Below are 228574 nucleotides of genomic sequence, written 5' to 3' on the forward strand. Positions count from 1 at the left end.
CTCGGCGAACGGCTTGTCCTGCAGCGGTGCCTGCTGTGCGCGGGCCTCGGGCGCGGCGGTTGCGATCAGAAGCGCCGCTGATATCGCGCGAAGGATGGTCGAAAAGCCCGTCATGCCTGTCCCGCAATGCCCGGATTGCCTTCAACGCCTTTCAGCGTCACGCCCGGCGGCGAGCGGTTGGGCGGTTTGCCCGACCTCAGATGTTTGGCGACCACATCCCAGACCGGCGCGCCGGTCTGCTCGTTGACGGAAGCCCAGCCCGCCACTCTGTAGTGCTTGTCGGCTTCCAGCGCGCGGCCGTTGTCGAGCTTGAGCTCGGAAATCCGTGCGCCCACGGTTTCGGTCGGCGTGCAGGTGTAGGCGAGCCCCCGACGCGGACCATGTCACCGCCCTGCTGGTAGTATGGATCGGTGTTGAAGAGGTTGTCGCAGATGTCTTCCAGCACGTCCTTGATCTGCCCGCCGGTCATGGTCTGGACATAGGTCTCCGGATAGGTGACGGCGGTCTGCGCCATCACGTCCTCCATCGTTAGCGGCTGGCCGGCCAGCGCGGTGGTGCCCCAGCGAAAACCCGGCGACAGCGCGATCTCCGCGTTCAATTCGCCGAGCAGCGCGTCGCAGATCAGTTGATCCATGCTGCCGCTGAAATTGCCGCGGCGATAGAGCAGACGGTCGGCTACACCGACCTTCTCGCTGAGCGCAACTGCCTGCGGCTCGCGGATCTCATCGATCAGCGCCTGCATCGCCGGGTCGGGCTTTAGCAGTTCCGAGAACACCGGCAGCAGCCGATAGCGGACATCCTTTACCTTGCCCTTGCCGATCTCGAGATCGAGCACGCCCAGGAACTTGCCGTTCGAGCCGGCATTGGTGACGAGCGTGGTGCCGCTCGCGTTGGTGACGGCAATCGGTTGCGGCACGGCGTCATGGGTATGACCACCGAGAATGACGTCGATGCCGGTGACGCGGCTGGCGAGCTTGAGATCGACATCCATGCCGTTGTGCGAGAGCAGAATGACGGCGTCGACCTTGTCGTTGTTGCGATGCGTATCGACAAGCTTCTGCAGCTCCTCGTCGCGGATGCCGAACTTCCAGTCCGGCGTGAAGCGCTTCGGATGCGCGATCGGCACATAGGGGAATGCCTGTCCGATCACGGCAACGCGATAGCTGCCGATCTCCTTGATGATGGACGGCTTGAACACGCGCCCCGACGCCGGGTCGAACGCCTTGGCGTCGTTGAAGGCGGCTTCTTCCGTGAGATAGACGTTCTGCGCCAGGAACTCGCCCTTGAAGCGTTCGAGGTTGGCGCGCAGCGCCTTCTCGCCATAGGTGAATTCCCAATGACCGGTCATCGCCTCGATGCCGAGCAGGTTGGCGGCCTCCACCATGTCGACGCCACGCATGGTGTTGGCAAGGCCTGTGCCCTGCCAGAGATCGCCGCCGTCGAGCAGCAGCGAGCGGCCGGAGCCGGCTTCGCTCCGCATGCGATCAATCAACGTCTTTAGATGCGCGAAGCCGCCGAGCTTGCCGAACCGGCCGGCGGCCTTCTCGAACTCGACGCAGGTGAAAGCATAGGCATCGGCACTGTCCGGGCGGATGCCGAAGCGATCGAGAAACGCGCGTCCGACCAGATGCGGCGGGTTGCCCTGCATCGGTCCAACGCCGAGATTGACGCTCGGCTCGCGGAAGAACACCGGCCGAAGCTGCGCGTGCGTATCCGTGATGTGCAGGATACGTGCATTGCCGAAACGCTCGAGATCGTAAACGCCCCCATTATCGGCGCCGCGCGCCAGCCGTGGCAGGCTGCCGGACAGGGTGGCAGCGCCCGCTAGCGTCAGAAAATCGCGGCGGCGGATGGTCATGCGGGTCTCCGCGCGTCGTAACGGCGTCAGCGTATTTCCAGATCCTTCCAGCGCGTCTTCTCGCTGGTGGCCTGGAAGATCGAAGCTTTGGCCAGCGCCTCCGCTTCCCTGGCCGACGCGGTGGCCTTATCGAAATCACCCGCATCCGCCGCCTTCTTCGCCGCCGCCAGCGTGTTCGCCGTGGTGGTCCATTGGTTGCGTAGCTTGCCGGCCTCCTTGTTGGCGGCTTCAGCCGCGGCGTAGGCTGCCTTGAATTCGTCCTCGGAGCCCGCGGCGAGCGCGGGCGCAGCATCCGCGGCAAATAGCGACAGAACTAATGCGGATTTCTGCATCAAGTTCCTCATGGCCGCGCTCCCGGACCTGAAATCGGCAGTCCGTTGCTCACATAGGACAGGTAATATTCGACGTTGCGATATTCGTCGTCCTGCGGGCTGAGCGGCACTGCGCGGATCTGGCTGTTGCAGGTGGTGAAGCGCCGGCTGGTGGTGCCCATGCCGCTCCATTCCGAGCGGTAGATCGGCATTGCGTTGACGATGCCAAGCGCGGGCGCGAGCACCTCGGCGCGGATACGCTCGCCCGGGCTCTGCACGTGGCAGGTGGCGCAGGAGAAGTTGAGCTGGCCGCGCCGGGTGTAGAAATATTCCTTGCCGTTTTCGTAAGCCGCGAGCGCGCGCGGATCGTTCGGAATCTTGATGTCCATCGGCTTGCCGCGCGAGGTGAAGGCCATGTAGGCGGTCAGCGCCGCCATTTCGTCCTTCACATAGGAGAACGGCGGTTCGCCATTGGCCTCGCGGCAGCGGTTCAAGGCCAATTCAAGCGTGATGACCTTGCCTTCCTTCTCGTCGAAGTAAGGGTAGTTCTGGCGGATGCCGATGCCGCCGTTCGGGAAGCAGTCGGCATAGGTCTTGCCGTTCTTGAACGGCTTGGAGAACATTTCCTTGCCCATTTCGAGTGAGAACTCGTAGGGCGGGAACTGTTCCTTATCCTGCCACTGCCGATAAAGGTCCTCGTCCATCGAATAGGGACCGTTGACGAAGTCCTCGAACTTTACCTTGGGAAACTTGTCTCTGAAGAACTTCTGGAACGCCTTGGCGTCGGCGACAGGATCGATCTTGTCGTCGGCTGCCAACAGAGGCGGGCCCGCCAGCGTCAGCGCGGCGAGCGCAATCGCGGCGGATGCCAGAAAGATCGCGGATCGCAGCTTCATTGGATCTTCGCCGTGGTGGTGTCGGTCGCGCCCTTGTTGTCGACCCAGCTGATCTTCAGCTCGTCGCCCTTCTTGGCTCCCTTGAACGCGAACTTCACATAGGGGTCCTTGGAGATACCACCGCCCCAATCGGCGGCGAACACGTTCTTGCCGTCATGCTCGAAGGTGAGCTGCTGGATGAAGTGCGGCGGAATGGTCTCGCCCTTGGCGTTCTTGACGAAGCCGGAATCCATCGGGTGCTGGATCAGCGCCTGCACTTCGGTGATGTCGCCGCTCGAAGTGGCGCGCACGCGAATGGTCGATGCCATGTGAGTTCTCCTGCCTTAACCGCCGCAGCCGCCGACGGTGACTTTGACTTCCTTGGAGGCGCTGTAGAGCTTGCCGCCGGCTTCCACCAGCACGGTCACGTTGCTGGTCTTGGCCATCTTGATGCGGTTGGCGACGCTCGGCAGCGTGCCGGCCGGGATGTTGTACTTTGCGATCAGCACGTTCGGATTCTCGCTGACGAGGAACGCAACCGAGGTTACGTCGGCAAGGGTTGTAGAGACCGAGATCGGCACCACGGCGCCGTTCTCGGCAATTTCGGGCGCGTCCATCTTGACCTTGTCCGATGGCTCAGCGGTCTTGCCGTAGAGCGTCTTGATGACGTCGGCGTCACTCTTCTGCTTGAACGCCTCTTCCGGGTATTTGTCGTTGGCCGCGGCGAGCGCCGGCGTCAGGCCGAAGGGAAGGTTGCCGAGGCCGATGAGCGCGACTGCGCCTGCACCCTGCAGGATCAGTCGCCGCGTGGCCGAAAATCCAACATCAATCTTATTCATCGAAAATCTCCTAAAGCCTGCGTTGGCACGTCACAGGCTTGATCCCTCGTCTTGCGTTAAAGCGTCTGCAGGAAATCCACCACCGCGTCGATTTCCTTCTCGGTCAGGATACGGTTCCGTCCGAACGGCGGCATCACGGTGAGCGGATTGCGCAGGGTCTCGTCGTTGAGGATGGCGACGAGATCCTCGCGCTTCGGATATTTGCTCTTGATGTCGACCAGTTCGGGCCCGATCGTGCCGGGAAGGTTACCGCCCTTGATGACATGACAGGTCAGACAATTGCCCTTGCTGCGGTCGAAGGCCAGCTTGCGGCCTTCATCCACCGCGGACTGCGCGTGCGCGGCGCCCGCGGACGCCAGAGCGACGAGCAGCGCCAACGCCGGAAGCTTTGCGGATTTCGTCGGGAAATGATCGGTCACAGGCGTTTCCGTAATTTCTACTTCTGTTGCATCGTATCGAGCGGCCCGGTCGTGCGCGGCGTCAGATTCCTACCCTCAGCCGTCGACGATATCCTGACATCGGCGGCGTTGACGCAATCGTTCATGCAGGGCTTTGTCATCGTATCGGGGCGCGGATCGGTCCAGATGAAATTGTCGCGATTGCGCATTTTGACTTTCGGCAAACTGTTGCGATCGGCAACGAATTCATGGGGAACGAGATCGTTGAGGTTCAGAATATAGGCGGTCAAAGCATAAACGTCATCCGCTGACAATGTGTGCGGCGCCTGCATCGGCATGGCGCGGTTAATATAGTCCCACAGGGTCGGGGCGAACGGCCAGTGGCTGCCGACCGTCGGCTCCGGGCGCTCGTCCCGGAGCGATCCGACGCCGCCCACCAGCTTCGGAAACCGGCCTTCGCCTTCGCCGAAGGTTCCATGGCACGCCGCGCATTGTTCGGCATAAACCTCCGCGCCCCGGTCGACTGTGCCCTTGCCGGGCGGCAGGCCCGTTCCGTCCTCGCCGCGCACGTCGATGTCCCATCCGGCGATCTGCGCCGGCGTGGCCACGCTGCCGTAACCGAACGAGCCGGGTTCGGCCGCGCCGGCGACGCTTGCGGCGCAGGCAAGCAGAATGGCTACGATCGGCAGGCAAATCTTACGCGAGCTGTACATTGAAGACGCTTCCGTCTGATTTGACCTGCCAGGTCTGGATCGAATTGTTGTGGTAGACCGAGTTTGAGCCGCGCTGTGCGCGCAGTTGTGCAATTGTCGGCTGCACATAACCGGTCTCGTCGATAACGCGGGATGCGACCAGCGCGGGCCGGCCGTCCCAACGCCAGGGCAGGGTGAATTTGGTCAGCGCCTTCGACAGCACCGGCTCGTGCAGCCGCGCACTCTGCCAGTTGACGCCGCCGTCCATGGAGACATCGACACGCCTGACCTTGCCGTTGCCGGTCCAGGCCAGTCCCCGGATTTCATAGAGGCCGGGCCCATCGAGCGGCTTCTCGGGGCAGGGAAAGGTGACGACCGATTTGGCGTCGATCAGCCAGGTGAAGCCGCGCGAGGTGCCGTCCGGCATCAGGTCGGTGTATTTCGAGGTTTCCTCGCGGGTGTGCCACGGCTTTTCGCCGAGCTTGATCCGGCGCAGCCATTTGATGTTGACGTTGCCCTCCCAGCCCGGCACCACCAGCCGCAGCGGGTAGCCCTGTTCGGGCCGCAGCGCCTCGCCGTTCTGCGCATAGACCACGAGGCAATCGTCTAAGCATTTGTCGAGCGGCAGGCTGCGGTTCATATGCGCGCCGTCGGCGCCTTCGACCATCGCCCACTTCGCCTGATTTTTGATGCCGGTTTCCTCCAGCAGCGTTGACAGCTTGACCCCGGTCCATTCCGCGCAACTGACCATGCCGTGGCTGAACTGCAGCGAGTTCATCTGCGCGGCGCGCCAGTTCATGCCGCCATTGGCCGGGCATTCGATGAAATGGATGCGCGACACGGACGGGAAGCGCATGATGTCCTTCATCGTGAGAAGCAGCGGGCGCTCGACCAGCCCGTGGATCATCAGCTTGTGCTGCGCCGGGTCAATATCGGGGCGGCCGGCGTGATGGCGCTCGAAGAACAATCCGTTCGGTGTGATGATGCCGTGCAGGTCCTGCAGCGGCGAAAAGCTCACTGACGATTCCGCGCTTGCGGTCAACCAGGGCACGTTGCGGCGGATGACGGAAGCTTCGGTATCGGCCGGGCGGCCATAGGGCCGATCGACCACGCCAGCGCCGATCGATTGCGACCAGGGCGCGTCTGCGGGAGGAGACTCTTGCGCGGGGTCCGCTATGGCCTGTTTGCCGCCAACGGCGAGGCTGCCGGTCAGGACCGCGCCGAGGCCAAGAAAGCGGCGGCGGCCCATCGGGGTATCCGGGGCGGCAGGATCGGAGAGAACAGCTTTGCTGCGTAACGGGTCTGGCCGCACGTTTTCTTCCCCTCGCGGCCGCACCGCCGCAGCATTTCTTGCTTTTTTGAACCGGTATCCACATTTACTAATTTAGTCAATGCTAAAGAATGGCCGGCGCGCTAGTATGGTAGGTGTGCTTCGCAGGCGCGGAAAAACGATACCGGATTTGCAGTGATGAGAGCAGCCGCCCCGGCAGCCCAGAAAATTGAACAAGAGACTGCGCAAGAGACCGCCTTCGCCACCGGCGCCGACGACGCGGCGGCGCTGAAGAAGCTGGCGAAGCAGGCCGGTGACGCCGCGCAGCTCCTGAAAATGCTCGCCAATGAAAAGCGTCTGCTGATCCTCTGCTTTCTTGCCGTGCGCGGAGAGATGACCGTGGGCGAACTGGTCGCCGTCGTGAATCTCAGCCAGTCCGCACTGTCGCAGCATCTGGCGAAATTGCGCGCCGACGGCCTGGTGGAATTCCGCCGGACCTCGCAGACGCTGCATTATCGCGTTGCCGACCAGCGCACACTGCGTCTGCTAGGGGTGTTGAAGGAGATATTCTGCGGCGATCTGAAGTGATCGCCGCGCCACTGATTTTTTCGGGACCGAACTGCGATGGCTGAGTATGTGGTGGAATTCGGTAAGGATGGCCGGCCGGTCGAGCCCGACGGCCGGCTCGACGCGGCGGCATTCCACCGCAACCACGAACCGATCTGGGCGGCGCTGCAGAAATTTCTCGCCGGCAAATCCGGTGACGCGCTGGAGGCCGGCAGCGGCACCGGCCAGCATGTGGTGCATTTCGCAAGGCACACGCCCGACATCACCTGGTGGCCGAGCGATCTCAATGAACGACATCTCAGGAGCATCGAAGCGTGGCGCACGCATGCCGGTCTGCCGAACATTCGTTCGCCGCTGCGGGCCGATCTCGCCGATCCAGCCTGGTGCCCGGCGATGCATGACGGCAGCGGACCGGGCAAACTGCTGGCGGTGTTCTGCGCCAATGTGATTCACATCGCGCCCTGGCGCGTGGCCGAGGGTCTGTTCGCCGGCGCGGCGCGCTATCTCCGCGATGACGGACGGCTGTTTCTCTATGGCCCGTTCAAGCGCGAAGGCAAGCACACCGCGATCAGCAACGCCGTGTTCGACACCAGCCTGCGCGAGCAGGACGCCGAATGGGGCGTGCGCGATATCGGAGAACTCAGTACATTGGCCGAGACGGTCGGCCTTACGTTGATGGAAACCGTACCAATGCCGGCCAACAACATGATTGTGGCCTTCGCGCCATCCACAAAGGGTGACGTCGTCGCATAGCGCGCGCCCGTTTGCGTCGGTTGATCGCGCCGCCCCGTGTCTTCATAGTGCCGCGGAATCAATCAATAAGGCTCCCGGCCCGGGGCCTGCCGGGCGGGAATGCCGATGCTGGATACGACAGCTACCGAAGATATATCAAACGATGCCCGCGCGCGCGCCAACGTGCTGCGGCTCGCCGCGGCGCAGGCGCTGACCGGCGCCAATTCGGCGGTGATTTTCGCCACCGGCTCGATCGTCGGCGCGACCCTGGCGCCGACCATCTCGCTCGCCACCGTGCCGCTGTCGATGTACGTGCTGGGGCTCGCCGCCGGCACGCTGCCGACGGGCGCGATCTCGCGCGCCTATGGCCGCCGTGCCGCGTTCATCATTGGTACCTTCTGCGGAATCCTCACCGGTGCACTCGCCGCCGCCGCCGTTCTCTATGCGTCGTTCTGGCTGTTCTGCTGCGCGACTTTCCTCGGCGGCCTCTACGGCGCAGTCGCGCAGTCCTATCGTTTTGCCGCCGCTGACGGCGCCAGCACAGCGTTCCGGCCGAAAGCCATGTCCTGGGTGATGGCCGGCGGCGTGTTCGCCGGCGTGCTCGGTCCGCAGCTCGTGCAGTGGACCATGGATATCTGGCCGCCATATCTGTTTGCGTTCAGCTTCGTGGTGCAGGCGTTCGTCGCGCTGGTTGCAACGGCGGTGCTGTGGGGCGTCGACGCGCCGAAGCCGGCCCCGTCGGACATGCATGGCGGGCGGCCGCTGTTCGAGATTGCACGGCAACCGCGCTTCATTGCCGCGGCGCTGTGCGGCGTGATTGCTTATCCCATGATGAATCTCGTCATGACTTCTGCGCCGCTCGCCATGAAGATGTGCGGGCTCACGGTGAGCGATTCCAATTTCGGCATCCAGTGGCACATCGTGGCGATGTACGGCCCGAGCTTCTTCACGGGCTCGCTGATCGCGCGTTTCGGCGCACCGACAATTGTGGCACTTGGCCTGACCCTGGAAGCTGCCGCGGCGGCAATCGGCCTTTCCGGCATCACCGCACTGCATTTCGGGGCGACGCTGATCGTGCTCGGCGTCGGCTGGAATTTCGCGTTTATCGGCGCCTCGGCATTGGTGCTGGAGACGCACCGGCCGCAAGAGCGCAACAAGGTGCAGGCGTTCAACGATTTCCTGATCTTCGGGATGATGGCGTTGGGGTCATTCTCGTCCGGTCAGTTGCTGGCGCATTACGGCTGGTCGATGGTAAACATGGTGGTGTTCCCGCCGGTACTGCTCGGCCTTGCAGTGCTGTCATTTGCGTCGTTTGCCAAGCGTCGCGCGAAGCTGCAGGCGGTCGACGAGATTCCAGGTCCGAGTGTCTAATTACCGGAGGTCCCATGCCGTCGCGCGCCCGTCTTGATGAGTTCATCGCCGCCGTCGTCTCCGGCGATCATGCCGGCGCGATCGAGCGCTTCTACACCGAGGACGCCAGCATGCAGGAGAACGCCGCTCCGCCACGGGTCGGCCGCGACGTGCTGGCGGCGCATGAGCGCGCGGTGTTGGAGCGGGTCAAAAGCGTGACCTCGACCTGCGTGACGTCCGTCGTCGAGGGCGATCATGTCGCGATCCACTGGATTTTCGACTTTGTCTTTCATTCAGGCAAGACCGGGCGGTTCGACGAAGTGGCCTTGCAGGAATGGCGCGGCGACAAGGTTTGGCGCGAGCGGTTCTTCTACGATCCGTCGAAACCGGCTTAGCTGCCACCTGCTGACAGTTCGGCCGGCACCGAAGCAATTTTCGCGGCGACCTGCTACTATCACCGTCATGGCCGGGCTTGTCCCGGCCATCCACGTCTTTAGTTCCCTGAAAGCGTGAAGGACGTGGATGTGCGGGACAGGCCCGCGCGGTGAGCAAGAAGCAAGAAAAAGTGGACGCATCCAACTTCACTCCGATCGACGAAACCTCCATCCGCTACGACGGCTGGCACATCGTCGTCGTCTGTTTCCTGCTGGCAACCTTCGGCTGGGGGCTCGGCTTCTACGGCCAGAGCGTCTATGTCGCCGAGCTGCAGCGGCTGCACGGCTGGCCGGCGTCGCTGATTTCGTCCGGCACCACGTTCTTCTATCTGTTCGGCGCCGCACTGGTCGCCTTCGTCAGCGAAGCCATCAAGGCGGTCGGTCCGCGCAACTGCCTGATCGCAGGCACGTTGGCGATGGCCGCGGCGGCCGTCTCGATCGGTCAGGTGCGCGAGCCTTGGCAGCTTTACCTCGCCAATGCCGTACTCGCGTTCGGCTGGGCCGGCACCAGCCTCGGCATCATCACCAATACGCTGGGGCTGTGGTTCGACAACAAGCGCGGCATGGCGATCAGCCTGGCGCTGAATGGCGCGAGCTTTGGCGGGATCGTCGGCGTGCCGCTGCTGGTGACCGCGATCGGCTATTTCGGCTTCTCTGGCGCGATGATGGCGTCGGCCGTCGTAATGGTTGCGTTGATGGTGCCGGTGATTCTGCTGCTGGTCGGACGGCCGCCGCTTCACCTGAGCACGGGCGGGCTCGATACGGCCGACGCGCCGTCGCCGACGCAAATTCGCGCACGCGCCTTTCGCGACATCGGCTTTCTCTCGGTGTCGTCGGCGTTCGCACTGGTGCTGTTCGCGCAGGTCGGCTTCATCGTCCACCTGATCGCGTTTCTCGATTCGGTGATCGGGCGGCAGCGCGCGGCGATTGCGGTGGCACTGTTGACGGCGATGGCGGTGGTCGGTCGTGTGCTGTTTTCTTTCGTGATCGATCGGATGAACCAGCGGCTGGCGTCCTCGCTTTCCTTCGTCAGCCAGGCGGTGGCGCTGCTCATTGTCATCAATGTGCATAACGATTACGTGCTGATCGCAGCCTGCGCGCTGTTCGGCTTTTCCGTCGGCAACCTCATCACATTGCCGGCGCTGATCGTGCAGCGCGAATTCGATCCGCGTTCATTCGGCGTGCTGGTCAGTTTGATCACGGCGATCAACCAGATCACGTATGCGTTCGGTCCCGGCGTGGTGGGATTGCTGCGGGATCTGTCGGGTAGTTATGCGTTGCCGTTCTACGGGTGCATCGGAGTCGAGCTGACGGCGGCGGTGCTGATCATGATCCGCGGGCGTTCTCGTCATTCCGGGCTGGTGCGTTAGCACCAGATCCGGTATCTCGAGATTCTCAGGCGCGCAACTGCGCACCATAGTTCGATGCTGCGCATCGCCCCGGAATGACGGAGAGAGCTACGCTTCCCGCTGCCGCAGCAAATCCTCCAGATCCAGCCGCTTGGTGAACATCGCGAGCGATCCGTCGGGTGCGCGTGGCCATTCTTCTTTCGGCCGGTCGCGATAGAGTTCGACGCCGTTCTGATCGGGGTCGCGCAAATAGAGCGCCTCGCTGACGCCGTGGTCGCTGGCGCCGTCGAGCTCGATGCCGGCCCGGATCACACGATACAGCGCATCCGCCAGCGCCGGGCGGGTGGGATAGAGAATGGCGGTGTGAAACAGGCCGGTGGTGCCCGGCGGCGGCGGATGGCCGCCTTTGCTTTCCCAGGTGTTTAGGCCGATGTGATGGTGATAACCGCCGGCCGAAATGAACGCGGCGCCAGAACCCATCCGCTGCATCACCTCAAAGCCGAGCACGCCGCAATAGAAGCCGAGCGCGCGGTCGAGATCGGCGACCTTGAGATGGACATGCCCGATCCGCGTGCCGGCGACGATGGGTGGGGATTGGGGCATGTTGTGACTCCGTTCGGAAGTTTGCGTGCCCCGGATGCTGCGCAGCGTATCAGCGGTGCGCTGCTAAGCCGGGGCCCACATTGAGTGCCGGCATGGGTCCCGGCTCTGCGGAGCAGCGCCATAGCGCGTCGAAGACGCGCGTGAACGCGCTTGTGGCGCTCCACCGCATCCGGGACACGTAGGCGCGGATTCTCGTCACACAAGATCCGATACCTCGCCGTTCGGCAGCCCGAACTCAAACGTGTTCAGCGTCATCGACACCATCGTGTAATAGCCGCACAGCCCGATCACCTCGACAATCCCGCGTTCGGTGAGCACATTTACCGCTTCGTCATACAGCGCTTGCGACACGCCGTGGCCCTCATGCAGCGACTTGGCGAGATCATAGATCATCTGGCCCTTGGGGTCATCGAAGGCGGGCGTGCGACGGTCGCGGATGTCCTCGATGATTTTCGGGTCCATGCCGCCATTCAGCGCCAGGCGCTTGTGCGCGTACCATTCGTAATGCGACGTCCAGTGCCGCGCAGTGACGAGAATGGCAATCTCGGAAAGCTTTGCCGGAAAGATCGTGTTGAAACGGAGCTGCTCGCCAAGCCGCGTGGCGTGCCGCGCCATCTCCGGACTGTTGAGCCAGGCCATCATCGGCGCGGGCGGGGCGCCGCGCTTGCCGGCGATGGCCTCGTCGTAGGTTTCTTTCTGGTCGGCGCTCATTTCGCCAGGCGAAAGCAACTTCAGCCGCATGCCGGTTTCCTCTTGTTTTTCAATCGTTATCGCCTAGCGCATACACCCGATCGGGCAGCGTGACCACCGCCAGAGCGGCATGGGCTGATGTCAGACATATATTGAATTCCGCAACGCGAGGGCTAAGGTCGCTTCCAAACATTCCCACATGGAAACGCCTGATATGTCCGATCTGGAAACATTCCGCCGTGAAACCCGCGCCTGGCTCGAGGCCAATTGTCCGCCGGAAATGCGACGGCCGATGACCTCCGAAAGCGATACCTACTGGGGCGGTCGCAACGCCAAATTCTCCTCCGAGCCGCAGCGCGTCTGGTTTGAGCGGATGCGCGACAGGGGCTGGACCGTGCCGGATTGGCCGAAGGAATATGGTGGCGGAGGGCTGGAGCCCGCCGAGCACAAGGTGCTGCGCGAAGAAATGGCGGCGATGGGCGCGCGCTCGCCGCTCTCGAGCTTCGGCATCTGGATGCTTGGGCCGGCGCTGTTGAAGTACGGCACCGAGGCGCAGAAGAAAGAGCACCTGCCAAAGATCGCCGCCGGCCTGATCCGCTGGTGCCAGGGCTACTCCGAGCCGAACGCAGGCTCGGACCTCGCCTCGCTGCAAACCCGCGCCGATAGCGACGGCGACGATTACATCATCAACGGCCAGAAGATCTGGACGTCATATGCGAACTACGCCGACTGGATTTTCTGTCTGGTGCGCACCGATCCCACCGCGAAGAAGCATGACGGCATCAGCTTCATCTTGTTCGACATGGCCTCGAGGGGCGTGTCGACTAAGCCCATTCTTCTGATCTCCGGCTATTCGCCGTTCTGCGAAACCTTCTTCGACAATGTGCGGGTGCCGAAATCGCATGTGGTGGGCCAGGTCAACCGCGGCTGGGATGTTGCAAAATATCTGCTGCAGCATGAGCGGGCGATGATCTCGGGCACTGGAGAGCGCGGCATCGGCCGTCCGCTCGGGCAGGTCGCCGCCGACTCCCTCGGCAGCGATGATTCCGGTCGGCTCGACGATGCGATGCTGCGCAGCCAGGTTGCGGCGTTCGACATCGACGAGGCGGCGTTTGCGGCTGTGGCCGAACGCGCGATCGATCTCGCCAAGGCCGGCCAGTCGCATCCGGCGTTTTCGTCGGCGATGAAATATTACGGCACCGAGCTCAACAAGCGCCGCCACGAGATCCTGATGTCGGCTGGCGGCATCGACGCGCTGGAATGGGAAAGCCAGCGCTCGAAAGGCGGCGCCCGCCCGCGCGCCTGGCTGCGCACCAAGGCCAACTCGATCGAGGGCGGCACCAGCGAGGTGATGCTCGGCATCGTCGCCAAGCGCATCCTCGATCTGCCGGGGGCCTAGGCGTCTAGGCTCACTCTCTCGTCGTCCCTGCGAAAGCAGGGACCCATAACAACCGCTGTTGAGTATTGATCGTGACGCCAGCTCCATTCCTGCTCGATAGGCCGCGGCGTATGGGTCCCTGCTTTCGCAGGGACGACGAAGCAACTTAATTCACACTTCTGAACCGGAATTGCCCGATGCCCCTCGTCCTCACCGAAGAACAATCCATGCTGCGCGACAGCGCGCGCGGCCTTATCAGCGACAAGGCGACGGTGTCGCATCTGCGTCACCTGCGCGACAGCAAGGACGAGACGGGTTTTTCCCGCGAGCTCTGGAAGACGTTTGCGGAGATGGGCTTTTCCGGCCTGCTGGTGCCCGAAAATTTCGGCGGCAGCGGGCTCGGCTGCGTCGAGGCCGGCATCGTGATGGAGGAAATCGGCCGCAACTTGATGCCGCCGCCGTTCCTGTCGACCGCGGTGCTGGCGGCGTCGGCACTGTCGCGCGGTGGAAGTGACGCGCAAAAGGCCGCACATCTGCCGAAGATTGCCGATGGATCGCTGCTGGCGGCGCTCGCGATCGACGAAGGCGCAAAACATCGCCCGCTGCAGATCAATTTGCAGGCGGTGCGCTCCGGCAACGGCTTCAAGCTGAACGGCGCCAAGGCGCTGGTGGTCGACGGCCACACCGCAGATCTCCTGATCGTCGCGGCACGCACCGGCGGCGCGGCCGGCGAGCGCAACGGGCTGACACTGTTCCTGGTCGATCCCAAAGCCAAGGGAATTGCGATCGAACGCACGGTGATGGTCGACGCACATAATGCTGCGCGGATCGAATTCAGCAGCGTTGAAGTCGACGCCGATCAGGTGCTCGGCGAGGTCGACCAGGGCGGCGCGTTATTGGAGGGTGTGCTCAATATCGGCCGTGGCGCGGTAGCTTCCGAAATGGTGGGCTTGAGCGAAGAGGTGTTCGGCCGCACCGTCACCTATCTCAAGGAACGCAAGCAGTTCGGCAAATTGATCGGTGAATTCCAGGCGCTGCAGCACCGCGCCTCCCAGCTCTATATCGACATTGAGATCACCCGCGCGGCCGTTCTGAAGGCGCTGCAGACCCTCGACGGCGATTTCGAGCACGCTGGCGCCGCGGTCGCGGTCGCCAAGGCACGCGCCGGCACCACGGCGACGCTGGCGGTGCAAGAGGGCGTGCAGATGCACGGCGGCATGGGCATGACCGACCAGTTCGACATCGGCTTCTTCATGAAGCGCGCCCGTGTCTGCCAGGAATTGTTCGGCGACAGCAATTACCACGCCGATCAGTTGGCGCGGATGAAGGGGTATTGAGCAGCCCGAAGCGGCGCGTCATACACCGCCGTCATCGCCCGGCCTTGTGCGCAATTGCGCACTGGGACCGGGCGACCCAGATGCTATGAGGGGGTGGCGGCAGGGTCAGCGGCGGCGAGGGTATCGACACCTCGGGCGCCGTGGTCACGCAATGGAGCACCCCATGTCGCAACCGTTTGACGTCAGCAGGTCCCTCACCGCCTTCGAGCAGGATAACACACTCGTTGCAGTTATCGAGATGAGCCAGTCGAAGTGGCTGGTTGCAGCTATGATCCCCGGTGTCACACGCCGGCCGCTGAAGAAGCTTGATGCAGACGCGAACGCTCTGCTGAAGCTGCTGCAGCGCTGGTGCGAGGAAGCGCACAAGGCGGGACGTGCGATCAAGCGAATCGTCTGCGCCTATGAGGCTGGACGGGATGGATTCTGGCTGGCCCGCTGGCTGCAGGCCCGCGCCATCGAAGCTTATGTCATCCATCCTGCGAGCATCGCGGTGTCTCGCGAGCACCGGCGTGTCAAAAGCGATCGGATCGACACGGAACTGCTGATGCGTTCGCTGCTGGGTTGGCTGCGTGGTGAGAAGCGCCATTGCAGCATGGCCACGATCCCGACCATGGCGGAAGAAGACGCTCGACGACCGGGCCGCGAGCGGGAGAGCCTGGTGAGCGAGCAGACGCGGATCGTCAACCGGGTCAAAGCCGTCCTCGCCTTGTTCGGCATCGGCGGGTTCAATCCGAGGCTTCGCAAGGCGGCGCAGCAACTGGAGACACAGCGTACCGCGGAAGGAACGCCGCTGCCGGACAATGCCAGGGCGGAACTGCGCCGCGATCTGGAGCGGCTATGCCTGGTGCGCGACCAGATCCGCGCCATCGAAAGCGCACGGCTGCAGCGCCTCACCGCTGCGCCGGCCACATCTCAAGGACCCCATGCGATGGTTCGTCTGATCGCAAGGGTTCTGGGCATTGCCATCGAGACCGCCGACATGCTGGTGAATGAGATTCTGTCGCGCAATCTGCGCGATCGCAGAGCTGTCGCGCGCTATGCCGGGCTGACCGGCGCGCCGGACGAGAGCGGTCAGCGCCGGCGCGAGAAGGGACTGGCCCGCGCCGGCAACGGCCGGGTTCGCCGGGGGATGATCCAACTGGCCTGGCGCTTTCTGATCTTTCAGAAGGGCAGCCGGCTCGCCAACTGGTTCCGTGAGCGCACCGCCGATGGCCGACGCACCACGCGCAAGACCATGATCGTGGCACTAGCGCGTAAGCTACTCATCGCCCTGTGGCGGCTGGTGACCACCGGTCAGGTGACGGAGGACATCAAGTTGCGTCCCGCCGGCACCTGACCGTGCAGCTTCCCTTAACCCCACACCACTGACGGTTTGGCAGCCCGGCTTGCGGTCTGCCAACGGCATCCGAGGTGGCGATGATCCGCAGGAATACATGGCCTTTGCGCCGCGACCCAGAATGGACCCGCCGCCCCGGAGCTCGCCCCGATGCGCATGCATGCATCATGGTTCTGATCCCGATCGATCAACCGAATACAAGTCTGCGACGCGATATCGCGTCCAAGGCGGGCTCGCCTCGGAAGTCGTCCTCATCTCGCCATCGACATCTCCGCGTGCCGACCTCAAGCCTGCCGCCAAGCTCGCGACCGTCAAGGGCTGCGTCGCTACGCGATGGCCTCCGGCCACCCTTGACGGTCGCTGCGCCAAGGCGGACAGCCCGTCTTGAGGTCGGCCCGCGGAGATGTCGGCCTCCCTCGGAGATCAACGCAATGACCTAGCAACGACGACCATTGACCAGGCCCATACAAGTATTCCAGAGACAGCAATGCTTGAGCCGATGGGCCGCGGCGTACTGGGTCACCCGCTTTCGCGGGTGACGACAGTTTATGGTGGTTGAGAGACCTACCGTATCGGCGGGGCGTACTGAATTCCGCCGTTGCTCCACAGCGAATTCAGGCCGCGCGGGATCTTCAGCTTCGATCCTTCGCCGACATTGCGCTCGTAAACCTCGCCATAATTGCCGACATGGCGGATGATGCGGGCGGCCCAGTCCTTGGGCAGGCCGAGGTCTTCGCCATAGGCGCCTTCGGTGCCGACCAGCCGCATCACGTCGGGCTTCTTCGACTTCAGCGCCTCGTCGATGTTCTTCGAGGTGATGCCAAGTTCCTCGGCGTTGATCATCGCATACAGCGTCCACTTCACGAGCATCATCCAGTCGTCGTCGCGCTGGCGCACCACGGGCGCGAGCGGCTCCTTGGAAATCACGTCGGGCAGGATGACGTGATCGCTCGGCTGAATGAGGTTTAAGCGGAGTGCGTAGAGCTGGGAAACGTCGGCGGTGAAGGTGTCGCACTTGCCGCCCTCATAGGCCTTGAGCACGTCTTCCAGCCTGGCAAACTTCACCTCGGTATATTTCATGTTGTTGGCGCGGAAATAGTCGGCGGCGTTGAGCAACGTCGTCGTCCCCTCCTGCACGCAAACCTTGCTGTTGTTGAGGTCCAGTGCGGAATCGATGTTGCGCGAGCGCGGCAGCATGAAGCCCTGGCCGTCATAATAGGCGACGGCCGGGAAATAGAGGGCGTAGTTGCTCTCGCGCGACATGCTCCAGGTCGTGTTGCGGGAGAGGATGTCGACCTTGCGGCTCTGCAGCTCCTTGAAGCGTTCGTTGGCATCGAGGGCTACGAATTTCGCCTTCTTGGGATCATCGAAGATCGCGGCGGCAACAGCGCGACAGAAATCGACGTCGAAGCCGGTCCAGTCGCCCTTGTCGTCGGGGATCGAGAATCCGGGCAGGCCCTTGTTGACGCCGCACAGCACGTCGCCGCGGCGGATGGTCCGCTTCAGCGTCTTGGTATCGTAACGTTCATAGGTGATTGCAGCGGCCGCGACCACGATTGCGACAGCCAGCCCGACGAGCAGGCCGCCTCGAAATGTCCGTAGCATTTTCTAACTCACGATTTCAGGAGAATGGACCGTCTGAATAGACAGCGGCGGGATTAGAGTTCAGGCTTCTGCCGCACGATCACTTTGGTGCCCACGGGCACCCGCTCATAGAGATCGGCGACGTCGGCATTGACCAGCCGGAAGCAGCCGGAGGAGACGGCGGTGCCGATGGTGTCGGGCCGGTTGGTGCCGTGGATGCGGTAGACGGTGGTGCCGAGATACATCGCGCGCGCGCCCAGTGGATTGCCGGGTCCGCCGGCCATGAAGCGCGGCAGATAGGGCTGGCGCGCGATCATCTCCGGCGGCGGCGTCCAGTCTGGCCATTCCGCCTTGCGGGTGATGTTGAGCAGCCCCTGCCACTGGAATCCCTCGCGGCCGACGCCGATGCCGTAGCGCAGCGCACGGCCATTGCCCTGGACCAGATAGAGATGGCGGTCCTGGGTGGAGATGATGATGGTGCCCGGCGGTTCGTTGGTGCGATAGAGCACCGCCGTCTTCCTGAACTGCGGATCGAGCTCGACGGATTCATCGGGCAGTACGCCAGGTTGGTCGCCGACGTCGGGCTGCCGTAACTGCGCTTGGCTCTGAGAGGCTGAAAGGATCAGACCGCCGGCGGCGATCACCATCCAGATCAGGTGCCGAAATTTTGTCATCGCAGAAATTCTCCTTGTTGGCGCGGCGGCCTAATGGTTGGCGCTTTGGCAAATCAGCGGAACCATCAAATCTCAGGGCCGGCTTGATGGCAAGTTTAGGGCGAATGCGGCTGATACGTGACTGAAATGTCGTCCATTTTCGTCGTCCACCAAATCATGAGATATCCCGCGTGCCTTATTTCGGCGCGATCCAGAGCCGCAGGCAAAACGAAATCAGCGCGACGGTGCCGACGCCGCCGAGCCAGAGCGCGGCAAACCACAACAGGCGCTGCATGAGAGGGCGAGGGGCCGGCTCGTTGGGCTTCAATGGTATCCACTCTCGGGTTTGACCTTGCCGCGGAACACCCAATAGGCCCAGGCGGTATAGCCGAGGATCAGCGGGATCAGCCCGGCGACGCCGACCAGCATGAAGAGCTGGCTGTTTTCCGGCGCCGCCGCCTGCCAGATCGTGATGCTCTGCGGCACGATATAGGGATACATGCTGATGCCGAGGCCGGCATAGGACAGCGCGAACAACGCCAGCGTGAGGAAGAACGGCTGATAGTCGTATTTGTTGGCGAGACTGCGCAGCAACAGGGCGGTGACTACAGCAACCGAAATCGGTACCTGTGCCGTCATGAGGACGTTCGGCCAGGCGAACCAGCGCTCGGTGTACTGTATATGGAGGAACGGCGTCGCGATGCTGACCGCGGCGATGGCCCCGAGCATCGCGAGCAACAGGATCCAGCTCAGGTGATAGGCGCGGTCGCGCAACTCGCCTTCCGTCTTCATGACCAGCCATGTCGCCCCTAACAGCGCATAGCCGATCACCAGCGCCACGCCGGTCAGGATGCTGAACGGTGTCAGCCAGTCCCACCAGCCGCCGGCATAGCTTCGGCCTGCGACATGCACGCCTTGCAGGATCGCGCCCAGGGCAATGCCCTGCGCCAACGTCGCCAAAATCGATCCGCCGAAAAAGGCGATGTCCCAGCGGTTGCGCGCGCGCGTCGTGCGCCAGCGGAATTCGAAGGCGACGCCGCGGAACACCAGGCCGAGCAGCATCGCGATCATGGGCGTGTAGAGCGCCGGCATCAGCACGGCATAGGCCAGCGGAAACGCGGCCATCAGGCCGCCGCCGCCAAGCACCAGCCAGGTTTCGTTGCCGTCCCAGACCGGGGCGACGCTGTTCATGATGACGTCGCGATCGCGCTTCTCCGAGAAGAGTGGAAACAGGATGCCGAGGCCGAGGTCGAAGCCGTCCATCACGACATAGACGAACACGGCAAACGCGATGATGAAGGCCCAAATGATGGGGAGGTCGATCGGGATCATCGCGCGACTCCCTCGGTAACCGCGCCAGCGGCAGGCGTGATGCCTGCCGTGCGGATCGGGGCCTCGTGCGACGGTCCCTCTTCACCAGGATGCGGCGGCGCTGCCATCAGGCGCAGCAGGTAGACTACGCCCGCTGTGAATACGGCGAAATAGACGATGATGAAGGCGATCAGCGAGGAAGCGACTGCGGGCGCCGCCAGCGGCGAGGCGGATTCAGCCGTGCGCAGCAATCCATAGACCGTGAACGGCTGTCGTCCGACCTCGGTGGTGATCCAGCCTGCGAGCACCGCGATGAAACCTGCGGGACCCATCGCGACCGCAAACATGTGCAACAGCCGGGAATCGTAGAGCTTGCCCTGAATACGCATCAGCAGGCTGAACAAGCCGATCGCCAGCATGAGTAATCCCATGCCGACCATGATCCGGAACGACCAGAACGTGATGGCGACCGGCGGCCAGTTTTCGCGCGGCACCGTGTTGAGGCCGGCCATCGGCGCATCAGGCGAGTGCTTGAGAATCAGCGAACCGAGTTTCGGCACTTCGACGGCGTAGTCGACCCTGCCGGCGCTCTGATTGGGCAGGCCGAACAGGATCAGGGGCGCGCCGTGCTTGTGGCTCTCGAAGTGGCCTTCCATCGCCATGATCTTCACCGGCTGGTGCTCCAGCGTGTTGAGCCCGTGCTGATCGCCGGCGAGGATCTGAAGCGGCGCCACCAGCGTCGCCATCCACATCGCCATCGAAAACATCACGCGCGGGCCGGCGAGGTGGCGGTCGCGCAGCAGGTGATATGCGCCGACCGCGCCGACCACCAGCGCGGTTGTGAGATACGCCGCCAGCACCATGTGCACGAGACGGTATGGGAACGACGGATTGAAGATCACTTTCAGCCAGTCGGCGGCGATGAACTGGCCGGCCTCATTGACGGTGTGGCCGGCCGGCGTCTGCATCCAGGAATTGGCCGACAGAATCCAGAACGCCGAAATCAGCGTGCCGATCGCGACCATCAGCGTCGCGAGGAAATGCAGCCGGGGACCGACGCGGTTGAGCCCAAACAGCATGACGCCGAGGAAGCCGGCTTCGAGGAAGAACGCCGTCAATACCTCATAGGCCATCAGCGGGCCGATCACGGGACCGACCTTGTCTGAAAATGCTGACCAGTTGGTGCCGAACTGGTAGGACATCACGATGCCCGACACCACGCCCATCGCGAAGGCGACGGCGAAGATCTTCAGCCAATAATTGAACAGGTTGATGTAGACCTCGCGCCCGGTCGCGAGCCACAGCGCCTCGAGCACGGCGAGATAGCTGGCGAGCCCGATCGAGAAGGCGGGAAATATGATGTGGAACGACATCGTGAATGCGAACTGCGCCCGGGCCAATACGACCGCATCCCAGCCTTCGAACATCGACACCACCTGTAGCAAGTTTTGTCGGGCACGATATCTTCAAAAACGGAACTGCAGTTTTCGAAAATTGCATCCGAACCAGTGTCCATCTTACCACGCCCGATGCGACGATTATACTGCGCGCCGCGCGGGACAGGCGTGCAAGCCTATTTGCAGCGCGACGGGTTCAATCGCAGTCGCCTGATGATCTCGGCTTGCACGGCTCGGGTCTGATCCTTGCCGGCCAGCGCCGGGCTACGGACTTTCTTCCCCGTGCGAAGCCGGATTATGATCGCGTAGAGGCTATCCTTGCGGCCGCCGCTCTCGACGTCGATGGCCTCGACATCGTCACCGCTGATTGTCTCTACCTCTGTCGTGCCTTTCCATGAAAGCCGTTCGATCCTGATCGCGCCGTCGTGGACGATCCAGCATGCACTCACCCGATGGAGATATCTGAGCAGTATGAAGGCCACGATCGCGCCGAGCGACCAGACCGCAATCCCGAGAGCAGACAATTTGCCGCTCCAGAGCGCATAGATGAGCGGAACGCTCAACAAGCCGGCGAGCAGCACGATGAGAACCTTGAGTCCTCGTACTTTCTTGGGGTTGACCGGCTTGCCCAGTCGTATCCCGGCATTGGCGGCGTCGAGCGGGTTCTCGACTGGTTCGGGATCAGGAAGTCGAAGCAGCCGGGCAATTCGGACGGTAGTTTGGTGCACCCGGGTGATATCAGGCAGGGGAGGCGAGGTGAGCAAATCTCCCGATTCGGTCTCGAATATGAGGCTGAACTCCACAGATTTGCCGATGCTCTTTCGGAGACGCATCCCCGAAATTTCGTCATCCCTGATCAATCTTCGGTGCAACTTTCCGAATGGACGCTGTTCGCCGATCAGGATTTCGCCTGGTGTAATGATCCAGACGACGTTGCGCTCAAGCAGGGCTGCGCCCAGCAGGAGGCCTCCGAATACCGACGCAAAGAGAGCGGCGACGCCAAGCCAATGACCGTTCGCCAGGTGACTAAGGCCAGGCAAGGCAACCAAACACAAAAGTAAAGCAAGGCCTGCGAGGACAAGTCGCTCGTTGAGCGACGTGCCCTTGCGTAGCCTGACTTCATTCCCGTTAGTCGCAGCAACCATCGATGGCGGCAAGCATCATGACCGACGTGGTCACGTAAGCAGCTAAGTGTACGGCTGAAATACGGCAAGCCAGATTGATATCAGGCTGCGGCGTTCTGTAGCCGTGTGACGGTGCGGTCGATCTGTCCGCATGGGTCACCTGCCGAAATACCAATCTTGCCGTGTGGTCGACAATACCTCGCGTCGCGTCCACGAAATCGGAGTCCCAAAGCAGAGCGACCCGGCTGGGGGGCATCCCGGCCGGGTCGTTGGAGGTCGCTTGGGGGTCTGGAGCTTGAGAGGTGGGAAGAATTCAGCGGGGGTCTCGCTGTCAGTGGTGATCGGTATAGGGGGTGAGCTTTTCCGGGTGATGTCGTAAAATGTTTCATTTGTTTCGTCGGAAGTAATCTTTGTCCGTCGAAACTGCCCCGTTTTTCTGTCCCCAATCTAATTGTTTGAAATCGCTTGTCTTTAGGCGGCGATGCTGTCCACGCCGGCGCCCTTAAGCAACTCGGCCAATTGTTTGCGGGCATAGAACATGCGGGTCTTCACCGTGCTCTGGGGGATGCCGATGATCGCGCCGGCCTCTTCCACGGACTTCTCGTGGTAGTAGACCAGGTTGATGATCTCGCGATGCGCCGGCGACAGCTTGGCGACGCAGGCGCGCAGGATGGCGCTGGTGTTGCTGCGGTCGAGCGAGGCTTCCGGCGTGTCGGCCTCGTCGGCGATCTCCAGCACGTCTTCCTGCTCGATGTCTTCATGCTTGCGCTGGCGCAGCGCGGTCAGCGCCTTGAAGCGCGCGATCGACAGCAGCCAGGTCGAAACCTGCGAGCGGCCCTCGAACTGGGCTGCGGTCCGCCACACGTCGAGGAACACCTGGCTGACGAGGTCTTCGGCCATCGTGGTGTCGCGCACCATGCGCAGCACGAAGCGGTAAACCCGGACGTTATGGCGGGAGTAAAGCACATGCATCGCCGTGCGGTCGCCCTTGGCAATACTCTGCAGCAGCATTTCGTCCGATGTCGCACGGGCGGCGGCAATCGACTTCTTGGCTGCGGCGTTGATGGCGATGACGTTCGACATGACAGGCTCCCATTGCGCCACGAGGTGCGGCGTTCCGTTGGGAGAATTGTTAATGAGCCTCCGTTTCGGGATGTCTGCTCGAAGAGGGGAAAATGGTTTCGTGCGGGAGAGAATTGTTTCGTCGCAGGGCCCGCGACGAAACATTCGGGGACAAAATGCCAGTAATTTCAATATGCGGAAAATTGGAAGAGATGAGATTTGGGTCCCCGGAACAAATCCCGTCCCGGACAAGCGAGCGTAGCAAGCGCGATCCGGGGCCCATAACCACCGATGGTGATTGGCGAAATACGCTGGAGCCCCAGCCAAGCGAAATTACGGACGCCTGTGGTTGTGGGTCCCTGCGTTCGCAGGGACGACAGAGAAAAAGCTAACCCTTCTCGCCGGTCGGCGAGAACAAATAGCCGCCGCCCCGGATGGTGCGGATCACGGCGGGCTTGGTGGGATCGATTTCGATCTTGCGGCGGATACGCATGATGCGCAGATCGACGGCGCGGTCGAAGGCTTCGGCGTCGCGCGCATTGGCCAATTCCAACAGCCGCTCCCGCGACAACACCCGCTTCGGATTCGCCGCGAACACTTTCAAGAGGCCGAATTCGGAGGCCGTCAGCGGATGCTCGTTGCCTTCGTCGTCGCGCAGCGCCTGGGCCTCGAGGTCGAGCCATTTGGTGCCGAACCGCACCAGTTGTTCCTTCTCCGTCTTGGCCGCCGCGGGCTCGGGCGTCGCCGCCTTGGGCGGCGTGCTGCGGCGAAGCACGGAGCGGATGCGCGCCATCAGTTCGCGCAACTCGCAGGGCTTTGCGATGTAGTCGTCGGCGCCGAGTTCGAGGCCGACGACACGGTCGATCGGGCTCGCGGTCGCTGTCAACATGATGACGGGGACGTTAATGCGGCTCTTGAGGTCGCGAATGATCGAAAGCCCGTCTTCCTCGGGCATGTTGAGGTCGAGCACGACGAGGTCGGGCACGGCGTTCTCGATCGCCTTGCGCAGGCTCTTTCCCCCGTCGCACAAGGTGACGCCGAAGCCGTGCATCTTGAGGTAATCGCCGACCATCTCGCGGGCCGGCGCCTCGTCGTCGACGATGAAGATATGCGGGCTCTGGGTCATGTCGTCTCTGTCGCAGGCAGTGTAACCGTAAATGTCGATCCCTGCCCGGGTCCGGCACTTTCCGCAGTCACATGGCCGCCATGCATGTCGATAATACGTTTGACGATCGACAGGCCGAGGCCGGTCGAGCTTTCGCCGGCGGTCGGCTTGGCCGAGAGCCGTTGGAAGCGGCCGAACAGGCGGCCCAGATCCTCCGGCGAAAGGCCGGCGCCCTGGTCGGCGATGCGGATCACCGTGTCGGTGCCTTCATGGCTCACAGTGACGGTGATCTTGCCGCCGATCGGCGAATATTTGATGGCGTTGCTGACGAGGTTGTCGATCGCCTCGCGGATCCGGTCGGCGTCGCACATGGTAACGATGTTCGGCGGGGCTGATACCGTGACGGCCTGCTGCTTGTTCACGGCCGAGGGCAGGTTGGAATCGGCGACCTCGGTCACGAGCGCGGCGACATCGACCGGTTCGCGGCGGATGGTGATGTCGAAGGCATCCGCCATTGCATCCGAAATCAGGTGATCGACCATCGAGGTCAGGCGTTTGGTGGCATCCCTGATATGCTCGACCTGCGCGGTGACGTTCTCCTTCGGCGAGCCCGCGCCGATCAATTCGGTCAACATCTCGGTGCGGCCGAGGATCACGCCGAGCGGGTTCTTCAAATCGTGCGCCACAGTGCCGAGAATTTCGTTCTTGAAGCCGTTGGCGCGCTGCAATCTCAGCCACTGCGCCGAGAGCCTGCGGTTGGCCTGCATCAGCGCGCGGGTGCGCTGGGCGACGCGGTCTTCGAGCTGGGTGTTGGCCTCATGCAGTTGGCGGTAGAGGATGACGTTGTCGAACGCGATCGACAGCCGGCTGGAAAAATCTCGACCAGCGCGCGGTCGGTGTCGGAAAGCTGGCGTTCGGCCTGCAACAGCACCACCACTTCACGGCCGCTGCCGGTGCGCAAATAAAGCACGCTGCGGTGATCGGCGAATTCGTTCTTGCGGCGCTGGAAGGCGGCCTCCACCATTTGCCGCAAATCCGGATCGAGCGCCTTGGAGCTGGTCGTGCCGATGAACCGGCTGTAACAGCCCGAGCCTGCTAGCACCGAGAATTCGCTCCCCGGGGCGCCGTCGTCGCGCAGCACCAGAATGCCGGCGCAGTCGACATTGAGCAGCGAGGCGAGCTGCGTCAGCACGCCCTCCGCCAGCCGCTGCATCGATTTGAAATCGTACAGCGTCGAGGCGGCGTCGATGATGATTTCAAGCCCGCGCCTTGTCTGCACCATGCGCTCGAGCTGCTGGTAGCTGCGCAGCGCCGCGGTCAGCGAGGTGAACAGCTTGTCGGCCGTCAGCTCGGTCTTGGCCTTGTAGTCGTTGATGTCGTACTGGACGATGACGCGGCGCTCGGGCGCCTGCCCGGGCTGGCCGGTGCGCAGGATGATGCGGACGGTCTCGTTCTTGATCTCGTTGCGGATGTATTCGACCAGATCCAGACCCGCGACGTCGGTCTCCATGATGACGTCGAGCAGCACGGCCGCGACGTCCGGATTGTCGCGCATCAAGATGCGGCCTTCGGCCGCGGAATAGGCCGACAGGATTTCCAGGGTCGCGCCGTTGAGACTGTAGTCGCTGAGCGCAAAGCGCGTGCCCTCATGCACGGCATCGTCGTCGTCGATGACGGCGATCTTCCACTTGCGCGCAGACGAGTCCTCCGGAGCCATTCCGGTATCGTCGATCAGGTGGAGGACATCGTCCTGTTCGGCCATTGCGAAGTTCCGTCGGCTGCTGTCTGGTCTGTACTCGTGGATCCGCCTGTCGATCCGCCCTTGGCGATTTTCGGCATGATAATGCGGAATGTGGTGCCTTGTCCCAGCCTTGACTCCAGCATCATCCGGCCGCCGAGCTGTTGAGTGACAAGATTATAGACGATATGCAAGCCCAGTCCGGTGCCGCCCTCGTTGCGGCGCGTCGTAAAGAACGGGTCGAACGCCTGCCGTTGCACGTCCGGCGTCATTCCGGCCCCGTTATCGGCAAAGATGATCTCGACATCGTCGCTGCCGCGCGCCCGGGCCGAGATCGTGATCGCGCCGGAGCGGCCATCGGCAAAGGCATGATTGGCGGCATTGAGGAAAAGATTGGTTAATATCTGGCCGTAGGAGCCGGGATATCCGTCAATGACGAGCCCTTCCGGCACCTCGACCGACAGCGTGATCGCCGCCTTCTTCAACACCGGCCTTAAGCTCGCGACGATCTGGTCGGTGGCCTCGCTCAGGTTGAATTGCCGGCGCTCGGCGTGCGAGCGGTCGACCGCCACCTGCTTGAACGACTGGATCAGCTCGCCGGCGCGGTGCAGGTTCGCCACCAATTGCTGGGCGGCGTCGCGCGAGCTCTTGACGAATTCGTCGAGCTTGGAGCGACGGAGCGGCTCGGTCCGCAACTCGGATTCGAAGGTTTCAGCCCGGCGCGCAAAGCTCGACGCCACCGTCAGGCTGATGCCGATCGGGTTGTTCACTTCATGGGCGACGCCGGCGACCAGCCCGCCCAACGCCGCCAGCCGCTCGGCGTCGATCAGGTTCTGCTGCGCGGTGTTGAGCTCGAGCAATGCGCTCTCCGCTCTTTCCTTCGAGGCGCGCAGTTCGTCCTCGGTCTTGCGCTTGGCGATGGCGTTCTCGCGGAACACGTCCACCGCACGCGCCATGGCGCCGACCTCGTCTCGCGCGGTGGTGCCCTGTACGCGGCGATCGTAATTGCCCGACGTGATTGCATGCATCGCCGCCAGGATCTGCTGCAGCGGCAGACGGATCGAGAGCGCGATCAGGACGCCGGCGGAAAGGATGATGCCGAGGAACATCACGGCGATCGACAGCACCCGGCGCGAGATGCCTGACAGCGTCTTGTCAAAAGTCTCCTGCGCTTTTTGCTCGCGCTGGCGCATCTTATCCGATAGCTCGTCGATGACCGCAATGGCCTCGGCCTGGCTGGCATCGATGGTGTTGCGCAACAGTTCGGTCCGGACCGCGAGTTGTTCGGTCAGTTTGGCCATGCCCTCGCGCAGTGCCACCGTCCGCGCCTGCAGCCGCGTCAGCGCCATGCGCTGCAGATCGTTGTCGGCCAGATCGGTCATCACGGGGATCGTCTTCTCGATCGTCTCGGTATTCCTGCGGGCGTCCTCGGCGGAGCCTGAGGCGGGCGACAGGTAATAGGCGTTGGCCGCGACCAGCATGGCCGTAAACGCCTCGCGCGATCTGCCGAGCGCGGGCCAGATCTGCGCGTCGCGATGCCCGGTGGCGCCCTCGATGATCGAATACAGCCCGGCCATTTCGCGCGCCGGCCCCAGCACCTGCTGCTCATAGGTCTTGGTGATGGTGGCCTGCACGGCGCGCAATTCGCCGAAACCGTTGAGGAAGCGGTCGGTGACCTGTTCGAGCCGCTCGACTGACCCTGATAGCATCGGGTCGTTCGAGGCGCGCGTTGTGAGCGTGCCCAGTACGGCCTCTCGCAGCAGCAGGATCTCGGCGAACAGGTCAGGGCTTGGCTGGTTGATGTACCGATGAATCAGGTTCTGCAGCCGGCTGGTTTCGCTTTCGAGGTGCGCCAGGATCTTGTCGGACTCCCGCACCTGCCGGACATCGTCCCATGCAGAGCCCAGCACGTTGGCGCCGTTCCAGATCAAGACGGCGAGCACCATGACGACGGCGGAGTTCAATCCCGCGATCGACAGAATGCGCCATCGGATCGGCACCGCGCGGAGCCATTGGACGACGCGAAAGCGCCCGCGCGCGGCGAAGCTCGCCGGCCGTTCCGCTGGTCGCTGCTGTTGCGGCGCGCCGGTCAAATCCACTCCACTCTGCGAAGGCGCCCGACCAATAACGGCGCCACCGTCCCGATCAATGCAACGTTGGTACGGTGGAGATCGATCGCACCGGTCCAGGTCTGTCCGGGACGGTCCTGTTCCGCGCCGAACTGGCGGGAATGGAACATTTCGATCCAATGCCTGTCGTTTCGGGGATCGGCGGCAGGAAATCCGCGCGCAAAAGCGCCCGTTGAAACCGCCGCAAGCAACAGCGCGACAACAAGCACCAAGATCCGCGAAAGGTTGGCGCGGCGATACACAGGCGACAAATCCCCTTAGAGATGGAGTCTGCGGCGGGGAGAAAAAGGTTCAACGCAATTTTAGCAGAATTTGCCGATGCTTGGCTATTGTTAGCATGGCGGGACGGGGGCTAGCCTGGGGTTATCCCGATACGCCGGTTGCAATCTTCAATTGTGCGTTGCAGTGATGTCGGCAGATTGAAACCGCGGTCGCGGGGATTTATGAGGGCGCGGCGAACGGGTACATCGCTCGCGCGGCAGAGCGGGGTGATCACCGGTGAAATCGGCCTTGAGGTTCTTGCAATTCGCCGCGCTCGCCGCCATGGCGCTTGCGTCCCCCGCCCACGCCGCCACGGAGATCATGTGGTGGCACGCGATGTCGGGGGAACTCGGCAAGCAGCTCGAAAAGCTGGCGGCCGATTTCAATGCGTCGCAGTCCGACTACCGGATCGTGCCGACCTACAAGGGCAACTACACCGCGACGGTGACGGCGGCGATCTTCGCGTTCCGATCGCGAAGCCAGCCGGCCATCGTTCAAGTCAACGAGATCGCCACCGCAACCATGATGGCGGCAAAAGGCGCGATCTATCCGGTGTTCGAACTGATGCGCGACCAGTCGGAGCCATTCTCGCCGGAGGCGTATCTGCCGGCCGTGACCGGCTACTATTCCGACGTCGCCGGCAACATGCTCTCGTTCCCGTTCAATGTCTCGACCCCGATCCTCTACTACAACAAGGATCTGTTCCGCGCCGCGGGCCTCGACCCTGAGGTGGCGCCGAAGACCTGGGCCGAGGTCGGCGCCGCGGCGAAGCGCCTGCGTGCGGCCGGCTCGCCATGCGGGCTCACCACATCCTGGCCGTCCTGGGTCCATGTCGAGAATTTTTCCGCCTTCCACAATCTGGCGCTGGCAACCCGGGGCAACGGCTTTGGCGGTCTCGATGCCGAGCTGACCTTCAACAATCCGGACGTGGTTCGGCACCTCGCGCAACTCGCGGAATGGCAGGCGACGAAAGTTTTCGACTATAGCGGCCGCGGGGAATTGGCCGAGCCGCGCTTTCAAAAGGGCGAATGCGCCATCTTCATCGGCTCTTCCGGGACACGCGCCGACATCAAGGCCAATTCCAAGTTCGAGGTCGGCTACGGCATGATCCCGTACCGGCTCGACATCGCCGGCGCCCCGCAAAACTCGATCATCGGCGGCGCCACGTTATGGGTGCTGCGCGACCGGCCGCGCGCCGAATACACCGGCGTTGCGCGGTTCTTCGCCTATCTCTCCAAGCCGGAGGTTCAGGCCGCCTGGCATCAGAACACCGGCTATCTGCCGATCACCCGCGCCGCCTTCGACCTCACCCGCGCGCAGGGCTTCTACGATCGCAATCCGGGTGCTGCGATCGGAATCGAGCAGATGACCTTGAAGCCGCCGACCGACGATTCGAAGGAATCCGGCTTGGCTCCTTTGTGCTGATCCGCGACGCCATCGAGGACGAGCTGGAGCACGTCTTCAGCGGCAAGCGCACTGCGCAGGCAGCACTCGACGCAGCCGTCGAGCGCGGCAACCGCCTGCTGCGCCAGTTCGAACGGGCCAATCCGGATCAGTAATCTCATCGCCGTCATTGCGGGCCAACGGGTCGCGCGAATGCGCGCCCGATGGCTCGCAATGACGACAACCAAGGTTCAGTGCCCGCATGACCGCATCTTTGCCGCCATTTGCCGGCTACGAGCCCTTCCGCGCCTTTCGCGCCGATCCCGCGCAATGGCTGCCGATCGCGCGCGATATCGCCCGCGGCCATGGCCTGGTGTGCGCAGCGCCGCACGTCTTCTCCACCGGCACCAATCTCGTCATCGCCCTCGACGAAAAACTCATCCTCAAAATCTTCCCGCCATTTCTTCGCGCCCAATTCGTCTCGGAGCGTGGCGCGCTAACGCAGCTTCATGGACGGCTTCGCGTCGCGATCCCCGAAATCGTCGCCGAAGGGGAGCGTGACGGATGGCCATATCTCGTCATCACGCGGCTGTCAGGCGTGTTGGGCGCGGATGCCTGGCCATCGCTACCGGAAACGGACAAGGAGCGTGTGCTTGCCGAGGTTGGCGAGACCATCGCCGAGGTGCAGCGCGCTCCCGCTGGACAGCTCGCCGCGGTCGAGCCGGGCTGGGATGTCTTCATGCGCGGACAGATCGAGGGATGCCGTGCCCGGCACGCGCGTCTCGGATTGCCGCAGAAATTTCTCGACGGCCTGGACGATTTGCTGCGCGATGCGAGCTCGCTGGTCGCGCTGGACGGGCCAGCGGTGATCCTGACCGGCGAGTACATTCCGGAAAATTTCCTGCTGCGCCGCAGCGGTCCGGGTTGGCGGCTCGCGGGGTTGATCGATTTCGGCGACGTGATGACGGGGAGGGGCGAGTATGACCTGCTTGGCCCCAGCGCCTTCATGACCGCAGGCATGCCGCGGCGGGTGCGAAGCCTGTTCGAGGGTTTTGGATATTCAGCCGCAGATATCACGCCCGAGCTGAAGCAGCGGCTGCTCGCGCTGATGCTGCTGCACCGGGCCAGCGATCCGGTCAGGAAGATCTGCATCGAGGGGTGGCAGGAGGGGGCCACTAACCTCCGCGAATTGCAGGATTTGCTCTGGCCAATCTGAGTGCCGCCCAGCAACGGAGCGCACAGAATTTCTGCATATTTTATGAGCAAATATGCATCTTTGTATGCAATCCGCCGGCGTGCCATATCCCGGACGCCATTCGCCTCGGATGCATTCGCCAGCAGCATCAATGAGTTGGCGTGAAAGTAAGTTTTCGTTAAAGGTTGGCACGAACCTTGCGATTCCCGTTCCAAAGCCGTTTCCCCTCGGGCGTTGGAGCATCACCCATGAAGCGTCGCGATTTCCTCAAATCCGTGTCGGGGCTCGCGGCTGCCGGCGCGCTTACGCCGGCGCCGGCGATTTGGTCCTCCGCCAAGGCGCAAGCGCGGTCGGAAACGTTGCTGATCGTCTCGGAAAGCGGCCCCAACAATCTCGACATTCACGGCGTCGGCACCAACGTCCCCGGCTATGAGGTGTCGTGGAATTGCTATGACCGCCTGATCAGCCACGAAATGAAAAGCGGTCCTGGCGGCGTGCCGTATTACGACCGCGACAAGTTCAAGCCCGAGCTCGCCGAGGACATGAAGGTCGGCGACATGTCGGTGACCTTCAAATTGAAGAAGAACGCGAAATTCCATGACGGCGCGCCGGTCACGGCGAAGGACGTCAAGTGGTCGCTGGATCGCGCCGTCAGCGTCGGCGGCTTTCCGACATTCCAGATGGGCGCGGGCTCGCTGACCAAGACCGAGCAGTTCGTCGTCGTCGACGACAACACGGTGCGGATCGATTTCGCCAAGAAGGACCGCCTCACCATCCCCGATCTCGCGGTCATCGTGCCCTGCATCGTCAATTCCGAGCTGGTGAGGAAGAACGCCACCGAGAAGGATCCGTGGGGACTCGAATACACCAAGCAGCAGACCGCGGGCTCCGGTGCCTACAAGGTGGTGAAGTGGACGGCCGGCACCGAAGTGGTCATGGAGCGCAACGACGCCTGGGCCGGCGGTCCCTTGCCGAAGGTCAAGCGCGTGATCTGGCGCATGGTGCCGCAGGCCGGCAACCGCCGCGCACTGCTGGAGCGCGGCGATGCCGATATTTCCTACGATCTGCCGAACAAGGATTTCGTCGAGCTGAAGGACAGCGGCAAGCTCAACATCGTCTCGGTGCCGTATTCCAACGGCGTCCAGTATATCGGCATGAACGTCAAGATCGCGCCGTTCGACAACGTCAAGGTCCGCGAGGCCGTCGCCTGCGCGATTCCCTACCAGAAGATCATGGATGCGGTGCTGTTCGGCCTCGCCAAGCCGATGTTCGGCGCCGCAGCCGACAAGGCGACCGAGGTGGCCTGGCCGCAGCCGACCAAATACGTCACCGATATCGCAAAAGCCAAGGCATTGCTGGCGGAGGCCGGCTACCCCAACGGTTTTGAGACCACGCTGTCGTTTGACCTCGGCTTTGCCGGTGTCAACGAGCCGCTCTGCATTCTGGTGCAGGAGAGCCTGGCGCAAATCGGCATCAAGACCACGATCAACAAGATCCCCGGCGCCAACTGGCGCACCGAACTGAACAAGAAGGTGCTGCCGCTCTACACCAACGTGTTCTCCGGCTGGCTCGACTATCCCGAATATTTCTTCATCTGGTGCTACGACGGCAAGAATTCGATCTTCAACACCATGAGCTACCAGTCGAAGGCGATGGACGAATTCATCCACGGCGCCGTCGATGCCGCGGCAATCGGCAGCGCCGCGAAGTACGATGCCGACGTCAAAGGCTTCGTCGATCTCGCCTTCAAGGACATCCCGCGCATTCCGCTCTATCAGCCCTACGTCAACGTCGCGATGCAGAAGAACGTGTCCGGCTATCAATACTGGTTCCACCGGAGACTGGATTACCGCGCGCTGGTGAAGGCGTGAGAGAGGCGAATGGAGAGTGGCGAGTAGCGAATAGGGGGCAGCGGATGGCTTCAGGCAACGGCGATTATCCACTCGCCATTCGCTATTCGCCATTCGCAAGCGCGGAGCGCTGCCCATGCTGACCATGATCGGCAAGCGGCTGATGTTTGCGATTCCTTCCCTCATCGGGGTCGTGATCGTCACCTTCCTGCTGACGCGCGCGCTGCCCGGCGACCCCGCCGCCTATTTCGCCGGGCCCGCGGCGAGCAAGGAAGCGATCGAGCAGATCCGCAAGAAACTCGGCTTCGACAAGCCGTTGATCGAGCAGTTCTTCCGCTACACCAACGATCTCGCGCATGGCGACTTCGGCAATTCGCTGACGACGGGCCAGCCCGTCGCCACCGAAATCCGCAACCGCCTGCCGGCCTCCGCCGAACTGACGTTGCTCGGCCTCGTCGTTTCGGTCATGATCGCGATCCCGCTCGGCGTTCTCGCCGCCACCCGGCCGGGCTCCTGGATCGACCATCTCTGCCGCGTCACCACGACAGCCGGCGTATCGCTGCCGGTGTTCTTCACGGGTCTCGTGCTGGTCTACGTGTTCTACTTCAGGCTCGGCTGGTCGCCGGCGCCGCTCGGCCGGCTCGACGTGTTCTACAGCGCGCCGCCGACCGTGACCGGTCTCTATCTCATCGACGCCCTGATCGCGGGCGAGTTCGAGACGTTTCGTTCGGCGCTGAGCCAGCTCATCCTGCCGGCGGCAACGCTGGCGATCTTCTCGCTGGCGCCGATCGCGCGCATGACGCGGGCCTCGATGCTGGCGGTGCTGGCCTCTGACTTCGTCCGCACCGCGCGCGCCAGCGGGCTTTCTCCGTCGACCGTGATCGTCACCTACGCGTTCCGCAACGCGATGCTGCCCGTCATCACCACGCTCAGCATGGTGTTCTCGTTTCTGCTCGGGGCCAATGTGCTGGTCGAGAAGGTGTTCGCGTGGCCCGGCATCGGTTCCTATGCGGTGGAAGCGCTGATCTCGTCGGACTTCGCGCCGGTGCAGGGTTTCGTGCTGACCATGGCGGTCATGTACGTGCTGCTCAATCTGGTCATCGACATTCTCTACGGCGTGATCGACCCACGCGTGCGGCTTGAAGGGTGAGGTTGGAGATGAGTAGCGTTGCGCCTGCCGTTGAACCTGCTGCTCCCGCCCGCACCTCGGGGCTATCAGCGATGTATGAGCATATCCGCTACGTGCTCGGCGAGAACCGCGTCACCGCCTTTGCTTTCGGTTTGCTCGTCATCATCCTGTTTGCCGCGATCTTCGGCCCCTACATCGTTCCCTACGATCCGCTCGCCAGCGATACCGCTGCGGCGTTGAAGCCGCCGTCGGCGGCGCACTGGTTCGGTACCGACCAATTGGGCCGCGATATCTTCAGCCGCGTCATCGTCGCCACAAGGCTCGATACCTTCATCGCGGTCGCCTCGGTGGCGCTGGTGTTCCTGATGGGCGGACTGGCCGGCATCGCCGCCGGCTATTTCGGCGGCTGGACCGACCGCATCGTCGGACGCATCGCCGACACCATCATGGCGTTTCCGCTGTTCGTACTGGCAATGGGCATTGTGGCTGCGCTCGGCAATACCGTGCAGAACATCATTATCGCCACCGCGATCGTGAACTTTCCGCTCTATGCCCGCGTCGCCCGCGCCGAAGCCAATGTCCGCCGCAACGCCGGCTTTGTGCAGGCGGCGCGGCTGTCAGGCAATGGCGAGATGCGGATACTGCTGGTGCACATCCTGCCCAACATCATGCCGATCATGATCGTGCAGATGTCGCTGACCATGGGCTACGCGATCCTCAACGCCGCCGGCCTCTCCTTCATCGGGCTCGGTGTGCGGCCGCCGACGGCGGAATGGGGGATCATGGTCGCGGAAGGCGCCACCTTCATGGTGTCGGGCGAGTGGTGGATTGCGCTGTTTCCGGGGCTGGCGCTGATGATCGCGGTGTTCTGCTTCAATTTGCTCGGCGACGGTCTGCGCGACATCGTCGATCCGCAGCGGAGGACGTGAATGGCTGATTCAAGCTTTGCTCGTCTCGGCCCCCGCAACGGGAATGCGACAGGGGTGCTGACGGTCCTACTTTGCATGGGGTTGTTTTCGAGATTTTTGCGGAGGTCGTCATGACGGCCCAGCCTCTTCTCGACGTCCACGACCTCACCGTCGAATTCACCACCCGGCGCGGCATCGTCAAGGCGGTGCAGCATGTCAATATTTCCGTCGCGAAGGGCGAAACGCTCGGCATCGTCGGCGAATCCGGCTCCGGCAAGTCGGTGACATCATATGCCGTGATGCGGATCCTCGACCGCGCCGGCCGGATCGCCGAGGGCTCGGTGATGTTTTCCGGCATTGACGTCAAGGCGGCGAGCGAGAACGAGATGCGCGATCTGCGCGGCCGTGAAATCTCGATGATTTTCCAGAACCCGCGCGCCGCGCTGAACCCGATCCGCAAGGTCGGCGACCAGATCGAGGACGTGCTGCGCCAGCACGTGCAGAGCGCAGCCAGCGATCGCGGCGAGAAGGCGATCGAGGCGCTGGAGCAGGTCAAGATTGCCCGCCCGCGCGAGCGCTATCATGCCTATCCGTTCGAACTTTCGGGCGGCATGTGCCAGCGCGTCGTGATCGCGCTGGCGCTGGCCTGCAATCCGCAGCTTTTGATTGCGGACGAGCCGACGACGGGACTCGACGTCACCACGCAGAAGGCGGTGATGGATCTGATCGTGGAGCTGACAAAGCGCCGGCACATGTCGACGATCCTGATCACGCACGATCTAGGCCTCGCCGCCGCCTACTGCGACCGCGTGGTGGTGATGGAGAAGGGCCGCGTGGTGGAGACCGCGAACTCGGCAGATATTTTTGCAAAGCCCGAGCACGCCTACACCAAGAAGCTGATGCGCGCGACGCCGCGGCTCGGCGTGTCGTTGCGGGATCTGCTTCCCGAAGACGAGGCGGTGGTCTCTGCCTCTCCCCGCACGCGGGGAGAGCATAGGCTGCCTTCGGCGGCCGTTCTTGAAGAACGCCGAGGCGAAGCCTCGGCTATGGCGCGAAGCGCGGCGGGTGAGGAGGACTCTCCGCAGACTGCGCTCGCTGAAACAGCCCCTCACCCCGCGAAGGGCGGGGAGAGGGAGCAGCCTCTCCTCCTCGTCGAAAAGCTGGTCAAGGAATACCCGCGCCAGGGCGCCACTGCCGTGCTCGGCAAGTTGTTCTCCCGCAAGCCGCCGGTGGAGGCGGAAGTCTTCCGCGCCGTTGACGGCATCAGCTTCACCGTCGGCCACGGCGAGAGCGTCGGCCTCGTCGGCGAATCCGGCTGCGGCAAATCGACGACGTCGATGATGGTGATGCGGCTATTGGATCAGACCTCCGGGCGCATCGCCTTCGATGGCGAGGAGATCGGCGCCATCCTGCCGCAGGCCTTTGCGCGGTTGCCGCTACGCAAGAGCATCCAGATGGTGTTCCAGGATCCGACCGACAGCCTCAATCCGCGCTTCACCGCGGCACGCGCCATTGCCGATCCGCTTCTGCAGCTCGGCGACATCAGGGGGCGCGACGCGCTGCGCGCCCGCTGCGAGAAGCTCGCCGGTCTGGTCGGCCTGCCCGTAGATCTGCTCGATCGTTTCCCGCATCAACTGTCCGGCGGCCAAAAAGCCCGCGTCGGCATCGCCCGCGCAATCGCGCTGCATCCCAAACTGGTGATCCTCGACGAGCCAACCGCGGCGCTCGACGTCTCCGTGCAGGCCGTGGTGCTCAATCTGCTGCAGGATCTGAAAGCGTCGATGGGCATGAGCTATTTGTTCGTGTCGCATGATCTGAATGTGGTGCGTCTGCTCTGCGATCGTGTCATCGTGATGCGCGCGGGGCGAATCGTCGAGCAGGGTCCATCCGAACGCGTGCTCGGCGATCCGCAGGACGCGTATACCAAGGAATTGCTGACGGCGATCCCGCATCCGCCGTTGCCGGTTCACTAGAAACTCGAATGGAAGCGAAATGGCCGCCGATCCCCTGGACAATTACATCGATGCCGTCGCCAAGGCGCTGGCGCTGCCGGTCGAGGAAGCCTGGCGTCCCGCAGTGCGGGCCAATCTCGAAGTGTCGCTGAGGCTGGCGCGGCTGGTCGATGAATTCCCGCTGCCGGACGAGACCGAGCCGGCCAGCGTCTACACAGCGTGATAAGGCCATGACGGTGAACAGTGACGGACTATCGGCCCAACAAATCGCGCAGGCCGTCGCAGGCGGCAAGCTATCCGCGCTCGACGCGACCGAAGCCGCACTGGCGCGAATCGCTAAGTATGATTCCGTGCTGAACTCGTTTACCGACATCACCGCCGATCGCGCGCGCGCGAAAGCCCGCACGATCGATGCCGCCATCGCCGCCGGCCAGAACGCCGGCCCGCTCGCCGGCGTTCCGTTCGCGGTCAAAAACCTGTTCGACGTAAAAGGTCTCGCCACCCGCGCCGGATCGAAGATCAACCGCGATCTCGCTCCGTCACCGCGCGATGCCACGCTGATCGAGCGCATGGAAGCGGCCGGTGCCGTGCTGGTCGGCGCGCTCAACATGGGCGAATACGCCTATGACTTCACCGGCGAGAATGTGCATGACGGCCCGTCGCGCAATCCGCACGATCCGACGCGGATGACCGGCGGCTCCTCCGGCGGCTCTGGCAGTGCGGTGGGCGGCGCTCTTGTCCCGATCGCCCTGGGATCCGATACCAACGGATCGATCCGCGTGCCCTCATCGTTCTGTGGCATCTTCGGCCTGAAGCCGACCTATGGCCGGCTGTCGCGCGCCCGCTCGTTTCCCTTTGTCGCAAGCCTCGATCATCTGGGTCCCTTGGCGCGTAATGTCGGCGATCTCGCGTTGGCCTATGACGCCATGCAGGGTCCCGATGCCGACGACGCCGCCTGCACGACACGGCCGGTCGAACCGGTTGCGCCGCTGTTGGCGAAAGGCGTCGACGGCCTGCGGGTCGCGGTGGCCGGCGGGTATTTTCAGAAGAACGTCATTCCGGAAGCGGTCGAGGCCGTGGCGCGCATCGCCAGGGCGTTGAACGCGACCAAGACGGTCGAAGTTCCCGAGGCCGCGCGCGCCCGCGCCGCGGCTTATGTGATCACCACGACCGAAGGCGCGTCGCTGCATCTCGATCGCCTGCGCCAGCGTCCGAACGACTTCGATCCCGCGGTGCGAGACCGCCTGATTGCGGGCGCGATGGTCCCGGCGCCGCTGGTCGACCGCGCGCAGAAATTCCGCCGCTGGTATCGGGCAAGGGTATTGGAGCTGTTCCAATCGGTGGACGCAATCATCGCACCGGCGACGCCCTGCATTGCGCCCAAGCTCGGCCAGGCAACCTTTACGCTCGACGGCGTCGAACTGCCGGTGCGCGCCAATATCGGCATCCACACCCAGCCGATTTCGTTCATCGGCCTTCCGGTGGTGGCGGTACCGGTGCCGCTGGAGCCGATGCCGATCGGCGTGCAGATCATCGCCGCGCCGTGGCGGGAAGATATCGCCTTGCGGGTTGCGCATGCGCTGGAGCGGATGGGCGCCGCCGCGGCACCTGCGCCGAGAGGATCGTGAGCATGGAGATCGATCTTCCCGACGCGCTCGCCGAAGTCGCCGCGCAGTTCGAACGCTACGAAAAGGCGCTGGTGTCGAACGACGTCGCGGTGCTCGACGAACTGTTCCGCAACGATCCTCGCACGCTGCGCTATGGCATCGGCGAAAATCTCTACGGCTACGACGCCATCATGGCGTTCCGCGCCGCGCGCTCGCCGGTCGGGCTGATGCGGCGGACCGACAAGACGGTGATCACGACCTATGGCCGCGATACCGCGGTCGCCTCGACGCTGTTCTATCGCGACGGCGCACCCGGAAAGGTCGGGCGGCAGATGCAAACCTGGATACGGTTTCCCGAAGGTTGGAAGATCGTCGCGGCTCATGTCAGCATCATCGACGAGCCCGAATCTTCTGAGCAAATGGATCAAAAGGCATGAGTCTGGAAGATCTGCCGGAAGCCACGGTTCGCCGCGTCGATCGCCCTTCGTCGCAGCGGGACAAGGTCACGCGCGCCGAAGAACTGCGGCTGCAGCTCGCCGATGAGATCGTGCGCGGCGTGCTGCCGCCGGGTTCCGCGCTCGACGAGACCGATATCGCCCGGCGCTTTGCCGTGTCGCGCACGCCGGTGCGCGAGGCGCTGCGACAGCTCGTGGCGAGCGGCCTGGTGGAGGCGCGAGCCCATCGCGGCGCGGTGGTGGCGCGGCCCTCGCTGGACCGGCTGACCGAAATGTTCGAGGCGATGGCGGAGCTGGAAGCGTTGTGCGCGGGGCTCGCGGCCGAACGGATGCCGCCAGGGGACCGTCAGAAGCTGGAGGCGATCCATGAAGAATTGCGGGTGCTGAGCCATGCCGGCAATCCGGAGCGCTTTCACGCGGTCAACGAGCGTTTCCACAACGCGATCTATGCCGGTTCGCAGAACAGCTACATCGCCGAGATGACGCTGGCGACGAGGGTGCGCGTGCAGCCATTCCGCCGCGCCCAATTCCGCAATCTCGGGCGGCTGGCAAAATCGCACGCCGAGCACGACCGCGTCGTGGTCGCGATCATGCGCGGCGACAAGGCGGGCGCGGCGGCCGCGATGCGCGCACATATCGAACTGGTGCGCGGGGAGTACGAAATTTACGCGGTGTCGGTGTAAGGATTCTCTCGGTATGCGTTCCCCGGACGCAGCGCAGCACGCAGTGTTGCGCTGCTGAGCCGGGGTCCATCTCTCCGAATACGCTTAGGTCCCGGCTCTGCGGCGCAGCGTTGCACGCCGCACCGCGTCCGGGACACGAGGGCTACACCGCCGCCTTCTCCGCCATGAATGCGCGCCAGCCGCCATAGGCTGAAATATCGCGCGCGCCGTTGATGGCTGCGGGCTCGACCAGAAACCCCTTTACGCCTCTTCCGTCGGCGAGCCGTATCGTGCCGATGCCGAGCGGCGGCGGGATCGCTGCGACGAATTTGCCGAAGGCTGTCGCCGACAGCGCCCAAAGCTCGAGCTTGATCGAACTGCCTGCGCCTTGCTCCACGCGCAGCATGCCGGGTTTCGGCGGCACCGTGTCGAGCGCGTAGAGCTTGTAGTCCGGCGCGGTCGCGGTCGCCTCGATCAGGCGGGCACCGAGCACCTGCAACTCACCATTGAGCGCCATGCCGGAAAGATGCGCGCCGACCACTGCGAGGATGATTTCATCGCCACTCGCGGCTGCCGGCAACGAAGCGAGCGGCGGCGGCATCAGCCCCTTGGCTCCCATCTCCAGTTGGGTATCGGCATGAAACACCCGCCCGATGCTGGCGAGCTGCGCGTCGCGTCCCGCGGGCGCCAATAGCGTGATGCCGAACGGAATGCCGTCCGCGCGCATCGCGGCCGGCAGCGCGAGGCCGCAGAGGTCGAGCAGGTTGACGAAATTGGTGTAAGTGCCAAGCCGGCTGTTGAGCTCGATCGGATTGGCCAGCACCTGCGCGGTCGAATAGGCGGTCGGCGCCGTCGGCAGCACCATCGCGTCGAAATGGGCAAAGCTGCGCTCGGCTGTGCGCCGCAGCGCCTGCAGCCGATAGAGTGAGGCAAAGGTGTCAGCGGCGGTCAGCCGCGCGCCGGCGGCGGTGATTTCGCGGGTCACCGGATGAATCGAATCCGGCGAGGATGCCAGGAGGTCGCGGATGACAAGGTATCGCTCGGCGACCCACGGGCCTTCGTAAAGCAGCCGCGCGGTCTCATAAAAGGGTTCGAGGTCGAATTCGACCAGCGTGGCGCCGAGCGCCGTCCAGCGCTTGAGCGCCTCGCCATAGGCTTTCTCGGAAGCCGCGTCGCCGAAGAAGATCAATTGACCATTGCGCGGCACGCCGAGCCGGAGTTTTTCGGGAAATGTCGACATCGGTCCCAGCGGCCGGTCGCGCGAAAACGGATCGGCACTGTCGGCGCCCGCCATCGCCGCAAGCGCGGTCATTGCGTCGTCGACGGTGAGCGAGAACACCGAAATGCAGTCCAGCGTGCGGCAGGCCGGGACCAGCCCGGCGTTGGAGATCAGCCCGAGGCTCGGCTTGAGTCCTACGATGTTGTTGAGCATCGCCGGCACGCGGCCCGAACCCGCGGTGTCGGTGCCGAGCGCCAGCGGCACCAGGCCGGCGGAAACCGCCACCGCCGATCCCGAACTCGATCCGCCCGGCACGAGATCGGCGCGGATCGGATTGACGGGAATGCCATAGGGCGAGCGGACGCCGACCAGGCCGGTCGCGAACTGGTCGAGATTGGTCTTGCCGATGATGATGGCGCCGGCCGCCCGCAGCTTTGCGACCGCCGTCGAGTCCTTCGCGGGGAAAAAGGAAAAGGCCGGGCAGGCGGCCGTGGTCGCTAAGCCCAGCGCGTCGATGTTGTCCTTCACTGCAACCGGGACGCCGAGCAGCGGAAGCAATGCCGCATCTTGCGAGGCCAGCGCTTCGGCCTCCGCCACCGCATCCTTCTCGTCCCGCAGGCTGACGAACACGGCGGGATCATTATGGTCGCGGATGCGCTGATAGCTGCGGGCGACGGTTTGCGCCGGGGTGATCGCGCCGGCGCGGTGCGCGGCGACGATGGCGGCTACGGTTTCAGGCGCGTCGGACCCCATGGCAGCAAAACTCCAGCGAGCAAAGGTTACCCGGACTAAAGGTTACCCGGACTGAAGCAAGCGATGTGCCATTGTGTACAATCGCTTGGTCGAGCCAACGCACAAATATAGATTTGCAATTTCATGTGCTTACGGGACGACTGGCGCATGCCATGAGCGCCGGCAGTTACCGGATGCCGCCTGAAATTTAGGCGACGCAGCCCAAGGCGCGGCGCCGGCCGCGATCAGGTGAAGTCCGAAAGTATCTGCAGCAGTTTCTCCCGGTTCTCCTTGCCGATCTTCTCGGCCACATGGCGCTCATGTTCGGCGGCAAGCCGCTTGAACTGCGCCAGCGCCGTCCGGCCGCGCGCGGTCAGGTGCAGCGCGTGGGAGCGCCGGTCGGCGGCGGATTTGACGCGGCTGACGAGATCGCGCTGTTCAAGACTATCCAGGAGGTGCACCAACCGGGCGCGCTCGATGCCGAGCCGTTTCGCAACAGCCATCTGGCTCAACCCCGGGTTAGCGCCGATCACCGTCATCACGGAATACTGCGTGGGGCGGATATCGACAGCGCCGAGCGTGCGAATGAAATCCTGGAAAACCCAGATCTGAAAGCGCCGTACCGCATAGCCGGCGTGGCCTGCCAGCGCGTCGAGGCCGATTTCGCCGTTTATCAGATCGCCGTGCGCGTTGCCGCTTTCGCTTCGCGTGCGGCCGGGGACCGGCCGAACATCAGCGCGTGATTTGGCAATTCTGGGTGCCTGACTGTTCCTCGCCATCGCTCCCTTCTAGCGCTTCGCTTGGCGAAGGGGAAGATTGTTGTTGACGACAACAATTGTTGTGCTCAACATTGACGTCAAGCCAGCCCTTTCGAGGTGGCAGGAGGAAGCCCATGACCATCGCCGCCATCAGCGGTGCCGATTCCCAAAATCTATTCGCGACGCCCGCGATCGTTGCCGATCGCCGGACCGATGGCAGTATCTTGGTGAGGTCGATCACGCCGCTGCGGCCGAGTGCGCGCTGCGTTGGCGACTGGCTGGAGCATTGGGCGCGGCAGGCGCCGGACCGAATCTTTCTCGCCGATCGCGCCAGCGTTGATACGCCGTGGAACACTGTCACCTACAAGGATGCGTTGAAGCAGGTGCACTCGGCCGCCGCCTGGATTCTGGCGCAAGGCTTGAGCGCCGAGCGTCCGCTGGTGATCCTGTCCGACAACAGCGTCGAGCACGCGCTGTTCGCGCTCGCCGCCCAGCATGTCGGCGTGCCATCGGCCGCGATCTCGCCGGCCTATTCGCTGATGTCCAAGGATTTCGACAAGCTCAAGAGCATGGTCACGCAGCTCGGACCGGGCGCCATCTATGTTTCTGGCACAAAGCCGTTTGCCGCGGCGCTGGCGGCGATCAAGCCGCTGCATTCGGCCACCGTCGTCAGCGGCAGTGCGGGTGATGACAGCGCGATCTCCTTCCGCGCCGTCGCTTCAGCGCCGGAAACGCTTGATGTCGAAAAGGCCTTTGCCGCGATTACGCCGGATACCATCGCAAAATTCCTGTTCACCTCGGGCTCGACCGGCACGCCGAAGGCCGTGATCAATACCCAGCGCATGCTGACCTCGAGCCAGCAGGCCAAGGCGCAGACCTGGACGTTCCTCGGAGATATCGGCGAGGATCTCGTGATCCTCGACTGGCTGCCCTGGAGCCACACCTTCGGCGCCAACCACAATTTCAATCTGGTGCTGCGCAACGGCGGCACGCTCTATGTCGACGGCGGCAAGCCGGCGCCGGGGCTGTTCGCGACCTCGCTCGCCAATCTGCGCAGCGTGATGCCATCAGTCTATTTCAACGTGCCGCGCGGCTTTGACATGCTGATCGCGGCACTGCGCGGCGACGACGAGTTGCGCAAAAAGTTCTTCAGCGAGGTGAAGTTCGCCTTCTACGCCGGCGCAGCATTGCCGCAGAATCTCTGGGATGCGTTGGAAGAACTCTCGATCAAGACGGTGGGGCGTGCGCTGCCGATGGTGTCGGCCTGGGGCTCGACTGAAACCTCGCCGCTCGCCACCGATTGCCATTTCCAGGCGAAACGTTCCGGCAATATCGGCGTGCCGATCCCAGGCACCGAACTGAAGCTGGTGCCATCAGGCGACAAGCTCGAGGTGCGGGTGCGCGGTCCGAATGTTACGCCCGGTTACTGGAAGGCGCCGGAATTGACCGCGCAGGCGTTCGACGAAGAGGGTTTTTATCTCATCGGCGACGCCGTGACCTTTGCCGATCCGGCGCGTCCTGAACTCGGGCTGTTCTTCGACGGCCGCGTCGCCGAGGACTTCAAGCTCAATTCGGGTACCTGGGTCAGCGTCGGCACCTTGCGCGTGGCAGGGATCGCTGCGCTCGCCCCGCTGGCGCAGGATATCGTTGTGACCGGCCATGGCGGCGACGAGGTTCGCTTCCTGGTATTTCCGAATATCGCGGCCTGCCGTGCACATGCCGGCCTGCCAGACAGCGCCGACGTGAAAGATATGATTGGCCACGACAAGGTTCGCGCCGCGATCGCGCAGGGCCTTGCGAACCTAAAGGCGCAAAGCGGCAACTCGTCCGGTCACGCAACGCGCGCGCTGCTGCTGGCCGAACCCGCGTCCGTCGACGGCGGCGAGATCACCGACAAGGGCTATATCAACCAGCGTGCTGTGCTGACGCGGCGCGCGAGCGCAGTGGCAACGCTGGACGACGATTCATCGACCGAATGGATCGGCTGCGCCGGCTGAAACGCCAGAGCGCTTTTCAAGCGAAAGCCTGCCCCGGACTTGATCCGGGGTGGACACCGGTTCGCGTCAAGAAAACGCGTCAAAACAAAAATCTAGAGCCCGGTTCTGATTGAATCAGAACCGAAAAGGCTCTAGGCGCGTCGGGACGCCGTCTGCTTGTGCGCCTCGACCAGCCTCACCAGCATCTGGAGAAATGCCGTCTGCTCGCTCTTGCTGAGCGCGGAAAGCGTCTGGGCATTAAAGCTCTCGCCAAGCCGGCTGGCCTCGTCAGCGCGCCTCTCGCCCACGACGCTGAGGCTGAGCTCGACCGCGCGCTTGTCCCGCGCGGATCGCTTCCGCTTCAAGACGCCGGTTTCCTCCATCCGTGACAGGATTTTCACGAGGTTGGGGAGCTGCATCTTCAACACGGCGGCGAGTTCGCTCTGCGTCACCGTCTTGTTGTCCCGCACCGTCACCAGGATGGCGTATTCGAGCGGTGAAAGGTTTAGGGACTCGAAATACGGATAGAACGCCTCGAAGTTCTCCAACTGCAGGATCCGGATCATGAATCCCGGGGTCTGCTGCAGCGCGGTGAGATCGAGTTTTCGCGCCGAGTCCGGCTCGGCCGGTCTGGCTGCTCCGTTGTCCTTGCGCGTCGAAATTTTTCCGATTCTTTCCATGGCAAAAGCTCGCACGGCATCACCTGAATTGACAATCCTCAAAATGCTTATAAGTTATAAGTAATTTCGAAGTGGTCGCGAAGGCCGCCTTTTTCATGCAGGAGGGAACGCATGCGACAGCTTTTTCGCACAGGAATGCTCGTGGGCGCGCTCGGCGGAATATTCGCTGGCGCTCCCCAAGACCAAGACCAAGCCCAAGCCCAGGCCCAGGACCGCGTCCGGATCGGCGTGCTCAACGACCAATCGGGCGTGTTCTCGACCTACCAGGGCATCGGCTCGGTCATATCAGCGCAAATGGCGGTGGAGGATTATGGCGGCAAGGCGGCCGGCAAGCCAGTCGACGTGATCACGGCCGATCACCAGAACAAGACCGACGTCGGCGTCGGTATCGCGCGGCGCTGGTACGATACCGAAAGCATCGACGCCATCTTCGACCTGCCGAACTCGGCGATTGCGCTCGCGGTTGCCAATATGAGCGAGCAGAAGAACAAGGTCTTCATCGGCTCGGGCGCCGGCACCGCGCTGCTCACCGGCGAGAAATGCACGCCGAATACCGTGCACTGGACCTACGATACCTACGCCTATGGCCGCGGCCTTGGCAAAGCCGTGGTAGCCCAAGGCGGCAAGAAATGGTTCTTTCTGACCGCCGATTACGCCTTCGGCCACGACCTGGAGAAACAGGCGATGGAAGGCGTCAAGGCCTCCGGCGGCGAAGTGCTCGGCGCCGTGCGCCATCCGCTCGGCACAGCCGACTATGCTTCCTTCTTGCTGCAGGCGCAGGCCTCGGGTGCCGACATCGTCGGCGTGGCGAATGCCGGTGACGACACCATCACCTCGATCAAGCAGGCGGCGGAGTTCGGGCTGACGCAAAAGCAGAAGTTGGTCGGGTTGATCCTCGGCATGAACGGAATTCCTGCGCTCGGCCTGAAGGCAGCCCAGGGCGCGCAGATCATGAATCCGTTCTATTGGGATTTGAACGACGGCACGCGCGCTTTTGCAAAACGGTTCGCCGAACGCCATCCGCAAAAGAACTATCCGAACGACATGCAGGCCGGCGTCTATGCATCGGTGCTGCATTATCTGAAGGCCGTCGACAAGATCGGCGGCACCGCCGACGGCAAGGCCGTGGTGTCGGCGATGAAGGCGATGCCGACCGACGATCCGCTGTTCGGCAAGGGAACCATCCGCTCAGACGGGCGCAAGATTCATCCGCTGTTTCTGCTCGAGGTGAAGAAGCCTGACGAATCCACGTCGAAATGGGATCTGTTGAAGGTCGTCGCTACGATCCCGGGCGATCAGGCGTTTCGTCCCGAAAGCGACGGCAACTGCCCGCTGGTCAAGAGATGAACTGCTGACTGGCTGCGGCCGGCAGCAACCGGCCGCAGCCGAAAATCGATCTTCGAACCTTGTCATATATGTTGCCAAGGCAACCAATTTATGAGAGCGTGTTTTCAGAAATGCGGCCGATCGCAGAGCACGGAGAGTGCCGGGCCGCACAGGGAGAAACGGATGTTCGGGCGTGTCGGATCGTCACGACGCAATGCGATGTCGCGTGCGCAGCGTGGTCGCCGCGGCGCAGCCAATAGGCGCCGCTCAACTCCGCGTATCGACCTCGCCCGCACCTTTCACGGCATCGAGATTGCCGTGCACCCGCAGCAGCAGCGCGATCAGGGTCTCCCGCTCCGGCTTGCTCAGGCAGGAGAGCAGGCGGCGCTCGCGTTCGAGCGCGACCGCGATGACCTGATCATGGGTGGCGTAGCCCTTCGGGGTCAGCGAGATCGAATGGGTGCGACCGTCCTCGCGGTCGGCCCTGATGCTGACCAGCCCGCGTTCTTCCATGCCGGCCAGCGTCCGGCTCACGGGTCCCTTGTCGAAGCCGATCACGTGGCAGATACGCGCCGCCGAAATTTCCGGCTCGATCGCGAGCAGCGACAATATCCGCCATTCCGTGACGTTGACCCCAAAGCGCTTCTGATAGACCACGGTCGCGCTGCGCGACAATTTGTTGGCGATGAAGGTGATGAGGGCCGGAACGTAACGGTCGAGGTCGAGCACCTGCTCGGCCCGTCCGCTCCTGCCTGCCGCGCCCGCACGGGGGGCGCGCGCCTGTCTGTTCCTGCTCATGCTTTTCCGACGCTGCTCCAGCGTTCCAGACATAGAGACAGCGCCCACCGCTCTGCAAGAACATTATGCAGGAGACCCACATGAGCGCGACATCCCGGATAGATTCTACAACCCCGGAGCGGAGTGCGCCGGCCGGCGTGGCCCGTCTGGACGTGGACCCGTTCTCGACCGAGTTTTTCGAGGATCCGCACCGGATCCACGACGTCCTCCGCGAGGCCGGGCCGGTGGTCTGGCTCGAGAAGTGGAGCGTCTACGGCGTCGCACGCTATGCCGAGGTGCACGCCGTCCTCAACGATCCCCTGACCTTCTGTTCGAGCCGCGGCGTGGGCTTGAGCGATTTTGCCAAGGAAAAGCCGTGGCGACCGCAAAGCATCATCCTTGAAGCGGACCCGCCGGCGCATACCAGGACACGCACGGTGCTCGCCCAGGTGCTGTCGCCGACCGCCATGAAGCAGGTCCGCGAACATTTCACGGCGATGGCGGCGGCCAAGGTCGACGAATTGCTGGCGCGCGGAAGTTTCGATGCGGTTGCCGACCTTGCGGAGGCCTATCCGCTCTCGGTTTTTCCTGATGCGATGGGCCTGAAGCAGGAAGGGCGGGAGAATCTGCTGCCCTATGCGAGCCTGGTGTTCAACGCGTTCGGACCGCCGAACCAGTTGCGCCAGGAGGCGATCGAGCGCTCCGCGCCACATCAGGCCTATGTCGCCGCGCAGTGCCAGCGCGAAAACCTTACGCCTGGCGGCTTCGGCGCTTGCATCCATGCGCGCGCCGACGCCGGCGACATCACGGCGGAAGAGGCGCCACTGCTGGTACGCTCGCTGCTTTCGGCAGGCCTCGATACCACCGTCAACGGCATCGGCGCCGCGATGTACTGTCTGGCGCGCTTCCCCGATCAGCTTGCACGGCTGCGCAGCGATCCGACGCTGGCGCGCAACGCATTCGAGGAAGCGATCCGTTTCGAAAGCCCGGTGCAGACCTTTTTCCGCACCACGACGCGGGAGGTCGAACTCGCCGGTCATCGCATCGGCGAAGGCGAAAAGGTGCTGATGTTCCTTGGCGCCGCCAACCGCGATCCGCGGCGCTGGGAAAATCCTGACCGCTATGACATCACCCGCCGCACCTCCGGGCATGTCGGGTTCGGTTCGGGCATCCATATGTGCGTCGGCCAGCTCCTCGCGCGCCTCGAAGGCGAGGTGATGCTGGCGGCGATCGCGCGCAAGGTCGCGAGTATCGAGATATCAGGCCCGGTGAAGCGTCGCTACAACAACACGCTGCGCGGTCTCGAAAGCCTCCCGATCACCGTTTCTCCGGCCTGACGGACCGCCCATGCCGAGCATCACGTTTGTTCACCCTGACGGCCGCGCGCAACGTGTCGACGCCAGCGATGGCGAAAGCGCGATGCAGGCGGCGACGCGCCACGATGTCGGTGGAATTCTCGCCGAATGCGGCGGCAACGCGATGTGCGCCACCTGCCACGTCTATGTCGACGAGGGCTGGCTCGCCCGCCTGCCGGCCATGGGCGGCGACGAGGACGCGCTGCTGGACGGCGCCGCGGCCGAACGGCGGGCCAACAGCCGCCTGTCCTGCCAGATCAAGTTGGCTGCCGACCTCGATGGGTTGGTTCTCAATCTGCCGGACCGGCAATTGTGACGGCCTAATTACCTGAACTGAAGTCTAACCCGGCGAAGTCCGGGAACGCTCAAGGTCAAATTCGAAAGGGAGAGAACAATGAGGGGTTTAAGGTTAGGTCTCGCACTTGCCTTGTCTTGCGTGGCGTCAGGCGCGGCGAGCGCGGAAATTTCCGACAAATCGTGCGCGTCGGCGTGCTGAATGACATCTCCGGTATCTTTCAGGACACCAACGGCATGGGCTCGGTGGAAGCCGCGCGCATGGCGGCGGAGGATTTCAACGGCGGCGGCAAGGGTATCAAGGTCGAGATCGTCTATGCCGATCACCAGAACAAGGCCGATGTGGGCTCGGCGATCGTGCGCAAATGGCTCGACGTCGATGGCGTCGATGCCGTGGTCGACGTGCCGAATTCCGCCGTTGGGCTCACCATCAACTCGCTGCTGCGCGACAGCCGCATGACGTTCCTGGCGTCGTCGACGGCGAGCTCCGACCTGACCGGCAAGGCCTGCTCGCCCAACACCATCCAGTGGGTCAATGACGCCTGGGCGACCGGCAACTCGACCGCGGCGGCGATGATGGCGCGCGGCGGCAAGGAATGGTACTTCATCACGGTGAATTTTGCGCTCGGCCAGGGCATCGAGGCCGAGGCCACCAACTACATCGAAAAGCACGGCGGCAAGGTGCTGGGCTCGGCCAAGCATCCGCTCAACACGCCGGACTTCGCCTCGCTTCTGCTGCAGGCGCAGAATTCCAAGGCCAAGGTCATCGGTCTCGCCAATGCCGGCGGCGACACCGTCAACGCGGTGAAGCAGGCGGCCGAGTTCGGCCTTCAGCAAAGCGGACAGACGATGGTGGCGTTCCTGCTGTTCATCAACGACGTCCATGGTATGGGGCTGAAGGTAGGCCAGGGCCTGCAACTGTTCGAGGCGTTTTACTGGGACATGGATGAAAACACCCGCGCGTTTGCCAAGCGCTTCGCAGCGCGGCCGGGGGTGAACGGCAAGATGCCAAGCGGCAATCAGGCCGGCGTCTATGCTTCCACGCTCGCCTATCTCAACGCAGTGGCCGCGACCGGCAGCGATCACGCCAAGGATGCGGTGCCTGAGATGAAGAAGTTCAAGGGCAAGGACAAACTGTTCGGCGATGTCACCATCCGCCAGGACGGCCGCGTCATTCACCCGATGTACCTGTTCGAGGTGAAGAGGCCGGAAGAGTCGAAATATCCGTACGATTACTACAAGCTGGTCTCGACCATTCCGGCCGACCAGGCCTTCCGCCCGCTCGCCGACGGCGGCTGCTCGCTGGTGAAGTAATGCTCCGCTGCCCTCCCTCTTCCGCTTGCGGGTCCGCAAGGGGGAGGGAGCCTGACCAGCGTGCTCGCCTCACATCGGCAGGCGGTGCCGGTCTTATTTCGATTGACGTCCGCGTCGCGCGAACCATTGTAAGCCCAACGGCCGGCCGAAGCGCGGCTGCAGGAATAGCGAAGGGAGAAACGATGCAACGCCTCAGATTCCAAATTCGCGCGACAATCCAGTTGGCTTTGCTGGCGGCTGCGACCTCGTTCTTTGCCATCAACGCCACGGCCGCAAAGATGGTCGGCGATCCCGCCGCGACCTGCAGCGACCTTATCCGGCCGGCCGACAATGCCGTGCGGATCGATTCTGCGACCATGGTCGCGCCGTCGCCGCTCGCCGTCGCCGAGAGAGCACCGACGCCGGCGGCGCGCATCACGCCGGCCAATCCGGAATTCTGCAAGGTCCTCGGCCAGATCGCGCCGGCCGATCCCAAGGCGCCGCCGATCAAATTTCAGGTGAATCTTCCGGTCGAGTGGAACGGCCGCTCGCTGCAATATGGTGGCGGCGGTTTCAACGGCGTGCTGATTACCGGGCTTGCCTTGCCGCCGGCGTATCCATTCGGCGCGCCGTCGCCGCTGGCGCGCGGGTTCGTCACCTATGGCACGGATTCCGGCCACGAGACCAAGCCGGGCGAGCCGCCGCAGACGTTTGCGCTCAACGACGAGGCCTTTGAGAATTTCGCCCATCGTTCCTACAAGCGCGTGCGCGACGCCGCGGTTGCCCTGATGCTGCGCGCCTACGGCAACCCGCCGGCCAAACTGTATTTCATGGGATCGTCGGAAGGCGGCCGCGAGGGGCTGACGATGGCGCAGCGCTATCCCGATGACTTCGACGGCATCTTTGCCCGCGTGCCCGTCATCAACTGGGTCGGATTGCAGCATGCCGGGACGCGGTCGGGATTGGCCACCATGGGCGAGGGCTGGATTCGTCCCGCGCAGGTTGATCTCGTGGCCAAGGCTGTGCTTGCCGCCTGCGACAAGGCGGACGGCGCCGAGGATTCGCTGGTGCTGGACCCGGTTGGCTGCAAGGCGAAATTCCAGCCGGACACACTACGTTGCGCGGCGGGCCAAAGCGGCGACCAGTGCCTGACGGAAGCGCAGATTGCGGCAATCAAAACGCTACACTCGACGTACAAGTTTTCGTTTCCGCTGGAGAACGGCCTTGATGATTATCCGGGCTGGGGCGTCTCCGGCGAAAATATCCCCGCCTTCGGTCCGACCGGCGGCTGGGTCGCCTGGTGGCTCGGCAAGGCGGCGCCGGCGCAGCCGCCGGCCCCTGCCAACGGCATCGCCTGGATCTACGGCGCAGGCGGCATTCAATATGTCTTCGCGCGCGATCCGAAGCTCGACGTCACGACCTACAGGCCCGAAGATCACAAGGAACGGCTGCTGCAGGTATCGCGGTTGATGGATTCAACCAATCCGGACCTCAGCCGCTTTGCCGCGCGCGGTGGCAAGCTCGTGATTCTCGAGAACATGGCCGACTACGCCCAGAGCCCTTACGCAGGGATACGCTACTTCGAAAACGTGCAGCGCACCTTGGGCCGCGATAAGACGGCGGCGTTCGCCCGCCTCTACACGGCGCCCGGTGTCGACCACGTCGGCTCCGGCGCGCCCGCGAATGTCGACATGCTGGCCGTGCTCGTCGATTGGGTCGAGAACGGCAAGGCGCCGGGTGATCTCGAGGTGATCGAGCAGAGGGTCGAAGCGCCGGCGTTCGAGACCACGCGCGCGCTGCCATTATGCCAATGGCCGGCATGGCCGCATTACAAATCGGGGCCGACGAGTAGCGCGGCTAGTTTTGCCTGCGCGCCGTGAGAGGGTCTTCTCCGCTCAACGCGAGCGACGAAATCTATCCCGTGACCTTGCTCGAGCCTTGCGTGATCAGCCGCGCGGCGCGCTGGTCGCGGGCGTGAATCCACAGCCAACTCAAGGCGACGCTGAGGCGGTTACGTAGGCCGATCAAGAAGTAGATGTGGGCGATGCCCCAGATCCACCAGGCGAGATTGCCGCGCAGCTTGATGCGGCCGAAATCGATCACGGCCTTCTTTTTGCCGATCTGCGCGAGACTGCCGGCATGCTTGTAGCGGAACGGCGGCAGCGTGCCGCCGGAGAGGCGCGCCTTGATCAGCGCCGCCACATAGCGCCCCTGCTGCTTGGCCGCCGGCGCGATGCCGGGCACCGGATTGCCGTCGGGGCCGGCGATCGTCACGGTATCGCCGACGGCAAAGACATCGGGATGGCCGGGCACGGTCAGATCAGGCTCGACCTTCAGGCGGTAGGCGCGGTCGGCGGGTGCCTTCATCCATTCCGCAGCGCGCGAGGCGCGCACGCCGGCCGCCCAGACGATGGTCCTGGCCTCCAGCCTGTTGCCGCCATAGACGACGCCGTCGATCGCACATTCGGTGACCGGCTGCCCCAACACCACTTCGACGCCGAGCTCCTCCAGCGCGCGCTGCGCATAGGAAGAGAGGTCTTCGGGAAAGCCCGCGAGCACGCGCGCGCCGGCCTCGACCAGGACAACGCGGGTCTTGTGGGTGTCGATGTTGCGAAAGTCCGGCGGCAGCGTGTCCTTGGCAAGGTCGGCGATCGTTCCGGCCATTTCGACGCCGGTCGGGCCGGCGCCGATGATGACGAAGGTGAGTAGCGCCGCGCGGCGCGCCGGGTCGGTCTCGCGCTCGGCGCGCTCGAAGGCGACAAGGATGCGCCGCCGCAGCGTCGTGGCATCCTCCAGCGTCTTGAGGCCCGGTGCGAACGGCTCCCATTCATCGTGGCCGAAATAGGCATGGCGGGCGCCGGTGGCGAGGATCAGCGTGTCGTAGGAAATCGTGTCGCCGTCCTCGAGCAGCACGCGCTTTGCCTCGGCATCGACGCCATTCACATTGGCAAACAGCGTCGTCACCTCGGGACGGTGGCGCAAGAGATAGCGGATCGGCCAGGCGATTTCCGACGTCGCCAGCGAAGCGGTCGCGACCTGGTAGAGCAGCGGCTGGAACAGATGATGGTTGCGGCGGTCGATCAGCGTGATCCTGACCGGCGCCCCGGCAAGGCCAAAGGCGGTCTCCAGACCGCCGAAACCGGCGCCGACGATCACGACGTGATGGGGTTCTTTCGGCACTGTCGTCATGGAAATGCGACCCCGGTTTCAGATGTCTCAACGCATTGGATTATGTAGCCATTTGCTGCTCCGCTCCAATACGTCTTTGTCAATCGGCCGATAGCGAACGCGTATCGTGCTGACGTCCCGGCCTTGAGCCGGACCCATAACCACAGAAGGGTATTGTTGAGAACGCTGGAGCCGCAGCACGGCACCACAACAAAATCCTGTGGTTATGGGTCCCTGCGTTCGCAGGGACGACGGCAAAATAAATTTCCAGCCACAGCATCCTTTGCCCGTTCCAAAACGTCCTTGGGGTCGAGATGGCCGCAAAATGAGGAGAAAGCCATGAGACGGACCGTGATCAGGTACAAAACCAAGCCGGAAATGAGCGACAGGAACGCCGAATTGGTGGCGGCGGTGTTTGCCGAATTGCAGACGGCCCAGCCGGAGGGCTTTCGCTATCTGTCGCTGCGGCTGGAGGATGATACGTTCATCCATTTCGTCGAGACCGCAGCCGATGATGGCTCCAGCGCCTTGCCGAAACTGGCGGCGTTTCAGGCGTTCCAGAACGGCATTCGCGAGCGTTGCGCCGAACCGCCGCTGCCGAAAGGCGTGACCATCGTCGGTAATTATCGCATGTTGCGCGAGACCGAGAACGCGCTTGCCGGAGTCTGAATGACAGTGGTTCCCGAGACGTCCGCCGCCTTCGACATCGAGCGCCTGCTGGCGGCGATGCGCCCAAAGCTGCATCGCTATTGCGCGCGCATGGTGGGCTCCGTCATCGACGGCGAGGACGTGCTGCAGGATGCCATGATCAAGGCGGTGGAGGCGCATGCCTCCGCCGGCACGCTCGGCAATCCCGAAGGCTGGCTGTTTCGCATTGCGCACAACACCGCGCTGGATTTCCTGCGCCGGCGCAAGCGCCAGGAAGCGTTCCGGGGACCAGCGGAGGTGGACATGATCATTGACCAGCTCGATGCCGTGGCGAGCCGCCAGATCGCCGCGACCTCCTTACGCACCTTCATGCGGTTGCCGGTGCCGCAGCGTGCGAGCGTGATCCTGATGGACGTGCTCGGCTGCTCGCTGAAGGAAATCTGCGAGGTGATGGATTGCAGCCTGCCCGCGGCCAAGGCCGCGCTGCATCGCGGCCGCGCGCAGTTGCGTGAGATTGCCGACGAGCCGGACGACGCGCCGCAACAAAAGCTATCCGACGCCGATCGTGAGCGGCTCGGCGCCTATGTCGCCCATTTCAACGCCCGCGATTTCGACGCCATCCGCGCTATGATTACAGACGATGCCAGGCTCGATCTCGTCAGCAGAACCCACTTGCGTGGCAAGGCCCAAGTGTCCCGCTATTTCGACAACTACGACAAAGTGAGCGACTGGCGCCTGGTGCCGGGCCTGGTGGAGGGGCGTCCCGCCATCCTGGTGTTCGATCCCAACGAAGGCGATGCCAAGCCGAAATATTTCGTGCTGCTGGGCTGGTCGGCCGGCAAGGTCGCGACTATCAGGGATTTCCGCCACGCGCCTTACGTCATCGATGGCGCTGAATACCTGATCTGAACGAGCGCTTCTGCAAGGTGAAAGTGGGGATATGCGATTCCACCCTTGCGAAAAATTACTTTAAGCCTAAAATGATTTGTGAGACGGCGCTGCCGGGCGTCCTCGATATTGATCTCGAGCCTTTCATGGATGGAGGCGAGGGGAGATTGAAAATGTCAGGTAACACTCCCAGCCGGCCCCTTGGTCGGTCCCTTGGCCCGTTGGGACAACCGGCATTATATTTCTTGCCATCCCCGCCGTCCGCGAATTATGGTGCAGGTAGCTTAAGCATGCGCCGAAGGTTCTAACCGGAGCCTTGGGTTCATGCTTGCCGCTGACCGGCGATTTCGCGCACAAAATACCTCACACATAAGAGGCGCGCGGAGCAAGCGTTGCCGGTGGCCCGGTTGACCGGGTTTTGAGTGATAAACAGGAGGGGAGTGATTATGAAAAAGGCATTCTGGCTGGCGGGCGCAACAATTCTGGCGCTGGCGCAGCCCGCGCTCGCTGGCGACACCATCAAAATCGGCTTTGTTTCGACCTTCAGCGGCCCGACCGCTGTGATCGGCAACGATATGCGCAACTCGTTCGAGCTGGCGCTCGACCATCTCGGCCGCAAGATGGGCGGCAAGCCGGTCGAGGTGCTCTACGAGGACGACGGCCAGAAGCCCGACGTCGGCAAGCAGAAGACCGAGAAGCTGATCCAGTCCGACAAGGTCGACTTCATTGTCGGCTACATCTGGTCGAACGTGCTGCTGGCGTCGCTGAAGACCGCGGTCGATTCCAAAACCTTCCTGATCACGTCCAATGCCGGCCCCTCGCAGCTCGCCGGCGAACTCTGCTCGCCTTACGTGTTCTCGACCTCCTGGCAGAACGACCAGACCCCGCAGGCGGTCGGCACCTACATGAACCAGAAGGGCGTGAAGTCAGTATTCCTGATCGGCCCGAACTACGCCGCCGGCAAGGACATGCTGGCCGGCGTCAAGAGCACGTTCAAGGGCCAGGTCGTCGGCGAGGAATATACGGTGTGGCCGAGCCAGCTCGACTTCTCCGCCGAGCTCACCAAGGCGAAGAATTCCAAGGCCGAGTCAATCTTCGTGTTCTATCCGGGCGCGGCCGGTGTCCAGTTCCTCAATCAATACGCCCAGGCGGGCCTCAAGGGGCAGATCCCGCTCTATACTGCGTTTACCATCGACGAATTGTCGCTGCCGCTGCAGAAGGACAATGCAATCGGGGTGCCCGGCGCGCAGCAATGGGTCAACGATTTGCCGTTCCCCGAGAACAAGAAGTTCGTCGAGGACTACCGCAAGAAGCACACCGGCCTGCGCCCGACCTTCTACGGCGCGCAGTCCTATGACGCCGCGAACCTGATCAACAGTGCGGTGGTCGCGGTGAAGGGCGATACCTCGAAGAAGGACGAGATGAAGGCCGAGATGGAGAAGGCCAACTTCAAGTCCGTGCGCGGCCCGTTCAAATACGGCAACAACCACATTCCGATCCAGAATTTCTACCTGCAGGACGTGGTCAAGGACGCCGACGGCCAGCTCTCGCTGAAGACGGTGGCGACTATCGTCAAGGACGACCAGGATCGCTTCCACGACAAATGTCCGATGAAGAAGTGATTGTTGGCATGGCCGGTGCATGATCGCCGGAGCGCGCCCTCGGGCTTGACCCGGGGGCGGTTAACGACAGATCATCCGCCCAACAAGAAAAATGGCGGCGGCGCAGATGTGCTGCCGCTGTTTTGTTGGAGCATGATCCGGACCCGGAGGGCCACGTTAGTGCAAAGTGGGCACCGGTTTTCCGATAAGATCATGCTCAAATCATAAAGATAGAGCGGGATGACGAGTCATCACGCTTTAGGCCCAGAGTTTTAAGGTTCATGCTCGTCCTCGTAGAACAATCGCTGAACGGCCTGCAGTTCGGCCTGCTGCTGTTCCTGCTGGCGGCCGGCTTGACGCTGGTGTTCGGCATCATGGACTTCGTCAACCTGGCGCACGGCTCGCTCTACATGATGGGCGCCTATTTCGCGGCGACCTTTGTCGCCTGGACGAATAGTTTTGTGCTCGGGATATTGCTGGCGCTCGGCGCCACGCTGCTACTGGGCATCGCGCTCGAATTCATCGCACTGAGGCACCTCTACGGCCGCGATCATCTCGATCAGGTGCTGGCGACCTTCGGGCTGATCCTGTTCTTCAACGACGCGGTGCGGCTGATCTGGGGCCCCGCCGGCCTGTCGCTGCCGCTGCCGGCCTGGCTGACCATCCCGGTGCAGATCGTCCCCGGCGTATTCTATCCGGCCTACCGGCTGTCGATCATCGTGGTCGCGCTGGCGGTCGCGGCATTGCTTTATATCGTGGTGATGCGGACCAAGATCGGCATGCTGATCCGCGCCGGCGCCTCCAACCGTGAAATGATCGGCGCGCTGGGCATCAACATCAAGCTGTTGTTCACGCTGGTGTTCGGACTTGGCGCGGCGCTCGCCGGCCTTGCCGGGCTGATGCAGGCGCCGATCCTGACCGTGCAGATCGGCATGGGCGAGAACATCCTGATCCTCGCTTTCGTCATCATCGTGATCGGCGGCATCGGCTCGATACGGGGCGCGTTCATGGCCGCGATCTTCGTCGGCATGATCGATACGCTCGGCCGCGCCTTCCTGCCCGATCTCTTGCGCACCGTGCTGAGTTCCGCCGCCGCTTCCACCGCCGCACCCGCATTGTCGTCGATGCTGATCTATCTTCTGATGGCCATCGTCCTCGTCGTGCGGCCGGAGGGGCTGTTTCCGGCTGCCAAGCGATGAAATCTCACATCAACGCCCGCAACGTCATCGTGGCGCTTGTCGCGCTTGGCCTCACCTTGCTGCCGGCCTATTCAGCGCTGACCGGCAACATCTTCATCCTGACGCTGTTCACCCGCATCGTGATCTTCGCGCTCGCCGCCGCCAGCCTCAATCTCATCATGGGCTATGGCGGCATGATGAGCTTCGGCCACGCCGCCTATCTCGGCATTGGCGGCTATGCGGTGGGCATCCTCGCCCATGAAGGCATCGGCTCCGGCTTCATCCAGTGGCCGGTCGCGCTGGCGCTGTCGGCGCTTTATGCGCTCGTGATCGGTGCGCTCAGCCTCCGCACCCGCGGCGTCTATTTCATCATGATCACGCTCGCCTTCGCGCAGATGGCCTACTACATCGCCTCGGGTCTCTCTCGCTATGGCGGCGACGACGGCCTCACCATCTACAAGCGCAGCACTTTCGGCGGCCTGATCGACCTGTCGAACCGTGTGCAGTTCTACTACCTTTGCCTGGCCTGCCTGTTCGGCGGCGTCTATTTGATCTGGCGCATCGTCAATTCTCGCTTCGGCATGGTGGTGCAGGGCGTTCGTTCCAACGAGCAACGCATGCAGGCGATCGGCTTTCACGCCAACCGATATCGTCTCGTCTGCTTCGTCATCTCCGGTACGATCTGCGGCCTCGCCGGGGCGCTGCTCGCCAACAACACCGATTTCATCAGCCCGGCCGGGATGTACTGGACCCGCTCCGGCGAACTCATGGTGATGGTGGTCTTCGGCGGCATGGGCTCGCTGTTCGGTCCCGTCCTGGGCACCATCGTGTTCCTCCTGCTGGAAGAAGTCCTGTCGCAATTCACCGAATACTGGGCGCTGATCATGGGCCCGCTGTTGCTGCTGATCGTGCTGTTCGCGCGCGGCGGCATCATGGGCCTGCTCGGGAGGTTGAGCCGTGGCTGATCCTCTGCTCCGTGTAGAAAACCTGGTCCGAAGTTTTGGTGGCATCAAAGCCACCGACAATCTGTCGCTCGATGTCGTGCCGGGCGAACTGCATGCCATCATCGGTCCCAACGGCGCCGGCAAGACCACGCTGATCAGCCAGTTGACTGGACAGTTGATGCCGAATTCCGGCACCATTCACTTCGCCGGCCGCGAGGTCACGCGGCTGCCGCCCTATCAGCGCAGCCGGCTTGGCCTTGCGCGCTCGTTCCAGATCACCTGCCTGCTGCCGGATTTTACCGCAGCCGACAATGTCGCGCTGGCGGCGCAAGCGCATGACGGCCACTCGTTCCGCTTCTGGGGCTCCGCGCGCAAGGAGAGGCATCTGCGCGACGCGGCACGGGCGGCGCTCGCGCGGGTAGGGCTCGCCAGGCGCGCCGACGTGCTGGTGTCGGAATTGAGCCACGGCGAACAGCGCGAGCTCGAACTTGCGGTGGCGCTCGCCACCAAGCCGCAATTGCTGCTGCTCGACGAGCCGATGGCCGGCCTCGGCGTCACCGAATCCGCGCGCATGGTGGCGCTGCTCAAGGAATTGCGGAAAGAAGTCACCATCGTGCTGGTCGAGCACGACATGGAAGCGGTGTTCGCGCTGGCCGACCGCATCACCGTGCTGGTCTATGGCCGCGTGATCGCCTCGGGCGATCCAGACGCCATCCGCAACAATGAGGAAGTCAAGCGCGCCTATCTCGGCGACCAGCATGTGGTGGTTAGCCATGGCTGAATCGAGAACCGCTGAAACCCTGCTCGAAGTTGAAGGCATCGAAACCTGCTACGGCCTCAGCCAGGTCCTGTTCGGCCTGTCGCTGAAAGTGCGTGCCGGCGAGATGGTCGCCTTGATGGGCCGCAACGGCATGGGCAAGACCACGACGATCCGCTCCATCATGGGCATGACGCCGGCTCGCGCGGGCACGATCCGCTTCGCGGGTGAGCAAGTGCGCAGCCTGCCGTCCTACAGAATCGCAAAACTCGGCATCGGCCTGGTGCCGGAAGGCCGCCAGATCTTTCCGAACCTGACGGTCTACGAGAATCTGGTGGCGGCTTCGGGCAACCGCTCAGGCAATCCCGATCCCTGGACCATCGACATGATCCACGCGCTGTTTCCACGGCTTGCCGAGCGCGGCAACAACATGGGCGTGACCTTGTCGGGCGGCGAGCAGCAGATGCTGGCGATCGGCCGCGCGCTGATGACCAACCCGAAGCTTCTGATCCTCGACGAAGCCACCGAAGGCCTTGCGCCGCTGATCCGCGAGGAAATCTGGAACTGCCTGTCGATGCTGAAGGGCCGCGGCCAATCCGTGCTCGTCATCGACAAGAACGTCGCCAACCTCTCCCGCATCGCCGACCGCCACTACATCATCGAGCGCGGGCGAACGGTGTGGACGGGGACGAGCGAGCAGTTGATTGCGGAGCCCGACCTGCAGCACCGGTATCTGGGGATTTGAGCGGCGTGTCTAATGCGCCTCACCGCGAAGAGCTGCGGAGCAGTCGTTTCGCCGCGTCGGCCGCGGCGGCCGCATAGGCTCGATCACCGTGCACCAGCATCAAGGAGATCGCGCCCTCGGAGAGCAGCCAAATCTCGCGCGCACGGCGGTGAGCGTCCCGGACACCCGCTCGCTTCAGCAAGTCACCGAAATGGGTTTCAAGCTGGGCCTTGTGCCGACGTGCAATCGCGCGTGCGGGATGGCCGGGTAGGTCGGCCAATTCGATGACCAGTCTGGTAAATCCCGACCCGGCCCATCGCGGCTTGTCCGCCCATACCGCGAGGTCACGAAACAGGCCATCGATAATCGCGGCCGGCGATCCAGTTAGCTGATCGCCAAATGTCTTGAACGCGGCCAAGGCCAATTCGTTCTGGGCTTCGAGCACCGCCGCGAGCAGTTGATCCTTGCTTTGAAAATGATTGTACAGCGTTCGCTTCGTAACCCTCGTCGCTGATGCAATTTCGTCCATGCTCACGCGGCTGTATCCGCGCTGGCGAAATAGCACGTAGGCGGCGGCAAGGATGCGCTGCCGCGTCGGCTCTGCAGATCGCGCCATGCGGTGACTCCGCGAAGAGTATACTACCTAGTGAATTTACATCGATAGCAAAACCAATTGAAATGGCTTCGAGGGCTCCTTTAGCCAGTCGCGTAGGCTTCCATCGATCAATCTCGTCGTCAGTTCGGCGAGCTTCGAAAGCTATGGTCATGTCCGGATCCCTGACGCTCAGAGAAATCAAAGCCCGGCCTGTCGTACTCAAACTCAAGCGCCCCGTGGTCGCGCGGATCGCCACGATATCGGAGTGGCCGCTCATTCTCATCGATCTCGTGACGGAGGAGGGCATTGTAGGACGGAGCTATCTCGAGCCCTACATTGTGAAGTCGATGCGGTATCTAATTCCGGCGCTTCACGATCTGGGCGAACTGCTCAGGGGCCGGAACGTGGCGCCTGTCGAGCTGTTCGAGGCTGCGCGGAAGTCTCTCCATTTCGTGGGCTATGAGGGATTATCGATGATTGCCGCGTCCGGTCTGGACATGGCCGCCTGGGATACGTTGGCGAAGGCTGCAAATAAACCGCTTTGCGTGCTGTTGGGTGGGACGGTGGGGATTGTGAAGTCGTACAACAGCAATGGCCTGTGGCTGAAAGAGCCGTCCGCTGTCGCGGCGGAAGCCTTGGAATTGCGGGATGAAGGAGGATTTTCCGCATTGAAACTGCGACTCGGCAGAACCGACCCGCGCAGCGATCTGGCGACGCTGGACGCTGTCCGCAAATCGGTTGGCGACCAAATGCGGCTGATGGTGGACTTCAATCAGGGGCTAAATCTCGCCGAAGCGATCGAGCGCTGCCACATGATCGATGACCATGGCCTCGAGTGGATCGAAGAGCCCGTTGTCTATGACAATCTCGACGGCCACGCCCAAATGGCGGCAGAGCTCAAGACACCGATCCAGATTGGCGAGAACTTCTACGGGCCAAGGGAGATGCACAAGGCGATTCAGAAAAAGGCTTGCGATCTGGTGATGCCGGACTTCATGCGGATAGGCGGTGTGACCGGTTGGATGCGCGCGGCAGCTCTTGCCGGCGCCGCAGGCATACCGATATCCACGCATCTTTATCCGGAAATCGCCGCCCACGTCATGCGCGCAACGGAGACGGCGCATTGGCTGGAGTGGCAGGATTGGGCCGATCCGATCCTTGAGAGGCCATATGAAATAAAGGACGGCCAGTTGCGGATTCCCGATGTGCCTGGCGTCGGGCTGGAATGGAACGAGAAAGCCGTAGCGGCCAATCTTGTCAGTCTCTAGCCGCGAAGTCCTTGAGCCCCATTGATAGGTTTCCCGGCGTCTCTCCACGCGCGTCCCCTCAAAACATCTCGAAATATTCGCGATGCTCCCAGTCCGACACTTCGGCCTGAAACCGCTCGATCTCCGCGTTCTTGATGTGGACGTAATAGTCCACGAACTCCGCCCCCAGCGCCTGCCGGAAAAACGGATCGTCCTGCAGCGCGAACACCGCCTCGCGCAAACTCTTCGGCAACAACGCCGCCTTGGTCTCGTACGGTGCATCCGCTGACGGCCCCGGATCGAGCTTGCGGTCGACGCCGTCCAGGCCTGAGAGAATCTGCGAGGCCATGTAGAGATACGGGTTCGCCGCGGGCTCGCCGATGCGGTTTTCCAGCCGGGTGGCCGCATCGCCCGGACCGCCGAGCACGCGGATCATGACGCCGCGGTTGTCGCGCCCCCAGATCGCGCGATCCGGCGCCAGCGAATAGGAACGGTAGCGCTTGTAGCCGTTGATGGTCGGCGTCGTGAATACGGTGGACGCGCGGGCGTGCTCCAGGAGCCCCGCGAGATAGGCGCGTCCAAACGGGCTCAGCACCTCGCCCTTGTCGCCGGCCATGAACGCATTCTCGCTGCTCGCGCGTGACACCAGCGATTGGTGCAGGTGCCAGCCCGAGGCGAACACGTTCGGCAGTTTAGGCCGGCACATGAAGGTGGCGTGATAGCCGTGGCGGCGCGCGATCTGTTTTACGGCCGAGCGGAACAGCACCATGTTGTCGGCGGGAATCAGTCCCGTGGTCGGCTGGAAGGTGAATTCGCACTGGCTCGGCCCGAACTCGACCTCGACCGATCGCAAGGGAAGGCCGAGCGCCAGCACGTCGCGGCGGATGATCTCCAGCGCAGGCTCCATCTGGTCGTAGCGCTGCTCGGTGAGATACTGGTAGCCGTGCGACAGCAGGCTCACCGATGGCGGGCGTCCAGGCTGGCCGGCATCCTCCGGCGCCATATGCGCGTCGTCGAGCTTGAAGAGATGGAATTCGACTTCGAGGCCAGCAACGAAATCGTAGCCGCGCTGTCCGAGCTGATCGATTACCTTGCGATAGAGATGCCGCGTGGCGAACGGCACCGGACGGCCATCGTTGAAGTAGAGATCGCACAGCAGCCAGCCGGTGGTCGGCGCCCACGGCAGTACCCGAAACGTGGTGGGGTCGGCGACCATCAGGACGTCGGCGGCGCCTTCCATCTCCTTCATGCCGAACCCGCCGCCGGCCGTGAACACCGGGAACACCGTCTTGTGCGAGGTGTCCTTGGCGAGCATGGTCGTGGTGATGGAACAGCCGCTTTCCAGCGAGGCGATCGCCTCGCTCGCGATCAGCGTCTTGCCGCGGAGGATGCCGTGCTGGTCGGGGAACGACAGCCTGATGACTTCGAGGTTCTGCTCTTCGACGATCCTGCGCAGGCGGCTTGCTGCCTCCTGCTGCTCCCCAGACCACAGCCCGTGACGTTTGACGAAACTCAACGCCAATCCCCTAAAGCTCGCTTGAACCCACCGCCGTCATTGCGAGGAGCGAAGCGACGAAGCAATCCATCTCTCCGCGCGTGGCGGGATGGATTGCTTCGCTTCGCTCGCAATGACGGGGAGGGAGTCATCATTCGGCCGCCGTGAGGTGGGGAACCTTCGCCGCAGTCTCGGTCGGCACCGGAGCCGCCCAAGGCGCGCCGCGGCGGCGCTTGACGTCGATTTCCATCCAGTAGATTTCCCAGCCCTGCGTGGGCCCGATACCGTCCATGGTGGCAGGACCCTGAATGCTGCGCGCATGCGCCGCGTCGAGAAACAGCATCGGCTTTTCGCCGCCGACCACCTTCTCGATCTCCTGCCGCAGCAGCCGGCGATACTGCACGATCGCCTTGTCCGATTGTCCCAAATGCTCGTTGGTGCGGTCCTGGATCGAGCCCATCGACTCCACTGCCCACTGGTCGTGGACGTTGATGTCGGTCCCCATGCCGGTATAGGTCGCGGTCGCCTGTTCGTGTGGATCGAAACCGTAATCGTTGCTCTTGTTCTTGCGCGACTTGTAATCCGGCAGCTCATAGAGCTCGAGGCGCTGGTCGCGCATCTTCTTCTTGTCGACCGGCGCCGTATAGCTGGTGAAGATCGCGTACCAGTAGCAGTTCTCGTCATCGATGGGCACGTGCCACTGCGTGATCGTCATCTCCGTGCTCATCGGGATGACGAAGCCGTGCGGAAAAAGCTGATTGGTAACGCGCACATGCGTGCGCTCTTCGTCGAGCTCGCGCAGCGCGATCAGGCGCAGGCCATACTCGGTATGTTCGACGTTGATGATCGGGTTGTCGTATTCGCGCAAGATCTTCGTCATCGGCATATCGCTGCCGGCGGACGCGCCGCGGAACTGCTTGCCGTAGGCGGTCGAGGTGTCCTCGTCCTCGAAGAAGCGATGCAGGAAGGAGGCGTGCGCCGGATCGATGCCGACTTCCAGCGCCTGCAGCCAATTGCAGTTGATATGCCCCTTGAACGCAAAGGTATGGCTGTCGGGCGCCACAAAGCAGTCGATCTCCGGAAACGCCGGCGGTTCGCCTTCGCCGAGATAAGCCCAGAGGATGCCGCTCTTCTCGACCACGGGGTAAGAGCGCTGCTTGATGCCCTGGCACAGCTTTGAGTCTTTCGGCTCGGCCGGCGTCTCCAGGCATTGGCCGGAGACGTCGAACAGCCAGCCATGGAAGGCGCAACGCAACCCGCCATTCTCCAGCCGCCCGAACGCGAGGTCGGCGCCGCGATGCGCGCAATGGCGGTCGATCAGGCCGTAGCGGCCTTGCTCGTCGCGAAACAGCACGAGGTTTTCGCCGAGCAGTTTGACCGGGCGAACCGGCCGCGATCCCTGCAGCTCGTCGACCAGCGCCGCCGGCTGCCAGTACATCCGCATCAGCTTGCCGCACGGGTCCTTGCGCCCGGTGCGGGTGATCAGGTCGTTCTGCTCCTGGCTCATCATGGCGAGGCCTCCAAGGATAAAATTCAAGGCGAGATTTGTTCGCCTATTGAACTTTTGGGCGAATTATGACATGTGTTGGTCGTCCGGCAAGCACAATCTTTGAACCTCGCTGACGCGCGCACCAGCGCCACTGCCGGCGAACAGGGCACCGATCTCGTCGGAGGCCTTCGGACATCACGCGAAATGTCGGAGCCGAAGCGGATGACTGACCCCGGCGGCAACAGGAGCGAACCTTGAGCAAAAACATCGCTTCGCTCGACGTAATGCGGTTTCGGGGCCTGTGGATCATCGGCAAGGCTTCGCTGTGGCTTGCTGACCGGCGTGGCCACGTACATGTCCTGCCACCAAGCGGACACGCAGCAGCGAAACATCTTACGCTGATTGCGCGCATCCCGGCCGCTGCGGGCACCGGAATAGGGCGGATCATGAGCGAGCTTCAAAGCCGTTATCCGTCACACCATTATTATCCGCCCGATACCGTCCACGTCACCATCAAGAACCTTGACGATGCCGCACAAGGGATGCGCGACCAGTCATTCCTGGTCGACAGCATTCGCAAAATCGTGGGGTCCTGCGGACCATTCGTCTTGAGAGCGCGAGGTCTTGGGATTTCACCCGGTTCGGTTTTCCTGCAGTTGTTTCCCGAGGATCCAACGCTCGCCACGCTTCGGCATCGGCTTTCAGGGGTGATGCAGGAGGAAAGCCGGCGTTGCGGAAGTTCTGCTGCAGCGAGCGAAAGGCTGCGCGACCGCCTGTTTCGGAACGCGGCGTTCGCGAACCTCATCCGGTTTTCAGGGCCCGTCACGCCCGCGTTTCTCGCCGAGATCGCGCGATATCGTGCGCATGGTTTCGGCCCCATGGCGATCAATGCCTGCGAACTCGTGCGCACGGACAAGTTTCTCTCGCGCGCGGGAACCGAAGTCATCGCGCAAGCCAGCATCGAGAAAACTCAACAATGCCAAAGCTGAAACGCGAGGATCGCGAGGAGCGCGCGACCGATTTCATCGAGAGCCTGGACCGCGGCTTGCGTCTGCTCCAGACGTTCGGCGCCGAGCCGCAGCCGATGACGCTGAGCGACCTCGCCAAGGCGGCTGAGCTGCCGCGCGCGACCGCGCGGCGCATCCTCTTCACGCTCGAACGCGCCGGCTTTGTCGCAACCGACGGCAAGCTGTTCCGGCTGACACCGCGCGTGCTGCTGCTGGCGTCAAGCTATCTCGCCTCCAACCATGTCGTCTCCGTGCTGCAGCCGGCGTTGGACAGGCTGTCGAGCGAAGCGCAGGAAATCTCGTCGATGGCGATCCTCGACGGCAATGACGTCGTCTTCATCGCGCGCGCCAGCCCGACGCGAATCTTCTCGTCAGGCATCGATATCGGCTACCGGCTGCCGGCGTTTTGTACTTCGGTCGGCCGTGTCCTGCTGTCGCGGCTGGCTGATGACGAAGTGGCCGCCGCGCTCGACCGGATGGAGCTTGCGCCGCTGACACCGTTCACCGTCACCGACAAGAAGCAGCTCCTGAAGACGATCGTCGCCGATCGCGCGCAGGGTTATTCGCTGGTCGATCGCGAAGCCGAGCCGGGTTTCCGTTCGGTCTCGGTGCCGGTCCGCCGCTACGACGGCGCGATCATCGCCGCCATCAACATGGGCGCGCATGTCGACCGCGTGTCTGCGGAAGAGATGGTCGAGAAACTTCTGCCGCGCCTGCGCGAGGCGGCGGCATCGGTCAAATCGATGCTGGTGTGAGTCCGAAATGGCGGACGATGTTCTGCGCGGTCGCCTCCGCCGAATTCAGTTCGGTCTCAAGCCGGACGCAATCGGGCCGCGGCACCGCCGTGAAGTCGTGGCTGTCGAGAAATCTGGTGAGGGCTTCCTCTGAAGCCATCTTCCGCCGCGCGACCCGGTCGGGATTGCCGACCCGTTTCATCGCTTCTTCGCGCGAGCAATGCAGGAAGACCGGCAGCAACTCGCCGCCGTACCGTTGTACGATCTCCTCGAAATTCGCGAACCGGACGCGATCGTCCGGCTCGGCGTAGCAGAACGTCATCACCAGCAGCGGTACGCCGTTCGCTGCTGCGGCATTGAGCGCCGACGATCTGACGTCGTGGACAAGCTCCCAGAATCCGGGCGCGTCGAAGTCGAAGATCGTACGCGCAAGATCGATCGCCGCGTGATTGTCCATCAGCCGGCCCGGCACCATCCGGAGCAGAGCGTTGGCGACCGTCAGCTTGCCGACCGCGGGTGAGCCATGGAGGAAAAGCAGCTTCATGCGCCATCAGTATCGCGATTGGGTCCTAAGGAGGCAACCGCTTGAGCGCGGCCTCGATCGCTTCGAACTTGGCGACGATCTGCGGCGTCACCAGATAGCGCAGCATCGCCGCGAGCGACAGGCCGACAACAACAGCGACAATCGCGTACTGCGTCATCAACGCCAGCAATATTGCGCGCAGGCGTCGCCGTCGGACTTTCGGCGGCTTGGCCGCAGCGAGAAGGGCGTCCTCGCCTTCAACCGTACTCATGCGATCTAGAACTCGTTCAGGAGCTGATCGAGACGCGACTGCAGCCGCCGGTTGGCCCGTTCGGTCGCGCGGAGCTTGCGTGCCCATTCCAGCGGAATGACGTCGCCCGTCTCTTCTACATCTGAAAACGCCAGCCCGGCCGCGTTTTGGTCGCGCCAGACGAGGCGGGCCAGGCACGAGAGGCCCTGACGCTCGATTTCGAAATCGATCCGGTCGGGGATGATGGCCGACTCCTCGAATTCGATCTTCGCCCCGCGCCTGCTGAAATTGCGCACGACACAGGCAAGCGTCGAATTGCGCGCGTTGAACGCGACCATCCCGCCGTAATAGACGCGGGCTCTTTGGTGTTGACGGCGCTCCAGCATGACTGTCCTCCATGCAATTAACGCTTTAGTAACACTCCTTCAGCGTGTATTACAGCCGTCGCTCGCATGAAGCTTGTGCGGTGGTTAACGGTCGCGCTTGCCGTCGGATGCAACCGTCGAGCACGTACCTTCGGTTTGGCCGAAACAGCCGTTTGCGAATGGCGCCTTCGTCGAAGCGATCAGGAGGCCGCGCTGCGCAGGCCGAACGCGTGCTTGTCATGCAGCACCGGCGCGACCGCATCGCTCAGCCGCGCCGCCGCCGCGTCGACGGAAAGCCCGGCGGTATCGACCACGGCTGACGCCCGCGCATAGAGCGGTTCGCGGCTGACCAGGATGTTGCGCAATTCCGCCATCGCGGAACGATCGTCGGCCATCGGGCGCAAATCGCCCTGGCGGCGAACGCGGGCCATGTGCTCTTCCGGCTCGGCCTTGAGCCAGATGGTATAGAACGACGACAGGATCAGGTCGAAGGTCAGCGGCTCGGAGACGATGCCGCCGCCGGTCGCCAGCACCATCAATTCCTTGCGCGCCAGCAATTGCGTTAACGCCGCCTGCTCCATGCGGCGAAAGCCTTCCTGGCCGTAGAGCGCGATGATCTCGGCGACGGACAAGCCGTTCTGCGCCTCGACCTCCTTGTTGAGCTCGACGAATTTCCAGCCGATCTTCTTCGCCAGCATCCTGCCGAGGGTGGATTTGCCGGCGCCGCGCAGGCCGATCAGGGCGATGCCGGCAAACGAAATCCGCCGCTGCGCCGATAGGCCGCCTCCGGCCAGTGCATCCTTGGCCTGCGCGATCTGCGCCGGCGTTGCCTTGCGCAAGAGATCGCGGATCACAGCCCAATCCGGCGCGGGGTCGGCCGAGGGAATGAGATCTTCGAGATGCGCGCCCATCGCGTTCGACACGCGTCGCAGCAGCACGATCGAGACGTTGCCCTTGCCGCTTTCGAGCTGCGCGATGTAGCGCTCGAAATTCCAGAAACTTTTGCGAGCACTTTTCGCGACATGCCGCGAAGGGCGCGCATGGTGCGCACACGCTGGCCAAGCTGCTCGAGAAAGCCGGATTCGGGGTCGCTGGCCTCGGTCATTTCCCTCGTTCGGCATTGCGTCGGGGTGAACGGATTTCGGAAACATAATGCCGATGAGGATTGACAGCAAGCGTAGCCGGTGTCTTTGTATGAATTATAATTCTTAAAAGCTCTGGGGAGAAGCGTCGTGAGCGGCACGTCCGGTTCGTACAATGCGGTGACCTGGCTGCTCGACCGCAATGTCGAGGAAGGGCGCGGCGCCAAGCTCGCCTTCACCGACACCGTCACCGAACTCACCTATGGCGAGCTGCAGCGGCAGACCCGCCGCGTTGCCAACATGCTGCGCCGGCTCGGCGTCCGCCGCGAAGAGCGCGTGGCAATGATCATGCTCGACACCGTGGACTTTCCCGCGGTGTTCCTCGGCGCGATCCGCACCGGCGTCGTGCCGGTGCCGCTCAATACGCTGCTGACGTCGGAGCAGTACGCCTACATTCTCGGAGATTGCCGCGCGCGCGTGCTGTTCGTTTCCGAAGCGCTGCTGCCGGTCATCAAGGATGTCGTCGCGCGGATGCCCGATCTCGAGGACGTCATCGTTTCGGGCAAGGACGCGCACGGCCACAAGAAACTCTCCGATGAACTCGCGCGCGAGAGCGATACGTTTGCGACCGCGGCGACGCATCCGGACGAGCCGGCGTTCTGGCTGTATTCGTCGGGCTCGACCGGCATGCCCAAGGGCGTGCGGCATCTGCATGCCAACCTCGCCGCCACCGCGGAAACCTATGCCAAGCAGGTGCTCGGCATTCGCGGGGACGATGTTTGTCTCTCGGCGGCAAAACTGTTCTTTGCCTATGGCCTCGGCAATGCGCTGACGTTCCCGATGTCGGTCGGCGCTTCCACGGTGTTGCACACGGAACGGCCGACGCCGGCTGCGATGTTCGCGCTGATGAACAAGTACAACCCGACCATCTTCTACGGCGTGCCGACGCTGTTCGCCGCGATGCTCAACGACGAGACGCTGAAGGACGCGCGCGCCGGCAATCGCTTGCGCATCTGCACCTCCGCCGGCGAAGCGCTGCCGGAATCGGTCGGCAACGCCTGGAAGGCGCGCTTCGGCGTCGACATTCTCGACGGCGTCGGCTCGACCGAACTGCTGCACATCTTCCTTTCCAATGCGCCCGGCGACATCAAATACGGCTCCTCCGGCCGTCCGGTGCCCGGCTATAAGGTGCGGCTGGTCAATGAGGCCGGCGCCGAGGTGGCTGATGGCGAAGTCGGCGAGTTGCTGGTCGATGCGCCATCGGCCGGCGAGGGCTACTGGAATCAGCGCGCCAAGAGCCGTTCGACCTTCGAGGGTCATTGGACCCGCACCGGCGACAAATACACTCGCGACGCCGACGGCCGTTACACGTTCTGCGGCAGAAGCGACGACATGTTCAAGGTTTCCGGCATCTGGGTCTCGCCGTTCGAGGTCGAGAGCGCGCTGATCACCCATCCGGCCGTGCTGGAAGCTGCCGTCGTGCCCGAAGCCGATCCGGAAGGGTTGTTGAAGCCGAAAGCCTTCGTCGTGCTGCGCGCCGGCGTCAGCACCGATGGTCTGCATGAGGCGCTGAAGGACCACGTCAAGCAGAAGATCGGCCCATGGAAATATCCGCGCTGGATCGACGTGGTGGACAGCCTGCCGAAGACGGCCACAGGGAAGATTCAGCGGTTCAAGCTGCGGGATGGCGCATCGTAACCTCTCTCGTCGTCCCTGCCCAGTGTGCAATTGCGCACGGGAGCAGGGACCCATACGCCGCGGCTTATCCGTTAACGCGCGATGTGCGAGATCCTTGGTCACAACGAAGCCCGGTGGTTATGGGTCCCTGCTTTCGCAGGGACGACGTGAGCAAGGATGCGACGTCTGGATCACTTTCGAAAGCTTACGACATGACAACCCTTACGCCATCAGGCTTCCTCACGGTCGGCGCCTCCCATCTCGAATACCGCATGATCGGCCCGTCTCCCGAGCACGCGCCTGTTATCGTGATGCTGCATGAGGGGCTCGGCTCGACCGGCCTGTGGGGCGACTTTCCGGACAAGTTGCAGGCCGCGACCGGTGCGGGCATATTCGTCTATTCGCGCGCGGGCTATGGCGCATCGACGCCGGTAAAACTGCCGCGCCCGCTCGACTACATGCATGTCGAGGCGCTCGACGTGCTGCCAAAACTGCTCGACAAGATCGGCTTTCGCCGCGGCCTGCTGCTCGGCCATTCCGATGGCGCTTCGATCGCGGCGATCTATGCGGGCTCGCATCAGGATCACCGCGTGCAGGGCCTCGCGCTGATCGCCCCGCATTTCATCGTCGAGGATATTTCGGTGGCGTCGATTGCCAATATCCGGAGCGCCTACGAGACCACGAACCTGAAGGGCAAGCTTTCGCGCTGGCACAGGGACGTCGACAACGCCTTCTATGGCTGGAACGGCGCATGGCTCGATCCTGATTTCCGCAACTGGGATATTTCCGAATACCTCGCCTATATCCGCGTGCCCGTGGCGATCGTGCAAGGCGTGGATGACCAATACGGGACCATGCGGCAGGTCGAGATCGCTCGGGAAGAGTGCTATTGTCCGGTCGATGTGACTGTGATTCCGGGCGCGGGACATCAGCCGCATCGTGAAGCGCCGGAGGCGACGCTCGATGCGATTTCGGATTTCGCAAAGGCGGTGTTGCACGTCGAGAATGGCTCGCAAGGACGGGCCGCGTAACGCATTTGCTCATGCGCTTGCCGAGGCGCTGTTCGGATGACCGCGCCGCCCTCAGGTATCGGTCATCTGCCGCTGCCGCGATGGGCTTATGTGCCCGGCCAGTCCAAGGAGGCCGCCGCCGATTACGAAACGCTGGCGCAGATCGCAGCGCTGGTGCCGGCGCGCTTCCAGGGCTACGTGCCGGCGCGCCACCCGGCGCTACGCTACGGCATGGCGCTCAACGACCACGGCTACTTCCGGGAATCGCAGGAGATCCTGGAAGCGGTATGGGCGGCGGCGCCGCAGGGCGGCCGTGAGCGGATTTTGCTGCGCGCCTGCATCCTGATCACGACCGCCAATCTGCGGCTGCGCATGCAAAAGCCGCACGTCGCGGTCCGGCTGTTCGGTGAAGCGCTCGGCGAACTCGAGGCGCTTGGTATGCGCAATGTCGGCGGCGACGGCTTTGCCGACAGCTTTCCGGTTGCGGCCGTGGCGGACCTCATCAAGGCCAAACTGGAGCAGCCGCAGCTCGCCAAGGCCGATTGCGTGGCCTTCGCGGCCGCCGGCCGAACATGAAACAAAATGCATGTTCCGGCGTTTTAGGCTAGACTCAATCAAAAACATGCATTATTGTGCATGCAACGAACCAAACAAATCCTGAGAGAACGACAGAGGGTGGCTCATGGCCGGTGAAGATCGCGTCCTTGCGGGGGGAGCGAAATACATCGATTTTCAAACCGATCCGTCGCGCTACCGTCACTGGAAGCTGGCGGTGGAAGGCGAGGTTGCAACGCTGACCATGGACGTCGACGAGAATGCCGGCCTGTTCGAGGGCTATCAGCTCAAGCTGAATTCCTACGATCTTGGGGTCGACATCGAGCTGGCCGACGCCGTGCAACGGCTGCGCTTCGAACATCCTGAAGTGAAAGTGGTGGTGATGCGTTCCGGCAAGAACCGCGTGTTCTGCGCCGGCGCCAACATCCGCATGCTGGCGGGTGCGACCCACGCCCATAAAGTCAATTTCTGCAAATTCACCAACGAGACCCGCAACGGCCTGGAAGATTCCTCGGAAAACTCCGGGCAGCGCTTCATCACCGTCGTCAACGGCACCGCGGCCGGCGGCGGTTATGAGCTGGCGCTCGCGACCGATCACATCGTCATGGCCGATGACGGCGCCGCTGCCGTGGCGCTGCCGGAAGTGCCGCTGCTAGCGGTGCTGCCGGGCACTGGCGGGCTGACGCGCGTGGTCGACAAGCGCAAGGTGCGCCGCGACCATGCCGACTTCTTCTGCACCATCGAGGAAGGAATTAAAGGCAAACGCGCCGTCGCGTGGCGGCTGGTCGATGAAATCGCGCCGAACAGTAAGCTCGAGGCCAAGGTCGCCGAGCGCGCCAAGGAATTCGCCGCCAGCTCGAAGCGCAACGGCAGTGGCAAGGGCATCACGCTTGCGCCGCTCAACCGCACCATCGACGAGGCCGGCATCCGCTACGGCTTTGTCAGCGTCGACATCGACCGCGCGGCGCGCATCGCGACCATTTCGATCAAGGCGCCGGAGGCGGCGCCGCCTGATGATATCGACGGCCTGATCGGGCAGGGCGCGTCGTTCTGGCCGCTCCAGGTGGCGCGCGAACTCGACGATGCGATCCTTCACTTGCGCATCAACGAACTCGAAATCGCGATGCTGGTGTTCAAGTCGCACGGTGACCCCGCCAATGTGGTCGCTTGCGACGCCTTCCTCGAAGCCAACAAGGCGCACTGGCTGGTCAACGAAATCAGGCATTATTGGAAACGGGTGTTGAAGCGCATCGACGTCACCTCGCGCACGCTGGTGACGCTGGTCGAGCCCGGCTCCTGCTTTGCCGGCACGCTCGCCGAACTCGTGTTCGCCGCAGACCGTTCCTACATGCTGATCGGCTCACGCCAGGGCGACAACCGCCCGCCGCCGGCGATCCAGCTCACCGCGCTGAATTTCGGCCCCTACCCGATGAGCCACGGCCTGACCCGCCTGCAATCGCGATTCCAGGCCGATCCGTCCGATCTGGAACGCGCGGAGGCCACCATCGGCACCACGCTCGACGCTGAGGAAGCCGAAGAGCTCGGCCTGGTCACCTTCGCGCTCGACGACATCGATTGGGACGACGAGGTGCGGGTGTTCCTGGAAGAGCGCACCTCCTTCTCGCCCGACGGCCTCACCGGCATGGAAGCAGATCTGCGCTTCGTTGGTCCCGAGACCATGGAATCGAAAATCTTCTCGCGCCTCACGGCGTGGCAGAACTGGATCTTCCAGCGCCCCAACGCGGTCGGCGAAGAAGGCGCGCTGCGCCGCTACGGCACCGGCCAGAAGGCGCAATTCGATATGACGCGGGTTTGATTCGTGTCCCGGGCGCGCTGCGGCGCGAAGTGCCGCTGTGCAGAACCGGGACCCATTTAGGCCGTCACTGAACAGGTCCCGGCTCTGGGGTGCATCGTGAAGAACGCTGCACCGCGTCCGGGACACGAGACCGAACCACGGGAGGCCCCAATGAATTACATGAACGTCGACTACTCGACCAAAATCCCCAACAACGTCAATCTCAGCGAAGATCGCCAGGTGCTGAAGGCGCTGGAGGGCTGGCATCCCGGTTACATGGACTGGTGGGGTGACATGGGGCCGGAAGGTTTTCAGCAGTCGCTGGTTTACTTGCGCACCGCCTATTCGGTCGATCCGCGCGGCTGGGCCAAGTTCGACTACGTCAAGATGCCGGAATATCGCTGGGGCATCTTGCTGGCGCCGCAGGAAGAGAACCGCGTCATTCCCTTTGGCGAAAACTACGGCAAGCCGGCCTGGCAGGAAGTCCCTGGCGAACATCGCGCCACGCTGCGCCGCCTGATCGTGATCCAGGGCGACACCGAGCCCGCCTCCGTCGAGCAGCAGCGCCATCTCGGCAAGACCGCGCCCTCGCTCTACGACCTGCGCAATCTGTTCCAGGTCAATGTCGAGGAAGGCCGCCATCTCTGGGCGATGGTCTATCTCCTGCAGAAATATTTCGGCCGCGACGGCCGCGAGGAGGCCGACGATTTGCTACGCCGCCGCTCGGGCGATGCGGATTCCCCGCGCATGCTCGGTGCCTTCAACGAGGCGACGCCGGACTGGCTGTCGTTCTTCATGTTCACCTATTTCACCGACCGCGACGGCAAGATGCAGTTGCACTCGCTGGCGCAGTCCGGCTTCGATCCGCTGTCGCGCACCTGCCGCTTCATGCTGACCGAAGAGGCGCATCACATGTTCGTCGGCGAGACCGGCATCAGCCGCGTCGTGCAGCGCACCTGCGAGGCGATGAGGGCTGCCGGCATCACCGATCCGACCGATATCGCCAAGGTCCGCGCGCTCGGCGTGATCGACCTGCCGACCATCCAGAAGAAGCTGAACCTGCACTATTCGCTGTCGCTCGATCTCTTTGGTTCGGAAGTCTCGACCAACGCGGCGAATGCCTTCAACGCCGGCATCAAGGGCCGCTACAAGGAAACCCAGATCGACGACGACCACCAGCTCAAGAGCGCCACCTACCCGGTGCTCAAGCTGGTCGACGGCGTGATCAAGCGGGTCGACGAGCCGGCGCTGACCGCGCTCAACATGCGGCTGCGCGACGACTACACGCAGGATTGCGTCAAGGGCATGCTGCGCTGGAACAAGGTTATCTCGACCGCGGGCTATCAGTACAAGCTGACCCTGCCGAACGTCGCGTTCCACCGACAGATCGGCGAGTTCAAGGACGTCCATGCCACGCCCGACGGCGTCCTGATCGACGACGCCACCTGGAACCAACGCAAGGGCGAATGGTTGCCTTCGTCGCAGGACGGCGACTTCATCGCCTCGCTGATGAAGCCGGTCACCGAAACAGGCCAGTACGCCTCCTGGATCTCGCCGCCGAAGGTCGGCATCGACAACAAGCCCGGCGATTTCGAGTACGTGAAGATCGAAACCTGAACCGCCCCTTAAATCGGGGAGCAGTAACATGGACCCCGATCGCGACCTCGAAGCACTGAACCGCGACCAACTGGTCGCGGAGGTGAAGCGTCTAAGGGCCGGCATCCGCGCGCACCGCGACAGCACCGGTCACGACCTGTGCTGGCACCATCCCGATCTCTGGGGGCTGCTGCCCGAGCGGGTCACCCCCGAAGTGGCCGTCCCGCCGTGGCCGAAATTTTTGCGCGGCTGCCTGCGGTACAGGGAAGCGCTGGAACGCGAATTGCCCAGCGCGCCGCGGGCTGATTTTGAATATGATAAGGACGAGCCGTGAGAGAAGCGCGATCCGCACCTTCAGCTCAAGCCGTCATCACCCGCGAAAGCGGGTGATCCAGTAAGCGCCGGCGTCAATGGCCGAAACGCCGCGGTTAATCAACTGAAGCCGCGGCGTACTGGATACCCCGCGTCCGCGGGGATGACGGCCGATGGTGCGGCCTGCAATACTCTACCCCGCGATCTCAAGTCCCGCATTTGCGTAGACCACGCCGCCATCGACCGCGATGGTGTTGCCGATCACATAATCACCCGCGCGCGAGGCGAGATAGATCGCCACCCCCGCCATATCCTCGTCGGTGCCGATCCGCTTTGCCGGAATGCGCTTTGCGACTTCATCCGAATGGTCGCGGGCGGCCCGGTTCATGTCCGACTTGAACGCGCCCGGCGCGATCGCGGTGACATTGATATTGTCCTTGATCAGCTTCGTCGCCATGCGCCGCGTCAGATGGATCACGGCGGCCTTGCTCGCGGCGTAGGAATAGGTCTCGCTGGGGTTGACGAAGATGCCGTCGACGGATGCGATGTTGATGACCTTGGCCGGCCGTTCAGGCGAGGCCGCCGCGCGCAGCGGTTTCGCCAGCGCCTTGGTCAGGAAGAACAGCGACTTGACGTTGAGGTCCATGACCTTGTCCCAGCCGCTTTCCGGGAATTCGTCGAATTCTGCGCCCCATGCCGCACCTGCATTGTTGACGAGGATGTCGAGCTTCGGCTCCAGCTTGATGATCTCAGCGGCAAGCTTGTCGCAGCCCGCGACCGTCGAGATGTCGATCGGCAGTGCGATGCATTCACCATCATAGGCGGCGGAGAGCTCTTTGGCGGTCGCCTCGCAGGGACCTGCCTTGCGCGCGGTGATGTAAACCTTCGCCGCGCCCTGCGCGAGGAAGCCGGCCGCGATCATCTTGCCGATGCCGCGCGAGCCACCTGTCACCAGCGCGATGCGGCCGTTGAGCGAGAACAGATCCTTGAACATTGCGTTCCTCCATTTGCTTTGCCGGAGGTTTTGGGCGTGGCAGCAGGGCGAGTCAAGGAGCCCAACTTGGTCGTCCTGCGAACGCAGGGACCCATATGTGGACGGCCCCCGTGGCACAAGAGCTTTTTGAGTGAGATCGGATCGCTTGCATCCATATGTCCGGCCTGTGAATGCGGTGTGTTGACCGCTGGCCAAGATGGGTTGCGCGATGCGAGTTCCAAACAACCTAGCGGCCTGTTGGCGGCCAATGGGTCCCACGGATTGTCTCGCATCGTTGCTCGATCGCTCCATCTGCTCTTGCAGCTTCCGGGTCGGTCGGCGGACGAGCCGCCGGTCGGCCAACCTGTTTGACCTGTTTAAGCGGCAACTGCCGCCGTGGCATTGATCCGCGTCGCGTCGTACGCCTCCCCCGTGACCATCAGCTTCCAGGCGATGCGGGCCACCTTGTTGGCGAGCGCTACGGCCGCAAGCTTCGGCGGCTTGCGCTGGATCAATGCCAGCAGCCAGCGCGAGTGATGGCCGCGGCCACGCCTGGCCTGCTGGATCACCGCGGTCGCCCCGATCACCAGCAGGCGACGAAGGTCCTCATCGCCGGCCCGGGTGATCTTGCCGAGCCTGGTCTTGCCGGCGGTGGAATGGTCCTTGGGCGTGAGGCCGAGCCAGGCCGCAAAGTGACGACCGGAGCGGAACGCGCGCGGATCTGGTGTCTTCATCACCAGCGCCGTCGCCACGATCGGGCCGACCGAAGGGATCTTTGCCAGCCGGCGGCCCATGGCATCGCCACGGTGCCAGGCCATCAGCTTGGCCTCGATCGCCTCCAGCTCGCCCTCGAGCCTGGTGCATTCGCGGCCCAGCACCGTAAACAGCTCGCGCGCCATCGCGGGAAGCGTCTCGTCCTGGGCAATCTGCGCCAACAACGGCTCGATCTTGTCCAACCCCTTGGGCGCAATCAGGCCATACTCCGCCGCATGGCCGCGGATCGTGTTGGTCAACTGGGTGCGCCGGGCGATCAATCCATCGCGGATTCCTGTCAGCATCAATGCAGCCTGCTGCTCGGCGCTCTTTACCGGCACAAACCGCATGCTCGGCCGGCTCATCGCCTCACACAGGCCTTCCGCATCCCGCCAGTCATTCTTGTTCCGCGTCACATAGGGCTTCACCAATTGCGGAGCCATCAGCTTCACCTCATGGCCAAGCTTGCGAAGCTCCCGCGCCCAATATTGCGAAGCCCCGCAGGCCTCCATCCCGATCACGGTCGGCGGCAATTTGGCAAAGAACTCCAGCACCTGCTTGCGCGAAAGTTTCTTGCGCAACACCACCTGCTCCGCCGCATCAACTCCATGCAGCACAAAAATATACTTCGACGTATCCATTCCAATGCGGCTAATCTGCTTCACGGACGGCTCCCTTGTCTGAGATTTGCAACAACCTCATTCTGGCACACTGATGCCGTAGGGGGCCGTCCACACCATCAACCACGGGCTTTTGTTGTGTTAGGAGATAACTACTACATCGCCCGAATTGATAGGCCGCGGCGTATGGGTCCCTGCGAACGCAGGGACGACAGTTACACCGCGGTGGAAGTACCTACGCCGCGTCGATGCGACGAAAGCCGTTCCACATCGCGGTGGCGGCGCCGGAGGTCAGGACGGGGATGATCCGTTCGTCCTGGTAGTTGCCGTTCAGCGAGACCCGCTGCAGCGCGGTCATATGGCCGGCGCTTTCGGCGAAGATCATGCCCGGCCGCGTCGTGACTGCCGTCTTGAATCCCGCCGCCTTCGCCAGGGCGAATTCGCGCTGGCCCGCGGCGATCCGGTCGCCATAGGGATAGGCGAGATGAAGCACCGGCCGCTGCAACTTAGCTTCGATCCGTGTGCGGCTTCCGGTCAGTTCGAGCCAAACGGTCTCTTCGCTCTGCCGCGCCAGATTGCAATGCGTGATCGTATGCGCGCCGATCGTCACCAGCGGATCGTCCGCGAACCCCTTCAGTTCCTCCCAGGACATGCAGAGATCGCGGGCGATGAGAGACGCGTCGACGTCATGGCGCGTGCATAGCGCGGAGATTTCGCGCTGCAGGTCGTGTTCGGCCGGAAGTCGGCGCAGCCAGTCGTGCACGCGGTCGAAGGCGGCCTGCTTGGCCGCCGGCGTCGAGGTATCGAAGCGGATTGTTGTGCCGCCGATCGGGACTTCGATCGAGGCAGCCTTGGCGATCGCTTTTTCGAGCGCGACCCACCACACCCTACCAGTGCCTTCGGCGAAATCGCTCGTGACGTAAACGGTGAGGGGCGCGTCAAACTCACGCATCACCGGCAAAGCGTAATCGCAATTGTCGCGATAGCCGTCGTCGAGGGTAAAGCAGGCAAAGCGCCGCGCGAAATCCCGCTTTTGGAGTCGCTGATGCACCTCGTCCATGGTGACGATGTCGATGTCGAGCGCGCGGAGATGCGCGAGCATCGCGCGCAAGAACTCCGCCTCGACTTCGAGGTGATGATTGGGTTGAAACTCGCCGTCACGGCGCGGACGGACGTGGTGCAGCATGAAAATGACGCCGACGCCTGCGAAGATTGGTCGCAGCAGGTGGTGCGCTCCGGAGAAGTACAGCGCTTCCAGCCCGGCGCGAATGACGGTGTTGCGAAGCAGTTTCATCGAGATGCGGGGTTGCCCGGTTAATTACGGGGACGAAACTAGCGACAGACGGCTGAAGAAACTGTTAGCCGGACCGATTTCCGTCTCCTTTCGCGCCTGCGACATTTCGGGTTTGACAGCCCCGCAAGGGTTTGTTTTCTCTCCGTTCCAGACCCGGCGGGAACTCGAATGCGCGGACTTTTCAAGTGGAGTAGCAAATGGTGGCCGGGTGTGATTCCGCTGGTCATCTGCTGGGCTATCGCGGCCTGGACGAGCACCGAACCGCTGGAAATCGACCTGGCGCAGCGTTCGGCCGCAGCACTCAAGGGCACCATCCTCGATAAACGGCGGATATCGGTCGAAGGCCGTGACGTGACCCTGGCCGCAGACGCATTCTCGGAAGACGGCCGGCAGAGTGCGGTGGCTTCGGTGGAAGTGGTGCCAGGCGTGCGTTTGGTTAACGACCAGACCCGGCTCGTTCCCGAAGCCAAGCCGTTCGTCTGGTCGGCCGAACGCGACGTCGTCCGGGTAACGCTATCGGGTAGTTCGCCCCTGCCGGCGAGCAAGGGCCGGCTGATGGAGGCGGCTCGCGCCAGCCTCGGCGGCGTCGAAGTGGTCGACCGGACAGAATCTTGCGCGCGGGGCGCCGCCGCGTTTCGACAATGCCGCGCTGTTGCTGATCGACCAGATCGGCAAGCTGAAGGACGGCAAGATCACGCTGTCCGACACCACGGTCAGCCTGTCCGGCATGGCACGCGAACTCGGCGGCCGCGAAGCCATCGCCACCGCGCTGAAGAACTTGCCCGAGGGTTTTTCGGTCGCAGCCAACGAAGTCAAGGCACCGCCCTACATTTTCCAGGCCTACAAGGATCCCGTCGCGGTAACGCTGACGCTGACCGGCAACGTGCCCGACAACAACGTCCACGCCGCGCTGGTGGCGGCGGCGGGGCGCAAGTTCTTCAGCGAAAAAGTCGTCGACAATCTCAAGACGAGCATCGGCGCGCCCGCAGGCTTCGCCAACGCGGTGGTACCAGCGCTCGGCGCGCTGTCGCGGCTGTCGACCGGTACGCTAGTCGTCTCCGACCGCGAGGTGAAGCTGTCGGGCGATGCGCTCTATGAAGCCGCCGCCAGTCAGATCCGCGCCGGCCTCGGCAAGGACTTTCCGCAGGGCTGGCAGTTCAAGCCGGAAATCTCGGTCAAGCCGGCCGCGGCGCCGGTGGACGCGACGGTCTGCCAGCAATTATTTACCGAGCTGCTCGGCAAGGCCCGGATCCGCTTCGAATCGGGCAAGGCCGACATCGTCGCCGATTCCGCCGGTCTGCTCGATCGCCTGATCGAAACCGCGTTGCGCTGTCCGGCCGCCAATATCGAGATCGCGGGACATACCGATACCGACGGCGACGAGGCGGCCAACCAGGCGCTGTCCGAGAAGCGTGCGCAGGCAGTCGCCGACTATCTGGTCAAGGCGGGATTACCTGCCAACCGGTTCAGCGCGGTCGGCTATGGCTCGACGCAGCCGATTGCGGGTAACGAGACCGACCAGGGCAAGGCGCAGAACCGCCGCATCGATTTCGTGGTGAAATGAGCATGGCCTATCTGACCACATTCTACTGGGGCTGGCTCTTGGCATCGGTGCTGCTCGGCTTCGGCATGGGCTGGATATCCGTGGTTCAGCACGGCGAAGGCATCTCGCGGAAATGGCGGTGGGCGCTCTCGGCTTTGGTCGCGGTGCTGGTTGCAGCCGCGCTCGCGCGCGTCGTGCCCGGCCGTTTCGGCTACTGGCTTGATCTCGGCCTGATCATGTTCGCGCTCTACCTCTGCGGCTGTGCGGTCGGGTCATGGTTGCGCGACTGGGTGGTCTCGCGCAGTGCGCCGCCGGCTTGACCGCATCATGAGCCGGCCAGTTTTACCGCTGTCACTGTCACGGGTTGTTGACCGGTCCTGGCTATGCTCCGAAACCCCCATCGGGCGGCGGGAATGCAGTAAAACTGTGCTACCGCCGTCATCAACCACGCCTAATATGTTGAAGAAGCGCGTTTTATTGTCGTCAGGCGAATTCCACTCCGGCCCAAAACGCGCTACCAGAGGGGCAAGGGAGCCGCGTAGCGGCGGCGGGGTTCGCGCCATTGCCGTCGTCGCAGAAGCGCAATTCGAGGTGTAGATGCTGGAAGCAATACGCAGGGCAACTTCGTTTCTGCGCCAGAAACAGGTCCTGCATAAGCTCGGGGTCCTTATCAGCATCACGGTCATCGCCGTTGCGTGCTACGTGCTCTATCACATGCTCCGCGGCATCGACACCAACGAGGTGATCGACGCCATCAAGGGCACCGAGCCGCGGCGGATCGCGCTGGCGGCCCTGTTCGTGGCGGCGGGCTATTTCACGCTCACCTTCTATGACTGGTTCGCCGTCCGCGCCATCGGCCAGCGCCACGTACCCTACCGCATCAACGCGCTGGCCGCCTTCACCTCCTATTCGATCGGGCACAATGTCGGCGCCAGCGTCTTCACCGGCGGCGCGGTGCGCTACCGGATTTATTCGGCCTGGGGTTTGAACGCGATCGACGTCGCCAAGATCTGCTTCCTGGCCGGGCTGACCTTCTGGCTCGGCAATGCCGCGGTATTGGGACTGGGCATCGCCTACCACCCGGAAGCCGCGGCCGCGATCGATCAATTGCCGGCCTGGCTCAACCGCGTTGCGGCGTTCGGAATCATCATCGCCCTGGTCGGCTATGTCGCCTGGGTCTGGGCCCAGCCGCGCGGGGTGGGCCGCGGACCGTGGACGGTCACCCTGCCGGGCGGCCCGCTGACGCTCCTGCAGATCGCCATCGGCATCGTCGATCTCGGCTTCTGTGCGCTGGCGATGTACATGCTGGTGCCGGACGAGCCCGATATCGGCTTTGTCGTCGTCGCGGTCATCTTCGTCTCGGCCACCCTGTTGGGGTTCGCCAGCCATTCGCCGGGCGGGCTCGGCGTGTTCGATGCCGCCATGCTGGTCGGCCTCTGGCAGATGGACCGGGAGGACCTGCTCGCCGGCATGCTGCTGTTCCGGGTCCTCTATTATATTGGGCCTTTTGTCATATCTGTAATCTTGCTGACGCTTCGGGAGATTATCATCGGTGCGCGATCGAAGCGCCTGCGCCAGTTGGCGTCTGCCGCCGACCCCGAGCCGAGGCATGAGGCCCCCGTCTATGTGCGCGAGCGTGGAGACACCGGCGCCTGATGATGTGGCGGGCGCCTCGCGAATAGCGGAAGGAAAGCCTGCGTCCATGGCGATTGACGATTCGAACTCCTCCTCCTTCTTTGCACCGTGGCCGGACCGGTTGCGGCATTCGGCCATCATCCTGTTGGCCGCCGGACTGGCGCTTTGCGCGCTGGTGCTGCTGGCCGATCTCTCGCTGGCGCGTGCGGTAGCGGTCTTCATCTGCATCGCCGCCGCAGCGCTGGTGCCGTGGCGGCTGCATGATACCGTCGGTTCCCGCGAGGATGTCCGCGCCGTCAGTCCGGTTGAATCTGCTGCCGTCAGCGCGGTCGTTGCCGGCATGCCGGACCCGGCCGTGCTGCTCGACCGCGCCGGTCGCGTCATTCATCTCAATGCCGCGGCCGCCCAGCTCGCGCCAGCGCTGCGCAAGAACGAACTCGCCCAGTTCGCGCTGCGCTCTCCCGAGATCATCACCGCATTGCGCGAGGCGATCGCGACCAGCGAGCCGCGCCGCGCCAACTATCTCGACCAGGTGCCGGTCGACCGCTGGATGGAACTGATCATCACGCCGGTACCGGTGCCGACGCTGTTCGGCGGCACCGAACGATGCATGCTGATGACCTTCCACGACCAGACGCCGCTGCGGCGGGTCGAGGAAATGCGCGCCGATTTCGTCGCCAATGCCAGCCATGAGCTGCGCACGCCGCTCGCCGCCCTGTCGGGCTTCATCGATACGCTGCAGGGCCCGGCCAAGGATGATGCCAAGGCGCGCGAGCGCTTTCTCTCCATCATGCATGCGCAGGCAACGCGGATGGCGCGGCTGATCGACGACCTGCTGTCGCTGTCGCGGGTCGAGCTGTCGGCGCATGTCCGCCCGGAAGCTTGTGTCGATATCGTGCCGATCATTCGCCAGGTCGCCGACGGACTGGAGCCGCTCGCCAGGGAACGCCAGGTCGCGATCGAGATCGATCTGCCGGAGGCGCCGGTCGCGATTGCGGGCGATCGCGAGGAACTGCTGCGGCTGTTCGAGAACCTGATCGAGAACGCGCTCAAATATGGCGCGTCCGGCGGGAGGGTGATCGTGTCGCTGAACCAGGTCGCCGCGGGAGAGGGCGCGCCGGAAGTGCGCGTCATGGTCCGCGATTTCGGCCCCGGCATCGCGCCGGAACACCTGCCGCGGCTGACCGAACGCTTCTACCGGGTCGATGTCGGCGACAGCCGCGCGCAGGGCGGAACCGGGCTCGGTTTATCCTTGGTGAAACATATTCTTAACCGCCATCGCGGCCGGCTGTTGATCGAAAGCGTGCCCAAAAACGGCGCCACCTTCACCGCCTGTTTTCCTCCGGCGAAACCCCCGACGACGGCGTAAATACGAGCGATTTCAATCGCTTGTATATGTCATCCAACTGTCATCGAACCTTCGTAAAAGCTCTATCGACCGCTTCTACCACGGGCGGCATGAGCGCGATCGGGCGCAACGGCGCTTCGCTCAGAAATGGAGATCAACCATGAATTTCGTCAGGACAATCGTCGCCGCCGGCCTGGTCGCCGCGTCGACCTCGGCCTTCGCTGCCGATATCACCGGCGCGGGCGCCACCTTCCCCTTCCCGATCTATTCGAAGTGGGCTGACGCCTACAAGAAGGAGACCGGCAACGGTCTGAACTACCAGTCGATCGGCTCCGGCGCCGGAATCAAGCAGATCCAGGCCAAGACCGTCACCTTCGGCGCCACCGACGCGCCGCTGAAGGCCGAGCAACTCGAAAAGGACGGCCTGGTGCAGTGGCCGATGGTGATGGGCGCGATCGTGCCGGTCGTTAACCTCGAAGGCATCAAGCCGGGCGAACTGGTGCTGTCGGGCGAAGTGCTCGGCGACATTTATCTCGGCAAGATCAAGAAGTGGGACGATGCCGCGATCGCCAAGCTCAATCCGAAGCTGAAGCTGCCGGCAGATGCCATCACCGTGGTTCGTCGCTCCGACGGTTCGGGCACCACCTTCAACTTCACCGACTATCTCTCGAAGTCGAACGCCGAATGGAAATCCAAGGTCGGTATGGGCACCGCGGTCGAATGGCCGGTCGGCGTCGGCGCCAAGGGCAATGAAGGCGTCGCCGGCAATATCGGCCAGACCAAGAACGCGATCGGCTACGTCGAGTATGCCTACGCCAAGCAGAACAAGCTGACCCACACCGCGATGATCAACAAGGCCGGCAAGACCGTGCAGCCGACCATGGAAGCCTTCCAGGCGGCCGCTTCCAACGCCGACTGGGCCAAGGCTCCCGGCTACTACGTGATCCTCACTGACCAGCCTGGCGAAGCCTCCTGGCCGATCACTGCGGCGACCTTCATCCTGATGCACAAGGCTGCAACCGACAAGGCAGCCTCCCAGGAAGCCATCAAGTTCTTCAAGTACGCCTTCGAGAAGGGCGACAAGATGGCCGAAGAGCTCGACTACATTCCGATGCCGGACTCGGTCGTCAAGCTGATCGAAAAGACCTGGTCGTCGGAAATCAAGAGCTGATGACTCTTGTCCCGGACGCGGCGCGGCGTGCAACGCTGCGCCGCAGAGCCGGGACCCACGCGTCACCAAGAGCACGTCGCCCAACAAGTTCGGCCCCGGCCTAGCAGCGCATTGTTACCTCGCTGCGCTGCATCCGGGGCACGAGACGGATCAAGCAAGATCAAGTAGAAGTGCAGGGGACCAGCGTGGCAGAAATGGCGGTTGAAAGCGATGTTATGGAAGCTGCCGGACCCTATGATCGCGCCCGGGCCCTTAGCGCTTTCAAGCTTGGCGATGTCGCCTTCTACTGGATCACGCGCGCCTGCGCGATCTCGGTGCTCCTCATCCTCGGCGGCATCATCGTTTCGCTGATCATCGGCGCCTGGCCGGCGATCCGGGAATATGGCGCGGCGTTCCTGTGGACGCAGCGCTGGGCGCCGTCGGCGGACCCGCCGGTATTGGGGGCGCTGGGCCCGGTCTACGGCACGCTGATCACCTCCGTGATCGCGATGATGATCGCGATCCCCGTCGGCCTCGGGATTGCAGTGTTCCTGACCGAAATCTGCCCGATCTGGCTGCGCCGTCCGATCGGGCTTGCGGTCGAGCTGCTCGCCGGCATTCCCTCGATCATCTACGGCATGTGGGGCTTCTTCGTGCTGGGCCCGTTCCTGGCCAATACCTTCCAGCCCTTCATGATCAGCGTCTTCGAGGGCGTCCCGGTGCTGGGCACGATCTTCGCAGGTCCCCCTTCCTATCTCAGCCTGTTCAATGCGTCGCTGATCCTGGCGATTATGGTGCTTCCCTTCATCACCGCGATCTCGGTCGACGTCTTCAAGACGGTGCCGCCGGTCTTGAAAGAGGCGGCTTACGGCGTCGGCTGCACCACCTGGGAAGTCGTCCGCAATGTTGTCGTCCCCTATACGCGCGTCGGCGTGATCGGCGGCATCATGCTGGCGCTCGGCCGCGCGCTCGGCGAGACCATGGCGGTCACCTTCATCATCGGCAATTCATTCAAGATACAGTCCTCGATCTTCGCGCCCGGCACCACGATCTCGGCCGCGATCGCCTCCGAATTCGCCGAGAGCGACGGGTTGCACCAGTCCGGCCTGATCCTGCTCGGCCTGCTCCTGTTCGTGTTGACGTTCTGCGTGCTCGCGGCGGCGCGGCTGATGCTGTTGCGGCTGGAAAAGAAGGCGGGGAACTGACATGAACCCGATCTACGCGTCCCGCCGCCGCAACAATATCATCGTCAAGTTCCTGTGCCTCGCCGCCGCGCTGTTCGGCGTCACCTGGCTCGCGCTGATCCTGTTCACGCTGTTCTACAACGGTCTTGCCGGCCTCAATCTCGCGGTCTTCACGCAGGATACGCCGCCGCCGGGTTCGACCGATGGCGGGCTTCGGAACGCCATCATCGGCTCGATCATGATGACCGTGATCGGGGTCGGCATCGGCGCGCCGCTCGGTCTGTTCGCGGGAACCTATCTCGCCGAATACGGCAAGCACGACAAGCTCACCTCGGTGATCCGCTTCATCAACGACATCCTCTTGAGCGCGCCGTCGATCATCATCGGCCTGTTCATCTACGGCGCCATCGTGGTGCCGATGGGTGGCTTCTCGGCCTTTGCCGGCTGCCTCGCGCTGGCCGTGATCGTGATCCCCGTGGTGGTGCGCACCACCGAGGACATGCTGGGACTGGTGCCCAATCCCTTGCGTGAGGCGGCCTCCGCGCTCGGCATGCCGCGCTCGCTGGTGATCCGGCGGATCGCCTACCGCGCCGCGCGCGCCGGCCTGATCACCGGCGTTCTACTGGCCACCGCCCGCGTCGCCGGTGAAACCGCGCCACTATTGTTCACCGCGCTGTCCAACCAGTTCTTCAGCCTGGACCTGACCAAGACGATGGCGAACCTGCCGGTCACCATCAACAACTTCGTCCAGAGCCCCTATGTCTACTGGAAGCAGCTTGCCTGGAGCGGGGCGCTTCTGATCACGCTCACCGTGTTGGCGCTGAATATTGGCGCGCGCATTCTTGGCGCCGAGAGGACATCCAAATGACCGACATCTCCGTATCCGTGAGTAACGCAAGCGGGCCCGTTCCGCAGGCGGCGCTGCCCGAGGCCGCGCCGAAGGTGACCGCGCGCGGCCTGAACTTCTACTATGGCGAGCACCATGCGCTGAAGGACATCAACCTGACGCTCGGCACCCATCGCGTCACCGCCTTTATCGGCCCGTCCGGCTGCGGCAAATCCACGTTGCTGCGGATATTCAACCGGATGTACGATCTCTATCCGGGTCAGCGCGCCACCGGTCAGCTCTTGCTCGACCAGACCAACGTCCTCGACCCCAGGCTCGATCTCAATCTGCTGCGGGCCCGCGTCGGCATGGTGTTCCAGAAGCCGACGCCGTTCCCGATGACGATCTACGAGAACATTGCCTTCGGCATCCGCCTCTACGAGAAGATCTCCAAGTCGGAGATGGACGGCCGGGTCGAGAAGGCGCTGCGCGGCGGCGCGCTGTGGAACGAGGTCAAGGACAAGTTGAACGCCAGTGGCCTTTCGCTGTCCGGCGGTCAGCAGCAGCGGCTCTGCATCGCGCGCACGGTGGCGGTGCGGCCCGAAGTGATCCTGTTCGACGAACCGTGCTCGGCGCTGGATCCGATCTCGACCGCCAAGATCGAGGAACTGATCCAGGAACTGGCGGAGGATTACACCATCGCCATCGTCACCCATAACATGCAGCAGGCGGCGCGCGTCTCGGACAAGACCGCCTTCATGTATCTCGGCGAGCTGGTCGAATTCGACGACACCAACAAGATTTTCACCTCGCCGCGCGATCGACGTACCCAGGACTACATCACCGGCCGGTTCGGCTGAGCATGATCCGGAAAAGTGGGGACCGTTTTTTCGAACAGATCATGCTCAACAAGAAAACGAAATCATGATCCGTCCGATCGGCTCATGATTTGAGGAGATAGAAGATGGCTTCCGAACACACCGCCAAGGCGTTTGACAGCGACCTCCAGGAATTGACGCGTCTGGTCGCCGAGATGGGCGGCCTTGCTGAGCGCATGATCACCGAATCCGTCGACGCGCTGGTCCGCCGCGACGTCGCGCTCGGCAAGCACGTCGTCGCCACCGACGTCGAGATCGACCGCCTGCAGCATCTGATCGAGGAGCGCGCGGTGCTGACCATCGCCCGCCGCCAGCCGATGGCGATCGATCTGCGCGAGATCGTCGGCTCGATGCGGGTTGCCACCGATCTGGAGCGAATCGGCGACCTCGCCAAGAACATGGGCAAGCGCGTCGCGGCGCTGGAGAACGATTTCCAGCCGCTGAAACTGATGCGCGGCCTCGAGCACATGACGGATCTGGTGCAGTCGCAGGTCAAGTCGGTGCTGGACGCCTATGCCGCGCACGACCTGCCGGCGGCGATGGCGGTGTGGAAGGGCGACGAGGAAGTCGACGCCATCTGCACCTCGCTGTTCCGCGAACTCCTCACCTACATGATGGAGGATCCGCGCAACATCTCGTTCTGCATCCACCTGATGTTCTGCGCCAAGAACATCGAGCGGATCGGCGACCACGCCACCAACATCGCCGAAACCGTGTTCTACATGATCGAGGGTCAGCAGATGCTCGACAAGCGCCCGAAGGGCGACATGACGAATTTTGCCACGACCGTACCTAACACTTGAGGGAAGCAGGATGAGCGCGCGCATAATGGTGGTCGAGGATGAGGAAGCGCTGACCACGCTGTTGCGCTACAACCTCGACGCTGAAGGTTATGAGGTCGAAACTGTCGCCCGCGGCGACGACGCCGACACGCGGCTGAAGGAGCGCGTGCCCGATCTCGTCGTGCTCGACTGGATGCTGCCGGGGCTCTCCGGCATCGAGCTGTGCCGCCGCTTGAGGGCTCGCCCCGAGACCAAGCAATTGCCGATCATCATGCTGACCGCGCGCGGCGAGGAGAGCGAGCGCGTGCGGGGGCTGGCGACCGGCGCCGACGATTACATCGTCAAGCCGTTCTCGGTTCCGGAACTGCTGGCGCGGGTAAAGGGCCTGTTGCGGCGGGCAAGCCCCGAGCGGCTCGCCACCGTGCTGACCTATGGCGACATTGAACTCGATCGCGAAAAACGCCGCGTCGCGCGTTCGGGCCGCCAGATCGATCTCGGCCCGACCGAGTATCGCCTGCTGGAATTTTTCCTCGAGCATCCCGGCCGCGTCTTCAGCCGCGAGCAGTTGCTCGACAGCGTCTGGGGCCGCGACATCTATATCGATGAGCGCACCGTCGACGTCCACATCGGCCGCCTACGCAAACTGCTCAACCCCGGCCGCGAGCAGGATCCGATCCGCACCGTCCGCGGCGCAGGTTACGCGCTGGACGACCGGTTTGCGAAGGTGGAGCCGTAGCGCTCTACTGTCGTCGCCACGAGTTCAACCGTCGTCCCCGCCTAGTGCGCAATTGCGCACGGGGCGCGGGGATTCATAACCACAAATCTAGATTGTTGAAATGCGCTGGAGCTCCAGCGAAGCATAACCACAGACAACTGTGATTATGGGTCCCTGCGTTCGCAGGGACGACATCGTTGAGATAACGGCGCGCGCCCTTACCTGGTTTGCTTCGGCTGCTGCCTCCGCCGATCGGCGGCGGGCTGGTAGGCGATGCGCGAGTGGTGGGCGCAATAGGGCAGGCCCGTGAGCGCCTTGCCGCCGCAGAAGAAGAATTCCGGGCTCGAGGGATCGCCGACCGGCCAGTGGCAGGTGGCCTCGTTCAGTTCGAGCAGCGACAGCCGCTGGCTCATCGGCACGACGTTGTCGAAGGCGATCGGATCCGGCTCCATCTCGACTTCGAAGGCGTGTGCCAGCGCGGTGTTGCCGCGCGAGACCGGGCGCGACACCCGCATCATCGGCTGGGCGGGGCGTGCCTTGCGCTGCCGCGGGGCGGCCGAGGAGGGGCTCTTGGCACGGCCGGAAAGGCCCAGCCGGTGCACTTTGCCGATCACGGCGTTTCGCGTCACATTTCCAAGTTCCGCGGCGATCTGGCTCGCCGACAGTCCGGCTTCCCAGAGCTTCTTAAGCTGTTCGACGCGATCGTCGGACCAGGTCAAAACCGTCATCGTACTCTTCCCTTCGCATCGCGCCGGCCAATCGGGGGCAGCGCTGGCGAGTCATTCGTCTCAAAAATCCCTGCGGTCAGAATCCCTTAGCCCTCGCCGGACGCGCTAACCGCGCCGAACGTTTACGCCTGCACAAAAAGGACTCTAAGGGATCAGAACTGCCGCACGAGATGTCGTACCCGACAGCCCAAAGGCTACAATATGGCGTGACTCGGGCGCAAGAGTCCGGGCCCGAACGTCCACATGTTCTGACATCTAGGCATTTCACTGCGTGTTTTCCACCACACCGCAATCTTACGGATTTTAGCACCTTGCACTGCAGGAAAGGCGGCTCCGTGGCGTGTTGACAGCGCCCCACGCCCACATAGAATGCCTCTCACGTGCCGCCCTTAAGAGGCGGCACGTTTCGTTTTCGCAAGACCGGCTGTTGCCGCGTTCGCGCCAATGCACGCTCGCGGCAGGTCTCAAAGGCAGGTCTTAAAGGCCGGTCTCAAACCTCAGTGATTGCCATGACCAATAGCGCCACGTCGCATCTGCTCCCCGTCTTCGCCAGGGTCGATCTCGGATCTGAACGCGGCGAGGGCTGCTGGCTGACCGCCACCAATGGCGAGCGCTATTTGGACTTCACCTCGGGCGTCGCGGTGAATGCGCTCGGTCACTGCCATCCGCACCTGATCGCGGCGCTGCAGGAGCAGTCGACGAAACTCTGGCACATGTCGAACCTGTTCAAGTCGCCCGATGGCGAGAAGCTCGCCGCGCGGCTCTGCGAGCAGAGCTTTGCCGACCTCGTGTTCTTCTGCAATTCCGGCGCGGAGGCGATGGAAGGCGTGATCAAGGTCGTGCGCCGCTATCAATTCTCCAAGGGCCATCCCGAGCGCTATCGTCTCGTCACCTTCGAGGGCGCCTTCCATGGCCGCACCCTGGGCACGCTCGCAGCAACCGGCTCCGCCAAATATCTCGAAGGCTTTGGGCCGCCGATGGACGGTTTCGACCAGGTGCCGCATGGCGATCTCGAAGCGGTCAAGAAAGCGATCGGCCCGCAGACCGCGGGCATCCTGATCGAGCCGGTGCAGGGCGAGGGCGGCGTGCGCTCCGCGCCGCAGTCTTTCTTCAAGGCACTGCGCCAGCTCTGCGACGAGAAGGGCCTGTTGCTCGCGTTCGACGAGGTGCAGACCGGCATGGGCCGCACCGGCGATCTCTTTGCCTATAAGCGCGTCGGCGTGACACCGGATGTGATGTCGCTGGCCAAAGCGTTGGGCGGCGGTTTCCCGATCGGCGCGGTGCTGGCGACGGCGGAAGCCGCAAGCGGCATGACGCCGGGCTCGCACGGCTCGACCTTCGGCGGCAATCCGCTGGCGATCGCAGCCGCCAATGCCTTGCTCGACGTGATGCTGAAGCCCGGCTTCTTCGATCACGTGCAGAAGATGTCGCTGCTGTTGAAACAGAAACTGGCCTCCGTCGTCGACCGCTATCCCGCCGTGCTGTCGGAAGTGCGCGGCGAGGGGCTTTTGGTCGGCGTCAAGGCTGTGGTGCCGTCGGGCGATCTCGTCAACGCATTGCGCGACGAGAAATTGCTTACCGTCGGCGCCGGCGACAATGTGGTGCGGTTCCTGGCGCCGCTGATCGTCACCGAGGCCGAGATCGAGGAATCCGTGCAAAGGTTGGAGCGCGCCTGTGTCGCGCTGTCCGCTGGCCAGTTGAAGAAGGCGGCGGGATGATGAGCAAGTCCGTCCGTCACTTCCTCGACATCAACGAGCTGCCGTTAGACGAATTGCGCAGCATGCTGGCCTTGAGCGCCACCATGAAGGCGAAGCTGAAAGCGCATGAGAAGGGCAAGAAGCCGCTCGAAGGCAAGACGCTGGCGATGATCTTCGAACGCCCCTCGACCCGCACCCGGGTGTCGTTCGACGTCGGCATGCGCCAGCTCGGCGGCGAATCCATCATGCTGACCGGTGCCGAGATGCAGCTCGGCCGCGGCGAAACCATCGCCGACACCGCGCGCGTGCTGTCGCGCTATGTCGATGCGATCATGATCCGCATCCTTAACCACGACGCGCTCCTGGAATTAGCCGCGCACGCCACCGTGCCCGTGATCAACGGCCTGACACGGCGCTCGCATCCCTGCCAGGTGATGGCCGACCTGATGACCTTCGAGGAGCATCGCGGGCCGATCGAGGGCAGGACCGTGGCCTGGACCGGCGACGACAACAACGTGCTGGCCTCGTGGGCGCATGCAGCCGAGCGTTTCAAGTTCAAGCTCAATGTCGCAACCCCGCCGCAGCTTGCGCCGAACAAGGCGATGAAGGACTGGATCAAGGCGACGCAGGCGCCGATCGTGCTCGGCACCGATCCCGAAGCCGCCGTGCGCGGCGCCGATTGCGTTGTTACGGATACGTGGGTCTCGATGGGCGACAAGGACGGCGAACATCGCCACAATGTGCTGAAGCCCTATCAGGTCAATGCGAAGCTGATGTCGCTGGCGAAAAAGGACGCGATCTTCATGCACTGCCTGCCCGCCCATCGCGGCGAGGAGGTCACCGATGAAGTGATCGACGGCGCGCAGTCGGTCGTGTTCGACGAAGCCGAAAATCGCCTGCATGCGCAGAAAGGCATTCTGGCCTGGTGCTTTAACGAAGTGGCATGAGCGTTGTCGTCCCTGCGGCTCCGTCGTCCCTGCGGACGCAGGGACCCATACGCCGCGGCCCAGATGATTGAAGGCAGTGGCTGACGCTCTGCCTGACTCACGACGCCCTGTGGTTATGGGTCCCTGCATTCGCTGGAGATAGTTTCGCTGCTCTCAAGCCCCTTCCGTTTTGCATTCCGAATCCCCAGATAGAGCGCCATGGTTCCTGAATCCCCCGACATGAAAATCACGATCGAGGCGCCAATCCGCGCGCCCTCGTCCGTTCCCGTCGATGATGCGGTGCTGCCGTTCGAGGTCGCCTCGCTCGACCAGCGCGGACGGCTGACCCGGCTCGGCCCCGCGCTCGACGACATCCTGACCAAGCACGATTATCCGGCGCCGGTCGGAAAATTGCTTGGTGAAGTGATCGTGCTGGCGACGCTGCTTGGTTCGGCGCTAAAGTTCGATGGCCGTTTCATTTTGCAGACGCAGACCGACGGTCCGGTGTCGTTTCTGATCGTGGATTTCCAGTCGCCGGATCGGCTGCGCGCCTATGCGCGCTACGACGCAAGGCGGCTGAAGGACGGGCAGGATTCAGGCGCCCTGCTCGGCAAGGGCCATCTCGCAATGACCATCGATCAGGGCGCGGACATGAGCCGCTACCAGGGACTGGTGGCGCTCGACGGCGGCAGCCTCGAGGATGCCGCGCATGAATATTTCCTGCGCTCCGAGCAGATCCCGACCCGCGTGCGGCTTGCGGTCGGCGAGGAATGGCGCGGCGGCGACGGCGGCAAGCATCGCTGGCGCGCCGGAGGCATGCTGCTGCAATTCCTGCCGCAGGCGCCCGAGCGGGCGCGGCAGGCCGACCTGCATCCGGGCGACGTGCCGGAAGGCGCGGTGACGCATCAGGTGGCGGAAGACGACGCATGGGTGGAAGGTCAGTCGCTGATCGGCACCGTCGAGGATGTCGAACTGATCGATCCCGATCTGTCGGGCGAGCGCCTGCTGTATCGCCTGTTTCACGAGCGCGGCGTGCGCGTGTTCTCGCCGCTCTCCTTGCGCGCACAATGCTCCTGCTCGCGCGAGGCGGTCTCCGCGATGCTGAAAAGCTTTGCACCGAAAGACCGCGCCGAGATGGTCAAGGACGACAAAGTGGTGGTGACCTGCGAGTTCTGCTCCTCGGTCTACCAGTTCACCCCGCATGAAGCGGGCGTGGAGGAGTAGGGGGCCGTAGGGTGGGCAAAGGCGCGCCAGCGCCGTGCCCACCATCCATCATCGAGCACGCTTGATGGTGGGCACGCTTGCGCTTTGCCTACTCTCATATGAGGGCCGCTCGTCAATTCAACACCCGCTTATTATCCGGGCTGTCCAGCGAGAACGTCGGCACGTCGATCTCGAAACGCTCGCCGCTTTCGCTGACCATTTGATAGCGCCCGGTCATGAAGCCCGATGCGGTCGGCAGCGGCACGCCGCTGGTATATTCGAAGCGTTCGCCTGGCGCCAAAACAGGCTGCTCGCCGACCACGCCCTCGCCGCGGACTTCCTGCTTGCGGCCGGTGGCGTCGGTGATGATCCAGTGCCGGGTACGAAGCTGCACGGTCTCGGCGCCGGTATTGGTGATGACGATGGTGTAGGACCAGAAATACTGGCCCTTGTCGATCGACGAGCGCTCGGGAAGGAAGTTCGGCTCGACGGTGACTTCGATCTGGCGGGTGACGGCGCGGTACATGCGGGCAAGCTTCCGGAAATCCTGTGTCGCATCATAGCCGGGAATGCCGGGGGAACCAATCTCCGCTGCGCCGGGTTGCCGCTTGCTTCATCGCGGTTTCAACATAGTTCCGTTCTAGAGCGCAGCCGCGCTGCCCGGCCCCGGACCTTCCGCTTGCGTATCCCTTGCGTATCTGGTGTGCAAGTTGCGGGCCGGTATTGTCTTTTCCGGACAGTGCACGCGTAGAAGCTCAACTGCCCAAACGGTGCCAGATGTCGTCCATTGCCGATCCAGTCGCCGGAACGCCTCGCAGCGATGCCAAGGCCGGCGATGCCAAGGCCGCCGCTGCATCTTCCGCGCCGGCGATTGCGTTCCCGGTAGCTGGCGAGCGCGAATTGCGGCTCGACCTGTTTCGCGGCATGGCGCTGTGGCTGATCTTCATCGACCATCTGCCGACCAACATCCTGACCTGGTTCACGATCCGCAACTACGGATTTTCCGACGCCACCGAGATCTTCATCTTCATCTCCGGATACACCGCCGCCTTCGTCTACGGCCGCGCGATGCTCGAGGCCGGCTTCGTGGTGGCGACCGCGCGCATCATGCGGCGCGTGTGGCAGATCTACGTCGCCCATGTGTTCCTGTTCACGATCTTCCTGGCGGAAATATCCTACATCGCCACCCGTTTCGAGAACCCGCTCTACAGCGAGGAAATGGGCATCATGGATTTCCTCAAGCAGCCTGACGTTACGATCATCCAGGCGCTGCTGCTCAGATTCCGTCCGGTCAACATGGACGTGCTGCCGCTCTACATCGTGCTGATGCTGTTTCTGCCGATCATCCTGTGGCTGATGAAGTGGCGGGCCGACGTCGCGCTGGGACTATCGGTGCTGCTCTACGCGCTGACCTGGCACTTCGACTGGTATCTCACGGCCTATCCGAGCGGTTTCTGGATATTCAATCCGTTCTGCTGGCAGTTGCTGTTCGTGTTCGGTGCCTGGTGTGCGCTGGGCGGTGCGCAGCGCATGTCCCGCATCCTGTCGTCGCCGGTGACGCTGTGGATTTGCGTTGCCTATCTGCTGGCGGCGTTCTTCGTCACGCTCACCTGGCACATTCCGCAACTCAGCTTCCTGATGCCCAAGCGGATCGAACAGTGGATGTACCCGATCACCAAGACGGATCTGGACGTGCTGCGGTTTGCCCATTTCCTGGCGCTGGCCGCGCTCACCGTGCGCTTCCTGCCCAAGGATTGGTCGGGCCTCAAATCGCGCTGGCTGCGACCATTGATCCTGTGTGGCCAGCACTCGCTTGAGATATTCTGCCTCGGCGTCTTCCTGGCCTTTGCAGGACACTTCGTGTTGGCCGAAGTCGGTGGGGGTGCCCTCACGCATGCCCTGGTCAGTCTTGCCGGTATCCTCATCATGTGCGGCATGGCGTGGGTGATTTCGTGGTACAAGCATTCGGCCGACAAGGGAGCCTCGAAAACGAAAAGTACGGCAATCAACGCCGATATGGCCGGAGGAAGCGCATGACGCCCGGCTCGGGAACTGTGCTGGTCCTGACGCTGCTTGCGGGCCTTGCAGCGGCCGGATTGGCTCGTGCCCAGGATGCCGCCCCCCAGGCTTGCGAAGTTCCCCCCTACCTCCTCTCCACCGAGAGCACGCTTCCGAAGGTGGCCGAGGCCGTCAAGAACGCCCGGCCGCTGACCGTCCTGGTGGTGGGCAGCCGCTCATCGACCATCTTGTCGTCCGAAAACAGCGCCTATCCGGCCAGGCTGCAGGCAGCGCTGAAGGAGAAGTTGCCCTCCACCCCAATCAATCTCTCCGTAGAACTACAGACCGGCAAGACCGCCGAGGAGGTGGACGCAGGCCTCGTTAAGCTGGTGGAAGCAAAACGGCCTACTTTGGTCATCTGGCAGACCGGAACCGTCGATGCTATGCGATCCGTCGATCCCGACGATTTTCGCGGCGCCGTCGACGAGGGCGTTGCTGCGCTGCAAAATGCCGGAGCCGACGTGGTTTTGGTCAATCTGCAATACAGCCCGCGCACGGAAACGATGATTTCGGCGCCGCCGTACCTAGATAATATGCGCGTGGTGGCGCAGCAGCATAATGTTCCGCTGTTCGATCGGTTCGCCATCATGCGCCACTGGAACGACGCTGGAGATTTCGATCTGTTCAGTACCTTTCATGGCACCGACATGGCCAAGAGGGTTCATGCCTGCCTCGGCCGCGCGCTGTCGAAATTCGTGCTCGATGCGGCCCGCCTCGATCAGGCGCAGCAGAACTAGGAACCGGCGTTAATGAGTTCTCACTGCCCTTTTCGTTTGTCGACATTGCTGACTGTCTTCGCCGCGGGCCTCGCGCTGTTGATTCCTGCCTCGGTGTTGCCGCTGCATGCCCAGACGCCTTCGCAACAAACCGGCCAGCAGGCGACGCTGTCCGATGGCGCCAAAGCCGAAAACGACCCGGAAAAGAAACCCTCGGCTGAAAGCGTTCCGCCGCTGGCTGCGCCGGCGGCTACTGGCAATCCGGCCGCGCAGAAGGGCGTCACCGGCAAAGCGATCGACAAGGTGAAGGAAGTCGCGAAATCGGCCGGCGACATCTTCAGCCGCGTTCCCTGCCTGCCGCCGAAGGGCGCTTCCAAAGCGATGGGATCGCTGCCGCGTGTCGCGAACAAGCTCGTCGCGGGGCAGCCAGTGGTGATCGTCGCTTTCGGATCGTCATCGACCCAGGGGTACGGCTCCAGTTCACCGGAATTCACTTATCCGAACCGGCTCGCGGCGCAGCTACGTCGCAAATATCCGACGGCCGACATCTCCGTCGTCAATGCCGGCAAGGGCGGCGAGGACGCGCCGGAAATGATGAAGCGGCTGCAGACCTCCGTGATCGACTTGCATCCGGATCTGGTGATCTGGCAGGTCGGCACCAATGCGGTGCTGCGCAACCTCGATCCTGCCGAGACCGTCAAGCTCATCGACGAAGGCATCGCACGCATTCAGGCTGCGGGCTCCGACGTCGTGCTGATCGATCCGCAATATTCGCCGCGGGTCAACGAGCACGCCGAAAGCGCCGGCAAGATGATGAAGCTGCTGAACAAGACGGCCGAGCTTCGCAAGGTCGGCGTCTTCCCGCGCTTCGCGGTGATGAAGGACTGGCACGAGCGGCAGGCGATTCCGATCGAGAATTTCGTGATCGCCGACGGCCTGCACATGAGCGATTGGGGCTATGCCTGCTTCGCCCAACTGCTCGGCGACGACATCATCAAGTCGGTCGGCCAGATCAAGCTCGGCGTCGCCGTGCCGTCGGACGTGCGAGCCTATCGGCCGATGTAGCCGAAGCACGATCCGCGCCGTCGTCCCTGCGAACGCAGGGGACCCATACGCCGCAGCCCCGGCGATTAGAAGCGGTGGTTGGTTGACGCCTTGCTTAACTCACCGCACCCTGTGGTTATGGGTCCCTGCGTTCGCAGGGACGACGCCTGTTGTGTGGCTACGCGCGTAGCGAGCTCACGCCTTCTCCAGCGCCTGCGCAAAGTCCTCGATCAGATCATCCGCATGCTCGAGCCCGGCCGAGAAGCGGATAAAGCCTTCGCTGATGCCGAGCTCGGCGCGCGCCTCCGGCGTCAGCCGTTGATGCGTCGTGGTCGCAGGATGGGTGACGAGGCTCTTGCTGTCGCCGAGATTGTTGGAGATGCGCGAGATCTGCAACGCATTGAGGACCCGGAAGGCGGCCGCCTTGCCGCCCTTGACCTCGAAGCCGATCAGCGTCGAGCCGCCGCGCATTTGCTTCTTCACCAGCTCCGCCTGCGGATGATCGGCGCGGCCAGGATAGATCAATCGCGCAATCTTCGGATGGCTTGCCAACGCCTCGGCGATTTTCGCCGCGTTGTCGGTCTGCGCCCGTACCCGCACGCCCAGCGTCTCCAGTCCCTTGAGCAGGACCCACGCGTTGAAGGGCGAGAGCGATGGCCCGGTCTGGCGCATGAAGTTGTGAATGTGCTCTGCGATGAAGGCTTCGGACGAGAGAATAATGCCGCCGAGGCAGCGCCCTTGACCGTCGATATGTTTGGTTGCGGAGTAGACCACGACATCGGCGCCGAGCGAAAGCGGGCTCTGCCAGATCGGCGTGGCAAAAACGTTATCGACGACCAGCCGTGCGCCGCCCTTGTGCGCGATCTCGGCAATCGCCGGAATATCGAGCACATCCAGCGTCGGGTTGGTCGGGCTCTCCAGGAAGAAGGTCTTGGTGTTGGGCCGCAATGCGCGCTGCCATTGGGCGAGATCGAGGCCGTCGACCAGCGTCGTTTCGATCCCGTAGCGCGGCAGGAGGTCCTGCACGACGTAAAGGCACGAGCCGAACAGGGCTTTCGAGGCCACCACATGATCGCCGGCCCTGAGCGGTGCGAGGATCGCGGTCGTCACCGCGGCCATGCCGGTGGCGGTGGAGCGAGCAGCTTCCGCGCCTTCGAGCTCGATCATTCGGCGCTCGAACATTGAAATCGTAGGATTGGAATAGCGCGAATAGATAAAGCCGGGATCCTCGCCCTTGAAGCGCGCCTCGCACTGCTCCGCGCTGTCGTAGACATAGCCTTGGGTGAGGAACAGCGCTTCCGACGTCTCGCCGAATTGCGAGCGCAGCGTGCCGCCATGGACGAGGCGGGTTTCGGGACGAAAACGCTTGGTAGAACCAACTTCAGACATGTGACCTCCGTCGTGACCACCGGAAAATGGTCACAAAAAACCGGCCTGGAAGAATTTCCACAGGCCGGGATCACACGTGTCCCCGGCCTGTTTAGCTACTTATTTAACGTGGCTGCAAGCCGGCCGGCTCAAATCACCACGGGATAAGTCATGCTGATATTCGCTTGCGCCCTTTCAGTCAAGGCAGCCATCGGATAACCCCTAAAAGCCCATATTTACGAGGTTTGGATGATATTTGGGCATCCAGGGCCACCTCAGAGGACCGCGCCGTGTCGTTCACGCTTCCGCCCGACGGTAACGGAATTCTACCCGACCGCATGATCGCGGCGATGGCGGATGCGGGCCTCATCTTGCCGGCCTATCCCTTTGTCGAGAGCCAGATCCAGCCCGCAAGCCTCGATTTGCGCCTCGGCGACGTTGCCTATCGGGTACGCGCGAGCTTCCTGCCTGGGCCGGGCGCGACCGTTGCCGAGCGCATCGACGAACTGAAGCTGCATGAAATAAATCTCTCCGACGGCGCGGTGCTGGAGACCAATTGCGTCTACATCGTGCCGCTCCTGGAAAGCCTGGCGCTGCCGCCGGAGATCGTGGCCGCCGCCAATCCGAAGAGCTCGACCGGACGGCTCGACGTCTTCACCCGCGTGATTGCCGACGGCACCCGTCGCTTCGATATGATCGGCGCGGGCTATCACGGCCCGCTCTATGCCGAGATCAGCCCGAAGACGTTTCCGGTGCTGCTGCGCGAGGGCTCGCGGCTATCACAAGTGCGCTTCCGCACCGGCGACGCCATCCTCAATGCCGACGAGCTCGACGCGCTGCATGGCGCCGAGCGCCTGGTCGATATCGATGACGCCGATCTCGCCAATGGCGTGGCGCTGTCGGTCGATCTCTCCGGCGAGAACACAGGCGGATTCGTCGGCTACCGCGCCAAGCGCCATACTGGTGTGGTCGATATCGACCGTCGCGGCGGCTATGCGGTCGACGAATTCTGGGAGCCGATCCCGGCTCGATCAGACGGCAGCCTCATCCTCGATCCCGGCGAGTTCTACATCCTGGCCTCGAAGGAGGCCGTGCAGGTGCCGCCGGATTACGCCGCCGAAATGGTGCCGTTCGATCCCCTGGTCGGCGAATTCCGCGTGCACTACGCCGGATTCTTCGATCCCGGCTTCGGCTATGCCGGTGCCGGCGGGCAGGGCGCGCGCGCCGTGCTCGAGGTGCGCTCGCGCGAGGTGCCGTTCATCCTCGAACACGGCCAGATCGTCGGCCGTCTGGTCTACGAGAAAATGCTGTCACGGCCCGATGCGATGTACGGCCAGCGCATCGGTTCGAACTATCAGGCGCAGGGCTTGAAGCTCTCCAAGCATTTCCGGGTCTGACCGCTTGCGCGGATCGCACCTCAGTCACGGACATCAGAGATGAACTCGCCGATCTGCGCAATCGCCTGACGGGCTTCAGGCAACACTGGCACGAACAATTGCCAGACGTGCGGCATGCGCCGCCAGATCTCGAGTTTGCTGCGCGGATTGTGCGACTGCAGCTTCTCCGCCATGCGGACAGCGTCGTCCCTGAGAATTTCATCGCTGCCGACCTGAATAAGCACCGGCGGCAATCCGGCGGGATCGCCGTAGAGCGGCGAAGCATAGGGCGTACGCGGATCGGCTCCGCCGAGATAGAGCTTCGCCAGGTCGGGGAGATCCTCGACATTCAGCATCGGATCGGCCGCTGCATTCGTCTTCAGCGAAGCGCCGGTCAGGGCAAGGTCAGTCCAGGGCGACAAGGCGACGGCCGCGGCCGGAAGCAGCTTGCCATCGTCACGCAGCCTCAACAGCAGGCCCAGCGCCAAGCCGCCGCCGGCGGAATCTCCCACCACGAACAATTGACGGACGTCGGGGGCATTGCCGGCAAGCCAACGATAGCTCTCGACCGCATCCTCAAGCGCCGCCGGAAAGACATGCTCGGGAGCCAACCGGTATTCGAGCGCCCAGACGCGGGCTTGCAAAGCGTCGGCAATCCGCCAGAGGAAGTGCCGGTAATGGACCGGTGCGCCGGAAACATAGGCGCCGCCATGGAGATAGAGCACGTTACGCTCGGGCCGGGATGCCGGCATGGTAACCCGGTGAAATCGCACCCGGCCGGCCTCGATCTCGACCGTTGCGCTCCGGGCGGGCGGATGCGGCACAAACCGTTCCATCGCACGCATGTTCCGCCGCCATGCCTCGACATCGAGACTTCCGCCGCGCCGCTTGAGCAGCATGCGAATACCAATGCGCAAAAGTTCGGCTCGCAGGCTCATGGCGGCCCTTGCGTCAGGCCCGGAACGGCACGGCTGTGGGCATGCGCGGGCGGTCGGTAGGCTCCTGCACGATAAGACCGTCCTCGATCTCGACGATGCGATCGGCGTAGGGGACCACGCGCGGATCGTGGGTAACGACCAGCACCGCCCGCTCACGCTCATGGGCGGTATCGGCGAGAATACGCATGATGCTTTGGCCGTTTTTTCCATCCAGTGCTCCGGTCGGCTCATCGGCAAGAACGACGGAAGGGTTTGCGACGAGAGCCCGCGCGATCGCGACCCTTTGCTGCTCGCCGCCGCTGAGCCCGCCCGGCAAACTGTTCACCTTTTGCTCGAGCCCGACCATTGCAAGGGCGTCCCGCGACTTCTGCGCAGCGCGCCTGCCGTGCTCGCCACGAATATCCAGCGCCAATTGCACGTTCTGGGTCGCGGTCAGCGTCGGGAACAAATGATAGGACTGGAATACGAAACCAACATGCTCGCGCCGAATCCTGGCGAGCGCTTCCTTGTCGGCGTCGGCTGTCGGCGTCCCGCATACGGTGACGCTGCCCGAACTCGGCGTCAGCATGCATCCGAGGACCAACAGCAGCGTGGTCTTGCCGCTGCCCGAGGGGCCCATCAGCAACGTCAGCTCGCCCCGCCGCAGCGCGAGATCGATGCCTCGCAATGCGTGCACCTCGCCGGCGCCGCGACCCAGCGTCTTCTCGACCGACTTGGCTTCGACGACATGGTCATTCATCGCATGAACACCGTGGCTGGATCGATACGAACGACACGGATGATTGCCCCAATGCCGGATGCTACGCACATCACCACCGTCAGCGCGAACAACGCCGCCATCAGCCATGGCGTGATGACAATCGGCAACGCGCTCTTGGCGGTCATCTGGACGACGATCGAGCCGATCCCGGCGGCGATCGCAAATCCGATCACGGCGTTGATGAGTGCCTGATAGATGATCACGGTGTAGATATAGGCGTTCGAGGAACCCATCGCGCGGAGGGTGGCGAACTCATTCAGATGATCCTTGGTGCTGGAGTAAAGCGTCTGCGCGACGATCACGGTGCCGACGATCACTCCGAGCAATGCGCCGGCAAACAGCGCGGCTCCGGCCCCCGTGCCAAACAGCCAGAACGACCGGCTGCGGCTTCGGAAATCGTCCGACGTGAGAACCTCTGCATCGCCAACCTCCGCGCGAATGGCGCTGAGCGCCTTCTCCCGATCGGCATCGCTTTTCAGCCGAACCAGAACGCTGCTGGCGCGATCACGCGGCGTTCCGGTGTAGTTGCGCGCGTTTTTCAAGTCCACAAACACGTACGGCGTCGTAGCGAACGAGCGGATTCCGTCGGTGACCGCGACCACGCGCACCTTGCGGCCACGGATTTCTGCCGTCGAGCCGACGCCGCTGACACCAAGCCGGTCAAAATAGGAGCGGTCGACCGCAACGTTCGCCCCTTGCGTCAACGCCTGCACGTTGCCGTCCACGACGTTGAACGGTTGCAGGCTGCCGTCGCGCAGGTCGGCGCTCACAATGAAGACCGGCGTCACCTCGCCGCGCTCCAGGCGCCAGTCCGAGAAGCCGATCACGAGCGGGACGGCCCAGCTAACGCCCTCCATGGTTGCGACGCGATCGCGCAGCTTGACGTCGAGCAGCGAAGGATCCTCGAAGCATTTGGCGCCCTTGGGCAGGATCCACAAATCGGCCGAGGCATTGTCGATCATGGTCGTGACCATTCGGCCGAACCCGAGGAACAGGCCCATCTGGATCATGACGAGGACGACCGAGAAGACGATTCCGACCATGGTCGCGACGAAGCGAAGCCGATCGTGGAACAGGTTGCGGGACGCAAGTGTCAGTACCAGCGACATGTCGGCATCCGTTATCGCGGTTGATTGGCGATGGCTCTCTCGTCTCGTGGCTCGGAATGGCGCGAAATGAGAACTCTCACGCCGATTTTTATTCCGGCGCTTGCAGCCAGACTTGCGGCGAGCGCGGCGGTAAAAACGATCGTCGCCTTGCCGATCGCGTTGAGATCGACATCAAGCAACGCGTATTGCAGCCACACGACCACGGCGTAATGCAGCAGATAGATGCTGTAGGCATTGCTGGACAGGCTATCGAGCAGGCGGTCGCGCGATTGCAGCAGCCGAAGGCTGATCGCGAGCAGACACAGAGCGGCGGCCGCGGAAGCAACTGGAAACGCCAGCGCCGAAGCCAGTCGAAAGAGCGGCGCGCTCGCCTGCCACTCCGGCATGGTCAGCGATGTGAGCCCGCCCCATAGGGACATGCTAGCGATGGCGGCCGCAAGCCAGGCCAGCCAATGACGTGCAAGCGGACCATCGGGACGCAGTATGCTGTGCTCGGGGCCGTGGCTGCCAATCGCAAATCCGGCGAAGAAATAGACCACGTAGTGCAGCGGCCGGCTGAGCTGAAATGAAAATGGGCCGAGAAAAGTCCACTCCCACGGTGTGAAGGCCATCGCCAGCGGCACATAGGCCAGCGCAGAGAGCGCCGCCAGCCCAATGAAGAACACTAGCGGGCGATCGGCAACGCGGGCGACGAGTGCGCTCAATGCCCGAAGCCAATGCGGGGCGAACGCGTGGACGGCGGCTGCAACGGCGCCCAGCAGAAAGATCTGCCACAAAAACCATTGCGGCCCGGCAGGCCACATCGGAAGCGCGCGCCAGTGTTGCCAAAAGGTGCTGAAGGAGGGATCGGCCGCGGTCAACCGATAGGACGCGAAGTAGGTGAGAGGGCTGAGAACGCCGACGGCAAAAACGAACGGCAGGCCGATCCGCCACGAGCGCTCCAAGGTGTAGGTGCGAGGCCCCTTGCGGCCGAGGCTGGACGGCGTGAACAGACCGGCCAGCAAAAACATCAGCGACATCAGGCTGACATCCTGCCACGCGCAGAACAGGTCGAAGCCGAACCAGCGCTGGTTATCGAGGATTGGGAATGCAATCCAGCGATAGGGCGGTGCGTCGAACGGAAAGGGATCGGCCGGTTGCGATGCGAGGTACGGCAGCATGGAGTGAAATGCGACCACGATGACGATGGTAATCGCGCGCAAGTTGCTGAGGGGCACATTGACCCGTGGTGACACGGCCATTCGTCCACGCTGCCATCCCACTGATTTGGGAACCGGCATGGGTTCAACGTGGAGCCGGCGCGCTCGTTCCTGCTAACGTGCGGAACTCTGCCCCTTCCGGAGCGTACCCCCAGCCGGGCTGGCCCTGGGATTTACCGCGATGCCGACCTCGCCGCCGGCGTCACGCGCCAGATCGTGTTGCCGACATCGTCAGCCACCAGCAGCGCGCCGTGCTTGTCGAGCCGCACCCCGACCGGGCGGCCCTGCGCCTGGCCCTTGTCGTTGAGGAAACCGGTGAGCACGTCCCGCGGCGCTCCGGATGGCTTGCCGTCCTTGAAGGGGACAAAGATCACCTTGTAGCCGGAAGGGGGCTTGCGATTCCATGAGCCGTGCTGGCCGATGAAGGCGCCGCCCTCCATCTCGGCAGGAAACAGCTTGCCAGTGTTAAACGTCAGCCCGAGCGAGGCAGTATGCGCGCCCAACGCATAATCCGGGGCCATCGCCTTCTGCACGAGATCAGGCCGCCGCGGCTCGACGCGGGTGTCGACATGGTCGCCAAAGTAGCAGTACGGCCAGCCGTAGAACGCGCCGTCCTTCACCGACGTCATGTAGTCCGGCACCAGGTCGTTGCCGATCTCGTCGCGCTCGTTGACGACGACCCAGAGCTCGCCGGTCGCTGGATTCCAGGCCGGGCCATTCGGATTGCGCAGGCCCGAAGCGAACACGCGCCATTGACCGCTGGCGCGATCGACTTCCAGCACCGCGGCGCGATCCTTTTCGGCATCCATGCCGTTTTCACCGACATTGCTGTTGGAGCCGACCGTTGCATAGAGCTTGGTGCCGTCGGGGCTGGCAGTGAGATCCTTGGTCCAGTGATGATTGAGGGGGCCGGCCGGCAGGTCGGCAAGCTTGACGCCGGGCCCGCCGATCTTGGTGTCGCCTTCGCGATAAGGGAATTTCATGATCGCATCGGAATTGGCGACATAGAGCTCGTCGCCGACCAGCACCATGCCGAAGGGCGAGTTCAGCCCGCTTATGAAGGTGGTTCTCAGCTCGGCAACGCCATCGCCGTCGGCATCGCGCAGCAGCGTGATGCGGTTGGCGCTGGGAACGCCGGCGCCGGCCCAGTTCTGCGCCTGCTTGTAGATAAAGCCCTTGATGCTCATGCTGCCGCCCTGCTTCGGCGGCGCGTTGCTCTCGGCGACCAGCACGTCGCCGTTCGGCAGTGTAGACGGTACGCGGATGTTCGAGGTCGAGGGCAAAGGCGCTGACCGTCATGCCGTTTGCGGCGGTCGGCGTGGCGCCGTTCGGCCAACGCTTGACGGTCGCGATGTCCACCGTCGGGATCCAGGAATGTTCCGGTGGCGGCAGGTTGGGCGAAGGACCATAGCTCTGCGCCACGGTCGTGGTCTCCTTGGGGTCGCTACAGGCGGCCAGTGGCAGCGCCAACGCGCCGACGCAGATGGCCAGAAGGAGGGTCTTGCGCATGGCAGGGTTCTCCGGGATATCGCCCGTACAATGCAGTGCCGGCCCGAACGTTCGTGTTCCGGCATGAATTCCCTGTGAAACGGCCGGCCGAAGGCCCGCCACGCAATCCCGCAGGCCCCCATTGCGCCCCGTGCACGTGGAATCGGGCTTCGCCATGCTAGGAAGCAGCGCGCCGCGGTTTGCCCAAGTCCGCGCGCTGGGAGCAGAAATGTCCGATCTCGGCGTTGCCGAAATTCCCGTAGACGAGCGCCCGCTTCCGCCACGGGCGGCGCCGGCGAAAAACGCGCTGCTCGAGGGTCCGATCCTGCGCACGCTGTTGTGGCTGGCCTGGCCGAACGTGATCGCGCTCACCGCGGGCACCTGTGTGGTCATCGCCGAGACCTCCTACATCGGACGGCTCGGCGTGGAGTCGCTCGCCGCCATGGCGCTGGTGTTTCCAACCGTCATCCTGACCATGACCATGTCGGGTGGCGCCATGGGCGGCGGCGTGGCATCCGCGATCGCGCGTGCGCTCGGCGCCGGTGACCTCGATCGCGCCTCGACCCTTGCCGCGCACGCGCTGATGATCGGCCTCTGCTTCGGGCTGGCCTTCATGCTGGGCATGCTGATCTTCGGCCCCAAACTGCTCGAACTGCTCGGCGGCCGCGGCAACGTGCTGACCCAGGCGATCGCTTACACGCAGATCTTCTTCGGCGGCGCCGTGGTGCCGTGGCTGATGAACACGATGTCCGGCATTTTGCGCGGCACCGGCAACATGAAGCTGCCGTCGCTGTTGATGCTGTCGTCGGCGATTTGCCAGATCGTTCTCGGCGGCACGCTGAGCTTGGGGTTCGGCCCGATCCCGCAATTCGGCATGAGCGGCGTCGCGGCCGGTTCGCTGATCGCTTACTCGATCAGCATCTCCGTGATGTCCTGGTATCTGTTTTCCGGCCGCGCGCGCGTCGTTCCCAAGGTCAGGGGTCTTCGTATTCAGTGGTCGATGTTCATCGACATCCTGAAGGTCGGGGTGATCGCCTGCTTCTCGCCGCTTCAGTCGGTGCTGACGATCAGTATCTTCACGCACATGCTGGCGGGTTTTGGCACCGAAGTCCTCGCCGGCTACGGCATCGGCGCGCGGCTCGAGTTCATGCTGACCTCGATCTCATTTGCGGTCGGCATCGCTTCGGTTCCGATGGTCGGCATGGCCGTCGGCGCGCAGCGCATCGCGCGGGCCCGCAAGATTGCCTGGACGGCGGGACTCGTCGCATTCGCCTCGGTCGGCACATTCGCGACCTTCATCGCAATCTTCCCCGACATCTGGGTAAACCTCTTCACATCAGATGCGGCCGTGCGTGCCGCGAGCCGTCAATATCTTTCGACGGCGGCGCCGATGTACGCCTTCCTCGGCCTCGCCACCGCGATGTATTTTTCCTCGCAGGGCGCGGCCAAGGTGATCGGCCCGGTCATGGCGCAGACCGCGCGGCTGTTATTCATCGGCGCCGGTGGCTGGTGGCTGTTGACGCACGACGCCACCGCGCAGAACTTTTTCATGCTGGCGGCAGCCTCCATGGTGCTGCTCGGCGTGCTCTCATGCGCCAGCGTGGTGCTGACGCGCTGGGGGCCGAAGCAGCGGGTGCCCGCGGTCAGCCCGGCGCTGTCGTAACGATCGTCATTGCGAGGAGCGAAGCGACGAAGCAATCCATCCTCGTATCCGGAAGAAATGGATGCTTCGCTTCGATCGCAATGACGGCTTCCGCCTTCGATGCCGCCGCCCTGATCGGCCGCCGCCAACATTGGCCATGAAAGACCACGCCACCTTGCGCCGTTGGCGGCAGGTCAGGCCGCGCCTCGGCCCAACGCCTTCTGCATCGCGGCGAGGCCCAGATCCATCTGCGCGTCCATGTAGGGTGCGATCTCGTTCGGCAGCACGTCGGCGATCCAGACGAAGCGGGTGCGTCCGTCGGCCTCGGCAAACACCTGCGCGGAAGCGCTGTGTTGCCTGATGCGCTCGCTGACAATGGCGTAGACCAGCCGCCGCCGCGTCTCGTCGCAATCGACCAGGATTTCGCGCGCGACCGTGCCGTTCGAAAACGTAACGATGCGCGCGTCGCCGTCGAGCTTGGTGTCGGTCACGAAGCCCGGCACCAGCCGCGTATGCAGCGCGCCGAAGTCGCGCAGCGCGTCCCAGACCTCGTCAGGCTTGGCGTCGATGGTGATTTGCTTGTGGATGGCGGCCATGATGTGAGTCCGTGGTTAAAGAGGATCGATTTTCAGCCGGAGCAAAGCGAATCCATCGCTCCGCTTGCCGTGGCATGGATTGCTTCGTCGCTTCCGCTCCTCGCAATGACGTGGAGAGAGTGGGCACCTTACGTACAAACCGCCTCGACATTGTTGCCGTCGGGGTCGATTAAGAACGCGGCGTAATAGGTCGGGCTGTAATCCGCCCGCGGCCCGGCGCCGCCATTGTCGCGGCCGCCGGCCTTCAGGCCTTCGGCGTGGAATTTCTGGATCGCCGCATGATCCTTGGCGCGGAACGCGACATGCGCGGCGGAGCCTGAAGATCCCTTGTGCAGATGCAGCCAGAGCGCGGGCGCGCCCTTCGGGCCGAAGCCTGCGCCGGAATCATCCCGCGAGCACAGCACGAAGCCGAGGGGTGCGAGCGCTGCCTTGTAGAATCGCACGCTGGCGTCGAGATCGCCTACGCGTAATCCGATGTGGTCGTACATGACATTCTCCAGCAAGAAAGTGCCGCGAACTCGCGCGGCCTGGAGAAAGCCTAGTCAGTGGAGGGCCAGCCGTTCTTGGAAAATCTTGCGCATGCCCCGCGAGGCCTGGCGGAATTTCAGCGGCGAGGCGCCGGCGGCGCGATGGAAGGTGCGCACGAAATTGGAGAGGTCGGCAAAACCGACGTCATAGGCGATGTCGGTGATCGGGCTGTCGTCGTAGGCCAAGCGCCGCGCGGCATGGCGCAGCCGCGAGCGCACCAGATATTGGTGCGGGGTGACGCCGAGCGCTTGCGAGAACAGCCGCAGGAAATGGAACGGGCTGATCCCGGCCTCGGCCGCGGCGTCCTCCAGGTTGATCTGACGGTGCGAATTGGCATCGATCCACAGAGCGGTTTCCACCGCGCGGCGGCGGTCGCGCGCCGCATCGGGGCCGGATTTGCGCGGCCTGCCGGAAACCACCTCGACAAAGCGGCTCGCCAGCACCTGTCCGATCTCGTCGAGGCCGATGTCGCTGCTGCCATCTGCTGCCGCTTGCGCCAGTTCGCCGAGCACGACGAGCTCCGGCAGTGGCGGCGCGGAGCCGATCTGCCACGGCGACCGGCTGTCGCCGATGGTTTCCACCAGCTCGGGGGCGAAGAAGAACGACAGGCACTCGTCGCCACAGACGTGCTCGTGGGTACAGGTATATTCGTCGCCGGGATGGCCGATCAGCACCGATCCCACCACCAGTTCGCTGCACTTGCCGCGGCTGCGCAGGCCGAAACTGCCTTTGCGCACATAGGAAATCGAATGACCGCCATGCTGCTCCGCGAACGGCTTGTCGCCCGGCCCCGCGCTACAGCGAAAGTCGAAGACGGATATGGATTTGCGTTCCAGAAGCGTGGTCGCGATCATCCCGCCTACTTAAGGATGCGGGCGCGGCGGTGCAACCGGGGGAAGTTGACAGCGAGCAAGAGGCCAATGGAACAGCTTGGCGAATGGCGCGCGGTCGGCTAATCATGGGGCGCGACCCGCGGGCGTAGTTCAATGGTAGAACGGCAGCTTCCCAAGCTGCATACGAGGGTTCGATTCCCTTCGCCCGCTCCAACCCATGCGGGTGGATTAGCCGCAGGCGCAATCCAGCGATAACGCGACGATGGCGGACTACGCCTTCGGCTAACCGCCAATCCGCAAACGTAAGCGTGATTGCGACGATGAGTGCAGTCCGCATTTCAGCTTCCCCGTGTTTCTACGGTTGAGGGCTCGCTCGACGGTAAACCGGCGCTGACGAAGAACGCCGAGAGTTTCTCCGCTGCACTGGTAGGACCTTCGACTCGTTCCGCACGAACAGGAAAGCAACAGTCTTGCCTGAAAGAGTTAGCCGCTCAGAAAATGGGCTCCCATTTTTTTTGGAATCTGGCCTCCTTAGTTGCCGGAGAGTTCGTGTGATTCGCGAATTAATGACAGTCCAGAATGGAGGCTGCCATGAAAGCGTTCGGTCGCGTGCTAACGATGTTCGGTATTCTCCTGGTGTCTTTTCGTGCTGACGCTCACGATGCGTCGATGCCGCACCACGAGTGGTTCAACAGACAGGAAATGAACCCTGCCGCCCAACACCGGCTCGGTGTTCCATGGAAATCGTGTTGCGACAACGGCGATGTATTCAAAACACGCTTTCGCGTCGCAGACGACCATTCGGACCAGTGGCAATACCTCAAAGACGGCCAATGGAAAGTCATCCCACCCGACATCATCAAGTCTGAAGACACGCCAGATCATTTGCCCGTGCTGTTCATAAACAAGAGGACCGGCGACGAGCTCTGCTTCTTCGTGCCGAAGGGTGGATTGTGATGCCTTAGACCTGGCGCCAGCTCGACCCGTCGATTACGGGCAACAGAAGCCTATCTTTCACCGGCGATCACGCGTAGGGTCGCCTCGTCGCAAGACGATGGCGCTGAACCTTAGAGTGGACTGCGGGCAGACCCGGGGGCAGTACCCGGCGCCTCCACCTTAGCAGCTTGAGCTTAAGGGTCTCATCTCGGTGAGATCGATTCTGCCGAAAGGTGAATCCCAGGGCTGCTAAGGCGGGGGCGAACCAGGATCGATGGTCGCAAAGAAGCTCTGAATTGTGCTCGGCATGATACCGCCGTTATCGGGTCAAAAACCTAAATGCAAACGATAACGTTGCATTGAACGAAGTGCGCCTCGCGGCGTAACCGTTCGGGGTTGGTCCACCTAGCAACAGAACGGCCATCGCCGCGTCAGCCCACGGGTTGGCGCGGCTTTTATTGTTGCCCAGCCGCTTTCTCGCTCGTTGCCTTCAACTTCCGTCCCTGCCGTGTTAGGCATGAGTTGTCGCAACAAGGAGTGAGCGTTGACCCAGGCGATCACGTCCGCTGACACCTCCCGCAACAATCTGCTAATGGTCGCCGCCGGCGGCGTCATCTCCGGCATCCTCACCCCGCTGCTACCGGCGTTGATCGACCAGATCGTCGGCTTGCCCGGCCAGTTTCGTATTTCGCTGATCGCGGTGCCGTTCGCCGTGCTCGTCTTCATTCTGGTGCGGCGCTTCAGCGCCAATCCGCTTTGGGCAGCCTTGCTTGCCGCCATCATCACCATGGTTGCGTTCGTCTGCGCGGTGAACGCGGCCATCTTTATCGAGGGGCAGACCGTGGGGGCGGCTACGGTCATGCGCTATCTGCTCGCCGGATTGACCGGCGGCCTAGTCGGCACCGCCGTGATGGCGCTCGGAATCGGCCTGCTGCCGGCAGGACCGCGCATCGCCGCGGCGTGGTGGCCGATGCTGATCACGGGCACGCTCACCGGCACGCTGCTGGCGCTCGACAATGCGCTCGGCCTCGACCAGATCTCATTCCTCTATTCGGTCTGGCAGGCGGCGGTCGCGGTGCGGTTGGTAATGGCGCTGCGGTCGTGACGGCCAAGAGCCACATGCAGCCCCGTAGTTCTACCGGGCTGCATTGAAGCCTGCATTAAGGCTGCCTTAGCCGAGTTCCGCCTACGTTGACCGCTCCCTCGCGCAGCGGAATCACAAAATGCGGATCGGTCGACTCTTTGCGGTATCGATGCTCTCGGTGACGGTCCTGGCGGTCGTCCTTGGCGCCGGAGTCCTTGTCCCGCAATCCCGTACCTTTGCCAGCAAGAGCGAGGCGATCAAGACCGTGGAGGCCTATGGCGCGGTGCTGGCGGTTGGCCAGCAGGTCGCCGGCTATCGGGCGCCCTATGTCGGCCCGCTGTTCCAGGAAACGGCCGCGACACCCGCGCAGATGGAAGTTGCTGCGAAAGCGGTGCAGGCGGCCGATGCAGCGTTCGCCAAGGCGCGGACGGTGGTGGGCGCGCTCAACGATGGCGCAGCGATCGTCCAGGGCCTGAACCAGGCGGCGGCCAAGCTTGCCGAGGTTCGCGCGGCGAGCGATCGCGCGCTGAGCCTGCCGATGAGCGGGCGCGACCCGGCGGCGGTCAAGGGCTTTCTGCCGGGCATTGCCGCCGTTGTCGGAATCCTCGAGCCGCTGTTGAACCGGCTGGAGAACCAGGTGGCGATGGCGGATGCGTCGCTGACGGCGCTGCTGAATGTCGCCCGCACCGCGCAGGATCTGCGGATCTCCGCCGGCGGCCGCGCCGCCACCATGTCGCTTGCGATCAGCACCCGCCGTCCAGTAACGGCGGCTGAAATATCCACCATGGACCGCGCCCAAGGCCGTGTCGATCTCGACCGCGAACGGATCGAGGCCGGTGTGGATCAGATCGGCAGTCCGCCGCGTCTCGCCAAGGCGATGCACGACGCCATCGATGCCTATTTCGGAAAGGCCGCGCCATGGCTTGAAAAAGTGATGGCGGCCGGCCGCAACGACGGAAATTACGGGATCGGCTCTAATGAACTCGCCAGCACGATCGTGCCGGCTGTGCAGGCCTTCTTCGCGGTGCGCGATGCGGCGCTCGCGGAAGCCGCGGAGCGTGCAGGGGCCGCGCGCGATGGCGCGCTCACGATGCTGGCGCTGGCGAGTATTGCGGTCGTGGCGCTGCTCGCCGTGCTTGCCGGCGTCACGGTGATGCTGCGGCGGCGCGTGATCACGCCGCTGGCAAACTTGACCAGCGTGGTCGGCGAACTCGCCGCCGGCCGGCATGACGTCACGATCCCGACCATCGAGCGTGCCGACGAAATCGGTGCCATGGCGGGCTCGCTTCAGATTTTCAAGGACGCCCTTATCGCCAAACAGGCCGCCGACGAGGCGGCCGCGGTGGAAGCCGATGTAAAAATCCAGCGCGGCCAGCGCGTCGACCGGATCACCAGCGATTTCGAGGCAATGATCGGCGAGATCATCGAGATCGTGTCACAGGCGTCGACCGAGCTGGAAGCCTCCGCCGGCACGCTGACCGCAACCGCGGAGCGTTCCGAAGAGCTGACTACCGTGGTTGCGGCGGCATCCGAAGAAGCCTCCACCAACGTGCAATCGGTGGCATCCGCCACCGAAGAGATGGCGTCGTCGGTCAACGAGATCAGCCGTCAGGTCCAGGGCTCGGCGCGCATTGCCAGCGAGGCGGTGGAGCAGGCGCAGAAGACCAATGACCGCGTTGCCGAGCTCGCCAAGGCTGCCGCCCGCATCGGCGACGTGGTGGAGCTGATCAACACCATCGCGGGCCAGACCAACCTCTTGGCGCTGAATGCTACCATCGAAGCGGCGCGCGCGGGCGAGGCGGGGCGCGGTTTTGCGGTGGTCGCCTCTGAAGTGAAGGCATTGGCCGAGCAGACCGCGAAAGCGACCGGCGAGATCAGCCAGCAGATATCGGGCATCCAGGCGGCGACGCAGGAATCGGTCGGCGCCATCAAGGAGATCGGCGATACCATCGGACGGATGTCGGAGATTGCCGCCACCATCGCGGTCGCCGTCGAGGAGCAGGGCGCGGCGACCCAGGAAATATCCCGCAATGTACAGCAGGCCGCGAACGGCACGCAGCAGGTCTCTGCCAACATCACGGACGTACAGCGCGGTGCCAGCGAGACCGGCTCCGCCTCCGCCCAGGTGCTATCAGCAGCAAAATCGCTGTCCGGCGAAAGCGACCGGCTGAAGCGCGAGGTCGGCAAATTCCTCAGCTCGGTGCGCGCCGCCTGAGCCGCTTCGCCAGCGGCTACGGCGCAATCGTCAGCACCGCCTTCATGTTAGGATGGTAGCGGCAGTAATATTCGACGCTGCCGGCCTTCGTCAGCACCGACGTCACCGTCTTCTTCGGCGGCGTGGCGATATCGAAATCGCCGTTGCGCGCGGTCGCGGTGTGGGCGAACACGTCCATGTTGATCCATTCGATGGTGTCGCCGACCTTGGCAGACACCTCGGCCGGCGCGAACACCAGATTGTCGATCATGATCTGGATCGTCGCTGCATGCCCCGGGACGACCACCGCGCCAAGCAGCAGGGCAGCGGCGAGCGGCAGATATCGTCCCGGACGCATGGCGGCCTCCTACTTCAGCTTGGCGGCGACTTGTTCGGCGTGCTGCTGGTGGCCTTGAAAAATCTTTAGGCCGGTTTGCAGCAGGCTCTTCAGCTCGGCATTGCTGGCTGATGGAATCAATTGCGTCTCCAGCGCGCTGTTGACGGCCTTGTGGTAGGCGACCTCGTTGGCGAGATAGGCCTTGTCGTATTCGGCGCCTTTCAACTTGTCGAGCTCGGCGAGCTTTTCGGTGGCCTGCTTCGACAGCGTCTTGCTGGTGTCGTTGTCCTCCGGTGTGACCTTCAGCTTCTTGACCAGGTCGAGCGCCTGCTTGTTCACGGTCTCATGGTCGCGCACCATGTCTTGCGCGAACGCCTTGACGTCCTTGTGGCTGGCTTTCGCGATCGCCTGCTTGGCGGCGTTGATGTCGATGACGCCCGCCGTGTAGGCGATATGCGCGATCTGGGGATCGGTGGGTTTTGCGCCTTGCGCCAGCGCGGCGCTGCCAAGAAGGCTCAACGCGGCGATCGCCGCACTCAATCGTATGAACATGGTTTGATACTCCTGTGGCGCGCGGAACCAATGCCGCGCGTTGATGAACAGGAGTTGGATGGGCGTGGAGTGCAGAGGTTCCCGGAAAAGTTAGTCGAAGCCCAGCCGCTTCAGCACGGTGTGCGTCAACCGCTCGCAGCGCCGGCCGGCAAAGGGAATGCCTCCATCACCACGGGACCGATCTTGTTCTCGACGATGTCGCGCAGCATGGTACGGGCGCGGTGCAATCGGGTTTTTACCGTCTCCGGCTTCAGCCCGAGAATTTCGGCGGTCTCTTCCACATTCATTCCCTCGATCACGCGGGTGATGAAGACGAGACGGAACGCTTCCGGCAATTCGTCGATGGCGTGTTCGACGACATGCTGAATTTCACGCTGGGCCATGGATTTTTCCGGATCGTCGGCGGCAAGAGGAAACTGGATGATCTGGGCCTCCAGCGCGCCCTGCGGCAATGAGTCCAGTTCGACGGCGGGCCGCTGGCGGCGCAGCCGGCCGAGCGCCTCATTCATGGTGATCCGCGACAACCACGTCGACAGGCTGGAATCACCGCGAAAGTTTTCCAGATGGGTGAAGGCACGGACATAGGCCTCCTGCACGACGTCTTCGGCCTCGCCATCGTTGCGCAGAATGCCGCGGGCGAGCCGGTACAGCCTGCGATTATTCGCCTGCATGATCGCGCGCACCGCCGCCTCGTCGCGGGCCAGCGCGCGGCGCACCAACTCGGCGTCGCCGGTATCGAGGCGCGCGGTGTCCGGTATGTGGGCCTGGTGCATGATTTCCACCAATAACAGGGTATTGGGATTGGATGCTGCAGGAGCCAGCAGGTTCCCGAAATAATTTCGGCTGCATGGACGGGCCAAACGTCAGCGTGCCAGCCATTCGGCATGACGCTTTGGCTCCGAGCCTTTCAATTTTGCGATAGAAGCCATGTCCACATTCAAATTCCTCGAACTCTCGCCGCGATCTATTCTGACGTCAACCAACCCTTGGAATCGCGGAGGAAATTGAGCCCGATGGCGGAAGCAGCAAAATCACGCGCCGGGGCCGCACCGGCGCTGCCGACGTGGCCGGACGAGATCTACCGCGTGCTCAAGGAGGCCGGCATTCGCCAGGTCGCGATGGTTCCGGACGCCGGCCACAGCCGCCTGATCCGCTCCTTCGAGGCCGATCCCGAGACTCGCGTCGTCACGCTGACGACGGAGGAAGAGGGCGTGGCGATGCTGGCGGGCGCGTGGCTCGGCGGCGAGCGCGGCGTGCTGTTGTTGCAGTCGAGCGGCGTCGGCAATTGCATCAACATGCTGTCGCTGCCCGTCATCTGCCACATGCCGTTATTGATGATCGTCACCATGCGCGGCGATTGGGGCGAGTTCAATCCCTGGCAGATTCCGATGGGCCAGGGCACGCGGCCCTCGCTGGAGGCCATGGGCGTGATCGTGAACAAGGTCGACGAGCCTGATCTCGTCGCCTCCACCGTGCAGGGCGCGGCGAACCTCGCCTTCAACACCTGGAAGCCGGTGGCAGTCCTGATCGGCCAGCGCGTGCTTGGCGCCAAGAATTTCAAGGAGCTTGCCCGCAAATGAGCAATCCGAACGCGCTTCTGCATCGCCGCGACGTCGTCAACGAATTGTTGCGCGACCGCGCCGATCTCCTCGTCATCGCCGGGCTCGGCGCGCCGAACTGGGACGTCTCCGCCGCCGGCGACCATCCGAACAATTTTCCGCTCTGGGGCGCCATGGGTGCCGCCTCGATGATTGGGCTTGGGCTGGCGCTGGCGCAGCCCAAGCGCAAGGTGCTCGTCATCACCGGCGACGGCGAGATGCTGATGAATATCGGCTCGCTCGCCACGATCGCGGTCGAGGCGCCGAAGAATCTCACGATCGCCGTTCTCGACAACGAGCGCTTCGGCGAGACCGGCATGCAGAAAACCCCGACCGCGTCAGGGTCGACCTCGCCGCCATCGCGACCGCCTGCGGCATCCGCACCTCGCGCATTGTTCGCACGATGGCGGAAGTCACCGAACTGCGCGACCTCGCGCATGAAGGGCGAGGAACGGTTTTCGCGCAGATCAAGATCAATCCCGAGGCGCTGGTGTTCGTGATGCCGCCTGCCGACGGCGTCATCCTGACGACGCGCTTCCGGCAATCGGTGTTGGGAGACGAGGCGCTGTATAATTAAGGCGCAGCTACGCTGTCATGCTGATCTTCAAAGCCCTTCCCGGGAAAGCTGTTGAATCTCGGATACGATCAGCGCCGCGATCGTCGTCGTTGCGATCGACGGCGGGTGGGCGATCGGCGAAGCCAAAATCAGTTCGCGCGACACCGCGGGACTGACTGCGGCCATCTCCAGCCGTTTCGTCGCCACCTCGGTGCGGATCGCCGAGGGCGGCAGCAGCGTATAGCCGAGCCCTTCCTCCATCAGGCTGATCTGGGCGCGGTAGGAATCGACCTCGATCATGGCCTCTAACTTCAGTTTTTCGCGCGCCAGCGCCTTCTCCAAGAGCGCGCGCAGACCATGCGAGATGCTTGGCAGGATCAGCTTCTGCTTCACCAGCCACTTCAGATCGACCTGCTTGCGCTTGTTCAGCCCCGACCCCGGCGGCCCGACAGCGACGATATCCTCGCGGCCGATCGACTGGACCTGAAGATGGAGATCGACCGCCGGACCATAGATGATCGCGAGATCCATCTCGCCGCGGTGCAGCCATTCGACCAGGTGCCCGCCATAGCTCTCCACGATGCGCAGCGAGACATCGGGAAACTCGTTGAGGACGCGGCGGGCAAACCGTCCGGACAGGACAGCGCTGACCGTCGGCACCAGCCCGAGAATGACCCGGCCCGACGGGTTGCCGTTCGCCGATTTGAGGTCGTCGCTGACCTGCTCGATCTGGCGGATCAGGCCGGTGGTGCGGTCGAGCAGCATCCGGCCCGCGCTGGTCAAGAGCATGCCGCGCCCGTTGCGGACGAACAGCTCGACGCGAAGCTCGTGCTCGAGCAGCTTGATGTGGCGGCTCAGCGCCGGCTGCGCGGCACGCAGCCGGTCGGCGGCCTTGCTCAGGCTTCCAAGTTCGGCTACGGCCCGGAAAGTCCGCAGTTGTTTGAGATCCATCGAGTGCCCAGAGTGCCTGTTATGCAAGCGATCATATGCCGTTTTCGGAATCTCCGTCCATGACCATACCCTCAGTTACCCCCTCGCAAGTCCGCGCCGCGCTGCTGCTGCGCGAGGAAATCGCGCTGCTCGATGTCAGGCACGAGGCGGTGTTCGCCACCGGTCATCCCCTGTTTGCCGCCAACATGGCGGCCGACCGGATCGCGCTCGAAGCGGAGACGCGGCTGCCGCGCAGGGACGTGCCGATCGTGATCTATGACGCCGGTGAGGGCCTCGTCGGCGCAGCGGCGGACCGCCTGAATGCATTGGGCTACACCAATGTCCGCCAGCTCGACGGCGGGCTGCAGGGCTGGAAGTCGGCGGGCTATGAGGTGTTCGAGGACGTCAATTCCTACGCCAAGGCCTTCGGCGAACTGGTCGAGTCGCGGCGGCACACGCCTTCGCTCGCCGCCGAGGAAGTCGGCGCCCTGATTGCGAGCGGAGCCAATATCGAGATACTCGATGTCCGCCGCTTCGATGAATACGCCACCATGAACATCCCGGGCTCCATCAGCGTGCCCGGCGCCGAACTGGTGCTGCGCGCCGGCCGCGCCGCGCCGGATCCCGAGACCATCATCATCGTCAATTGCGCAGGCCGCACCCGCTCGATCATCGGCACCCAGTCGCTGATCAATGCCGGCGTCGCGAACAAGGTGCGGGCGCTGCGCAACGGCACCATCGGCTGGACGCTGGCCAAACAACATCTCGAACATGGCAGTGACAGGCGCGGCGAGGTCGGTGCCATCAAAGGCGGCGAAGCCAATGCTCGCGACGTCGCCTATCGCGCCGGCGTCCGGCATATCGGATCAGAAGAAATGGCGGCGTTGCAGGCGCGGGCCAACCGTACGCTCTACTGCTTCGACGTCCGCTCGGAGGAGGAATACACGGCTGGCCATATCAGGGGCTTCCGCCATTACGCCGGCGGGCAATTGGTGCAGGAAGTCGATATGGCGGCGCCGGTGCGCGGCGCCCGGATCGTGCTGACGGACAATATGAGCGTGCGCGCCGACATGACGGCGTCCTGGCTGGCGCAAATGGGCTGGGAGACTTACGTGCTCGAAGGGGGCTACGACGCCACGCTGGAAATCGGGCCGCCGCGCGTGATCCCAAAACCCGATCCGTCACATCGCTATCGCCGGCCCTATGAGGGCACCGATGTCAAGGAAAGCGCGATGCAGGCTTATCTCGACTGGGAATACGGCCTCGTCGAGCAGCTCCGCCGCGACGGCACGCACGGATTCTTCGTGATTTGAGATCGCGCAGGCGGAGCGGACTTGTCTCGCCGTAGCTCGAAGAGCGAGGGGGCGATACCCATCATTCATCCGCGCCGAAACTGGCCAGCTTCTCCGCCGAATAATTCTCGCCGATCGACATCGCGCAAATCCGCGAAAGCTGTACATAAGGAAGGCCGGTCTCCTCCGCCCATGCATTGAATTGCGCCTGCACCTTGGCGAGATCGCGCTTGGAGGTAACCGTCTCCGCAATGTCGAGCCCGGCATCGCGCAGGCACAGCACGACGTCTCCGGAGGTAACGAATCCGTCCCAGCCGAGGAAACGCAGCATCATCTGCCCGGTATTGCCGCCGAGCCGGCTGCCGCGCTTGGCCAGCAGTTCCAGCAATCCGGCCTGGTCCGACGACGGCCAATTCGCAAGGAACTTGCCGAAGCTGCCGTGCTCCTTCGCAACGTCGCGGACGAAACCGGCATTGGCGCGCACCGACATGATCTTGGCGCCGTTGCGCACGATGCGGGTGTCCTTCATCAGGCTGTCCCAGAAATCATCCGGCTGCAGCGTCAGCGGCCCGGGCTTGAAGCCGAGAAACGCTTTCTCGAATCCCGGCCATTTGCTCTCGATCACGCTCCAGGCAAAGCCCGCGCAGAATACCCGCTTGGTCATTTCGGCGAGAATCCGGTCGTCGCCGAGCTTGGCGAGCGCCTTCGGGTCCGGCTTGGCCAGCAGCAGCTTGGCGAGTGCCTTCGGCCCGCCCTTGCGCTTCTCGGCACGGGCGCGGATGGTCTTGAACGCGGTCACGGTGCATGGCCCCATATGCTTAAGTTGAAAACCACGGCTGAAATACCCGGAAAGCCCTAGTGTAGCGGATCATCCCGGAATTCCCAGCGGGCAGCCTGGAAGGTTAACCGTCGCAGAAGTGATCGGCTGACCTGCAAAGAATGGATGGCGTCCTGGCTGGATTTCGCCTAAAGCATCCCCACCTCATTCAAATCCGTCAGGCCGTGCGGCTGCGCGTCGTCAATGCGCAGCTTTTTAAGTCATTTCGGTTCGAGGCGCCCTTTCATATTCCCGGCCGACAACGCCAACCAAGGTCTGACATCTCGTGACATTACTGCCCGCAAATGCGCCGCTCGCCCGAGCTTTGGCGGACCGCAATTATGATCGGCTGACCCCGGTGCAGACGGCGGTGCTGGCCGACGATGCTGATGGCCGTGACCTGCTCGTTTCAGCGCAAACCGGTTCCGGCAAAACGGTCGCCTATGGTCTGGCGATTGGAACGAACCTGCTGGATGGCGCCGAACGATTCGAGCGGGCTACCGCGCCCCTTGCATTGATTGTCGCGCCGACCCGCGAGCTTGCGCTTCAGGTGCACCGCGAACTCGGCTGGCTCTATCAGCACGCAGACGCCCGCGTGGTTTCCTGCGTCGGCGGCATGGACCCGCGCCGCGAGCAGCGCGAACTGGCCGCGGGCGCCCATATCGTGGTCGGCACGCCAGGGCGTCTCTGCGATCATCTGCGGCGCGGCCGGCTCGACGTCAGCGAGTTGAAGGCGATCGTGCTCGACGAGGCTGACGAGATGCTCGACCTCGGCTTCCGTGAGGATATGGAATTCATCCTGCAGGCCACGCCGGACGACCGCCGCACGCTGCTGTTCTCGGCGACCTTGCCGCCCGGCATCGTCGCGCTGGCAAAGGAATATCAGCAGGAGGCCTTCCGCGTCGAAGTCGCCGGCGACGAAGGCGGTCATGCCGATATCGAGTATCGCGCGATCCGGATCACCGCCGGCGATGTCGAGCACGCCGTCGTCAATCTCCTCCGCTATTTCAGATCGCCTGGCACCCTGGTGTTCTGCAACACGCGCGAGGCCGTGCGGCATCTGCAGGCAACGCTGCTGGAGCGCGGCTTCTCCGTGGTGGCGCTGTCGGGCGAGTTGACCCAGAACGAGCGAACGCTGGCGCTGCAAGCCTTGCGCGACGGCCGCGCCCGCGTTTGCGTTGCGACCGACGTTGCCGCGCGCGGCATCGATTTGCCGAACCTCGACCTCGTCATCCACGCCGATCTGCCGAACGATCCGGAAGTCATGCAGCATCGCTCGGGGCGCACCGGGCGGGCCGGTCGCAAGGGCGTCAGCATCTTGCTGGTGCCGCCGGCGCGGCGGCGTCGCGCGGATATGTTGCTCAAGCTCGCCGGCATCGACGCGGCCTGGGGCTTGGCGCCGCAGCCGGATGAAATCCGCAAGCTCGATCAGGAGCGGCTGCTGCGCGGATGATGTGTTCGCAGGCGAAATAACGGCAGACGATGAGGCACTCGCGCAAAGCTTGCTTGCTGAACGGTCGTCGCAAGAGATCGCCACCGCGCTGGCTCGGCTCTATCGCGCGCGATTGCCCTCTCCCGAGGACATCGTCGATCCCGGCGAGGAGCGCGTCAAATCTCGTGCCGAGCGCGCCCGCGAGCGGGCCGATCGCGAGGCTGGAAGGGGAGTGAAGCCAACGAAATCCTCGACGCGCCACCGCATGGCGGAGGACACCGTGTGGTTCAGCGCCGCGATCGGACGCCGGAAGAACGCGGAAGCGCGTTGGCTGCTGCCGATGTTGTGCCGCCGCGGCAGCATCAAGAAGGAAGATATCGGCGCCATCCGTATTCTCGACAGCGTCACCGAGTTCGAGATTTCCGCGCGCGTCGCCGACCGCTTCGCCGCGCGAGATCCGCCGTCCCGACAAGGAAGACAGCATTCGCATCGAGGCGATGACGAATGCCCCGCCGCGCGACGAGGCACGCGAGCAGGAACGGACACCGAAACCGCACCGCAAGAACGCAAACAGCCCTGACGGGGCAGGGTTTGACAAGGAAGTGCGTTACGATAGGAAGAAACCGCATCGGGACAGGCCGGCTCACGCCGGAAAACCGCGGCATGAACGCGAGGCGCCTGCATTCGGTAAGAAGGAGACGCCTGCATTCGATAAGAAGAAAAAGAAGAAGTTTCGCGGCTGACCGGCATGACGGAGACCTCAACGGCCCCGCCGCGCAACCCCCAAATGAGAAGCCGTCATGAGCGTCTACATCATCGCCCAGTTGAAGTTCACCCGCCGCGAACTCTACGATCGCTATCAGGCGCGCTTCATGGGCGTATTCAAGAAATTCCGTGGCAAGCTGCTGGTAGCGGACGCAGATCCGGTCGTACTGGAGGGCGAATGGCCGCGCGACAAGGTCGTGATCATGGAATTTCCCGATGACGCCGCGGCAAAGGAATTTCAGAATTCGCCGGAATATCAGGAGATCTCGGTCGATCGCAAAGCGGGCGCCGACGCCATCGTGCTGGCGGTAAGGGGTTTGTAGGATGCCCGCCTTGCCGTATTGAATTGATCCGCGCCGGGGGTTCCCCGGCGAGGCATTATTGCATTCCGGAACATCAACGAGGTCGGCTTTCGCCGGACCATTCTTGTGCTATTGCTGTTGTCAGGCGCTTCGCTCGCTTTGGCCTGATTGTGTCGTCATGGCCGAAGATCGCGAAGCCCTTAAAACCCTCAGCATTGGCCGAAAGAATCATGACCGCACCTGAGCGCAACGCTTCTGTCTCGATTGATCCCGTAAAGCTCGACCGCCTCGCCGAAGTCGCGGTCAAGGTCGGCTTGCGGCTACAGCCGGGGCAGGACCTGCTGCTGACCGCCCCCTCGGTCGCGCTGCCGCTGGTGCGCCGGATTGCCGTACATGCGTACCAGGCCGGCGCGGGTTTGGTGACCCCGTTACTGTCGGACGAGGCGATCACGCTGGCGCGCTACCGCTACGGCCACGAGGCCGGTTTCGACCGTGCCGCCAACTGGCTCTACGAGGGCATGGCGAAGGCGTTCGGCGCCAACACCGCACGCTTGGCCATCGTCGGCGACAATCCGATGCTGCTGTCGGGCGAGGATCCGGTGAAGGTGGCGCGCGCCAGCAAGGCCAATTCGATCGCCTATCAGCCGGCGCTGGAGAAGATCGTCAATTTCGATACCAACTGGAACATCATCGCCTACCCGAGTCCGTCCTGGGCCAAACAAGTTTCCCTGACGTCCCCGAGGACGTCGCGGTGGCAAAACTGGCGGACGCGATCTTTGCGGCGTCCCGCGTCGATCAGGATGGCGCCGTCGCCGCCTGGGAAAAACACAACGCCGTGCTGCGCGAGCGCACCGAATGGCTGAACGGCCAGCGCTTTCACGCGCTGAAATATTCCGGCCCGGGCACCGATCTGACGATCGGTCTTGCCGACGGCCACGAATGGGAAGGCGGCGCCTCGACCGCGAAGAACGGCATTACCTGCAACGCCAACATCCCGACCGAGGAAGTCTTCACCACGCCGCATTGCCGGCGCGTCAGCGGCCATGTCGTCTCCTCCAAGCCGCTGTCCTATCAGGGCACGCTGATCGACAACATGGCGGTCAGGTTCGAGGAAGGCCGCATCGTCGAGGCAAAGGCCTCGCGCGGCGAGGAGGTACTCAAGAAGGTGCTCGACACCGACGAGGGCGCGGCGCGTCTCGGCGAAGTGGCGCTGGTACCGCATTCCTCGCCGATCTCAAAAAGCGGGCTGTTGTTCTTCAACACGCTGTTCGACGAGAACGCCGCCTCCCATATCGCGCTCGGCCAGTGCTACTCGAAATGCTTCGTTGGCGGCGACAAGCTGACGCCGCAGCAGATCGCCGAGCAGGGCGGCAACAAGAGCCTCATTCACATCGACTGGATGATCGGATCGGCCGAAACCGACATCGACGGCATTCACGCCGACGGAAGCCGCGTGCCGGTATTCCGCAAGGGCGAGTGGGCGTAATTAGCCCAGCGTGAGCCTGTAGAAGTCGGTCGCCGTCTTCGAAAACAGCGCCGTCTTCTCGGCTTCGCTATATTGCGCGGCGAGGCGCTTGAAGGCGTTGAAGATCACCTGATAGCTGCACTGGCCTTTATCAGGCGGAAAATTGCTTTCGAACATGCATCGATCGGGCCCAAAGGCCTCGATGCAGGTTTCGATATAGGGACGCCACGCGGCGGCGGCCTGTTCGAAGACGGCGGCTTCGGGCGCAGGTGAAAGTCGTAGCCGAGCAGGCACATCGCAAGCCCGCCGAGCTTGACCGAGACGTTCAGGCATCGCGCGATTTCCTGGATCGAGGCCTTCCATTGCGGAAAGACTTCGTCGCGCCGGCCGGCAAAGCGGCCGATGCCGACCGGGCCGCCGCAGTGATCGAGCACGATTTTGGTGTGGGGAGAGGCTCGGGCGAGATCAGTGAGTTCACCGATCTGCGGATGAAACAGCCAGGCGTCGAAGCTCAGGCCCAATGGCGCGAGGCAGGCAAAGCCCCTGCGAAACGTGCTGTCGAGTAACAGCCCCTGCGGCCGCGTCGCATACATGCCGGCGACGTTGGGATCGGCATCCCACGCCGAGGAATGCCGGATGCCGCGGAAGCGGCCGTTGCCGGCAGCGATCTCCGCTTCCAGCACGGCTCTGCGCCTTCGCCGAGCAGCAGGTTGACGTGGCTGACAATGCCGGCGCAGATCGCGGCCTTGCCATAGCCGCCGCTCGCCGCCATCGCCGCAACGCCATTGGCGAACTCGACTTCGCCGACCGGGCGGAACGCTTCCGGCCCCTGCGCGCGGTACATCGAGCGGCAATCGACATAGACGGTCGCGACGATGTTGTGGCCGGAGGCGATGTCGGTAGCCATCTCCTCGATCATGTAGCGCAGGCCGCCGCGGTCCCAGAGATGGTGATGCGGGTCGACGATCGGGAGAGCGGGATCGATGATCTCCTCGGTGTGCTGCGCCAGCCAGTCTTCGCGCGGATCGGCATAGAGCCCGCTTCTGGAGGCCGGTGCAGTGCTGGCGGCTATGGACGTCGCTCCCTTGATTGTTGTTGCCCGTCATTGCGTGCCAACGGATCGCGCGAATGCGCGCCCGGTTGACTCGCAATGACGGCGTTACTAGCGATGCGCTTACACCCCCTCCAGAATGATCACCGTCGGCGTGCCCGGCAGCGTATCGCGCGAGATCTTCAACGTCCGTTCCGTCCGCTGGTCGATCTGGAACTGCTGGCCGATCAGGCGCATGAATTCGTCGAGCGGAGTGGCGAAACGGTGCATCGGCAGCACGATCGAGGAGCGCAGCCGCTTGGTGATCTCAGAGACGCCGTCGAGCGACATCGTATAGGTGCCGTCGATCGGCACCATCACGATGTCGAGCCGGCCGATCGCCGCAAAATGCGTCTCGTCGAGTTTGTGATGCAGATGTCCGAGATGGCCGATGCAGAGGCCGGCGACTTCGAAGATGAAGATCGAGTTGCCATCCTTGATCATTCCCCCGCTGGAGCCCTCACCATAGTAGCGGCGGATGTCGGTCGGCACGTTGCGGATATAGACGTCGCCGACGCGCGTTGAGATATGCGCCGCCTGTCCATTCTCGCCCCAGCCATGCAGGACGTGCGGAATTTTTGGATCAGGAAACAGTGTGTAATGCGTCGAGTGCGCGCGGTTCATGGTAACGACATCAGGCAGGCGGCCGGTCCGGTAGGCGCCGTTGAAGTCGGTCCCGATCCGCACGCCGTCGGGCGTATCGATATAATAGGTGGAATGTCCGACATAGGTAATCGCGACCTCTTCCACCTTGGCGGCGGTACGGCGCAGGCTGACCGGAACGGCGCGTGGCGGCGCATTCGCCATCGCGAGGCACTCGCTGCGTAAGGGCTGCTGTTGGGCGGCCGCCGGGACGATCAGCGAGCCGAGGAAGGCGAGGACGACAGCAAGGGATCGCAACATGGCATGACCCGTCAGCGGTGAAAGCCGTAGGCGACACTGTATCGCCGAATTCGGGAGACGTCATGGCATTCGCGCGCGGCAGCGCGCCGGATTTGCTTCATCGGGCCCGGGCTATGACATATCGTAAGATTCAACCAGGGAGTTCGCCGTGACAGAAGAAACCGCAGCCCCAGCCCCGCGTGCCCCGGCATCGAAGCGGCTGGAGCCGTTGCGCCAGGTCGATGCCGGCCCGCTCAGCATCGCCTATTATGAGGCGGGTCCGGCGGATGGCCCCGCCGTGATGCTGATGCACGGCTTTCCCTACGACATTCATTCCTATGTCGACGTCGCGCCGCAACTGGCTGTCCAGGGCTGCCGTGTCATCGTTCCCTATCTGCGCGGCTATGGCCCGACCCGGTTTCGCGATGCCGCGACGCCGCGCTCGGGCGAGCAGGCGGCGGTCGGCGCCGACATGATGGCGCTGATGGATGCGCTCGGCATCCAGCGCGCGGTGTTCGCGGGCTATGACTGGGGTGGGCGCGCGGCCTGCATCGGCGCGGCGCTATGGCCGGAGCGCTGCCTCGGGCTCGTCTGTGTCAATTCCTATCTGATCCAGGATATTGCCAACGCGATGGTGCCGATGCGCCCCGAACGCGAGGTGGCGCTGTGGTACCAGTATTACTTCCAGCTCGAGCGCGGCCGCGCCGGCCTTGCCGCCAATCGACGCGAGATCGCCCGAATGTTGTGGACGCAGTGGTCGCCGAACTGGTTGTTCGATGATGCCTGTTTCGAGCGGACTGCGAGCGCCCACGACAATCCCGACTACGTGGATGTGGTGATCCACAGCTATCGCCACCGCTTCGGTCTGGCCGAAGGCGATCCGCAATATGCCGACACCCAGCGCCGGCTGGCGGCGCTTCCTCCCATCACCGTGCCGTCAATCACGCTGGACGGCGCAGGCGATGGCGTGGCGCCCGCGAGCGACGGCACCGCCAGCGCGTCGAAATTCACCGGCCGCCGCGTCCATCGCGTGGTGCCGCGCGTCGAGCACAATCTGCCGCAGGAAGCGCCGGAGGCGTTTGCAGCGGCTGTGATGGAGCTGGTTCGCGGATAAGTCGAGTGAGATCCAACGCTGGGGCGACGTGATCCACAAACGACCGACGTTGTCCGCTCACCCCCGCCGCGGGCTGATCTTCCACGTCGCAGCCAGGATCGCCGCGGTCAGCGCGCCGCTGATCACGGCGGCAACCGGGATCGTGACGGCGAGGGCTGACGTCGCGGCCCAGCCGATCGAGCAGAAGGCTTCCGCGAAGGTCGCCACGCGCGACGAGGTCTGGCGGCGGCGGAACTGGGTGCGTTTTGCCTGCACGCGGAACCAGAGCTGGATCGCAGCGGCGGAGACGGTCGCGATAATGACGCCGACCGCGGTGACGATCGTCTGCGTCAAGGAGGCAAACGCAAGGGCTGCGATCAGCGGCGTGAAGATGGCGCCGATTGAGATCAGCACCACTTCGACCTTGGCGCGGATCACGCGCGAGGGCGGCAGCGGTGCGGTTGCGACCAGGTCGGCGGCATCTTCTCCTGATATCGTCAGCCAGGCGAGGCCGCCGGCAAGCTGGCCCGCCGCCATCACGATCACGGGCGTGATCAGCACGATCGCGTCAGAGCTATCGGAAAAGCTTCGCCACAGCATCAGGGCCGGCGGCACCAGATAAAGCAGTTGCATCAGGCTTTGCGACAGCAGCCACGGGTCGCGCCGCAGCAGCACGAACTCCTTGGTGCGTAGCGCCCGTTGCCGCGAGCCGCCGCGAAATGCCGTGGCGCGCGGCCCGCGACGGACAGCGCGCGTGGTAGCGGCGACACGGACGACGGTATCGGCAAATCGCGGCGAAAAGACCGCCATCACGACGCCGAGCAGCAGAAGCCCGCCGGCCATGAGCCATGGCAGCACAACGCCGTCGCCGATCGCCGCGCGTGCCGGCCACCACAGCGGACTGTCGAGATCAGGCGCATAGGCTGAAGCGGCATCGGAGGTCAGCACGGCGAAGCGAGACAACGTGCCATAGGAAAGAATCGCCGCGACCTGGAGCGCGATGACGAAGCCGGCGCCGATGACGGCGGCCACGATCTGTGCGACGAGGCGAGTGCGGCTCGGGCCGATCAGCCTGAACAGCAGCACGGTGATCGCGATCGCTACCGCTGCGGCCGAAAGGCCGATGGCGACGACGACGCCGAACGCCGAGAGCCAGCGCGCGCCGCCGCCGATCACGAGAACGTCGACAAAGGGCGTCGACAGCAGCAGCGCCATTCCGATGACGGATAGCGCGATCGCCGCGATCCGCACCGAGAACACGTTGGCGAGGTTCGCCGGTGACGACATCAGGAGGTCGAGATCGGCGCGGGCGTAAAACACCCGCGTCACGGATTCGATCGCCTGCGACAGCATCAAGGCCCAGGCGAGAAAGATGGTCGCAGTGATGACGATCAGTTCGGGCTTGCCTAGCGGCGCCTGCAAATCCGCAAAGCGGCCGATCACCGCATAGGCCGGCAGGTGCATGATGGCGGCGAACACGACCAGGGCGATGATCGCGCGTTTTCGTTTTCCCCGGCTGCCGGTCATCATCGCCAGCCATTCGCGCCAGGCCAGCCGGATTTCGTGCCGGGCAAACCAGGTGAGCGCCGCGGCCGAACTCATGCGGCTGCCGCCCCGGCGTCGACGAGCGCGATGAACATGTCTTCGAGGCTGGTGTCGCCGCGGCCGTTCTGCTGGCGCAGCTCACTGAGCGTACCCTCGGCCACCAGCCGTCCCGCGGCGATGACGCCGATCCGATCGGCCATCCGCTCGGCCACTTCGAGAATATGCGTCGTCATGATCACGGTGCAGCCGGAGCGGACGCGCTCCTGCAGCAATCCTTTGACGTGACGCGCCGACAGCGCGTCGAGCCCGGTCAACGGCTCGTCCAGGATGATCAGCTGGGGATCGTGAACCAGCGCGCCGGCAAGCGCCACCTTCTGCCGCATGCCCTTGGAAAATCCCTCGCAGCGTTCGTGCAGATGCGGCTCCAGTCCGAGCGACGCCAGAAGCTGGTGAGCGGAAGTTTCGGAAGTTGCGGGATCGATGCCCCACAGGCCGGCGACGAATTCGAGATATTCCAGCGGCTTCAGCTTGTCGTAGATCATGGGCTCGTCGGAAACCCAGGCCATGGTCTGCTTGGCGGCGACGGGATCGGCAAGGGCATCGATGCCCAATATGGATACAGAGCCGGCGTCGGGCTTGAGCAGACCGGCGACCATGCGCAAGGTCGTGGTCTTGCCCGCGCCGTTGGGGCCGAGCAGGGCATAGAACTCGCCAGTGCGAACGGTGAGGTCGAGCGCATCGACCGCCGGGCGGTCAAAACGCTTCGTTAACCCTCGCACCTCGAGCGCCGATACATCCGCCTTCATGATTTCGGAGCGATCCAGTTGTTCGCCGCGGACCATGAACCGAAGAGCTTTCGGCGCGGTGAATCTGGTGGACCAAATCGCGCCGATCCCCGCAACTTCCCGGGGCTGCGGCATTTCTCCGCAATTGTTAACGGCGCTGCTCGCAGCGCTTTGTTGACAGCGGTCGGCGCTTTGGGCTCAATGCAACGGGACATATGCGGCTGCAGGCATCGTGGATGCCCGGCAGCGTGTAGACACAAGATGCGAAAGAGGCGATCGACAGAATCGTCCGGCGTCGGGGAGGGAAATGATGCTGGACTTCGTTCAGCAGCTCGTGAGTGGCATCGCGCTCGGCTGCGTCTATGGCCTGATCGCGCTCGGTTTTGTGCTCATCTACAAGGCAACCGAGGTCGTCAATTTCGCCCAGGGCGATTTGATGATGCTGGGCGGATTCTTCGCCTTCACATTCATCGGCATGCTCGGTCTTAATTACTGGCTCGGATTCGCCGGTGCCGTTATCGCCATGGCCCTGTTCGGCATGCTGGCCGAACGCGTCGTCGTGCGCCCGATTCTCGGTTATCCGCAGTTTTCCATCATCATGGCGACGATCGGGCTCGGATATTTCCTGCGCTCCGTCGTCGGCATGATCTGGGGCACCGACGATTTCAAGATCGAGACGCCGTTCAGCGACGGTGTGCTGCGAATCGGCTCGCTGGTGCTGGCATACGACAAGCTGTCGGTGATCGCCGCCACCATCATCCTCTGCGCGCTGTTGTACCTATTCTTTAACCGTACCACGCTCGGCACCGCGATGCGCGCCAGTTCGGAGAACATGCTCGCTGCCTACTACATGGGCATTCCGGTCAAGCGCGTGGTCTCGATCGTGTGGGCGATCGCTGCGGCGGTCGCGACGGCCGCTGGCGTGCTGCTGGCGCCGATCACCTTCATTCACTCCAATGTCGGACTGGTGCTGGGTCTGAAAGCATTTCCCGCCGCCGTGCTCGGCGGCTTCGGTTCGATTCCGGGTGCCGTGGTCGGAGGCGTGCTGATCGGCGTGATCGAGAGCATGGCCGGCTTCTACCTGCCGCAGGGCTGGAAGGACGTTGCGCCCTACATCGTCCTTCTGGTGGTGCTGCTGCTCAAGCCCGAAGGCCTGTTCGGTGTTCACATGCGGAAGAAGGTCTAATGCGTTTTCTCTTCAAGACGGATTACGAAGACGACATCAAACTGTTTCCGCACAGCGGCTACGTCGTCTCCTACGGTATCCTGCTGGCGTTTCTGCTGATCGCGCCGTTCGTGCTTTCCAGCTACCTCGTCAGCCAACTGGTGTTCGTCTGCATCTATGCAACGGTCGGCGTGGGACTGATGATTCTCACCGGCTTCACCGGGCAGGCCTCACTCGGGCACGCCGCCTTTCTGGCGATCGGCGCTTACACGGCGGCCTATCTGCAGCAGTTCAACGTGCCGTTTCCGGTCTATTTCCTGGCCGGCGGCCTGTTGACCGGCGTGGTCGGCGCGCTGGTCGGATTCCCGGCGCTGCGGCTGACGGGCATTTATCTTGTCATCGCGACAATTTCATTCGCCTTCATCGTTGAAGAGGTGCTGGCGCGTTGGGAAAGCGTAACCCACGGCAACGAGGGCATGCGGGTCAAGACGCTGAGCCTGTTCGGGCAGGCGGTGCCGCAAAACGGCCCGACCTTCTACTATCTCTGTCTTGCCGTACTGATCCTCACCATCGTCGGCACGCTCAATCTGCTGCGCTCGCCGACAGGACGCGCCTTCGTCGCGATCCGCGACAGCGAAACCGCGGCGCGCAGCATGGGCGTCAACGTGTCGCTCTACAAGGTGAAGTCGTTTGCGATCAGCGCGGCGATCACAGGCCTCGCCGGCGTGCTGTTTGCGCACAAGCTCTCCTTCATCTCGCCGGAAATGTTCACGCTGCAGCTCTCGATCGAGTTCATCATCGTGATCCTGATCGGCGGCGCCTTCAGCCTGCACGGCGCGGTGTTAGGTGCAATCTTTCTGGTCATGATCGATCCGTTCCTGACGTACCTGAAGGACGACCTGCCCGGCATCATCGCCGGCATCGCAGCGACCTTTGGCACCGACAGCATTGCGGCGGGCAAAATTCACGACAATGTCGCCGCCATTGCGTCCGCCAATGGCTTGAAGGGCGCCATCTACGGGGTGATCATCGTGCTGTTCGTGCTGTTCGAGCCGCTCGGTCTCTACGGCCGCTGGCTGAAGATAAAACTCTTCTTCCAGCTCTTCCCGCTCTACAAGCGCGCTACCTTCAAACGCCAGAAGATCTACGTGAAATCGGAGCGGAACCGATGAGCTATTTCCGTGCCGAAAATCTCTCTCTGCATTTCGGCGGCCTCAAAGCAGTCGATTCCGTCAGCTTCGCTGTGGAGAAGGGCGAGATACTCTCGATCATCGGGCCGAACGGCGCCGGCAAGAGTTCAATCTTCAACCTGATCTCGCGGATTTATCCACCGACCTCGGGCAGGATCTTCTTCGAGGACCAGGATATTACCAATCAGCCGGCCTACGATATCGCTGGCCTCGGCATCGCCCGCACGTTTCAGAACATCGAATTGTTCGAGAATGCGACCATGCTGAGCAATCTATTGGTCGGCCGGCACCGCCACTCCACCACGCGGCTCTGGCAGGAGTTGTTGTTCCTGCCGAGCGTGCGCGCCGGCGAAAAGATGCATCGCCGCCGCGTCGAGCAGGTGATCGAATTCCTCGATCTCGAAGCCTATCGCGATAAGCTGATCTCGGGGCTGCCTTACGGCGTCCGCAAGGTGATCGAGCTGGCGCGCGCGCTGTGTTCCGAGCCGAAGCTGATCCTCTTGGACGAGCCGTCCTCCGGGCTCAATGTCGAGGAGACCGAGGACATGTCGTTCTGGATCCGCGACATGAAGACCGAGCTTGGCATCACCGTCTTGATGGTCGAGCACGACATGACGCTGGTCAACCGCGTCTCCGACCGTGTGATTGCGCTCAACTACGGCCGCGTGCTCGCGATGGGCTCGCCGTCCGAGGTGCAGCGCCATCCCGACGTCGTCGCTGCCTATCTCGGCGCATGAGGATGATGCCATGAGCGCTTCCGACATCATCCTCAAGCTCAGTAATATCGAGAGCTATTACGGGCCGATCATGGCCATCCGCGGCATCAGCCTGGAGGTGCCGCGCGGCCGCATCGTTACCTTGCTCGGCGCCAACGGCGCCGGCAAGACCACGGTGCTCAAGACCATCTCCGGCATTCTCGATCCGCAAAAAGGCTCGATCGAGTTTCTGGGCAAGCCGATCCAGCGCATGGAAGCCGACAAGATCGTCCGGCTGGGCTTGAGCCACGTGCCGGAGGGGCGCGAGGTGTTTCCGTTCCTCTCGGTACGCGAAAATCTGATGATGGGCGCCTACCCGCGCAAGGATCGGGCCGGCGTCGCCGAGGATCTCGAGCGCGTCTACGGCTATTTCCCGCGGCTGAGGGAACGCATCAACCAGCCGGCCGGGCAGCTTTCCGGCGGCGAGCAGCAGATGCTGGCGATCGGGCGGGCGCTGATGAACCGGCCGACCCTGCTACTTTTGGACGAGCCCTCGCTCGGCCTGTCGCCGATCCTGGTGAAAGAGATCTTCACCATCATCAAGCGCGTCAACGAGGAGCAGGGCATGTCGATCCTGCTGGTCGAGCAGAACGCCAAGGTGGCGCTGGAGACCGCGCATTACGGCTACGTGCTGGAAATCGGCCGGGTCGTGATGAACGACACCTGCGAGCGGCTGATGAGTTCAAAGGACATCCAGGAATTCTATCTCGGCGCCAAGGAAGAGGGCGCCCGCGGCGAACGGCGCTGGAAGAAGAAGAAGACATGGCGTTAGAAGACTAGGCGCTGAAGAGTTGGCGTTAACCGTCGCAGTCAAAAGCATGGCGTTAAGAACGAGTTAGAGCTAAATTCGAGCCCTGCTTCGAAAACCAAGACCGGTTCGAACACCGGCACCGGAGGCAGGCGACAGAGGAGGAGATGCGCATGGCCAGACCGGCAGTGCTGACGGTCGCCGACACGATCGCGAAGAGCTTCTTGCTGTCCGTGGAAACACGCGGCGACCGGCCGGCGATCCGCGAAAAGAAGTTCGGCATCTGGCAGGCGACCAGTTGGCGCGAATGGCTGCAGATATCCAAGGACGTGGCCTATGGTCTGCATGCCAGCGGGTTCCGGCCCGGGGATGTCGCCTCGATCATCGCCAACGCCGTGCCGGAATGGGTCTATGCCGACATGGGCATCCTCTGCGCCGGCGGCGTTTCATCCGGCATCTACCCGACCGACTCCTCGTCGCAGGTTGAATATTTGATCAACGATTCTTCGACCAAGGTGATCTTCGCCGAGGACGAGGAACAGCTCGACAAGATACTTGCCTGCCGTTCGCGTTGCCCGACGCTGCAGAAGATCATCGTGTTCGACATGGAAGGCCTGACCGGCTTTACCGACCCGATGGTGTTGTCGCTGGCCGAGTTCATGGCGCTCGGTCGCAACCACGCGCAGGGCAACGAGGGGCTGTGGGACGAGATGATCGGAAGCCGCAGCGCAGGCGATCTCGCCATCCTGGTCTACACCTCGGGCACCACCGGCCCACCCAAGGGCGCCATGCATTCCAACCGCAGCGTGACGCACCAGATGCGCCACGCCAATGACCTGTTTCCGTCGACCGACCACGAGGAACGGCTGGTGTTCCTGCCGCTCTGCCACGTCGCCGAGCGGATCGGCGGCTATTACGTCTCGCTGGCGCTGGGATCGGTGATGAATTTCGCCGAGAGCCCGGAGACCGTGCCGGATAATCTGCGCGAGGTGCAGCCGACCGCCTTCCTCGCGGTGCCGAGAATTTGGGAAAAAGTTCTATTCCGGAATCACGATCGCGCTGAAGGATGCGACCACGTTCCAGAACTGGATGTACCGCAACGCGCTCGCCATCGGCAATCGGATGACCGAGTACAAGCTGCAGGGCGATACGCCGCCACTGTCCTTGCGGCTGGCAAACCGCGCCGCCTATTGGCTGGTGTTCCGCAACATCCGCCGCATGCTCGGGCTCGACCGGTGCCGGCTGGCCTTTACCGGCGCGGCCCCGATCGCGCCGGACCTGATCCGCTGGTATCTCGCGCTCGGCCTCGACATGCGCGAAGTCTACGGCCAGACCGAGAATTGCGGCGTCGCGACCATCATGCCGCCCGATCGCATCAAGCTCGGGTCGGTCGGCAAGGCCGCGCCGTGGGGCGAGGTTGCGATATCGCCGCAGGGCGAAATCCTGATCCGCGGCGACTTCCTGTTCATGGGCTATCTGAACCAGCCGGAGAAGACCGCCGAGACCATCGACGCCAAGGGATGGCTGCACACCGGCGATGTCGGCTCGATCGATAATGAAGGCTTCGTCAAGATCACTGACCGGATGAAGGACATCATCATCACCTCGGGCGGCAAGAACATCACGCCATCGGAGATCGAGAACCAGCTAAAATTCTCGCCCTACGTCTCGGATGCCGTGGTGATCGGCGACAAGCGGCCGTATTTGACCTGCCTCGTCATGATCGACCAGGAGAATGTCGAGAAATACGCGCAGGACCACAATATTCCCTTCACCAATTATGCCAGCCTGTGCCGTGCGCAGGAGATCCAGGACTTGATCCAGCGTGAGATCGAGGCGGTCAACGCCAACTTCGCGCGCGTCGAAACCATCAAGAAGTTCTACCTCATCGAGCGTCAGTTGACTCCCGAGGACGAGGAACTGACGCCGACCATGAAGCTGAAGCGCAGCTTCGTGAACAAGCGCTACGCCGCCGAGATCGACGCCATGTATCGCGAACGGGCGGTGGCGTAGGCGGACATTTGGAACGAAGTATTTGAAAACGGCGAAGGATTGAGAAGGCCCACCCTTCGCGCAACACGGGCCAAGGAAGAGGAGACTGCAATGTCGAAGTCGTTCAAGGTGCTGGGCCTTGCGGTGAGCGCCCTTGCGCTTACCCAATTGCCGGCCGCAGCCCAGACCAAGGTTACCGATCAAGGCATCTCGTCCAGCGAGATCGTCATCGGCACCCATCAGGACCTGTCCGGCCCGATCAAGAACTGGGGTGTTCCGGTTTCCAACGGCATGAAGATGGCGGCCGAGGAGATCAATACCGCAGGCGGCATCCACGGTCGCAAGATCAAGCTGATCGTGGAGGACAGCGGCTACGATCCGAAGCGCGCCGTGCTGGCCTCACAGAAGATGGTCGAGCGCGACAAGGTCTTCGCCATGGTCGGCCCGATGGGCTCGCCCACCGTGCTCGCCGCGCAGGACATCCTGTTCGATGCCGGCGTTATGCAACTCTTCCCGCTGACGGCCGCCGAATTCACCTTCAAGTTCGATCCGGCGAAGCCGCAGGAAAGGCTGAAGTTCAACAACCTCCTGCCGTATGTCGAGAGCACGCGCGCCGCGGTCAAATACATGGTCGAGACCAAGGGCTTCAAGAAGCCCTGCATCCTGCATCAGGACGACGAGTACGGAAAGAACGTGCTTGACGGCTTCACCCAGCAGGTCAAGGCGATGAAGCTGGAGCCGGCTTCTGTCACCAGCTACAAGCGCGGCGCTTCCGACTTCAGTGCTCAGGTCGCCAAGATGAAGTCCGACGGCTGCGATGTGGTCGTGCTCGGCACCGTGATCCGCGAGACCATCGGTGCGATGGGCGAAGCCAAAAAGCTCGGCTGGGACGTCACCTTCCTCGGCGCCACGCCGACCAACGTGCTGGAAGTGCCGGCGCTCGGCAAGGAAGCCGTCGAAGGCCTCTACGCGGCTTCCGGCTTCGAAATCCCGTACGAAGACACCGCCAAGGGCAAGGTCAAGGACTGGCTCGCCAACTACAAGAAGATGTTCGGCTCGGATGCCAACACCCAGGCGATCATCGGCTACAACGCCATGATGACCTTTGCGTTCTACGCCGAGAAGGCTGGCAAGGACCTGACCGGCCAGAAGATGCTGAGCGCGCTTGAGTCAGGCGAGCAGTTCCGCGACATCTTCAACTCGCCGCCGACCAAGTTCTCCAAGACCGATCATCTCGCCACCACGATTACCCAGGTCCAGCAGATCAAGAACGGCCGCTGGGTGCTGGTCAAGGAAGGCCTGATGTTCTGAGGGGACGCTTCGCTCTAGCGACAGGACTTCAACAAGAAAGGGCTGCGCGATCATCTCGCGCAGCCCTTTACTTATTGTGCTTGCGGTCTCCGTATCGCCGTACACCGACAGCAATGACGGTCGTCGTCACTTCGGCCTTATCGCGTCCGCGGTGCCTTGGATAAAGGCTTGGATCTTCACCACGTCGGCTTCGGTCAACTTGCCGGTGAAGTCGGGCATGCCCTGATCGTGGAACGGACCCTTGAACACAAAATTCTTCAGGTTCTCGATGGTCTCCTTGGAAACGTAGCCGAGGTTCCTGACATTGCCGCCCTTGTCGACACCGGGCACGCCATGGCATTGCGCGCAGGCGGTGACATAGAGCGCAGTGCCTTCGGGAACGTCCTTCGGATCGTATTTGACGCCGGCGAGCAGGCCTTCGGTCTGGTACTTCACGAAGGCCGGCAGTGGCGCTTGCCGTCGAGCGCGAACGTGTAGACGGTGCCCGGGCTCTGCAATTCGGTGGCGCGGGCGGCAATTCCAAACACGCCGCCCCAGCCGACCGCGATCGAGACGTACTGCTTGCCGTCGATCAGATAGGTCGAGGCGGCCGCAACCACGCCGCTACCGACCGGCGTCTCCCAGAGCTTTTCGCCCGTCGTGGCGTTGTAGGCGATGAAGCGGCCGTCCGCAGTGCCCTGGAAAACGAGGTTGCCCGCGGTAGTGAGCGTGCCGCCGTTCCACGGCGCCACATATTCCGCGCGCCAGGCTTCCTTCTGCTTCACCGGGTCCCAGGCGAGCAGGCGGCCGAATGGCGTGCTCTTCGGCGGTGTCGCGTTGAGCATGAAGCCAAGGTTCCAGCCCGCCGCGGAAGCGAATTTGCCGGGCTCCTGTGCGTTATGCTTGAACGCCGTTTCCGGCGTGAGATTCACCGGAATGTTCTGCGCCGGCAGATAGACGAGGCCGGTCTGCGGATTGAACGACATCGGATGCCAGTTATGGGCGCCGTACGGGCCGGGGATGCTGTCATACTGTTCTCCCCGCGCGCCTCCTTCACCTCGATCGGCCGGCCGTTGGCGTCGTAGCCGGTCGCCCAGTTCACATCGACGAAGTTCTTGGCCGAGATGAACTTGCCGTTGGTGCGGTCGACGACGAAGAAGAAGCCATTCTTCGGCGCGTGCAGGATCACCTTGCGCGGCGTGCCATCGATGGTGAGGTCGGCGAGGATCATCGGCTGGGTGGAGGTGTAGTCCCAGTGATCGCCGGGCGTCTCCTGGTAGTGCCAGACGTATTTTCCGGTGTCGGCGTTCAGCGCGACCAGCGAGGCCAGATAGAGGTTGTCGCCGCCGGACGGGCTGCGCACATCCCGATTCCACGGTGAGCCGTTGCCGGTGCCGATATAGACGAGGTTGAGGTCTGGATCGAAGGTGATGGTATCCCACGCCGTTCCGCCGCCGCCGTTGATCCAGTATTTGCCGGCGGGGTCCCAGGTCTTGGCGGCAGCCTCCATTGATTCATCTTCGAACGGTTTTGACGGATCGCCCGGCACCGTGAACCAGCGCCAGGCCTGATTGCCGGTTTCGGCGTCGTAAGCGGTGACGTAGCCGCGGGCGCCGTATTCCGCGCCGCCATTGCCGATCACGACCTTGCCGTTGAACACGCGCGGCGCGCCGGTGATGGTGTAGGAATGCTCCTTGTCGATCAGCGTGTCCTTTTCCCAGACCACTTTGCCGGTGACGGCATCGAGCGCGATCAGCCGCCCGTCATAGACGCCGACGAACACCTTGCCTTTCCAGAGCGCGACGCCGCGATTGACCACGTCGCAGCAGCCTTTGTAGCCCTTTGTGCGATCGACCTTCGGATCGTACGTCCAGAGCCGCTTGCCGGTGCGGGCATCGATGGCGTGCACCACGCTCCAGGACGCGGTCTGATACATGACGCCGTCGACAACGACCGGCGTCGCCTCGACGCCGCGGGAGGATTCCAGCGGATAGCTCCACACCAGTCCGAGCTTCTTCACGTTGTCGGCGTCGATCTGGTTGAGCTTGGAAAAGCGCGTCTCGGCATAGTCGAGGCCGATGGTCGGCCAGTCGCTCGAGGTCGCGGTGTTGGCCTTGATCGATGCGCCGTCGACCGCCGAAGTAACCGCCTTGATGTGCTCGGGCGATCCCTTGGCGGGTGTCTGCGCAAGGGCTGTGCTGCAGCCCAGCGTCAGGCCCAGCCCGATTGCGATCACGGCCTGCGCAAGGCGCGCCGGCCGATGGGAAGCAACGGCAATTTCAGGAAAAAAAAGGCAAGCGGAAGCAACGCGTGGCAAACGTGTCATCTCATTCCCTCCCAGTGATCTCTAGCGGATCTGGTGGAATGCTATGCCGGTGAGAAGGATCGCGTCAATCAACGCGATGCGCGAAACGAAAAGAGAAAATTTGTCTCGCATGTTTTGCGCGAGCGTTTTCACCGAACGAATGCAAGCTGGCATACCGGCTGCAGCGCACCATTGGCCGCGAGGCAGGGAAGATCAGGTAAGGAAAGCAGATTGTTGCCTGCCGTCGCCGCGCAACAATTGCGCGCCGTCATTCCATTGGCAGGTTCGAATGACCGGTCGGCGGAGCGGCGAGAGAACTCACAACAAGCGGAGCCGCAAGCGTACTGCCCGAGGCGTCGGCGAGCAGCGGGGCGTCGGCATATCGCATCACGCCGTGCTGACTGATCACGAATGTCGGCCGAAAGTTTCTGACGTCGACATCCTCGACCATCGCCATGCGGCGGTTATCTAGCGTCAGCCAGCGCCCCTCCAGCCGCGTGGCAGCCACCGCGTGGTCCTCGCCGTGGATGGTATCGTGCAGTACCACGATCCTGAGGTCGTCGGGCGCGATGCCGGCACGGCGTAAGGCTATGAATTTCGCAATCGCATAATCCTCGCAGTCGCCGCCGCCGCGCGCGAGCGTTGCGAGCGGCGGCGTCCAGACGTCGATCTGGCCGTGCTGAGCGAGATCGCTCATCGGCCGGATGGCGAGATTGACCGCGCGGTTGATTTCGCCGAGCCGCGCCCGGCCTTCGCGCAAGCGGGCGGCGTCGGCAATGTCGAGGAATTTCAACGCGGCCGGAGACGCGCAGCCGTCACGGTCGCCTTCGCAGAGCGCAAGCTGCACCATTTCGTCGTCGAGCCGGCGCTGCACGCCGATCCATTTGTCGTGCAGTCCGCCGCTGGAGAGGGCAGATGCGACAAGCCCGAACGGCTCGGCCGACCGCTGGATGATCTCCACCGGCGCGGATGGCTCGCCCGTCTCCGCGCGCAGGTCGACTGGCCCGAACCAGGCCAAGCCGCACGCGACGATGCCCGCACGCCATGCGCGCGCATAGACTGCCAACCCCATCTGACACCCCTTGTCCGGGCATCGGCGGGCCTGCTCTGCCTGCTCGTACCCGGATCATTTCAGAACGGGCAGGATGGGCAATGGCGCTTTTGATCCGTTTAAAACGAGGGGAGACCTATCGGAAGTTTGCGAAGGAGCGTGAACGCGGCCTTGCCGGTTTGCAGAGGATTTTATCGATCCACTCAGATCGGTGCTCATCAGGGCCGCTCGGCTATCCGAGACAGGACGCGGACAGGGCGCAAAAGTTTACGGTTGCAGAAGGGTCACAGGTCACCCGAATTAACCTTACCGGCGGAATCCCTCGGTGGGCGGCTGCAACCTGTCCCGGATCCCTTGAAGCGATGGCGGCTTCTTGTGGATCGGCGAAACGGTCAGCCCTTCGGGCGGCCGTCGGTTCCCTCGCTTCTGCGCTGCAGCAAAGATAAAGTATTGTGACTGCTTATCTTTATGCCTTGAGAAGGCCGTGCCTAATTTTCAATCGGCCCGCGGTAAACCCTGCCTTCTCCTCGCCACACTCTCGCCCGACAGTTTTTCCGGACCTTTTCGGTCGTGTTGCAGACTTACCCCATATTGAGGGTGTTCGCAGCGTGCGTGCTTTTGTGTTCCCTACCTGCATGGTATGAAAACCCCGCAGGGAAATTTCATACTTCTTAACCATTTAGATTGGTGTTCCATTGAACTACGCCGGCAAATTCGGATCGGGCGACCTCGCCCCCTTTTTCCGGCGCGGATATTGGCTCAGGGCCTCTGCCGTCATCGCACGGCCATCTTCCTTCCCACGCCAAGCTCCATGTCGACAAAGTTTCGACACATGCGCCGTCCGACGCCATAATTGTTTCTGATGCCCATCTGCTCTTCAGCGGCGACTTCAAGCGATCGGGCGTCGACCTGATCCTTAGCAGCGTCGACCGCGAGGTCGTGCTGCGCGATTACTTCAAGGGCGAGAAGCGCGCTGCGCTGGCCTCGCCCGATGGCGCCCATCTCACCGGCGACATCGTCAACGCGCTGAGCGGGCACATCCAGTTCGCGCAAGCGGACGGCAGTCCCAGCGTCGCGCCGCCTGTGATCGGGCATGTCACCAAGCTGACGGGGAATGCGACCGCGATCCGCAACGGCGTCTCAATCATCCTGAACCAGGGCGAAACCGTCCATAAAGGCGACGTCGTCCAGTCCGGCTCCGATTCGACGCTGGGCATCACCTTCATCGATGGCACCGTGTTCGGTCTCGCATCGAACGCCAGGATGGTGCTGAACGAGATGGTCTACGACCCCGACGGGTCGGACAACAAATCGCTGCTCAGCCTGGTGCAGGGCACGATCTCGTTCGTCGCCGGCGCCACCGCCAAGAAAGGCGACATGAAGGTCGACACCCCGGTCGCGACCATGGGCATCCGCGGCACCGCGGTGCTGGTCGAGATCGACTTCGAGGTGCCGGGCCAGGGTGGTGCGCCGCCGGCGAAATTCCAGGTGCTGGTCGAGCCCGACGGCACCACCGGCTCCTACATTCTGTTCGACAAGACCACGCTGACGCCGATCGCGACCGTCAACCAGGCCGGCACGCAGACGATCGTCAGCGGCCAGGGCGCGGTCAGCTTCCAATCGTCGGTGCAGCTATCGCCCGATGCGCAGAAGATCATCAGCGACGTGTTCTCGCTGAAGTTCACCGACCTGAACAACCCGAACACCAAGCTCACCACCAATTTTACCGATTCGATCGTTCCGGAAACGTTGTTCATCAAGCTGGCCGGCGGGGAGTTCATTCCCGTGACGCTTCAGCTACTCAACATCCCGAGCGGGGCTACTCCCGCCGCGGATCCGGGACCGCCCCCCAGGCTCGTGCATATTCCGGGACCGCCGCTGGCTGCGGCGCACGGCGGCGCGGTTACCGAACGAATCGATGTGACCGCGAGCTCCGCGCTCGACAGCATCTCGGGTGTCGTCAACTATATCGACATCAACGTCGGCGACACGCCGAGCGTCAGTGCGCAGTTTTCTTTCTTCGTCTATCAGAACGCGCAGGGCGCCGACGTCACCGCCACGCTGACGGCGCAGCAACTGGCTGCGATCAAAGCGGTCGAAGTGCCGCTGTCCGTGGTGCAGGATCCCAACGGCAAGAACATCGGTACGGCGACCTGGACCTACAACATCGCCGACGGCGCGTTCGACTTCCTTGCCGCCGGCGAGACGCTGAAGCTGACCTACATGGCGCGGGTCGACAACAATTATGCGCCGAGCAACGAGACGACGTTTGTGCCGTTTACGATCGTCGTCACCGGCACCAATGACAAGCCGACGATCTCCGCGACCGGCGGCCAGATCACGGAGCGGATCGGCACCGGCAATACGGTGATCGATACCGTGTCCGGCACCGTTACCTTCGGCGATGTCGACCTGACCGACCGTCCCGTCGTCAGCGCGGCGATCTCGGCCGCCGATCCGTTCCGCTACTATGATGCGCAAGGCAACGACGTCACCGCGACGCTGACGGCGGAGCAGCGGTCAGCAATTCAGACCGTCCTGGTGCCGCTGACAGTGGTGCAGGCGGCCGGAAACAGCCATAACGGCTCGGCAACGTGGACCTACAGCGTCGAGGACAGCAAGTTCGATTTTATCGCCAAGGGCGAGACGCTGGTGCTCAACTACGTCGCCCAGGTTGATGATGGTCATGGTGGCGTCATCACGACGTCGATCACGGTCTCGATCGACGGCGCGGATGTCGCCGTCTCCGGTACTAACGACGTTCCGACCATCGAGGTGACGAACTCTGCGTTCCCCGAGCTGGAGAACCCCAGCCAGCCGAATCCGACCGGATCCCCGGCGCTTCATACGGTATCGGGCACCATCAGCTTCACTGACGTCGACCTGACCGACCGGCCGGTGGCGAGCGCCGCCTTTGCTTCCTACACCTATCAGAGCGCGGCCGACGCCAGTCTCACGCTCACGGCCGGGCAACTCGACGCGGTCGATGCCGCGCTGACGGTGGCGCAGGCGGCCGGCAATACAAACAACGGTTCGGCGAGCTGGACCTACAGCGTCCCCGACAGCGCGTTCGACTTTCTTGCGGACGGCGAGATCCTGACGCTGACCTATACCGCGACCGTCAATGACGGTCACGGCGGGATCATCAACAAGCCGCTCACCGTCACCGTGACCGGCACTAACGATACGGCCGTCATCGCCAGCAGCCCACAATCCGCAGCAATTTCGGAGATCGACGACACCTCTGGCTCGGCGACGCCGGATCACGCCAATGGCGCGATCATATTCACGGATGTCGACTGGACCGACACGCATACCGTGACGGTTACCGATGTGGTCGCATCCGGCATCATGACCGGTCTGGCCGATCACGACACGCAGTTCGATTGGCTATTGCTGGGCACGTTGACCGATTCCCCCGGCGGGTTGACCGGCATCCAGAACTGGACGTTCTCGGCCCCGGATCATTATTTCGACTATCTCGCCGACGGCGAGGCCGTCACGCTCACCTACACGGTGGAAGTTGACGACCACCACGGCGGCGTCGTCACCAAGGACGTGGCCATTACCGTCAACGGCGCCAATGATGCGCCGGTGGTTACCACGACCAACGGCACCTTTACCGAAATGGCCGGCACCGGCATCGGCGTGTTGGACCATGCCGGCGGCAGCATCACCTTTGCCGATCTCGATCTCAGCGACCGGCCGGACGTATCCGCGTCATACGCCAGCTACACCTACACGGCTGCGGATGGCACGACCGATCTGCTGCTGACCGCACAGCAGCAAGACGACATCGGAATCGCCCTGACGCTGACACCGGCCCTCGGCAACACCAACAACGGTTCGGTGAGTTGGTCCTATGACGTGGCCGACAGCCAGTTCGATTTCCTCGCTTATGGCGAAACGCTGACGCTGACCTACACCGCCAAGGTCAATGACCATCATGGCGGCGTTGTCACCAAGCCGGTCACCGTCGCCATCACCGGCTCCAATGACGTGCCGACGCTGGACGCCGAGATAGCGGGCGAGCTCAACGACACCGCGGCGAATGACAGTTTTGGCAGTCTCGCGGGGACGTTGACCGGGCACGATGTCGATCACGATGAGACCGCCTCGCTGAGTTATGCTGTGCTCGACGGATCCAGTGCGGTGAACACTGCGGTCGCCGGCCTCTACGGTTCGCTGACGGTGAATGCCGACGGCACCTACACCTACGTTCCCAATGCCGCCGCGCTCAACGCGCTGCACGAAGGTAGCTATACCGATATGTTCACGGCGCAAACGGCCGACGTGCACGGCACCGTCAGCACCGCCATTCTCACCGTCGATGTGATCGGCGCCAACGACGCGCCGACATTGACTGCGGAAATCGCGGGCAAGCTCACCGATACCGCGGCCGATGACAATTTCGCCGATCTTACGGGCACGCTGGATGGCAATGACCGCGACAGCGGCGAGACCGCCTCGCTGAGTTATGCTGCGCTCGACGGATCCAGCGCGGTGAACACCGCGGTCGCCGGCCTCTACGGTTGGCTCGCGGTGAATGCCGACGGCAGCTACGTCTATGTGCCCAATGCTGCCGCCATCGATGCGCTGCTGGCAGGTAGTTATACCGATACCTTCGCGGTGCAGACCATCGACGTGCACGGTGCTGTCGGCACTGCGACGCTGACGGTGAACGTGGAGGGGGCGAACGATGCGCCCGTGATCAGAACCGATGTCGTCGTCACAGAGGACGTTGATGAAACGACGACTTTTTCGGGCCTTTACGTCACGGATGCCGATGCTACCGGATCCACCACCTTTGCGATGTCAGCGACGACCGGCGCCAGCCCGGTAACTAGTGTGACACCGGCAAACGGCAGCGGCCTTGATTTTGAGGAAATCAACGCGATGCTGGACAGCGGTATCGCCTACGTCCACGACGCTGCGGAACCGCAGACCGACATGGTCACGCTCACGGTTGCCGATAGTTTTGGCGGCGCCGATACGGTCAATTTCATTTTCAACCACGCTGGAACAGGCCCGGAAGTCACCTTGAACGGCACGTCCGGCAACGACGTCATTTTTGCGACCGGCTATGCCGATACGCTGACCGGTGGTGCGGGCGCTGACCAGTTTGTCTTCACGCCGGAAGACAGTCCCAACACCGATACGATCATGGACTTCGCGCCGGAACGGGACCATATCGATCTGCGGGCGTTTGCCGCGGTGGACTCGTCCACTGTCAGTAGTTGGCTAGCCAATCCGCTGAACCAGATAAATTCTACTGACGTTCGGTTCACACTCGACACCAACGATACTGTCATCCTCAAGAATGTCGTCCTGGCCAATCTGAATGTGAGCGACTTCATCGTGTCGCCGCACTAAGCCCTCTGGAATGGTGCTTCCCGAGCCGCGCTAGCTCCCTGACTCAGTGCCACCTTCTGGCTTGCGTGGCGCTGGCAGTTAGGCGAACAATCGAAAGCCATGAAGCGACTACGGACCTTACCCAGGTGGTTCAAGCGGCGCATCGGCTATGCCCGGCTGCTGTGCCTTGCGCTCCTGGTCGGGTTTGCCGCGCTTCGTGTCGCCGATCCGGCGCCGGTCGAGGAAATCCGCGTCCGGACCTTTGACGCCTTCCAGCGCATCGACCCGCGCAAGAAGACCGCGCGGCCGGTCACCATCGTCGATATCGACGAAAAGAGCATGGAAAAGTTCGGGCAGTGGCCGTGGCCGCGCACCCGGCTTGCTGACCTCATCACCGAACTGACCCAGCTCGGCGCGGTCGTGATCGCGTTCGACGCGGTGTTCCCGGAGCCCGACCGTCTCAACCCTGCCTTGGCGGCGGACACGTTCCGCAATCTCGACGAGGAAACCCGTACCAGGCTGCGCGCGCTGCCGAGCAACGACCAGATCTTCGCCGATGCCATCCGGAAGTCGCGCGTGGTGCTCGGCGAATCCGGCCTGCCGGAGGAAATCGCGACCCTCGACAAGACGCTGCCGGTTACCGGGCTCGCGATGCTGGGCGAGGAGCCGCAGCGTTTCATGTTCGAGTTTCCCGGCCTTCTTCGCAACGTTCCGGTGCTGGAACATGCCGCCGCCGGGCGCGGCCTGTTCACCATCAGGCCCGAACGCGACGGCATTGTGCGGCGGGTGCCGATGATCATGCTCGCGCAGGGCCAGACCATGCCGTCGCTGACCTTCGAGATGCTTCGGGTGGCCACCGGGTCCGGCACCATCCTGATCAAGGCGGAGAAGGCCGGCATCAAGAGCCTCGGCATCAAGGGCGTCCAGATCCCGACCGACCATAACGGCCAGCTCTGGGTCCATTATGCCCGCAACGATGCCTCAATCTACGTCCCCGCAATCAACGTGCTGGAAAAGAACGTCGCCCCCGACATGATCGCAGGCAAGCTGGTGCTGATCGGCACCTCCGCGGTCGGCCTCAACGACATCAAGACCACGCCGGTGTCCCGCGCCATGCCCGGGGTCGAAATCCACGCCCAGGTGCTCGAAAGCGCGCTGACCGGCGCGGTGATCTCGCAGCCGAACTATGGCATCGGCATTGAATTCGCAGCAGCGATGTTGCTCGGGCTTCTCGTGATTGTGTTTGCGCCCCTGTTTGGTCCGGTCTCGCTGGTCATCTTCGGGGGCGCGTTTGCGTCCGTGCTGGTCGGAACGTCGGCATACTTTTACGCCCAGCATCGCCTGCTGATCGACTTCACCTATCCCCTGATGTCGACCACGTCGATCTACCTCACGCTGATCTTTTCCGCCTTCGTGCGCGAGCAGGCGCAGCGCCGCCAAATCCGCTCCGCCTTCGGCCAGTATCTGTCGCCGGCCTTGGTCGAACAGCTTGCGCAGTCGCCGGAGAAGCTGGTGCTTGGCGGCGAGGAGCGCGAGATGACCATCATGTTCTCCGACATGCGCGGCTTCACCTCGATCTCGGAGACCTACAAGAACGACCCGCAGGGCCTCACGGCGCTGATGAACCGCTTCCTGACGCCGCTGACCAACGCCATCCTCGACCGCAAGGGCACCATCGACAAATACATGGGCGACGCCATCATGGCGTTCTGGAATGCGCCGCTGGACGACAAGGACCACGAGCTCAATGCCTGCGAAGCAGCGCTCGACATGCTCGAGCGCGTCGACGAGCTCAACCAGGCGCGCGAGCTGGAGGCCAAGCAAGAGGGGCGTCCGTTCATTCCGCTCAATGCCGGCATCGGGCTCAATACCGGCGTCTGCGTGGTCGGCAACATGGGTTCCGACCAGCGCTTCGACTATTCGGTGTTCGGCGACAGCGTCAATCTCGCCTCGCGCCTCGAAGGGCAGTCGAAAGAATATGGTTTTCCGATCATTGTCGGCTCCAAGACCGCGCTCGCGGTCAAAAACAAGTTCGCCATTCTCGAGCTCGACTTCATCATGGTGAAGGGCAAGAAGGAGCCGGAGGTGATCTACGCCATCGCCGGCCGCGAGGACACCGCGCAGTCCGGCCGCTTCCAGCGCCTGCGCAACCTGACGATCGAGATGCTCGCCTGCTACCGCAACCGCGACTGGGCCGGCGCACTCGCAGCCATCGCGCGCGGCCGCAAGACCGACGAGGCGAACGCGCTGGAGCTGCTCTACGATTTGTACGAGGCGCGCATCCGCGGCTACCTCGAAAACCCGCCGCCGGAAGATTGGAATGGCGCATTTGCGCTGCTGACGAAATAGCTTCCGTCGTCCCTGCGCAAGCAGGGACCCATACGCCGCGGCCCTTGGAAGAGGCACAAGGGGAGACGGCTTCGCTCAACAACTTAGGCCTGTGGTTACGGGTCCCTGCGTTCGCAGGGACGACAGCGAGAGCTACTCCAGCCCGATCTGCGTCAAATCCTGGAACCAGTGCTGCGCCTGCACGAACTTCTTCACCTTCGGCGACAGCGCATGCGGGTTGGTGTCGTGCACGACCCATACCAGCGTGGCGTCGTCGACGATCTGCGCGTGCGCCTGCGCTAACAGCTCGTCCTGCTTGGCGACATCAAAAGTCTGCTTGGCCTCGTCGATCAGTGCATCGACCTTCGCACTTCTGTAGCCGCCCCAGTTGACGCCGACAGGCGCAATCTGGCCGGAGTGGAAGAAGCGGACGATGGCATAGAGCGGGTCTGACGTGACATAGGCGATGTTGTTGGAGGTGATGCCGGCGTTCATCTCGTCGGCCGCGCCCTTGCGCCAGGCCGTGTATAGCGTCTCAAGCTCGACCACCTTGAAATCGATCTCGATGCCAATCTCCTTAAAACTCTGCTGCAGGAATTCGTTCATCGGCAGCGACAGCATCTGTCCGGTGCCGCCTTGCGCGATGACGAAGGTGGTCTTCAGCGGCTTCTCCTTCGAATAGCCGGCCTCCTGCACCAGCTTCTTCGCCGCCGCGACATCATATTTGAGCTCGAAGGACGGCTTGCCGAACCACGGGCTCGACGGGTCGACCTGGCCCTTGGCGGGTTTCGCCAGACCGTTCATCAGCCCGACCACCGCCTCGCGGTCGATCGCGAGGTTGAGCGCCTTGCGCAGGCGGATGTCGGTCCAGGGCGAGCCGGGCAACACGCTCAAATGATAATTCCAGACATGCGGCGTGACGTTGTCGACGATCTTCATGCCGGCGGATTTGAGCTGCGGCACCGCGTCCGGCGCCGGGGTCTCGATCAGGTCGACCTGGCCGGCCAGCAGCGCGTTGGTGCGCGTCAGCGCTTCCGGCATCGGGATCAGCACGATCTTGTCGGCCTTCGGAAGCCGCTTCTTGTCCCAATAGTCGGCATTCCTGGTCAGCTCGGCGAGTTCGCGCGGCACGAGTTTTGTCAGTTTGAACGGCCCGGTGCCGGAGGGCTGGCTCGCGAACTTGTCCCAATCCTTGCCAAGCTTTTCATATTGCGCCGGGCTGGAAACCAGAAACCACAGCATCTGGTACGGAAAGAAGGAGTCGACCGCCTTGGTCGTGATCTCGATAGTGGCGTCGTCGATCTTGGCGTAGCTCGCGACCGAGGGCAGGCGGGTCTTCACCTGCGCGCTCTGCCGCTTGTCGAACTGCGGTGCCTTGTCGTTGAGCACCTTGTCCAGATTCCAGATCACCGCGTCGGCATTGAATTCGCTGCCGTCGTGAAACTTGACGCCCTTGCGAAGCGAAAAGCGCCATTTCTTCTTGTCCTGCTCGTCCACCTTCCACTCGGTCGCAAGCCCAGGCACCAACTTGCCGGGCCGGTCGGCGACGTCCATCTCCCAGGCCACCAGCGGATCGTAGATCGTATAGGCAGAAAACTGATAGGCGCCGGCGCCGCGGTCGGGCTGGCCGGTGGTCAGCGGGATGTCCGCCATGGAAATGCCGTAGCGCACAACGGTCTCGGCCTGCGCCGAAATCGTGGAGATGCCAAGAGCCAAGCTTACGGCCAGAGTTGCGGCAGGAAGAAGCATCGAATTTCGGGTGCGCATGAATTAGGCTCCATCGGGCGAGGTTTGGAGCTAAAAATGCAAGCTTGGTGCCAGCTTAGGCATTGGACTTGACTTGCATGCGCGCTTCACAAGGAGTTGTGCGGTCAAACGCATAGCCTGGAGGGAAGCATGCCGTTTGGCACAGGCGTTGCATACGGCTGCATAAGAATTAGTCACCGAAGCGTTGAGAAGGGGATTGCTGCAAATGCGTAACGACAAATCGAAGAAGAGGGCCACCGCGTGGCTGCTGGCAACGGCGCTGGTGGTCGGGTTGCCGCAACTCGCAAGCGCCGAAACGGTGCTGCGGATCGGCATGACGGCTGCCGATATTCCGCGCACGCTCGGCCAGCCCGACCAGGGTTTTGAGGGCAACCGCTTCACCGGGCTGACGATGTATGACGGCCTGACGATGTGGGACCTCTCGTCCCGCGACAAGGCAAGCGTCATGATTCCGGGCCTCGCGACCGAATGGAAGGTCGACGAGGCCGACAAGAAGAAGTGGACCTTCAAGCTGCGCCCCGGCGTCAAATTCCATGACGGCAGCGACTTCAATGCCGACGCCGTGGTCTGGAACGTCGAGAAGGTGCTGAAGCAGGATGCGCCGCATTTTGACGCCAGCCAGGTCGGCGTCACCGCCTCGCGCATGCCGACGCTGGCCTCGGCGCGCAAGATCGACGACATGACGGTGGAATTGACCACCAAGGAGCCGGACAGCTTTCTGCCGATCAACTTGACCAACCTGTTCATGGCGAGCCCTGCCAAGTGGCAGGCCTTCTATGACAAGGCTGAAGGCGCCGACGCCAAGGCGAAATCGCAGGCCGCCTGGGCGGCGTTCGCCAGGGACGCCTCGGGCACCGGCCCCTGGAAGATGTCGAAGTTCACGCCGCGCGAGCGGCTCGAACTCGTCAAGAACGAAGGCTATTGGGACAAGGGCCGCGTGCCCAAGGTCGACCGGATGGTGCTGCTGCCGATGCCGGAGGCCAATGCCCGCACCGCGGCCTTGCTGTCCGGCCAGGTCGACTGGGTCGAGGCGCCCGCGCCCGACGCGGTCAGGGAGATCAAGCAGCGGGGCTTCCAGCTCCAGGCCAATGAATCGCCGCACGTCTGGCCGTGGCAGTTCTCGCGCATCGAGGGCTCGCCCTGGAACGACATCCGCGTCCGCAAGGCCGCCAATCTCTGCGTCGACCGCGAAGGGCTCAAGGAGGGCCTGCTTGCCGGCCTGATGGTGCCGGCGACCGGCACGTTCGAGCCCGGCCATCCCTGGCGCGGAAAGCCGACCTTCGAGATCAAATATGACCTGAAGGCCGCCCAGAAGCTGATGCAAGAGGCGGGCTACGGCCCGAACAAGAAGCTGACAGTGAAGACGCAGACCTCGGCGTCGGGATCGGGCCAGATGCAGCCCTTGCCGATGAACGAATATCTGCAGCAGGCGCTGGCTGAATGCTACTTCGACGTTCAGCTCGACGTCATCGAGTGGAACACGCTGTTCACCAACTGGCGCCGCGGCGCAAGGATCCCACCGCCAACGGCGCCAACGCCACCAACGTCACCTACGCGGCGATGGATCCGTTCTTCGCGCTGGTGCGCTTCCTGCAATCGTCGATGGCGCCTCCCGTCTCGAACAATTGGGGCTACATCAACAATCCCAAGTTCGACGAGCTGGTGACCAAGGCGCGCCAGACCTTCGACCCCGCTGCGCGTGATGCGGCGCTGGCCGAACTGCATGCGGCCTCGGTGGACGATGCGGCGTTCCTCTACGTCGCCCACGACGTCTCGCCGCGGGCCATGAGCCCGAAGGTGAAAGGCTTCGTGCAGCCGAAGAGCTGGTTCGTCGACTTCTCGCCGGTGTCGATGGCGCCGTAAGTCCAGGAGCGTAATGCTTGCTGACCCTCTCCCCTTGTGGGAGAGGGTGGATCGAATGAGCGGAGCTCATTCGAGACGGGTGAGGGGTTCTCTCCGCGGATACGCCTCCCTCATCTGAATTGCCCCCGTCCGCGGATGGAACCCCTCATCCGGCGCGGACCAAGGTCCGCGCCACCTTCTCCCACAAGGGGAGAAGGGAAGAAGAGAGTAACCCGTGTTCGCTTACATTGCCCGGCGTATCGTCTACGTCATTCCGATCGTGATCAGCGTCGCGCTGGTGTGCTTCCTGCTGGTGCACATCACGCCCGGCGATCCTCTGGTCGCCGTGCTGCCGGCGGATGCGTCGCAGGAACTCGCCGCGCAAATGCGCACGGCTTACGGCTTCGACCGGCCGCTGCCGGTGCAATTCGGCCTCTGGCTATGGCGCGCGCTCCATGGCGATCTCGGCAGCTCGATTGCGACCGGCCGCCCGGTGCTGTCGGAAGTCCTGCGCGCCGTCGGCAACACCGTCACGCTTGCGGTTGCCGCCGCGCTGATCGGCTTTACGCTCGGGCTGATGTTCGGCCTGATTGCCGGCTATTTCCGCGACACCTGGATCGACAAGGTCGCGACCTCCATCGCGATCGCCGGTGTCTCGGTGCCGCATTACTGGCTCGGCATGGTGATGGTCATCATTTTCTCGGTGCAGCTCAACTGGCTGCCCGCGGTCGGCGCCGGTCCCGGCGGCTCCGGTTCGTGGGGTTGGGACTGGGAGCACATGAAATACCTGATCCTGCCGGCGATCACGACCGCGGTGATCCCGATGGGCATCATCACCCGCACCGTCCGGGCACTGACCGGCGACATCCTGAGCCAGGATTTTGTCGAAGCGTTGCGCGCCAAAGGGATGCGCGAATTGGACGTGTTCCGCCACGTCATCAAGAACGCCGCGCCCACCGCGCTTGCGGTGATGGGCCTGCAGCTCGGTTACATGCTCGGCGGTTCGATCCTGATCGAGACCGTGTTCTCGTGGCCCGGCTCAGGCTTGCTGCTCAACTCCGCGATTTTCCAGCGCGACCTGCCGCTGCTGCAGGGCACGATTTTGGTGCTGGCGCTGTTCTTCGTCACGCTCAATCTGCTGGTCGATATCGCGCAGGCCGCGATCGACCCGCGCATCAAGCGGGGTTAGAGCATGATCCGGAAAAGTGGGCACCGGTTTTCCCTCGCGACAAACGCGGAACGCGTTTGCGCGGAGATCATGCTCCAACAAAGAGTCTATGCATGACCGTGATGTCGGATACCGCCCTGCAAGCCGCGCCCGCGAGCAAGGCGCGTGGCTATTGGGCCACCGTCGGCCGCCGCATCGCGCGCGATAAGGTCAGCATGGTCTGCGCCTTCGTGCTGGTGCTGATCTTTGCCTCCGCACTTCTTGCGCCGTGGCTCGGCCTTGCCGATCCCTATCAGGGCTCGATGATCCGCCGGCTTCGCCATATCGGCACGCCGAACTATCCGCTCGGCACCGACGAGCTCGGCCGCGACATGCTGGCGCGGCTGATCTATGGCGGCCGGCTGTCGCTGATCATCGGCATCCTGCCGGTGATTCTCGCCTTCGTGATCGGCACCTCGCTCGGCCTCATCGCCGGTTATGTCGGCGGCCGGCTCAACACCGCCATCATGCGTACGGTGGACGTGTTCTATGCTTTCCCGTCGGTGCTGCTGGCGATCGCGATCTCCGGCGCACTGGGCGCGGGCATCGTCAACTCCATCGTCTCGCTGACCATCGTGTTCGTGCCGCAGATCACCCGCGTCGCCGAAAGCGTTACCACCGGCGTGCGTAACATGGATTTTGTGGAAGCCGCGCGCGCCTCCGGCGCCGGACCTTTACCATCATGCGCGTGCATATGCTCGGAAACGTTCTCGGCCCGATCTTCGTCTACGCAACAGGCTTGATCTCGGTGTCGATGATCCTCGCCGCCGGCCTGTCATTCCTCGGGCTCGGTACAAAACCGCCGGAGCCGGAATGGGGCTTGATGCTGAACACGCTGCGCACCGCGATCTATATCAATCCCTGGGTGGCGGCGCTGCCGGGCGTGATGATCTTTGCGGTGTCGATCTGCTTCAATCTTTTGAGCGACGGCATGCGCAGCGCCATGGACATCAGGAACTGACGCATGGGTGAGACGTCTACCTCAGTCGAATTGCTGGAGCAGGTCGAAGACATCGGCGGGGCGGCGCAACCGCTGTTGCAGGTCACCGGCCTGACCAAACATTTCCCGGTGCGCGGCGACCTGTTCAGCCCTCGCAAAACGGTGCGCGCGGTCGATGATGTGTCGTTCTCGATCGCCAAGGGCGAAACCGTCGGCATCGTCGGCGAATCCGGCTGCGGTAAGTCGACCACGGCGCGATTGCTGATGCACCTGATGAAGCGCGATGCCGGCGACATCGTCTATGACGGCATGCAGGTCGGCCGCGCACTGTCCCTGCGCGAATTGCGTCGCGGCATGCAGATGGTGTTTCAGGACAGCTACGCCTCGCTCAATCCGCGCTTGACCATCGAGGAATCGATCGCCTTCGGCCCCAAGGTGCACGGCATGGCGGACGCTGCCGCGCGCACGTTGGCGCGCGAGCTCCTCGGCAAAGTTGGCTTGCGTCCCGAAACTTTCGCCAACCGCTACCCGCACGAAATTTCCGGCGGCCAGCGCCAGCGCGTCAATATCGCGCGTGCGCTGGCGTTGTCGCCGCGGCTGGTGATTCTTGATGAGGCCGTCTCGGCGCTCGACAAATCGGTCGAAGCCCAGGTGCTCAATCTGCTGGCCGATCTGAAGCGCGAATTCGGCCTGACCTATCTTTTCATCAGCCACGATCTCAACGTGGTGCGCTACATCTCGGACCGTGTGCTGGTGATGTATCTCGGCGAGGTGGTCGAACTCGGCCCGGTCGACAAGGTCTGGGATGCGCCGGCACATCCCTACACGCGGGCGCTCTTGGCGGCGATGCCGTCATCCGACCCCGATAACCGCACCGAGACGCCGCCGATCTCCGGCGATCCGCCCAACCCGATCGACCCGCCGTCGGGGTGCCGGTTTCACACCCGTTGCCCGTTTGCGGAGCCGCTCTGCGCAAATGCGACGCCAAAACTCAGCGATGTCGATACAATGGGCCATCAGGCGGCGTGCTACATGGCCATACCCGGCTCCGGGCACAGCCGCGCACCGGCCAACAAGAGTGACGAGGGAGCCAACGCTGCATGACTAGACCCGATCCCAAGCAGGTCAAGGTAATGACCGACGTCGCCGGCGTGCCGCAGGATGCGGAAGTGTCCGCCCGCATCGCCAATTCTATCGGCCCGGCCTTTGACGGGTTTGCGCCGGTTGCCGGCACGCTGCCGCTGGATCTTGAGCCAGCAAGTTTCCTTCTGGTGCAGAACGCGAAGGTGTCGAAATGAGCGGCGAACCGGCCTTGATGTCAGCGGTCGCGGTCGCCAAGGCGATCGCCGGCAAGAAATTGTCCTCGCGCGAAGTGACGCAATCCTGCCTCGACCGCATCGCGCAATGGCAACCGCGCGTCAACGCCTTCATGGCGATCGAGGCGGAGGAGGCACTTGCCGCGGCTGATTCCGCTGACGCCGCGCTCGCCAAGGGCCAAAATCTCGGTCCGCTGCACGGCGTCCCGATGGCCCACAAGGACATGTATTACGAGGCCGGCAAGGTCGTCACCTGCGGCTCCAAAATCCGGCGCGATTTCGTTGCGACGACGACCTCGACCGCGCTGCAGCGCCTGAAGGACGCCGGCTCCGTCAGGCTCGGCTCGCTGCAGATGGTCGAGTTCGCCTACGGGCCGACCGGCCACAACGTGCATTACGGCGCGGTGCGTAACCCCTGGAATCTCGATCACATCACCGGCGGCTCGTCGTCCGGCTCCGGCTCGGCGGTCGCGGCGCGGCTGACCTTTGCCGCGCTCGGTTCGGATACCGGCGGCTCGATCCGGATGCCCGCGCATTTCTGCGGCGTCACCGGCTTCAAGACCACAGTCGGCCTGATCAGCCGCGCCGGCGCGATGCCGCTGTCGCAATCGCTCGACACCGTCGGCCCGCTGGCGCAAACGGTTGAGGACTGTGCGCTGCTGGTGGGATTGATGGCGGGTGCGGATCCCGAGGACCCGACCACGTCCACGCGGGCGGTGCCGAACTACATGGCCGCGACCACGGGCTCGATGAAGGGCCTGAAGATCGGCGTACCGACCGCCTTCTATGTCGACGACCTCGATCCCGAGGTAGCGCGAGTCCTTGATGAGACTATTGCCACCCTCAAGCGGGAGGGGGCGGAAATCGTCAAGGTCGAGCTGCCGGACCAGCGCCAGCTCACGGCCGCCTGCCAGATCGTGCTCGCCACCGAGGCGGCGGCCTTCCACAAGCGCTGGATGATCGAGCGTCCCCAGGATTACGGTAGTCAGGTCTTGATGCGGTTGCAGAACGGGCTCGCCATTCCGGCCGTGACCTATCTCGAAGCGATGCGCTGGCGCGGTCCGGCGCTCGCCGCCTACCTCGCGGCGGCGGAAGGGACCGACGCCGTGATCGCGCCGGTGGCGCCGATGCCGGCGGCGACCATTGCCGAGAGCGATGTCGGCAACAGCCTGGAGGCGGAAGCCGTGATTCAGCGCATCACGCGGTTCACCCGCCCGATCAATTATCTCGGCCTGCCGTCGCTTTCGATTCCCGCGGGCTTCACCAAGAAGGGGCTGCCGGTCGGCATGCAGTTGATCGGCCGCCCCTTCGATGAGGCCGGGCTGGTGCGGATCGGCGCGGCGTTCCAGCGCGCCACCGACTATCACCAGCAGGTACCCGAACTGGCATGAGCAACCTCGTCGATATCCGCAACCTCAACATCCGCTTCACCGGCGAACGTACGGTTCATGCTGTCAACGACATCTCGCTCTCGCTTGGCGAGGGCGAGGTGCTCGGCCTGCTCGGCGAATCCGGTTCGGGAAAAAGCGTGACGCTGCGCGCGCTGATGCGCCTGTTGCCGAAGAAGCGGACGCAGATTTCGGGCACCGTGAAGGTGTTGGGACGCGACGTGCTCGCAATGAACGACGAGGAGCTGTCGGCGTTTCGCGGCCAGACCGTCTCGATGATCTTTCAGGAGCCCGCGCTGGCGCTCGACCCCGTCTACACGATCGGCCGCCAGATCGCGGAAACCGTGATCCGCCACGAAGGCAAGAGCGAAAAGGAGGGACTCGCGCGCGCGCTGGAAATGCTGGAGGTGGTGCGGATTCCCTCCGCCAAGCGCCGCCTCGAAGCCTATCCGCACGAAATGAGCGGTGGCATGCGGCAGCGCGCCATGATCGCGCTGGCGCTGGCGTGCAAGCCGAAAATACTGCTGGCGGACGAGCCGACCACGGCGCTGGACGCCACCGTGCAGATTCAGATCCTGCTGCTGCTCCGCGAATTGCAGCGCGAGTTCGGCATGTCCGTGATTTTCGTGACCCACGATATCGGCGTCGCCATCGAAATCTGCGACCGCGTCGCGGTCATGTATGCCGGCCAGATCGTGGAGCAGGGCCGCTTGCGCGACATCGTCCGCAGCCCGGTGCATCCCTATGCCAAGGGGCTATTGGCCGCGACCGTCCACGGCGCAAAACGCGGCCAGCGGCTGGAGACCATCCCGGGCACGCCGCCCTCGCTCGACAAGGCGCCCGTCAGTTGTTCGTTCGCACCACGGTGCACGGTTGCGCAGCCGCGCTGCAGCGAGCGTCTGCCACCGAATGTGCAGGTATCGCCGGATCGAACGGCGCGTTGTGTGCTGGCGGAGGCGGATGTTTCTGCTGCGATCTGATCGCCACACGGGCGCTGCACTCCCTCTCCCGCTTGCGGGGAGGCGTAGGCGGCCGACGGGCCGCCGTACTTGATTTAAGAACGCCGATGCGTAGCATCGGCTATGGGGTGTGGGTGCCGCCGCGAGTCGCACCCTTCGTATGGAGAGAGCCCCACCCGCATCGCATCTCCGATGCGATGCGACCTCCCCGCAAGCGGGAGAGGTGAAGCGATACACTGACTTGATTCACCCACCCAATCCGGGATCAGCCCACTGCTCGATTTGCGCCGGTCCTACGACCTGCTTCGGCTGATGCGGATTCAGCGTGCCGGCGCTGGCAGACCAGCCCTTGGCCAAAATTTGCATTGCAAACAGCTTGGCGTCGATTTCAGACTTGAAGGTGCGGGTCGAGCGAGCCGTGCTCTCCGCAGTATCGTCCGTCGTGTCCGGACCAAAAGTCACGTACCAAATATCGCTCTGTTTCATGCCGACATAACGCGCGTGACATAAAAAAGTTCACTTCGCAGGTGCAGTTGACCGGCGCGCGGATTTGCGGCTCGTCACATCGGACAATCGTGGATAGGCTGTTGAGCGGCCTGCGCCGCAAAACCCGGGGGCTTCACATGCAGATTTCCAACGAAGGCATTCTCGTCATTCTGTTTGTCGGCCTGGTGGCCGGCTGGCTCGCCGGCAAGATCGTGCGCGGCACCGGCTTTGGCATCATCGGCGATATTCTCGTGGGCATCGCCGGCGCGCTGCTTGCGAGCCTGCTGTTTCCCAAGCTCGGCATCCGTCTCGGCACCGGGCTGGTGTCGGAGATCGTCTACTCCACCATCGGCGCCGTCATACTGCTCTTGATCGTCCGGCTGTTGCGGACCGGCGGGCGGCTCTAGCGCGGCGTTATTTCGCGCGGCCGCCGCACCTGCGATCCAACGCAGGAGGGCCGTGCCTTGATCAGCGGCGACATGCCGAGCAGCACGCCAAGCCCTGTTCGGCAACCTCAAGCATCGCTGCCGGCGGACTGGACCGACGGCATCGCCCATTCCGCCCGCCTGCCGCCCGAATGGGTCGGCGTTCGCGCGCAAGCCCGATGGGCAGCCGGCGGGCGGGCTGGGCGCCGGAACCGGCGTCCTGCTCGATACCAACGGCGAGATCGGCGGGGTGTCGATCTCGGTGATTCTGGTGCCGTTTCCACAGCCAGCCAAGCCCGTACCCGTGGTGGGGCCGGCGCCGGCGTCAAATTAGCTGCCCCAAAACCCGCCAACCTCCCCCTCTACCCCCTTCATGGGGGTGAACTGGATTGAGGTTAACGTGACTTAAATAGACGGTGTCCGAAAACATCGGTAAAAGCTGCACGTCACCTGATCCTTTTGAAGAGACACGCATTTATGGCAGCCGCTCCCGGCGTCCGGCGTTCCGAGCTTGGTGAGGCGCTGCGCGCCTGCCGCAACGCCTTTATCGGCGTTGGCGTCATGAGTTGCATGATCAATTTGCTGTACCTCACCGGCTCGATTTTCATGCTGGAGGTCTACGACCGCGTGCTGCCGAGCCGCAGCGTGCCCACCCTGGTCGGCCTCGTCATTCTCGCCGCCGGCCTCTACATCGCCCAGGGCGGTCTCGACCTGATCCGCGGCCGCATTCTCGGCCGCATCGGAACCGCGCTCGACGAAGCCATCAATGCGCGCGTGTTCGAAACCGTGGTGCGGCTGCCGTTGATGGTCGGCTCCCGCAACGAAGGCCTGCAGCCCTTGCGCGATCTCGACAATGTCAGGTCGTTCCTCGGCAGCATGGGGCCGGGCGCATTCTTCGATCTGCCGTGGCTGCCGTTCTATCTGGCGATCTGCTTTCTGTTCCACTGGCTGCTCGGCGTCACCGCGCTGGTCGGCGCCGTCATTCTGGTGGCGCTGACGCTGATCACCGAGTTCCTGTCGCGCACGCCGGCGAAGGAGGCGATGACGCTGGCCGCGCGGCGCAGCGATCTCGCCGCCACCAGCCGGCGCAACGCCGAAGTGCTGGTGGCGATGGGCATGTCCGGACGGCTGATGAAGCGCTGGAGCGAGGCCAACGAGACCTATCTGGCGGGCAATCAACGCGCCAGCGACATCGCCGGCGGCCTCGGCGCGGTCGCCAAGGTCCTGCGCATGATGCTGCAATCGGCGGTGCTCGCGGTCGGCGCCTACCTCGTGATCCATCAGGAAGCCACCGCCGGCATCATCATCGCGGGTTCGATCCTGGCCGCGCGGGCGCTGGCACCGGTCGATCTCGCCATCGCCCACTGGAAAGGTTTTGTCGCCGCGCGCCAGAGCTGGCATCGCCTGTCAAAACTCCTGCAGCAAATGCCGCCGGCAAATGAACAGACGCTGTTGCAGGCGCCCACGAAGCGGCTGTCGGTCGAGGCGGTCAGTATCGTGCCGCCGGGCGACCAGCGCGTCATCGTGCAGGACGTCAGCTTCGCCGTCGAGGCCGGGTCCGGCGTCGGCGTCATCGGTCCGAGCGGTTCCGGCAAGTCGTCGCTGGTGCGCGCGCTGGTCGGCGTCTGGACGCCCGCCCGCGGCAAGGTGCGGCTCGACGGCGCGGCGCTCGACCAATGGTCGTCAGACGTGCTCGGCCGCCACATCGGCTATCTGCCGCAGGACGTCGAATTATTCGCCGGCACCGTAGCGCAGAACATCTGCCGCTTCGACCCCGAGGCGAAATCGGAGGCGATCATTGCCGCCGCCAAGGACGCCGGCGTGCACGAGATGATCATCAAGATGCGCGAGGGCTACGATACCCAGATCGGCGAGCAGGGGGCTGCTCTCTCCGCCGGTCAGGCGCAGCGCGTGGCGCTGGCGCGCGCGCTCTATGGCAATCCGTTCCTGATCGTGCTTGACGAGCCGAACTCCAATCTCGACAGCGAGGGCGACGAGGCGCTGACCCGCGCCGTGCGCGCCGCCCGCGAGCGCGGCGCCATCGTGGTCGTGGTGGCGCACCGGCCGATCGGCATCGAGGCCGTCGATCAATTGCTGGTCCTGAAGGACGGCCGCATGCAGGCGTTCGGTCCCAAGGAAACCGTGCTCGGCCAGGTGCTGCAGCGCGTCCCGTCGCCGCCGCCGCCGATCAAGATCGTGTCCGAAGCGGGAGCTGCGAAAAAATCATGACCGCGGACCTGAAAGGCGCGCGCCGCTCGATACGCTCGCATCTCATCGTAGGTCTGGCGCTGATGCTGGTCATTGCCGGCGGGTTCGGCGGCTGGGCCTCGACGGTGCAGATCTCGGGCGCGCTGATCGCGCCGGGTTCGGTGGTGGTCGATTCCAACGTCAAGAAGGTTCAGCACCCGACCGGCGGCGTGGTCGGCGAGGTCAGGGTGCGCGACGGCGACGTGGTCAAGGCGGGCGACGTCGTGGTGCGGCTCGACGAGACCGTGGTCAAGGCAAGCCTTGCCATCGTCGTCAAGACGCTGAACGGCTTGTGGGCGCGGGCGGCGCGGCTGGAGGCCGAGCAGCGCGGCCTCGACAAGATCAAGTTCCCGCCGCAGCTCTCCGATCGCGCCGACGACCCTGACGTCCGCGACATCATCGCGAGCGAAACCAAACTGTTCGAGGTTCGCGTGTTCGGGCGCGCGGGGCAGAAATCGCAATTGCGCGAGCGCGTGGCCCAGCTCAACGAAGAGATCGCCGGCCTCACCGCACAAGAACAGGCCAAGGAAAAGGAAATCGCGCTGGTCGAGAAAGAGCTCATCGGCGTCCGCCAGCTCTACGAGCAGCGCCTGATCCAGATCTCGCGCCTGACGGTTTTGGAGCGCGATCTCGCCCGCCTATCTGGCGAGCGTGCGCAATACATCGCCGCGCGTGCGCAGGCGAGGGGCAAGATCACCGAAACCGAACTGCAGATCATTCAGGTCGACAAGGACGTCGTCAGCGAAGTCTCCAAGGACCTGCGCGAGACCAATGACAAGATCGGCGAGTTCGTCGAGCGCAAGGTCACCGCGGAGGATCAACTGCGTCGCATCGACATCCGCGCGCCGCAGGACGGCGTCGTGCTGCAGTCTACCGTGCATACCGTCGGCGGCGTCATCACCGCGGGCGACGCCATCATGATGATCGTGCCGAAAGCCGACGATCTCTCGGTCGAGGCCAAGGTCAATCCGCAGGACATCGACAAGCTGCAGATCGGCCAGAAGACGCTGCTCAGGCTCTCCGCCTTCAACCAGCGTACCACGCCGGAACTCAACGGCGTGGTGACCCGCGTCTCCGCCGACGTCACCACCGACCAGCGCACCGGCCAGAGCTACTACACCATCCGCGTCTCGATGCCGCCGGACGAAGTAGCTCGCCTCGGCGAGGTCAAGATCATCCCCGGCATGCCGGTGGAAGCCTTCGTGCAAACCGGCGACCGAACCATGTTCTCCTATCTGATGAAGCCGTTCAGCGACCAACTGATGCGCTCGTTCCGGGAGAGGTGAGGGTTGTCGCGTAGGTTCTGTCGTCCCTGCGAACGCAGGGACCCATAACCACCGGGTTTGGTTGTTGAGCCGAAGCCGTCGAACAGCGTGTCTCAAAAAATCGCCTCGCGTATGGGTCCCTGCGTTCGCAGGGACGACGTCTCACCTGGACAAACTCTCCAACAGCAGATTCAACGCCGTCTTGGCAAACGCCTGCATATTTGCCTGCCGGTCGGCGCTGCCGGTTTCCAGTGTGAACACTTCGCTTTGCGGACCCGCTACTGCCATGCAGCTATGGCCCGCGGCATCGCCGTAGCGGTTGCCGGTTGGTCCCGTTGCGCCAGTTTCCGACAATCCCCAGTCGGTCGCGAAGCGTTGGCGGACTTGGGCGGCGAGCAATTTCGCGTATGGTTCAGACGCCGAGCGGATGCCCTTCATTGCCTCGTCCGGAATATCCATCAGCAGCCGACGCGCGTCGCGGGTATAGACCACGGCGCCGCCGAGGAAATAGGCCGATGCGCCCGGCACCGATAACAGCGCCGCCGAGATCAGCCCGCCTGTAGAGGATTCCGCCACCGAAATCGTCTGTTTCCGCGCGATCAGTTGGATCGCGATCTTTTCGGCGATCGTAACAAGCTCTTTCATTTCAACTCCTGCGCGCACGCCATTTGACAGTCATGTCCTCCTAGCACAGGAGGTTCACGTTTGCCGAGTTGCGGCACGCGAGCCGCCCTGATTGAATGCCTCAAACAACCGCGTCGACGCGGCCATACGAGGAAACACCATGACGTCGCCGATAGCGGGTGGCGTGGACTGCGACCTGCATCCCGCCGTTCCGCATCTGACCAGCCTGTTGCCCTACATGAACGACTACTGGCGCGACCAGGTGACGACGCGCGGCATGACCGATCTGGTCTCGCAATCCTATCCCACCCATTCGCCGATCTCGTCGCGGCCGGACTGGCGGCCGGCGCAGGGCAAGCCGGGCGCCGATCTGGCCGACATGCAGAAGCAGGCGCTCGACCGGTTCGGCGTTCGTTTCGGCATCTGCAATCCGCTCTACGGCGTGCAGATGGTGTTCTCCGAGGACATGCAGGACGCGTTCTGCCGCGCGCTGAACGACTGGCTGGCCAAAGAATGGCTCGACAAGGACGATCGGCTGCGCGGCTCGATCGTGATCCCGACCCAAAGCGTCGAGAAGTCGGTCGCGGAGATCGAACGCTGCGCTGAGGATAAGCGCTTCGTCCAGGTGCTGATGCTGGTCATGGGCGACCTGCCGCTCGGAAAACGCGCCTACTGGCCGATCTACGCCGCCGCCGAACGGCTGGGCTTGGCCGTCGGCATCCATGCCGGCAGCGCCTATCACAACCCGCCGACCTCGATCGGTTGGGGCTCCTATCACATCGAGGACTATGTAGCCCAAGCGACCGCGTTCCAGACCCAACTCAGCAGCCTGATCGTGGAGGGCGTGTTCGCCCGCCATCCGAACCTGAAAATGGTGATGCTGGAATCAGGCTTCACCTGGTTGCCGGCCTATCTCTGGCGGCTGCACAAATTCTGGCGCGGCATCCGGATGGAAACGCCGTGGGTCGATCGCGCGCCGCTGGAGATTGTGCGCAGCAACATCCGCTTCTCGCTGCAGCCGGTAGATGCGCCGCCGGATCCCGCAACCCTGAACCGCCTGTTTGACCATATGCAGTCGGACGAATTGCTCCTATTCTCGACCGACTATCCGCACTGGCAATTCGACGGCGACGAGGCGCTGCCGCCGGGATTGTCGTCCGATCTGGTGCGCAAGATCATGATCGATAATCCGCTCGCGACCTACGGCCGGTTGGAACTTGCGAAGGAGGCGACGCCATGAACGTCCAGTTCCGTGACCGTCCGGATCCGTCAGCGTCTGTCAGCGTCAAATCAGCGATTGCCGATTGCGACATCCATCCGGCGCGCGCCACCAAGGACGAGCTTTTTCCGTTCATGGCAATGCGTTGGCATTCGCATCTCGAAACCTACGGCATCCAGCCCTATCACGGCATGATGGAGGGCCCGCCCTATCCGAAGGCGCAGCCCAACGCCTCGCGCCGCGATGCCTGGCCGCCGGAAGGCGGGCCACAGGGCTCCTCCCTGTCCTTCATGCAGAAGCAGCTTCTCGATCCCTACAATGTCGCACTCGGAGTGCTCAATCCGCTTGCCACCGGGCAGGGCCTGCGCAACCAGGATCTGGCGGGCGCGATCTGCTCCGCGATCAACGACTGGCAGATCGAGAAATGGACCAGCAAGGACATGCGTCTGAAGGCGTCGATCGTCGTCGCCAATGAGGACGGCATCTCCGCTGCCGCGGAGATCCGCAAGCGCGCGGGCGATCCGAATTTTGTGCAGGTGCTGCTGCTCTCGCGCAATGTCGAGCCGCTCGGCCAGCGCCGCTACTGGCCGGTCTATGAGGCGGCGCAGGAGATCGGGCTGCCGGTCGGTGTCCACGCTTTCGGCTTTGGCGGCAATCCGCTCACGCCGTCCGGCTGGCCGAGCTTCTACATCGAGGAGATGGTCGGCCATGCGCAATGCCAGCAGACCGCGCTGGCGAGCCTCGTGCTCGAAGGCGTGTTCGAGCGCTACCCAAAGCTGAAGATGGTGATGATCGAGGCCGGCTTCGGCTGGGCGCCGTCGCTGGCGTGGCGGCTCGACAAGACCTTTGAGAAGCTGCACAGCGAGGTGCCGCATCTGAAGCGGAAACCGTCGGAATATATTCGCGACCATATCTGGTGGACCACGCAGCCGATGGAAGATCCGGAGCGCCGCGATCACCTGTTCCAGACGATCGAATGGATCGGTTGGGACAGACTGTTGTTCGCCACCGATTACCCGCATTGGGACTTTGATGAGCCGTCGCGCGTGTTGCCGGCCGGCGTCAGCGAAGCCAACCGCGACGCGTTCTATCTCGGCAACGCCAAGAAGCTGTACGGAATTTCTTGATGGTTCGGCACGTCATTGCCCCGGTGGACGAATTGCCGCCGGGGACACGAAAATTCCTCGACATCGACGGCCGGCCGATCGCGATTTTCAACGTCAAGGGCGAGTTCTTCGGCCTGCTGAACCGCTGCCCGCACCAGGGCGCGGCCTTGTGCGAGGGCCCGTTGATTGGCCTCGCGCAATCCTCCAACCCCGGCGAGATCGAGTATACAAAACTCGGCGAAATCATCCGCTGTCCCTGGCACGGCTGGGAATTCGACATCCGCACCGGCCAGTCCTATTGCGACCCGAAACGCTTCCGCGCCCGCGCCTACCCGGTCAATGTCGAGCCGGGATCGGCCGTGGTGAAGGGCCCGTATGTGGCAGAGACCCTCAAGGTGTCGGTCGAGAGCGATTATGTCGTGGTCGATTTGTAGCGGCCGTCATTCCGGCGCGTCGAAGGCGCGAACCTGGACGTGCACGTCCGGAAATCCCAAGATGACTATTCCGGTCTCGGCGGCGTTCAACGATTTTCGGCGAGCTGCGCGATCAACCCGCGGGCTGCTTCAATAAGTTCGTGGACCACATCTGCCGCAGGCTTCATCGCCTGCACCAAGCCGACGCTTTGTCCCGCAAGAAAATCCATCGACTCGAGGTCGCCGGAAGCGTCTGGCGTTGGCGGAAATCCCATGAAACGCAAGAGCGGGACCGGCTGACCTCCGATCTTTGTCTCACCAATGCGCGGTTCATCGGAGCGCTGCTCGGCGCCACGGGTCAGCACTATGTTGGTTGCGGGTTCGGGCGCTGCAAAATCCCATCCCTCTCAGTGGGGCAGGGTCGACGCCAAGGCATTCAGCAACCGGCCAACGGACCACGCTCTGCCGTTGCAGTTCATTGCAGTATCCCGGCAGAGGCTGGGGTTCAAACCGTCCTGGGCGAAGTGGCCAGGCAAGGAGCCGTGCGTTAACGGCCCATGGTTGCAATGCACAAGTCGGATGCCGCACATCGCGTCATTCGCTGCGCTGCAAGCCGGTGCGACGTGACGCTTCCTGAGGCTGATCAGCGAACCGGTCGGCCGCGATCGTCTCGAGCACCTGCAATCCACGCTCAACTGACTGATGAGTTCCCCTCCGCGGCGGTTCTTCAGCCACGGACAATGCTCTGGTCCGCATCTTTCTCGGAGCATTGACCGGCCGTGGAACGGAGTTCGCCTTGGCGGAATTTACCCTCGCGGTGGTCATCGCGCTGTTTCACAGTAGGGGAAAGCAAGCTCAACCTGATTTCATTTGGTTTAAGCATCGGCCTCGGCGGCAAACCATCGTCAGAATGGCCGCCGCAAGAAAAAGACGGGAGGCACGGGCGGCACGCCGGCATGAAGCCGCAGGGAGGATGTGATGAAAAATTTGGCCGTAGTCACGTGTGCTGCGCTCGGCCTGTGGGCGCTCGGCTATTCGAATGTTTTGGCTCAGGCACCGAAAACATTCGCGCTAAAATTCAATCACGTGCTTGGCCCGAAGGAGCCATACCACGACGGCTTCCTGAAGTGGGCCAAAGCCGTCGAGCAGCGCACCAATGGCGGTCTCAAGATCGAAGTCTTCCATTCCGCGCAACTGGGTCTTGAGGAAGACATCATCGAGCAGATCAGGCAGGGAGCCAATATCGGCCAGAACACCGACGCCGCGCGTATGGGAAACTATGTTCCCGGCATCGCCGTGATGAACGGACCATATTTCGTCGAGACGCTGGAAGAAGTTGCCAAGCTGCGCAAAGCGCCGACCGTCGCAAAATGGCAGGAAGAACTTGCGACCAAGTTCGGGCTCAAGGTGGTGTCTTTCAACTGGGTGCAAGGCTATCGACATTTCTTTACGAACAAGCCGATAAAGACGCCGGATGATCTGAAAGGCCTGCGCATCCGCACGCCGCCGGCGCCAATTTGGCAAGAGTCGATACGCGCGCTTGGTGCCGTGCCGGTAGCGATGGCATTCGGCGAGATGTACCCGGGACTGCAGCAGCGGGCGATCGATGGTGTCGAGCTGGTTTACAACAACATTCCGGGTGGCCGCTTCTACGAGGTGCTTAAAGTCGCGAATGAGACAAGGCACATCATGCTGATCAACTTCGAAGTCGTCAGCGCCAAATGGTTCGACAGCCTGCCGAAGGAGTATCAGGACGCGCTGGTGGAAGAGGCCGATCGAGCCGGAGAGGAGACATCGCGTCAGATCCTGAGGCTGGAGGCCGAAGTCGAGCAGCAATTGAAGTCTCGCGGCATGACGATCAACAAGGATGTCGATCTCGCCGCTTTCCGGAGGGCCGGCGACAAAGCGTTCGAGGTCCTGAAGATCACCGACGCCAAGAACGCGGTGCATAAGGAAATCGGCAAGTAGGTTCCGCCAAATGCAGAAAGTCTACCAGCGTGTATGCGCCGCCGAGGCATGGATCGCCTCCGTGTTTCTCATCGTGATGGTAATCCTTATCTTTCTTGGCGGCGTCATGCGGATGCTGGGCCATCCGATCAACTGGTCGACGGATGTTTCGACCGCCCTGTTCGCTTGGGCCTGCTTTCTGTGCGCCGACATTGCCTGGCGGAAGAATAGCATGATGGCCATCGAAGTTTTCGCCAGTCGCCTGCCGGACAAGCTCCAGGCGGCGCTGCGTATGGTGAACTACGCATTGATCGCCGCATTCCTGTTTTACCTCCTCGTGATGGGCGCCTATTTATCGTGGATCAGTCGGGTACGCAGCTTCCAGGGCATTCCGGAAGTCAGCTACTCCTGGGTCACAATGAGCTTGCCGGTCGGCGCGGCGCTGCTGATCATGACAACCGCGCTCAAGATCCGCGCAGAACTCCGCGGCGAGCGCGTCGAATATCGCGCCGTCGACGTCATATGATCCGACGCGCATAGCCATGCTGATCGTAATCATTGCGTTCACGGTACTGATGCTGATCGGAATGCCAGTTGCCTTCGCGATTGGAATTGCCGGCGCGCTGTTCTTCATCCAGCATCCGGAACTGCCGGCAACAATCCCGATACAGGTAACAGTAACCGAGACGCAGAATTTCGCGCTGCTTGCGGTTCCGCTTTTTATCCTCGCCGGCAATTTTCTCAACAACTCCGGCATCACGACCAACCTGCTCAAGCTGGCCACGGTGCTGACAGGAAGGATGCACGGCAGTCTGGCGCAGACCTCTATTGCACTCTCAACGCTGATGAGCGGGGTGACGGGATCCTCGATTGCCGACGCCGCCATGAATGCCCGCATCATCGGTTTGCAGATGCTCAAGCGCGGCTATGCCCGCGGCTATGCGGCCGGCGTGATTTCGTACGGTTCTCTGCTGGCGCCAATCATTCCCCCCGGGATTGGTTTCATACTGTATGGCACAGTCGGCCAGGTCTCGATCGGACGGCTGTTTGCCGCCGGCATTATTCCGGGCTTCATGCTGTGGGCAGCTCTCGCCGTTGCGATAGCCATCACCGCTCGCCGCCGCGGCTACGGGCCGGAACGCGAGACGCGGGCGACTGGGCGTGAAATCCTGCTGGCGTCGTGGGGTAGCATCTGGGCGATCCTGTTTCCTATCATGCTGTTGGCGGGATTGCGTTACGGCATCTTCACGCCATCGGAGATTGGAGCTTTCGCGGTCATCTATGCGGTGGCGGTGGGGTTCTTCGCATACCGGATGCTGACGTTCGCGGGTTTCCGCGAAGCCATCGAGGGCAGCCTGGTCGATGTCGGGGCCGTGATGTTCCTGCTCGCGCTCTCGGCGATCTTTGGTTACGGCATCGTATTTGAGCGAATACCCGAGGTGATTTCGGATTGGATGCTGGGTGTGACGGAAAACGCGCACGTTGTAATGGTGCTCATCGTGCTCTTCATCCTGATCGCCGGCACCTTCATGGAGGGCTCGGTACTCATCATCATGCTGACGCCCATCTTCCTTCCGCTGGTGACGAAGTACGGGATTGATCCGGTCCATTTCGGGCTCGTGTTCATTATTGCTGCCACGATCGGAAACTACACGCCGCCCGTCGGCGCCGCCATGTTCGTCGCCTGCCAGGTGCTGCGTTGTCCCATCAGTGAGTACACCCGGGACTCGACGCCGTTCTTGATCTCCGTCACCGTGGTGACTTTGATACTGATCTTTGTCCCCTCACTGGTCTTGCTTGTCCCTGATATGATCTTCGGTGCCGATTTGCGATGAGATCGAACGGACGGTCGCTCCTGGCACATCGCGTCATTTCGCTGGCGCGTGTCACTTGCAAACACGCTCGGCGTGCAAAGCTGGGTCCTGCGGGCGTGCCTATTGGCTTCCCTGTGCTGCCGGGGAGTGATAGCGTTCCGACCGAACCCACTCATCTGGGGGAACTTTCACATGAGTGGGTGCGCTTACATTGCTGTTTCCGACGGATCTGACCTCGTTCCTCGACCTCATACGCCAGCACGGCGATGTGGCCTACAGCCTGATGTTTGCCTATGCGGCCTCGCATAGCCTGCTGCTTGCGCTATTTGCGGGCTACGCGGCGCATTCGGGCGTGTTGGGTCTTGGCAAGCTCATCGTGGTCTGCTGGTTCGGCAGCTTCGCCGGCGACGTCATTCGCTTCTGGATCGGGCGGCGCTATGGCGCCCGCTTGCTCGATCGGTTTCCGCGGTTCGAGCGGCCCGTGCAGACCGTTGTTCGCTTGACGGACCGCCATTATCTCTGGATGATCCTGTTTCACCGCTTCCCGCATGGCATCCGCGGCCTCGCGGGCTTTGCTTACGGGATATCGCGGCTGCCCTGGTCCACTTTCCTTGCAATCAACTTCGTCGCGGCGGGCTTTTGGTCCGGAGCCGTTGTCTCGGCCGGCTATGCCTTCGGTCAATTCTCGGAGGCGTCCATCAACAACGCCTCTTCGGGGCTGGGCATCGCGATGTTGGTCGCGTTCCTCGGCCTGTCCTGGTTGCTCAGCAGGAAGCTCGAACAGATCGCAGAGCGGTACTGAAGCAAGGTGCGCTCGCCTGTCGATGGGGCGTGCATATCGCCTCAGGCGCCGAGGAATCCCCGTCGCAGCAATCCGGCCAGCGCGCCGCGCAGCCTGGCTTCATTGGCGATGTTGCCGCGAGATGTGCTGAAAAGCCGAACTACCAGCCGCTGATATTGTTCGGCCGTCGGTTCAAGGCGCGCCAGCGCTGTCTCGCGGAATCGCGAAACCATGGATATGTCGGTCCATCCCAATCCTTCCAGATGAATCTGATATCGCCAGCCGGCAAGCTCGAGGGCGTTGCCGGCCGGACCCGAAAAGCGCACCGAGGTCGGTGACACCGCGAGCAGGCGACACGACAGGATTTTCCCTTCGCCCGACAGCCAGGCGGCCTCATCGGTTTCGAACATGTCGCCAGGACGGGGCAATTCGAAGCAGACGAGAAACGCGATGAAGGCGATCAGCATCGCGATGCCGGCCCACAGCAGATTGAAGAAGTCGAGCGAGGAAATCTCGCTGGCCGCATAGGGCGAGATGAACGCCCAGAGGATGCTGGCGGCAGAACTTGCGGAGATCAGTCCAAAGATCGCTGCAAGCTTCCAATGCACGCGTGGCGTCGAGCGGTCGCCGCCTTTGTCGGTGACCTTGAACGGGCGGCCGAACGGCTTGACGATAGCGCTCAAGAGCGTCGCGGTCACCGCAAAGCAGGTGACCGCGTGGGTGGCCTCCATGAATAACGGCAGCGTCCGCCCGCGCGAGATCCAGCCCATGTAGATGATTTGACCGAGCAGCGCCGGCACGCCGTAGCGCAGAAAGGTATGGTAGTCGGCTGCGAAGGCGGGCAGGCCGCCGAACCAGTAGATCGTCGGCGCGATCAGCAGCAACACCATGAATGGCTTGCTGAGCCAGTTCAGCATCCCGTGAAAATAGTGCCAGCGCTGGGTGAAGCTGAAGCCGCGGCCGAATAGCGGGCCATTGCGGAGCAGAGCGACCTGTATGGTGCCAAGGCACCAGCGAGCGCGCTGGGTGATGTATTCGGGGATGCCTTCGGCCGAAAGCCCGAAGCTGAGCGGTTCGTTCAGCCACCAGGTACGGTAGCCGCGCGCGAGCATCGTGTAAGTGAGATTGATGTCTTCCGAAATCGCTTGCTGCGGGAAGCCGCCGACCTCGTCAAGCCGGTCGCGGCGAACGACAAAGGAAGTGCCGACGCAAAACGCGCAGCCCCACGCATCCTTGGCCGGCTGAAAGACGTCGAAGAAGAAGCGTTGATCATCGACCCAGCTCTTGCCGGAGAGCAGATTGTGCTGGATCGGGTCGGCGTTATGGTAAAACTGCGGCGTCTGCACGATCGCAACTTCCGGATCGGACAACAGCAGGCCGACCGTGCGTTTCAAAAAATCCTGCCGTGGGGCAAAATCGGCGTCGAGCACCAGGATGACGGGCGCATTGGTCTCGCGCGCGGTCGCCATCAGCCCGTTATTGAGATTGCCGGCCTTGGCGCCGTTGTTGTCTGGTCGCGTCACATGACGCGCACCGACTTTTTCGCAATACTCCCGTAGCCAGTCGCGCCTGGTGTCGTCGAGCACCCAGACCGTCGCATTGGGATAGTCGAGCGCCAGCGCGCTGAGGATCGATCGTTCGAGGATTTCGAGCGGCTCGTCATAGGTGCAGATGAAGATATCGACGGCGGGGAAGTCACGCGATCTCGATAGTTCACGTTGCGCCGCGTCGGCCTGCGCGGAGCGATCCGTGGTGCGGAACAGGATGGCGATCGAGATCAGCGTGTAGAGAATGGCAAGAAATTCAAACGAGATGAACAGCCGCGGCCACAGGCTTTCGGCCGATAGCGCAAACGGCGGCAACGTATCGTTCCATCGCCAGAGCCCATAGAGGATCAGAAGGGCTGAAGTCGTGATGCCGAACAGGATACGGTCCTTGGCATGAAGCGGATCCAGCAGTCGCGCCATCACCAGAAGCCCAAGGAGGATTCCCATATCCATGGTGAGGATCGATAGGTCATCGCCGGCGCTCGGGAACATCATCGTATCTTTTCCCCGGTGAACGGATTCCAACCCGTTTCGGCCAGCGCCGCCCATGCGGTCGCGCCGAGGTGCGGGCGGCGGTAGTAGAAGAAGTCGGGCACGGTGCCGGTGGGATCGATCGACAACCCCGTCGTCAGTCGCGCGGTGCGTGCGGCGTTGAGCAGGCCGGAGCGCGTTTGGTCGGCTTTCAAATTGGCCAGCAGCCGATCGCTTTGCGGTGTGTTGCCGCTGATCCGGTAGGCCAATGCCGCCTGCGCTGTTCCTTCGACCCAGATGCCGTCGCGGTCGCCGTTGAAATCGAAACCGCCATCCACCGCCAGGTGTGTTTGCGCGAAATCAAGCGTGCTTCGCCACGCCGCAGGCGCATCCGGCACGGCCATCCATGGCCAAAGCTGAGCGTCGAGCGCGAGCAGGCCTTCATCCGCAAGACTGCCGTCGGGCTTTGTGCCGAGCAGGAAGTGATTTCCGCGGAAGGTACGGTCGAGCAGCCGCCGGGCCCGCCCGGCCGCGTCGGCGTATTTTGGCTCGCCGGTCAGGCGTAACAACCAGCTCGCGGCGGCGTGGACGTCGGCATTGTGCTCGGTCGACATCCAGGTGAGCGTGACCTGCTGCGGATCGTAGCCATGAACGCCACCGCAGAACCCATCGCCGCAGGCGGTCGTGGTGATGACCCAATCGATCAGGCTTTTGGCGTCGGCGAGATACTGCCGATCGTGCGTCGCCTGGTGCAGAGTCAGCAGCGCCAAGGCCGCCCATGCAACGTTGCCGGTCGAGGTTCCGTCCTGCGCCGCATCCTCGGCCCAGATCCTGGCGTGCTCATCCCACCATCCCGGTAGATTCGGAGCCCCGTTGCCAACAGGGCCGGCGCGATAGGCGTTGCGCACCCGATGATCGTGAAAAGTCCGGTCGTTGCGGGCCGCCCGGCTCAATGCGTTACCGATCGGTTTGGCATCCGGCACGTTGCCGCAGGCGATCAGCGCAATGACGGCGAGCGCGTTGTCATAAACAAACGCCGTCGTGGCAATGCCCGCCGGCAGGTCTGCTTCGCCAGCGCCGGGTTCATAACTGCGGATGAAGACGGCGTCGGCTTCGCCGGTCAGCGGTGCCACCGCCCTGTTCAGCCCAGCGCAAAACGGGCCGCCGCTCTTTTCCGGCTGCTTGCTCGCAACCGGCGTCGAACCCAGGACCATTGCACATAACGCCATCCCGATCGCGTGCTTCATTGCGACACGAGTGTGCGAGTGCGGGACCACCAGTTTTCATGGGCCTTCGGCGCCTCGGGCTGGGCCATGCCGGCACGGCGTGTATCCGCATCGATCGGCTGGTTCTGCGCGGTCTCGCTGCCATCATCATGCGTCCACGAGGCCATGAGATTGCCGAGCCGCCGCCAGGTGACCGACATCGACGGCACCACGCCGTTGTCGCGCGTGACGGTGACCCACTGGCCGACCTGGCAGGCCGCAGCATCCGAAGCCTGCGTTTCCCGCACCGGCGCGCCAGCCTCGTTTGCGCCTTCAGGCGTAATGATCGCATAGAGCTCGCGCCGCTCGGTTTGCGGAAACGGTACGGCAAAGCGCTCATCGACCTTGTCGCTGGTCTTCGGCAACACCGCGCTGACGATTCCGGTGCGGAACGTGCTCCCGTCGATGCGGACACGGGTGCCGGGCATCATGTTCTGTCCTTGCCGGTACGAGAAAATGGCAACCACGAAGCGCTTGTCGCAATCAACGACGGAGCTGATGGTATCGCCGGCGTTGACGTGACGCCCCATCGCAGCGCCGATGGTCAGCACCTTGCCGGGACCGCGAGAGAGGACGTCGGCTCCTTCCAAGCTCGCAAGCCGCTTCTGCTCGGTGTCGATCAGGCGCTCCAGGTCGTTGAGGACGGCGGATTGCTGCCTTTCCTCGATCTCCATGCGCTGGGCGTCGAGATTGATGTCCCTGCGCTTTTGCGCCAGATTGTTGAGCACAACCAGTTCCTCTCCGACATAGACGCCCCCGTTCAAGGCATTGAGCTGCGCAATTTTTTGATTGAGTTTGGCGCGTTCCGCGTCCGCATTGTGCATGGCCGCGGCATATTGCTGCGTGGTCGGCCTGAGCATGTCCATACTCGCGGTATTGCGCGTCACCAGGTTGCTTTGCCGTTCCACCAAAACCTTCTTTTCGCCACTCTGGGCATTGGATTGCGACACGCGGGCGCGCAGCTCCTCGATCTGCGACTGGAACTGCATCTTGAGCTGCTCAGTTTGGCTGGCGAGTTCGGCCTCGAGGGAAGCAACATAGGCGCGGTCGGATGCGCCCTTTGCCCGCGTCGCGTCGAGCTTCTGGCGCGCATCGGATGATTTTTCTTCCAACGAGATTAGCGTGCTGCGATCGACCCTTGGATTGCTGATCTGCGCCAGTCTGTCGCCGTCGCGAACGTCGCGGCCGGGAAGCGCCGTCAGCGTGTCGATTTCGCCGCCGATCGGTGCGGTCAGCAGCGTCACCGGCGCGTTGACAACGGCGCGGTCGGATTGATCGGTGGTAATCGGCGGAGCCACGGCCGTCACCATCAACGCCGACAACAGCCCGGCGACACCGACGGCGGAAACTCTCAGGATGGTCGGGTGGCGCCGGGCTCTCGGTGGGAGGCCGCGGTCGAATCCGGAGGAACGTTCCGTCGCACCGGCGTTGAATGGATTGTTCATCAGCTCTCTCTCGGTTGGTGGCGCCCGAAAAAGCGCTTCCTCACGAACCGGCTCCGGTTCCTCCGGCGGCCTTGTTAATGCACTGCAAACAATGCAGGGCGCGATTGGTTCGGGTCAGTTCGGGAAAAAGCCGCAGAAACTTTCGGCCGAAATGCGCAGTGAACTCGCGTTTCCGCGATCACGTCTGCGACATCATCATCAACGAACGCCGCGCTCCCAACATCACCACTACCGCACGAGAGGTCTGTTCCCTCGCCCGCGCAAGGGGCCGCAAAGGGAGAGGGAGCCGACTGCCGACGTGGTGAGACGGCCCGCTCGCAGTGGCGTAGAAAGACGGCGACCTTACTCCGCCGTCCCCTGTGCCATCGCTCTTCGCTCCATCGCGTAGCGCACCAGTGCCGCGAAACGATAAATGCCATGGACGAACTTGCCATAGGGCATGGTGACGAACAGCGAAAACACCACGCCGAGGTGCAGCGCCAGCAGCGGTCCCATCACTGCCGTCTCGCGCAAAATCAGCAGTGCCATGCCCGTGAGACTCGTCAGGAACAGCATCGCGATGAACGCGACATCCATGCCGTAACGCGCTTCATCGACCAGGATGGAATCGCGCTTCCATCGTTCAGCGAGCAAACCGATCGGCCCGATCAACAGCCCGATGCCGCCGATCGTGCCGAGCACGACGGGCAGATCCCACCACGGATACGGCGCCTCGCGCGCCAGCAGATAGTGATAGAGCGTTGCGACGCAGGTCGAGGCAAAGCACAGCGCAAAACCGTAGAAGGTGAGGTGATGATAGAGCCGGCGGCGGTCGGTCGGACGGTCGTCGTCGTTGAAGCAGCCGACGCCGCCGCCGTCGAGATAGCGCAACTCGCCGGCGTCGCGGATGGCCTGCATCAGCGCGCGTGCATCGATCTTCATGCCGATGGGTTCGCCAATGTCGCGCCAGAAGGCGCGCACGCCCATCGCCAGCGCTGCGATAGCGTAAAGGAACGCCGCGCCGAACAGGGCTGCCATCGCATTGTGCGGCATCAATTTGTAGAACGCGCCCGGCCCGGTATGCGTGCCAAACAGCACCTGGCGATCGTGTAAAGCGGCGAAGCCGAAGATGAACGCGGCGACGCTGAGCGCGGCAACAACACTGATGACAAGTCCGTTGCGCGCGAACGTGCCCGCGAAGGCGCGTGGCCATGCATAGGCCGCATAAGATTCCGCGCGCGCCACCGCGAGCGTCCTCGGCACATTGACGTTGAATTCGTGTGGCGGCGAGAACTGGCAATCGGTGTAGCAGGCGCCGCAGGCGTGGCAGAGATTGGCGAGATAATTGAGATCGCCGTCGGAAAAGGCGCGGCGCATTTCCATCGCTGGAAACACTGCGCAGAGGCCCTCGCAATAGCGGCAGGAATTGCAGACCGTCATCAGGCGGTCGGCCTCCTCCAGAATCTTCGTTCCGTGCATGATGCGCTGCTTCCTGCCCTCGCGGCCAACCCGATTATTTCGTCAATCCCTTGCCCTCCAGCCACTTCTGAATCAGGGCGGCGACCTCGGCGTTGTTCTTGTCCATCATCACCATGTGCGAATTGCCCTTGATGCCTGCTTGCGGCAGATCGACGACATCGACGCTGCCGCCCGCCGCCTTGATCGCGTCCGCAAACGCAAGTCCGTTGGCGCGAATCTTCGGCCAGCGCGAATCCTTCTCGATGTAGTCGCCATAGACGATCAGCGTCGGAATGTTCTTCAGCACGTCGACCTTGGCGGGATCGCCGACGCCGGCCGGTTCGATCGCAATCAGTGCCTTGACCTTGTCGGGCCGCGCCTGCGCCACCTTGAAGCCGAAACTGCCGGCCTGGCTGTGGAACAGGATGACGGAAGGGCCAACGCGGTCGATCTCGGCGATATAGGCGGCGATGATCGCATCATCGGTGGTGGTCCAGCGCGGCACGTTCTGTTTGACGAAGTTCTCGTAGCCTTCGTTCGGAAACTGGCTGCCGGGCATCAGCTTCCGCTTGGCCGGATCGGGATTATAGGAGCCGACGCCGTCGCCGATCCGAAACCGCTCGAACGGATTGGCTGTCGTGAGGAATACCGGCTCGCTCTCGAAGATATCTGGATATTGCGCCCAGCCGGCGCGGCCGCGCTCGACCGCGTCGGAATTGTAGACGGCCCAGCCCTTGCGCAGAAAATAGTTCAGCCAGCCCTCGCGCCCATCGGGCGTCGTCTCGTAGGTGACGCCGGTCAGGCCGCCGCCATGCCACATCAGAAGTGGATAGGCGCCCTTTTCGTTCGCGGGCAGAAAATACTGCACATACATCTGCTCGACCTGATAGGTGCCGTTGGGATCGACTTTTGCCGGCACACCGCCGGGGGTGAAGGTCACTTCCTTCACCGGCTTGCCGGAAATTTCGACCAGCCGGCCGCCGACATGGAACGAACCCATGTCGCGTAGCGCGATCGGCTCGGCGGCGTGGGCCAGCGTCGCGTTCATCAGAACGACTGCAGCAGTGGTGATCGCAAGCCGCATCACAAGTCCTCCCTTCGTTGTTCTCTCCCTCTACCCGCCAAGGGCGGGGCGAGTGAACCGAGCGCGTGTCTAATTCCGCGCATTCTTCGCCGCTTCCCGTCCCGCGACCCGTCCGAACACGCTGCCGATGGTCATCCCGATACCGGCCGCATAGCCCTTGCCGAGTACGTTGCCGGCCATGATCTCGCCGGCCGCGAACATGTTGGCCGAAGGCTTGCCGTCCTTCATCACCATGCGCGCCTGCCGGTTCACACGGGTGCCGAGATAGGTGAAGGTGATGCCGGGCCGCACCGGATAGGCGAGGTAAGGCGGCGTCTCGATCCGGCGCGCCCAATGCGTCTTCGGCGGCGTGATGCCCTCAGTGTGGCAATCGTCGAGAATGCTGTGATCGAACGTGCCGGACCTAACCGCGGCGTTGAATTCGGCGATGGTCTTCTCCAGCGCCGCCGGATCGAGCTTGAGCTTGCCGGCGAGCTCGGCGATGCTGCCGCCCTCGATCGGGGGAAACAGCGTCGGCATAAAACTGTTGCGAACGGAGGCATCGAAGATGATGTAGGCGATCTGGTCCGGTTGCGCGGCCACCAACCGCCCCCAGATCGCGTAACGCTTCGGCCAGATATCCTCGCCCTCGTCGTAGAAGCGCTGGGCGTGCTTGTTGACGACGATGCCGAACACGACCGAGTCGTGGCGGGTGATGATGCCGCCGTCGAATTTCGGTGCGCGAGCGTCAATCGCAACCGCATGGCATTGGGTCGGATCGCCGATATCCTGCACGCCATTGTCGAGCAGAATTTTCAGGATCGAGCCGCGATTATAGGGAGTGCCGCGGATCAGGAAATTATCCGCCGCCTCGCCCCAATATTCCTTCAGCCATTCGATATTGGCTTCAAAACCGCCGGCAGCCGCGACCAGCGCGGAAGCGCGGATTTCGGTCGTGCCGTCGATCGGCTGCTTCAGCTTCGCCGACAGAAACATGCCGTGTTCGATATCGAGGTCGATCACCTCGGCATCGTAGACGATTTCGACGCCGAGCTTTTCCGCGGTGAGATAGAGCGCGTTCAGCATCGCGCGTCCGCCGCCAAGGAAGAACGAGTTGGTGCGGCCCAGGCTCAGCGTGCCGCCGAGCGAGGGTTGCCAGCGCACGCCCTGTTCGACGATCCAGTTCAGAATGTCCTTGGACTCCCTGATCATGAATTTCGCCAGTTCCTCGTCGGTCTGACCGCCGGTCAGCCGCAACAGATCGTCCCAGAACTCCTCTTCCGTGTACGGCCCGGTGAGAATGTCGGTCGCGGCATCGTGCGCGCAGCGCATGTTGCGGGTGTGGCGGGTGTTGCCGCCGCGATAGAACTTCGGAGCGCCTTCCAGCACCAGCACGGAAGCACCGGCGCGCCGGGCGCTGATGGCGGCGCAGAGAGCAGCGTTGCCGCCGCCGATTACCAGCACATCGAACTTGATTGTCAAATCGGCCATGCGCTCTTGTTGTCGTTGTTGGCCTCAAAAATCAAACCGGCGCTCGGCCAGGCAAATCCATCCGCCCGCGATTTTCTAGCCTGATGCAGCGTCCGCGTCACGCCTCTCGTGCGCCTGCATCAGTCGTCAGCATGGTCGCATGCGACGATGTCGCATGCACCTGGCTATGCGGAATATCAGCGCAATCAGGAACGGTTCTGAACGGAGGCGAGCAGCCATTGCCGGAAGGCCGCGAGCTTTGGCGGATCGGCTCTACCCGCCGGCGAGACCAGATAGAAACCGGCATCGACCGGGAAAGCCATCTTGAAGGGAACGACCAGGCGTCCCTTGGCGATGTCCTCCTGCACATAGGCGGTGCGGCCCATCGCAACGCCGAGGCCGTCGATCGCGGCCTGCACCGTCATGAAGATCATGTCGAAGGTCACGCCCGGCTGTTTCGAGAAATCGGCCGGCAGCCCGGCCGCCGTCAGCCACAGCCGCCAGTCGTCGCTATTCGCGTTGCTGGTATGCAGCAGCACGTGATCCCGGAGGTCTTCGGGGCATTTCAGCGGCTTGTTCCCCTTGAGCAGCGCCGGACTGCACACCGGAAAGAGTTCGTCCGCCATCAGCCAGTCGGCGCGAACGCCAGGCCATTGGCCGCGGCCGTAGCGGATCGCGGCATCGACCTTGTCGCGCTGGAAGTCGACGAGGTTGATCGAGGTCGTGATGCGAACGTCGATCCCCGGTTGCGCTTCCTGAAAGGCCGTGAGGCGCGGCAGCAGCCATTTGGCGGCCAGCGAGGCCAGCGTCGACACCGTCAGCACATGGTCGTCATCCTTGCGCAGCAGGCGGTCGGTCGCGAGCCGGAGATCGTTGAAGGCGGCGCGAATGCCGGGAAGGTAATCCTGCGCTTCCGCCGTCAGCGCCAGCGATCGGTTCTGGCGGATGAACAGGCGAACGCCGAGCTCTTCCTCCAGCCGCTTGATCTGGTGGCTGATCGCGGTCTGCGTGACGTTCAGCTCGGAGGCGGCCTGCGTGAAGCTCAGATGCCGGGCGGCTGCCTCGAAGGCGCGCAGACCATTCAGCGACGGCAATCTGCCGGTCATTGCCGGATTCTCCCTAATGCATGAGTTTATATCATCCGAAGCGGTACAAAGTGTCGTTTGTGAACGGCCCCAAGAGCGCAGATATTGGCGCCAACAGATTACTACAGGAGCCGAAAATGTCCACTTACACGCATGAATCGATGATAAATCATCATGGACCGGGGATTTTGAGCCAATTGGCCGAGACCCTCCATGTCTGGCGGCAGCGCTACCAGTCCCGCCGCGAGCTGGCCAAGTGGTCCGAGCGGGAGCTGCACGACATCGGCGTCTCCTGGAGCGACGTCGCCTACGAGGCCGAAAAACCGTTCTGGCGGGCTTGAGTAGCAGCCGGCCGGCGCCGCCTCGTCTGGGGGACGCCGGCCATTTTCATTGAGGACCGGCGGGAGCGCGCCATGACCACGATGCGTTTCGACGATCTCAGGCAGTATTCGGACGTGCTGCGCTCGCGGCATGGCCAGGCCGTGACCGTGCGCTTCGTCGAGCCGCGCGACGCCGAGGCGCTGCAGAACTATTTCCGCGCGCTCTCGACGCGCTCCCGTTACAACCGCTTCCTCGGCGCCGCCAGCGAACTGCCGCCGTCCGAACTCGAACGCTTCATCCATGTCGGCGAAGCGGACCGGTTCAGTGTGGTCGCGGCCATGCCGGTCGACGGCCGTGAGACCATCGTCGGCGAAGCGCGCTATGCCTTCGACAGCCAGACTGCTGCAATCGAATTAGGCCTGTCGATCGACGATCGCTGGCAGGGGCACGGCATCGGCAAGGCGCTGTTGAAAAACCTCGAATGCCGCGCCGCCGCGTTCGGCGCCGAGCGCATCTTCGGCGACACGCTGCGTTCCAACGATGCCATGATCGCGCTCGCCCGCAAGTCCGGCTACGGCTTTACCAATACGCCCGGCGACTGGAGGCTGACGCGCTTCCAGAAAGATACCCAAAATCACGTTCGTATCGAACCGCAGGAAATCCCATGCGCCAGTTGGCGGCTCGCCGCCGTCTCTCCCCGCGCAATGTCCTCGCCTGCGGTTTGACCACTGAGCCCGGTTCTGGCCGCGCCGGAACCGGGCCATTTTCCGCTAGCCGCGGAAAAGGAACTCAGCTTCCCCCGAACACCGGCTTGCGCTTGTCGATGAAGGCTTGCACCGCTTCCTTGTGGTCGGCGGTGGTGGTCAGGCGGACGAGGCGCTCGGCCTCGTGGTCGCGTGCGGTGGCGAAATCGAATTGGAGCGCTTCGTCGAGATTGTCCTTGATGTAGCGCAGCGCGAGCGTCGGGCCCTCGGCCATGGATCTGGCAAGCGCGAAGGCCTCACTCTGCAGCTCGTCGTCGGGCACCACGCGGTTGACAAGACCGATCGCCTCGCATCTAGCGGCATCGACCTTGTCGCCGGTAAACATCAGTTCGCGCGCCCGCGAAGTTCCTATCAGTCGCGTCAGCAGCCAGGCAATGCCGTAGTCGCCGGAGAGCGCGACGCGGACATAGCCGGTGGAGATGAAGGCGGATTGCGCCGCTAGTCTGATATCGCAGGCCAGCGCGAGCGCGAGGCCAGCGCCGACCGCGGGGCCGGGCAGCGCCGCAATCGTCGGCTTGCGCACCGAGGCAAGCGCCGGTCAGCAGGCGCTGCCGCTCCTGCAGGTCGGCGACCTTCTCGTCGTACGCCATTTCGAGCTTCTTCTTGTCGCGATGCGCGCCCATGCCCTTGACGTTGCCGCCGGCGCAGAACGCGGTGCCCGCGCCGGTGAGCAGCAGCGCCCCGACCTCGGGGTTTTCGCCGCAGGCCTTGATCATGCTGCGAAGCGCCGGCGTCAGCGTATCCGAGAACGCGTTGCGCGCTTCGGGACGGTTCAGTGTGATGATGGCGACGCGGTCGCGGATCACGCAGAGCAGTTCGTCGGTGCCGGTGTCGATCCTGGTTTCGGTCGTCATGGTTTTCCCTAGCTTTTCGTTGTCGTTCCGTAAGGTGGACTCAGCCGATAGATGGTGGGCACGGCGCAAGCGCCTTTGCCCACCGTACGCTTTCACGTCTCAAAACCTCTCCACCCACGGCCGCAGCTCGACTTCCCACGTCCAGGCGCTGCGCGGTTGCTGCAGCACGTTCCAGTAGCTCAGCGCAATCGCGTCGGGATCGAGCATCGAATCCGGCCGATCGGCAGGCTCCGTACGCGCAGCGCTGCGGATGCCGCCGTCGATGACGAAATGCGCGACATGGATGCCCTGCGGCGACAATTCGCGCGCCATGCTTTGGGCCAACCCACGTAGCGCAAACTTGCCCATCGCGAACGGCGCCGACTGCGGATAGCCCTTCACGCTGGCGGAGGCACCGGTGAACAGGATCGCGCCGTGCTTGTTCGACAGCATGCGTGTCGCCGCCTGCTGCGCCACCAGAAAGCCGCCGAAGGCGGAGACTGCGATCGCATTCGCAACTTCGGCCGGAACCAGGTCGGTGAAGGCGCCGCGCGCGGCCGCTGGCGTTATAGACGACGAGATCGGGCGTGCCGATCTCGCGTTCGACCATGCCGAACATCCTCTCGACTTCCTCGGCTTCCGTCGCATTGCAGGCAAAGGCGCGGGCGCCGGTTTCGGTGCAGAGCGCGCCAAGCTTCTCGATCTTGCGCGCGGCAAGCGCAACCTTGATGCCTTCGCGCGCGAACAGTCGCGCCAGCGATGCGCTCAATCCCTCGCCGACACCAACAATCAGGGCAATCTTGTATTTTGGCAATTCCATGGGCGCAGTCCTCGGATGGTGGGGATTCGGTATCTAGGAACCCGATTCCGCCTGGCAATCGTCCCCCATGGCGGCCCTCCAATTATGGTTGTTGACGGCACGTCCGCCCGCGTTATCGATAGTTGACCAACATCGGGTGGAACGAACAAGGGCTAAAAATGCATCCACTCATGCAAGACCGTGTAGCCGCGTCAGCCAATCAGTCGGGATTGCTCGCACCTGATACGACGGGGATGAATTTCTACCGCGCCGATCCGGCGTTGACGGATCTGCTTCGCCTGCATCTGCCCGATGCGCTGTTTCGCCATATCGAGCCGCATCTCGACCGGCTCGGCGAATTGGCCGGCGGCTATCTCGACGAATGCGCGCGGCTTGCCGACCGCCACACACCGGTGCTGCACCAGCGCGACAAGTTCGGCCGCGATATCCAGTATATCGAATATCACCCGGCCTATCGCGAGCTGGAAAAAGCCGCATTCGGCGAGTTCGGCATTCACGCGATGTCGATCCGCAAGGGCATCATGGGGTGGCCGGATAAATACCCCGTCGTCGCCAAGCATGCCTTCACGTTCCTGTTCAACCAGACCGAATTCGGCATGGGCTGTCCGATCAACGTCACGGATGGTTGCGCGAAACTGCTCAACAATTTCGGCAGCGACGCGTTGAAGGCAAAGTATCTCGATGGCCTGACCCAGACCGACATGAGCAAGCTTACTCAGGGCGGCCAGTTCATGACCGAGAAGGAAGGCGGCTCCGACGTCGGCACGCTGACGACGCGGGCCGTGCAGGAGGGCGACCATTGGCGGCTCTACGGCGAGAAATGGTTCTGCTCCAATGCCGACGCCAAGGTGGTGATGCTGCTGGCGCGGCCGGACGGAGCGGGGCCCGGCACGCGCGGCGTAGGTCTTTTCCTGATGCCGCGGTTTCTCGACGACGGCTCGCAGAATCACTATCGGATCGTGCGCCTGAAAGACAAGCTCGGCACCCGTTCGATGGCGTCGGGCGAAATCAAGTTCGAGGGCGCGATTGCCTACGCCGTCGGCAAGCTCGACCGCGGCTTCGTGCAGATGGCCGAGATGGTCAACTCCTCGCGGCTGTCCAATGGCGTCAAGTCCACCGCGCTGATGCGGCGCGCGCACCATGATGCGATGACGGTCGCGAGAAATCGTGTGGTGTTTGGCCAGAGGATTATCGACCTGCCGCTGGCGCGGCGGCAGTTGATGAAGATCATGCTACCGACCGAGCAGGCGCTGTCGATGAGTTTTCTCACGGCTGACGCGCTCGATCGCGCGGAAGCCGGCAGCCAGGATGCGGCGGCGCTGCTGCGCATCCTGACGCCGACGCTGAAATTCCGCGCCACGCGCGACGCGCGAAAAGTCTGCGGCGATGCGTTGGAGATGCGCGGCGGCATCGGCTACATCGAGGAGTTTGCCACCGCGCGGCTGCTGCGCGACGCCCACCTCGGCTCGATCTGGGAAGGCACCGGCAACATCGTCGCAATCGACGCGCTGACCCGCGCGGTCGGTCGCCACGGCGCCGACGCCGCGCTCGCGGCCGATCTGCACGCCCGCCTCGACGACAGCACCAACGTGCCGCAGGCTTGGCGCAACCGGCTGCGTGAACTGACCGACCGCGCGGTCGGCTTTGCCCGCGAGGTAGCCAGCCGGACCGACAATGAAGGCGACGTGCGGCGCGCCACCAGCCTGCTCTACCATGTCGCCAGCGCCGTTGCGCTGGCTTGGGAGGGCGGCCGTATCCACGAGATGCGCGGCGACGCCAGGCGGCTGTTGCTGTCGCGGATGGTGGTCGACCATCGCGTCACGCCGAGCGATCCGTTCCGGCTTGCGGAAAATGCCGCCCAGCGCGCGATATCAGGCCATCTCCTCGGCGAACGCAGCGTCGGCATGGCCGAGGTTGGCGAATTGCTGGTCGCAGCGTAGGCTGCAGCCAGTACTGGTTCAAAAAATAACAGAATTGAAGAGGAAGCACCGATGAAGGCCGCCGTTCTGCATGAAGTCAACAAGCCGCTGGTGATCGAGGAGGTCAGCGTGCCGAATCCCGGCCCGCGCGAAGTCCTGATCCGCACGCGCGTCGCCGGCCTCTGTCATTCCGACCTGCACTTCATGGAGGGACTGTATCCGCACCCGCTGCCTGCGGTGCTCGGGCATGAATCGGCGGGCGTCGTCGAAAAGGTCGGCTCCGACGTCACCTATGTAAAGCCCGGCGATCACGTCGTGACGTGTCTTTCGGTGTTCTGCGGCACCTGCGATAACTGCACCACCGGCCGCGCCGTGCTGTGCACTGATACGACCGTGAAGATGCTGCCCGGTCAGTCAAACCGGCTGTCCTGGGCGCGTGAGGAGAAGCTTCATCAGTTCCTCAATCTCTCGTCATTCGCCGAGCAGATGCTGGTGCACGAAAACGCCATCGTCAAAATCCGCAAGGACATGCCGTTGGAGCTCGCGGCCCTGATCGGCTGCGGCGTTATCACCGGCTATGGTGCGGTCGTGAACACCGCAAAGGTGCAGGCCGGCGAAACGGTGGCCGTGATCGGCTGCGGCGGCGTCGGCATGGCCGCGATCAATGGCGCCGCGATCGCTGGCGCCGGCCGCATCATCGCGATCGACACCAATCCGGCCAAGCTGCAGTTGGCCACAAAACTCGGCGCTACCGACATCGTCGATCCCTCCCGCGGCGATGTGGTGCAGCAGGTGCGCGAACTCACCGGCGGCGGCGTGCATCACTCCTTCGAGGTGCTGGGCCGCAAGGAGACCGCCGAACAGTCCTTCGCGATGCTGGCGGCGGGCGGCACCGCGACCATCGTCGGCATGATCCCGTTCGGCCAGAAGATCGAGCTGCACGGCTTCGACTTCCTTAGGGAGCGCCGCATCCAGGGCTCGTCGATGGGCTCCAACCATTTCCGCGTCGACATGCCTCGCCTGGTCGAATTCTACATGCGCGGCAAGCTGCATCTGGAGGACTGGATCTCGGCCAAGCTGAAACTCTCCGAAATCAACGAGGGTTTCGCCAACATGAAAGCCGGCAAGACGCTCCGCAGCGTGATTGTGTTTGATGCGTGAGGCGTAGTTCGCAATTGCATCCGTCGTCCCGGCGAACGCCGGGACCCATACGCCGCGGCCCACGGAATGGGCACAAGGCGAGACGGCTTCACTCCCAACTGCTCTCGGTGGTTATGGGTCCCGGCTTTCGCAGGGACGACGTGGGGTTGGATGCTAGCTCACCGCGACACGTGCGCCGACACCGCAAGCCACTTGCCATTTTGCTTCACCCAGCAATCGGTATAGCGCCCGTGAGCCTCTTGGCCGTCCGGCGTGATGTAGCTCGTCGCTGCGTGGATGATAGCGAAATCGCCGAGGATCGGATCCTCACGTCCTCCGCGCGCAGATTCTTGATCGCGACAGGTTTTGCGGTCTGTTGCAGGAACGTGGCGCGATCGACCAGCGACTTGTCGGGATTGGAGCAGTAGAAATCGGCTGCGAGGATTTCGTCAAAGCGCTTGACGTCGGAATTCTGCACGGACGCGACATAGTCGCGGTTGAGCTCTGTCAGCTCGGCGAGGTCGTTGTTCATGATTCCTCCGGTTCTTGTTCGTCGCTGCATAGCGGCTATCACGCTGTTCTCGGCGAGCGTTTGATCACGACACGGGCGAGCGAGCCAAGCACGTAACCCGCGAGCGAGAAGGCAACGGGCGACAAGAGCTGCTTGAGATCAAAGATGGTTCGAGACACGAGTTGTTCAAGCGCCGGCGGCACCAGCAGAACATCCAAGTTCAGGAAAACAAGCGGCGATACCACGAGCAGCGCCAAACGGAGCCGGTGTTTGGCAAAGATGCATAGTACTGCAACGATAACCGCCGTGGCGCTGAACAGGCCATAGGCAATCTCAAAGCCGAGAGCGTGGCGGATGTTGAAAGCAGTGGCCAGCAACAGACCCCAAACAAGGCCGGCGATCAGAAGCGCTGCGTCGTCGATGCGCGGGAAAAGCGGCAGATACCCCAGTGCCAGGAATACCAGGATCGACAGGGTAGGCCAGGCAGCGACAAAGGTGCCATGCATCAGCCCCCACAAGTGGAACGTTGGCCAGCCGAGCGCGGCATAGGCATAGCCAAGCGGCCACATCAGCAGGAAGCCGACGGCGACGGCGATGACGCTTCGAATGAAAGTCCGCATGGCGCTTTCAACGATACCGCTTCACCCTGCCGGCGAGGAGATGCGCTTGCGCGCAACTCCCCGGCACGAGGGATCTTCAATCATCAAACATCGGCGGCGGCTTGAAGCCGCCGAATTCGCGCTCGATCAGTTCGGCCAACCCTAGGGGCGTGCGGTCCTCCAGCCACGGCCCGACGATCTGCACGCCGACCGGCAATCCGTCCGGTGAAAAGCCGGTCGGGATCGCGGTCGCGGGCAGGCCGGGCAGGGTAGCGATGCCGGGCCACGAAAGCTGATCGGGATAGACGTAATCTATGCCATCGATCTCGATGCGGCGTTTTTCCTGGTCGTCGGAATGGTCGTGCGGATAGGCCGGGGTCGGCATGATCGGGCAGATCACAGCATCATAGGTCTTGAACAGTTCGCGCCATTGCGCTCGCAGGCGCGCACGCGCGACGTCGTCCATCAGCCAGTTGCGGTGGCTTTGCGCCATGCCCCGCAGGCGTTCGGCAGCAAGGCTTACATCGCTCGGCGGTAGCGCGGCGGCGGCGGCCTGTGCGCCGGCATAGATTTCCGGCGGGAAGGAGGCGGCGAGGAACGACATCAGCATCCGCATGTAGAGCCGAGACGTCTCGGCAAAGTTCGGCAACAACGGGCTGTTGCGATCGACCTTGGTGCCGGCCTTTTCGAGGTTGGAAGCGAGCTTGTGGATCGTGCCGCGCACCACCTCGTCGGTCGGCATGACCGGGTCGGTATCGACCACCAACACGCGAAAATCTTTCAGCGCGCCGTGGCGCGGCGGCGGCAGGGCGAGCTGGTAGCCCTTGCCGGCCTCCAGCGGATCGGGACCGGCGATGATGTCGAGCAGCAGCGAGAGATCGACGGCGCTGCGTGCCATCGGGCCGATCACGGCAAGATCGCGGTCGAGCGGCAGCGGCTGGAATGGCGGCGGGGTGTGGCCGCGTCCGGGTACTAGCGCAAACGTTGGCTTATGCGCGTAGACGCCGCAATGAAAGGCGGGCACGCGCAGCGAACCACCGATGTCGGAGCCCAGCGACAGCGGGCCGTAACCGGCCGCGAGCGCCGCCGACGATCCGCCGGACGAGCCGCCCGGCGTCCGGCCGAGATCGAACGGGTTGTTGGTGGTGCCGTAGACTTCGTTGTAGCTCTGCCAGTCGCCGAGCCCGAACGGGACATTTGTCTTGCCGAGGATGACGCCGCCGGCGTCCTTGACGCGCGAGATCGACAGCGCGTCTTCCGTCGGCGTGAAATCCTTCTGCGCCGGAATGCCCCAGGTCGTCGGCAGCCCCGCGATATTGTAGGACTCCTTCACGGTCAGCGGGATGCCGAGTAGCGGCTTCTTCACGCCGCGTGCGAGTTCGGCATCGGCGGCGCGGGCGGCGGCAAGACCACGCTCGAAATCGCGAACGCAAATCGCGTTGATCTTCGCATCGTGCCGCTCGATCCGGCCGATTGCGTCCTCGGCCAGTTCGACGGCCGAGACCTTCTTCGCGGCAAGCGCCGCGGACAATTCAACGGCGGTCTTGAAACTCCATTGCGATTTGGCCAAGGCGTGCGCTCCGCTCTGTTTGTCGAATACGGCGCGGATGATGCTCAGTTTGGGCGCGTGCGGCAAGAGCAATAGCTGTACAGCGGCGGTCCTCTCTTGCCGGTACGCTACTGGCTCGCCTTTGTCTCTGCGTTGTCTTTTGCTTGTTGCAGGAATTGCATCAGCAACCGGCTCACTTCGCGGGGCTGCTCCTGCTGCACCCAGTGGCCGGCGCCGTCGACAAGATGGCAGCCGATCATGTTGGTGCAGGCTCTCGATTGCATCGCCTCATAGACGCCGGGGCGCTGATAGGTGCCCCAGTCCTGCTTGCCCGAAATGAAAGCGGACGGCACGTCGATGGTTCGGCCGGACCATGTCTGCAATTCCGGCACAAAAGCGCCGGACGTGCCGCAGCGATACCATTGCAGCCCGCCCTGGAATCCGTTGCGCTCGTACTCGGCGCTGTAGAAGGCAAGCTCACTGTCCGGCAGCCATTTGTTGGCGGCGATTTGCGCGGCCGACGGCATTTCCTCGGCAACGGTGGCCGCCATGTCCTTGGCGAGGTCCATCACATAATAGGTCGGCAGCTTTGCGATCTCTTCCGCGCTCCAGGACTTCAGCGGGTAGGGCTGGTTGGCTTTCCAGTCGGCGCTCTTGTGGTGGTAATAGGCACGCAGGAAATCATGGACGCCCTGCGGCGCGCGGTGCATGTCGTTGTTCGCCTCGCGCGTCGAGTAATACCATTGGTAATGTTTTCGCGGGCGTGGCAGTGCGGCGAGCTCGCGGTGAATGGGATCATCGGCCGGCTTGGCGGGCTCGTGTACCGTGTTGAACGGCAGCGATGGAGGCCCGCCGAACGGTGCGCTCATCATAACGACCGATTGAAACACGTCGGGCCGTATCAGCGCGCACCAGGCCGCGACCGACGAGCCGAAATCATGCCCGATCACGGCATCGACGCTTGCGTAGCCGAACGCCGACATCAGCCCGAGCGCGTCGCGCACCAGATTGGTGAGGCGGAACGAGGCGAGGTCGCCGTCGTAATTCGGGTCCCAGCCGCTGGTGCGGCCATAGCCGCGCTGGTCCGGCGCGATCACGTGATAGCCGGCCCCGGCGAGATCCGGCATCACCTTGCGCCAGGAATAGGCGAGTTCAGGAAAGCCGTGCAGGAGCAGGAGGCACGGACGGCCGGGTGTCTCGAAGCCGGCTTCCAGCACGTGCATGCGCAAGCCGTTGATGTTGTCGATAGTGCGGGAGCGGATGGTGGAGGGAAGCGGGATGTCGGGGAGGGAAGGTGTTGTGTTCATCTGGCGCACTCCCTTGTCGTCCCGGACAAGCGAGCGTAGCGAGCGCGATCCGGGATCCATAACCACAAATGTTTGACGCCATAAAGGGCAGTGGCCTCAGCTTTGTAAAGCGATCAACAGCGGTGGTTATAGGTCCCTGCGTTCGCAGGGACGACAATGGAGAGATTACGTTTTCGCCGGCTTCGGCCAGTACCTATCACGCAGGTGGCGCTTCACCAATTTTCCCGTCGGCGTGCGCGGCAGCTCGGCTTCGAAATCGATGCTCCTGGGGCATTTGATTGGCGACAGATGTTTTCGGCAGAACACGATCAGTTCGGCCTCGAGATCCTTGCCGGCTTTTGCCATGTCGTGCGGCTGCACCACGGCCTTGACCTCCTCGCCCATTTCCTCGTTCGGAACGCCGAACACGGCAACGTCGGAAACGGCTGGATGGGTGATCAGCACGTCCTCGGTCTCCTGCGGGTAGATGTTCACCCCGCCGGAGATGATCATGTAGCTCTTGCGGTCGGTGAGATAGAGATAGCCTTCCTCGTCGAGGTAGCCGACGTCGCCGAGCGTCGACCAGCCCTTGGCGTTGTAGGCCTTCTTGGTCTTCTCGGGATCGTTGTGATAGGTGAAAACAGGCGCGTCGGCGAAATAGACCGTGCCGATTTCGCCGGTCGGTCTCTCCTCGTCATTCTCGTCGAGGATTTTCACCTTGCCGACCACGGCGCGGCCGACGGTGCCGCGATGGGTTAGCCATTGCTGCGAAGTTGAAACGGTGACGCCGTTGCCTTCGGAGCCGGCGTAATATTCGATCAGGATCGGCCCCCACCACTCGATCATTTTCGCTTTCACGTCGACCGGGCAGGGCGCCGCGGCGTGGATCGCGCCTTTCAGCGTCGAGACGTCGTAAGCCGCGCGCACCTCGTCCGGCAATTTCAGCATCCGCACGAACATGGTCGGCACGAGCTGCGACTGCGTGACCTTGTACTTCTCGACAAGCTTTAAGAATTCTTCGGCGTCGAAGTGCTCCATGATGATGGAGGTGCCGCCGAGCGTGATCGCCATCATGTTGAAGCGCAAGGGAGCTGCGTGATAGAGCGGCGCCGGCGACAGATAGATGCTGTCGGATGACATGCCGCACATGTCGGCGCAGAGAATTTTCAGGAGCGGGTTCGGCACGTCGATCGCCTTGCCCTCGAACTCCTTCTTGATGCCCTTGGGCCGGCCGGTGGTGCCCGACGAATACAGCATGTCGTAGCCGGCGACCTCGTCCGCAATCGGCGTCACAGGCATCGCGATCGCTTCCTTGTCGAAGGAACGGAAGCCGGGCGCGGGCTCATCGACCATGAAGAACAGCGGCTCGCCGGGTTCGCCTCTGATCAGGCCTTTGACCTTGTCGGCGCATTGCGGCGTGGTGATGAAGACCTTGGCGCCGCAATCCCTGACGATATAGGCGATCTCCTCCTCGGTGAGATAACGGCTGATCGCGGTGTAATACAGCCCGGCGCGTTGTGCCGCCCAGCAGATCTCCATGAACGCCAGGCGGTTTTCCATCAGGAATGCGATGTGGTCGCCAGCCTTCAGCCCGAGCTTGCGGAACAATTGCGCGCCCTGGTTCGAAAGCTCGTCAAGCTCGCGATAGGTGATCGCCTTGCCGGTGCCGGCCATCTGGTAGGCGATCTTGTTCGGGGTATTCCGAGCGTGGATGGAGGGGTGGGTCATTCATAATCCCGAAAACAATGTGGTCGCCCCTGCGAACGCAGGGGCCCATAACCACCGATCTGAGTATTGAAACGAGCTGGAGCCCCAGCTACGCACAACCACAAACATTTGTGATTATGGGTCCCTGCGTTCGCAGGGACGACACCTTTGTTGCTGCGACGGCTGTGGCCGCGAGGCTTACAGCCGCTCGACGATCGTCACGTTGGCCATGCCGCCGCCTTCGCACATGGTCTGCAGGCCGTAGCGCTTGTTGTTCTGCTTCAGCGCATTGACCAGCGTGGTCATCAGCTTGGTGCCGGAGCCGCCGAGCGGATGGCCGAGCGCGATCGCGCCGCCATTGACGTTGAGCCTGTCAGGATCGGCGCCCGTCGTCTTCAGCCACGCCACCGGCACGGCCGCGAAGGCTTCGTTGACCTCGAACAGGTCGATGTCGTTGATCGACATGCCGGCCTTTTCCAGCGCCCGCTTGGTGGCGTGCAGCGGCGCATCCAGCATGATCACGGGATCGCCGCCCATCATGGTCATGTGATGGATCCGCGCCAACGGTTTTACGCCGAGCGACTTCAGGCCCTTCTCGTTGACCACCAGCACGCCGGAGGCGCCGTCGCAGATCTGGCTGGCGCTGGCGGCGGTGTGCTTGCCGTTTTCGGCAATCAGCTTGACGCCCCTGATGCCGTCGAGGCTGGCGTCGAAGCGGATGCCCTCGTCGATATGGTGGGTGTCAGTCGAGTTGTCGGCGCGGGTGATCTGCAGCGGAACGATTTCATCCCTGAACTTGCCGGCCTGCGTCGCGGCAATCGCGCGCTGATGGCTGTTGTAGGAGTATTCGTCGAGCTGGTCCTTGGAGAGCCCGTACTTCTCCGCCATCATTTCCGCGCCGGTGAACTGGCTGAACACGATGTTCGGATATTTCGCCTCGATGCCCGGGCTCTTGTAATGGCCAAAACCGTTCTTGGCTGGCAGCGACGAAGCAAGCCCCATCGGCACCCGCGTCATCGATTCCACGCCGGCGGCGATCACGATGTCCATTGAGCCGGCCATCACCGCCTGCGCCGCAAAATGCAGCGCCTGCTGCGAGGAGCCGCACTGCCGGTCGACCGAGGTGGCGGGCACGCTCTCAGGCAGCTTCGAGGCCATCACCGCGTTGCGCGCGATGTTGTTGGATTGTTCGCCGGCCTGCATCACGCAGCCCATGATCACGTCCTCGATCTGGGCCGGGTCGACATTGGTGCGGTCGACCAGCGAATTGAGCACGGAAGCGGCGAGATCGGCCGGGTGCCAGCCTGCGAGACGTCCGCCCTTGCGGCCACCGGCAGTGCGTGCGGCGGCGACGATATAGGCCTCGGCCATGTCTGTTCTCCCTGAATGTTGTTTGTGGCTTGGAAAGATGGGCCGGATTTAAGGGGGGCTGCGGGATTTAGTCAATCAATCAATTAACTCTTGAGTGCAGCCGCGGCATGCGCTTATGTGCGGCCAGATTTCCCGCCCCTCAGCAGTGATGGGATCACCGTTGAATACCAGCGTACCGGCCAGGCTCCCGAGCGGCAAAAATACCACCGCCGAGAAGCTGCTCGTGGCGGCGAGCGAGCTGATGATCGAGCGCGCCTCGATCGAGGTGTCGCTGTCCGACATTGCGCAGAAGTCGGGCGTCAATGCCGCGCTGGTGAAATACCATTTTGGCAACAAGGACGGGCTGTTGCTGGCGCTTCTGGCGCGGGATGCCGCGACCGAGATGTCGCAGCTCGAATATCTGATCAGCCAGCCGATCTCGCCGACGGCAAAGCTTCGCCTGCATATCGGCGGCATCATCCGCGCCTATCACCAGTTCCCCTACATGAACCGGCTGATCCACTATCTCCTGCACGAGAGCAGCCCGGAAGCCGCCGACGAAGTCTCGCAATTCTTCGTCGCGCCGCTGCTGGATTTTCATCGCCGCCTGCTCGCCGAGGGCGTCAAGGCCGGCGAATTCCGAAATATCGATCCGGTGCTGTTCTACACCAGCCTGATCGGCGCCTGCGATCACCTGTTCTTCGGCCGCCACGCGATGTCGCGCGCGACCGGGGTCGGCCCAGTCACCGACGAAGTCTGCCGCGAATACATCAAGCACATGGAAGCGCTGATCTGCGGCGGCATGCTGGAAGGGAAGGGGCGAATAGCGAGTAGCGAATAGCGAATGGATCCATTCGCCACTCGCTATTCGCCAACTAGAGAAGAAAACACCCAAGGAAAGGTTCTCAAAATGCAGTTGAAAGACGTTGCTGTTCTCATCACCGGCGGTGGCTCCGGCCTGGGGCCGCGACCGCCCGCGCCATGGCAGCCAAGGGCGCCAAGATCGGCGTGCTCGATCAGAACAAGGAGAATGCCGAGAAGGTCGCGGCCGAAGTGAAGGGCGTAGCCCTTCATGCCGACGTCACCAGCGAGGAGCAGATGAAGGCAGCGATCGCCAAGGCGGAAGCCGCTCATGGTGTCGCGCGCGTGCTGATGAACTGCGCCGGCATCGGCGGCTCGCAGCGCGTGGTCGGCAAGGACGGCGTCTATCCCCTGGAAAAGTTCGTCCGCATCATCAACGTCAATCTGATCGGCACCTTCAACGCGCTGCGCTTGTTCGCCGAGCGGCTCGCCACCGCCGCCCCGGTCGGCGAGGAGCGCGGCGTCGTCATCAACACCGCTTCCGTCGCGGCCTATGAAGGCCAGATCGGCCAGATCGCCTACTCCGCCTCCAAGGGCGGCATCGTCGGCCTTACCTTGCCGGCGGCGCGCGATCTCGCGAGCCTGAAGATCCGCGTCAACACGATTGCCCCCGGCATCTTCTTCACGCCGTTGCTGATGGGCCTGAACGAGGAAGCCCGCAAGAGCCTGGGCGCCCAGGTGCCGCATCCGGCCCGCCTCGGCGAGCCCGACGAATATGGCGCGCTCGCGGTGCACATCGTCGAGAACGCGATGCTCAACGGCGAGACCATCCGCCTCGACGGCGCCATCCGCATGGCGCCGCGGTAAGGGGCTCTCTTCCCTTCTCCCCTCGTGTCCGCCGAAGCTTTTAGGCGAAAGCGGATGTGGGAGAAGGTGGCTTCGCGGAACGCGAAGACGGATGAGGGGTTCTCTCCGGCTGGCAACCCCTCACCGCATCGAATGCACGGCTGATGCTGGTGTAGCCCTCTCCCACAAGGGGAGAGGGCTACGCAATGAGCGCCGCAATCCGCGGATGCAGGGAGAAGGCATCAGGGTCTTCCTCGACAAGCGAAAGCCTGCCTATATCGGGCGATGACGACAAGATCCGCAAAGGACAAAAATTCCGGGAGACGCAATATGAGTGGGAGTGCAGCAAAGGTGCTGACAAAGCCGGCCTTCCGCAAGATCGAATGGCTGCCGCGCGACATCGCGGTCGAGCGTCGTCCCGATGGCGTCATCATCCTGAAGTCGCGCATTCCGCTGCAGCCTTACGAGAAGCACATTCCGGCGTCGCTTTCGAAATGGGCGAAGCAAGCGCCGGAGCGCATCTGGCTGGCGCAACGCGGCGGCGCTGAGCGGCAATGGCGGAAAGTCTCCTACGGCGAAGCCAAGCGCGTCGTCGACGGACTGACGCAAGGCCTGCTCAACCTTGGCCTCGAACCAGGCCGCCCCGTCGCGATCCTATCGGGCAACTCCATCGAGCACGCGCTGATGACGCAGGCCGCGATGCAGGCCCGATTGCCGGCCGCGCCGGTGTCGCCGGCCTATTCGCTGATGAGCCAGGATCATTTCAAACTCAAATATCTCTTCAGCCTGATCAAGCCTGCCGTCGTGATGGTGCAGGACGGTCCGACCTTTGAGAAGGCGCTCAAGGCGATCGACCTAGCCGGCGTCACTGTGGTTCACGTCGCGCGCCCCTGCGAAGGTATCAAGAGTGTGTCGTTCGCTGAACTCGCGGCAACGCCGGTTACCAAAGATGTCGAGGACTCGATTTCAAAGATCACGCCGAAGACCATCGGCAAGCTCTTGTTCACCTCGGGCTCGACCGGCATGCCGAAGGCCGTCATCAATACGCAGGAGATGATGTGCGCCAACGCGGCGATGATGATGCAGGTGCGACCGCGCGACCCGAACGGGCCGGTTTCCACCTATCTCGACTGGATGCCCTGGAATCACACCATGGGCGGCAATGCGCTGTTCAATCCGGCGCTGATCGACGGCGGCACGCTCTACATCGATGACGGCCAGCCGATGCCCGGTCAGTTCGACGAGACCATCCGCAATTTGCACGAGATATCACCGACCTATTACGCCAACGTTCCCGCCGGCTACGCGGCGCTCGCCGCTGCGATGGAAAAGGACGACGCGCTCTGCCGCAGCTTCTTCAAGAACCTGACGGTGATGGCCTATGGCGGCGCGCGGCTGCCGGACGATCTTTACGACCGTATGCAGGCGCTGGCGGTGAAGACCACCGGCGAGCGCATCGTGTTCTACACCGGCTGGGGTTCGACCGAGACCGCGCCGACCTCGACCGGCACCTATTGGGACACCGAGCGTGTCGGCCTGATCGGCCTGCCGTTTCCTGGCGTCGAGCTGAAGATGGTGCCGTGCGGCTCCAAATACGAATTGCGCCTGCGCGGCATCAACGTTACGCCGGGCTATTTCGGCCAGCCTGAATTGACGAAGAAGATGTTCGACGAGGAAGGTTTCTACTGCATCGGCGACGCCGGCGTGTTCGTCGATGAAAAGGATCCGCTGCAGGGCATCATCTTTGCCGGGCGCGTGGTCGAAGATTTCAAGCTCACGACCGGCACCTTCGTCCATGTCGGCTCATTGCGCACCGATGCCATCGCGGCCGCGACGCCGGTGGTGCATGACGCGCTGGTCACGGGGCAGGATCGTCCGTTCATCGGACTTTTGGCCTGGCCCAATCTGCACGCCTGCCGGCAGATCGTGGAGAATCCCGATGCGACGTTTGAGCAGGTGGTCAAGCATCCCCAGGTGATCGCCTGCCTGAAGCGTGGCTTGGAAGCGCATAACGCCTCCGCCACCGGCAGCAGCATGCGGATTGGCCGGGCGATGCTGATGGTCGAGCCGCCCTCGATCGACGGCAACGAACTCACCGACAAGGGCTACATCAACCAGCGCGCCGGCCTCGAACGCCGCGCCGCGCTGGTGGAGAAGCTTTATGCCGACAAGCCGGGAGACGACGTGATCATTTTGAACTGATCGTAGGATGGGTAGAGCGCAGCGAAACCCATCAGCCGCCACCAAGCCATTGATGGGTATCGCTTCGCTCCACCCATCCTACAGAGCCATCACCAACGCGAGTAACACGCCATGAACTTCGATTTCTCCGACGAACAAAAACAGATGCGCGACGCGGCGCGAAAATTTCTCACTGAGAAGTGCCCGCCGAAGGCCGTGCGCGAGGTGCTCGACGGCAAGGCGCCGTACGACAAGGAATTGTGGAAAGGCCTCGCCGAAATGGGCTTCCTCGGCGTCGCAATTCCCGAACAGTTCGGCGGCGCCGGCGCGGGCCATCTCGAGCTTTGCGTGATCGCGGAAGAAATGGGCCGCGCGAATGCGCCGGTGCCGTTCTCCTCCACGGTCTATCTTGCCGCCGAGGCGCTGCTGCTGGCTGGCTCCGATGCGCAGAAGCAGAAATGGCTGCCGAAGATCGCTTCCGGTGAGGCGATCGGCGCGCTGGCGCTGTTCGAAGGCAAGGGCAATCCGTCACCGAAGGCGATCAAGCTGCAGGCTTCTGGCAGCACGCTCAACGGCGTGAAGAGGCCGGTGCCGGATGGCGCGATTGCCGATTTTGCCGTCGTTGCCGCGCGGACCGGTTCGACCGGTCGCGATTCCGATATCTCGTTGTTCCTGGTCGATCTCAAGGCCGGCGGCGTCGAGGCGAAGCCGTTGACCAACATCGATCCGACCCGCGGGCAAGCCGAGCTCACCTTCACGAAAGCGAAGGCCGAACCGCTGCTGGGAGCGGCCGGTGACGGCTGGAGCATCCTCACGCAAGTGCTCGACCGCGCCGCCGTGCTGCTGGCGTTCGAGCAGGTCGGCGGCTCCGATCGCGCGCTGGAAATGGGCCGCGACTACGCGCTCGACCGTATCGCGTTCGGCCGGCCGATCGGCTCGTTCCAGGCAGTGAAGCACATGCTCGCCGACATGTACGTCTCGGCGACGCTGGCGCGCTCGAATTGCTACTACGGCGCGTGGGCGCTCTCGACCAATGCGTCGGAATTGCCAGAAGCCGCAGCGGCTGCGCGCATCAGCGCGACGCAGGCGTTCCAGCACTGCTCCAAGAACAATATCCAGGTTCACGGCGGCATGGGTTTCACCTGGGAGTTCGACTGCCACATGTACTACCGCCGCGCCAACGCGTCAGCGCTGACGCTCGGCAGCCTGTCGTACTGGGAAGATCAGTTGATCGACCGCATGCGCAAGAAGAACGCGGCGTAGGGTTCACCCGGCGTCGTCCCCGCGAAAGCGGGGACCCATGCTCCGCGGCCCCTCGATTGGAATCAAGTTGCGAGAGACGGGACTACTATTTTGGCCGGTGGTTATGGGTCCCTGCTTTCGCAGGGACGACGGGCCAAGTTTGAAGGACGAAACAGATGAACTTCGACGACACTCCGCAGGAAGCCGCGTTTCGCGCCGAGGCCCGCGCATGGATTTCCGCCAACGCGCCGAAGCAATATGAGGAGGAACTTCGAAAGTCCTCGCTCGGCCGCACCGTGCTGAAGGGCGCCAACATTCTCGAGGTCGCAAAGGCCTGGCAGAAGAAGAAGGCCGAAGCCGGCTGGGCCTGCCTACACTGGCCGAAGGAATATGGCGGCCGCGGCGCCTCGCCGATCGAGCGGGTGATCTGGCAGCAGGAAGAGGGACCGTTCGGCAAACTCTCCGGCATGTTCATCATCGGTCATGGCATGTGCGGGCCGACCATGATGGCTTATGCCGGCGAGGAGCAGAAACGCAAATATCTGCCGCCGCTCGCTTCCGGCGAGAAGATCTGGTGCCAGCTATTCTCCGAACCCGCCGGCGGCTCCGACGTCGCGGGCTTGCGCACGCGGGCGGAAAAGAAAGGCGACGATTGGATCATCAACGGCCAGAAGATCTGGACCTCGGGCGCACACTATTCGGATTACGGCATCCTGCTCACGCGCACCGATCCCAATGTGCCGAAGCACAAGGGACTGACCATGTTCTTCCTGGACATGAAGAGCCCGGGCGTCGAGGTGCGGCCGATCAAGCAGGCCAGCGGCCAGTCCGACTTCAACGAGGTCTATTTTACCGACGTGAAGATCCCGGACTCGCAGCGACTTGGCGCCGTCAACGACGGCTGGAACGTCTCGCTGACCACGCTGATGAACGAGCGCATGTCGATCGGCGCCGGCGTGGCGACAGGCTTCCCGGAACTGTTCGAGTTCTGTAACAGCCTGATGCTGGAAGATGGGCCTGCGATCGAGGATCGCAGCGTTCGTTCAAGGCTGGCGAACTATGCGGTGAAGGCCAGTGGTCTCCGATACACCAGCATGCGCGCGATCTCGGCGCTCTCTAAGGGCGAACGTCCGGGCCCCGAGAATTCCATCGGCAAGCTGGTGGCGGGATCGATGGTCCAGGAAGTCGCGATGTATGCGCTCGACCTGCAGGGCGCTGCCGGCGTGCTGAGCGGGCCGGAAGACGCCGAAGTCGCCGGAAAATTCCAGGCGATGCTGCTGCGCGCGCCGGGCACCCGCGTCGAAGGCGGTACCGACGAGATCATGCGCAACATCATCGCCGAGCGCGTGCTTGGCTTGCCCGGCGACATCCGCGTCGACAAGGACGTGCCGTTCAACCAGATCCCGACCAAGGGAAGGACGTAGTTTTCGTCATTCCGGGGCGCGCGTCAGCGCGAACTATGGTGCGCAATTGCGCACCTGAGAATCCAGAGATTATCGATCGAGATTCCGGGTTCATGCGCGTTTCGCGCACGCCCCGGAATGACAAGAAAGAAGGAAGCCGCCATGAACTTCGACGATACCCCGCAGGAAGCGGAATTCCGTAGCATCGCCCGCAAATGGATCGACGCCAACGCGCCGAAGCAATACGAGGCGGAGCTTTCAAAATCCTCGCTCGGCCGCATCCAGCTGGAGAAGGAAGATATCGTCGATGTCGGCAAGGCCTGGCAGAAGAAGAAGGCCGAGGGTGGCTGGGCCTGCCTGCACTGGCCGAAGGAATATGGCGGCCGCGGCGCCACCCCGATCGAGAAGGTGATCTGGCAGCAGGAAGAGGGCGTCTACGGCAAGCTGACGCAGCCGTTCCAGATCGGCGAGGGCATGTGCGGCCCGACGGTGATGGCGTTCGGCAGCGAGGAGCACAAGCGCTACTATCTGCCGAAACTTGCGTCCGGCGAACACATCTGGTGTCAGCTCTTCTCCGAACCCGCCGGCGGCTCTGACGTCGCGGGGCTGCGCACGCGCGCGGAAAAGCAGGGCGACAACTGGATCGTCAACGGCCAGAAGATCTGGACCTCGGGCGCGCACTACTCCGACTACGGCCTGCTGATCACGCGCACCGATCCCAACGTGCCCAAGCACAAGGGCCTGACGATGTTCTTCCTTGACATGAAGAGCAAGGGCGTCGAGGTGCGGCCGATCAAGCAGGCCAACGGCATGCAGGAGTTCAACGAGGTCTATTTCACCGATGTGGTGATCCCGGACAGCCAGCGCCTTGGCGCGGTCGGCGACGGCTGGAACGTGTCGCTGACCACGCTGATGAACGAGCGGATGTCGATCGGTTCGCGGCTTGCGACGGGCTTTCCTGAGATGTTCGAGTTCTGCTCCAACCTGATGACCGATGACGGGCTCGCGATCGACGATCCCGCGACACGCTCGAAACTCGCGAACTGGGCGGTTAAGGCGAGCGGGCTGAAATACACCAGTTACCGCGCGATTTCGTCGCTGTCGAAGGGCGAACGGCCGGGCCCGGAAAACTCGATCGGCAAGCTGGTGTCGGGTTCGATGCTGCAGGATATCGCGACCTATGCGATGGATCTGCAGGGCGCGGCCGGCGCGCTCACCGGCGCGGATGAGGAGATGGCGCGCGGTCAGTTCCAGCGGATGCTGTTGTCCTCGCCCTCGATGCGCATTGCCGGCGGTACCGACGAGATCCTGCGCAACATCATCGCCGAGCGCGTGCTCGGTCTGCCCGGCGATATCAGAGTCGACAAGGACGTGCCGTTTAACAAGATCCCCACCAAGGGGCGCTGATCTCTCGCTAAGGGGCGTTGATTTCTCGTGTCCCGGACGCGGTGCAGCGTGCAACGCTGCTCCGCAGAGCCGGGACCTACTGTGATGGGCCCCGGCTCTGCGACGCGTCACTTCGTGCCGCATCGCGTCCGGGGCGCGAGCCTAGGGAAGGCCGCGAATATGGATAGCAAGACCAACACCGCGCCGAAGGGACGCTACGTGACCGCGGATCGCATCGGCATGCTCGAAGATCTCCTGAACGAGCGTTACTCCGTGCGCGCGTTCCTGCCGCGGGAAGTGCCGCGCGAAACCATCGAACACATCCTCAAGGTCTCGCAGCGCACGGCGTCATGGTGCAACAGCCAGCCTTGGCAGGTCTTGATCGCCAGCGGCGAGGCCAAGGAGACGTTTCGCAAAGCGATCTATGCCGAAGCCGCCTCCGGCGCGAAGGATGATCATGATTTCCCGCCACCGCGCGAATATCTCGGCGTCTATCTCGAACGCCGCCGCGAGAGCGGTTTTCAGCTCTACAACACGCTTGGCATCGCCAGAGGCGACAAGATGGCCTACGCCAAACAGGCACTGGAGAACTACAATTTCTTCGGCGCCCCGCATGTCGCAATCATCCACACCGACGAGCCGCTCGGCATCTATGGCGCGGTCGATTGCGGCGCCTATGTCTCGAATTTCATGCTGGCGGCGCAGGCGCTCGGCCTCGGCACCATTCCGCAGGCCGCGCTGGCGCGGCATTCCGGATTGATCCGGCGTCACTTCAATCTGGCGGATGACCGGCGCGTGGTCTGCGGCATTTCCTTCGGCTATGCCGACCACGCCCACAAGGTCAACAGCTACCGCACCTCGCGGGCGAGCGTGGCTGATACGGTCACCTTCGTGGACGAGTAACCCTTCTCCCCTTGTGGGAGAAGGTGGCATAGGCGGCCTATGGCCGCCGTCTCTTAGAACGCCGATGCTTTGCATCGGCTATGGCGCCGGATGAGGGGTCTCCATCCGCGGAGACAACCCTCACCCGTCTTCGCTTCGCGAAGCCACCCTCTCCCACAAGAGAGGGGAAAATGTTCAAACTCCGCGACCCAGCAGCTCCTCGGTGACCTCGTCGGAAAAGCGTTTTCGCATGCCGGCGACCATCACCCAGTCGGGATCGCCTGGAATCGCCGTTGCGCCCGGCATGCCGCGATCGAGCAGGGCGCGTGCGCAGCCGAGCCAATCGCCGACCTCGACCGGTTCGTTGCAGGAGGCCCAACCCAAGGTGCCGCAGGCATTGTCGCCGTGGCCGTGCTGCTCGGTCCAATCAGCGCCGTGTTCGAGCAGGAAGCGCGTCAGCGCGGCATCGCCGCGGAACACCGCGAAGTTGAGCGCGGTGGCGTCCCAGTCGCCGCCGCGCACCGCAATCGGCCAGCCGAGCTTGACCATCAGCTTGACGACCTCATCGGCGCCGGCCGCGGCCATGTCGGGCAGCAATCGCAACTGCGCCGGCGACAACGAGGCCGGCAGGTCGGGCCGCCGCGAGCGGATCGCTCGCGCCTCGGTTTCGTCGCCGCGCGCGCAGGCGGCGACGAACCGTTCTTCGTCGGAGATATCAGGTTCGCCCTCGCGCAGCAGGGCTGCGACCTCGGAGAGTCCGAACTGCAGCGCCAATCTGTAGGGACTGATGCCGTCAGCGGTTGGTCGCAACCGGTCGGCGCCCGCTTCCAGCAATGCTTTCACATGGCGGGGGCGCCGGCGGTAGATCGCCCATGCCAAAGGCGAGCCCCAATCGGTCAGCGGCTTGTTCCGCGCCAACTCGTTCGGATCGCCGCCATGCTGCAGCAACAGTTTTAGCGCGGTGTCGTCTTCGAGATCGATCGAGCGGTAGAGCGCGTTGCTCTCTGCGATCCGCGCGCCGTGCTCCAGCAATAGCCGCGTGCACGCCGGATTCTCCAATGAATGATAAAGCGATTCGCCGTCATTGGGATCTGCTCCCGCTTCGAGCAGCAGTTTGGTCAGCGCCGGATCATGGTTGCTGCCGGCCGCGCCATAGAGCGTCGAGAGCGGATAGCGTTGGTCGGGCTCGTTCAGCGATCCAGGCGGCCAGCGGCTGTAGATGTGCCGGTTGACGTCGGCGCCATCAGCGATCAGCAATTGCGCGCAGCGATGCAGGCGCTCGCGAAATTCTTCCACGCGCAGCAGGCTCGAATGCGCGACCGCGAACAGCGGCGGCAATCGCAGCGGGCCGCCGGGACGGTTGATCCAGGCCGGATCGGCCTGTGTCGCTCGCCGCAGCGCGCTTTCGTCGCCGGTCGCGCAGGCGAGATAAGGATCGCCCGCGACGAGTTCGGGATCATCGACCAGGATGCGCAGCGCGACGCGCGGGTTGGCGCGGTTGGCCGCGCCGCTGACGTCGCCAGAATAGATGAGCTGAGCCCAGTGCAGGACGCGAGCGGTGCGCTCGTTGCGCGCTGCCATCTGCACTTCAACGTATTGTTTCAGGTCGGGCCAGGAAGCAAAACCGTGCTCGCGCGCGATGCATGATTGCGCGTCGTGCAGGCGAAGTTCGAGGGATGCAATATCGCCGTCGCTGCGGCCGGCCGCCGCCGGCAGCGCATGCCGAAACCGCGCCATCGCCGCCGGGTCGCGGCTTCGATAGAGGCGGATCAATTCTTTGGCTTGTTTCTTCAGATGATCGAGGTTCAATCGATCGGGAGACCGGTTCATCAGACACCTCCGTGCGTGACATCGCCGACGGCCCGCAATACCGGCTGCACAAAGGCTCTAGATCTCGCTCGAAAGCTGCAAGTGGGTTCAACCCTTCCCGCGGGCCCGGGCGCGGCTTGCACCGCAGGCGCCACAATATGGCTGCAGCGGGCAGGGGTCAACGGATCAGGCGCGCAGAAAAACCCCGGCCGCGTGGCAAGCGGCCGGGGTCTTTCTCACAAACGCTGTTCGATCAGTAGGCGCAGACGTTCACGGTGCGCAGGCGCATGCCACGGCGGGTTTCGACCCAGCGCTGCTGCAGGCAGCCGTTGAAACCGGTGTCGACATAGACGCCGCCGAAGCCGACGCCGATGGCAGGACCCCAACCGTAGCCATGGCCCCAATGATGGCCCCAGTGAGGGCCGTGGTAGAAGCCGCCGGCCGAAGCGGGCGCTGCAGCGGCAATGGTCAGCGAGGCGGCAGCAATCAGTCCGAGGGTAACCTTGCGAAACATACTCATCTTCTCCAGTTGCTTGGCACGAGGCCGTTGTTGCGTCCCTGCCCATCAGTCGGATCAGGCGCGGCTTGCGTTCACGGGCGACGGGGAGAATCGTGTTTCGGGAGTGTTTCGTGGTGATCGCACTAAGCGAATATCGTGTCCCGGACGCGGCGCGGCATGAAATGACGCGACGCTGAGCCGGGACCCAGTGGACCCGGCATGCAGCGCACCACGCCGCGTGCACGGCGCGCTGCGCAGCATCCGGGGAACGCGGGCCTCAGAACTTCGGTGGCCGCTTTTCCGCGAACGCCTCGATGCCTTCCTTGATCTCGGCGCTGCGCATGCTCTCGCGATGGCGGCGGTCGGCAGCCTCTTCGTCAAGCTCGCCGCGGGCGAATTCGTTGATGGCGCGCTTCATGCCACGCATCGCCAGCGGCGCGTTGCCGGCCAGGATAGCGGCGAGACGATCCACTTCCTCGTCCAGCATCTCCATCGGCACCATGGCAGTGAGGTAGCCGATCCGCAGCATTTCCGGTGCGGTGATTTTTTGTGCGGTGAGAAACAGCATCTTTGCATTGTCGACGCCGAGCCGCGAGACGTAGCGCCTAATTCCGCTCGTGTAGTAGTGCAGGCCGAGTCGCGCCGCCGGCATGAACATTTCGGCCGTATCGACCCCGATACGGAAATCGCAGGCCAGCGCCAGGTCGGTCGCGCCGCCATAGACGCCGCCATTGAGCCGGCAGAGCGTCGGCACGCCGAGGTCCTCCAGCCGGTTGACCACTGCTTCGAATGCCGATCCCGCGCTCGGCTGTTCCTTCTCGCTGATCGCTCGGTCCGCGACCGAATTGAGATCATAGCCGGCGCTGAACGCGCGGCCGGTGCCGGTCAGCACCAGCACGCGGATCGTGGGATCGGCCTCGATCCGGTCGAACAGTTTCATGAGTTCGCCGAGGTCCTCGCTCTGTAGCCGGTTCAGATGTTTCGGCCGGTTGAGGCGGATGGTGGCGCGCGGGCCGCTGATCTCGAGGATGGGCGCGCTCGCCGCCTCGGCTGTATCGGACATTATTCGCTCCATTGTTCAGCCGTCATTGCGAACGAACCGTGCCTGCCGCCGCGAAGGCCGTCAACGATGCCCTCGCGCCCGCTGCGCCAGGCGCTCGGGTTCGGGCCGCGGGCGGCTATATGGACGTGAATTTTACCCGGGAATAGTGAGAATCCCGACAAAACGTCGCCTTTTCCTCGTATACCAAAAGGGTCCTGCGGGCATTACGATAGCGGGCGCCGCGGCAGAATCGCGGAAAAAATTCAGTCCTGAAGAATTTGGTTGGGCTCCAATGGATACGTCTCATCTGGCACAACACGCGGGAACGGCCGGCGCGCTGTTTGCGACGATCTTCGTGGTTGCCACCACCACCATGAAGACCATGATCCCGTTGCGGGTCTTCGGTATTCTCGCCAACGTCATCCTGATCATCACCGCAATTCCCGCCCGAAACTACCTGGTCATGGTGGTGCAGGTGATCATGCTGCTGGTCAATTCCTACCGCCTGCACCAAATGCTGCAGTTGGTGCGCGACGTGAAGAAATCGGTCAACAGCGACCTGTCGATGGAATGGTTGAAGCCGTTCATGACCGAGCGCCAATGCCAGGCCGGCGAAATCCTGTTCTACAAGGATGAGAAGGCCGAGGACATGCTCTATATCGTCAGCGGAAAGTTCAAGCTGGTCGAATCCGGCATCGTGCTGCCGGTAGGCGCCATCGTTGGCGAGCTCGGTATGCTGTCGCCGTCGAACATGCGAACCCAGACGCTGGAATGCGTCGAATCCGGCCTCATCCTGAGCGTCAGTTACACCAAGGTTGAGGAGCTCTACGTGCAGAACCCGGCCTTCGGCTTCTATTTCCTGCGGCTGTCGAGTGCCCGGCTGTTTCAGAATATTGAAACGCTTGAGCGGCGGCTGGCCCAGCAAACGGCGCTCGCGGCCGAGCCGAAGCCCGCGTAGGAGCCGGAGCGAAGGGAGTGTCAGACCGCGGTATCCTGTCGTCGTTGCGTTATCTCCTCGCCGATTTCATCGGCGATGATGACGACGAGCCGCCGTTCCTGCCGGAGGGACTGCCGGAGCCGGTGATGGCGGTGGCGAGCGAGGCCATCCATCTCCTCATCGACTATCAGGGCCCGAGCTACGCCCGGCTCTATGTCGATCGCCTGCGGCGGTTCATCGGCAAACAAGGCGTCGACGAGGCGATGCTCGGCGAGATCGCGCGGCTGATGGCGGTGCGCATGAGCTATCAGGACCCGATCCGGATCGCTCAGCTCAAGCTCGCCGAACTTAATGGCCCGCCCGGCGCGTCGGCCGGGTCCGTGGATATCAGGAAATTCCGGGTTGAAGAGCTGATCGGGGCGCTTCCCGCCGTCATTGCCGAATACATCCTGGATGCGCTGGAATGGGCCGGATGGTCGCACAAGCGTGTCTCCATCCGCTTCAGTACGAAAAGCCGCTTCGGCATCCGTCGTCTCAAGATCGAGGCGGGGCTGCGGCGATGGCGGCTGCTTTCGGTGCGTTATGCCAAGGAGCGGATCTGGGTCGAACGCTGGCTGCACATGATCGACCGCAGCCTGACCAAACAGCCCCAAGCCGCGCCCACGATCATCCAGACTGCGACCATGATCGAGGGCTATGGCGACGTCTATCGGCAGGGCATGGCGGACTGGAACGCGATCATCGACGGGCTTGCCAAGCCGACCTTCGATGGCGTGCTGGCCTTGTCAGATCTTGCCGGCGCGATAGCCGAAGCGCGCGCCGCCGTCTCGCCCGACCCGCGGCAGACCGCGCTCAAGCGCAAGATCGCCGAGATAAGGGCACGGGTGTCCGTTAACGTGTAGGGTGGCAAAGCGAAGCGTGCCCCACCATCAGGACCTCCCGCATGGATAGATGGTGGGCACGTCGCTAGCGCTCCTTTGCCCACCCTTGTATTAGCGCGCCATGTTACACTTGTGTTGTTCCGTGAGGAATGGCCCAGCCTGGGTGGCCACCCGGACTGGGCCGCCGATTGATCGGATCAATGCCCACCGAAGCCTAGAGGGCTGTCTTACGTAGCAAGATCGCAGTCGGCACTTCATCGGGACCCGGATGGTTGAAGGAACTTTAGGTTCGCATCACAAGGGAGGGTCGACGAAGATGGCCAAGCGTACCACAATCTGCGCCGGGATCGATACCGGCAAACGCAAGCTGGACGTAGCGATCGATGGCAGCTCCTTGCAGCTGCAAGTCGAGAACACGGCTGAAGGCCACAAGGTGCTGTTGGAGTGGTTGCGGCGCCACAAGGTCAAGCGCATTGGGATCGAGGCGAGTGGCGGCTATGAACTCCCAGTCGTCATCGAGTTGCGGCGCAAGCGGTTCGTTGTGGTGGTGTTTCAACCGGCCCAAGTGCGGGCCTATGCCAAGTTCCACTTGCAGCGCGCCAAGAACGATAAGATCGATGCCGCGCTGATTGCCGCCTGCACTGCTGCGGTCAAGAAGATCCACGCCGCCCCCGATCCCCGGTTGCAGCCGTTTGCCGAACATCTGACGCTGATCGAACAGATCGGAGAGGATATTACGCTGTACAAAAACCGGCTCGAGACCTGCCGCGATCCGCGCATCCAGAAGGTCTGGAAGGAAGAGATTGCCCGCTTAACCAAGCGCGAGAGGGTCGAACGCAAGGCCTTGGTGGCCGCGATCCGCGAGCATCGCGACCTCGCCCAGCGGCTCGATCTGATCCACAGCGTTGGCGGTGCCGGGCTGCCGACCGCGGTCGCGATCCTGGTGCGCATGCCGGAGATCGGCCAGCTCAGCCGCGAGCAAGCTGCCGCGCTCGCCGGGCTTGCGCCCTATGATGATGACAGCGGCGAGCAAATCGGCGCTCGTCACATCGACGGCGGGCGCAAAAAGGCTGCGCCGGGCGCTCTATACGGCTGCGCTGCCGGCATCCTTGCGCTGGAATCCGCAGCTTATCGCCCTGTACAGCCGGCTGAGGGCCGCTGGAAAAGAACACAAGCGAGCGCTCATCGCTTGCGCCAGGAAGCTGCTCATCTTCATCAACACGGTCGTCGCCCGTGGCACGCCGTGGCAAGCCAAGCCACCCTCGGCGGCAACGATTGGCGCCTCGCCAGCAAGCTAATCGAGGTTTCTTGGTTCGACCGCAGGACCGTTTCTTCGTCCCGACCTGCCATCCCACCGACGGCGCGCGCAGCCGTCGTCAAGGATGGCCGTCGCTCCAATTTCTCACCACCCACAGCCGCTGCCAGGCCACGCCTTGACGACGGCGAGCCCGCCGTCATCCTGCAACCACGGTCGGACAATCAATCGCACACAATCAATCCGTTTAATGGTTGCTACGGCTCCTCACTATGAGGACGTCAAGCGCTCTGCGCGGTCTTCACGACCACGACCTTGTCGTCCTGCGGAGGATCCTGCGCGGCATGCCGCTTGAGATGTTCGCGGCGCAGGCCGATTTCGTCGCGTACGAATTCATAGCCGAGCTTGAAGGTGTCCAGCCCATCGCTACTGATCGTGCCGTCGCGCAGGCCGATCACCACGCCGCGCAGGATCGCTTCCAGCTCGTCCTGCAGTTCGTCGAGCGCGTCGAGAGAGTTGGCGTATTCGACGCGTTCGCCGATATCGAGAATCGCGGTCGCGAGCTGGCTGGCTTTTTCCGGTGCGATCCGGGTGATCTTGGCGTAGATGGCGGCAAAGATCGAGCCAATGACGCTGAGCGCCAATAGCGCCACATACATCAAATCGCTGTAGCGCTCGACAAAGGACTTGGTGTCGTCGTTGATGTATTCGGCAGCGCCCGGATGCGCCACGACGAAGGCGTCCTTGTCGGTCTCTGCGGGCTCGATCTTCGAGGCGAAGCCGTCCGGTAGCGCAAGCTCGGCCTTGTTCTCGTAGATGATCCGCGCAAGATCGCCCACGGTGGTGGTCGAGAGCTTGGATTGAGCGACCAGCAGCCAGTCGAGCCCGATCGTCTCGACGTCTTCCGCAGGGACAGCGGGGGAGGCGGACAGCATTCCGGTCGCCACCGTTTCCTCCGAGATCGCCGGGTACTTCCTCGCGATCGCCTTTGCCGATCCGATCGCATTCAGGGTGAAGCTGCCGCGTCTGGCATATTGCGCGTAACTCTTGTCCTTTACGATCTGCGAGGCGTGCGCGATCTTGACCACGGCGCCGAAGCCCGCGGCGAACAACTGGTCGAAGGTCGCGCCCGGCGAGGCCATCTGGACCCGCGTCGCGGCCTCGGGGGTGTCGGAGAGCTCGATAATGTTGCGCACCAGCGCAGCCCCGCTCTCGTTGTCGGCTATGACGGCAATCTTCTTTTTCTTCAGCTCCGCGATGGATTTGATTTTCTTGCCATTCGGGCTGATCAAGAGAAGCAGGTCATGTTCGAGGATTGCCAGCGCGCGGGCGCGGGGCGGAATCCTGGCGTCGGTGCGCAAGATGGCAAGGTTGGCCTCCTTGCGGTCGAACTGCGACAACGCCCTGGCATTGTCGCCGTTGGGCACGATCTTGAGCCGCAGCCGCGAGGAGTTGTTCTTCAGCACCGTCGCCAGCCGGGCGGCGAAGCGCGCCTCCGGGCCGTTGGTATCGCCGACGGCAAATACCAGCGTCTCGGAATTGCGCAGCAGCGTCCGGCCACCCCAAACCACGGCGGCGGTCAGGACTAGCGTCAGGATGGAAAACAGCAGGATCTGGGTCCGGTTGCTCTTGACCGCCCGCATGCGGCGACGCGGCATTTTCGGATGCGGCGTTGGGGCTTCAGCACTCATGGCTCGTACCCGGGGGCAGGGACGTTGCGCCGGCCGAGCTGGCGCCGCGGGCCGTCCGAATGAATTCGTAAATATATACAAAAGAATGGTAATTTTGCCCGCCAGCCGATGATAGCCCTCTCCTATGGGATTGCAAACCGCGCCGGCCGGGTAACCTTACCCCCGGGGCCACGCTGCGCGAGGTTGCCGCAGTATCGCAGTTCCGCCACACCGTGCGATTTTCAGACTACCCACAGGTGCATTCCGCCGCGGGAGATGTCATAAATAATGCAACGTTCGAATAGTCCGGGTTTGACAAGAACATTGCGCTGACAGCCTAGGCCCCGGTTTTCGCCATCTCGTCAGTCCCAGCCAAAGGGCGTCAGCTTTGTTGTTTCCTTCGATGTCGTCCTCGATCCCGGTAGGTGCGCTGATCGGATGGATGCTGCTTCTCACGGTGAAGCACGTCATTGCCGATTTCATGCTGCAAACTTCCTGGATGGCGATCGGCAAGGATCAAAAGACCGGCTGGGCGATGCCGCTGCTTGCGCATTGCCTCGTGCACCTCGCGGTGTCGCTGGCGTTGATCCTGATCGTCGCGCCGCGATTCTGGTTCGTCGCGTTTATCGATTTCTTCATCCACATCACCGTCGACCGCCTCAAGGGGATCATCGCCTCCCGGTTCGGCGTCACGCTCGAAAACGAGCATCCGTGGTTCTGGACGCTGATCGGCGTCGATCAGGCGCTGCATCATCTCACCGGTTTCGGCCTGGCGATTTTCATGGCGGCGAACTGATCCCGCCTGGTGGCATCAGTCCAATCTTCTCCGAATTCGGAAAGGCGTACCCACGTTGGCGCGAATCACGTTCTGATTCCGGTTCAGGCGTCACTGGCAAGCGCCCCGGAACACTACTGGTGCAGGTGGTTAACTCTTCATTAGAGAATTGCGCGGCATCTTCCGGATAGGGAGAACCCGCAATGTTTTCAAGCCGCGACGCCTTCGAGAACGATTTCTGTCCGGTCCGGGACGAGCTGCTCGGCGAGATGTATCGCGCCAATCCGCATGGGCTGTCGCTGCTGGTGGAAAGCGTTTCATCCGACGTCCGTGCCATGCTGGCACTGTTCTGCTACCGCCGCAGCCACCTCCACGCGTTGGCCATCGCCATCGCCGCGAGCTGCACCGAACGCGAGCTGATCCATTTCGGCGGCCGGGTCGGCTCGACGCTCTACGCGTTGTCGCGCGAACCCGCCGCGCGTTCCGCCTCGTCGTCATCGCATGGCGGTCGCAAGCCGATCACTCTTTCGACCAAACCGCTCTCGACCTTCAAGCCGATCGAGGACGAGATCGACGACGAAGATTTTGCCGAAGCCGTGACGGCGTAACGAACGCGCAAACTCTCCGTCGTCCCTGCGAACGCAGGGACCCATAACCACAAATCCCAGTTGGTTTAGAAGGCCTCTGCCATATCGCCCGATCGATAGATCACGCGGTAGGGGTCCCTGCGCCCGTACGCAATTGCGCACTAGGCAGGGACGACGGGAAGTATCGGCAATCCGTGCCGCTTTCGCGCCATCGCGCATTCCACGTCACCGGGCATGCAGGTGCGGCACACCTCGGGCCGCACCGCGTAGACCAGGCACGACGTCGCCTCGCCGACCTTGCCTGACAGCGCCGAACAGCGCTCGCCGTCGCAGCGCATTCCCGACAGCCGTTCGTTGACGGATCTTTCCGGGATCAGGTCGAGCGCCGCGTCGTCCTCGGTGGTGAAGCGCGGCCAGTTCTGCGAGTAGCTGCAGCAGGCGCCGCAGGCCTGGCAGGGGTTTTGGTTGTCGGCGACGATTCCTTGCATGTTTCAGCGTTTAGCCCGGAATGACGGCCGCGACCAGCGACCGGCCTCAAGTATCCTTCGGCGCTTCCCAGACCAGGCTCCGCCGCCATTTCGCCCGCAGGATATCGCGCCGTTCCGGATATTTTTCGTCGTGATAGACCGCGTCGACGACGCGGTCGGTGCGAAAACTGCGAAAATCCTTCCGCAGTTCGCACCACGCCGCCAGTATCCGCACTGCCTCGTGATAGCCGACCGCGATCGGCCAGATCGTGCGTTGGCTGTCGCGGCCATGCTCGTCGCGATAGTTTAGCGTGATCTTCTTGCCGTCGTGGATCTGCGCCCGTGTCCGCACCATGTCGATGCGGTCGGGCTCCCGGTTCCATGCCCGTCGGGCGCGGCTGGCCGGCTCCAGCACAAATGGCCGCAAGCGCTCCGGCACGGTCTCGGCGACTTTCGCCATCAGGTCCTGGGCTGCGCGCGCCAATGCCGGATCGGCGTGGCCGACCACCCATTGCGCGCCGAGCACGCAGGCCTCGATCTCATCCGGCGTGAGCATCAAGGGCGGCAGGTCGAAGCCTTTTTCCAGGATGTAGCCGACCCCGGCTTCGCCGCGGATCGGCACGCGCTGTTCGATCAGGGTCGTTATATCGCGGTAGATGGTTCGCTTCGAAGTCTCCAGCTCCGCCGCGATCGCGTCCGCGGTCAAGGGCTTCCGGGTGCGCCGGAGCACCTGAATGATCTGAAACAGCCGGTCGGCCCGTCTCATGGCTCGTCTCTTTTCCTGATCGATGGCCCGCGATGCTGACAGCATGTTGGCAGCAGGGGTTTTGTATATCGGGACAACACCTCAATTAAAGGGAACTTGTCCATGACGATTTTCAGCGAATTCGGCCTTCGGCGAAGCCGCGGACCCCTCGTGAATGCCCATCGATTTGCATTGGAACAGCTCGTTTCCATCCACTGCGTCACCACCGACCTGCGCTGGGCGATGGTTGAGCTGGCATGGCGTTCGCTCGTCGCCATGTGCGCCCTGGCGCAAGAGCAGCTTGCGTCGTGGGCGCGCAAGCCCCGTTCGCCGCGGCAGGAGGAAGGCGGCCGGCACTGCTGCTGCTGACACCATGGTGGCAGCAGGGGGGCGCTAGCCTCGGGCGCGTTTTTGAGATCGGGAGACCAGCATGATTACCCTCTACGGCTTCGGTGCCGGCTTCGGCCTGCCGGAGATCAGTCCCTTTGTGACCAAGACCGAGGTCCAGCTCAAGATGGCCGGTCTTGCCTATCGCAAGGAGAAGGCCAAGCCGCCGGCTTCGCCCAAGGGGCAGTTGCCCTACATCGTCGACGAGGCTGAGACGATCGCCGATTCCACCTTCATTCGCGCGCATCTGGAAGCCAAATATGGTTTCGACTTCGATGCGCCGCTCAGCCTGCAGGCGCGGGCGCAGGCCTGGGCGTTCGAGCGGATGATCGAGCATCATATCTATTGGGCGCTGGTCGGCGCGCGCTGGGTCGATGGCGACAACTTTGCCAAGGGCCCTGCGCATTTCTTCGACAGCGCGCCGGCGCACTTACGCGAGAAGATGCGGGAGGACGCCCAGTTCCGCGTCGCCGAGAACTACCTGCTCAGCGGCCTCGGCCGCCATGCGCCAGACGAAGACATCGATCTTGCCGCCCGCTCGCTGTTTGCGCTGTCGGTCCAGCTCGGCGACAAGCCGTTTCTGATGGGCGAAACACCCTGCGGCATGGACGCCGCCGCGTTCGGCGCGCTCGCCGGAATCCTGACGCCGTTCTTCGAGTCGGCACTACGGCAGCGGACGGAGCAGTTCGCCAATCTCACGGCCTATGTCGACCGGATGATGCTGCTGTACTATCCGGAATTCGCCTGGGCGCCGGTGCAGCAGCAAGCCGCCTGACTATGGCTTTTTGTTTGACGCGTTTTCTTCACGCGAACCGGTATCCACTTCGCTTGAAAACGCTCTAGCCTGCCGGAGCGGGCCGGCCCTGCAAAGCGGCCAGCTCCGCTTCGAGCTCGGCAATGCGGGCGTCGCGCACGGCCAACGCCTGCGCGACGTCGGCGGCGTCGAACTTCTGCGGGATGTGCTGCGGGCAGTTGGTGTCCCACGCCGCTATCTTGAACAGGATGACCTGCTCGGGCCGCGCTTTGTAGCCGTGCGGCATCAGCGATTTCGTCAGCGCCGGATCGTCTTCCACCACGCGCGCCTCGCCCCAGATCTTCACGCGCCGGCGATGCGCATAGTCCATCACGAAAATATGTGCCTTCGGATTCTCCGATAGATTGCCTTGGCTGATGTACTGCCGGTTGCCGCTGTAATCGGCGAACGCGATGGTGTTCTTGTCGAGAATTTTGACAAAACCCTTCGGCCCGCCGCGGTGCTGGATGTAAGGCTGGCCGTCGGCGGAAGCGGTCGCGAGATAGAAGCTCGTGGTCTCCGCCAGGAAGCTGGCGAGGTTTTCGTCGATCTCGACGCGCCAGCCGCCGCGCGCCTCGACGCTGGCATAGGCCTCGCGCGAACCCTTGCGGGTCTGGATCGCCTTCACTGCCGGAGTGAAGGCGACATCGCTGGAATAGGTGTGAACGTCAGACATCTGAGCCTCCGTGGGTCGTCCTTCGGGCTTTAAATGGATGTTTCCGTAACCTAAACAATCTTGGGAATTGACACTTCACTATTGCTGGATATGCAATAATCGGATGGATCGACTCGATGCCATGCAGGCCTTTGTCGCGGTGGCTAATCTGCGGGGTTTTGCCCCAGCGGCGCGCAAGCTCGGGCTATCGCCATCGGGCGTGACGCGGCTGATTGCGGCGCTGGAGGATCGTCTCGGCGCGCGGCTGCTGCAGCGGACCACGCGGCAGGTGACGCTGACCGACGCCGGCTCACGCTATCTGGAGCGGGCGCGGCGGATCCTGGCTGACGTCGAGGAGGCAGAGGGCGCCATCGCGGGCGAGCGCACGCGCCCCGAGGGGCAACTCGTCATCTCGGCGCCGGTCGGGTTCGGCCGGCTGCATGTCAGCGCAATCGTGACCGCCTACCTGAAGCGCTATCCCGACGTCGGCGTCGACCTCCGTTTGTCCGACCGCATGATCAACCTGGTCGAGGACGGCGTCGATCTTGCTGTTAGAATCGGCCATCTGCCCGACTCGACGCTGGTGGCGCGCCATGTCGGCGAGATGCGGCGGATCGTGGTGGCTTCGCCCGGCTATCTCCGGGCGCGCGGCGAGCCGGAGCGGCCACGGGACATCTCCGCGCATGACACGATCCAGTTCGGCGCCATGACCGCAGCGCTCGACTGGCGTTTCGTCGAGGACGGCCGCGAGATCCGCGTCGCCAGCACGCCGCGCCTTGCCACCAACAGCTCGGATGCCGCCATTCACTATGCCGAGCAGGACGGCGGGCTGACCAGTGTGATGGCCTATCAGGCCGCCGAATCCCTCAAAGCGCGTCGGCTCCGATCGTGCTCGCGCCGTTCGAGCAGCCCGCGATGCCGATCCACATCGTCTATCCGACCTCGCGGCTGCTCTCGGCCAAGGTGCGCACCTTCGTCGATCTCGTCGCCGAAATCGCCGACTGGCATTTCGGCTAGGTACCGTGCCCCGGACGCGGCGCACCGCGAAGTGGTGCGCCGCAGAGCCGGGGCCATCCCGACGTATCGTGCTGGGTCCCGGCTCTGCGGAGCAGCGTTTCACGCTGCACCGCGTCCGGGACACGAGGTGCCGCTACACCGGCTCCTTCTTCGGCACCACGCGAAACGTCGCGTTCGCCCGCGCGATCACGACGTCGTCGGCCTTGATCAGACTCTGCGCGAAGCAGATCGTCTTGCCGGTCTTGACCACCTCGCTCTCGACCGCGAGCCACTGCCCGATCTCGGCGGTGCCGACGAAATCGACCGCCAGCCCGATCGTCACCAGCGACGACACCCCGCCCATCACATGGGCGCAGCTATGGCCCATGGCAGCATCGGCGAGCGCCGCGATCAGGCCGCCATGGATGAGCCCTCGGCCGTTGGTGTGCGGTTTTGCCAGCCGTAGCCCGATGATCACGGCCTTGTCGGTGTGCTTCGAGTAAAGCGGCTCCCAAGGGTCGGTGAGTGGGCTCTTGCGGGTGCGGCGTTCAAAACCTTCGGGAATGTCGGATGCGGTCATTGGCGGCTCGCGGTGTGCTGATGTTTCAGCCATTGAACGCAACACGCTCCACGAAGTCACCGCCTACAAAGTTTTAAACGTGATTTCGAGGGGGTGTTTGAAATGGCATGACGGCGAAGCGACTGTAGGGTGGGCAAAGCCATCGGGCGCGCATTCGCGCGACCCGGTGGCTTTGCCCACCCTTGTATTAGCGCGCCATGTTACACTTGTGTTGTTCCGTGAGGAATGGCCCAGCCTGGGTGGCCACCCGGACTGGGCCGCCGATTGATCGGATCAATGCCCACCGAAGCCTAGAGGGCTGTCTTACGTAGCAAGATCGCAGTCGGCACTTCATCGGGACCCGGATGGTTGAAGGAACTTTAGGTTCGCATCACAAGGGAGGGTCGACGAAGATGGCCAAGCGTACCACAATCTGCGCCGGGATCGATACCGGCAAACGCAAGCTGGACGTAGCGATCGATGGCAGCTCCTTGCAGCTGCAAGTCGAGAACACGGCTGAAGGCCACAAGGTGCTGTTGGAGTGGTTGCGGCGCCACAAGGTCAAGCGCATTGGGATCGAGGCGAGTGGCGGCTATGAACTCCCAGTCGTCATCGAGTTGCGGCGCAAGCGGTTCGTTGTGGTGGTGTTTCAACCGGCCCAAGTGCGGGCCTATGCCAAGTTCCACTTGCAGCGCGCCAAGAACGATAAGATCGATGCCGCGCTGATTGCCGCCTGCACTGCTGCGGTCAAGAAGATCCACGCCGCCCCCGATCCCCGGTTGCAGCCGTTTGCCGAACATCTGACGCTGATCGAACAGATCGGAGAGGATATTACGCTGTACAAAAACCGGCTCGAGACCTGCCGCGATCCGCGCATCCAGAAGGTCTGGAAGGAAGAGATTGCCCGCTTAACCAAGCGCGAGAGGGTCGAACGCAAGGCCTTGGTGGCCGCGATCCGCGAGCATCGCGACCTCGCCCAGCGGCTCGATCTGATCCACAGCGTTGGCGGTGCCGGGCTGCCGACCGCGGTCGCGATCCTGGTGCGCATGCCGGAGATCGGCCAGCTCAGCCGCGAGCAAGCTGCCGCGCTCGCCGGGCTTGCGCCCTATGATGATGACAGCGGCGAGCAAATCGGCGCTCGTCACATCGACGGCGGGCGCAAAAGGCTGCGCCGGGCGCTCTATACGGCTGCGCTGCCGGCATCCTTGCGCTGGAATCCGCAGCTTATCGCCCTGTACAGCCGGCTGAGGGCCGCTGGAAAAGAACACAAGCGAGCGCTCATCGCTTGCGCCAGGAAGCTGCTCATCTTCATCAACACGGTCGTCGCCCGTGGCACGCCGTGGCAAGCCAAGCCACCCTCGGCGGCAACGATTGGCGCCTCGCCAGCAAGCTAATCGAGGTTTCTTGGTTCGACCGCAGGACCGTTTCTTCGTCCCGACCTGCCATCCCACCGACGGCGCGCGCAGCCGTCGTCAAGGATGGCCGTCGCTCCAATTTCTCACCACCCACAGCCGCTGCCAGGCCACGCCTTGACGACGGCGAGCCCGCCGTCATCCTGCAACCACGGTCGGACAATCAATCGCACACAATCAATCCGTTTAATGGTTGCTACGATTCGTCTAAAACGGCAGCCCGACGTAATTCTCCGACAGCGACGCGGACGCCGCCTTCGAGTTGACGACGTAGTCCAGCTCGGCGAGCTGAATCCGTGCGCCGAATTCGCCCTGGTCCGGGAATTTGTGCAGCATCGAGGTCATCCACCAGGAGAAGCGCACCGCCTTCCAGACGCGCGACAATGCCGTGGCGGAATAGCCGTCGATGCCGGCCGAGGACTTCTCGTCGTAATATTCGCGCAGCGCCTGCGAGAGGTAATGCACATCGCTGGCGGCGAGGTTCAGGCCCTTGGCGCCGGTCGGCGGCACGATGTGGGAGGCGTCGCCGGCCAAAAACATCCGGCCGAACCGCATCGGCTCGGCGACGAAACTGCGCAGCGGCGCGATGCTTTTTTCGATCGAGGGGCCGGTGACGAGTTCGTCGGCCGCCTTCTGGTCGATCCGGCGCTTCAGCTCGTCCCAGAAGCGGTCGTCCGGCCACTGGTCGATATGATCGTCGAGCGGACACTGCACGTAATAGCGGCTGCGCCGGGTCGAGCGCATGGTGCAGAGCGCGAACCCGCGCGCATGGTTCGAGTAGATCAGCTCGGGACTGACCGGCGGCGTCTCCGAGAGGATGCCGAGCCAGCCGAATGGATAGATCCGTTCAAAGGTCTGGATCGCGGACGGTTTTACGCTGGCGCGGCTGACGCCATGAAAGCCGTCGCAGCCGGCGATGAAGTCGCATTCGATCTCGTGGGTGACGCCGTCCTTGACGTAGCTGACGCGCGGGCGGTCGGTATCGAAATCGAGCGGTTTGACGTCAGCGGCCTGGTAGATGGTGGTCAGGCCAGCCGCCTTGCGCGCGTTCATCAGGTCGAGCGTCACCTCGGTCTGGCCGTAGATCATGACGGTCTTGCCGGTGGCGCCGTGCAAGTCGATTCGGTGGCGCGCGCCGCTGAACGCGAGTTCGAGACCGTGGTGGACCAGCCCCTCGCGATGGGCGCGCTCGCCGGCGCCGACCTCGTCGAGCAGCCCCGCCGTGCCTTCCTCAAGCAGGCCGGCGCGGATGCGGCCGAGCACATATTCGCCTGTCTGGCGCTCGAGAATGACGTTATCGATGCCGTAGCGGTGAAGTAGTTGCCCAAGCAACAATCCTGCCGGACCTGCACCTATGATTGCGACTTTTGTCCTCAATACCCGCTCCTCCCGGTATTATAGGTTTCAAGCCGGCGGTTGCCCCAGGCTTGCAATGGTAGTTATCTTGCAATGGTAGTTATATCATATAACGGTTTTGGCAAAGGACATTGGCGCGAAACAGTATGAGTGTACTTCGCGGCGGTGCACATGGCGACCAGGAGAAGAGGAGACGCCGCGGCCGAACGTTCGCCTTGAAAAGGCGGGCGAGCTAGATAACATGTTAATTAACGAGGTCGGGCGATCGAACAGCCCGCGTGCCAAGGGAGAGGATGCCGATGAGGAAAGCATTTCTGGCGATGCTGCTGGCCGCCAGCGTGACGCCTGCGCTGGCGCAGGAAAAAACCTTCGAGCTGAAATTGTCGCACTGGGTGCCGGCCTCGCATCCGCTGCAGAAGGCGCTGGAAGACTGGGGCGCGGCGGTCGAGAAGGAATCCGGCGGCACCATCAAATACAAGGTGTTCCCGGCGCAGCAGCTCGGCAAGGCTTTCGATCATTACGACATGGCGCGCGACGGCATCGCCGATGTCACTTACATCAACCCGGGCTATCAGCCGGGGCGGTTTCCACTCATCGGCGCCGGTGAATTGCCCTTCCTGATGTCGGACGCCAAGGGCGGCTCGATGGCGCTCGACGCCTGGTATCGCAAATATGCCGAGAAGGAGATGAAGGACGTCAAGTTCTGCCTGGCCTTCATCCATTCGCCGTCGACCTTCCATTCCCGGACGAAGAAAATCGTCACGCCCGAGGACATCAAGGGCATGAAGATCCGGCCCGCCCACGCCACCATGGCGAATTTCGTCACCCAGCTCGGCGGCACCAACGTGCAGTCCTCGGCGCCTGAGGTCCGCGACATCATCGAACGCGGCGTCGCCGACTCCGTTACCTTCCCGTGGGGGTCGGTGGTGCTGTTCGGCATCGACAAGGTGACGAAGTATCACATCGAAGCGCCGATCTACGTCACGACCTTTGCCTTCGTGATGAACAAGGACAAGTACAACCAGATGTCCGACAAGCAAAAGAAGGCGGTCGACAACAACTGCACCACGGAAGCCGCCGGCCGCGTCGGCGAACCCTGGGGCAAGTACGAGGATGCCGGTGTCGAAAAGATCAAGGCGATGACCGGTCACGAGGTCTACAAGCTGACGCCGGAGCAGACCGCGCAATGGAAGAAGGCGGCCGAACCGCTGGTCAAGACCTGGGGCGAGGGCGTCAAGAAGAATGGCGGCGACCCAGACGCGGCGCTGGCCGAACTCAAGGCCTCGCTCACCAAGTACAACGCACTCGCGCAGTAGACGCGTAAACATCCTTCCGGCGGCAGAGATCTCCTGCCGCCGTTGCTCCCTGCCATTGCCAGCCGTTCGGAGCGGACATGAATCGCGCGTGGATGGATCGTTTCATCGATACGATCGAATGGATCGCCGCCGGCTTTGTCGGCATCGTGGCGCTCAACATCTTTATCGGCGTCCTGCTGCGCAACACGTTCAATTATGCGATCCCGGATTCGTTCGACATCGGGCGCATGCTGCTCGGCATCCTGATCTTCTGGGGCATCGCCGCCACCAGCTATCGCGGCGGCCACATCACGGTCGATCTGATCTGGGCCAATGTCGGTCCAAAATACCAGCGCATGATCGACGTGTTCGCGACGCTGGTGCTGCTCTTCGTCGTCACCGCGCAGACCTATACCCTGTTCGACAAGGTGCGCGGCACCTACAACGACAATGTCCTGACGTATGAAGTGCATATGCCAACCTGGCCATTCTTCGCGGTCGCCTGGGCCGGCGACGCCGCCGCGGTGCTCCTGATTGCGATCCGCACCTGGCGGCTGGTCTTCCATCCGGAAGACATCCATGACGCCAAGATCAAGACCGTGGAGTAGGACGGGAATGAACACCGATACCGTCGCGGTCCTGGGATTTGTCGCGCTCTTCGTGCTGATGCTGCTGCGCGTGCCGGTCGGCATGGCGATGGGCCTCGTCGGCGTCTGTGGCTTCGGTTATCTGGTCGGGTTTACGCCCGCGCTCAAGATGGTCGGCCAGACCTCGATGCGCACGGTGACCGACTACACCTTCGGCGTGATTCCGATGTTCCTGTTGATGGGAGCGTTCGTCAGCAATTCCGGCATGAGCCGCGAATTGTTCCGCGCCGCCAACGGCTTTGTCGGCCATCTGCGCGGCGGGCTTGGCATTGCTACCGTCGGGGCCTGCGGCGGTTTTGCCGCGATCTGCGGCTCGTCGGTGGCGACCGCCGCGACGTTCTCGGCCGTCGCCTATCCGGAAATGCGGCGCTATGGCTATCCGCAATCCTTTGCCACCGGCGTCATCGCGGCCGGCGGCACGTTAGGCGCCATGTTGCCGCCATCGACGGTGCTCGCCGTCTACGGCATCATTACCGAACAGGACATCGGCAAGCTGTTCATCGCCGGCATCATCCCCGGCCTGCTCGCCATTGCCATGTACATGCTTACGATTTCGCTGATCGGCTGGTTCCGGCCGGACTTCCTGCCGGCGGGTCCGCAAACCAAATGGCGTGAGCGCTTGGCCGCCCTGAAGAACATCTGGGCGCCGGTGCTGCTGTTCATCTTCGTGATCGGTGGGCTGTACGGCCTGCCATTTCTGCCGCGCTTTACTCCGACGGAGGCGGGCGGCGTCGGCGCCACCGGTGCGTTCCTGATCGGCGTACTGACGGGAAGGCTGAATAAGGAAAAAGATCCTGGGTTCGCTGCTGCAGGCGACGCGCACCGCCGCCGCGGTGTTCACGGTGCTGATTGGCGCGCTGATCTTCGGTTATTTCCTGACGGTGACGCAGACCCCGCAGAAGGTCACCGAGCTGCTCACCGGCCTCGGGCTCGGTCCCTACGGCATCCTGGCGCTGATCATGGTGATGTATCTGGTGCTGGGCTGCCTGATGGATGCCATGGCCATGATCATCCTGACGGTGCCGATCATCTTTCCGGTGATCGTCCACCTCGGTTTTGATCCGATCTGGTTCGGCGTCATTATCGTGATGACAGTCGAGCTTGGCCTCATCTCTCCGCCGATCGGCATGAATGTCTTTGTCATCAAGAGCGTCGTCAAGGACGTGTCGTTCTCCACGATCTTCCGTGGCGTGATGCCCTTCGTGGTGACGGACTTGATCCGGCTGGTGATCCTGATCGCATTTCCACTACTGGCACTGTGGCTGCCGCAACGCATGGCCGGATAAAGCATGATCCGGAAAAGTGGAAGCCGGTTTTCCGAAAAGATCATGCTAGAAAAATAGCCCGATGACCCCGCGGCTCGAGACCAGATACGTCTTCACCATCACCGTGCGGATCGGCGTGGTGATTTCGGCCGGCGAGATCGGCACCGGCGTGCGCCGGATCATTCCGATAACAGGCGGCGAGGTGAAGGGCGAAGTCAACGGCAAGGTTCTTCCCTTCGGGGCCGACTTCCAGATCATCCGCCCGAACGAATTGATCGAGCTGGAAGCCAAATACGCCTTCGAGACCGACGACGGTGCGGTGGTCTATGTCGAGAACAAGGGCCTGCGGTTCGGTCCGGTCGAACTGCTGCAGAAGCTCAAGCGCGGCGAGCCGGTCGATCCAAAACTGATCTATTTCCGCACCGTGCCGAAATTCGAGACGGGCGCAGAGAAATATCGCTGGCTGATGCAAAACCTCTTCATCGCCTCCGCCGCCCGCCACACCGACCGCGTCGTCATCGACGTGCATCAGGTGCTGTGAGTCTTTCTTACCCTCCCCTGGAGGGGGAGGGTCGGCTCATGTTGAGCGCAGCGAAACGTGAGACGGGGTGGGGTGATCTCTCAACACGGGCACTGTTTGATGCGGAAAGACCGTCACCCCGCCCTGCCGAGCATTTCGCTTCGCTTCATGCTCGTCGACCCTCCCCCTCCAGGGCAGGGGAATCGCATGTTCAATTCCGTAAGTTATTGCGAAGCGGTGAGAAATTGATTCTGAAGGTAGCTCCTGATTCGGATGGAGCGGCCGATGAATCGATTTGCGGAGTGCTTCGAGGAACTGCCGGACCCGCGCGCGGACAATGCGCTGCACGATCTGACGGAGATTTTGTTCATCGCCTTGATGGCGACGCTGTGCGGGGCAACGAGTTGCACCGACATGGCGCTGTTTGCGCGAATGAAGGCCTATCTTTGGGAGGGCGTGCTGGTGCTCGAGCATGGTCTGCCGAGCCACGACACGTTCAGCCGCGTGTTCCGCATGCTCGATCCGAAAGCGTTCGAGAAAGCCTTCCAGCGCTTCATGAAAGCCTTTGCCGAAGGCGCGAAGATCGAACGGCCAAAAGGCGTGATCGCGCTCGACGGCAAAGCGCTGCGGCGCGGCTACGAGCGCGGCAGGAGCCACATGCCGCCGGTCATGGTGACCGCTTGGGCGGCGCAGACCCGCATGGCGCTGGCCAACGTGCAGGCGCCGAACAACAACGAAGCTGCTGGCGCGTTGCAGTTGATCGAACTTCTGCAGCTCAAAGGCTGCGTGGTGACGGCCGATGCGCTGCACTGCCATCGCGGCATGGCCAAGGAGATCGTGGCGCGGGGCGGCGATTACGTGCTGGCGGTGAAGGAGAACCAGCCAGCGCTGTTGGCCGACGCCAGGGCGGCGATTGCCGCAGCGGTGCGCAAGGGCAAGAAGCCGGTTTCCACCACCGAGGCAGATCATGGCCGAAAGGAAAAGCGCAGCGTGCTTGTCGTGCCCGTCAAGGATATGGAGCGGAAGCACAACTTTCCGGGCCTCAAAGCCGTCGCGCGGATCAGCAGCAAGCGCGGCAAGGACAAAACCGTCGAGCGCTACTTCCTGATGAGCCAAAACTACAGCCGCACGCAGGTTCTGCGCATCGTTCGCACCCATTGGACCATCGAAAACGGCCTGCACTGGCCGCTCGATGTCATCCTCGACGAGGATCTGGCCCGCAATCGCAAGGACAACGGCCCGGCCAACCTTGCCGTACTCAGGCGCCTTGCCCTCAATGTTGCCAGAGCCCATCCCGACACAACCACCTCCTTGCGCCTCAAGCTCAAGCGCGCTGGCTGGAACGATGCCTTCCTCTTCGAACTCATTGCTCACATGCGATAGCCCTGCCCTCCAGGGGAGGGTACGGCCACCACTTATTGTCGTCGCCCAATTGACTCCCACCCGGCAAAATCGTTATAAAACATAACTATTCTGCGCAGGACCTAAAATTGCCCATGGGAAACGCCTCCACCGCCGCTGCGGGTCAATCCGACCTGCTCGAGATAGAGCAGAAGGGCGCGGTGCTGACCGTGGGCCTCAACCGTCCGGCCAAGCGCAATGCGCTGAACGACGGCATCATCCTCGCGATCCAGGACTGCTTCTCCAATCTGCCCGACGGCACCGGCGCGGTGGTCATCCATGGCGTCGGCGACCATTTCTCCTCCGGCCTGGACCTGTCCGAACTGACCGAGCACGACGCCACCGAGGGCCTGCGCCATTCGCAGATGTGGCACCGGGTGTTCGATCGCATCCAGTATAGCCGTGTCCCCGTGATCGCGGCGCTGAAAGGCGCGGTGATCGGTGGCGGGCTGGAACTGGCCTGCGCCGCGCATATCCGGGTCGCCGAGCCCTCCGCCTATTTCGCGCTGCCCGAAGGCCAGCGCGGCATCTTCGTCGGCGGCGGCGGATCGGTGCGGCTGCCGCGGCTGATCGGGGTGGCGCGGATGATCGACATGATGCTCACCGGGCGGGTCTATTCGGCGACCGAAGGCTCGGCCTATGGCTTCTCGCAATATCTCACGGAGGCCGGCGGCGCGCTGCCGAAGGCGCTGGAACTGGCGGAACGGGTGGCGGCGAACGCGCCGCTAACCAATTTTGCGGTGCTGCAGGCGCTGCCGATGATCGCCGAGGCCAATCCGCAAACCGGCCTGTTGATGGAATCCCTGATGGCGACTGTGGCGCAGAGCGACAAGGAAGCAAAACGCCGCATTCGTGCGTTTCTCGACCACAAGACCGCAAAGGTGAAGCCGACCTGACATGAGCGCCGAGCCCAGCATGTCCGCCTCGACCGATTCAGCCGCGCGCGCCGATCATCCGCTGCGCCCGATCTCGTTCGGCACGCCCGCGGTGCATGTCGAGCGCCGCGACGACGGCACCATCTATCTGCGTCCGAAAGCGCTGTTGCGGGACTATCCGGCGCGCATCACCGACCGCCTGCATCATTGGGCCGCAGCGGCGCCCGATCGGGTCTTCATGGCGGAGCGCAACGCGGCACGGGGCTGGCGGCAGATCACCTATGCGGAGCTGTTGACGTCGTCGCGGCACATCGCGTCTGCGCTGCTGGCGCGCGGGCTTTCGGCGGAAAAGCCGGTCGTCATCCTGTCCGGCAACTCGGTCGATCATGCGCTCGTCGCGTTCGGCGCGCTCTATGCCGGCATTCCCTTCTGTCCGGTATCGCCGGCCTATTCGCTGGTGTCGCGCGACTACGGCAAGCTCAGCTATCTGATGAAGCTGTTGACTCCCGGCCTCGTGTTCGTCGACGACGCGACGAAGTTCGCCGATGCGCTCGCCGCCAATGTGTCGTTCGGGACCGAGATCGCCGCCTCGCGCGGTGCGGTGCCCGGCCGTGATGTCACGACGCTTGCGGATCTGATGGCGACGCCGCTGCATCCGCGGCTCGACGCGGTGCACCAGGCGATCGGGCCAGATACGATCGCAAAGTTCCTGCTGACGTCGGGCTCGACGGGCAACCCGAAGGCTGTCATCAACACCCAGCGCATGATCTGCGCCAACCAGGTGATGCTGCGCGAGACGCTGGCGTTCCTGAAGGACGAGCCGCCGGTGATCGTCGATTGGCTGCCGTGGAATCACACCTTCGGCGGCAATCACAATATCGGGCTGACGCTCTATAATGGCGGCTCGATGTATCTCGACGAAGGCAAGCCGATGCCCGGCGGCATTGAAGAGACCGTGCGCAATCTCCAGGAGATTTCGCCGACGGTCTACTTCAACGTGCCCAAGGGCTATGAATCGCTATTGCCATATCTGCGCGACGATGCGGCCTTGCGCAAAAAGTTCTTTGCTCGTCTCCACGCGATGTTCTTCTCAGGCGCGGCGCTGTCGGCCTTCGTCTGGAACAGCCTCGACGAATTGTCGGTCCAGGAAACCGGCTATCGCGTGCCGATGCTGACCGGCCTTGGTGCCACCGAGACCGCGCCGTTCTTCATGTCGGTCAATCCGGTGACCAGCCGCTCCGGCCATGTCGGGCTGCCGGTGTTGGGCAATGATGCGAAACTCGTGCCCAATAATGGCAAGCTGGAGGTTCGCGCCAAGGGGCCGAACGTGATGCCCGGCTATTGGCGTCAACCTGATATGACAGCGAAGTCCTTCGATGAGGAAGGCTTCTACAAGATGGGCGATGCGCTCAAGCCGGCCGTCGCAGATGATTTCGACGCCGGCTTCGATTTCGACGGCCGCATCGGTGAGGACTTCAAGCTTGCCAGCGGCACCTGGGTCAGCGTCGGCCCGTTACGGGCGCGCTTTGTAGCGGCCTGCGCGCCGTTGGTGCGCGACGTCGTCATTGCCGGCATCAACCGCGACGAAATATCGGCGCTGGTGGTGCTCGATCTCGACGGTTGCCGCCTGATCAACCCGACGCTTCCGCAGGACGACCTCGCTGCGGCGGCGTCCGATCCGCTGATCGTCGCGGCCTTCCGCGAACGCTTTGAGAAGCTCGTCGCGGGCGCAACGGGTTCATCGACCAGGATCACGCGCGCGGTGCTGCTCGATACGCCGCTATCGATCGATCGCGGCGAGGTCACCGACAAGGGTTCGATCAACCAGCGCGCGGTTCTGGAGAACCGCAGTGCGCTGATCGAGGAGATCTATTCGCCCGCGCCACCAGCGCAGGTGATCACGCTGTAACCGAATTCGCTCAGAAGCTTGTCAGGGAGAGTACCATGCAGTTGAAGGACCAGGCGGCCATCGTCACCGGCGGCGCATCGGGATTGGGCGCGGCGACCGCGCGCCGCCTCGCAGCGCAGGGCGCCAAGGTCGCGGTCTGCGATCTCAACGCCCAGCTTGCCGAAACCGTTGCCGCCGAGATCGGCGGCGTCGCCGTGATCTGTGACGTTTCCGATGCTGCCTCGGCGGAAGCCGCGATCGCCAAGGCGGCGGCGGCCCATGGCCCGGCGCGTGTGCTGGTGAACTGCGCCGGCATCGGCGTCGCCAAGCGCGTAATCGGCAAGGACGGGCCGATGGCGCTCGGCGATTTCGACAAGGTGATCAAGGTCAACCTGATCGGTTCGTTCAACATGCTGCGGTTGGCGACCGCTCCGATGTCGAAGCTCGAGCCGCTTGCGACCGGCGAGCGCGGCGTGGTGATCTCGACTGCCTCGGTCGCGGCCTATGACGGCCAGATCGGTCAGTCGGCTTATTCGGCTTCCAAGGGCGGCATCGTCGCCATGACGCTGCCGATCGCGCGCGAATTGGCGCAGTTCGGCATTCGCGTGCTGACGATCGCGCCCGGCCTGTTCCTCACACCGCTGCTCGCCAACCTTCCGCAGGAAGCGCAGGACTCGCTGGCCGCCTCGATCCCGTTCCCGCGCCGCCTCGGTCAGGCCGACGAGTTTGCCTCGCTGGCGCTGCACATGATCGACAACCCTTATCTGAACGGCGAAGTGGTGCGGCTCGATGCCGCGCTTCGCATGGCGCCGCGCTAGGGTATTTCATCCCATGTTCGTCAACCGGCGCGATGTGCAGATCCAGTGGGGCGATTGCGACCCCGCCAACATCGTTTACTATCCGCGTTATTTCGCGATGTTCGACGATTCCACCTCGATCATGTTCGAAGCCGCCGGCTTTTCGAAACAGGACCTCATCCGCAAATATGGCCTCGTCGGCATTCCCATGGTCGACACAAGGGCCAAATTTCATATCCCGTCCACCCATGGCGACTGGATCCGGATCGAAAGCCGGATCGAGAGTTTCAAGCGCTCCAGCTTCGAGGTGGTCCACAACGTGTTCAAGGGCGAGGCATTGGCGATCGAGGCGTTCGAAACCCGCGTGCTGGTCGGCAAGCACCCGGACGATCCCGCAAAGCTGAAATCGGCGCCGATGCCGCCGGAGATCGTCGAGCGTTTCATGCGGGGCTGACTTACTATCCGGCATGACCTAAAGAAGTGGCTGAATTAAGGGCCCGGTTTTGCTTAAGACTGCAGATAATAATCCAAGGGAGGAATGAATGAAGAAGGCTTTTCTGTCCGCGGCGGCTGTCATCGCGGCCCTCGCCCTGCCGGGGGCGCCGGTCATTGCACAGACCAATGAAATCACGATCGGCATCACCGTCACCACGACCGGTCCCGCGGCGGCGCTGGGCATTCCCGAACGCAACTCGCTCGATTTCGTGCCGAAGGAAATCGGCGGCGTGCCGATCAAGATCATCGTGCTCGATGACGGCGGCGATCCGACCACGGCGACCACCAATGCACGGCGCTTCGTCACCGAGTCGAAGGCCGACATCATCATGGGCTCCTCGACAACACCTCCGACGGTTGCGGTCTCCACGGTTGCGAACGAAGCGGGGATTCCGCATTTCGGCCTGGCGCCGCTCCCGATCAACGAGGCGCGCATGAAGTGGTCGGTCGCGATGCCGCAGCCGATCCCGATCATGGGCAAGGTGCTGTACGAGCACATGAAGGCGCACGGCATCAAGACCGTCGGCTACATCGGCTACTCCGATTCTTACGGTGATCTCTGGGTCAACGACTTCAAGACCCAGGCCGTACCCATGGGCCTGACCATGGTGACCGAAGAGCGCTACGCTCGTCCCGATACGTCGGTCGCGGGCCAGGTGCTAAAACTGGTCGCCGCCAATCCCGACGCCATTCTGGTCGGTGCCTCCGGCACCGCCGCAGCGCTGCCGCAGAGCGCGCTGCGCGAGCGCGGCTACAAGGGCCTGATCTACCAGACCCACGGCGCCGCCAGCATGGACTTCATCCGCATCGCGGGTCCCGCGGCGGAAGGAGTGATCATGGCTTCCGGTCCGGTGATGTCGCCGGAAACTCAGCCCGACAGCGCGCTGACCAAGAAGCCGGGTCTTGCGCTCAACACCGCCTACGAAGCCAAGTATGGCGCCAATAGCCGCAGCCAGTTCGCCGGCCATTCCTACGACGCCTTTGAGGTGCTCAAGCGCGTGATACCGGTGGCGCTGAAGAAGGCCAAGCCGGGCACGCCGGAATTCCGCGAGGCGATCCGTCTGGCGCTGATCTCGGAGAAGGAAATCGCGGCAAGCCAGGGCGTCTACAACTTCACCGAAAAGGATCGCTACGGCCTCGACGATCGCTCGCGCATCATCCTGACCGTGAAGGACGGCAAGTACGTCCCGGCGAAGTGAAGGGGCGAGGTTCGCAGGGTGGGCAAAGCGACTTGTCCGCCGTAGCTCAACGAGCGAAGGCGGAAGCGTGCCCACCATAGACCAGCGGACAGGAGAGATGGTGGGCACGGCGCAAGTTCGCCTTTGCCCACCCTACGGGAGCCGAGCCTAAATCCCGCTTGCGCCCTCGTGCTGGAAGCCGAGATAGCTCGCCGCGACGCGCTGGTTGCTGGCGATATCCTTGGCCGATCCGGACAGGATGAATTCGCCGAGTTCCATGACGTAGGCGCGGTCGGCGATTTTAAGCGCCGCTTGCGCATTCTGTTCGACCATGAGCACCGAGACCCCGGCGGCGCGCAACTCGCCGATGGTGCGGAAGATATCGGCCACGATGATCGGCGCCAACCCGAGGCTCGGTTCGTCCAGCATCAACAGTTTTGGCGCGCCCATCAGGGCGCGGCCCATCGCCAGCATCTGCTGCTCGCCGCCGGAGAGCGTGCCAGCCAATTGCTTGCGCCGCTCCTTGAGCCGCGGAAACAGCGTGTAGACCCGCTCGAACGATCTTGCCGCGGTTGCCTTCGGAATCCGGAAGGCGCCGAGCTGCAGATTGTCCTCGACGTTCATCGTGCCGAACAATTCGCGGTGCTCCGGCACGAGACAGAGGCCCGCCGCGACGCGATCCTCGATGTCGAGCGGGGTCATGTCGGTGCCGGCGAAGGCAGTGGCGCCCTTGAGCGGCAGCACGCCCATGATGGCGTTCAGCAGCGTGGTCTTGCCAGCGCCGTTGGCGCCGATGATGGTGACGATCTCATCGTCGGCGACCTCGAGCGAAACCGAGCGCACGGCTTCGACCTTGCCGTAGGAAACGTGGGCGTCGGAGACCGATAACAGCGCACTCATGCGGTAGCTCCGAGATAGGCCTTGATCACATCGGGATTGGTCTTGATCGCATCCGGCGTGCCCTCGGCGATCTTGGTGCCGAAATCCAGCACCACGACGCGGTC

General features: G+C 63.2%; 191 protein-coding genes, 1 tRNA gene, 1 other RNA gene, 23 pseudogenes and 1 riboswitch (2 of these 217 running past the window's edge). Of the genes and pseudogenes, 128 read left to right on the forward strand and 88 right to left on the reverse strand.

From position 1 onward, the window contains the following. The 9 genes and pseudogenes from ACFXS9_RS36240 to soxC all read right to left on the reverse strand — a co-directional run. A protein-coding gene (locus ACFXS9_RS36240; RefSeq protein WP_392697770.1) for a hypothetical protein crosses the window boundary here: on the reverse strand, positions 1-114 show its 5' portion. It extends 348 nt beyond the left edge of the window; 114 of the gene's 462 nt are visible here — the first part of the coding sequence; the start codon lies at positions 112-114; the stop codon falls past the left edge of the window. After that, positions 111-1858: pseudogene (gene soxB, locus ACFXS9_RS36245) on the reverse strand (thiosulfohydrolase SoxB). Before soxB ends, ACFXS9_RS36240 begins: the two are co-directional and overlap by 4 nt. A 26-nt stretch (positions 1859-1884) precedes the next feature. Further along, the gene (locus ACFXS9_RS36250; protein WP_392700191.1) at positions 1885-2190 is read right to left on the reverse strand and encodes a hypothetical protein; all 306 of its coding nucleotides are present in this window, start codon (positions 2188-2190) and stop codon (positions 1885-1887) included. A gap of 8 nt (positions 2191-2198) precedes the next feature. Then, on the reverse strand, positions 2199-3065 hold the full coding sequence (gene soxA / locus ACFXS9_RS36255; protein WP_392697776.1) for a sulfur oxidation c-type cytochrome SoxA: 867 nt from the start codon (positions 3063-3065) through the stop codon (positions 2199-2201). Further along, positions 3062-3373 (reverse strand): thiosulfate oxidation carrier complex protein SoxZ, encoded by a 312-nt coding sequence (gene soxZ / locus ACFXS9_RS36260; RefSeq protein ID WP_392697779.1) that lies wholly within the window; start codon positions 3371-3373, stop codon positions 3062-3064. Before soxZ ends, soxA begins: the two co-directional genes overlap by 4 nt. Before the next feature lie 15 nt (positions 3374-3388). Beyond that, the gene (gene soxY / locus ACFXS9_RS36265) at positions 3389-3883 is read right to left on the reverse strand and encodes a thiosulfate oxidation carrier protein SoxY (RefSeq protein WP_057841278.1); all 495 of its coding nucleotides are present in this window, start codon (positions 3881-3883) and stop codon (positions 3389-3391) included. Positions 3884-3939: 56 nt separating this feature from the next. Continuing rightward, a complete protein-coding gene (soxX, locus tag ACFXS9_RS36270) occupies positions 3940-4260 on the reverse strand; it encodes a sulfur oxidation c-type cytochrome SoxX (protein WP_392700193.1) in 321 nt (106 codons plus the stop codon). Positions 4261-4319: 59 nt separating this feature from the next. Further along, entirely contained in the window at positions 4320-4994 is a 675-nt protein-coding gene (locus ACFXS9_RS36275) for a c-type cytochrome (RefSeq protein WP_392697782.1), read from the reverse strand. Next, entirely contained in the window at positions 4978-6222 is a 1245-nt protein-coding gene (gene soxC, locus ACFXS9_RS36280) for a sulfite dehydrogenase (protein WP_392700195.1), read from the reverse strand. The genes ACFXS9_RS36275 and soxC overlap by 17 nt, the downstream gene beginning before the upstream one ends. Before the next feature lie 219 nt (positions 6223-6441). Here soxC and ACFXS9_RS36285 point away from each other — a divergent pair, with 219 nt between their 5' ends. The 5 genes from ACFXS9_RS36285 (at position 6442) to ACFXS9_RS36305 (ending at position 10696) form a co-directional block, all read left to right on the forward strand. Continuing rightward, entirely contained in the window at positions 6442-6831 is a 390-nt protein-coding gene (locus ACFXS9_RS36285) for an ArsR/SmtB family transcription factor (RefSeq protein WP_392697785.1), read from the forward strand. Positions 6832-6867: 36 nt separating this feature from the next. Beyond that, positions 6868-7563 (forward strand): DUF938 domain-containing protein, encoded by a 696-nt coding sequence (locus ACFXS9_RS36290; protein WP_392697786.1) that lies wholly within the window; start codon positions 6868-6870, stop codon positions 7561-7563. Positions 7564-7668: 105 nt separating this feature from the next. Further along, positions 7669-8913, forward strand: coding sequence for an MFS transporter (locus ACFXS9_RS36295; RefSeq protein WP_392697789.1), 1245 nt, complete (start codon positions 7669-7671; stop codon positions 8911-8913). A 14-nt stretch (positions 8914-8927) separates the two neighbouring features. Beyond that, complete coding sequence (locus ACFXS9_RS36300) at positions 8928-9287, forward strand: nuclear transport factor 2 family protein (RefSeq protein WP_392697792.1); 360 nt, start codon at positions 8928-8930, stop codon at positions 9285-9287. 170 nt (positions 9288-9457) lie between these two features. After that, on the forward strand, positions 9458-10696 hold the full coding sequence (locus ACFXS9_RS36305) for an MFS transporter (protein WP_392700196.1): 1239 nt from the start codon (positions 9458-9460) through the stop codon (positions 10694-10696). An 87-nt stretch (positions 10697-10783) separates the two neighbouring features. Here ACFXS9_RS36305 and ACFXS9_RS36310 read toward each other — a convergent pair whose 3' ends face one another. Together ACFXS9_RS36310 and ACFXS9_RS36315 are read right to left on the reverse strand one after the other, a co-directional pair. Then, positions 10784-11278: a VOC family protein gene (locus ACFXS9_RS36310; RefSeq protein ID WP_392697794.1), complete on the reverse strand. Its 495-nt coding sequence runs from the start codon at positions 11276-11278 to the stop codon at positions 10784-10786. A gap of 195 nt (positions 11279-11473) precedes the next feature. Next, on the reverse strand, positions 11474-12019 hold the full coding sequence (locus ACFXS9_RS36315; RefSeq protein ID WP_392697796.1) for a carboxymuconolactone decarboxylase family protein: 546 nt from the start codon (positions 12017-12019) through the stop codon (positions 11474-11476). Between the two features lie 163 nt (positions 12020-12182). On the opposite strand from ACFXS9_RS36315, the gene ACFXS9_RS36320 reads away from it, so the two are divergent. The 3 genes from ACFXS9_RS36320 (at position 12183) to ACFXS9_RS36330 (ending at position 16019) form a co-directional block, all read left to right on the forward strand. Further along, positions 12183-13367, forward strand: a complete 1185-nt coding sequence (locus ACFXS9_RS36320; RefSeq protein ID WP_392697799.1) for an acyl-CoA dehydrogenase family protein — start codon at positions 12183-12185, stop codon at positions 13365-13367. A gap of 176 nt (positions 13368-13543) precedes the next feature. Then, positions 13544-14683: an acyl-CoA dehydrogenase family protein gene (locus ACFXS9_RS36325; RefSeq protein WP_392697802.1), complete on the forward strand. Its 1140-nt coding sequence runs from the start codon at positions 13544-13546 to the stop codon at positions 14681-14683. A 163-nt stretch (positions 14684-14846) separates the two neighbouring features. Beyond that, the gene (locus ACFXS9_RS36330; protein WP_392697805.1) at positions 14847-16019 is read left to right on the forward strand and encodes an IS110 family transposase; all 1173 of its coding nucleotides are present in this window, start codon (positions 14847-14849) and stop codon (positions 16017-16019) included. A gap of 564 nt (positions 16020-16583) precedes the next feature. On the opposite strand, the gene ACFXS9_RS36335 is transcribed toward ACFXS9_RS36330, so the two are convergent. The 6 genes from ACFXS9_RS36335 to ACFXS9_RS36360 form a co-directional block, all read right to left on the reverse strand. Next, complete coding sequence (locus ACFXS9_RS36335; protein WP_392697807.1) at positions 16584-17624, reverse strand: amino acid ABC transporter substrate-binding protein; 1041 nt, start codon at positions 17622-17624, stop codon at positions 16584-16586. A 53-nt stretch (positions 17625-17677) separates the two neighbouring features. Continuing rightward, positions 17678-18277 (reverse strand): L,D-transpeptidase, encoded by a 600-nt coding sequence (locus ACFXS9_RS36340; RefSeq protein WP_392697810.1) that lies wholly within the window; start codon positions 18275-18277, stop codon positions 17678-17680. A gap of 175 nt (positions 18278-18452) precedes the next feature. Continuing rightward, positions 18453-18551, reverse strand: coding sequence for a DUF2474 domain-containing protein (locus tag ACFXS9_RS36345; RefSeq protein ID WP_197427214.1), 99 nt, complete (start codon positions 18549-18551; stop codon positions 18453-18455). 29 nt (positions 18552-18580) lie between these two features. Continuing rightward, entirely contained in the window at positions 18581-19588 is a 1008-nt protein-coding gene (cydB, locus tag ACFXS9_RS36350; protein ID WP_392697812.1) for a cytochrome d ubiquinol oxidase subunit II, read from the reverse strand. After that, a complete protein-coding gene (locus ACFXS9_RS36355) occupies positions 19585-20994 on the reverse strand; it encodes a cytochrome ubiquinol oxidase subunit I (RefSeq protein WP_392697815.1) in 1410 nt (469 codons plus the stop codon). The genes cydB and ACFXS9_RS36355 overlap by 4 nt, the downstream gene beginning before the upstream one ends. 146 nt (positions 20995-21140) lie before the next feature. After that, entirely contained in the window at positions 21141-21413 is a 273-nt protein-coding gene (locus ACFXS9_RS36360; RefSeq protein WP_392697818.1) for a hypothetical protein, read from the reverse strand. A gap of 3 nt (positions 21414-21416) precedes the next feature. Here ACFXS9_RS36360 and ACFXS9_RS36365 point away from each other — a divergent pair, with 3 nt between their 5' ends. Then, the gene (locus ACFXS9_RS36365) at positions 21417-22025 is read left to right on the forward strand and encodes a hypothetical protein (protein ID WP_392697820.1); all 609 of its coding nucleotides are present in this window, start codon (positions 21417-21419) and stop codon (positions 22023-22025) included. Positions 22026-22559: 534 nt separating this feature from the next. Here the strand turns inward: ACFXS9_RS36365 and ACFXS9_RS36370 are convergent. From ACFXS9_RS36370 to ACFXS9_RS36385, 4 genes and pseudogenes are all read right to left on the reverse strand, one after another. After that, on the reverse strand, positions 22560-23171 hold the full coding sequence (locus ACFXS9_RS36370) for a sigma-70 family RNA polymerase sigma factor (RefSeq protein WP_392697823.1): 612 nt from the start codon (positions 23169-23171) through the stop codon (positions 22560-22562). 367 nt (positions 23172-23538) lie between these two features. Then, complete coding sequence (locus ACFXS9_RS36375; protein ID WP_392697825.1) at positions 23539-24276, reverse strand: response regulator; 738 nt, start codon at positions 24274-24276, stop codon at positions 23539-23541. Further along, positions 24273-26017: pseudogene (locus ACFXS9_RS36380) on the reverse strand (DUF3369 domain-containing protein). The gene ACFXS9_RS36375 and the pseudogene ACFXS9_RS36380 overlap by 4 nt, the downstream one beginning before the upstream one ends. Continuing rightward, the gene (locus ACFXS9_RS36385) at positions 25987-27993 is read right to left on the reverse strand and encodes an ATP-binding protein (protein WP_392700198.1); all 2007 of its coding nucleotides are present in this window, start codon (positions 27991-27993) and stop codon (positions 25987-25989) included. The pseudogene ACFXS9_RS36380 and the gene ACFXS9_RS36385 overlap by 31 nt, the downstream one beginning before the upstream one ends. A 672-nt stretch (positions 27994-28665) precedes the next feature. Between ACFXS9_RS36385 and ugpB the strand changes: the two are divergent. From ugpB to ACFXS9_RS36435, 10 genes and pseudogenes are all read left to right on the forward strand, one after another. Further along, a pseudogene (gene ugpB, locus ACFXS9_RS36390) lies at positions 28666-29942 on the forward strand (sn-glycerol-3-phosphate ABC transporter substrate-binding protein UgpB). An 86-nt stretch (positions 29943-30028) separates the two neighbouring features. Beyond that, positions 30029-30982 carry an aminoglycoside phosphotransferase family protein gene (locus ACFXS9_RS36395; protein ID WP_392697828.1) on the forward strand — a complete coding sequence of 318 codons (954 nt, stop codon included), beginning with the start codon at positions 30029-30031 and terminating at the stop codon, positions 30980-30982. Positions 30983-31209: 227 nt separating this feature from the next. Then, positions 31210-32832: an ABC transporter substrate-binding protein gene (locus ACFXS9_RS36400; RefSeq protein ID WP_392697831.1), complete on the forward strand. Its 1623-nt coding sequence runs from the start codon at positions 31210-31212 to the stop codon at positions 32830-32832. Between the two features lie 115 nt (positions 32833-32947). Beyond that, positions 32948-33961 carry an ABC transporter permease gene (locus tag ACFXS9_RS36405; protein WP_392697834.1) on the forward strand — a complete coding sequence of 338 codons (1014 nt, stop codon included), beginning with the start codon at positions 32948-32950 and terminating at the stop codon, positions 33959-33961. Positions 33962-33969: 8 nt separating this feature from the next. Beyond that, complete coding sequence (locus ACFXS9_RS36410; protein WP_392697837.1) at positions 33970-34869, forward strand: ABC transporter permease; 900 nt, start codon at positions 33970-33972, stop codon at positions 34867-34869. Positions 34870-34979: 110 nt separating this feature from the next. Then, positions 34980-36821, forward strand: coding sequence for a dipeptide ABC transporter ATP-binding protein (locus tag ACFXS9_RS36415; RefSeq protein WP_392697840.1), 1842 nt, complete (start codon positions 34980-34982; stop codon positions 36819-36821). Between the two features lie 19 nt (positions 36822-36840). Next, the gene (locus ACFXS9_RS36420) at positions 36841-37023 is read left to right on the forward strand and encodes a DUF4089 domain-containing protein (RefSeq protein ID WP_057841254.1); all 183 of its coding nucleotides are present in this window, start codon (positions 36841-36843) and stop codon (positions 37021-37023) included. Between the two features lie 7 nt (positions 37024-37030). Further along, on the forward strand, positions 37031-38428 hold the full coding sequence (locus tag ACFXS9_RS36425) for an AtzE family amidohydrolase (protein WP_392697843.1): 1398 nt from the start codon (positions 37031-37033) through the stop codon (positions 38426-38428). Positions 38429-38430: 2 nt separating this feature from the next. Then, positions 38431-38844, forward strand: a complete 414-nt coding sequence (hpxZ, locus tag ACFXS9_RS36430) for an oxalurate catabolism protein HpxZ (RefSeq protein ID WP_392697846.1) — start codon at positions 38431-38433, stop codon at positions 38842-38844. Beyond that, positions 38841-39545 (forward strand): GntR family transcriptional regulator, encoded by a 705-nt coding sequence (locus tag ACFXS9_RS36435; RefSeq protein ID WP_392697849.1) that lies wholly within the window; start codon positions 38841-38843, stop codon positions 39543-39545. Before hpxZ ends, ACFXS9_RS36435 begins: the two co-directional genes overlap by 4 nt. A gap of 142 nt (positions 39546-39687) precedes the next feature. On the opposite strand, the gene atzF is transcribed toward ACFXS9_RS36435, so the two are convergent. Continuing rightward, entirely contained in the window at positions 39688-41496 is a 1809-nt protein-coding gene (gene atzF / locus ACFXS9_RS36440) for an allophanate hydrolase (protein WP_392697852.1), read from the reverse strand. 224 nt (positions 41497-41720) lie between these two features. Beyond that, the gene (locus tag ACFXS9_RS36445; protein ID WP_392697855.1) at positions 41721-42254 is read right to left on the reverse strand and encodes a MarR family winged helix-turn-helix transcriptional regulator; all 534 of its coding nucleotides are present in this window, start codon (positions 42252-42254) and stop codon (positions 41721-41723) included. A 113-nt stretch (positions 42255-42367) separates the two neighbouring features. Between ACFXS9_RS36445 and ACFXS9_RS36450 the strand changes: the two genes are divergently transcribed. Further along, positions 42368-44230 (forward strand): feruloyl-CoA synthase, encoded by a 1863-nt coding sequence (locus tag ACFXS9_RS36450; protein ID WP_392697858.1) that lies wholly within the window; start codon positions 42368-42370, stop codon positions 44228-44230. Positions 44231-44361: 131 nt separating this feature from the next. Here the strand turns inward: ACFXS9_RS36450 and ACFXS9_RS36455 are convergent, their stop codons facing one another. Continuing rightward, positions 44362-44889 (reverse strand): MarR family winged helix-turn-helix transcriptional regulator, encoded by a 528-nt coding sequence (locus ACFXS9_RS36455; RefSeq protein ID WP_392697861.1) that lies wholly within the window; start codon positions 44887-44889, stop codon positions 44362-44364. Between the two features lie 111 nt (positions 44890-45000). Between ACFXS9_RS36455 and ACFXS9_RS36460 the strand changes: the two genes are divergently transcribed. Continuing rightward, positions 45001-46236: an ABC transporter substrate-binding protein gene (locus tag ACFXS9_RS36460; RefSeq protein WP_392697864.1), complete on the forward strand. Its 1236-nt coding sequence runs from the start codon at positions 45001-45003 to the stop codon at positions 46234-46236. Positions 46237-46482: 246 nt separating this feature from the next. Here the strand turns inward: ACFXS9_RS36460 and ACFXS9_RS36465 are convergent, their stop codons facing one another. Further along, positions 46483-47013, reverse strand: coding sequence for a MarR family winged helix-turn-helix transcriptional regulator (locus ACFXS9_RS36465; protein ID WP_392697867.1), 531 nt, complete (start codon positions 47011-47013; stop codon positions 46483-46485). A gap of 80 nt (positions 47014-47093) precedes the next feature. Between ACFXS9_RS36465 and ACFXS9_RS36470 the strand changes: the two genes are divergently transcribed. The 4 genes and pseudogenes from ACFXS9_RS36470 (at position 47094) to ACFXS9_RS36485 (ending at position 51814) form a co-directional block, all read left to right on the forward strand. Continuing rightward, the gene (locus ACFXS9_RS36470; RefSeq protein WP_392697870.1) at positions 47094-48329 is read left to right on the forward strand and encodes a cytochrome P450; all 1236 of its coding nucleotides are present in this window, start codon (positions 47094-47096) and stop codon (positions 48327-48329) included. A 10-nt stretch (positions 48330-48339) separates the two neighbouring features. Beyond that, positions 48340-48663, forward strand: coding sequence for a 2Fe-2S iron-sulfur cluster-binding protein (locus tag ACFXS9_RS36475; RefSeq protein WP_392697872.1), 324 nt, complete (start codon positions 48340-48342; stop codon positions 48661-48663). A 78-nt stretch (positions 48664-48741) separates the two neighbouring features. Further along, a pseudogene (locus ACFXS9_RS36480) lies at positions 48742-49955 on the forward strand (ABC transporter substrate-binding protein). Positions 49956-50233: 278 nt separating this feature from the next. Further along, a complete protein-coding gene (locus tag ACFXS9_RS36485) occupies positions 50234-51814 on the forward strand; it encodes a tannase/feruloyl esterase family alpha/beta hydrolase (RefSeq protein ID WP_392700200.1) in 1581 nt (526 codons plus the stop codon). Between the two features lie 34 nt (positions 51815-51848). On the opposite strand, the gene ACFXS9_RS36490 is transcribed toward ACFXS9_RS36485, so the two are convergent. Continuing rightward, positions 51849-53123 (reverse strand): NAD(P)/FAD-dependent oxidoreductase, encoded by a 1275-nt coding sequence (locus ACFXS9_RS36490; RefSeq protein ID WP_392697875.1) that lies wholly within the window; start codon positions 53121-53123, stop codon positions 51849-51851. Between the two features lie 318 nt (positions 53124-53441). On the opposite strand from ACFXS9_RS36490, the gene ACFXS9_RS36495 reads away from it, so the two are divergent. The 7 genes from ACFXS9_RS36495 (at position 53442) to ACFXS9_RS36525 (ending at position 59863) form a co-directional block, all read left to right on the forward strand. Beyond that, entirely contained in the window at positions 53442-53771 is a 330-nt protein-coding gene (locus ACFXS9_RS36495) for a hypothetical protein (RefSeq protein WP_392697877.1), read from the forward strand. Beyond that, entirely contained in the window at positions 53772-54659 is an 888-nt protein-coding gene (locus ACFXS9_RS36500) for a sigma-70 family RNA polymerase sigma factor (protein WP_392697879.1), read from the forward strand. Positions 54660-55084: 425 nt separating this feature from the next. Beyond that, positions 55085-56260 (forward strand): ABC transporter substrate-binding protein, encoded by a 1176-nt coding sequence (locus ACFXS9_RS36505; protein WP_392697882.1) that lies wholly within the window; start codon positions 55085-55087, stop codon positions 56258-56260. Positions 56261-56520: 260 nt separating this feature from the next. Further along, complete coding sequence (locus ACFXS9_RS36510; RefSeq protein WP_392697885.1) at positions 56521-57438, forward strand: branched-chain amino acid ABC transporter permease; 918 nt, start codon at positions 56521-56523, stop codon at positions 57436-57438. Further along, complete coding sequence (locus tag ACFXS9_RS36515) at positions 57435-58382, forward strand: branched-chain amino acid ABC transporter permease (RefSeq protein ID WP_334365384.1); 948 nt, start codon at positions 57435-57437, stop codon at positions 58380-58382. Before ACFXS9_RS36510 ends, ACFXS9_RS36515 begins: the two co-directional genes overlap by 4 nt. Next, a complete protein-coding gene (locus ACFXS9_RS36520; RefSeq protein WP_392697888.1) occupies positions 58375-59142 on the forward strand; it encodes an ABC transporter ATP-binding protein in 768 nt (255 codons plus the stop codon). The genes ACFXS9_RS36515 and ACFXS9_RS36520 overlap by 8 nt, the downstream gene beginning before the upstream one ends. Then, positions 59135-59863: an ABC transporter ATP-binding protein gene (locus ACFXS9_RS36525; RefSeq protein WP_392697891.1), complete on the forward strand. Its 729-nt coding sequence runs from the start codon at positions 59135-59137 to the stop codon at positions 59861-59863. Before ACFXS9_RS36520 ends, ACFXS9_RS36525 begins: the two co-directional genes overlap by 8 nt. Before the next feature lie 19 nt (positions 59864-59882). Here the strand turns inward: ACFXS9_RS36525 and ACFXS9_RS36530 are convergent, their stop codons facing one another. Continuing rightward, positions 59883-60458 carry a TetR/AcrR family transcriptional regulator gene (locus ACFXS9_RS36530; RefSeq protein ID WP_392697894.1) on the reverse strand — a complete coding sequence of 192 codons (576 nt, stop codon included), beginning with the start codon at positions 60456-60458 and terminating at the stop codon, positions 59883-59885. A gap of 149 nt (positions 60459-60607) precedes the next feature. On the opposite strand from ACFXS9_RS36530, the gene ACFXS9_RS36535 reads away from it, so the two are divergent. After that, the gene (locus ACFXS9_RS36535; protein WP_392697897.1) at positions 60608-61705 is read left to right on the forward strand and encodes an enolase C-terminal domain-like protein; all 1098 of its coding nucleotides are present in this window, start codon (positions 60608-60610) and stop codon (positions 61703-61705) included. Positions 61706-61763: 58 nt separating this feature from the next. On the opposite strand, the gene ACFXS9_RS36540 is transcribed toward ACFXS9_RS36535, so the two are convergent. Both ACFXS9_RS36540 and ACFXS9_RS36545 read right to left on the reverse strand, forming a co-directional pair. Continuing rightward, complete coding sequence (locus tag ACFXS9_RS36540; RefSeq protein ID WP_392697900.1) at positions 61764-63200, reverse strand: glutamine synthetase family protein; 1437 nt, start codon at positions 63198-63200, stop codon at positions 61764-61766. Positions 63201-63330: 130 nt separating this feature from the next. Further along, complete coding sequence (locus tag ACFXS9_RS36545) at positions 63331-64689, reverse strand: Rieske 2Fe-2S domain-containing protein (protein ID WP_392697903.1); 1359 nt, start codon at positions 64687-64689, stop codon at positions 63331-63333. 233 nt (positions 64690-64922) lie between these two features. Between ACFXS9_RS36545 and ACFXS9_RS36550 the strand changes: the two genes are divergently transcribed. Then, positions 64923-65657, forward strand: a complete 735-nt coding sequence (locus ACFXS9_RS36550) for a hypothetical protein (RefSeq protein ID WP_392697905.1) — start codon at positions 64923-64925, stop codon at positions 65655-65657. Continuing rightward, positions 65645-66430 (forward strand): IclR family transcriptional regulator C-terminal domain-containing protein, encoded by a 786-nt coding sequence (locus ACFXS9_RS36555; protein ID WP_392697908.1) that lies wholly within the window; start codon positions 65645-65647, stop codon positions 66428-66430. The genes ACFXS9_RS36550 and ACFXS9_RS36555 overlap by 13 nt, the downstream gene beginning before the upstream one ends. On the opposite strand, the gene ACFXS9_RS36560 is transcribed toward ACFXS9_RS36555, so the two are convergent. The 4 genes and pseudogenes from ACFXS9_RS36560 to ACFXS9_RS36575 form a co-directional block, all read right to left on the reverse strand. After that, entirely contained in the window at positions 66411-66953 is a 543-nt protein-coding gene (locus tag ACFXS9_RS36560) for a hypothetical protein (protein ID WP_392697911.1), read from the reverse strand. The genes ACFXS9_RS36555 and ACFXS9_RS36560 overlap by 20 nt on opposite strands. A gap of 25 nt (positions 66954-66978) precedes the next feature. Then, on the reverse strand, positions 66979-67203 hold the full coding sequence (locus ACFXS9_RS36565) for a hypothetical protein (RefSeq protein ID WP_392697913.1): 225 nt from the start codon (positions 67201-67203) through the stop codon (positions 66979-66981). 5 nt (positions 67204-67208) lie between these two features. Beyond that, positions 67209-67568 carry a PilZ domain-containing protein gene (locus ACFXS9_RS36570; protein ID WP_392697916.1) on the reverse strand — a complete coding sequence of 120 codons (360 nt, stop codon included), beginning with the start codon at positions 67566-67568 and terminating at the stop codon, positions 67209-67211. 179 nt (positions 67569-67747) lie between these two features. Next, a pseudogene (locus ACFXS9_RS36575) lies at positions 67748-68652 on the reverse strand (helix-turn-helix transcriptional regulator). A 127-nt stretch (positions 68653-68779) separates the two neighbouring features. Here ACFXS9_RS36575 and ACFXS9_RS36580 point away from each other — a divergent pair. From ACFXS9_RS36580 to ACFXS9_RS36605, 6 genes are all read left to right on the forward strand, one after another. Continuing rightward, complete coding sequence (locus ACFXS9_RS36580; RefSeq protein ID WP_392697918.1) at positions 68780-70327, forward strand: benzoate-CoA ligase family protein; 1548 nt, start codon at positions 68780-68782, stop codon at positions 70325-70327. A gap of 191 nt (positions 70328-70518) precedes the next feature. Further along, the gene (locus ACFXS9_RS36585; protein ID WP_392697920.1) at positions 70519-71337 is read left to right on the forward strand and encodes an alpha/beta fold hydrolase; all 819 of its coding nucleotides are present in this window, start codon (positions 70519-70521) and stop codon (positions 71335-71337) included. Positions 71338-71373: 36 nt separating this feature from the next. Continuing rightward, positions 71374-71892: a DUF309 domain-containing protein gene (locus ACFXS9_RS36590; RefSeq protein WP_392697923.1), complete on the forward strand. Its 519-nt coding sequence runs from the start codon at positions 71374-71376 to the stop codon at positions 71890-71892. Positions 71893-71998: 106 nt separating this feature from the next. Continuing rightward, on the forward strand, positions 71999-73687 hold the full coding sequence (gene boxC / locus ACFXS9_RS36595; protein ID WP_392697926.1) for a 2,3-epoxybenzoyl-CoA dihydrolase: 1689 nt from the start codon (positions 71999-72001) through the stop codon (positions 73685-73687). A 159-nt stretch (positions 73688-73846) separates the two neighbouring features. Further along, entirely contained in the window at positions 73847-75283 is a 1437-nt protein-coding gene (gene boxB, locus ACFXS9_RS36600) for a benzoyl-CoA 2,3-epoxidase subunit BoxB (protein ID WP_392700201.1), read from the forward strand. A gap of 28 nt (positions 75284-75311) precedes the next feature. Further along, positions 75312-75596, forward strand: a complete 285-nt coding sequence (locus ACFXS9_RS36605) for a hypothetical protein (RefSeq protein WP_392697929.1) — start codon at positions 75312-75314, stop codon at positions 75594-75596. Positions 75597-75767: 171 nt separating this feature from the next. Here ACFXS9_RS36605 and ACFXS9_RS36610 read toward each other — a convergent pair whose 3' ends face one another. The 3 genes from ACFXS9_RS36610 to ACFXS9_RS36620 all read right to left on the reverse strand — a co-directional run bounded on the left by ACFXS9_RS36610 (position 75768) and on the right by ACFXS9_RS36620 (position 79214). Then, positions 75768-76568: an SDR family oxidoreductase gene (locus tag ACFXS9_RS36610; RefSeq protein ID WP_392697932.1), complete on the reverse strand. Its 801-nt coding sequence runs from the start codon at positions 76566-76568 to the stop codon at positions 75768-75770. Positions 76569-76924: 356 nt separating this feature from the next. After that, the gene (locus tag ACFXS9_RS36615) at positions 76925-77965 is read right to left on the reverse strand and encodes an IS110 family transposase (protein WP_392690879.1); all 1041 of its coding nucleotides are present in this window, start codon (positions 77963-77965) and stop codon (positions 76925-76927) included. Between the two features lie 190 nt (positions 77966-78155). Then, positions 78156-79214, reverse strand: a complete 1059-nt coding sequence (locus ACFXS9_RS36620; protein ID WP_392697935.1) for a polysaccharide deacetylase family protein — start codon at positions 79212-79214, stop codon at positions 78156-78158. 168 nt (positions 79215-79382) lie between these two features. Between ACFXS9_RS36620 and ACFXS9_RS36625 the strand changes: the two are divergent. From ACFXS9_RS36625 to phoB, 10 genes and pseudogenes are all read left to right on the forward strand, one after another. Continuing rightward, positions 79383-80778, forward strand: a pseudogene (locus tag ACFXS9_RS36625) (OmpA family protein). A 2-nt stretch (positions 80779-80780) separates the two neighbouring features. Beyond that, a complete protein-coding gene (locus tag ACFXS9_RS36630; protein WP_392697938.1) occupies positions 80781-81077 on the forward strand; it encodes a hypothetical protein in 297 nt (98 codons plus the stop codon). A 277-nt stretch (positions 81078-81354) separates the two neighbouring features. Beyond that, positions 81355-82413, forward strand: coding sequence for a lysylphosphatidylglycerol synthase domain-containing protein (locus ACFXS9_RS36635; protein ID WP_392697941.1), 1059 nt, complete (start codon positions 81355-81357; stop codon positions 82411-82413). A gap of 46 nt (positions 82414-82459) precedes the next feature. Beyond that, on the forward strand, positions 82460-83761 hold the full coding sequence (locus ACFXS9_RS36640; RefSeq protein ID WP_392697944.1) for an ATP-binding protein: 1302 nt from the start codon (positions 82460-82462) through the stop codon (positions 83759-83761). 139 nt (positions 83762-83900) lie between these two features. Beyond that, positions 83901-84911, forward strand: coding sequence for a phosphate ABC transporter substrate-binding protein PstS (gene pstS / locus ACFXS9_RS36645; RefSeq protein WP_392697947.1), 1011 nt, complete (start codon positions 83901-83903; stop codon positions 84909-84911). A gap of 185 nt (positions 84912-85096) precedes the next feature. Continuing rightward, entirely contained in the window at positions 85097-86095 is a 999-nt protein-coding gene (gene pstC, locus ACFXS9_RS36650; RefSeq protein ID WP_392697950.1) for a phosphate ABC transporter permease subunit PstC, read from the forward strand. Between the two features lies 1 nt (position 86096). Beyond that, positions 86097-86942: a phosphate ABC transporter permease PstA gene (gene pstA / locus ACFXS9_RS36655; protein ID WP_392697953.1), complete on the forward strand. Its 846-nt coding sequence runs from the start codon at positions 86097-86099 to the stop codon at positions 86940-86942. Continuing rightward, complete coding sequence (pstB, locus tag ACFXS9_RS36660) at positions 86939-87760, forward strand: phosphate ABC transporter ATP-binding protein PstB (RefSeq protein ID WP_392697956.1); 822 nt, start codon at positions 86939-86941, stop codon at positions 87758-87760. Before pstA ends, pstB begins: the two co-directional genes overlap by 4 nt. Before the next feature lie 104 nt (positions 87761-87864). Continuing rightward, positions 87865-88581 (forward strand): phosphate signaling complex protein PhoU, encoded by a 717-nt coding sequence (gene phoU / locus ACFXS9_RS36665; protein ID WP_392697958.1) that lies wholly within the window; start codon positions 87865-87867, stop codon positions 88579-88581. Between the two features lie 10 nt (positions 88582-88591). Beyond that, complete coding sequence (gene phoB, locus ACFXS9_RS36670; RefSeq protein WP_392697961.1) at positions 88592-89296, forward strand: phosphate regulon transcriptional regulator PhoB; 705 nt, start codon at positions 88592-88594, stop codon at positions 89294-89296. A gap of 197 nt (positions 89297-89493) precedes the next feature. Here the strand turns inward: phoB and ACFXS9_RS36675 are convergent, their stop codons facing one another. Further along, entirely contained in the window at positions 89494-90003 is a 510-nt protein-coding gene (locus ACFXS9_RS36675) for a GcrA family cell cycle regulator (protein ID WP_028351833.1), read from the reverse strand. Positions 90004-90512: 509 nt separating this feature from the next. On the opposite strand from ACFXS9_RS36675, the gene ACFXS9_RS36680 reads away from it, so the two are divergent. From ACFXS9_RS36680 to ACFXS9_RS36690, 3 genes are all read left to right on the forward strand, one after another. Next, complete coding sequence (locus ACFXS9_RS36680; RefSeq protein WP_392697964.1) at positions 90513-91721, forward strand: aspartate aminotransferase family protein; 1209 nt, start codon at positions 90513-90515, stop codon at positions 91719-91721. Continuing rightward, positions 91721-92647: an ornithine carbamoyltransferase gene (argF, locus tag ACFXS9_RS36685; protein WP_392700202.1), complete on the forward strand. Its 927-nt coding sequence runs from the start codon at positions 91721-91723 to the stop codon at positions 92645-92647. The genes ACFXS9_RS36680 and argF overlap by 1 nt, the downstream gene beginning before the upstream one ends. Positions 92648-92845: 198 nt before the next feature. Further along, a complete protein-coding gene (locus tag ACFXS9_RS36690) occupies positions 92846-93850 on the forward strand; it encodes an Hsp33 family molecular chaperone (protein WP_392697967.1) in 1005 nt (334 codons plus the stop codon). Between the two features lie 112 nt (positions 93851-93962). Here ACFXS9_RS36690 and apaG read toward each other — a convergent pair whose 3' ends face one another. Then, the gene (gene apaG, locus ACFXS9_RS36695; protein WP_392697970.1) at positions 93963-94355 is read right to left on the reverse strand and encodes a Co2+/Mg2+ efflux protein ApaG; all 393 of its coding nucleotides are present in this window, start codon (positions 94353-94355) and stop codon (positions 93963-93965) included. Positions 94356-94606: 251 nt separating this feature from the next. Here apaG and ACFXS9_RS36700 point away from each other — a divergent pair, with 251 nt between their 5' ends. The 3 genes from ACFXS9_RS36700 to ACFXS9_RS36710 are packed head-to-tail and all read left to right on the forward strand — an operon-like array spanning position 94607 to position 97668. Next, positions 94607-95866, forward strand: a complete 1260-nt coding sequence (locus ACFXS9_RS36700) for an OpgC domain-containing protein (protein WP_392697973.1) — start codon at positions 94607-94609, stop codon at positions 95864-95866. After that, positions 95863-96624 carry an SGNH/GDSL hydrolase family protein gene (locus ACFXS9_RS36705; RefSeq protein ID WP_392697976.1) on the forward strand — a complete coding sequence of 254 codons (762 nt, stop codon included), beginning with the start codon at positions 95863-95865 and terminating at the stop codon, positions 96622-96624. The genes ACFXS9_RS36700 and ACFXS9_RS36705 overlap by 4 nt, the downstream gene beginning before the upstream one ends. Before the next feature lie 45 nt (positions 96625-96669). Continuing rightward, positions 96670-97668, forward strand: a complete 999-nt coding sequence (locus ACFXS9_RS36710) for an SGNH/GDSL hydrolase family protein (RefSeq protein WP_392697978.1) — start codon at positions 96670-96672, stop codon at positions 97666-97668. 174 nt (positions 97669-97842) lie between these two features. On the opposite strand, the gene ACFXS9_RS36715 is transcribed toward ACFXS9_RS36710, so the two are convergent. Continuing rightward, positions 97843-99036 (reverse strand): O-succinylhomoserine sulfhydrylase, encoded by a 1194-nt coding sequence (locus ACFXS9_RS36715; RefSeq protein WP_392697981.1) that lies wholly within the window; start codon positions 99034-99036, stop codon positions 97843-97845. Between the two features lie 70 nt (positions 99037-99106). Further along, positions 99107-99186, reverse strand: a riboswitch (SAM riboswitch). Positions 99187-99305: 119 nt separating this feature from the next. Here ACFXS9_RS36715 and ACFXS9_RS36720 point away from each other — a divergent pair. Continuing rightward, a complete protein-coding gene (locus ACFXS9_RS36720) occupies positions 99306-100412 on the forward strand; it encodes a 2'-deoxycytidine 5'-triphosphate deaminase (RefSeq protein ID WP_065747618.1) in 1107 nt (368 codons plus the stop codon). Positions 100413-100432: 20 nt separating this feature from the next. Here ACFXS9_RS36720 and ACFXS9_RS36725 read toward each other — a convergent pair whose 3' ends face one another. The 5 genes and pseudogenes from ACFXS9_RS36725 to ACFXS9_RS36745 form a co-directional block, all read right to left on the reverse strand. Then, complete coding sequence (locus ACFXS9_RS36725) at positions 100433-101329, reverse strand: alpha/beta hydrolase (RefSeq protein ID WP_392697984.1); 897 nt, start codon at positions 101327-101329, stop codon at positions 100433-100435. 13 nt (positions 101330-101342) lie between these two features. After that, complete coding sequence (locus tag ACFXS9_RS36730) at positions 101343-102068, reverse strand: ABC transporter ATP-binding protein (protein ID WP_392697987.1); 726 nt, start codon at positions 102066-102068, stop codon at positions 101343-101345. Beyond that, complete coding sequence (locus ACFXS9_RS36735; protein ID WP_392697990.1) at positions 102065-103198, reverse strand: ABC transporter permease; 1134 nt, start codon at positions 103196-103198, stop codon at positions 102065-102067. The genes ACFXS9_RS36730 and ACFXS9_RS36735 overlap by 4 nt, the downstream gene beginning before the upstream one ends. Before the next feature lie 11 nt (positions 103199-103209). Next, positions 103210-104439, reverse strand: a complete 1230-nt coding sequence (locus ACFXS9_RS36740) for an acyltransferase (RefSeq protein WP_392697993.1) — start codon at positions 104437-104439, stop codon at positions 103210-103212. A 131-nt stretch (positions 104440-104570) separates the two neighbouring features. After that, positions 104571-105906 (reverse strand): annotated as a pseudogene (locus tag ACFXS9_RS36745) (PQQ-dependent sugar dehydrogenase). Positions 105907-106114: 208 nt separating this feature from the next. Here ACFXS9_RS36745 and ACFXS9_RS36750 point away from each other — a divergent pair. After that, positions 106115-107548: an MATE family efflux transporter gene (locus ACFXS9_RS36750; RefSeq protein ID WP_392697995.1), complete on the forward strand. Its 1434-nt coding sequence runs from the start codon at positions 106115-106117 to the stop codon at positions 107546-107548. Between the two features lie 173 nt (positions 107549-107721). Here ACFXS9_RS36750 and ACFXS9_RS36755 read toward each other — a convergent pair whose 3' ends face one another. From ACFXS9_RS36755 to ACFXS9_RS36765, 3 genes are all read right to left on the reverse strand, one after another. Beyond that, a complete protein-coding gene (locus tag ACFXS9_RS36755; RefSeq protein WP_392697998.1) occupies positions 107722-108123 on the reverse strand; it encodes an SRPBCC family protein in 402 nt (133 codons plus the stop codon). A gap of 128 nt (positions 108124-108251) precedes the next feature. Next, a complete protein-coding gene (locus ACFXS9_RS36760; protein WP_392698001.1) occupies positions 108252-108611 on the reverse strand; it encodes a VOC family protein in 360 nt (119 codons plus the stop codon). A 54-nt stretch (positions 108612-108665) separates the two neighbouring features. Further along, positions 108666-109505, reverse strand: coding sequence for a helix-turn-helix transcriptional regulator (locus ACFXS9_RS36765; protein ID WP_392698004.1), 840 nt, complete (start codon positions 109503-109505; stop codon positions 108666-108668). Positions 109506-109623: 118 nt separating this feature from the next. Between ACFXS9_RS36765 and ACFXS9_RS36770 the strand changes: the two genes are divergently transcribed. From ACFXS9_RS36770 to ACFXS9_RS36790, 5 genes are all read left to right on the forward strand, one after another. Continuing rightward, positions 109624-109697: transfer RNA gene (locus tag ACFXS9_RS36770), tRNA-Gly, on the forward strand. A 378-nt stretch (positions 109698-110075) separates the two neighbouring features. Continuing rightward, entirely contained in the window at positions 110076-110441 is a 366-nt protein-coding gene (locus ACFXS9_RS36775) for a hypothetical protein (RefSeq protein WP_334356556.1), read from the forward strand. Positions 110442-110488: 47 nt separating this feature from the next. Continuing rightward, positions 110489-110848: a transfer-messenger RNA gene (gene ssrA / locus ACFXS9_RS36780) on the forward strand. A 116-nt stretch (positions 110849-110964) separates the two neighbouring features. Then, positions 110965-111525 (forward strand): hypothetical protein, encoded by a 561-nt coding sequence (locus ACFXS9_RS36785; protein ID WP_392698007.1) that lies wholly within the window; start codon positions 110965-110967, stop codon positions 111523-111525. Positions 111526-111643: 118 nt separating this feature from the next. Further along, positions 111644-113719, forward strand: a complete 2076-nt coding sequence (locus ACFXS9_RS36790; RefSeq protein WP_392698010.1) for a methyl-accepting chemotaxis protein — start codon at positions 111644-111646, stop codon at positions 113717-113719. Positions 113720-113735: 16 nt separating this feature from the next. Here ACFXS9_RS36790 and ACFXS9_RS36795 read toward each other — a convergent pair whose 3' ends face one another. The 3 genes and pseudogenes from ACFXS9_RS36795 to ACFXS9_RS36805 form a co-directional block, all read right to left on the reverse strand. Then, a complete protein-coding gene (locus tag ACFXS9_RS36795; protein WP_392698013.1) occupies positions 113736-114056 on the reverse strand; it encodes a cupredoxin domain-containing protein in 321 nt (106 codons plus the stop codon). A 9-nt stretch (positions 114057-114065) separates the two neighbouring features. Then, positions 114066-114587 (reverse strand): DUF4142 domain-containing protein, encoded by a 522-nt coding sequence (locus ACFXS9_RS36800; protein ID WP_392698016.1) that lies wholly within the window; start codon positions 114585-114587, stop codon positions 114066-114068. 90 nt (positions 114588-114677) lie between these two features. Continuing rightward, positions 114678-115360 (reverse strand): annotated as a pseudogene (locus ACFXS9_RS36805) (RNA polymerase sigma factor). A gap of 240 nt (positions 115361-115600) precedes the next feature. Between ACFXS9_RS36805 and ACFXS9_RS36810 the strand changes: the two are divergent. Next, complete coding sequence (locus tag ACFXS9_RS36810) at positions 115601-116167, forward strand: thiamine pyrophosphate-binding protein (RefSeq protein ID WP_392698019.1); 567 nt, start codon at positions 115601-115603, stop codon at positions 116165-116167. Further along, positions 116164-116762, forward strand: a pseudogene (locus ACFXS9_RS36815) (thiamine pyrophosphate-dependent enzyme). Before ACFXS9_RS36810 ends, ACFXS9_RS36815 begins: the two are co-directional and overlap by 4 nt. Positions 116763-116789: 27 nt before the next feature. Here the strand turns inward: ACFXS9_RS36815 and ACFXS9_RS36820 are convergent. Beyond that, complete coding sequence (locus ACFXS9_RS36820; protein ID WP_392698021.1) at positions 116790-117692, reverse strand: LysR substrate-binding domain-containing protein; 903 nt, start codon at positions 117690-117692, stop codon at positions 116790-116792. Between the two features lie 59 nt (positions 117693-117751). On the opposite strand from ACFXS9_RS36820, the gene ACFXS9_RS36825 reads away from it, so the two are divergent. After that, complete coding sequence (locus ACFXS9_RS36825) at positions 117752-118984, forward strand: rhodanese-like domain-containing protein (RefSeq protein WP_392698023.1); 1233 nt, start codon at positions 117752-117754, stop codon at positions 118982-118984. A gap of 61 nt (positions 118985-119045) precedes the next feature. Here the strand turns inward: ACFXS9_RS36825 and ACFXS9_RS36830 are convergent, their stop codons facing one another. Beyond that, positions 119046-119762, reverse strand: coding sequence for a DNA-3-methyladenine glycosylase I (locus tag ACFXS9_RS36830; RefSeq protein WP_392698026.1), 717 nt, complete (start codon positions 119760-119762; stop codon positions 119046-119048). A 304-nt stretch (positions 119763-120066) separates the two neighbouring features. On the opposite strand from ACFXS9_RS36830, the pseudogene ACFXS9_RS36835 reads away from it, so the two are divergent. The 3 genes and pseudogenes from ACFXS9_RS36835 to ACFXS9_RS36845 all read left to right on the forward strand — a co-directional run bounded on the left by ACFXS9_RS36835 (position 120067) and on the right by ACFXS9_RS36845 (position 123765). Next, positions 120067-121955 (forward strand): annotated as a pseudogene (locus ACFXS9_RS36835) (DEAD/DEAH box helicase). A 57-nt stretch (positions 121956-122012) separates the two neighbouring features. Continuing rightward, complete coding sequence (locus tag ACFXS9_RS36840; protein ID WP_392698029.1) at positions 122013-122300, forward strand: DUF1330 domain-containing protein; 288 nt, start codon at positions 122013-122015, stop codon at positions 122298-122300. Positions 122301-122509: 209 nt separating this feature from the next. Next, positions 122510-123765, forward strand: a pseudogene (locus ACFXS9_RS36845) (aminopeptidase). Here ACFXS9_RS36845 and ACFXS9_RS36850 read toward each other — a convergent pair. Beyond that, a pseudogene (locus ACFXS9_RS36850) lies at positions 123766-124816 on the reverse strand (amidohydrolase family protein). Positions 124817-124918: 102 nt separating this feature from the next. Next, entirely contained in the window at positions 124919-125737 is an 819-nt protein-coding gene (locus tag ACFXS9_RS36855; RefSeq protein WP_392698032.1) for an MBL fold metallo-hydrolase, read from the reverse strand. Between the two features lie 208 nt (positions 125738-125945). On the opposite strand from ACFXS9_RS36855, the gene ACFXS9_RS36860 reads away from it, so the two are divergent. Beyond that, positions 125946-126830, forward strand: coding sequence for an alpha/beta fold hydrolase (locus ACFXS9_RS36860; RefSeq protein WP_392700204.1), 885 nt, complete (start codon positions 125946-125948; stop codon positions 126828-126830). A gap of 57 nt (positions 126831-126887) precedes the next feature. Here ACFXS9_RS36860 and ACFXS9_RS36865 read toward each other — a convergent pair whose 3' ends face one another. Together ACFXS9_RS36865 and ACFXS9_RS36870 are read right to left on the reverse strand one after the other, a co-directional pair. Beyond that, positions 126888-128411 carry a permease gene (locus tag ACFXS9_RS36865; protein WP_392698035.1) on the reverse strand — a complete coding sequence of 508 codons (1524 nt, stop codon included), beginning with the start codon at positions 128409-128411 and terminating at the stop codon, positions 126888-126890. Next, positions 128408-129160: an ABC transporter ATP-binding protein gene (locus tag ACFXS9_RS36870; protein WP_392700206.1), complete on the reverse strand. Its 753-nt coding sequence runs from the start codon at positions 129158-129160 to the stop codon at positions 128408-128410. The genes ACFXS9_RS36865 and ACFXS9_RS36870 overlap by 4 nt, the downstream gene beginning before the upstream one ends. Positions 129161-129449: 289 nt before the next feature. On the opposite strand from ACFXS9_RS36870, the gene ACFXS9_RS36875 reads away from it, so the two are divergent. The 6 genes and pseudogenes from ACFXS9_RS36875 to ACFXS9_RS36900 all read left to right on the forward strand — a co-directional run bounded on the left by ACFXS9_RS36875 (position 129450) and on the right by ACFXS9_RS36900 (position 136300). After that, complete coding sequence (locus ACFXS9_RS36875) at positions 129450-130325, forward strand: branched-chain amino acid ABC transporter permease (RefSeq protein ID WP_028351790.1); 876 nt, start codon at positions 129450-129452, stop codon at positions 130323-130325. Then, a complete protein-coding gene (locus tag ACFXS9_RS36880; RefSeq protein ID WP_334365324.1) occupies positions 130325-131476 on the forward strand; it encodes a branched-chain amino acid ABC transporter permease in 1152 nt (383 codons plus the stop codon). Before ACFXS9_RS36875 ends, ACFXS9_RS36880 begins: the two co-directional genes overlap by 1 nt. After that, positions 131473-132231, forward strand: coding sequence for an ABC transporter ATP-binding protein (locus ACFXS9_RS36885; protein ID WP_028351788.1), 759 nt, complete (start codon positions 131473-131475; stop codon positions 132229-132231). Before ACFXS9_RS36880 ends, ACFXS9_RS36885 begins: the two co-directional genes overlap by 4 nt. A 10-nt stretch (positions 132232-132241) precedes the next feature. After that, complete coding sequence (locus tag ACFXS9_RS36890) at positions 132242-133021, forward strand: ABC transporter ATP-binding protein (RefSeq protein WP_392698038.1); 780 nt, start codon at positions 132242-132244, stop codon at positions 133019-133021. A 149-nt stretch (positions 133022-133170) separates the two neighbouring features. Next, positions 133171-135010: pseudogene (locus ACFXS9_RS36895) on the forward strand (AMP-dependent synthetase/ligase). Between the two features lie 90 nt (positions 135011-135100). Continuing rightward, positions 135101-136300, forward strand: a complete 1200-nt coding sequence (locus tag ACFXS9_RS36900; protein ID WP_392698041.1) for an ABC transporter substrate-binding protein — start codon at positions 135101-135103, stop codon at positions 136298-136300. Between the two features lie 126 nt (positions 136301-136426). Here the strand turns inward: ACFXS9_RS36900 and ACFXS9_RS36905 are convergent. Together ACFXS9_RS36905 and ACFXS9_RS36910 are read right to left on the reverse strand one after the other, a co-directional pair. Then, positions 136427-138500: pseudogene (locus tag ACFXS9_RS36905) on the reverse strand (PQQ-dependent dehydrogenase, methanol/ethanol family). A gap of 352 nt (positions 138501-138852) precedes the next feature. Further along, on the reverse strand, positions 138853-139656 hold the full coding sequence (locus ACFXS9_RS36910) for a transglutaminase-like cysteine peptidase (RefSeq protein WP_392698044.1): 804 nt from the start codon (positions 139654-139656) through the stop codon (positions 138853-138855). A gap of 918 nt (positions 139657-140574) precedes the next feature. On the opposite strand from ACFXS9_RS36910, the gene ACFXS9_RS36915 reads away from it, so the two are divergent. Beyond that, positions 140575-145008: a VCBS domain-containing protein gene (locus tag ACFXS9_RS36915; RefSeq protein ID WP_392698047.1), complete on the forward strand. Its 4434-nt coding sequence runs from the start codon at positions 140575-140577 to the stop codon at positions 145006-145008. Between the two features lie 99 nt (positions 145009-145107). Beyond that, positions 145108-147336, forward strand: a complete 2229-nt coding sequence (locus tag ACFXS9_RS36920; RefSeq protein WP_392698049.1) for a CHASE2 domain-containing protein — start codon at positions 145108-145110, stop codon at positions 147334-147336. Between the two features lie 132 nt (positions 147337-147468). On the opposite strand, the gene ACFXS9_RS36925 is transcribed toward ACFXS9_RS36920, so the two are convergent. After that, positions 147469-149082 (reverse strand): ABC transporter substrate-binding protein, encoded by a 1614-nt coding sequence (locus ACFXS9_RS36925; protein ID WP_392698052.1) that lies wholly within the window; start codon positions 149080-149082, stop codon positions 147469-147471. A gap of 205 nt (positions 149083-149287) precedes the next feature. On the opposite strand from ACFXS9_RS36925, the pseudogene ACFXS9_RS36930 reads away from it, so the two are divergent. The 7 genes and pseudogenes from ACFXS9_RS36930 to ACFXS9_RS36960 all read left to right on the forward strand — a co-directional run bounded on the left by ACFXS9_RS36930 (position 149288) and on the right by ACFXS9_RS36960 (position 156755). Then, positions 149288-150945 (forward strand): annotated as a pseudogene (locus ACFXS9_RS36930) (ABC transporter substrate-binding protein). Positions 150946-151159: 214 nt separating this feature from the next. After that, positions 151160-152113, forward strand: a complete 954-nt coding sequence (locus tag ACFXS9_RS36935; protein ID WP_334416239.1) for an ABC transporter permease — start codon at positions 151160-151162, stop codon at positions 152111-152113. A gap of 101 nt (positions 152114-152214) precedes the next feature. Continuing rightward, a pseudogene (locus ACFXS9_RS36940) lies at positions 152215-153092 on the forward strand (ABC transporter permease). Between the two features lie 3 nt (positions 153093-153095). After that, positions 153096-154175, forward strand: a complete 1080-nt coding sequence (locus tag ACFXS9_RS36945) for an ABC transporter ATP-binding protein (RefSeq protein WP_392698055.1) — start codon at positions 153096-153098, stop codon at positions 154173-154175. Beyond that, positions 154172-154369: a hypothetical protein gene (locus ACFXS9_RS36950; RefSeq protein WP_392698058.1), complete on the forward strand. Its 198-nt coding sequence runs from the start codon at positions 154172-154174 to the stop codon at positions 154367-154369. The genes ACFXS9_RS36945 and ACFXS9_RS36950 overlap by 4 nt, the downstream gene beginning before the upstream one ends. Further along, a complete protein-coding gene (locus ACFXS9_RS36955; RefSeq protein ID WP_392698060.1) occupies positions 154366-155778 on the forward strand; it encodes an amidase in 1413 nt (470 codons plus the stop codon). Before ACFXS9_RS36950 ends, ACFXS9_RS36955 begins: the two co-directional genes overlap by 4 nt. Further along, a complete protein-coding gene (locus ACFXS9_RS36960; protein WP_392698062.1) occupies positions 155775-156755 on the forward strand; it encodes an ABC transporter ATP-binding protein in 981 nt (326 codons plus the stop codon). The genes ACFXS9_RS36955 and ACFXS9_RS36960 overlap by 4 nt, the downstream gene beginning before the upstream one ends. Before the next feature lie 225 nt (positions 156756-156980). Here ACFXS9_RS36960 and ACFXS9_RS36965 read toward each other — a convergent pair whose 3' ends face one another. Further along, positions 156981-157220, reverse strand: a complete 240-nt coding sequence (locus ACFXS9_RS36965; protein WP_392698065.1) for a hypothetical protein — start codon at positions 157218-157220, stop codon at positions 156981-156983. Positions 157221-157357: 137 nt separating this feature from the next. On the opposite strand from ACFXS9_RS36965, the gene ACFXS9_RS36970 reads away from it, so the two are divergent. The 3 genes from ACFXS9_RS36970 to ACFXS9_RS36980 all read left to right on the forward strand — a co-directional run bounded on the left by ACFXS9_RS36970 (position 157358) and on the right by ACFXS9_RS36980 (position 161178). Beyond that, positions 157358-157627, forward strand: a complete 270-nt coding sequence (locus tag ACFXS9_RS36970; protein WP_247517114.1) for a GlsB/YeaQ/YmgE family stress response membrane protein — start codon at positions 157358-157360, stop codon at positions 157625-157627. A gap of 495 nt (positions 157628-158122) precedes the next feature. Continuing rightward, on the forward strand, positions 158123-159874 hold the full coding sequence (locus ACFXS9_RS36975) for a type I secretion system permease/ATPase (RefSeq protein WP_392698068.1): 1752 nt from the start codon (positions 158123-158125) through the stop codon (positions 159872-159874). Next, positions 159871-161178, forward strand: a complete 1308-nt coding sequence (locus tag ACFXS9_RS36980) for an HlyD family type I secretion periplasmic adaptor subunit (RefSeq protein ID WP_392698071.1) — start codon at positions 159871-159873, stop codon at positions 161176-161178. The genes ACFXS9_RS36975 and ACFXS9_RS36980 overlap by 4 nt, the downstream gene beginning before the upstream one ends. A 141-nt stretch (positions 161179-161319) precedes the next feature. Here ACFXS9_RS36980 and ACFXS9_RS36985 read toward each other — a convergent pair whose 3' ends face one another. Beyond that, positions 161320-161802, reverse strand: coding sequence for a CinA family protein (locus tag ACFXS9_RS36985; protein ID WP_392698074.1), 483 nt, complete (start codon positions 161800-161802; stop codon positions 161320-161322). Between the two features lie 139 nt (positions 161803-161941). Here ACFXS9_RS36985 and ACFXS9_RS36990 point away from each other — a divergent pair, with 139 nt between their 5' ends. Genes ACFXS9_RS36990 through ACFXS9_RS37000 form a run of 3 tightly spaced genes read left to right on the forward strand, consistent with a single transcriptional unit; the run spans position 161942 to position 164540 of the window. Beyond that, entirely contained in the window at positions 161942-163021 is a 1080-nt protein-coding gene (locus tag ACFXS9_RS36990; protein ID WP_392698077.1) for an amidohydrolase family protein, read from the forward strand. Continuing rightward, the gene (locus ACFXS9_RS36995) at positions 163018-164127 is read left to right on the forward strand and encodes an amidohydrolase family protein (RefSeq protein ID WP_392698080.1); all 1110 of its coding nucleotides are present in this window, start codon (positions 163018-163020) and stop codon (positions 164125-164127) included. The genes ACFXS9_RS36990 and ACFXS9_RS36995 overlap by 4 nt, the downstream gene beginning before the upstream one ends. After that, on the forward strand, positions 164127-164540 hold the full coding sequence (locus ACFXS9_RS37000) for a Rieske (2Fe-2S) protein (protein ID WP_392698083.1): 414 nt from the start codon (positions 164127-164129) through the stop codon (positions 164538-164540). Before ACFXS9_RS36995 ends, ACFXS9_RS37000 begins: the two co-directional genes overlap by 1 nt. 86 nt (positions 164541-164626) lie before the next feature. Here the strand turns inward: ACFXS9_RS37000 and ACFXS9_RS37005 are convergent, their stop codons facing one another. Next, positions 164627-164749 (reverse strand): hypothetical protein, encoded by a 123-nt coding sequence (locus ACFXS9_RS37005; RefSeq protein WP_392698086.1) that lies wholly within the window; start codon positions 164747-164749, stop codon positions 164627-164629. 748 nt (positions 164750-165497) lie between these two features. Between ACFXS9_RS37005 and ACFXS9_RS37010 the strand changes: the two genes are divergently transcribed. The 4 genes from ACFXS9_RS37010 (at position 165498) to ACFXS9_RS37025 (ending at position 169082) form a co-directional block, all read left to right on the forward strand. Beyond that, positions 165498-166487: a C4-dicarboxylate TRAP transporter substrate-binding protein gene (locus ACFXS9_RS37010; RefSeq protein ID WP_392698088.1), complete on the forward strand. Its 990-nt coding sequence runs from the start codon at positions 165498-165500 to the stop codon at positions 166485-166487. A 10-nt stretch (positions 166488-166497) separates the two neighbouring features. Continuing rightward, positions 166498-166992, forward strand: coding sequence for a TRAP transporter small permease (locus ACFXS9_RS37015; RefSeq protein ID WP_392698091.1), 495 nt, complete (start codon positions 166498-166500; stop codon positions 166990-166992). Positions 166993-167008: 16 nt separating this feature from the next. Further along, a complete protein-coding gene (locus ACFXS9_RS37020) occupies positions 167009-168301 on the forward strand; it encodes a TRAP transporter large permease (RefSeq protein WP_392698094.1) in 1293 nt (430 codons plus the stop codon). 175 nt (positions 168302-168476) lie between these two features. Further along, positions 168477-169082 (forward strand): DedA family protein, encoded by a 606-nt coding sequence (locus ACFXS9_RS37025; protein ID WP_392698096.1) that lies wholly within the window; start codon positions 168477-168479, stop codon positions 169080-169082. A 41-nt stretch (positions 169083-169123) separates the two neighbouring features. On the opposite strand, the gene ACFXS9_RS37030 is transcribed toward ACFXS9_RS37025, so the two are convergent. From ACFXS9_RS37030 to ACFXS9_RS37060, 7 genes are all read right to left on the reverse strand, one after another. Further along, the gene (locus tag ACFXS9_RS37030; RefSeq protein WP_392700208.1) at positions 169124-171100 is read right to left on the reverse strand and encodes a glycosyltransferase family 2 protein; all 1977 of its coding nucleotides are present in this window, start codon (positions 171098-171100) and stop codon (positions 169124-169126) included. Next, complete coding sequence (locus tag ACFXS9_RS37035; RefSeq protein WP_392700210.1) at positions 171100-172308, reverse strand: hypothetical protein; 1209 nt, start codon at positions 172306-172308, stop codon at positions 171100-171102. The genes ACFXS9_RS37030 and ACFXS9_RS37035 overlap by 1 nt, the downstream gene beginning before the upstream one ends. A gap of 14 nt (positions 172309-172322) precedes the next feature. Beyond that, the gene (locus ACFXS9_RS37040) at positions 172323-173789 is read right to left on the reverse strand and encodes an HlyD family secretion protein (RefSeq protein ID WP_392698099.1); all 1467 of its coding nucleotides are present in this window, start codon (positions 173787-173789) and stop codon (positions 172323-172325) included. Between the two features lie 342 nt (positions 173790-174131). Next, positions 174132-175247: a tricarballylate utilization 4Fe-4S protein TcuB gene (tcuB, locus tag ACFXS9_RS37045; RefSeq protein ID WP_392698102.1), complete on the reverse strand. Its 1116-nt coding sequence runs from the start codon at positions 175245-175247 to the stop codon at positions 174132-174134. A 34-nt stretch (positions 175248-175281) separates the two neighbouring features. Continuing rightward, positions 175282-176313 carry an esterase gene (locus tag ACFXS9_RS37050; protein ID WP_392698106.1) on the reverse strand — a complete coding sequence of 344 codons (1032 nt, stop codon included), beginning with the start codon at positions 176311-176313 and terminating at the stop codon, positions 175282-175284. A 66-nt stretch (positions 176314-176379) separates the two neighbouring features. Continuing rightward, positions 176380-177771: an FAD-dependent tricarballylate dehydrogenase TcuA gene (gene tcuA, locus ACFXS9_RS37055; RefSeq protein WP_392700212.1), complete on the reverse strand. Its 1392-nt coding sequence runs from the start codon at positions 177769-177771 to the stop codon at positions 176380-176382. A 194-nt stretch (positions 177772-177965) separates the two neighbouring features. Beyond that, a complete protein-coding gene (locus ACFXS9_RS37060) occupies positions 177966-178865 on the reverse strand; it encodes a transcriptional regulator GcvA (RefSeq protein WP_392698108.1) in 900 nt (299 codons plus the stop codon). 176 nt (positions 178866-179041) lie between these two features. Here ACFXS9_RS37060 and ACFXS9_RS37065 point away from each other — a divergent pair, with 176 nt between their 5' ends. Together ACFXS9_RS37065 and ACFXS9_RS37070 are read left to right on the forward strand one after the other, a co-directional pair. Next, on the forward strand, positions 179042-179185 hold the full coding sequence (locus tag ACFXS9_RS37065; protein ID WP_392698111.1) for a DUF1127 domain-containing protein: 144 nt from the start codon (positions 179042-179044) through the stop codon (positions 179183-179185). Positions 179186-179257: 72 nt separating this feature from the next. Next, positions 179258-179890 (forward strand): GNAT family N-acetyltransferase, encoded by a 633-nt coding sequence (locus ACFXS9_RS37070; RefSeq protein WP_392698114.1) that lies wholly within the window; start codon positions 179258-179260, stop codon positions 179888-179890. Positions 179891-179954: 64 nt separating this feature from the next. Here ACFXS9_RS37070 and ACFXS9_RS37075 read toward each other — a convergent pair. Beyond that, positions 179955-180783, reverse strand: a pseudogene (locus ACFXS9_RS37075) (enoyl-CoA hydratase). Positions 180784-180882: 99 nt separating this feature from the next. Beyond that, a pseudogene (locus tag ACFXS9_RS37080) lies at positions 180883-181582 on the reverse strand (SDR family NAD(P)-dependent oxidoreductase). Between the two features lie 170 nt (positions 181583-181752). Between ACFXS9_RS37080 and ACFXS9_RS37085 the strand changes: the two are divergent. Together ACFXS9_RS37085 and ACFXS9_RS37090 are read left to right on the forward strand one after the other, a co-directional pair. After that, complete coding sequence (locus tag ACFXS9_RS37085; RefSeq protein ID WP_392698117.1) at positions 181753-183522, forward strand: acyl-CoA dehydrogenase family protein; 1770 nt, start codon at positions 181753-181755, stop codon at positions 183520-183522. Positions 183523-183573: 51 nt separating this feature from the next. Further along, on the forward strand, positions 183574-184662 hold the full coding sequence (locus ACFXS9_RS37090) for a Zn-dependent alcohol dehydrogenase (RefSeq protein ID WP_392698120.1): 1089 nt from the start codon (positions 183574-183576) through the stop codon (positions 184660-184662). A 158-nt stretch (positions 184663-184820) separates the two neighbouring features. Here the strand turns inward: ACFXS9_RS37090 and ACFXS9_RS37095 are convergent. The 6 genes and pseudogenes from ACFXS9_RS37095 to ACFXS9_RS37120 all read right to left on the reverse strand — a co-directional run bounded on the left by ACFXS9_RS37095 (position 184821) and on the right by ACFXS9_RS37120 (position 191664). Further along, positions 184821-185173 (reverse strand): annotated as a pseudogene (locus tag ACFXS9_RS37095) (nuclear transport factor 2 family protein). A gap of 38 nt (positions 185174-185211) precedes the next feature. Next, complete coding sequence (locus ACFXS9_RS37100; protein WP_392698123.1) at positions 185212-185721, reverse strand: hypothetical protein; 510 nt, start codon at positions 185719-185721, stop codon at positions 185212-185214. A gap of 127 nt (positions 185722-185848) precedes the next feature. After that, positions 185849-187321 (reverse strand): amidase, encoded by a 1473-nt coding sequence (locus ACFXS9_RS37105; RefSeq protein WP_392698125.1) that lies wholly within the window; start codon positions 187319-187321, stop codon positions 185849-185851. Between the two features lie 107 nt (positions 187322-187428). Beyond that, entirely contained in the window at positions 187429-188607 is a 1179-nt protein-coding gene (locus ACFXS9_RS37110; protein WP_392698128.1) for an alpha/beta fold hydrolase, read from the reverse strand. Between the two features lie 165 nt (positions 188608-188772). Beyond that, positions 188773-190314, reverse strand: coding sequence for an acyl-CoA synthetase (locus ACFXS9_RS37115; protein WP_392698131.1), 1542 nt, complete (start codon positions 190312-190314; stop codon positions 188773-188775). A 177-nt stretch (positions 190315-190491) separates the two neighbouring features. Beyond that, positions 190492-191664 carry an acetyl-CoA C-acetyltransferase gene (locus ACFXS9_RS37120; protein WP_392698134.1) on the reverse strand — a complete coding sequence of 391 codons (1173 nt, stop codon included), beginning with the start codon at positions 191662-191664 and terminating at the stop codon, positions 190492-190494. A 148-nt stretch (positions 191665-191812) separates the two neighbouring features. On the opposite strand from ACFXS9_RS37120, the gene ACFXS9_RS37125 reads away from it, so the two are divergent. The 7 genes and pseudogenes from ACFXS9_RS37125 to ACFXS9_RS37155 all read left to right on the forward strand — a co-directional run bounded on the left by ACFXS9_RS37125 (position 191813) and on the right by ACFXS9_RS37155 (position 200405). After that, complete coding sequence (locus tag ACFXS9_RS37125; protein WP_392698137.1) at positions 191813-192484, forward strand: TetR family transcriptional regulator; 672 nt, start codon at positions 191813-191815, stop codon at positions 192482-192484. A 69-nt stretch (positions 192485-192553) separates the two neighbouring features. Further along, a pseudogene (locus tag ACFXS9_RS37130) lies at positions 192554-193311 on the forward strand (SDR family NAD(P)-dependent oxidoreductase). Between the two features lie 309 nt (positions 193312-193620). Beyond that, positions 193621-195492, forward strand: coding sequence for an AMP-binding protein (locus ACFXS9_RS37135; protein ID WP_392698139.1), 1872 nt, complete (start codon positions 193621-193623; stop codon positions 195490-195492). A 111-nt stretch (positions 195493-195603) separates the two neighbouring features. Further along, positions 195604-196734 (forward strand): acyl-CoA dehydrogenase family protein, encoded by a 1131-nt coding sequence (locus ACFXS9_RS37140; protein ID WP_392698142.1) that lies wholly within the window; start codon positions 195604-195606, stop codon positions 196732-196734. A gap of 155 nt (positions 196735-196889) precedes the next feature. Continuing rightward, on the forward strand, positions 196890-198137 hold the full coding sequence (locus tag ACFXS9_RS37145) for an acyl-CoA dehydrogenase (protein WP_392698145.1): 1248 nt from the start codon (positions 196890-196892) through the stop codon (positions 198135-198137). A gap of 141 nt (positions 198138-198278) precedes the next feature. Continuing rightward, entirely contained in the window at positions 198279-199523 is a 1245-nt protein-coding gene (locus tag ACFXS9_RS37150) for an acyl-CoA dehydrogenase (RefSeq protein ID WP_392698148.1), read from the forward strand. A 159-nt stretch (positions 199524-199682) separates the two neighbouring features. Further along, positions 199683-200405 carry a nitroreductase gene (locus tag ACFXS9_RS37155; protein WP_392698151.1) on the forward strand — a complete coding sequence of 241 codons (723 nt, stop codon included), beginning with the start codon at positions 199683-199685 and terminating at the stop codon, positions 200403-200405. Between the two features lie 174 nt (positions 200406-200579). On the opposite strand, the gene ACFXS9_RS37160 is transcribed toward ACFXS9_RS37155, so the two are convergent. The 3 genes from ACFXS9_RS37160 to ACFXS9_RS37170 all read right to left on the reverse strand — a co-directional run bounded on the left by ACFXS9_RS37160 (position 200580) and on the right by ACFXS9_RS37170 (position 203755). Further along, complete coding sequence (locus ACFXS9_RS37160) at positions 200580-202214, reverse strand: hypothetical protein (RefSeq protein WP_392698154.1); 1635 nt, start codon at positions 202212-202214, stop codon at positions 200580-200582. Between the two features lie 232 nt (positions 202215-202446). After that, a complete protein-coding gene (locus ACFXS9_RS37165) occupies positions 202447-202707 on the reverse strand; it encodes a hypothetical protein (RefSeq protein ID WP_213287140.1) in 261 nt (86 codons plus the stop codon). Between the two features lie 262 nt (positions 202708-202969). Further along, on the reverse strand, positions 202970-203755 hold the full coding sequence (locus ACFXS9_RS37170; RefSeq protein WP_392698157.1) for an enoyl-CoA hydratase/isomerase family protein: 786 nt from the start codon (positions 203753-203755) through the stop codon (positions 202970-202972). Positions 203756-204026: 271 nt separating this feature from the next. Here ACFXS9_RS37170 and ACFXS9_RS37175 point away from each other — a divergent pair, with 271 nt between their 5' ends. From ACFXS9_RS37175 to ACFXS9_RS37190, 4 genes and pseudogenes are all read left to right on the forward strand, one after another. Then, complete coding sequence (locus ACFXS9_RS37175) at positions 204027-204692, forward strand: Crp/Fnr family transcriptional regulator (RefSeq protein ID WP_392698159.1); 666 nt, start codon at positions 204027-204029, stop codon at positions 204690-204692. A 17-nt stretch (positions 204693-204709) separates the two neighbouring features. Further along, a complete protein-coding gene (locus ACFXS9_RS37180) occupies positions 204710-205573 on the forward strand; it encodes a DUF6537 domain-containing protein (protein WP_392698161.1) in 864 nt (287 codons plus the stop codon). Positions 205574-205868: 295 nt separating this feature from the next. Next, a pseudogene (locus ACFXS9_RS37185) lies at positions 205869-206498 on the forward strand (transposase); the annotation flags it as partial. Between the two features lie 70 nt (positions 206499-206568). After that, positions 206569-206850 (forward strand): transposase, encoded by a 282-nt coding sequence (locus ACFXS9_RS37190; RefSeq protein WP_392700214.1) that lies wholly within the window; start codon positions 206569-206571, stop codon positions 206848-206850. A 238-nt stretch (positions 206851-207088) separates the two neighbouring features. On the opposite strand, the gene ACFXS9_RS37195 is transcribed toward ACFXS9_RS37190, so the two are convergent. Continuing rightward, on the reverse strand, positions 207089-208498 hold the full coding sequence (locus tag ACFXS9_RS37195; RefSeq protein ID WP_392698163.1) for a TAXI family TRAP transporter solute-binding subunit: 1410 nt from the start codon (positions 208496-208498) through the stop codon (positions 207089-207091). 421 nt (positions 208499-208919) lie between these two features. On the opposite strand from ACFXS9_RS37195, the gene ACFXS9_RS37200 reads away from it, so the two are divergent. Together ACFXS9_RS37200 and ACFXS9_RS37205 are read left to right on the forward strand one after the other, a co-directional pair. Continuing rightward, a complete protein-coding gene (locus ACFXS9_RS37200; RefSeq protein ID WP_083754910.1) occupies positions 208920-209273 on the forward strand; it encodes a DUF3307 domain-containing protein in 354 nt (117 codons plus the stop codon). 182 nt (positions 209274-209455) lie between these two features. After that, positions 209456-209860: a hypothetical protein gene (locus ACFXS9_RS37205; RefSeq protein ID WP_065747542.1), complete on the forward strand. Its 405-nt coding sequence runs from the start codon at positions 209456-209458 to the stop codon at positions 209858-209860. A gap of 140 nt (positions 209861-210000) precedes the next feature. Here ACFXS9_RS37205 and ACFXS9_RS37210 read toward each other — a convergent pair whose 3' ends face one another. Beyond that, the gene (locus ACFXS9_RS37210) at positions 210001-210327 is read right to left on the reverse strand and encodes a YkgJ family cysteine cluster protein (RefSeq protein ID WP_392698165.1); all 327 of its coding nucleotides are present in this window, start codon (positions 210325-210327) and stop codon (positions 210001-210003) included. A 46-nt stretch (positions 210328-210373) separates the two neighbouring features. Then, on the reverse strand, positions 210374-211072 hold the full coding sequence (locus tag ACFXS9_RS37215; RefSeq protein WP_028351726.1) for a YafY family protein: 699 nt from the start codon (positions 211070-211072) through the stop codon (positions 210374-210376). A 102-nt stretch (positions 211073-211174) separates the two neighbouring features. On the opposite strand from ACFXS9_RS37215, the gene ACFXS9_RS37220 reads away from it, so the two are divergent. Together ACFXS9_RS37220 and ACFXS9_RS37225 are read left to right on the forward strand one after the other, a co-directional pair. Beyond that, entirely contained in the window at positions 211175-211420 is a 246-nt protein-coding gene (locus ACFXS9_RS37220) for a hypothetical protein (protein WP_392698166.1), read from the forward strand. A 61-nt stretch (positions 211421-211481) separates the two neighbouring features. Then, entirely contained in the window at positions 211482-212213 is a 732-nt protein-coding gene (locus tag ACFXS9_RS37225) for a glutathione S-transferase family protein (RefSeq protein WP_392698168.1), read from the forward strand. Positions 212214-212277: 64 nt separating this feature from the next. Here the strand turns inward: ACFXS9_RS37225 and ACFXS9_RS37230 are convergent, their stop codons facing one another. Beyond that, a complete protein-coding gene (locus tag ACFXS9_RS37230) occupies positions 212278-212907 on the reverse strand; it encodes a pyridoxamine 5'-phosphate oxidase family protein (protein ID WP_392698169.1) in 630 nt (209 codons plus the stop codon). Between the two features lie 121 nt (positions 212908-213028). Here ACFXS9_RS37230 and ACFXS9_RS37235 point away from each other — a divergent pair. Together ACFXS9_RS37235 and ACFXS9_RS37240 are read left to right on the forward strand one after the other, a co-directional pair. After that, positions 213029-213781, forward strand: a pseudogene (locus ACFXS9_RS37235) (LysR family transcriptional regulator); the annotation flags it as partial. Beyond that, on the forward strand, positions 213775-213903 hold the full coding sequence (locus tag ACFXS9_RS37240; RefSeq protein ID WP_392700367.1) for a hypothetical protein: 129 nt from the start codon (positions 213775-213777) through the stop codon (positions 213901-213903). The pseudogene ACFXS9_RS37235 and the gene ACFXS9_RS37240, both read left to right, overlap by 7 nt. Before the next feature lie 133 nt (positions 213904-214036). Here the strand turns inward: ACFXS9_RS37240 and ACFXS9_RS37245 are convergent, their stop codons facing one another. Then, positions 214037-214462: a PaaI family thioesterase gene (locus ACFXS9_RS37245; RefSeq protein WP_392700216.1), complete on the reverse strand. Its 426-nt coding sequence runs from the start codon at positions 214460-214462 to the stop codon at positions 214037-214039. A gap of 392 nt (positions 214463-214854) precedes the next feature. On the opposite strand from ACFXS9_RS37245, the gene ACFXS9_RS37250 reads away from it, so the two are divergent. After that, a complete protein-coding gene (locus ACFXS9_RS37250; protein WP_392695954.1) occupies positions 214855-215835 on the forward strand; it encodes an IS110 family transposase in 981 nt (326 codons plus the stop codon). 225 nt (positions 215836-216060) lie between these two features. Here ACFXS9_RS37250 and pobA read toward each other — a convergent pair whose 3' ends face one another. Beyond that, entirely contained in the window at positions 216061-217230 is a 1170-nt protein-coding gene (gene pobA / locus ACFXS9_RS37255; protein WP_392698171.1) for a 4-hydroxybenzoate 3-monooxygenase, read from the reverse strand. Between the two features lie 278 nt (positions 217231-217508). Here pobA and ACFXS9_RS37260 point away from each other — a divergent pair, with 278 nt between their 5' ends. The 10 genes and pseudogenes from ACFXS9_RS37260 (at position 217509) to ACFXS9_RS37305 (ending at position 227591) form a co-directional block, all read left to right on the forward strand. Further along, positions 217509-218525 (forward strand): TRAP transporter substrate-binding protein, encoded by a 1017-nt coding sequence (locus ACFXS9_RS37260; protein ID WP_392698173.1) that lies wholly within the window; start codon positions 217509-217511, stop codon positions 218523-218525. A gap of 77 nt (positions 218526-218602) precedes the next feature. Beyond that, positions 218603-219112 (forward strand): TRAP transporter small permease, encoded by a 510-nt coding sequence (locus ACFXS9_RS37265; protein WP_392698175.1) that lies wholly within the window; start codon positions 218603-218605, stop codon positions 219110-219112. A 7-nt stretch (positions 219113-219119) separates the two neighbouring features. Continuing rightward, positions 219120-220437: pseudogene (locus tag ACFXS9_RS37270) on the forward strand (TRAP transporter large permease). A gap of 61 nt (positions 220438-220498) precedes the next feature. Further along, positions 220499-220957, forward strand: a complete 459-nt coding sequence (locus tag ACFXS9_RS37275) for a DUF3237 domain-containing protein (protein WP_392698177.1) — start codon at positions 220499-220501, stop codon at positions 220955-220957. Between the two features lie 264 nt (positions 220958-221221). After that, a complete protein-coding gene (locus ACFXS9_RS37280; RefSeq protein WP_392692877.1) occupies positions 221222-222319 on the forward strand; it encodes an ISAs1 family transposase in 1098 nt (365 codons plus the stop codon). Positions 222320-222426: 107 nt separating this feature from the next. Next, positions 222427-223233: a crotonase/enoyl-CoA hydratase family protein gene (locus ACFXS9_RS37285; RefSeq protein WP_392698179.1), complete on the forward strand. Its 807-nt coding sequence runs from the start codon at positions 222427-222429 to the stop codon at positions 223231-223233. Between the two features lies 1 nt (position 223234). Beyond that, entirely contained in the window at positions 223235-225121 is a 1887-nt protein-coding gene (locus tag ACFXS9_RS37290; RefSeq protein WP_392698181.1) for a feruloyl-CoA synthase, read from the forward strand. Positions 225122-225156: 35 nt separating this feature from the next. Then, positions 225157-225918, forward strand: coding sequence for an SDR family NAD(P)-dependent oxidoreductase (locus ACFXS9_RS37295; RefSeq protein WP_213287023.1), 762 nt, complete (start codon positions 225157-225159; stop codon positions 225916-225918). A gap of 13 nt (positions 225919-225931) precedes the next feature. After that, positions 225932-226351: an acyl-CoA thioesterase gene (locus tag ACFXS9_RS37300; RefSeq protein ID WP_392698182.1), complete on the forward strand. Its 420-nt coding sequence runs from the start codon at positions 225932-225934 to the stop codon at positions 226349-226351. 88 nt (positions 226352-226439) lie between these two features. Continuing rightward, a complete protein-coding gene (locus ACFXS9_RS37305; protein ID WP_392698184.1) occupies positions 226440-227591 on the forward strand; it encodes an ABC transporter substrate-binding protein in 1152 nt (383 codons plus the stop codon). A 147-nt stretch (positions 227592-227738) separates the two neighbouring features. Here the strand turns inward: ACFXS9_RS37305 and ACFXS9_RS37310 are convergent, their stop codons facing one another. Further along, positions 227739-228470 (reverse strand): ABC transporter ATP-binding protein, encoded by a 732-nt coding sequence (locus tag ACFXS9_RS37310; protein WP_392698185.1) that lies wholly within the window; start codon positions 228468-228470, stop codon positions 227739-227741. Further along, positions 228467-228574: the 3' end of an ATP-binding cassette domain-containing protein gene (locus ACFXS9_RS37315; RefSeq protein ID WP_392698187.1), read on the reverse strand. Its footprint extends 1662 nt past the window's final position; 108 of the gene's 1770 nt are visible here — the last part of the coding sequence; the start codon falls outside the window, past its right edge — the gene reads right to left on this strand; its stop codon occupies positions 228467-228469. Before ACFXS9_RS37315 ends, ACFXS9_RS37310 begins: the two co-directional genes overlap by 4 nt.

It is taken from the genome of Bradyrhizobium sp. RDI18 (assembly GCF_043203335.1).
In the GTDB taxonomy this organism is placed as follows: Bacteria; Pseudomonadota; Alphaproteobacteria; order Rhizobiales; family Xanthobacteraceae; genus Bradyrhizobium; species Bradyrhizobium retamae.

What these genes read in the sequence shown, in the direction of transcription:
- ACFXS9_RS36250 (WP_392700191.1), bottom strand. Translation starts at nt 2,190, where the DNA reads ATGCAGAAATCCGCATTAGTTCTGTCGCTATTTGCCGCGGATGCTGCG.
- soxA (WP_392697776.1), bottom strand. Translation starts at nt 3,065, where the DNA reads ATGAAGCTGCGATCCGCGATCTTTCTGGCATCCGCCGCGATTGCGCTC.
- soxZ (WP_392697779.1), bottom strand. Translation starts at nt 3,373, where the DNA reads ATGGCATCGACCATTCGCGTGCGCGCCACTTCGAGCGGCGACATCACC.
- soxY (WP_057841278.1), bottom strand. Translation starts at nt 3,883, where the DNA reads ATGAATAAGATTGATGTTGGATTTTCGGCCACGCGGCGACTGATCCTG.
- ACFXS9_RS36275 (WP_392697782.1), bottom strand. Translation starts at nt 4,994, where the DNA reads ATGTACAGCTCGCGTAAGATTTGCCTGCCGATCGTAGCCATTCTGCTT.
- soxC (WP_392700195.1), bottom strand. Translation starts at nt 6,222, where the DNA reads ATGGGCCGCCGCCGCTTTCTTGGCCTCGGCGCGGTCCTGACCGGCAGC.
- ACFXS9_RS36285 (WP_392697785.1), top strand. Translation starts at nt 6,442, where the DNA reads ATGAGAGCAGCCGCCCCGGCAGCCCAGAAAATTGAACAAGAGACTGCG.
- ACFXS9_RS36290 (WP_392697786.1), top strand. Translation starts at nt 6,868, where the DNA reads ATGGCTGAGTATGTGGTGGAATTCGGTAAGGATGGCCGGCCGGTCGAG.
- ACFXS9_RS36295 (WP_392697789.1), top strand. Translation starts at nt 7,669, where the DNA reads ATGCTGGATACGACAGCTACCGAAGATATATCAAACGATGCCCGCGCG.
- ACFXS9_RS36300 (WP_392697792.1), top strand. Translation starts at nt 8,928, where the DNA reads ATGCCGTCGCGCGCCCGTCTTGATGAGTTCATCGCCGCCGTCGTCTCC.
- ACFXS9_RS36310 (WP_392697794.1), bottom strand. Translation starts at nt 11,278, where the DNA reads ATGCCCCAATCCCCACCCATCGTCGCCGGCACGCGGATCGGGCATGTC.
- ACFXS9_RS36315 (WP_392697796.1), bottom strand. Translation starts at nt 12,019, where the DNA reads ATGCGGCTGAAGTTGCTTTCGCCTGGCGAAATGAGCGCCGACCAGAAA.
- ACFXS9_RS36320 (WP_392697799.1), top strand. Translation starts at nt 12,183, where the DNA reads ATGTCCGATCTGGAAACATTCCGCCGTGAAACCCGCGCCTGGCTCGAG.
- ACFXS9_RS36325 (WP_392697802.1), top strand. Translation starts at nt 13,544, where the DNA reads ATGCCCCTCGTCCTCACCGAAGAACAATCCATGCTGCGCGACAGCGCG.
- ACFXS9_RS36330 (WP_392697805.1), top strand. Translation starts at nt 14,847, where the DNA reads ATGTCGCAACCGTTTGACGTCAGCAGGTCCCTCACCGCCTTCGAGCAG.
- ACFXS9_RS36335 (WP_392697807.1), bottom strand. Translation starts at nt 17,624, where the DNA reads ATGCTACGGACATTTCGAGGCGGCCTGCTCGTCGGGCTGGCTGTCGCA.
- ACFXS9_RS36340 (WP_392697810.1), bottom strand. Translation starts at nt 18,277, where the DNA reads ATGACAAAATTTCGGCACCTGATCTGGATGGTGATCGCCGCCGGCGGT.
- ACFXS9_RS36345 (WP_197427214.1), bottom strand. Translation starts at nt 18,551, where the DNA reads ATGCAGCGCCTGTTGTGGTTTGCCGCGCTCTGGCTCGGCGGCGTCGGC.
- cydB (WP_392697812.1), bottom strand. Translation starts at nt 19,588, where the DNA reads ATGATCCCGATCGACCTCCCCATCATTTGGGCCTTCATCATCGCGTTT.
- ACFXS9_RS36355 (WP_392697815.1), bottom strand. Translation starts at nt 20,994, where the DNA reads ATGTTCGAAGGCTGGGATGCGGTCGTATTGGCCCGGGCGCAGTTCGCA.
- ACFXS9_RS36365 (WP_392697820.1), top strand. Translation starts at nt 21,417, where the DNA reads ATGGAGATATCTGAGCAGTATGAAGGCCACGATCGCGCCGAGCGACCA.
- ACFXS9_RS36370 (WP_392697823.1), bottom strand. Translation starts at nt 23,171, where the DNA reads ATGTCGAACGTCATCGCCATCAACGCCGCAGCCAAGAAGTCGATTGCC.
- ACFXS9_RS36375 (WP_392697825.1), bottom strand. Translation starts at nt 24,276, where the DNA reads ATGACCCAGAGCCCGCATATCTTCATCGTCGACGACGAGGCGCCGGCC.
- ACFXS9_RS36395 (WP_392697828.1), top strand. Translation starts at nt 30,029, where the DNA reads ATGACCGCATCTTTGCCGCCATTTGCCGGCTACGAGCCCTTCCGCGCC.
- ACFXS9_RS36400 (WP_392697831.1), top strand. Translation starts at nt 31,210, where the DNA reads ATGAAGCGTCGCGATTTCCTCAAATCCGTGTCGGGGCTCGCGGCTGCC.
- ACFXS9_RS36405 (WP_392697834.1), top strand. Translation starts at nt 32,948, where the DNA reads ATGCTGACCATGATCGGCAAGCGGCTGATGTTTGCGATTCCTTCCCTC.
- ACFXS9_RS36410 (WP_392697837.1), top strand. Translation starts at nt 33,970, where the DNA reads ATGAGTAGCGTTGCGCCTGCCGTTGAACCTGCTGCTCCCGCCCGCACC.
- ACFXS9_RS36415 (WP_392697840.1), top strand. Translation starts at nt 34,980, where the DNA reads ATGACGGCCCAGCCTCTTCTCGACGTCCACGACCTCACCGTCGAATTC.
- ACFXS9_RS36420 (WP_057841254.1), top strand. Translation starts at nt 36,841, where the DNA reads ATGGCCGCCGATCCCCTGGACAATTACATCGATGCCGTCGCCAAGGCG.
- ACFXS9_RS36425 (WP_392697843.1), top strand. Translation starts at nt 37,031, where the DNA reads ATGACGGTGAACAGTGACGGACTATCGGCCCAACAAATCGCGCAGGCC.
- hpxZ (WP_392697846.1), top strand. Translation starts at nt 38,431, where the DNA reads ATGGAGATCGATCTTCCCGACGCGCTCGCCGAAGTCGCCGCGCAGTTC.
- ACFXS9_RS36435 (WP_392697849.1), top strand. Translation starts at nt 38,841, where the DNA reads ATGAGTCTGGAAGATCTGCCGGAAGCCACGGTTCGCCGCGTCGATCGC.
- atzF (WP_392697852.1), bottom strand. Translation starts at nt 41,496, where the DNA reads ATGGGGTCCGACGCGCCTGAAACCGTAGCCGCCATCGTCGCCGCGCAC.
- ACFXS9_RS36445 (WP_392697855.1), bottom strand. Translation starts at nt 42,254, where the DNA reads ATGGCGAGGAACAGTCAGGCACCCAGAATTGCCAAATCACGCGCTGAT.
- ACFXS9_RS36450 (WP_392697858.1), top strand. Translation starts at nt 42,368, where the DNA reads ATGACCATCGCCGCCATCAGCGGTGCCGATTCCCAAAATCTATTCGCG.
- ACFXS9_RS36455 (WP_392697861.1), bottom strand. Translation starts at nt 44,889, where the DNA reads ATGGAAAGAATCGGAAAAATTTCGACGCGCAAGGACAACGGAGCAGCC.
- ACFXS9_RS36460 (WP_392697864.1), top strand. Translation starts at nt 45,001, where the DNA reads ATGCGACAGCTTTTTCGCACAGGAATGCTCGTGGGCGCGCTCGGCGGA.
- ACFXS9_RS36465 (WP_392697867.1), bottom strand. Translation starts at nt 47,013, where the DNA reads ATGAGCAGGAACAGACAGGCGCGCGCCCCCCGTGCGGGCGCGGCAGGC.
- ACFXS9_RS36470 (WP_392697870.1), top strand. Translation starts at nt 47,094, where the DNA reads ATGAGCGCGACATCCCGGATAGATTCTACAACCCCGGAGCGGAGTGCG.
- ACFXS9_RS36475 (WP_392697872.1), top strand. Translation starts at nt 48,340, where the DNA reads ATGCCGAGCATCACGTTTGTTCACCCTGACGGCCGCGCGCAACGTGTC.
- ACFXS9_RS36485 (WP_392700200.1), top strand. Translation starts at nt 50,234, where the DNA reads ATGGTCGGCGATCCCGCCGCGACCTGCAGCGACCTTATCCGGCCGGCC.
- ACFXS9_RS36490 (WP_392697875.1), bottom strand. Translation starts at nt 53,123, where the DNA reads ATGACGACAGTGCCGAAAGAACCCCATCACGTCGTGATCGTCGGCGCC.
- ACFXS9_RS36495 (WP_392697877.1), top strand. Translation starts at nt 53,442, where the DNA reads ATGAGACGGACCGTGATCAGGTACAAAACCAAGCCGGAAATGAGCGAC.
- ACFXS9_RS36500 (WP_392697879.1), top strand. Translation starts at nt 53,772, where the DNA reads ATGACAGTGGTTCCCGAGACGTCCGCCGCCTTCGACATCGAGCGCCTG.
- ACFXS9_RS36505 (WP_392697882.1), top strand. Translation starts at nt 55,085, where the DNA reads ATGAAAAAGGCATTCTGGCTGGCGGGCGCAACAATTCTGGCGCTGGCG.
- ACFXS9_RS36510 (WP_392697885.1), top strand. Translation starts at nt 56,521, where the DNA reads ATGCTCGTCCTCGTAGAACAATCGCTGAACGGCCTGCAGTTCGGCCTG.
- ACFXS9_RS36515 (WP_334365384.1), top strand. Translation starts at nt 57,435, where the DNA reads ATGAAATCTCACATCAACGCCCGCAACGTCATCGTGGCGCTTGTCGCG.
- ACFXS9_RS36525 (WP_392697891.1), top strand. Translation starts at nt 59,135, where the DNA reads ATGGCTGAATCGAGAACCGCTGAAACCCTGCTCGAAGTTGAAGGCATC.
- ACFXS9_RS36530 (WP_392697894.1), bottom strand. Translation starts at nt 60,458, where the DNA reads ATGGCGCGATCTGCAGAGCCGACGCGGCAGCGCATCCTTGCCGCCGCC.
- ACFXS9_RS36535 (WP_392697897.1), top strand. Translation starts at nt 60,608, where the DNA reads ATGTCCGGATCCCTGACGCTCAGAGAAATCAAAGCCCGGCCTGTCGTA.
- ACFXS9_RS36545 (WP_392697903.1), bottom strand. Translation starts at nt 64,689, where the DNA reads ATGATGAGCCAGGAGCAGAACGACCTGATCACCCGCACCGGGCGCAAG.
- ACFXS9_RS36555 (WP_392697908.1), top strand. Translation starts at nt 65,645, where the DNA reads ATGCCAAAGCTGAAACGCGAGGATCGCGAGGAGCGCGCGACCGATTTC.
- ACFXS9_RS36560 (WP_392697911.1), bottom strand. Translation starts at nt 66,953, where the DNA reads ATGAAGCTGCTTTTCCTCCATGGCTCACCCGCGGTCGGCAAGCTGACG.
- ACFXS9_RS36565 (WP_392697913.1), bottom strand. Translation starts at nt 67,203, where the DNA reads ATGAGTACGGTTGAAGGCGAGGACGCCCTTCTCGCTGCGGCCAAGCCG.
- ACFXS9_RS36570 (WP_392697916.1), bottom strand. Translation starts at nt 67,568, where the DNA reads ATGCTGGAGCGCCGTCAACACCAAAGAGCCCGCGTCTATTACGGCGGG.
- ACFXS9_RS36585 (WP_392697920.1), top strand. Translation starts at nt 70,519, where the DNA reads ATGACAACCCTTACGCCATCAGGCTTCCTCACGGTCGGCGCCTCCCAT.
- ACFXS9_RS36590 (WP_392697923.1), top strand. Translation starts at nt 71,374, where the DNA reads ATGACCGCGCCGCCCTCAGGTATCGGTCATCTGCCGCTGCCGCGATGG.
- boxC (WP_392697926.1), top strand. Translation starts at nt 71,999, where the DNA reads ATGGCCGGTGAAGATCGCGTCCTTGCGGGGGGAGCGAAATACATCGAT.
- boxB (WP_392700201.1), top strand. Translation starts at nt 73,847, where the DNA reads ATGAACGTCGACTACTCGACCAAAATCCCCAACAACGTCAATCTCAGC.
- ACFXS9_RS36605 (WP_392697929.1), top strand. Translation starts at nt 75,312, where the DNA reads ATGGACCCCGATCGCGACCTCGAAGCACTGAACCGCGACCAACTGGTC.
- ACFXS9_RS36610 (WP_392697932.1), bottom strand. Translation starts at nt 76,568, where the DNA reads ATGTTCAAGGATCTGTTCTCGCTCAACGGCCGCATCGCGCTGGTGACA.
- ACFXS9_RS36620 (WP_392697935.1), bottom strand. Translation starts at nt 79,214, where the DNA reads ATGAAACTGCTTCGCAACACCGTCATTCGCGCCGGGCTGGAAGCGCTG.
- ACFXS9_RS36630 (WP_392697938.1), top strand. Translation starts at nt 80,781, where the DNA reads ATGGCCTATCTGACCACATTCTACTGGGGCTGGCTCTTGGCATCGGTG.
- ACFXS9_RS36635 (WP_392697941.1), top strand. Translation starts at nt 81,355, where the DNA reads ATGCTGGAAGCAATACGCAGGGCAACTTCGTTTCTGCGCCAGAAACAG.
- ACFXS9_RS36640 (WP_392697944.1), top strand. Translation starts at nt 82,460, where the DNA reads ATGGCGATTGACGATTCGAACTCCTCCTCCTTCTTTGCACCGTGGCCG.
- pstS (WP_392697947.1), top strand. Translation starts at nt 83,901, where the DNA reads ATGAATTTCGTCAGGACAATCGTCGCCGCCGGCCTGGTCGCCGCGTCG.
- pstA (WP_392697953.1), top strand. Translation starts at nt 86,097, where the DNA reads ATGAACCCGATCTACGCGTCCCGCCGCCGCAACAATATCATCGTCAAG.
- pstB (WP_392697956.1), top strand. Translation starts at nt 86,939, where the DNA reads ATGACCGACATCTCCGTATCCGTGAGTAACGCAAGCGGGCCCGTTCCG.
- phoU (WP_392697958.1), top strand. Translation starts at nt 87,865, where the DNA reads ATGGCTTCCGAACACACCGCCAAGGCGTTTGACAGCGACCTCCAGGAA.
- phoB (WP_392697961.1), top strand. Translation starts at nt 88,592, where the DNA reads ATGAGCGCGCGCATAATGGTGGTCGAGGATGAGGAAGCGCTGACCACG.
- ACFXS9_RS36675 (WP_028351833.1), bottom strand. Translation starts at nt 90,003, where the DNA reads ATGACGGTTTTGACCTGGTCCGACGATCGCGTCGAACAGCTTAAGAAG.
- ACFXS9_RS36680 (WP_392697964.1), top strand. Translation starts at nt 90,513, where the DNA reads ATGACCAATAGCGCCACGTCGCATCTGCTCCCCGTCTTCGCCAGGGTC.
- argF (WP_392700202.1), top strand. Translation starts at nt 91,721, where the DNA reads ATGAGCAAGTCCGTCCGTCACTTCCTCGACATCAACGAGCTGCCGTTA.
- ACFXS9_RS36690 (WP_392697967.1), top strand. Translation starts at nt 92,846, where the DNA reads ATGGTTCCTGAATCCCCCGACATGAAAATCACGATCGAGGCGCCAATC.
- apaG (WP_392697970.1), bottom strand. Translation starts at nt 94,355, where the DNA reads ATGTACCGCGCCGTCACCCGCCAGATCGAAGTCACCGTCGAGCCGAAC.
- ACFXS9_RS36700 (WP_392697973.1), top strand. Translation starts at nt 94,607, where the DNA reads ATGTCGTCCATTGCCGATCCAGTCGCCGGAACGCCTCGCAGCGATGCC.
- ACFXS9_RS36705 (WP_392697976.1), top strand. Translation starts at nt 95,863, where the DNA reads ATGACGCCCGGCTCGGGAACTGTGCTGGTCCTGACGCTGCTTGCGGGC.
- ACFXS9_RS36715 (WP_392697981.1), bottom strand. Translation starts at nt 99,036, where the DNA reads ATGTCTGAAGTTGGTTCTACCAAGCGTTTTCGTCCCGAAACCCGCCTC.
- ACFXS9_RS36725 (WP_392697984.1), bottom strand. Translation starts at nt 101,329, where the DNA reads ATGAGCCTGCGAGCCGAACTTTTGCGCATTGGTATTCGCATGCTGCTC.
- ACFXS9_RS36730 (WP_392697987.1), bottom strand. Translation starts at nt 102,068, where the DNA reads ATGAATGACCATGTCGTCGAAGCCAAGTCGGTCGAGAAGACGCTGGGT.
- ACFXS9_RS36735 (WP_392697990.1), bottom strand. Translation starts at nt 103,198, where the DNA reads ATGTCGCTGGTACTGACACTTGCGTCCCGCAACCTGTTCCACGATCGG.
- ACFXS9_RS36740 (WP_392697993.1), bottom strand. Translation starts at nt 104,439, where the DNA reads ATGGCCGTGTCACCACGGGTCAATGTGCCCCTCAGCAACTTGCGCGCG.
- ACFXS9_RS36750 (WP_392697995.1), top strand. Translation starts at nt 106,115, where the DNA reads ATGTCCGATCTCGGCGTTGCCGAAATTCCCGTAGACGAGCGCCCGCTT.
- ACFXS9_RS36755 (WP_392697998.1), bottom strand. Translation starts at nt 108,123, where the DNA reads ATGGCCGCCATCCACAAGCAAATCACCATCGACGCCAAGCCTGACGAG.
- ACFXS9_RS36760 (WP_392698001.1), bottom strand. Translation starts at nt 108,611, where the DNA reads ATGTACGACCACATCGGATTACGCGTAGGCGATCTCGACGCCAGCGTG.
- ACFXS9_RS36765 (WP_392698004.1), bottom strand. Translation starts at nt 109,505, where the DNA reads ATGATCGCGACCACGCTTCTGGAACGCAAATCCATATCCGTCTTCGAC.
- ACFXS9_RS36775 (WP_334356556.1), top strand. Translation starts at nt 110,076, where the DNA reads ATGAAAGCGTTCGGTCGCGTGCTAACGATGTTCGGTATTCTCCTGGTG.
- ACFXS9_RS36790 (WP_392698010.1), top strand. Translation starts at nt 111,644, where the DNA reads ATGCGGATCGGTCGACTCTTTGCGGTATCGATGCTCTCGGTGACGGTC.
- ACFXS9_RS36795 (WP_392698013.1), bottom strand. Translation starts at nt 114,056, where the DNA reads ATGCGTCCGGGACGATATCTGCCGCTCGCCGCTGCCCTGCTGCTTGGC.
- ACFXS9_RS36800 (WP_392698016.1), bottom strand. Translation starts at nt 114,587, where the DNA reads ATGTTCATACGATTGAGTGCGGCGATCGCCGCGTTGAGCCTTCTTGGC.
- ACFXS9_RS36810 (WP_392698019.1), top strand. Translation starts at nt 115,601, where the DNA reads ATGGCGGAAGCAGCAAAATCACGCGCCGGGGCCGCACCGGCGCTGCCG.
- ACFXS9_RS36820 (WP_392698021.1), bottom strand. Translation starts at nt 117,692, where the DNA reads ATGGATCTCAAACAACTGCGGACTTTCCGGGCCGTAGCCGAACTTGGA.
- ACFXS9_RS36825 (WP_392698023.1), top strand. Translation starts at nt 117,752, where the DNA reads ATGACCATACCCTCAGTTACCCCCTCGCAAGTCCGCGCCGCGCTGCTG.
- ACFXS9_RS36840 (WP_392698029.1), top strand. Translation starts at nt 122,013, where the DNA reads ATGAGCGTCTACATCATCGCCCAGTTGAAGTTCACCCGCCGCGAACTC.
- ACFXS9_RS36855 (WP_392698032.1), bottom strand. Translation starts at nt 125,737, where the DNA reads ATGTTGCGATCCCTTGCTGTCGTCCTCGCCTTCCTCGGCTCGCTGATC.
- ACFXS9_RS36865 (WP_392698035.1), bottom strand. Translation starts at nt 128,411, where the DNA reads ATGAGTTCGGCCGCGGCGCTCACCTGGTTTGCCCGGCACGAAATCCGG.
- ACFXS9_RS36870 (WP_392700206.1), bottom strand. Translation starts at nt 129,160, where the DNA reads ATGAAGGCGGATGTATCGGCGCTCGAGGTGCGAGGGTTAACGAAGCGT.
- ACFXS9_RS36875 (WP_028351790.1), top strand. Translation starts at nt 129,450, where the DNA reads ATGCTGGACTTCGTTCAGCAGCTCGTGAGTGGCATCGCGCTCGGCTGC.
- ACFXS9_RS36880 (WP_334365324.1), top strand. Translation starts at nt 130,325, where the DNA reads ATGCGTTTTCTCTTCAAGACGGATTACGAAGACGACATCAAACTGTTT.
- ACFXS9_RS36885 (WP_028351788.1), top strand. Translation starts at nt 131,473, where the DNA reads ATGAGCTATTTCCGTGCCGAAAATCTCTCTCTGCATTTCGGCGGCCTC.
- ACFXS9_RS36890 (WP_392698038.1), top strand. Translation starts at nt 132,242, where the DNA reads ATGAGCGCTTCCGACATCATCCTCAAGCTCAGTAATATCGAGAGCTAT.
- ACFXS9_RS36900 (WP_392698041.1), top strand. Translation starts at nt 135,101, where the DNA reads ATGTCGAAGTCGTTCAAGGTGCTGGGCCTTGCGGTGAGCGCCCTTGCG.
- ACFXS9_RS36910 (WP_392698044.1), bottom strand. Translation starts at nt 139,656, where the DNA reads ATGGGGTTGGCAGTCTATGCGCGCGCATGGCGTGCGGGCATCGTCGCG.
- ACFXS9_RS36920 (WP_392698049.1), top strand. Translation starts at nt 145,108, where the DNA reads ATGAAGCGACTACGGACCTTACCCAGGTGGTTCAAGCGGCGCATCGGC.
- ACFXS9_RS36925 (WP_392698052.1), bottom strand. Translation starts at nt 149,082, where the DNA reads ATGCGCACCCGAAATTCGATGCTTCTTCCTGCCGCAACTCTGGCCGTA.
- ACFXS9_RS36945 (WP_392698055.1), top strand. Translation starts at nt 153,096, where the DNA reads ATGGGTGAGACGTCTACCTCAGTCGAATTGCTGGAGCAGGTCGAAGAC.
- ACFXS9_RS36950 (WP_392698058.1), top strand. Translation starts at nt 154,172, where the DNA reads ATGACTAGACCCGATCCCAAGCAGGTCAAGGTAATGACCGACGTCGCC.
- ACFXS9_RS36955 (WP_392698060.1), top strand. Translation starts at nt 154,366, where the DNA reads ATGAGCGGCGAACCGGCCTTGATGTCAGCGGTCGCGGTCGCCAAGGCG.
- ACFXS9_RS36960 (WP_392698062.1), top strand. Translation starts at nt 155,775, where the DNA reads ATGAGCAACCTCGTCGATATCCGCAACCTCAACATCCGCTTCACCGGC.
- ACFXS9_RS36965 (WP_392698065.1), bottom strand. Translation starts at nt 157,220, where the DNA reads ATGAAACAGAGCGATATTTGGTACGTGACTTTTGGTCCGGACACGACG.
- ACFXS9_RS36970 (WP_247517114.1), top strand. Translation starts at nt 157,358, where the DNA reads ATGCAGATTTCCAACGAAGGCATTCTCGTCATTCTGTTTGTCGGCCTG.
- ACFXS9_RS36975 (WP_392698068.1), top strand. Translation starts at nt 158,123, where the DNA reads ATGGCAGCCGCTCCCGGCGTCCGGCGTTCCGAGCTTGGTGAGGCGCTG.
- ACFXS9_RS36980 (WP_392698071.1), top strand. Translation starts at nt 159,871, where the DNA reads ATGACCGCGGACCTGAAAGGCGCGCGCCGCTCGATACGCTCGCATCTC.
- ACFXS9_RS36985 (WP_392698074.1), bottom strand. Translation starts at nt 161,802, where the DNA reads ATGAAAGAGCTTGTTACGATCGCCGAAAAGATCGCGATCCAACTGATC.
- ACFXS9_RS36990 (WP_392698077.1), top strand. Translation starts at nt 161,942, where the DNA reads ATGACGTCGCCGATAGCGGGTGGCGTGGACTGCGACCTGCATCCCGCC.
- ACFXS9_RS36995 (WP_392698080.1), top strand. Translation starts at nt 163,018, where the DNA reads ATGAACGTCCAGTTCCGTGACCGTCCGGATCCGTCAGCGTCTGTCAGC.
- ACFXS9_RS37000 (WP_392698083.1), top strand. Translation starts at nt 164,127, where the DNA reads ATGGTTCGGCACGTCATTGCCCCGGTGGACGAATTGCCGCCGGGGACA.
- ACFXS9_RS37005 (WP_392698086.1), bottom strand. Translation starts at nt 164,749, where the DNA reads ATGGATTTTCTTGCGGGACAAAGCGTCGGCTTGGTGCAGGCGATGAAG.
- ACFXS9_RS37010 (WP_392698088.1), top strand. Translation starts at nt 165,498, where the DNA reads ATGAAAAATTTGGCCGTAGTCACGTGTGCTGCGCTCGGCCTGTGGGCG.
- ACFXS9_RS37015 (WP_392698091.1), top strand. Translation starts at nt 166,498, where the DNA reads ATGCAGAAAGTCTACCAGCGTGTATGCGCCGCCGAGGCATGGATCGCC.
- ACFXS9_RS37020 (WP_392698094.1), top strand. Translation starts at nt 167,009, where the DNA reads ATGCTGATCGTAATCATTGCGTTCACGGTACTGATGCTGATCGGAATG.
- ACFXS9_RS37030 (WP_392700208.1), bottom strand. Translation starts at nt 171,100, where the DNA reads ATGTTCCCGAGCGCCGGCGATGACCTATCGATCCTCACCATGGATATG.
- ACFXS9_RS37035 (WP_392700210.1), bottom strand. Translation starts at nt 172,308, where the DNA reads ATGGCGTTATGTGCAATGGTCCTGGGTTCGACGCCGGTTGCGAGCAAG.
- ACFXS9_RS37040 (WP_392698099.1), bottom strand. Translation starts at nt 173,789, where the DNA reads ATGAACAATCCATTCAACGCCGGTGCGACGGAACGTTCCTCCGGATTC.
- tcuB (WP_392698102.1), bottom strand. Translation starts at nt 175,247, where the DNA reads ATGCACGGAACGAAGATTCTGGAGGAGGCCGACCGCCTGATGACGGTC.
- ACFXS9_RS37060 (WP_392698108.1), bottom strand. Translation starts at nt 178,865, where the DNA reads ATGACCGGCAGATTGCCGTCGCTGAATGGTCTGCGCGCCTTCGAGGCA.
- ACFXS9_RS37070 (WP_392698114.1), top strand. Translation starts at nt 179,258, where the DNA reads ATGACCACGATGCGTTTCGACGATCTCAGGCAGTATTCGGACGTGCTG.
- ACFXS9_RS37085 (WP_392698117.1), top strand. Translation starts at nt 181,753, where the DNA reads ATGCAAGACCGTGTAGCCGCGTCAGCCAATCAGTCGGGATTGCTCGCA.
- ACFXS9_RS37090 (WP_392698120.1), top strand. Translation starts at nt 183,574, where the DNA reads ATGAAGGCCGCCGTTCTGCATGAAGTCAACAAGCCGCTGGTGATCGAG.
- ACFXS9_RS37100 (WP_392698123.1), bottom strand. Translation starts at nt 185,721, where the DNA reads ATGTGGCCGCTTGGCTATGCCTATGCCGCGCTCGGCTGGCCAACGTTC.
- ACFXS9_RS37110 (WP_392698128.1), bottom strand. Translation starts at nt 188,607, where the DNA reads ATGAACACAACACCTTCCCTCCCCGACATCCCGCTTCCCTCCACCATC.
- ACFXS9_RS37115 (WP_392698131.1), bottom strand. Translation starts at nt 190,314, where the DNA reads ATGACCCACCCCTCCATCCACGCTCGGAATACCCCGAACAAGATCGCC.
- ACFXS9_RS37120 (WP_392698134.1), bottom strand. Translation starts at nt 191,664, where the DNA reads ATGGCCGAGGCCTATATCGTCGCCGCCGCACGCACTGCCGGTGGCCGC.
- ACFXS9_RS37125 (WP_392698137.1), top strand. Translation starts at nt 191,813, where the DNA reads ATGGGATCACCGTTGAATACCAGCGTACCGGCCAGGCTCCCGAGCGGC.
- ACFXS9_RS37135 (WP_392698139.1), top strand. Translation starts at nt 193,621, where the DNA reads ATGAGTGGGAGTGCAGCAAAGGTGCTGACAAAGCCGGCCTTCCGCAAG.
- ACFXS9_RS37140 (WP_392698142.1), top strand. Translation starts at nt 195,604, where the DNA reads ATGAACTTCGATTTCTCCGACGAACAAAAACAGATGCGCGACGCGGCG.
- ACFXS9_RS37145 (WP_392698145.1), top strand. Translation starts at nt 196,890, where the DNA reads ATGAACTTCGACGACACTCCGCAGGAAGCCGCGTTTCGCGCCGAGGCC.
- ACFXS9_RS37150 (WP_392698148.1), top strand. Translation starts at nt 198,279, where the DNA reads ATGAACTTCGACGATACCCCGCAGGAAGCGGAATTCCGTAGCATCGCC.
- ACFXS9_RS37155 (WP_392698151.1), top strand. Translation starts at nt 199,683, where the DNA reads ATGGATAGCAAGACCAACACCGCGCCGAAGGGACGCTACGTGACCGCG.
- ACFXS9_RS37160 (WP_392698154.1), bottom strand. Translation starts at nt 202,214, where the DNA reads ATGAACCGGTCTCCCGATCGATTGAACCTCGATCATCTGAAGAAACAA.
- ACFXS9_RS37165 (WP_213287140.1), bottom strand. Translation starts at nt 202,707, where the DNA reads ATGTTTCGCAAGGTTACCCTCGGACTGATTGCTGCCGCCTCGCTGACC.
- ACFXS9_RS37170 (WP_392698157.1), bottom strand. Translation starts at nt 203,755, where the DNA reads ATGTCCGATACAGCCGAGGCGGCGAGCGCGCCCATCCTCGAGATCAGC.
- ACFXS9_RS37175 (WP_392698159.1), top strand. Translation starts at nt 204,027, where the DNA reads ATGGATACGTCTCATCTGGCACAACACGCGGGAACGGCCGGCGCGCTG.
- ACFXS9_RS37190 (WP_392700214.1), top strand. Translation starts at nt 206,569, where the DNA reads ATGACAGCGGCGAGCAAATCGGCGCTCGTCACATCGACGGCGGGCGCA.
- ACFXS9_RS37195 (WP_392698163.1), bottom strand. Translation starts at nt 208,498, where the DNA reads ATGAGTGCTGAAGCCCCAACGCCGCATCCGAAAATGCCGCGTCGCCGC.
- ACFXS9_RS37200 (WP_083754910.1), top strand. Translation starts at nt 208,920, where the DNA reads ATGCTGCTTCTCACGGTGAAGCACGTCATTGCCGATTTCATGCTGCAA.
- ACFXS9_RS37205 (WP_065747542.1), top strand. Translation starts at nt 209,456, where the DNA reads ATGTTTTCAAGCCGCGACGCCTTCGAGAACGATTTCTGTCCGGTCCGG.
- ACFXS9_RS37210 (WP_392698165.1), bottom strand. Translation starts at nt 210,327, where the DNA reads ATGCAAGGAATCGTCGCCGACAACCAAAACCCCTGCCAGGCCTGCGGC.
- ACFXS9_RS37215 (WP_028351726.1), bottom strand. Translation starts at nt 211,072, where the DNA reads ATGAGACGGGCCGACCGGCTGTTTCAGATCATTCAGGTGCTCCGGCGC.
- ACFXS9_RS37220 (WP_392698166.1), top strand. Translation starts at nt 211,175, where the DNA reads ATGACGATTTTCAGCGAATTCGGCCTTCGGCGAAGCCGCGGACCCCTC.
- ACFXS9_RS37225 (WP_392698168.1), top strand. Translation starts at nt 211,482, where the DNA reads ATGATTACCCTCTACGGCTTCGGTGCCGGCTTCGGCCTGCCGGAGATC.
- ACFXS9_RS37230 (WP_392698169.1), bottom strand. Translation starts at nt 212,907, where the DNA reads ATGTCTGACGTTCACACCTATTCCAGCGATGTCGCCTTCACTCCGGCA.
- ACFXS9_RS37245 (WP_392700216.1), bottom strand. Translation starts at nt 214,462, where the DNA reads ATGACCGCATCCGACATTCCCGAAGGTTTTGAACGCCGCACCCGCAAG.
- ACFXS9_RS37250 (WP_392695954.1), top strand. Translation starts at nt 214,855, where the DNA reads ATGGCCAAGCGTACCACAATCTGCGCCGGGATCGATACCGGCAAACGC.
- ACFXS9_RS37260 (WP_392698173.1), top strand. Translation starts at nt 217,509, where the DNA reads ATGAGGAAAGCATTTCTGGCGATGCTGCTGGCCGCCAGCGTGACGCCT.
- ACFXS9_RS37265 (WP_392698175.1), top strand. Translation starts at nt 218,603, where the DNA reads ATGAATCGCGCGTGGATGGATCGTTTCATCGATACGATCGAATGGATC.
- ACFXS9_RS37275 (WP_392698177.1), top strand. Translation starts at nt 220,499, where the DNA reads ATGACCCCGCGGCTCGAGACCAGATACGTCTTCACCATCACCGTGCGG.
- ACFXS9_RS37280 (WP_392692877.1), top strand. Translation starts at nt 221,222, where the DNA reads ATGAATCGATTTGCGGAGTGCTTCGAGGAACTGCCGGACCCGCGCGCG.
- ACFXS9_RS37290 (WP_392698181.1), top strand. Translation starts at nt 223,235, where the DNA reads ATGAGCGCCGAGCCCAGCATGTCCGCCTCGACCGATTCAGCCGCGCGC.
- ACFXS9_RS37295 (WP_213287023.1), top strand. Translation starts at nt 225,157, where the DNA reads ATGCAGTTGAAGGACCAGGCGGCCATCGTCACCGGCGGCGCATCGGGA.
- ACFXS9_RS37300 (WP_392698182.1), top strand. Translation starts at nt 225,932, where the DNA reads ATGTTCGTCAACCGGCGCGATGTGCAGATCCAGTGGGGCGATTGCGAC.
- ACFXS9_RS37305 (WP_392698184.1), top strand. Translation starts at nt 226,440, where the DNA reads ATGAAGAAGGCTTTTCTGTCCGCGGCGGCTGTCATCGCGGCCCTCGCC.
- ACFXS9_RS37310 (WP_392698185.1), bottom strand. Translation starts at nt 228,470, where the DNA reads ATGAGTGCGCTGTTATCGGTCTCCGACGCCCACGTTTCCTACGGCAAG.